Here is a 228,524-nt window from a genome sequence, read left to right as displayed (position 1 = left end):
GCCGCCTTGCGCGGCATCCTGGCCCCGCTGGGGGCCTGGGCGCTGCACCCCGCATTCGCAATGGCGGCGCTGCCGTCCCCCTTGCTGAGCGAGGCGGTTCCGACCGACGCGACCATCGCCTTCACGGGCCATTCGATGCTGGCCGCGATCTTTCCCAACGACAACCGGGCCCATAATGATGGCGTGGATTTCCCGTCCTTGTGGCAGGGCGAGACTCATTTCGATTTTCTTGGCTGGTCCTCGAACGCCAGGCGGTGGCGGGCGAAGGGATATGCGCGGACGGGTCGCTATGACCAGCTGGTGATGACGGATCTGGGCGATCTGAAGACGGGGCTGCCGCACCCTGCTTCACCCGAGGGTCGGCAGAACCTGCAGCATCTCTACTGGTTCGCCATGACCGCCATCGCACAGAAGGCCCGTCCAGTGCTTTACATGCCCTGGTCGCCCGTGACCGCGGATCTCGACAGGGACGGCCTGCCGGTCATCCATTTCGAACGCCAATGGCTGGAGGCAAGGACAGGCCAGGCGGTGTGGGTGATTCCGGCCGGGTTATTCGTGCGCGCGGTCCGCGATCGCCATGCCGACGAGCAGCTGTTCGTCGATCCGGTCCATCTGCGTCCGAACGGTCCCGTGCCGACCGGACTGGCCTATCTGACCTATCAGTTCTTTACCAAGACGCGGGTGCCCGATCCGACGCTTTTCCCCGAGATGGAGGAACTGGCCTGGCGCGTGTTGCAGGATTATCGGTGGGCGGGATTCGGCGGCGAAACGGCCGTCCCGCCGCTGGAAATCGACGATCCGCTGCCCGACCCGGCGCCGCTGCCACCGGCCTGACCGGGGCGCGTGAGGCGTCCTGCGGACCGCCTTTGAACGCTTGCGACGTTTACCCGGACGCTTGCAGCGCAGCCACGATGCCGCCGAAATCGCTGGCCTTCAGGCTTGCGCCGCCGACAAGCGCGCCGTCGACATGCGCGATCGCGAAGATCTCGGTCGCATTGCCGGGCTTGACGCTGCCCCCATACAGCAGCCGGACGTCGGCCGCGTCGGCGACACGGGCCTGCAACCGATCGCGCATCAGCGCATGGACCTCGGCGATCTGGTCGTTTGTCGGGGTGCGGCCGGTGCCGATCGCCCAGACCGGTTCATACGCGATCACGGTGTTGCGGGCGGTGGCCTGTTCGGGAATCGAGCCCGCCATCTGCGAGGCGATGATATCCAAAGTCTCGCCTGCGTCGCGCTGCGCCTCGGTTTCGCCGACGCAGATGATCGCGATCAGACCCGCCTCATGCGCCGCCGCGGCCTTCGCCGCCACATCCGCATCGGTTTCGCCGTGATGGGCGCGGCGTTCGGAATGGCCAAGGATCACGTATGAGGCACCCGCATCCTTCAGTTGATGCGCCGAAATGTCGCCGGTATGCGCCCCCGAGACCGCGTGGTGACAATCCTGCCCGCCGATCGCGATCGGGCAGTCTGCGGTGCGCGCCTTCATGGCATGGATCAGGACGGCTGGCGGGCAGATCAGAACCTCGCAGCCGGGTTCGGGATGCTCTGCGCACAAGGCGTCGATCTCGGCGAGGGTGGCCAGATCTCCGTTCATCTTCCAGTTTCCAGCGGCCAGCTTGCGTCGTGCCATCTTGTCCTCCTGCGCTTTTCAACCCGATTAAGCGCACAGGAGGGTCGGCGCAATCATGAACCCGCCCGACGCCGACCCATCGGGGCGGCGTCAGAGCCTAGTCGGTTGCGGCGCGGCTGCCTTCCAGAGGCTCGAACCGGACCGATTCGCCGCAGCCGCAGGCGTCGGTGACATTCGGATTGCGGAACCGGAAGCCGGACTCGAGAAGGCCGGTCTCATAGTCGATCTCGGTGCCGAACAGGAACATCTGCGCCATCGGCGCGATCACCACCCGTGCCTCGCCCTGCTCGACCACCTCTTCATTGGGGTTCGGCGTTTCCGCCATCTCCATCGTGTATTCCATGCCGGCGCAACCGCCCTTTTTCAGGCCGATTCGCAGCCCGAAGGCGTTCTTGCCCGCCATCAGCCGCGCGATCTGGCGCTCGGCCGAGGGGGTGATGGTCACAGGGGATGCGCCCGGGATGCCGAACATGACGAAGCCCTTTCGATTTCTTCCGTTCAAAGATAAGGGCGAAGGCAACACGTCTCAACCCCGGCACGCGCGATCTTCCCGCGCCGGCGCCGCGACCCGGCCTGATCGGCGCGCAGCCGGCCCGGTCCAACCGCCGCCAGCGAGGGCGGGGTGGTGCGTTACATGAAGCCCAGTTCCAACCGCGCCTCGTCAGACATCATGTCCATGCCCCACTGCGGCTGGAAGGTCATCTCGACATCGACCTGCTTGACGCCCGCCAGCGGTTCGACCGCGTCCGCGACCCATCCGGGCATCTCACCGGCCACCGGACAGCCCGGCGCGGTCAGCGTCATGATCACCCGCACCTCGTTCGCGGCGTTGATGTCGATCGTGTAGATCAGCCCGAGATCGTAGATGTTCACCGGGATCTCGGGATCGTAAACCGACTTGCAGGCCTCGACCACGGATTCGTAGAGCGGATGGTCGGTGCTTGAGGGCGCGATCAGCGGCGCGCCTTCCATCATGGGTTCCGTCATGCTGTGTTCCTGTCAATTCCGACTATTTATATAGGGCACCACCCGGTTCGGGTCCAGCCCGGCGCCGCGTTGCGGTTGCCCGACAAAGCGGATAAGCACCGGTGGTTTCGCAGCAGGCGCCCCGATGACCGACCACTTCTCGTTTACCCTCAAAGCCACGGATGGCCGCGCCCGCAGCGGCGTGATCCGAACCCCGCGCGGAGAGATCCGGACTCCGGCCTTCATGCCGGTGGGAACCGCGGCTACGGTCAAGGCGATGCTGCCGGAATCGGTGCGCGATACGGGCGCCGACATCCTGCTGGGCAACACCTACCATCTGATGCTGCGCCCCGGGGCCGAGCGGGTCCAGCGTCTGGGCGGGCTTCACAAGTTCATGAACTGGGATCGTCCGATCCTGACCGACTCGGGCGGGTTTCAGGTCATGAGCCTTGGCCCGCTTCGCAGGCTGACCGAGGAGGGGGTCACCTTCGCCAGCCATATCGATGGCTCGAAACATCACCTCACGCCCGAACGCAGCATGGAGATCCAGCGTCTTCTGGGCAGCGACATCGTGATGGCCTTCGACGAATGTCCCGCGCTGCCCGCCACCGAGGACGACGTGGCGAAATCCATGCGCCTGTCGATGCGATGGGCCGAACGGTCCCGCGACGCGTTTGGCGACCGTCCCGGCCACGCGCTGTTCGGCATCATGCAAGGCGGCGTGACCCGCGCGCTGCGCGAGGAATCGGCCAGCGCGTTGACCGCGATCGGGTTCGACGGCTACGCCATCGGCGGCCTCGCCGTGGGCGAGGGCCAGGCGGCGATGTTCGGTGTGCTGGACTATGCAACCGATTTCCTGCCCGCCGACAAGCCGCGCTATCTGATGGGCGTCGGCAAGCCCGACGACATGGTCGGCGCCGTGCAGCGGGGGGTGGACATGATGGATTGCGTGCTCCCCTCGCGCTCGGGCCGGACCGGGCAGGCCTGGACGCGGCGCGGACAGGTCAACATCAAGAACGCCCGCCACCAGGACGATCCGCGACCGCTTGACGCGGATTGCACCTGCCCGGCCTGCCGGTGCTATTCCCGGGCCTATCTGCACCATGTTTTCCGCGCCGGCGAGATGATCAGCGGCATGCTGCTGACCTGGCACAACCTGCAATATTATCAGGATCTGATGGCGGAGCTGCGCGAAGCCATCGCCAGAGGGCGGCTTGATGCCCGCGTGGCCGGGTTCCACGCCTTGCGCGCCGAGGGTGACATCCCCGCACTCTAGCGCTTCTCGACGAAACCCCGGTCCGGGGCGGTCAGCGTGGGGTGGACCCTTCCCATCCGCCCGGCTTGGCCTTATTGCGTCCTGATCGGCGGACGAACCGCCCAAGCCGGAAAGAGCTGAATGACCCAGGACATCATCACGATCACGCGGACCGAGGATCTCGCCCGCTTCTGCGCGGCCGCCAAGACCGCCCCCTATGTCACCGTGGATACCGAGTTCCTGCGCGAGCGGACCTACTGGTCACGGCTTTGCCTCATCCAGATGGCGATTCCGCCAGCCTCGACCGCCCATGACGATGGCGGGGACGCGGTTCTGGTCGATCCGCTGGCCGAGGGTCTTTCGCTGGAACCGCTTTACGACCTGTTCCGCCACGAGGCGACCGTGAAGGTCTTCCATGCCGCGCGGCAGGACCTCGAGATCTTCTATCACGATGCCGGGGTTTTCCCCGTTCCGCTGTTCGACACCCAGGTGGCGGCAATGGTCTGCGGGTTCGGCGAGCAGGTCGGCTACGAGACGCTGGTCCGCAAGATCGCCAAGGCCAATCTGGACAAGTCCTCGCGCTTTACCGACTGGTCGCGCCGGCCGCTGTCGGATGCCCAGAAATCCTATGCGCTGGCCGACGTCACGCATCTGCGCGCGATCTACGAATTCCTGGATGCCGAGCTGAAGAAAAACGATCGCGAAAGCTGGCTGGTCGAGGAGGTCGGGGTGCTCGAGGACCCCGAGACCTATATCAACCGCCCCGAAGAGGCCTGGCTGAAGGTCCGGACACGCACCAATTCGCCGCGCTTCCTTGCCATCCTGCGCGAACTGGCGCGGTTCCGCGAAGCCTATGCACAGGAACGCGACATTCCCCGCAGCCGCGTGTTCAAGGACGATGCGATGATCGAGATCGCCTCGACGAAGCCTGCGACCGAGGCCGATCTGGGCCGCTCGCGCCTGCTGCTGCGCGAGGCGCGCAAGGGCGAGATCGCGGCGGGCATCCTGGCGGCGGTGCGGACCGGGCTGGATACGAAGGATCTGCCGCAGCCCAGGAAAGAGGAACCCGGCAGGCCCGGAAACGCCGCCCTGTCCGACCTGCTGCGCGTGCTGCTGAAGGCAAAGGCGGACGCGGCAGGTGTGGCGCCCAAGCTGATTGCGTCATCCGCCGAACTGGACGCGATCGCGACCGGTGAACGCGACCTGCCCGCGCTGCATGGCTGGCGCGCCGAGGTCTTTGGCAACGACGCGCTGCGCCTGGCCACGGGCGAGATCGCCCTTTCCGCGCGCGGGGGTGCGGTGCGCGTCGTTCCGGCATCATGACCCGGCCGTGAGCCAGCACGTCAGACTGACCCGCCCCTGGCCCGACGATACCGCGACGATCGCGGCGGTCATGTCGCAGTAGCAGGTGACGCGTTGGCTGACAGCGGCACCATGGCCCTACGGCGCGGCCGAAGCGGCGGCGTTTGTCGACAGCGCGGGGCTGGACGAATATCCCGTCCGGCTGTGCGACCGTCTGGTTGGCATGGTGCGTGCGGGACAGAGTTTCGGCATCTGGATCGCGTCGGGCCATCAGCGGCAGGGCATCGCGTTGCGGGCCGCCATACTGGCTCTGTCGCGTCGGTTCCTGGCCGGCGCCGCGGCTGTGGATGTGACCCATCTGGAAGAAAACCATCGCGTGGCGGTGCTGCTGGAACGGCTGGGTTTCCGGCCGACCGGCGCCGTCACGCTGTGGTCGCACCCCCGGCAGAAGCATCTGCCGGGGGTGTCGCTGCGGCTGTCACGGCAAGACACGGGATCTCGCTGGTCACGTCGCGGCTGGTGATCGACGCCTATCGGCCCGCCGACCTGGAATCGCTGCATCGGATCGCCTCGGCCCCGCAGGTCGCCCGGATGTTGCTGCGCTTTCACCCCGGCATGAGCCTTGACGACACCGCAGCGATCCTTGACGAACAGGCCCTGCTGCCGCCGCTGCGGCCGACGGTCCGGCATCGGGGCCAGGTGGCGGGTTCGATCGGGCTCAGCGCGGGCCGGCCCGCGCGGATCTTCTGTTTTCTCGACCCCGGCCTGATCGGGCAGGGGCTGGGGCAGGAAATGGTCAGCGCGTTCCTTGACGAGGTCGTGGACCGCTTCGATCCGCAGGGATTGCTTGCGGACGTGTTTCTGGACAATGCCGCTTCGCGCAGGCTGCTCAAGAATCTGGGATTCCAGCGGGGCGAGGACGAGGTGATGACCTCGATGGGGCGCGATGCGCCGGCGCCCGCCGCATTGTATCGCTGGAACAGGCGATCGCGGCTTTAGCGGTCGGCGTTCGAAATCACGCGGAACATGGCGCGTCGCGATGCGGGGCTGTCGTCTGGCGGCACGTCCTTGGCGGTGCCGGGTGGCGAAGGCGGCAGCGGGTCGTCCTCGGGGCCCGTGTCGCCGCGCCTCGGCTTCTTCCTGTCAAGACGGCGAAACAAAGGACCGTCCTCGGCGAACCCGGCGGTCGAGGGCGACGGCGCCAGCGTCTGGCCACCTTCGATGATCGGCATGACGTCATCGCTGGTCAGGTCAAATCGTCGTGGCTGCACGCCGGTTTCGCCCTCGGCGATCAGGCAGCCCAGGGCGCGCGTCACATCGCCAAGATCCGAACGCAGCGGCAGCAGCAGCATCCGGGCCGTCAGTTCCGGTCGCGCGTATTCGGCCTTGCCGTGCAGGCGCAGTTCGGCGATCTGCGGGGCCTTGAAGACGCTTTCCAGCACGTCGGACAGCCGTCCGCGCGAGCCGGGGTTCAGAAAGGCACAGAGCGGCATGCCCCGCACCTCCATGCCCATCAGGTCGATCAGATGGCGCCCCGCCAGTCGGAACCGCGCCGCGCCCGGCGCGATGCGTTCCAGAATGAAGGCATAATCCAGAGCGCGGTGGATGCCGCGCGGCTCGATATCGGATCGGGCGGGAACCGACCGGCCCCGGCGCAGTCCCTGCCAGTATTCGCGCATCTCGATCAGCACGCGGGCGGGCTGGGTCCGGTCGAAATCCGCGATCCGCAGAAGCTGCGCCGAACGCGTTGCGTCGGCCTGGTCCGGCTGATCGTCCTTGTTCCGACTGTCGGACACGTCCGAAACCTCGTTTCATAGATACGCGTTGGCACGGGAACCGAAATTCCCTCTGTGCCTTCGCAGCATACGCGACAGCGGCGTCTTGCGCCGAGTCGTTTCCTAACGAATGGTTAAGATATCCCGGTCGCGATGGAAATAGGCGCGATTGCTCACGTTGCCGGGGACTTGACCGCTTGCCGTCGCTGGTCCATCCCACCTGCGAAGCCGACAGCAAGGAGAACGCCGATGGACCGCACGGGGCTGCTGATCATCCTGTCATCGCCCTCGGGTGCCGGCAAATCGACGCTGGCGCGGCGCCTGATGGACTGGGATCCAAGCCTGCGCTTCTCGGTCTCGGCGACGACGCGCGCGCCGCGCGCGGGCGAGATCGACGGCCAGCACTATTTCTTCACCTCCAGGCAGGACTTCCTGGCGATGACCGCCGCCGGCCACATGCTGGAACATGCCGAGGTGTTCGGAAATCTGTACGGAAGCCCGCGCGGCCCGGTCGAGGCCGCCATGCGCGAAGGCCGCGACACGCTGTTCGACGTGGACTGGCAGGGTGGCCAGCAGATCCGGGCCTCGGCCCTTGGCGGGCATGTGGTGTCGATCTTCGTGCTTCCGCCGTCCCTGCCGGAACTGGAACGAAGGCTGCGCGACCGTGGCCAGGACAGCGACGAGGTCATCGCGGGCCGGATGCTGAAAAGCCGGGCCGAGATAAGCCACTGGGCCGAATACGACTATGTGCTGGTCAATGACGATCTGGACGCGACCGAGCGCAGGCTGCGCGCCATCCTGACGGCTGAACGCCTGCGCCGCGACCGGCAGGCCGGCCTGGGCGCCTTTGTCAAGCATCTCATGGACGAGGAAAGCGCATGATCTGGGAGCTGGACGGCTTCGAGCCGGTTGTCGCCGCAACGTCATGGATCGCCCCCGATGCCCGGATCATCGGCCGCGTCGTCCTTGAGGACCGCTCGTCTGTCTGGTGGGGAGCCGTGCTGCGCGGCGACAACGAGGAAATCCGCGTCGGGCGCGGCAGCAATATCCAGGACCTTTGCGTGCTGCACACCGATCCGGGCTACCCCCTGCAGATCGGGGCCGACTGCACGATCGGGCACCGGGCGATCCTGCACGGATGCCGGATCGAGGACGGCGCGCTTATCGGCATGGGGGCGACGATCCTGAACGGCGCGAGGATCGGCGCAGGGGCGTTGATCGGCGCGGGCGCCCTGATCGCCGAGGGCAAGCAGATCCCGCCGGGCGCGCTGGTCATGGGGGCGCCGGGCAAGGTGGTGCGGATGCTGGACGACGACGCGCAAGCCGCCCTGCGCGGATCGGCCGAACGCTATCGCGACAATGCTGCGCGCTATCGTGCCGGCCTGCGGCGGGTCGAATGAACCGCGAGGCGGGTCGCTGCGCGGCGGGGTTTCTGGGCGCGGTGCCGGTGCCGATGCTGGCGGTCGATATCCGGGCGCGGACCATCGCCGCGAACCCTGCGGCCGAGTCGCTGTTCGGGACGGATCTTCTGGACCGGCCCTTCGTGACGATCCTGCGTCACCCTGCCGTTGTCGAGGCGTTGGACTGGGTCCTGATGCCCGACCGCCATCCGGCCCCGCCACCCGATCCGGCGCTGCCCGCACCGCCCGATGGCGGCGTCAGCCTGCGCGCCCAGATCGCCGCGGATGGTCGCGACATCGCGGCCGACATCACCGTCGCGCCCATGCCGGCCGCGATGGGGCGCGGCGCGACCGTGGTGATCATCGACCGGTCGGTCGCGGACGAGGCCGAACAGATGCGCCGCGATTTCGTTGCCAATGTCAGCCATGAACTGAAGACCCCGCTGACCGCGATGATCGGTTTCATCGAGACGCTGCGCGGTCCTGCCCGCGACGACGAGAAGGCGCGCGACAGGTTCCTCGACATCATGGAACGCGAGGCGAACCGCATGAACCGGCTGGTCAGCGATCTGCTGTCGCTCAGCCGGGTTCAGGCCGAAGAGCGTCGCCGGCCGTCAAGCGACGTCGATCTGCCGATGTTGCTGCGCAGCGTGCTGGCAACCCTGGCGCCGGCGAGCCAGGCGGCGGGCGTCACCGTCGAGACGTCCGGGCTGGAGGGCAGCCAGCGCCTGCCCGGGGATCCCGACCAGCTGGTGCAGGTGTTCCAGAACCTGATCGAGAACGCCCTGAAATACGGTGGCGCGGGCGGCTATCTGGGGGTCAGCCTGCGGCGGATCGACTACGAGCCGTTGCTGCGCGGGCCGGCATGGGCAGTCGATATCCGCGATCGTGGCGACGGCATCGACGAGCTGCACCTGCCACGGCTGACCGAACGGTTCTACCGCGTCGATACCCACCGATCGCGCGCGCAGGGTGGCACCGGCCTGGGGCTGGCGATCGTCAAGCATATCGTCAACCGCCACCGCGGGCGGCTGAAGATCGAAAGCCGCAAACCAGAGGGCAGCTGCTTCACCGTGATCCTGCCCGAGACTCTGACGCGCGCGTGAGCCGCGCGCGTGAACGACGGCCTCTCGCCCTTTCGACAGGCATCGCCTATAAGGTCCCGAAACCGAGATGGAGGAGCGTTTCATGTCTCAATCGTCGCCGGTCGATCCCGCCAAGCTGGCTGCCGCACGCGCCGCCGTGGCGCTGGTGCGGGACGGCATGAAACTGGGGCTGGGTACCGGCTCGACCGCCAGCATCATGGTGCGCGAACTGGCCGCCCGCGTTCGCGACGAAGGCCTGTCGCTTCGCTGCGCCGCGACGTCGCAGGCGACGGCGGACCTGGCGGAAAGCCTTGGAATCAGGATCGCCACGCTCGACCAGATCGGCTGGCTGGACATGACCATCGACGGCGCGGACGAGGTTGATCCGGACCTGCATCTGATCAAGGGCGGCGGCGGCGCACATCTGCGCGAAAAGATCGTCGCCGCCGCCAGCGACCGGATGGTGGTGATCGCCGATCCCGGCAAGGTGGTCGAGCAGCTCGGCGCGTTCCCGCTGCCGGTCGAGGTGCTGCAATTCGGATTCGAGACCACCCGGACGCTGATCCGCCGCGCGCTTGAAGGCCTTGATCTGGGCGATCGCGCGGTGATGCAGCGCCTGCGGGGCGGTGATCCCTGGATCACCGACGAGGGCAACTTCATCCTTGATCTGCATCTGGAGGTGATCCCCGATGCGCCGGCGCTGGCCCGTGCGCTGTCGGCGATCCCGGGCGTTGTCGAGCATGGCCTGTTCCTGGGCATGTGCGATCTGACCATCATCGGCAAGGCGGATGGCAGCGTGGTCGAACTCGACCGCGAGGAGGGCGTGGACGCCGATCTGCTTGCCGGCGAAAGGGGCTGGCAGTCATGACATTCGATTATGACCTGTTCGTCATCGGCGGTGGCTCGGGCGGGGTGCGCGCGGCGCGCATCGCGGCCGGTGAGCACGGCGCCCGGGTCGGGCTTGCCGAGGAAAGCCGCATGGGCGGAACCTGCGTGATACGCGGCTGCGTGCCCAAGAAGCTGATGATCTTTGCCGCGCAGGCCGCACAGATGGCCGACGAGATGCGCGGCTATGGCTGGTGTCACGCCGAAACCGGCCCTTTCGACTGGCACTTCTTCCGCGAGAAGCTTGACGAGGAGCTGAACCGCCTGGAACGTGCCTATACTCACAACGCCGAGAAAAGCGGGGTCGAGATCCATCACCAGCGCGCCCGTCTGGTGGATCATCATACTGTCGAGCTGGCCGACGGCAGCCGCAAGACGGCCAAGCACATCCTTATCGCGGTGGGCGGCCGTCCCGCCAGAATCGGTATTCCGGGGGAAGAGCTGGGCCTGATCTCTGACGATCTGTTCCTGCTGGAAGACCTGCCCCGGCGCGCGCTTCTGGTCGGCGGCGGCTTCATCGCCTGCGAGTTCGCAACGATCCTGAACGGGCTTGGCGTGGACACCATGCAGGCCTATCGGGGCGATGCCGTGCTGCGCGGCTTCGACCGCGAGATGCGCGAGATGGCCAGCCTGCAGATCCAGCAACTTGGCGTCGATCTGCGCCTTGGCCTGTCGCCGACCCGGCTTGAGAAGGACGCCGGGCGGATCGCGACCCATTTCGACGATGGAACGGTCGAGCATTTCGATGCGGTGTTCTTTGCCACCGGTCGCCAGCCCTACAGCTGGGATCTCGGTCTGGAAAATACCGGCGTGCATCGCAAGGAAAGCGGCGCGATCGAGGTGGACGAATGGTCGCAGAGCTCGGTTCCGTCGATCTTCGCGGTGGGGGATGTCACCAACCGGGTGAACCTGACGCCGGTGGCGATCCGCGAGGGCCATGCCTTCGCCGACACCGTCTTCGGCGGCCGGGCCCGCAAGGTCGATCACAGCCTGATCGCCAGCGCGGTCTATCTGCGCCCCCACGAACTGGCCACAATCGGGCTGACCGAGGAACAGGCAAGGCTGCGCGGCGCGGCCGATGTCTATTCGGCGGTTTTCCGGCCGATGCGGTCGATGTTCGCGGGGCTGGATGCGCGGACCCTGATGAAGCTGCTGGTCGATCCCGAGACCGACAAGGTGCTGGGCTGCCACATCTTTGGCCCCGATGCCGGCGAGATGATACAGCTTGCCGCCATCCCCATCACGATGGGCGCGACCAAGGCCGATTTCGACGCCACGATGGCGGTGCATCCGACGGCCGCCGAAGAACTGGTCACGATGCGGCATCCGGTCCGCCGGATCCGGGAGGAAACGGACCCCGGCGCGGTCTAGCGCGGCCGACTGCCGCAGCCGAATATGGTGGCCGAACGGGGTCCGCAGGGTTGACATTTGGTCATGTGACCCCAGTTTGCGACAGGCAGAACTGACAGGGAAAGAAGGTCGAACGGATGGCAAATCAGGGCCCTTGGGGCGGCGGCGGCAATGGCGATGGAGAGGATGGCGACGATCAGGGCAAGCGTCCGTCGAATCGTCCCTGGGGCGGTCAGGAACCCCCCAAGGGGCCACGTCGGCCCGGCCAGGGCGAACAGATGCCCGAGATCGAGGAACTGATGAAGAAGGGCCAGGAGCGGCTTCGCGTGCTGATGGGTGGGCGCGGCGGCAACGGTTCGGGTGGCGGCGGCGGACGCCCGTCGGGGCCGGGCTTCAACATGAACCGTTCGACGCTTGCCGTCGCCGGGCTTGCGGTTCTTGCGCTGTGGGCCTTTTCCAGCTTCTACCGTGTCCAGACCAACGAAAAGAGCGTGGAGTTCCTGTTCGGGCGTGCGGTTTCGGTCGGCAGCGAAGGTCTGAATTTCGCGCCCTGGCCCGTCGTGACCGCCGAGGTGGTGCCGGTGACCAACGAGCGCGTGACCGAGATCGGCACCGGACGCTCCGGCCCGATGGACAGCGGTCTGATGCTGACCCGCGACCAGAACATCGTCGACATGGAATATCAGGTGGTCTGGAACATCTCGGACCCCGAGAAATACCTGTTCAATCTTGCCGATCCGGCCGACACGATGCGCGCCGTGGCCGAATCCGCGATGCGCGACATCATCGCGCGGTCCGAGCTGGCGCCGATCCTGAACCGGGATCGTGGTTCGATCGCCACCGATCTGCGCGAGGCGGTGCAGCGGACGCTGGACGCCTATCAGTCGGGCATCAACGTCGTGCGTGTGAACCTTGACCGTGCCGACCCGCCAGGCGAGGTCATCGATGCGTTCCGCGAGGTCCAGGCGGCCCAGCAGGAGCGCGACCGGCTTGAGAAAGAGGCCGATGCCTATGCCAACCGTGTTCTGGCCCAGGCCCGCGGTGACGCGGCGCAGATGGTGGAACAGGCCGAGGGGTATCGCGCCGAGGCGGTGAACAATGCCCAGGGTGAGGCCGCGCGCTTCAACTCCATCTACGAGGAATATGTGAAGGCGCCCGAAGTCACGCGTCGCCGCATGTATCTGGAAACGATGGAACAGGTTCTGGGCGACGTCGACAAGATCATCATCGGCGAAGGCATGTCGGGGCAGGGCGGATCGGGTATCGTGCCCTATCTGCCGCTGGACCAGTTGCGCCGTTCCTCGTCGGGACCAGGCAGCAGCTCCGGCAATGATGCGGCCAATAGCGGCAATCGCGGCAACATGACCAGTGGAGGGACGAACTGATGGCCCGCAGACTTACCCTCGCAGCCATTGCGATCCCGGCCGTTATCGTGGTGGTCGTGGTCGGAATGGCCTCGATCTTCATCGTCGACGAGCGTGAAAAAGGCCTGGTGCTGCGGATTGGCCGGGTCATCGCTGTCAAGGAAGAGCCCGGTCTGGGCGTGAAGGTCCCGTTCCTCGACAATGTCGTGAAATATGATGACCGCATCCTCGGCCTGCCGACCAGCCCGCTTGAGGTGACCCCCCTGGACGACCGGCGACTGGTCGTGGACGCGTTCGCGCGCTGGCGGATCACGGATCCGGTGCGCTTCCGCCAGGCGGTGGGTACCGGCGGCATCCAGGTTGCCCAGGGGAGGCTGGAGCCGATCGTGAATGCCGCCATCCGCGAGGTGCTGGGTTCGGTGCCGTCGACGATGGTGCTGTCGGATGACCGGACCGCGCTGATGAACCAGATCCGCGACGAGGCGCGCAGCAATTCGGCCGGTCTGGGCGTCGAGATCATCGATGTGCGGCTGACGCGCACCGACCTGCCCGAGCAGAACCTGAACGCGACCTATGCGCGAATGCGGGCCGAGCGCCAGCGCGAGGCGGCCGACGAGATCGCTCGCGGTGGCGAGGCCGCGCAGCGCGTTCGCGCCGCTGCCGACCGGACCGTGGTCGAGCTGACGTCCGAAGCGCAGAAACGGGGCGAGATCGTTCGCGGTGAGGCCGATGCCGAACGCAACGCCATCTATGCCGACGCGTTCGGGCGCGACCCGGAATTCTTCGCGTTCACCCGGTCGATGACGTCCTATGGCCGGGCGCTGAAGGGCGAGAACAGCTCGATGGTGCTGCAACCGGATGGCGAATTCTTCAGCTATCTGCGCGACGATGGCGCCAGCCGTGCCAACCCCTCGCCGGTCGCCGTGCCTGTCGAAAGCAGCCGGCCGGCGTCTGACCAAAGTTCGCAGCCGGATTCGGACGAGAACCTGGTCACGCCGACCGTCACCGATCGCGAGGGCAATCCGCTTGGCGAATCCGCCGGGGTCAAGCTGACGCCGGTTCCGGAAAGTCTGACGACACCGCCGCAGGAATCCTCCGAGGTCGTGGCCCCGGCGGCATCGCTTGACGGTGCCGGGACCGACGCGGCGGATGGTGGCAACGCTCAGGACGAGGGGCAGGACGACGCGGCTTCTGCCGATGGCACCACGGATGACTCCACGGCCCCGGCCGGGAACTGACAGCTTGGGGCGGTCGCGACTGCGTGACCGCCCCGGCGCGCCCATAAGGCCGGCCACCGCATGCGCCGCGCTGTGATCGTGGCAAGGGAACGAGATGGCACATGGGCATGGGACAGGCTTGGCCGCACGGGGTCGACCTGTGCGCCAGGGCATCAAGTCACGATCAGTTCACCGTCCGAGAGCGTGGTTTATTTGCAATGAGTGACTAAATCCCCTTCATATCCAACCCATCGCGGCCGGACCCTGTCGGCGCCGTGACGACTTTCGAAAGATGAGGACAACCAGCATGAAAACGCTCTCTCCTCGGCACCTCCTGACCGCGTCGGCGCTTGCCGTGACGGTTGGCCTTGGCTTTGCAGCCGCGCAGCAGGCGACGACCGGCGTGTCTCCCGAAGCCAGCCAGCAGGCGCAGGAGGCAGCGAACAGCAACCAGCCTCTGGGAAAGAATGTCACCGATGACCGCGCGGCGGAGGTGATGCCCGGCAGTTTCGCTGACCTGGTCGAAAAGGTTTCACCGGCCGTGGTCAACATCACCACGACCTCTGTGGTAACCCAGCCCACTGGCGGGCCGGGCCCGATATTCCCCGAGGGCAGCCCGTTTTCGGACCTGTTCCGCGATTTCGGCTTTCCCGGCATGCCCGCCCCCGATGGTCAGCCGCGTCGCCAGATGCCGCAGCGGTCGAACGCGCTTGGCTCGGGCTTCGTGATCTCGGCCGACGGCTTCATCGTCACGAACAACCACGTGATCGAAGGCGCAGACGAGATCGAGATCGAGTTCTATTCCGGCACGACGCTTCCGGCCGAGGTGGTGGGCACCGATCCCAACACCGATGTCGCGCTGCTGAAGGTGACAAGCGATGAGCCGGTTCCGTTCGTGACCTTCGGCGATTCCGATGGCGCACGGGTCGGCGACTGGGTGATGGCGCTTGGCAACCCGCTGGGTCAGGGCTTTTCCGCCAGTACCGGCATCGTATCGGCCCGCAACCGCGAATTGTCGGGCACCTATGATGACTATCTGCAGACCGACGCGGCCATCAACCGCGGCAACTCGGGCGGCCCGCTGTTCAACATGAGCGGTGAGGTGATCGGCGTGAACACCGCGATCCTGTCGCCCAATGGCGGATCGATCGGCATCGGGTTCTCGATGGCATCCAATGTCGTCAGCAAGGTCGTCGAGCAACTGACCGAATACGGAGAGACCCGCCGTGGCTGGCTGGGGGTCAAGATCCAGGACGTGACCCCGGACATGGCCGAGGCGCTGGGTCTGGCCAGTGAGGGCGGCGCGATGATTACCGATGTTCCCGAGGGCCCCGCGAAGGACGCGGGGATGCAGGCGGGCGATGTCATCACCAGCTTTGACGGTGCCGAGGTCGAGGATACGCGCGGACTTGTCCGCCGGGTCGCCGAAGCGCCGGCCGGCGAGGCGGTCGAGGTGATCGTGCAGCGCGATGGCCGCCCGCAGACGCTCAGCGTGACGCTGGGGCGGCGTGAACTGGCCGAGGGCCGCCCGGCCGACCCGAGCCCGCAGACCCCCGGCGAAACCGAGATGCTGGGCATGACGCTGGCCACGCTGACGCCGGAACTGGCGGCCGAGCTGGGCGTCGCGCGCGACATGAAGGGGCTGGTGGTCAAGGCCGTCGATCCCGAGGGCGACGCGGCCGACAAGGGTCTTGCCGCAGGCGACATCATCACCGAGGCGGGCCAGCAACCGGTCACCACCCTGGCGGACCTGTCCGCACGCATCGACGAAGCGCGCGAGGCTGGCCGCAAGTCGTTGCTGGTGCTGATCCGGCGCGCCGGTGAACCGCGTTTCGTCGCGCTGCCGATCGACGCGGCCGAATAGCCGCGCTTCACCAGGCGGATATCGGATCGGGGCGCGTCGGGCACGCGCCCCTTTTCATTGGCGCCTTGATCGCCTATCTGGCGCGCAGCAAGGGAAAGATGAGCGATGGCGAAGATCACCTATATCGAGCACAACGGCACCCGGCACGACGTCGAGGTGAAGCCCGGAATGACGGTCATGGAGGGCGCCCGGGACAACGGAATCCCGGGTATCGAGGCCGATTGCGGCGGAGCCTGCGCCTGTTCGACCTGTCATGTCTATGTGGACCCCGCCTGGATCGACAAGTTGCCGCCGCGCGATCCGATGGAAGAGGACATGCTGGATTTCGCCTATGAACCCGATCCTGAAAGATCGCGCCTGACCTGCCAGATCAAGGTCAGCGAAGATCTGGATGGGCTTGTCGTCCAGATGCCGGAACGCCAGATCTGACCGCGTTCGACCGACCCATCGGATCCGGACCCGACTGACGGAACAACCGCGAATTGCAGCCAAGGCTTTGCCTGTCCTCGCCTGATGGCGGGGTGACGGCTCGCGGTCCTTGTGCATCCGCATCATCGGCCCCCGCACGCTGATGGCGTTGCGGCGATCTGGCGGCGGGCAGATCGTCTTCGCCGCGCCCAGCCGCAAAACGGTCAGGATATGGCGTGTTGCCGCGACGACGAATCGTGGAAAAGCCTGATTGATTGCGATCGCAATACAATAAGACGCACGGCACAACCTTAAGCTGAATTCCATATCGTTCCACGCACTTTCAAGTGTCCGGCTCTGGCCGACCTGTCCCAAAAGGCAGGTCATTTCAGACTTTATTAAAGTTTTACGGATGGGCGGAAACGTGCCGAGATGTTATTGTCCGTCTAGTAAAAGACATCCCAGCTCCGTGCGAAAAGGGCGCCAAGGTTGGCAAGCCTGGCGGGGTAGGCCATTGGAAACGCGAGGGGCGATGTGTAGCCCCTGCACCGGGGCCTGGGACTGTCATGTGTAACAGTATGGGCGATATGACAGTGGAAAATCAAATGGTTGCCGTTGTTCCCGGGACGGGCGTAAATTCCTCCAAACCCTGCAGGCCGTGGTTGTACCGTACGCTGTTCAAGCGTCCTCTGGACATTTTGCTGGTTTTGCTGGCCGCGCCGCTGATCATTCCGATTGTGTTTATTCTTGCGCTTCTCGTTTTGCGTGAAGGCGGCATGCCGTTCTACTCGCAGGCAAGAGTTGGCCGGAACGGAAAGCTGTATCGCATGTGGAAGCTGCGCAGCATGGTTGTTGACGCAGATCAGCGGCTTTCTGCTTATCTCGAGCAGAATCCGGAAGCGCGCGAAGAGTGGAACCAGACGCAGAAATTGCAGAACGACCCGCGCGTGACGCGGTTCGGCCGGTTGCTTCGCCGCAGTTCGCTGGATGAGTTGCCGCAGCTGTGGAACGTTCTGAAAGGCGATATGAGCCTTGTCGGACCCCGTCCGATGCTGCCCGAACAGAAGTCGATGTATGATGGCTCAGGCTATTTCGAGCTGCGGCCGGGCATCACGGGTTTCTGGCAGACCGCCGCCCGCAACAAGTCCTCGTTCTCGGCACGCGCCTGGTACGACGACCGTTACGAGTGTGACCTGTCGCTTTCAAGCGATGTCGGAATCCTGGTGCGCACCTTCGGCGTCGTGATGCGCGCAACGGGTTGCTAGCTCGCCGCCGCGCAGGACAATTCTGCCCAAGGTTGTGACCGGTCGTCTTCGAGAGGCGACCGGTTTTTCATGTTCGGCACGGGCGTCTGTGGTGTCAGCTTCCCTGAGAACCTGCCGACGGCCGGTTCGGGGACGCGGTTCGGCCGGCCGGTCGGGGCCTGGTCAGCCGCGCTTCTTGTCCGGAATGTTGGGGATGGTCATGACCGGGCGCAGGCCGGAAGATCGCTCCATCTGGCTTGCCGAGCGCAAGACCGGCTTCAGGAGTTCCAGCAACAGGGCCAAGGCCAGGGCCAGACCCATTGACCCGGCAAGACCGAAGACCATGATCTTCTTGCGACCGGAGGACAGTGGATAGTCCGGTTCGATTGCCGGCTCCAGCAGAATGAACTGCTCGCCCTCCTGCTCGGCGTTCAGGCGCTGTGCGGTTTCGGCGGCAGCGCGGCGTCCACCCATCTCGGCCTGCAGCTCGCGCAGTTGCTCCAGGCGACGCTGATAGGCATCCATCTGCGCCTGGGCATTCACGCTGCGACGGCCCGAGGCTCGGATATCGTCCATGCGTTCCTGAAGCTGCTGCTGACGGGCCGACAGCAGTTCGATGCGGCTTTCCAGCTGGCGGGCGTCGCGCTGCTCGACCGTCGCGAGGTTGCCGCGTGAGGTCAGTTCTGCCAGCTTGCTGCGTGCTTCAAGCAGGTCGCCGCTGATTTCGTTCAGTTCCAGGTCGATCGTCCGCATCTCGTCCGGTCGGTTGTCCAGCGTGGTCGTCGGCAGGATCTCGAGGTTTTCGTTGCGGAACGTGGCCATCTCGGTCTCGACCGCGTCGATCTGTCTGGCGATCCGCGCCTCTTCTCGGCTGTAGAATTCCAGCGTCTCGCGCGTCCGTTCGGACTGGGTGTTCGCGTTCAGGTCCAGCACGCTCTGAGCCATCTCATTGGCCATGCTGGCGGCCAGTTCCGGCGTCGACATGGTCGCGGTGACGCGCAGCACGCCGGGCCATTGTTCGGCATTGGCATAGTACTGTCCGCCCGTCATCGGTTCGATCCGGAAGGCGCGCCGGACAATGTCGACCTGCAACGCGTCGGACATCTGCGGCGTGTCGGCGAACAGATCGTATTTCCGGATCAGCGTCTCGATGTTCTCGCGCACCATCAGCCGGGCCTGCACCAACTGCAACCAGTATCCCGCCGCGATTCCGCCCCCGGAACCGCGCGGTCCTTCGGACAGCGAACGAGGTGTCTCGATCTGCAGGATCGCCGAGGCCGCATAGCTGTGCGGCTGACTCATCGCGACCTGGTAGCTGATCGCCGCACCCGCGAGGATGGTCGTTCCCATGATCCAGCGACGACGCCAGAGCATCGCCACAATATCGCTTACCGAACCAAGGCTGCCCATGACCTCTATTCCTTGTTGCGACCGCGCTGAAAGCGGCTGCGTATGCTCTGGATGATTTCGTAAAGCGAGCGGCGGATCTCGCCGCGGTTCAGAACCACTGCGACCAGTCGGGTGCGTCCGGTCAGCAACTCCTCTGCCGCGCGCAGCTGCGCGGCCGTGTTGCGCGTCCCGTCAACAACCATCAGCACGCCGTCCAGCTGCGGCAGGAAGGACAGGACGTCGTCGCGCCCCAGCACCGGCGGCAGGTCATAGATCTCCAGCGTCGCATCGAAACGCTGGCGCATCTCGCGCAGCGCCTCGGCCGCGGCGGGGTCGTGCAGCATTTCGGCGCTGCTTCCGACGGTCTGCGAATTCAGCAGCAGGGCGAGATTGCTTCCGAACAGGCGCAGATGCTGGTCGGCCGCATTCTGCCCGGTCAGCAGGTCGGCGACAGGGGTCGGTGCCGTCGCCCCGAACATCCGCGCCAGAGCCGGACGCCGCAGGTTCATGTCTGCCAGAAGCACCCGCGCACTGGGGCGGCGCGCCATCGCCAGCGCAAGATTGGCGGCAACAAAGGAGGTGCCCGACCCCGCGGTAGGGGCGGTCACACCAAGCCGCGTGATGCCATGTTCCTCGATCGTGTCCGACAGCAGCGTTCGAAGCAGATCGAAACGCCGCGTGATGTCGTCGTCGCTGTTGTCGACGAACAGGCGATGCCGGCGCATCGTGTCGGCATCCCGCGGCAACGCCCGCAATTCCCTCCAGGATTGTGACTCCCTGGCGCTCTCGGGGCCGGATTCCTCGACCCGGTTGCCACGATCCAGACGCAGACGCGCAACCTTGGCGGGTGTCTGCGACGCAGACACCGTTCGTTGCGCATGTTGCGGCGTCTCAGAGTTCATGACTCGTTACCTGACCGTTACCGTGTGACGCAGTCTGACCTATACTGGGTCTGCGTAACAGATGCTGTGTGGGAATCAATTTATACATTAGAACATGTGTCTGTGTCAGAATTCCCGGTTCTCGCCGGGACGGTTGAAGGGTAAGCGGGTTGTGGCGATGAGGAAAGGCGCGGATGCACACATGATTGGGAACGGCGTGGTGGATGCCGTCGCGATCGGGCGGAACGAGGGGCGGCGGCTGGTCGAATGCCTCGCCTCGCTGCGGCGGGCCGGTGTCCGGCGGATCGTCTATGTGGACAGCGGCTCGACCGATGGCAGCGTGCTGGCGGCCGAGGCCAGCGGTGCGCGCGTCGTGGCCCTGACGATGGACCGGCCCTTTACCGCTGCGCGGGCGCGGAACGCCGGCCTGCACGACATCCTGTCCATGGACGATCCCCCCGAATATCTTCATTTCATCGACGGGGACTGCATCCTGGCATCCGGCTGGCTGCCACGGGCCCGCCAGTTTCTGGCAGGGAACCCCCGGGCGGTCGTGGTGTGCGGGCGACGGCGAGAGCGTTTTCCGCATGCGTCGGTCTATAACCGCCTGTGCGACGCCGAATGGAACACTCCGGTCGGCGAGGCGATGGCCTGCGGTGGCGACGCGCTGATGCGTGTTTCGGCGCTGCGGATGGCGGGCGGCTATCGCGAGGATCTGATCGCCGGCGAGGAGCCCGAACTGTGTCTTCGGCTGCGCCGCGCAGGCGGGCAGGTCTGGCGGCTGGACGCCGATATGACATTGCACGATGCGGCCATGACGCGCTTTTCGCAGTGGTGGCGGCGGACCAGACGGGCGGGTCACGCCTTCGCCGAGGGCGCGTCCCTGCACGGCGCGCCGCCGGACCGGCATTGGGTGGCCGAGACTCGGCGCGCGGTGGTCTGGGGCGCCTGTCTGCCGCTGGTCATCGTGCTGCTGCTGCTGTTCCTTTCGCCCGCGCTGGCGCTGCTTCTGGCGATGGCCTATCCGGCCCAGATTCTGCGGCTGGCCGCGCGGCGTGGCCTGTCGCGGAGGCGGTCCTGGGAAATGGCAACCTTCACCGTGCTGGGCAAGTTTGCCGAGGCGCAGGGTGTGCTGTCCTACTGGCTGAACCGATGGCGCGGCCGCCGGGCCGGGCTGATCGAATACAAGTGACGGCTATTCGTCGCGGCGCTGACGGATCGCGTTGACCGCCTCGGCAGGCAGGATGGCGGCACATCTGGCATAGCGCGGTACAAGCCGCTGGGGCGCCGAAAGCATCCGCCAGACCCATTCCATCGCGATGCGCCGTACCCAGACCGGGGCGCGCTGCTGGTTGCCGGCCAGAAAGTCCAGCCCCGCGCCCACCGAGGCGAAGCCGACCGACGGAACCTCAAGCCGGCCGCGCGCCGCAAGCCGTTCCTGGCGCGGTGCGCCCATGGCGATGAAGCACAGCCGTGCGGTACTGGCCTCGATCTGGCGCAGCATTGCGACGGCGGCATCCGAGTCGGGATCGAACCCCATCGGGGGCGCGATCTTCAGCACGACGGAAGCACCCGGCGCCTGTTCCTCGATATGCCGCGCGGCGGCGTCAAGCGCCGCCTCTGTCGTCCCGATCAGCGCGATCGGGATGTCTTCGGCCGCGGCAAGCCGCGACAGGGGCAGGACCAGATCGGACCCGGGAACCAGCGTGACCGGGCGATGGGCAAGTCGCGACAGCCAGACGATCGGGTTCCCGTCGGCGACGACAAGATCCTGCGCCGCGTAGGCATCGCGGAACGCGGCGTCCGAGCGCAGCTTGACAAGATGGTCCAGATTGATGGTGGCAAGCGCAAAGCCGCGGCCTTCCCGGAACCGGCGGGTCAGCGCCGCCATCAGCGCTGCCTGGTCCGGAATATTCACACGGATCGTGTGACCGTCATAGGTGAAGTTCATTCAGAAACCTGTCCCGATCCGCCGTGCGACCGACGGATCGGCCGCATTCTTTGCGTTATCTTCCACTTTTGAGGGCGCGGGGCAATCGCCGACGCTTTGTGCCTGGCGCGCTTTGTGCTAATCAGGCCCGGTTGCCAGTTCGAGTTGCGTGCAAAAGATCCGCAGATGCCCAACAGTCTTGCCATCCTGATGATGTCCATCTGGCCCTTCGTGACGCTGGCCATGTATCTGCGGATGCCGACCAGCGCGGCGGTGATCTGGTCGATCCTCGCAGGCTACCTGCTGCTTCCGGCGGCGACGGTGCTGGACCTGCCGGGTCTTCCGGGCCTCAGCAAATACAGCATTCCGCCGCTGTTCGGCTATATCTTCGCCAGTGCTTTGCTGGGTCGACTGGTTCCGCTGATGCCGAAAACCACGTCCGGTCGCATCCTGGCTTGGCTGGTGCTGCTCGGCCCGCTGCTGACCGTGGCCACGAATGGCGACCCGATCCTGATCAACAGCCAGACGACACTGCCGGCGCTGCGTCCCTATGATGCGGCCTCGGTGATGATCGGGCAACTGGGTTTCCTGTGCATCTGGGCTTTGGCGCGCGAGTTCCTGAACGACCGGAACGCGGTCCGGCACCTGGCGACGGCGCTTGTGATCTCGTTCCTGTGGTATTCGCTGCCCATGCTGTACGAGGTGCGGATGTCGCCGCAGTTGCATATCCTCATCTACGGCTTCTTCCAGCACGACTTCCTGCAAATGATGCGGCAGGGTGGCTTCCGGCCGATCGTGTTTCTGGAACACGGGCTGTGGATCGCCATCCTGACCTCGATGTCGGCCATGCTGGCGGTCGTGCTGGCGCGCGAGGCCGGGCCCGACATGAAGAACCGCTGGTACGGCGCGGCGATCTATCTGCTGATCGTCCTGGTATTGTGCAAGAGCATGGCGGCGCTGCTCTACGCGCTGCTGCTGATCCCGGCACTGCTGTTTGCAAGCGGGCGCAGGCTGGCGCAGATCGCGATGCTGCTGGCGTTCCTGGTCATGAGCTATCCGGTGCTGCGCACGTTCGACGTGATACCGACCGATCGTCTGGTCGAGATGGCGGGCAGGATCTCGGACGAGCGCGCGCAATCGCTGAAGTTCCGCTTCGACAACGAGGACGCCCTCCTCCGTCACGCGATGCAGCGACCCTTGTTCGGCTGGGGGGGCTGGGGACGCAGCACCATTCACGACGCGGCCACGGGCGAGCCGATCTCGACCGCCGACGGGTTGTGGGTGATCGCGATTGGCTATGCCGGTTTTGCAGGTTTCATCGGGCAGTTCGGGCTGCTGGCCTTGCCGATCCTTCTGCTGGGGCGGGCGCACCGCGCGGCGGGCCGTGAGGTGTCGGTGCTGGCGGGCGGCGTGGCGGTGGTCCTGGCCGCCAATCTGATCGACCTGCTTCCGAACGCGACGATCACGCCGCTCACGTGGCTGTTCTCGGGCGCGATGCTTGGCTATCTGGAGCGGCTGCGACGCGGCGAGGATACGCTGGACGCGGCATTGCCGGCCTCGTCCCCGGCATCGCCGGCGCGGGGCAAGGCGTTCTCGGGGCTGGTGGGCCGCCCCGCGATGGGGCCGCGCACGCTGCTGTAGGGGACGGGGCGTGTTAACCCTCGGGCCCGGTTTCATTCGATCGGGAAGGTCTGTTCATGTTAGGATCGCGCGACTGGGGCCACGGCGCATGTGATCCGACCTGTCCAAAGCGGCAGGTTTAATCGGCGGGAGTTGCGATTTACCTGTTATGTCTGTTTTCAAGGTTGCGTTGGTGCATAAGAAATGATGACGAACCCGGCTTCGGCCGCATATCGGTTGCGCTCGGTGAAAATGCCGCATTTTCAGGCGCCTTCTGCTGGTGCAGGTCATGTGGCGGGGCATGAAATGCTCTGGTCGATTCGGTATTACAATCCGGCGCTGTTACCGAAAGATCAATTGAAATGGGTGGCGCGATGACTGGTCAGAACGCTTCGGTGCAAATCCCCGAAGGGGCAATCGCCATCACGGGAATGGCCGCGCATCTGCCGGGCGCGCCGAACGTTTCGCGGTTCTGGACGAACCTGCGCGACGGTATTGAATCGATCCGCCACCTGTCGGTCGAGGAGCTGATCGCCAACGGCGAAAGCCCCGCGCGGATGCGTCAGAAGAACTATGTGCCCGCCGCTTCGATCCTCGAGGGGCTGGAGCGCTTCGACGCCGAGTTCTTCGGCCTGTCGCCCAAGGAAGCGGCGATCATGGACCCGCAGCACCGTCAGTTCCTGGAATGCGCCTGGGAGGCGCTGGAGGATTCGGGCCACACGCCCGAGGAGTTCGATGGTCCGATCGGCGTCTATGCCGGTTGCGGGATGGGCAGCTATTTCTATTTCAATATCTGCTCGAACCCGGACCTGGTGAAGAACACCGGCATGTTCCTGCTGCGCCACACCGGAAACGACAAGGATTTCCTGTCCACGCGCGTCAGCCACATCTTCGACCTGAAAGGTCCCAGCCTGTCGATCCAGACGGCATGTTCGACCTCGCTGGTGGCCGTGCATCTGGCGGCGCAGTCGCTGCTGAACGGCGAGTGCGACATGGCGCTGGCCGGCGGCGTGACCATCGAACTGCCCCATGCACGGGGATATCTGTTCGAAGAGGGCGAGATCCTGTCGCCGGATGGCCACTGCCATGCTTTCGACCACCGCGCGCAGGGGACCGTCTTCGGATCGGGCGCGGGCTGCGTTGTGCTGCGCAGGCTCGAGGATGCGATTGCCGATGGCGACCATATCTGGGCGGTCGTCCGCGGTACGGCGATCAACAATGACGGCGCGGCCAAGGCGGGTTACCTTGCGCCGTCGGTCGAGGGACAGTCGCGGGCCGTGGCCGAGGCGCATGGCGTGGCGGGCGTCAGCGCCGACACGATCGGCTATATCGAATGCCACGGCACGGGCACCTATCTGGGCGACCCGATCGAGGTCGCGGCGCTGACCCAGGCCTTCGAGGAAACCACGCAGGAGCGCGGCTTCTGCGGCATCGGCAGCGTCAAGACCAATATCGGCCACACCGACACCGCCGCAGGCGTCGCCAGCCTGATCAAGGTCAGCATGGCCCTGTATCACGGCCAGATCCCGCCGTCGCTGGGCTACGAGGCGCCGAACCCCGCCATCGATTTCGAGCATTCTCCCTTCAAGGTGAATGATCGGCTGAACCCGTTCCCGCGCCTCAAGGGCGCGCCGCGGCGGGCCGGGGTGAACAGCCTTGGCGTCGGCGGCACCAACGCCCATGCGGTTGTCGAAGAAGCGCCGGAACGCGCCGCCTCCGAGACAAGCGACTGGCCCTTCCAGTTGCTGGTCCTGTCCGCGCGCAGCAAGGCGGCGCTGGATCAGGCCGGCAAGAACCTTGCCGCGCATCTGCGCGCGCATCCCGAACAGGATCTTGCCGATGTCGCCTGGACCCTCAAGGAAGGCCGCCGCGCGTTCGAGCATCGTCGGATCGTCGTCGCGGACAGCCACGAAGAGGCCGCACGCAAGCTGGAGGAGGCCGACCCCCGCGAGGTTTTCACCCATCAGGAACTGCCGGACCGTCCCCAAAGCATCTTCATGTTCCCCGGCGGCGGCGCCCAGTTTGCCGGCATGGCGCGCGACCTTTACGAGACCGAGCCGGTGTTCCGCGAATGGATGGACAAGGGGCTGGATCACCTTGTCCCCAGCCTTGACTATGATCTGCGGGCGCTCTGGTTGCCCGAGCCGCAGGGCATGGCGAACGCCGTCGAACAGTTGAAGAAACCGTCGGTCCAGCTGCCGCTGATCATGATCACGGAATATGCGCTGGCGCAGCTTTGGCTGAGTTGGGGCGTCCGGCCGGCGGCGCTGATCGGCCATTCGATGGGCGAGAACACCGCCGCCTGTCTGGCCGGCGTGATCTCGTTCGAGGACTGCATCGGGCTGGTGCATCTGCGCGGCCAGCTTTTCGACACGATCGCGCCGGGCGGCATGCTGTCGGTGCCCTTGTCGCAAGAGGCGCTGAAAGACTACTGGGCCGACGATCTGGACATGGCGTCGATCAACGCCCCCGACCTGTGTGTCGTCTCGGGGCCGCAAGCCGCGCTGGACGCGTTGGAGGCCCGGCTGGCCACAGACGAGATCGAGGCGCAGCGCATCCAGATCGACATCGCGGCGCACAGCCGGATGCTGGAGCCGATCCTCGCGCGGTTCGGTGACTATCTGCGGGCGATCAGCCTGAATGCGCCGCGGATTCCCGTCATCTCGAACCGGACGGGCAAGGCGCTGACCGCCTCCGAGGCGACCAGTCCCGACTACTGGGTCGCGCATCTTCGCAACACGGTGAACTTCGCCGACGGTGTCGCACATCTGATGGACCGCAAATGCCGCGTCTATATCGAGATGGGTCCCGGCCGGGCGCTGTCCTCGCTGGTGCAGGCCAACGGCATTCCCGCCAACCAGGTCGTGCCGGCCCTGCGCCACCCCCAGCAGGAGGTCCCCGATGACGAATTCTTCATCGCCACGGTGGGCCGGCTCTGGGCGCTTGGCGTGCCGGTGGACTGGACCCCGATCTGGGGCGAGGCTCGCCGGAACCGGGTGCCGCTGCCGACCTATCCGTTCCAGCGAAACAGCTATTTCATTGAACCCGGCCGGGCCGAAAGCCTGCCCGAGGAAGAGTGGGCAGAGCGCGTCGAAGGGATCGAGAACTGGGGCTGGCAGCCGCATTGGCGACCGCGAGCGCCGGAAACCGAGGTCGAGGCGGACGAGCTGGAACTGTCCGAACCGCGCAGCTGGCTGGTATTTGCCGATGAGGGTGGCGTGGCGGGACGCGCCATCGCGCGTCTGCGTCAGGCCGGACACCGGGTGATCGAGGTGCGCGCGGGCGACATTTTCGCCCAGACGGGCGAGGACCGCTTCACGATCTCGCCCGAACGCGGTCGCGAGGATTACGACCGGCTCATCCATGATCTTGTCGCGGCAGGGCTGGCGCCGCAGCGCATCGCGCATTTCTGGCTGGTGACGGCGACCGAGAGCTTTCGTCCCGGATCCAGCTTCTTCCATCGCAACCAGGAGCAGGGTTTTTACAGCCTGATGTTCCTGGCGCAGGCCATCGCCGAGGAAAACCTGCCCCGACCGATCCACGTTCTGGCGGTGACCAACGGTGCGGCGCAGGTGCGATCAGAAGCGCTTCCCTATCCCGAAAAGGCGACGATGGCCGGGCCGCTCCGGGTGATTCCGCGCGAATTGCCGGGTGTGACCTGCGCGGCGCTGGACCTGGTGCTGCCGCAGGGGCGGCGAAACGAGAGCGCCTGGGACGCGCTGACCGACCGCGTGCTCGAGGAAATGCTGGCCGAACCGGCAAATCTCTCGGCCGCCCTGCGCGGTGACCGCCGCTATGAGCTGGGCTGGCGACACCTGCCGCTGACGCAGGCCACCGACGGGCTGCGGCAAGGCGCGGTGGTGCTGCTGACCGGCGGCTATGGCGGGATCGGCCTGACCGTGGCCGAACGCCTGGCGCGCGATCACGGCGCCAGGATCGCGCTGGTCGGGCGGCGGGCCTTGCCGGGGCGGGATCAGTGGGACCGCGTGCTGCGCACCGCCGCGCCCGGCGACCCGATCGCCACCCGAATTCAGGGGGTCAGGGCGCTGGAAGCCGCCGGGGCCGAGGTGATCTGCCTGACGGCCGATGTCTGCAACATTCAGGACATGCAGGCGGCACGCGACACGACCGTGAAACGCTTCGGCCGCATCGACGCGGTGATCCATGGCGCGGGCGTCGTCGATGACGCGCCGATCCTGGCCAAGACACCGGGAAGCGTCGAGAATGTCTTTGCCCCCAAGGTCCACGGCACCGAGGTTCTGGACAAGGTCTTCCCCGACGGCTCGGTCGACCGGATCGTGGTCTTCAGCTCGACCTCGACCGTGATCGCGCCTGCCGGCCAGGTCGACTATGTCGCCGCGAACGAGTTCCTCAATGCATGGGCCAAGTCACGGGCGGGCGGCAAGACCGCCGTCACCGCCATCAACTGGGGAATCTGGGCCGAGGTGGGCATGGCGGCCGAGGCCTTTGCGACGCCCGAACCCGCGCCGGTGACCAAGGCCGCGACGCCGTTGCTGGACAAGGCCAGTTTCGACGCCGAAGGCAACCGCATCTTCACCGCCGAATTCACCACGCGGCAATGGCTGCTGGATGGCCACAGGACACGGGCTGGTCAGGCGCTGATCCCGGGCACCGGCTATCTGGACCTGATCGCCGAGGCGTTGCGGGAAAACGGCGAAACCGGACCGTTCGAGATCCGGGACCTGTATTTTTTCCGTCCGCTGGCCGTGGACGATGGCACCACGCGCGAGATGCGGCTGTCCCTGGCCCGCAACGACGAGGGCTACGCGGTCCAGATCCGCAGCGATGCGATGTCCGACGGCCGCAAGGGATACGAGCTGAACGCCCAGGCCCAGATCGGCTTTGGCGTTACCGCCGCCGACGCGATCGATCTGGCGGCGATTTCCGCCCGCTGTTCGCGCGATGCCGAGGCGGACCCGAGGGGGCTGGTCAGCCCTCAGGAGGCCCATCTGCGGTTCGGACCGCGCTGGCGCGTCCTGCGCCGCCGCGCCTATGGCGAGGGCGAGGGTCTGGCCGAACTGGCGCTGCCGGATGCCTTCAGGGCAGAGCCCGCGCAGGGATATCCGATCCACCCCGCTCTGATGGATCTTGCGACCGGTTGGGCGATGGGGCTCATCGCTGGCTATCAGCCCGACCATCTCTGGGTGCCCGTCAACTACGCGTCGATCAAGGTGCATGCGCCGCTGACGCCCGAAATACGCAGCTGGGTCCGCAATGCGGGCGACAATCGCAGTGAAAATCCCTTCGCGCGCTTCGACATCACCCTGACCGACCCGCACGGGAAGGTGCTGATCGAGATCTCGGGGTTCACCATCCATCGCCTTGACGGCGCGCTGGATTTTGCCGCGACGACCGGCAAGCGCGACGTGATCTTTCCAGATGGCGGAAAGGCCGACCGCAAGCTTTCGCCGGCTGAAGAGCGTCTTCAGCATAACCTGTCGCAGGGCATCCGGCCCGACGAAGGGGCCGAGGGCTTTCTTCGCGCGCTGGCGGCCGGCAAGGCGCAGGTCATCGTGTCGTCCATGCCGCTGGACACGCTCATCGAACAGGCCGGACATGGCGGGACCGAAACCGAGGAGCGTCAGGGCTTCGAGCGTCCGCAGCTTGACAGCGACTATGTCGAGCCGCGCAACGGCATCGAACGGACTCTGGTCGGGTTCTGGCAGGAACTGCTGGGTGTCAGCCAGGTCGGCGTCGAGGACAGTTTCTTCGATCTGGGCGGACACTCGCTGATCGCGGTCCGGCTGTTCGCGATGATCCGCAAGACCTATTCGGTCGACTTCCCGATCTCTGTCCTCTTCGAGGCACCGACGATCGCGGCCTGCGCGGCGATGATCGAGGACCGGATCGGACCGCAGGAAGGCGAGACGACCGACGCGCCCAGGAAGGCGCCCGCCCGGCGGTTCACGCATCTGGTGCCGATGCACCAGGGTGAGGGCGGGTCGAAGCGACCGTTCTTCCTCGTCGCCGGCATGTTCGGCAACGTGCTCAACCTGCGGCATCTGGCGCAGCTTCTGGGCGGCGACCGGCCTTTCTACGGGCTGCAGGCGCGGGGGCTGTTCGGCGAGGACAAGCCGCATGACAATTTCGTCGATGCCGCAAGGGATTACATCGCGGAATTGAAGCAGGTTCAACCGGTCGGACCCTATCTTCTGGGCGGCTTCTCGGGCGGCGGTCTGATCGCGTGGGAGATGGCGCGCCAACTGGAGGCCGAGGGCGAGGAGGTCGCCCTGACGGTGCTGCTGGACACGCCGCTGCCGATACGGCCCTGGCTCAGCCGCCAGGACAAGGTCCTCATCAAGCTGGCCGAGTTGCGTCGCAAGGGACCGGGCTATCTGGTCGAATGGATGAAGGCCCGGGCCGATTGGAAACGCCAGCAGCAGGAACGGGCGAATGCGGCACCCGAAACCGCGAACCAGTTTCACAACAGCGCCATCGAGTCCGCCTTCCGTGCTGCCTTGCCTGGCTACGACATGCAGCCGCGCGACGGGCGCGTGGTGCTTTTCCGCCCGCCGCTGGACCGGCACTGGCGGGTCTCGGGCGGCCGATGGGTCAGCTCGGCCAAGGAATATGTGGTTCCCGACAACGACCTGACCCGCTTTGCGCCCTCGCTGCAGGTGGTCGAGGTTCCGGGCGATCATGACAGCATGGTGCTGGAACCGAATGTTCGGGTGATGGCCGCGCGCCTGCGCGAGGTGATCGGCAAGGCCGAGGCCGCGATCGCGCAGCCCATGGCGCAGGCCGCGGAGTAGATCATGGCCAGTGTCCTGACTGTCATCCTGAACTGGCGCACGCCCGACATGACCATCCGTTCGGCCGAGGCGGCTATCGCGGCGATGACGGGGATCGAGGGCGGCATCGTCATCGTGGACAACGACAGTGGCGACGGGTCCGAGGCGATGTTGCGCGCCGCGGTCGCGGAACGCGGCTGGGACCGGGTGCGGGTGATCCAGTCGGGCCGGAACGGCGGATTCGGCGCGGGCAACAATGTCGGAATTCGTGCCGGACTGGGGGCAGGGGGGCGCCCCGACCATGTCTATCTGCTGAACTCGGACGCCTTTCCCGCCGCCGATGCGATCCGCAACCTGCTGGACCACATGGAGCAGCACCCCAGGACCGGGCTGGCCGGCAGCTTTATCCACGGCACCGACGACGTGCCCCACGTGACCGGCTTCCGCTTTCCCTCGGTCGCCTCGGAATTCGAGGGCGGCGCGCAGACCGGCCCGATCAGCAAGCTGATGCGTCACGCGGTCATCCCGCAGCCCATTCCCAGCCAGACCACGCCGATGGACTGGGTGGCCGGCGCCAGCGTGATGATGCGCCAGGACATGCTGGATGAAATCGGCGCCTTCGACGAGGGATATTTCCTCTATTACGAGGAAACCGATCTCTGCCTGCGCGCGGCGCGGGCGGGCTGGCGGACGGATTACGTTCCTGCCAGCCGGGTGGCGCATATCGGCTCGGTCTCGACGGGCATGAAGGAATGGGCGCGGACGCCGGCTTACTGGTTCGACAGCCGGTGGCGCTATTTCCGCAAGAATCACGGCTTGGGGACGGCGGTGGCCGCGACACTGGCGCAACTCGCAGGACTGACGATCAACCGGCTTCGGGTCGCGTTGGGATCGTCGCGGCGCAGCGGCGGCCCCCATTTCATGCGTGACCTGCTGGCTCACGACATCCGCGCGCTTGCGACCGGTATCCGGCCCGCTGCCATTCATCCCGACGCAGCTTCCGTCACCAAGAGGACGACATGACGCAATCCGCCCTATTCATCGGCAACGAATCCCTGCTGATCCAGTGTGCAGGCCAGTGGCGCGACCGTGGGCACGCCATCGCGGCGATCGTGACGCGAGACGATGCCATTCGCGACTGGGCCGTGGGTCAGGGCATTCGCGTTCTGCCGCAGTCCGACACCCGCCAGCCGGGTGACCTGACCTATGACTGGCTGTTCAGCGTAGCGAATCTGTCGCTGGTGCCCGATGCGCTGCTGAGCCGGGCGTCGAAAGGCGCCATCAACTTCCATGACGGGCCGCTGCCGCGCCGGGCGGGGCTGAACACCCCGGCCTGGGCGATCATGCAGGGCGACAGCCAGCACGGCATTACCTGGCATCTGATCACCGGCGACATCGACGAGGGTGACATCCTCGAACAGCGTCTGTTCGAGATTGCGCCCGACGACACGACCCTGACGCTCAACGCCCGCGCCTTCGAGGCCGCCATCGACAGTTTCGGCGCGGTCATCGGTCAGATCGAAAACGGATTGCAGCGCAAGGAACAGGATCTGTCGAAGCGCGGCTATCACGCCCGTGCCGACCGGCCCGAGGGCGCGGCGCGCTTGAACTTTGCCGGTTCGCGAGAGGCGGCATCAAGGCTGATCCGCGGGCTGGACCACGGTGATTACCCGAACCCGCTGGCTTTGGCGAAATTCGAGACCGAAGGCCGGGTGATCGCGGTGGCGCATGTCGAACCGGCCGAGGCGACCGGCGCGCCGGGCCAGGTGATCGAAGCCTGTGCCGAGGGTGCCACGGTGATGTTTGCCGACGGCGCGCTGCGTCTGACCGGGTTGAGGGCACTGGACGGCGCCGAGTTCGACCCCGCGACCCTGAACGGCAGGCTGCTGGATTCGCCTGGCGATGTGTCGGAGCTGACCGATGCCATGTCTGCCGTTGTTGCTGGTGAAGGATACTGGCGCAAGGCATTGAAATCCTTCCTGGCTGCTTCGGTTCCGCTGGCAAGGGGCGCAAGCGCTGAGGGCGACTGGCGGGCGCTTTCCGTCGATGGTTCGGCGCCCGAACTGCTGGCCGGTGCGGCGATGCTGGCCAGCACGCTGGCAGGCGGCGAGCCGGTCGATCTGGCATTGCATGATCCGGCCGCGCCGCGGGCGCCGGGATATCTGTCGGACTGGGTGCCGCTGCGCGCCCATGCCGATCCTGCCATCACGACGCACGCGCTGCGTGACCAGATGGCGGCGCTGCTGGAACGGGCGCGGCAATATCCGGCCTTCCCGCTGGATCTGCCGCTGCGCGATCCGGCGATCGAGACGCCGCAGCGTCCGCAGATCGGCGTCGCGGCGGCGGGGGACGCGCCGGTCGCGGGCACGGTGATCACGGTTTCACCCGAAAGCGGGCGGCTGCATTACGACGCCTCGCGGATCGACCTGGTCTCGGCGCAGCTTCTGGCGGCCCGCCTGTCGCATCTTGCGGGGGCTGCGGCACAGGATCGGCCACTGGCCGACATGCCGCCCATGCCGGATGCGGAACGCGATCAGGTCGTCAACGGATGGAACCGGACCGAGGCCGATTTCGCCGACATGTGTGTTCACCAGGCCTTCGAGGCGCAGGTGTCGCGGACGCCCGACGCCATCGCGCTGACGGTCGAGGACCGCAGCATGACCTATGCCGAGTTGAACGACCGCGCCAACCGCGCCGCCCATGTGCTGCGCGAGATGGGCGTACGCCCGGGCACGCTTGTCGGTCTTCACACCGGCCGATCCGAGAATCTGCTGGTCGGCACGCTGGCAATCATGAAGGCCGGCGGCGCCTATGTGCCCCTGGACCCCGCCTATCCGGCCGACCGGATCGCGCTTTACATCGAGGACAGCGGCTGCCCCGTCATCGTCACCGAGGCTGCGCTGTCGGATGGCCTGCCGGCGCATGGCGCGCAGTTGCTGGTGCTGGACCGCGACAGCCGGATCGCGGATGCCGCCACCGACAATCCCGACAGCGGCGTGACGACCGGCGACCTCGCTTACCTGATCTATACCTCGGGCTCGACCGGACGGCCAAAGGGCGTGATGCTGGAACATCGCAACGTCGCCAATTTCTTCACCGGCATGGACGACCGCATCCAGCACGATCCGGCGGGTGTCTGGCTGGCCGTGACCTCGCTGTCGTTCGACATCTCGGTGCTGGAACTGTTCTACACGCTGGCGCGCGGTTTCCGCATCGTGCTGATGGGCGATGCCGAACGCGGGCTGGTGTCGGGTGGAACGGCGATCAGCGACAGACCGATGGATTTCAGCCTGTTCTACTGGGGCAATGACGACGGTGTCGGGCGCGAGAAATACCATCTTCTGCTGGAGGGCGCGAAATTCGCGGATCAGCACGGGTTCTGCGCGGTGTGGACGCCGGAACGGCATTTCCACGCCTTCGGCGGCCCTTACCCGAACCCGTCGGTCACCGGCGCGGCGGTCGCGGCGGTGACCAGGAACCTCGAGGTCCGCGCCGGCTCTTGCGTCGCGCCCTTGCACCATCCGATCCGGATCGCCGAGGAATGGGCCGTGATCGACAATTTGACCAATGGCCGCACCGGGCTGGCCATCGCGTCAGGCTGGCATCCCGAGGATTTCGTTCTGCGCCCCGAGAACTCGCCCCCCGCGAACAAACCGGCGATGTACGAGGATATCGAGATCCTGCGAAAGCTGTGGCGCGGCGAGAAGGTCGCCTTTCCGATGGCCGGCGGCAAGATGGTCGATGTCCTGACGCAGCCGCGCCCGGTCTCGGACGAGATCAATATCTGGGTCACGACGGCGGGCAATCCCGCGACGTGGCGCGAGGCCGGCGAACTGGGCGCGCATGTTCTGACGCATCTGCTGGGCCAGACGATCGAAGAGGTCGCCGAGAAGATCAAGATCTATCACAAGGCGCTGCGCGACAGCGGACGCGACCCGTCGCACTATCGCGTCACGCTGATGCTGCACAGCTATCTGGCCGACGATCGCGAAACCGCGCGCGAGGTGGCACGCGGGCCGATGAAATCCTACCTCGCCTCGGCCGCCGCGCTGGTCAAGCAATATGCCTGGGCCTTCCCGGCCTTCAAGAAGCCGCAGGGCATCAGCAACCCGATGGAGATCGATCTCGGCACCCTCAGCGACGAGGAAAACGAAGCGATCCTCGATTTCGCCTTCCACCGCTATTTCGAGGATTCGGGCCTGTTCGGCACGGTCGAGGAAATGCTGCCCCGGGTCGAGCATCTCAAGCAGATCGGGGTGACGGAAATCGCCGCGCTGATCGATTACGGAATCGCGCGTGAGCAGGTCCTTGAGGGGCTGAAGCCGCTGGCTGATCTGCTGGCACGGGCGAACGCGGGCAGCGTCCCCGCGCATGATGATTTCTCGATCGCGGCGCAGATCCGCCGCCATGGCGTGACGCATCTGCAATGCACGCCCTCGATGGCGCGGATGATCGCGATGAACGACGATGCGCGCGCGGCTCTGGCGCGGGTGCGGCATCTGATGATCGGCGGCGAGGCGCTGTCGGGATCGCTGGTCGCCGATCTCAACGCGGCCAGCCCTGCCGGGATCGAGAACATGTATGGCCCGACCGAGACGACCATCTGGTCCACCACCGCCACGGCCGATGCTTCGGAAGCCAACGCCAGCATCGGCACGCCGATCGCGAACACCCGGGTCTATGTTCTGGACGAGGCGCTGCGGCCGGTGCCGGTCGGCCTGCCGGGCGAGTTGTGGATCGGCGGGGCAGGGGTCGCGCGGGGGTATTGGCAACGCGACGATCTGACCGACGAACGCTTCAAGCCGAACCCGTTTCATCAGGGCCGGATGTACCGCACCGGCGATCTGGTGCGCTGGATGGCCGATGGCCGGCTGGAATTCCTGGGCCGCGCCGATCATCAGGTGAAGATGCGCGGCTACCGGATCGAGCTTGGCGAGATCGAGGCCGTGGCCGAGGGCGTGGCCGGTGTCCGCCAGGCCGTGGTCATGGCGCGCGAGGATCGGCCCGGCGACATGCGTCTGGTCGCCTATGTCACCGGCGACAGCTGGCTTTCGACCGAGACGCTGCAACAGCATCTGGCACAGGTCCTGCCTGCGCATATGGTGCCCGCGCATGTCGTCAAGGTGCCGGAATTCCCGCTGACGCCGAACCGCAAGGTCGATCGCAAGGCGCTGCCGGCTCCGGCGGACGCCAGCGCGCCCGCGAGCGAGGAATTCGTGGCGCCCGCTGTCGGGGTGCAGGCCACGATCGCGGAGGTCTGGTCGCGAATCCTGAACCGCCCGCAGATCGGCGCCAGGGACAATTTCTTCGCGATGGGCGGACATTCGTTGCTTGCGGTTCAGGCCCACCGCGAGATCCGGCAGGCGCTTGGTGGCGGGGTCAAGCTGTCGATCACCGACATCTTCCAGTTTCCGACGCTCGAAGGATTGGCGGGGCATCTGGGCGAGGGGGACGCGGCCAACAACGCGTCCGAACCCGCCCAGGCGGCTGCCGGTGCGGACGTCTTGGCCGAGGATCGCGCCGCCGCGCGGGCTGATGCGATGGCGCGACGCCGGGCGCTGCGCGCCGGCCGCGGGCAGGGCTGATCCCTTGAGCGACCTGCAGCGTGAGGTTGCCGGTCTCTTTCCCGACTTTGTCGGGGCTGCGGCCGTGGCCATCGGTGCCGCGCCCGCGCTCTGGCCGGGCGAGGCCGACGCCGTTGCACGCGCTGTCCCGCATCGCCAGCAGGAATTCGCAGCCGGCCGTGCCGCCGCGCGCGCCGCGATGGTGGCTGCGGGGCTGTCGGCGGGCGCGATCCCGGTCGCCGAGGATCGCTCGCCTGTCTGGCCGCAGGGCGTCACCGGCAGCATCACGCATGCCCGGGACGTCGCTCTGGCGGTGGCCGCGCCGCTGACGCTGGTATCGGGTCTGGGTCTGGACGTCGAGCCGGACCTGCCACTGCCCGACGACGTGCTTTCCGATATCTGCGACGATGAGGAATGCAGCTGGATCGCGAGCCAGCGGGAACCGCTGCGATGGGCCCGGCTGATCTTTGTCGCCAAGGAGGCGGCCTTCAAATGCCAGTATCCGGCCAGCCGGACGATCTTCGGCTTCGAGGTGATGCAGGTGCGTGTCGACCCCGACGCCGGCTCGCTGGTGGCGGGGTTCAAGCGCGAGATCGCGCCTTTCGCGAATGGCGCGGTCCTGCACGGACGCTATGTGCGCACGGGTGGGGCGATCATCGCTGGCTTCATTCGCGCCGCCGAGTAGGATGACCGCAGAGCAGGGGGGAAGATGAACAGGCGTATGGGATTGATCGGAGGACTGGCCGCGCTGGGTCTTGCCGGGCTTGGCGCGGTGGGGCTGGCGGTCCGCCGGCGGCGCTCCTCGGGACCCGCGCCGCTTCCGCAGATGCCGGCCGCGGATTTCGCTGCCGCCCACGTGGCTCTGCCGCCGCCGACCGGACCGCTGCGGGTCTATCACCTGGGTCACAGCCTTGTCGGGCGTGACATGCCCGCGATGCTGGCGCAGCTTGCGCCGGAGGGGCACGACCATGCCTCGCAGCTGGGGTGGGGGGCGACGCTGCGGTCGCACTGGATGGGGCCGGACGAAGTACCGGGCTTTGCCCAGGAAAACGCCCACGAGGCCCACCGGCCTGCCCGCCAGGCCATCGAAAGCGGCGATTACGACGCGGTCATCCTGACCGAGATGGTCGAGCTGCGCGACGCCATCCGCTGGCATGGCAGCAGCCTTTATCTGGCGGAATGGGCACGTTTCGCCCGCCTGGCGCGCCCGGATGTCCGGCTGTATCTGTATGAGACATGGCACCATCTCGACGACGAGGCTGGCTGGATCGAGCGGATCGAAAGCGACGCGACAGGCTTGTGGCAGGACGAGCTGATGCGCCGGGCGATGGGCGCCGAGGGTGTAGGCCGGATCTATCGGGTTCCGGGCGGAACCGTGCTGGCGACGGTCGCCCGCGCCGCCGAATCCGGCGCCTTGCCCGGCATCGGCGGACGCGAGGATTTCTTTGCCCGAACCCCCGAGGGCGCGCTGGACACGATCCACCTGGGCGATCTGGGGAACTACGTCATCGCCCTGACCCATTACGCGGTGCTCTATCACCGCAGCCCCGAGGGCCTGCCCGCGCAGCTCAACCGCGCCGATGGCAATGCCGCCCAGGCTTTCGCGCCTGAGGCTGCGGACAGGGTGCAGCAGCTGGTCTGGCAGGTGGTGACCGCCGACCCGCTGACAGGCGTGTCGCGATGATCGGTTTCACCATCCTGACCGAGATCCTGGTCATCGGCACCGGGCTTTTCGGCGCGGAACTGCCGCAGATGCTGGAGGCCGCAGGCCGGATGAACAACGCCGAGACGGTGGTCGAGAGCCGTACCGCGCCGGAAGGGCCGCTGGACTATCATTGGCTGAACGCAGCGGCCGGGCCGGGCGTGGACCCGCGCGCCGCGCTGGCCTCGGGACGGGTGGATCAGGTGCTGATGTCCGAGGCGCTGCCGCTTGTCAGGACATTGCAGGACCATGATAGCGTCGAGTATGGCCGCCGCTTCATGGAACTGGCAACGCGCGCCAATCCGCAGGCCGAATGCTATCTCTACGAAAGCTGGCCGCCGCTTCCGCGCGGCGAGCGCGGCGCCTGGCGCGAAGAGGTGACCGCGGCCGCCCCCCTCTGGCAGGCCGTCGTGGATGCGATCAACAGACAGGCCCGCGGGGGGGGGCCGGATAGCCCGCCGATGCGGCTTGTCCCGCTGGCCCGGGGCCTGCTGGCCCTGGACGACGCCATCACGGCGGGCGACGTGCCCGGCCTGACCGATCTGCGCGAGATATTTCTTGACGATCGCGTGCTGAACAATCGCGGGACCTATTTCGCCGTGATGCTGCTGCATGCCGCACTGAGCGAAAGCGATCCGATGGGCCTGCCGGTCTGGCTGGGACGCAACCGGCCGGCGACCCTGGAGGACGCCGTCACGGCGCCGATGGCCGAGGCGATGCAGCGCATCGCCTGGGCCTTCACCCGGTCGTCGGAACGCGGTGCCGGATTCAGCCGGGCGATCCTGCGCAAGGCCGAATTGCTTGTCGACAGCACGATTTCGCCGGACGACGGTTTCGTGGCCTGGGGCGACCCCAGCGATTCCCATCTCGGCGGTATCCAGCGCCGGGGCGTGGCATTCAACCTGACCGGGGTCAACGACTGGTCCCCAGAGCAGCCGTTCCTGGACGTGTTCAAGACAGCGCGTCCCTGGATCGGTCACCTGCCCGGACAATGGGGCGGCTTCGACGCGCCGAAGCTGCGCGAGGCCGGCTATCTGGACGTTTCGGGCTGGCCGCTTCGGATGCCGGCCGAGGTCACCCATCTCAGCACGCTGATCCTCACCGGCCTGGACAAGGACATGATCTCGGCGGCGGGACGCTATGTTCTGCGTTACCGGGGCACCGGCCGGATCGAACTCGGGGGACGGGCACGCAATATCAGCCACGACGAGGGCCGGATCGCCTTCGATTACCGGCCGGGCGCGGGCAGCGTCACGATCCATCTGCGCCGGATCGACGCCGATGATCCCATCCGGGACATCACGGTCGTGCGGCAGGACCGGCTGGCACTGGCCGATGCGGGGCAGATCTTCAATCCCGACTTTCTGGCGCGCTTGCGCGGCGCCGAGGTCCTGCGCTTCATGGACTGGATGCGGACCAACAATTCCAGCCTCGCAGAAAAATCCGACCTGCCCACGATGCGCGACTATGTCTGGAGCACGGAACGCGGCGTTCCGCCCGAGGTGATGGTCGCGCTGGCCAATGAGCTGGACGTGGATCCATGGTTCACCTTGCCGCATCTGGCCGATGACGATCTGGTTCGCAGCTATGCAAGGCGGGTCCGCGACAATCTTGAATCGGGCCGGCGCGCCTGGATCGAATATTCCAACGAAATGTGGAACCTGGCTTTCGACCAGCGCCAATGGGCGGATCGGCAGGCGCTGGCGCTGTGGGGGGCGGAGGGGGCCGGTATCCAGTACGGCGCCCACCGTGCCGCGCAGGTCGCCGATATCTGGGCCGAGGAATTCGCGCCGTCGGCCAATGGCAGGCTGGTGCGCGTCATCGGCACCTTCACCGGCTGGCCGGGGGCCGAGGACGAGATGCTCGAGGCGCCGGCGTGGAAGGCTGCTGATCCGGATGGCTGGAGTCCCTTGGCCGAGCATTTCGACGCCTATGCCATCACCGGCTATTTTTCCGCGAATCTGGAAGATCCCGAACGGCTGGCGCGACTGCGGCGAGCCCTGCAGGACAGCCGCGCCGAGGCCGAGAGGCGGGCGGCAGACCAGGGGCTCGCGGGGGAGGCGCGTGACGGCTTTGTCCATGACCACCGCTTCGACTCGGCGATCGAGAAGGCCCTGATCGAGCTGCGCGATGGCGGCCTGAGCGGATCTCGCGAAGGCAGTGTGGAATGGGTGGTGGACAGGTTGTTCAGCCATCATCGGCGCGCCGCCGCCCGCTTCGGTCTGGAGATGGTCATGTATGAGGGCGGCAGCCACGTCGTCGCCTCGGGTGCCGCGGCGAATGACGAGGAGCTGACCGACTTCCTGATCGCGCTGAATTATGCGCCCGGAATGGGGGACCTGTACCGCCGGCTGCTTGAAGGCTGGCGTCGCTACAGCGATCAGCCGTTCAACTTCTACACCGCGATCGGCGGTCCCAGCCAATATGGCAGCTGGGGGGTGCTGCGCCATCTCGACGACGTCAATCCGCGATGGGACGTTGTCGCGGGGCCCGAGGAATGAGCGACAATCCGGCACTGAGCGTGATCCTGCCCGCCAGCAACGAAGAAGCCTATCTGGGCGACTGCCTGACCGCTCTGCTGGCCGGCGATCCGGTGCCAGGCGGGGCCGAGGTCATCATCGTCGCGAATGGCTGCCGGGACAGCACCGCCGACGTGGCGCGCGGCCATGCCGATCAGGCGCTGGCGGCAGGTTGGGCGTTGCGGGTGATCGAACGGGCCGAGGGGGGCAAGACAGGCGCGCTGAATGCGGGCGACGCTGCCGCACGCGGCAAGCTGCGTGCCTATCTGGACGCCGACGTGATCGTCAGCCCGCCGCTGATGGCCGACCTGACGCGCGCGCTGATGGCACGGGACGGACCCGGCTATGCCAGCGGGACCGCGATCATCCCGACGCCGGGCAGCCGCATCACCCGGGCCTATGCCCGGCTCTGGCAACGGCTGCCTTTCGCGCAAGGCGATGCGCCGGGTTACGGGCTGTTCGCCGTCAATGCCGCCGGGCGGGCGCGCTGGGGGGAATTTCCCGACATCATCTCGGACGACACCTTCGTGCGGCTGCAATTTTCCCCGGACGAGCGGATCGGCCTTGCCGCCACCTATCGCTGGCCGATGGTCGAGGGCTGGTCGCGACTGGTGCGTGTCCGCCGACGTCAGGATGCCGGCGTCACGCAGATCGCCCAACGCTGGCCCGAGATCCTGGAAAACGAGGGCAAGGCCAGGCTTGGGGCAGGTGGCGCGGCGCGTCTGGCGTTGCGCGATCCGGTGGGTTTCGCCGTCTACGCCTCGGTGTCGGTTGCTGTCCGGATCGGGCGGCACGGGGCGGCCGACTGGACGCGCGGGCGGTGAGATTGTCTCTAATGGCAGGCAAGCCCCGCTTTCGCGGCAGCATGGAATGCGCTAGGCCGGACGTGCCGCCTGTCGCGGCCTTGGTGTGAGGCGAGGTCTGTCTTGCGTATCGGTTATCTGTTGAACACCTACCCCCAACCCAGCGTGACCTTTGTGCGGCGCGAGATCCGGGCGTTGGAACGGCGCGGGATCGAGGTGCACCGTTTCGCAATGCGCAGCGATCGCGCCGGCCTGGTGGACCCCGCCGACATCGAGGAATATGATCGGACCGAGCTTGTCCTGAAGGCTGGCGGAGCGCGTCTGCTTGCGGATGCCGTGTGGCTGGCCGCCTCGAGGCCGGCGCGGTTCGGTCGGGCCCTGGGGTCTGCGTGGCGGATGGGCGGGCGGTCCGCGCAGGGCAGGTTGCGGCACATGATCTATCTGATCGAGGCGGCCCATGTCGCGCGCCGGGCCGAGTCGCTGGGGCTGGAACATCTGCACGCGCATTTCGGAACGAATTCGACCACCGTTGCCTGCCTCGTCAGCGATCTGGGCGGGCCCGGCTTCAGCTTCACGGTTCACGGCCCCGAGGAGTTTGACAGCCCGCAGGGGCTGAGCCTTGGCGACAAGGTGGCGGCGTCAAGCTTTGCGGTGGCAATCTCGTCTCATGGTCGCAGCCAGCTATGCCGGTGGGCGGGTTACGACGACTGGCCGCGCATCCACGTGGTCCATTGCGGCATCGAGCCCGGCCGCTTTCCCAAGCCCGGCCCGATGCCGCCCGGCCCGCCTGACGGGCCGCTGCGGCTGGTCAACATCGGCAGGTTCGCGGAACAGAAGGGTCAGCTGCTTTTGCCCGAGGCGCTGGCGATCGCGCGCGGGCAGGGTGCACAGGTCCATCTGACACTGGTCGGTGACGGCCCGATGCGTTCCCGGATCGAGGCCGCGATCGCCGCACATGGTGTCGAAGACGCCGTGACGCTGACGGGATGGCTTGACGAGGCCGGAGTGCGTCGCGTGCTGGCCGAGAGCCACGCCCTGATCCTGCCCAGCTTTGCCGAGGGTCTGCCGATGGTGGTCATGGAAGCGATGGCCGCCGGTCGTGCCGTGATCGCGACCCATATCGCCGGCAATCCCGAACTGGTCCTGCCGGGCGAAACCGGCTGGCTGGTGCCGGCGGGCGATGCCGGCGCGCTGGCCGACGGGATCGCTCTGGCCGCCGCGTGCTCTGCCGACGGGCTGGCGGATATGGGCCGGGCCGGGCGGGCACGTGTCCTGCAACGCCACGACATTGACCGCGAGGCCGGAAAACTGGCCCGCCTGATCGAGAAAGCCATCCGCCGATGAGACGAGTCATGACCTATCTGTCGGGCACCAGCATCACCCAGAGGGTGTTGCGCGGCTCGGCCATATCCGGCATGGGCTACTTCTTCGCCCAGGGGCTGCGGCTTGCCAGCAACCTGATCCTGACCCGGCTGCTGTTTCCGGATGCGTTTGGCCTGATGGCGCTGGTGACGATGTTCGTGCTGGGCGTCGTGATGGTGACCGATGTCGGGCTGACGCCGTCGATCATGCAAAGCAAGCGCGGCGACGATCCGAAATTCCTCAACACCGCCTGGTCGGTGAAGATGATGCTGCACAGCTTCTATTTCGTGGTGATCTGCCTGCTGGCATGGCCTGCCGCGCAGTTCTATGACGCGCCGATGCTGGTCCAGCTTATGCCGGCCGTCGCCGCCAGCCTGCTGATCGGCGGCCTGGTGTCGCCCAATATCGAACATGCACAGCGCCACATCCGGTTGGGGACCGTGACCAAGATCGAACTGGCCACGCAGGCCGCTTCGGTCGTCGCGATGATCGCCTTTGCGCTGTTGACGCGATCAGTCTGGGCGCTGGTCTTCGGCCAGTTCGCCGGCACCGGCGTCAAGGTCCTGTTGACCCGATACTACTTCAAAGGGCCGGCGACGCGCTTTGAATGGGACCGCGACGCGGTGCGGGAACTGATCCATTTCGGCAAGTGGATCACGCTCAGCTCGGCTTGCGGTTTCGTGCTGTCGCAGGGCGACAAGGCGGTGCTGGGCAAGTATCTCAGCCTCGAACAGCTGGGCGTCTACAATATCGGCTTCTTCCTTGCCTCCTTCCCGATGGCGCTGGCCGAGAACATCACCGGACGCACCATCATCCCGGTCTATCGCGACAGTCCGCCCCATGAATCGCCGCAGAACTTCGCCACGGTGCGCCGGATGCGAATGGGCCTTACGGGCATTGTGCTGTCGATGATCGCGGTGATGGCGGTGGGCGGTCCGTGGATCATCGATCTGCTCTATGACTTCCGCTATCAGGGCGCGGGTCCGATCGTGTCGCTGATCGCCTGCGCGCAGGTCCCGGTCGTGCTGGGCATGACCTATCCGCAGGCGGCCCTGGCGGCGGGCGATTCACGGTCTCCGTCACTGCTGAACATGCTGCGCGCCGGCGTGCAGATCGGCGCATTCCTGATCGGGGCCGAGCTGGGCGGGCTGACCGGTGCGATTGTCGGGCAGATGCTGGCCGGCTGGTTCCTGCATGTGTTCATCATCCGGCTGGCGATCAAGCACCGGGCCTGGGACCCGCTGCATGATGCGCTGTTTGCGGTCATGGGGCTGGCGATCACCTTTGTCGGGATGTCGCACATGCTGACGGCCAGCTGAGTCGGGCTTCGACAAGCCGATCCTGGCGCTTACCCCTTGGGAAGATAGGGGATGCCGCCCGCCAGGTCGGTATCGTCGATCACGTGGAAATTGCTTACGCTGCCCTTCTTTCGTCCTTCGGCGAAGGGCGCGTATTCCGGGTCATTGGCGAAGGCCGTGACCGCCTCGCGCGTCGGAAACTCGATCAGCGCGATCAGGGTGCTGCCAAGCGGCGCGCCTTCGATGGTCTGGATATTGCCGCTGCGCGAAAGGTAGCGACCGCCATGCTTGGCCGCGATCTCGTGGACCTTGGCGGCGTAGCCCGGCACCCAGGCGTCATCCGTCACCGTGACATCCGCAATCAGATAAACAGGCATCGCGCATTCTCTCCTTTCGCATCGACCTCAGATCGAACCAGCCTAGGGCCAGGACGGCGTTCGGCCAAGTCAGTTCTTGGGGGAATTTTCAGCCCAGGAATCGCACCAGCCCCAGCGTGATGAAGGGAAACGCCACCAGCGCGGCGATGCGGACGATATCGCTGACGAGAAACGGCAGCACGCCCCGGAAGCTTTCGATCATCGGCACGTCCTTCGCCATGCCGTTGATGACGAAGACATTCATGCCCACCGGCGGGGTGATCAGCCCGACCTCGACCACCACCACGGCCAGGATGCCGAACCAGATCAGCGTCTCTTCGCGCGGCATGCCGAAATCCAGCCCGCCGATGATCGGATAGAAGATCGGGATCGTCAGCAGCAGCATCGACATCGAATCCATCACGCAGCCCAGAAGCAGATACAGCAGCAGCATCGCCAGCAGCACCAGCATCGGTGCCAATCCCGAATTCCGGATCGCGTCGGCCAGCAGCATCGGCGTCCGGGTCTGAGCGAGGAAGGCGTTGAAGCTTTCCGCACCCAGCAGGATCAGAAAGATCATCGCCGATGTCGTCGCCGTCCCGCGCAGGCAGTCGGCGATCCCCGACAGCCGCATCCCGCCATGCAGCACCGCCAGGATCCCGGTGCCGAAGGCGCCGACAGCGGCCGCCTCGGTGGGCGTGAACCAGCCGCGATACATGCCTACGATGACCAGCGCAAAGATCAGGATCAGCGTCCAGGTCTCGCGCAACGCGCCCAGCCTTTCTGACCAGGTAGCCCGGGGGCCGGCGGGTCCGTCCTCGGGGTTGCGGCGCACGAAGATCGCGACCGCGGCCATGTAGCCCAGTGCGGCCAGGACGCCCGGCACCAGGGCTGCAACGAACATTCTGGCGATGCTTTGTTCGGCCATCAGCGCGTAAAGCACAAGAATGACCGATGGCGGGATCAGGATGCCAAGCGTGCCCCCTGCCGCCAGGGACCCGGTGGCCAGCGCACCGCTGTAGTTGTAGCGCCTCATTTCGGGCAGGGCGACCTGGCCCATCGTGGCGGCGGTGGCCAGTGACGATCCGCAAATCGCGCCGAACGCGGCGCAGCCGCCGATCGAGGCCATTGCCAGCCCGCCCTTGCGATGGCCGAGAAACGCGGCGGCGGTGCGATACAGCGCCCGGCTCATCCCGGCCCTGGTGGCGAATTCGCCCATCAGCACGAACAGCGGAATAACCGACAGCGAATAGGTCGAGAACTGGTAATAGGTCGAGGTCTTGAGGAACGCCAGAAGCGGCGCGGTTCCCGTCCACAGGCCATACCCCCCGATGCCCACGGCCAGCATCGCGACCCCGATGGGAATGCGGATGGCCATCAGCGACAAGAGCACCGCGAACCCGGTGAGCCCGGCGGCGATCCCGCTCATGCCCTCGCCATCCGCAGATGGCCGGCCAGCGTGGCCCCCGTGGTCACGACAAGCAGGGCCATGGCCGGAAGGATGAGCAGAAAGCTCCACCAGACCGGGATTCGCAGCACCATGGATTGTTCGCCATACTGGCGCATCTCCATCCCGCCCTGGACCATCCGCCACAGAAGCAGGGCCGCGATCAGCAGATAGATCAGGTCTCCCAGGGCCTCGAGCAGGTGGTTGCTGCGCGGCCGAGCCGTCTGCGTGAAGAAATCCACCAGCACATTGCCGCCCGTCGACTGGCACCAGGGCAGGAAGCAGAAGATCGCGATGGCGGTGCCGATCTCGACCAGCTCGAAATCGCCCGGGATCGGGGCGCCAAGCAGGCTGCGCCTGGCGACGCTGGTGACGGTCATCAACATCATCGCCAGCAACACCATGCCGCCGATGCCGGCAAAGATGCGACAGAGGGCGGTCAGCCATCCGGGCAGCGGGACCGGATGGGCATGTTCGGTCGGCTGTTCGACCATGCCGCCCTCCTTGCCGTCAGTTGCCTTGCGCCTTGGCCAGCAGGGCGCGTGCCTCGTCCAGCATCGCCTGTCCGTCGTGGCCCGCGTCGTTCATGGACGCCACCCAGCTGTCGATGACCGGCTGGCTGGCCTCTTTCCACTCGGCCAGCCCGCTCTGAGCAATGACGATGATCTCGTTGCCGGCATCAATGGCTTTCTGCCGCTCTTCGCTTTCGGCCTTGTCGAGGACTTCACCCGCGATGGCGGCCAGCGCGGCGCCGGAATTGTCGTCGATCACCTTCTGCAGATCGTCGGGCAGAGCGTCGTATTTCGCCCGGTTCATGAGCAGCGCCATCACCGAGGTGGCCAGGCCGCCGTTTTCGCTGCCGAATTCCGTATGCTGCCGGGTCACGCCTTCGATCCGCAGCGAGCCGAACACCTCCCACGGAAGGACGGCTCCGTCGATGACCCCGGTGGTCAGGGCCTGCGCGACCTCTGGCACCGGCATGCCCAGGGCGGTCGCGCCAAGCGCGTTCAGCCCGTCCGTCATGGTGCGCGACGGCGCCCGGATCTTCAGCCCGCCGAGGTCGGCCATGCTGGCGATCGGCTTGCCCTTGGTGTGGAACTTGTAGGCAGCCGGGGCGTGCAGAACCAGCGGATGAACGTCCTTCAACTCGTCGCCGAGGTATTTCCGCTGGTAATCCTGAATGGCCATGGTCGTTTCGGTGGCCGTGCCAGACAGGAAGGGCAACTCGAAAACCTCGGAGACCGGAAAGCGACCCGGCGTATAGCCCAGCAGCGTCCAGGCGATGTCCACGACGCCATCCCGGGCCTGATCGAACAGCTGCGGCGGCTTGCCGCCCAGTTGCATGGATGGATAAAGCTGGACGTCGATCCGGCCATCCGACTGCTCCTCGACGGCCTTTTCCCAGGGTTCGAACAAGCCCGTGTGAACCGGAGCGTCCGCAGACAGGAAATGGTGCAGGCGCAGCGTGACCTCCTGCGCGACGGACGCGCCGGTCAATGCCGCAAACGCGGCCCCTGCCAGCAGGAATGTCTTGATCATGCGTTCCTCCCTTGGTGTGGATCGTGGCGCGCGATTGTCTCGGCGTCGCCGGCATGGGTCCCGGGCGCCAGGATGCGCGCCCAGTCATGGTCCGGTTGCGGGCGTGTCAGCGCGCCGGCAAGCGTTCCGGTTTCGCTGGCCGCGACAAGGGTTTGCGGATCGGGGCGCATCGCTTCTGCCGTCCGCGCGATGGCGGTCGCCGCGTCGGCGGGAATGATGCCCAGCCTGCCCTGGGCATGAGCCAGCGCGGCCTCGGCCCGCAGCATCGCGGCCAGCAGGGCCGGCGCGTCCATGGCGTCCCCCAGCTCGGCGTCGCCGAAGGGGCCATCGGTCAGCATCATGAAGGACGCAGTCCCAGGATCTGCCGCGCCTGCCGGCAGTCCGCGACCGGACGGTCGTATCGCGCGCAGATATTGACGGTGCGGGCGACCAGCGCAGCGTTCGAGGGTGCCAGCCGGTCCCTGTCCAGCCGGATATTGTCCTCCAGTCCGGTGCGGGCGTGCCCGCCCTCGGCGATCGCCCATTCGTTCACGACGATCTGGTTCGGGCCGACCCCCGCCGCGCACCATGCGACATCCTCGCCAAACAGCCGCTTCACCGTGCGAATGTAGAAATCGAACACCTCGCGGTCGACCGGCATGGCGTTCTTCACCCCCATCACGAACTGCACATAGGGGATGTCCTTGATTCGCCCGTCGTTCCACATCTTCGCGGCCTGGAAGATATGCGACAGGTCGAAGGCCTCGATCTCGGGCTTGACGTCGTGGGCGATCATCTCGGAGGCCAGCCAGTCCACCAGATCGGGCGGATTTTCATAGACCCGCGTCGGGAAGTTGTTCGAGCCCACCGACAGGCTGGCCATGTCGGGCCGAAGCGGCAGCATCCCGCCCCGGGCGGCGCCGGCGCCCGAACGTCCCCCGGTCGAAAGCTGGATGATCATGCCGGGGCAGTGCTTCTCGATGCCCTCCTTGAGGGCGGCAAAGCGGTCGGGATCGCTGGTCGGCTTGCCCTCGTCGTCGCGGACATGGCAATGCGCGATGGCCGCGCCCGCCTCGAACGCCTCATGGGTCGATTCGATCTGTTCGGGGACCGTCACGGGCAGGGCAGGGTTGTCGTGCTTGGTCGGGACCGATCCGGTGATCGCGACGCAGATGATGCAGGGTTTTGTCATGGCTTGCCTCAGATATCGAAGATTACGGTTTCGTCGTCGCCGTGCAGGCGGATGTCGAAACGACAGACGGGGGCGCCGTCGCGGTCCTGTCGTTTCGCGATCAGCGTGGCGCGGCGGCGTTCCCATTCGATCCGGTTGATGACCGGATCGGCGGCGTTCGCGCTGGCCTCATCGTCGAAATGGATCCGCGTGTTCAGACCGACCTTGATGCCCCGGGCCACGATCCACACGTCCAGATGCGGCGCCATCAGGCGGCCGTGACGGCCTGGCACGGGACCTGGCGCGACGGTGTCGAAGCCCCATTCGCCGGTTTCGAAATCGCTGATGTCGCGGCACCGGCCGCGAATGCCCTCTTCGACCTCGCCGGCGCCGTCGGGATGGGCATAGCGGTCCCGGGCGCTGGCCGGCCACATCGCGATCAGCACATCCTTGACGGGACTTCCCATGCCGTCGATCATCAGCCCCTCGATCCTGATGCGCTGTCCCATGGTGTTCGGCCCGGCGATGTCATGGCCAGGTTCCTGGCGACAGATATCAAACCCTGCGGCCCCTGGCGACAGCCCGATAGGGACATATGGGCCGGCCGTTTGCGAGGCGGATTCGCGCAGATAGGTCAGCCTCTGTGGCATGGTCAGTTCCCCTCCAGCCGGTTTTCGAACATCGTCGAGCGGCGACCCCTTCAGGACAATGTCGAACTTATAGGCGATGGAATCCAGCGGGATCATCGCGTTCAGGTTCAGGCGCGCGATCAGCGTTCAAGAACGACCGCGTCGATGCCCCGCTTGTGCAGCAATCGCCCCAGCCACAGCCCGAAGGGCCGCCGCGGACGATCGCGACCTGTGTGAAGACATCCCTTGTCTCGCGATCAGGATCACAGAGGGAAAAAGCAAAATGAGCGACTCGGCAGGATACTTGCCCGGTCGGGAACGCATGGACGGCGCATCCTGATCGGACAGGTGCAGGCCCTGACCGAGATCGTGCCCGTAGTGCGCGTTCTTTCATGGCTATGCGCTGACCAGACTCTCTGGGCTGGAACAGGGCCGGGCCGGGATCGACGATGCGGCCCGCGAAGGCGCCATGCCGCTGCGGATCGGAGCCTTGCCCTCTGTTGCGGCGCGGCTGATGCCCGAACTCGTCAAACAGATCGCACGGCTTGCGCCCGAATCGCGATTGCCGATCGCGAATGGCGTGGCGTTGCCACCGCAGCGGCTGGAGACCGTGTCGGGTGCCTTCGGTCGCGCCCACACACGGGCCCATACACGGGAAAGCGATGTGGTGCGGTTCATCTCGGCAGGGGTGGTCGCGCGCGATGGCCGAGGGGCAGCTGGTGCGGCCGCCGATCGGCACCGGGCTGACCGAGGGGCCGGTTGGCCTGATGAGCCGTGCCGCTGGCGGAAAAAGCCCGCCGCTGCGGATGCTCGTGCAAACTGTCCGTCGCGCGGTCGTCTTGCTGAAGCTGGACTAGCCGGGTTCGACCAGTTGCCTCTTGTTGCGGGCGTGGCGTTCGGCCAGCCGGCGACCCTCGCGCCCGTTCAGCAGCCGCCGCGCCCCGACCGGACGAAAACCCGGGTCGGCCAGCTGCGGGAAAAGCGTCAGGATCTCGCGGCGCGCCTGAGGGCCGACGGCCTCCATCGCCTGGGTCCCGGTGAACAGGCTCTCGCTCCATGCGCCGTTGGACAGCACGATCTCGTGCCCGTCGAACAGCATGTGCCAATAGGTGACGCCCTGCTGGGGGCTGATCGCCTCGATCCCCGGCAGGCCGACCAGATGCTTGGCGGCCACGAGGATCTCATTCTCGTCGAACATGCGCTGCGCGATGGTCGATCGCACCAGCACGCGATGCTGCGGCGACACGATCAGATTGCGTGCCGGAACGCCCGGAGCCAGCGCGTGGGCGCAGATGCGGATCGGGCGCAGGTTGGGCTGCAGATCCAGCTGCGCGGGCGAGAGATAGGTCGAGCCGATCCACGACAGCCAGCGCATGCCGTTGTCGCGCGTGCGGATCAGGTCGCCGACCGTCAGGCTTTCGATCGCGCGCGGCCCGAACATCGTCTCGATCATCGTGCCCGACACGAAACAGGGAACGGTGCTTTGCGGCGGATACGCCTGACCCTCCGAACTCTTTGTGACGTTCTCGATTTCCTTGAAGCGATAGCTGGCTGAAAGGTCGAACGTCGGATACACGGTCTCGCCATTGACGACCTTGGGCTGCGGAAAGATCAGAACCGACTGGTAGCTTCCGTAGGTCGGAGGCGTGGTTCCGGTGCTGAAGCCGTAAGGAAACATCACCACGAACGTGTTGGACGGGTCGTTGATGTCCACCAATGTCGAACCGAACCAGTTTTCCAGCTTCGTTCCCGCCGGCAGCGTCTGCGCCTCCGCGCCATATCCGAAGGTCGTGGCGTTCGTTAGGGTTTGCTGGGTTTCGTTCGGGGTATAGTAGCCGCTGTTGAAGTTCTCGTCGTCGTCGGTGATCGAGATGCTGGTCAGCACCGGATCCTGAAACGTGATCGGATTGTAACTGTTGGACCACGGCGCGAATTTGGTGGTTGCCCCGGTCCCTCGCGGGATCGCCTGACTGACCGTCAGCATCGTGATCTGATAGTCCATGGTTGCCCGTCGCCTCGAAGCAGGTCCTGTGGAAAATCCCCGGTTGGCCCGGATTGTTCAGGGTCGGGCGCGTGGATCGCGCTCCCTTTCAGCCTGAGTATCGAGGGAAGGTTAACGAACGGTTAACGCACGAAAGGATTTAATCAGATTTTAATAAATCGCGTATAAGTTGTCCGTTCAGATGCCGCCATCGGTGTTGACCGCACCGCCCGTGCCGCGCTCGCGATAGGGGGTGCTGCCGTAAAGCGCCCGATAGCATTTCGAGAAATGCGACGGGCTGGAAAAGCCCGAGGCCAGAGCCACCTCGATGATCGACATTTCGGTCTGCATCAGCAGGTTGCGCGCCCGCGACAGGCGCGTCTCCATGTAATAGCGTTTCGGGCTGCGGTTCAGATAGCGCCGGAAAAGCCGCTCCAGCTGTCGCGTGGACATCCCGGCATCGGCGGCAAGCTGCGCCGGGCTGATCGGGTCCTCAAGATTCGCCTCCATCCGCGCGATCACCGCGGCAAGGCGCGGATGGCGGACACCGATGCGGGTGGGAATCGACAGTCGCTGGCGGTCCTGGTCGGTGCGGATGGTGGTATGCAGCATCTGGTCGGCGACCTCGGCCGTCAGGGCGTCGCCATGCGTTTCCGCGATCATATGCAGGATCAGGTCGATCGAAGAGGTGCCGCCGGCAGCGGTCAGCCGGTTGCCGTCATGCACGAAGACCGACCGGAACAGATCGACATTGGGGAAGGCCTCGGCGAAGCCGTCGTGGTTTTCCCAGTGGATCGTCGCCTTGCGGCCGTCCAGCAGCCCGGCCTCGGCCAGGACCCAGGCGCCGGTGCAGACCGCGCCCATCGCGGCACCGGCGCGCGCTTGCTTGCGCAGCCAGGTCAGGACAGGCTTGCTGGCCTCGCGCGCGATCTGGGTGCCGCCGCAGACGATCACCACATCGTCGCGCCCGACCGGCAGGTGGCCGTCCAGCCCAGAATCCACCAACACGCGCGTGCCGTTGGAACAGGTTGCCACATCGCCTGTCGGACCGACCAGGCGCCATTCGAACAACTGCTTGTCAGCGGCGCGATTGGCCAGACGAAGCGGCTCGATGGCTGCTGCAAAGGGCGTCAGGGTGAAGCGGTTGACCAGCAGGAAGGTAAAGCGTCGCGGCTTGTTCGATGACATCATGCTGCCTCAACACGATTGGGACTGGCACCTCTCATCAGGGAACAGGGCCACCCGCAAGAGAAGAAAATCAGCATGCAACCTAGGTCGGATCATTTTTTCCCGCTTCATGCGCCTTTCGCTGACCGTGCCGAAAGTCTATACCTGCGCGACAGTTTTTCCAAGGAGTGCGTACCATGACGCAGCAGGATACCCGCAAGAACGCCGCCCCAAGCTGGGACAAGGCTGGCTGGCGCGCCTATCCGCGCGTCCAGATGCCCGATTACACCGATCAGGCCGCGCTGCAGGCGGTCGAGGCACAATTGCGCCGTTACCCGCCGCTGGTCTTTGCAGGCGAGGCGCGGCGGCTGCGCGAACAGCTGGCCGATGTCGCCGCCGGCCGCAGTTTCCTTCTGCAGGGCGGCGATTGCGCCGAAAGTTTCGGCGAGTTCAGCGCCGACAATATCCGCGACACGTTCAAGCTGCTGCTTCAGATGGCGGTCGTGCTGACATGGGGCGCGCAACTGCCTGTCGTGAAGGTCGGACGGATGGCGGGCCAGTTCGCCAAGCCGCGCAGCGCGCCGACCGAAACCGTCGATGGCGTGGAACTGCCCAGCTATCGCGGCGACATCGTCAACGGGTTCGATTTCACGCCCGAGGCGCGAATCCCCGACCCGAACCGGATGCTGGCGGCCTACACCCAGGCGGCGGCGTCGCTGAACCTGCTGCGCGCCTTCTCGACCGGCGGTTTCGCCGACATGCACCGCGTTCAAAGCTGGATCGCCGATTTCGTGGGCGGACCAGAGGCCGCCAAGTATCGCGACATCGCCGACCGCATCCGCGACGCGATGGCCTTCATGCAGGCGGCGGGCGTCAATTCCGACACCGCTCATCAACTGGGCAAGGTCGATTTCTACACCAGTCACGAGGCGCTGCTGCTGGAATACGAAGAGGCGCTGGCCCGCACGGATTCGACCACCGGCCTGCCGGTCGCCGGTTCGGGCCACATGATCTGGATCGGCGACCGCACGCGCCAACCAGACGGCGCGCATGTCGAGTTCTGCCGCGGGGTGCAGAACCCGATCGGGCTGAAATGCGGCCCGACGACGACGGCGGACGACCTCAAGCTGCTGCTGGACAAGCTGAACCCGGCGAACGAGGCCGGCCGGCTGACGCTGATCGCGCGTTTCGGTGCCGGCAAGGTGGGCGACCACCTGCCGCGGCTGGTCCGGACCGTCCAGGAACACGGCGCGAATGTCGTCTGGTCCTGCGATCCGATGCACGGGAACGTCATCAAATCGTCGACCGGCTACAAGACGCGGCCTTTCGATTCGATCCTGCGCGAGGTCCGAGAGTTCTTTGCGATCCACAATGCCGAAGGCACGATCCCCGGCGGTGTCCATTTCGAGATGACCGGAAAGGACGTGACCGAGTGCACCGGCGGTGTTCGCGCCGTCACCGACGAGGATTTGTCTGATCGCTACCACACGGCCTGCGATCCGCGCCTGAATGCCAGCCAGTCGCTGGAACTGGCGTTCCTGGTGGCCGAGGAACTGCGTGCGCGGCGCGAGGCCGCCGCGCCGGCGCGGGGTGCCAAGGCGGTTTGACGGCATCGGGCGGGCGCAAGGGTTCGCGCCGCCCTCGCCCGTCCCCAGGAAGGAAATCGCGCCACCAGACCTGGTGGCACCGATCTGCAGGCTGTGGCGTGATGCCGGATATCGAAGGAACGGGGCATGCGTGAACGGAAAAAGCGCGTCATCAGCCTGTCGGTCAGCGACAGTTACCGCGAAAGCGGACGATTCCCGGATTGCTTGCAGTTCCTGGAAGAGCGCGGATACGAATGCCAGGATATCCAGTTGAAATGGGCGCATCCGGCCAAGCGCCTGCTGCAAATCGCACGTCTCGCACCGCGCTTGTGGGGCGCCGATCTGGTCGTCAACACCGAGTATTTCAGCACGGCCCTCGTCTCCGCCGGCTTGCGATTGACGGGATCACGCGCCCGGCACGTCGTGCTGGGCCTGAACATTTCGGGCAACAGGACGTTGTCCACACGCTCGAAACCGCTGAATCGCGCGATCAACTGGCTGTTTTTCGGTCGCGTCGATATGGCCGTGGTGGCATCCAAGCCCGAGGCTGACATCTTCAGCCGCATCCATGACATTCCGCGTGACCGATTTGCGTTCGTGCACTGGGCCTATGATCTGCCGCAGGATCCGGGCCATTTCAGCCGACCCGAGCGGCCCTATTTCTGTCTGATCGGTCGCAACAATCGCGATCAGCGGACCTTCTGTGCGGCGCTGGAGGGTCTGGAGGCCGAGGGCGTCATCATCTCGCATTCGCCACCCGACTTCACGCTGCCGGCCAATGTCCGCAACCATGTCGAGATCCCCTTCGCGGACTGCATCGACTGCATTCGCGGTTCGGTTGCCAATGTGATCCTGGTCCGGGATGCGGATCGCGGTGCAGGCCATATCACCCTTGTCACGGCCATGCATTGCGCGCGTCCGCAGATCATCTCGCGGGTCGAGACGGCGCTGGACTATTTTGTGCCGGACGAACATGCTCTTGCCGTTCCCCTAGCTGATGTTCCTGCGGTCCGCGAAGCGATGCAGCGATTGCTTGACGATCCGGCCCTTGCGGACCGGATGGGCAAGGCTGCCGCCGAATACGCCGCGCAGTGGCTGACCCATGCGCGCAGGACGGCAGTGCTTCAGGATCGGATTCGCATCTGGCATGATACGGGTCGCGTCGAATGGAATGAGGCCTCAGCCGCAACAGCTGGCTGATCATCGGGCAAGGTCCTGCGTCACTTCCAGCGCCGATGGACCCAGAACCACTGCTCCATATGGCGCCGGACAAGCGCCTCGAGGTCGTCGTTCAGCGCCTGCATCATCTCGGCGGGATTGGTGTGGGCCACGGGGCGCCCGACATGGACGCGAAAGCTCAGCCCGTCCGGTTGGCGGATGGCGTGGATCGGCAGGATCAGTGCGTCATAGCGGATGGCCAGTTCCGCCGGGGTCAGCACGGTCCTGCTGGGCAGGCCGAAGAAGTGCAATTCCGGCGCGTGACGATCATGCTGGTCAAAGCCAAGCGCAAGCCATCCGCCGGCTTTCAGGAATCGCAGCATCGCCGTCAGCCCGGTCCGCCCGCGCGGAAAAAGCGGCTCGGCGATGGCGGTGATGGCCGGGATGTAGTGGCGATTGAACGCATCGTTGTTCATCGGCCGATACAGCGCGCCCAGAGGCCAGCCTTGCGCCGAGAGTGCTGCCCGCATCGCGTCGTAATTGCCGAAATGCGCGCAGGCGACGATCACCGGCCGCCGCGCGGCATGGGCTGCCTTCAGATCCGCAAGACCCGGACCCTCCAGCGGATCGGCGGCGCGAATGCGGCTGGTGAATTCCTCGCCGGAATAGATCTCGGCGAGGGCCCGGCCGGCATTCTCCGGAACGGCGCGCGTCAGCGCCTCGACCTCGTCGCGGGACAGTTCCGGACAGGCGAGGGCCAGATTGTCGCGAATTCGCCGCCGCCAGCCCGCGATCGGGCCGAGGATCCGCGCGAAGATCCAGCCCATGAGGGCGATCCTGCGCGGATAGGGCAACCGCCGCGCCAGCGCCATCACCGCCACGAAGGCACCGTTCGCAAGCCGCTCGGTCAAACTGGGCGCGCCGTCGTCACTCATCCGCCATACCGTGCCGCGCGGGCCTCTCGCGACCAGACATAAAGCCCGGCTCCGACGATAATCAGCGCGCCCGTGATGGTCCAGAGATCAGGCAACTGCCCGAAGAACATCCAGCCCCACATCCCGGCCCAGACCAGGCCGGTATAGCCGAACGGCGCCAGGACGCCGGCCTCGGCGATGGCGAAGGCGCGGATCAGCAGGGTCTGGCTGATCGTGCCGAACAGACCCAGCGCGACAAAGGCCCACAGATCGCCCGGATCGATTGGCTGCCAGAAGAACGGGACGACCGCCGAGGTCAGCACAGCGCCCGTGATCGCCGACCACAGCACCGAGGTGGCGGTCGAATCGTCGCGAACCACCCGGGTCAGCAGCGCACCCGCAGCATAGGTGAACGCGCCGATCAGCGGCAGCAATGCGGCGGGCTGGAACACCCCCATGCCGGGGCGGATGATGATCAGCGCGCCAACCAGCGCGGCCGCGATCCCCAGCACCCGGCGCATCCCGATCCGTTCGCCCAGGAACAGCGCCGCGCCAAGCGTGATCAGCACCGGATTGGTGTCCATGATCGCTGTCGCCTCGGCAAGCCCGATGAACTGAAGCGATGTGAAGAACAGCCCCACCGAGGCCAGCTGCGTCAAGGCGCGCGCGAATTGCATGCCCGGCCGCCGGCTGCGCGCCAGGGTCGGCACGCGGTCACGGAAGATCAGCGCAAGCACGGCCAGGTTCACCATGAACCGTGCCCAGACGATCTGGGCGGCGTTGTAATCCTGTGTCAGATGTTTGGCTGTCGCGTCCATCAAGGTGAAACACAGCACCGCCGCGCAGATCAGCGCGATCCCGGTGGCCTGATCGTTGCCGGGATGGCGCAGCCCGGCGCGTTCCAGCCCCATCAGCGCAAAGGCGCGCGACAGGGCCCGCATCAGCGCCGCACGACGGAAACGGCCGGACAATCATCCGGCCGCTTCCTTGTTGTCATAACTCCGCCAGAGGCGGATAGCCTTGTCAAAGCATCGCCTTGACGCGTTCGATGACGGCTTCGGCGGTGATCCCGAACTCCTTGTAAAGCGCCGGGGCGGGCGCCGATGCGCCAAAGCCCTGCATTCCGACAAAGGCGGATTTCTCTTCGCGGCCGCGCTCACCCAGAAGCAGCCAGTCCCAGGGCTGGCGCACGGCCGCCTCGATCGCGACCCGGACCGTGTCGCCCGGCAGGACCTGCGCGCGCCATTCGGCGGGTTGCGCGCGGAACAGCTCCATCGACGGGACCGAGACGACGCGCGTCGGCGTGCCGTCGGCCTCCAGCGCATCGCGCGCAGCCACCGCGATCTCGACCTCCGAGCCGGTCGCCATCAGCACCACCTGCGGCTTGCCACCGGATGCTTCGCGCAGCGTATAGGCGCCCCTGGCGGACCGGTTCTCATCGTGGTGAGTCGTCCGCAGGGTGGGCAGGTTCTGGCGCGACAGCGCCATGATCGAGGGACGATCCGTCTGGGACAGGGCGATTTCCCATGCCTCGGCGGTCTCGACCTGATCGCAGGGACGCAGGGTCAGGATGTTCGGCGTGGCGCGCGCGATCGCCAGATGCTCGACCGGCTGGTGGGTCGGGCCGTCCTCGCCCAGGCCGATGCTGTCATGGGTCATCACATAGACGACCGGCAGTCCCATCAGCGCCGACAGCCTGATCGCGCCGCGGGCGTAATCGGTGAAAGTCAGGAATGTTCCGCCATAGGGGCGAAAGCCCCCATGCAGCCAGATGCCGTTCATCGCGGCCGCCATGGCGTGTTCGCGGATCCCGTAATGGATATAGCGGCCCAGCCGATCCTCGGCTGAAAAGACACCCATGTCGCCGGTCTTGGTGTTGTTCGAACCGGTCAGATCGGCGGAACCGCCAAAGTTCTCGGGCATGTGGGGGTTCAGCACCTCCAGTACGTTCTCGCTGGCCTTGCGGGTGGCGACCTTCGGCTTGCCCTCGGTGGTCTGGGCCTTCAGCGCGCGCACGGTCGGTTCCAGATGCGGGTTGGCACGGTTGTCGATTCGGCGGGCGAATTCGTCGCGCATGTCCGAAGACAGCGCGTCGACGCGCTTTTGCCAGCCCTGGCGGGGTTCGCTGCCACGCGCACCGATCTTGCGCCAGTCCGAGGCGATCGCGTCGGGGATCTCGAAGGGCGGGGCGTCCCAGCCCAGGGCGTCGCGCACCGCCGCGATTTCGTCGGCGCCAAGCGGCGAGCCGTGGGCCTTGGCGCTGTCTGATTTCGTGGGCGCGCCGAAGCCGATGATCGTCTTGCAATCGACCAGCACGGGCCGGCCGTCATCCTGCGCGGCCTCTTTCAGCGCGCGATCGATATCGGCTGCGTCGTGGCCGTCGCAGGACAGTACGCGCCAGCCCGACGCCGCAAGGCGGGCACGCTGGTCGGTCCTGTCCGACAGGCTGACGCGGCCGTCGATGGTGATGTCGTTGTTGTCCCACAGCACGATCAGGCGGCCCAGCTTCTGCGCCCCGGCGAGGCCGATCGCCTCCTGGCTGATGCCCTCCATCAGGCAGCCATCGCCGGCGATCACCCATGTCCGGTGGTCGCACAGCTCGGACCCGAATTCGGCCCGCATCGCCTCTTCGGCCATGGCCATGCCGACGGCGTTGGCGATGCCCTGACCCAGCGGGCCGGTGGTCGTCTCGACGCCCTCGACATGGCCGTATTCGGGATGCCCGGCGGTGATGTAGCCAAGCTGGCGGAAATTCCTGATCTGCGCGATCGTCATCTGCTGGTATCCGGTCAGATGCAGCAGCGCATAGATCAGCATCGAGCCGTGGCCGGCCGACAGCACGAACCGATCACGGTCGAACCAGTGCGGCGCCGAGGCGTCGAATTTCAGATGGTTGCGAAACAGCACCGTGGCCACGTCGGCCATGCCCATGGGCATGCCGGGATGGCCGGAATTCGCGGCCTCGACGGCATCCATCGCCAGAACGCGAATGGCGCTGGCCAGCTTCCAGTGCTCGGGGTCGGCCTTGCGGCGAGCGTCGATGTCCATGGCGGTCCCTTCGGGCTAGGTTGTTTGCCGTTTCTGTTAGGGGCGATGCGGGCCGGTTGCAAGCCGCAGCCGGGCTGACTAGGGTCGCTCAGCGTCATTCGAGGGGCCGAGAGTTGACGAACACCGCCGCTGCCATCGTCGGCATGTGCGACCGGGGGATTGCGGCGCAGCTGATTGGCCTGCTGAACGTGATTCGGCTGGGGCGCAAGTTCGGCGCCCATGCGGTGCTGTTCCACACAGCCGGGCAGACCGCCGGCGCCGCCGATCTGCACATGCTGCTTGAACCCGGCTTCGTGTCGCGATGGACGGCTGCGTTGACAAAGCAAGTGGAGCTGTCCGGTCGCCCGGACCTTGTCATGCTGCTCCCCGATCTCAGCGAGGCGCATCTGGCTGGCCGGATCGCGTCGGGCGAACGGTTCGTGATCGACCGTCCGCCCGGGATCCTGTCGCTGATGGACGAGGGCGAGGATCAGGTACGGCGCGAGGTCGCCGGGATCGCCGCAGAGTTGCCTTTCATCCCCGAGATCGGTGCGGCGCTGTCCGAGGCGGTAGGCTGCATCGAGGCCTGGGGAGGCGAGGACATGTCGCAGGCCGTCGCCCTGCATCTGTGTCGGGGCGGCGGGTCGCCCGGCCCGTCACCGGACCATGTCGCGGACGAATTCGCCCGTTCGTGGGCGGCGCGGCAGACCGCCGCCGTCTTGCTGTTCGCGGACTGTCCCCAGGCCGAGGCCCATGTCGCCCGCGCCGATCCCGGCCTGATAGCGGCCGGCGGGTTGTGGGCGGGCGACCTCGGCCCGGAACCGGCAAGGCGCAAGGTTCTGGACATCCTGCTGATGTCCCGCTGCGCGCGGATCGGTGGCGCCTCCGCCAGCCTGACCGCCAGGGCGGCGGCGGCGCTTGGTGGCCGCCGCTTCTGCCCGCTGCCCGAATTCCTGTCGCCCGGGGAACGCCACCAGGCCGCCAGCGCGCTGATCGACCGGATCGTCAACGACCCCGCCAGTTTCCTTGATCTGCCCGATCTGGTCCGCTCGGCCGAACAGGCCGCCATCGCCGCCCAGACCGCGGGCCAGGGTATGCGGCTGGCGCGAGCGCTGTGCGAACAGGGGGTATGGACGCGGGCACGGCCGTTTCTGCGGCATGTCATCGCCGCATCTGCGCTGGCAGGCGGGGACGAGGCGCTGGCGCGGGTCGAGGCAGGTCGCGGGCTGGCCGAATCCGTGCTGAACCATCATGCCACCATGCAGTGCCGGCAGGTGCTGGACCTGATCGCGGGGCAGGACGATCCCCGGGACCCCGCAAGCCAGGACGGCTTTCTGGTCGCCTTGCTGACGGATCCTGCGGTCGAAAGTCCGACGCGGGACAGGCTTGCAGACCTGCATCTGGGCCGTGACGGCGCCATGGCGCGGACCCTGATGTTTCCGGTCGGGGTGCTTGCCGCGCGCAGTCACCCGGCAGTTTCGGACGGGCGCCCGGCACTGGCGGTCTGGGCCTGTCGTCTCGACTGGCAGGAATTGCTGCCGGACGAGGCTGCGTGCCGGCCGATGCGCGACCGCCCGCCACTGCACGCCAAGCTGGCGATGCTTGGTCCCGAACTGGCCGAGGTCGAGCAGGCCTTGGTGTCCGGCCATGCGCTCGCTTCGCCGCAGCCGGGCGAGACGCTGGACAGGTTGGGGCTTGCAGCCGCCGCCCTGTCCCTGCACGGACGTCACGCCCGTGCGCTGCGACTGCTGAAATGGCTGGTCCGCCAGCGCCCGGACGATCCGCTGACCCGGAAGCGTCTGGCGGACGTCATGTTCCGCCTGGACAGGGCAGAGGAGGGGCACGCACAGTTGCAGGCCGCGCTGCGGTCGCGGCCCGACAACCCGCTGCTGCATCTGTCGCTGGCCTGCCGGGCGGCCGATCAGGGCGACGCCAGGCGGGCCTGGGACGCCCACAGACATGCCGGGCTGATATGGTCCGGAAGCCGGATCGTCAGCCTGCTTGCGGACCAGCTCCGCAATCGCCTTGCGGCGCGGCGCTAGTCGTCTACGAGAGGGACCGGCGCCAGCGGACGGATCCGCAGCCTGGTGATCCGGTTCTCGCGTCGTGCGACAACCTCGAAACGGTAGCCGTGGAATGAGAAGACCTGCCCCTGGTCGGGAATCGACTGTGCCATGTGGATGACCAGCCCCGCCGCGGTATTGGCCTCATCGTCGGGCAGGTTCCAGTCCAGCTGGCGGTTCAGGTCGCGGATCGTCATGCCACCATCGACGGTGTAGTCGCCCTGGGCATTCGGCGTCAGGGTCTGGTCGGCCTCGGTATCGTGCTCGTCGGCAATCTCGCCGACGATCTCTTCCAGGATGTCCTCAAGCGTGATCAGCCCGCGCAATGTCCCGTATTCGTCCACGACCAGCGCGAAATGGGTCCGGCGTTTCAGGAATTCGCGCATCTGTTCGTCCAGCGCGGTGGTTTCGGGGACGAAATAGGGCTTCATCGCAACCGCCATCACGTCGAAGGTCTGCAAGGCGCCGGGATCGCCGCTGTCGCGGATGGCCTTGTTGACAGCGCGCAGAAGGTCCTTGGCGTGGATCACGCCGACGACATTCTCGCGTTCATCGCGATAGACGGGCAGGCGGGTATGCGGGCTGGCCAGCACCGCGTCGAGGATTTCGGCCGGCGGGCGGGCCGCGTCGATCATCTGGATGCCAGAGCGGTGGCGCATGATCTCTTCCACGGTGCGGTTGCCCAGGTCCAGCGCGCCAAGCAGCCGGTCACGATCCTCCTTGTGGACCGCACCGGCGGCATGCCCGATCGACAGCGCTCCGGCGATTTCCTCCTGCACCGAGAACATGTGCGTTTCCGGGTCGGTCTTGAGGCCGAACACGCCCAGGATGCCGCGCACGATGAACCGCACAACCGCCACGATCGGCGAAAGCAGCCGCGTGACCCAGCGGATCGGACGGGCCACCCGGCTTGCCACGGTCTCGGGCGCCGAGATGGCATAGGTCTTCGGCATCACCTCGGAAAAGATCAGCACCAGAACGGTCATCACCAGCGTCGCCATGGCGACCCCGCTGGCCCCGAAAAGCCGGGTGAAAAGCGCCGTCGCCAGGCTGGCCGACAGGATGTTGACGACATTGTTGCCCAGCAGGATGGCGCCGATCAGCCTTTCGCTGTCCTCGGTGACCGCCAGCGCGGCCTGGGCGCCCGGATCGCCCTTGTCCGCGCGCGAACGCAGCTTTGACCGGCTGGCTGCGGTCAGCGCGGTTTCCGAACCGGAAAAGAAGCCCGACAGCATCAAAAGCACCAGAATCGATGCGATCGTCATCCAGAAGGCGGCGTCAAGCATAGTGTTGGGGTCGTCCATGGGTCCTTATCGATCCTTGAAATCCGGGCTGTGGTCTTCAGGCCCTGGCGCGCCGGCAAGGCGGGCCAGAGGGTGATGGTTGAGCACCAGATCGCGCATCCGCGCATCCAGCACATGGGTATAGATCTCGGTCGTGCCCAGATCGGCGTGACCCAGAAGGGTCTGGATGCTGCGCAGGTCGGCGCCGCCTTCCAGCAGATGCGTGGCAAAAGCGTGACGGATGACATGCGGCGTGACACGCGCCGGGTCAATCCCCGCAAGCACCGCGATGTCTTTCAGAAGCCTGCCAAGGCTTTGCCGCGGCATGTGACCCGCCGCGCCGGGCGCGGGAAACAGCCAGCGACCTGCCTTTCCGGCGATCAGCCGACCAAGCGGGCTGTCGTGGGGCGCGTGGTCGCGCAGGTGCAGCCAGCCGGACAGGGCGCGGCGGGCGGGGCCGGTCAGGGGCACCATCCGGTCCTTGCCGCCCTTGCCGCGGATCAGCAGCAGCGCGGGGTCTCCGCGACACGCGGCGACCGGCAGCGCCACCAGCTCGCTGACCCGCATCCCGGTCGCATAGAGAAGCTCGATCAGACACAGGTTGCGGATGCGCTCGGTCTGGCTGCGGCCCATCCGGGGCGCAGCGTCCAGGAGGCCCTCGACCTCGTGACGGCCAAGCGTTCTGGGCAGCCGTTGCGCCCGGCCGGGCCCTGCGATCCTGATCGCGGGATCGTCCTCGCGCCAGCCTTCTTCCAGCGCGAAGCGGGTGAATTGCCGGATCGAGGCCAGCCGACGGGCGCGGGTCGCCCGCGCCAGCCCCTGCGCGTCGCAATGCGACAGATAGTCCTCGACCATCTCGCGTGTCAGCCCGGCCAGCGCTTCCCGACGACCGGACAGCCAGTCCGACAGGTCGCGCAGGTCGCGACCATAGGCCAGCAGCGTGTTTTGCGCCGCGCCCGCCTCGGCGGCCTGGGCGTCCAGAAAGGCCGAAATGGCGCGGTGATCGGCGGGTGTGCCCATCATTGCATCCCGGTGAAATGCGGTCTCAGGGTCAACTGCGCAGCGGCCAGATCCGCATCCGCCTCGAGCCCCAGCGCGCGCAGCATCGCAAGGCCGCGCGCGGCCCGCGCGAGATCGCCCTCGATGCCGGCGTCGATATCGGCCATGGCAGCCAGCATCGCCTCGCCCTTCCGGTCCCGGGGCGGGGGTGGTGTGCCGGCAACCAGATCGGGCAGGACTGTCAGGGGCGGATCGACCGGCTGGCCCTGCCATTGCAGCAGCCAGCGCGCGACCTGCGCCGCATCCGACCCGGCATCCGCCTGCCGGGGCCGGGGCAGGTCCGACGCGACCATGGCGGCCAGCACATCGGCCATGTCGGCCCTGCTGAATTCATCGAAGGCGCGAGGCAACGCCGCCAGTGGATTGCCCGAAGCGATCGCCGCCTCGAGGGTGCGCATCGCGCCGGCACGTTCCCAGACCCCGCCCGACGCGGCGGGTTTCTGTTCGGCATAGATCTCTCGAAGAGTTGCGGCGGGGATCGCGCCGACACGGGCCAGACGCTCGGCCGCCTCCAGCCGGGCCTTCCAGCCATTGTTCAGCCGCAGGTCCGACTGCGCGAATGCAAGCGGCAGCGACACGGTCGGCAGCGGCTGGCCGATCGCCTCGTGGATGCGGAACTCCAGCGGCGTGATCCTGTCGGATGGCTGGATCGCCTGACCGTTATCGACGAATGCGTCGTCGAGGAAATGGGTGAGCAGCACGGCCTGATGCGTGTCGATCAGCCCCAGCGCCTCGGCACCCTGCAGGCTGATCGCCGCCGCCGCCCAGTCGCCGGTCTGGGCCAGGCAGAAGATGCGCGCCGAAAAGCTGGGCGCGACGCCCGGCGTCGTGTCCATGATCCGGCAGGCCCGGCCTTCATCGCCCTGCAGCAGCGCGATGTCGAAAAGCCGCCGAAACACCTCGGAATCGCCTGGTCCGGCGGTCAGCAGCAAGGCCTGCGCCGGGTCGAGCGCGCCCATGTCCAGAAGGCGGTCCGCCCGGGCCAGGAAAAGCAGGCCGGTGTCGCCGGGATCGCGCGGGTCAGACGATCCGGCCGAGGGCGGGGTCAGTTGCGCCAGCAGCACGCGCCGCAGCAGATCGTTCATCGACGCAAGCCTGGCCGGCGTCTGTCGCAGCAACTGTGCCAGCGTCTGCGGCTCGCTGCCTTGCCACAGATCCGCCGGCAGCCCGGCCTTGCGCGCGGTGATCGTGCCGGCGGCGTCGGGATTTCCCCCATCCAGCCGCGTGACCCGCACCATCCCGACCGAACCGCTGGAAGCCACCGGCTGCGACCGGTCACGCGGCGGTGGCGGGCGCTGCCCGGGCCGCCAGGCCGAACTTTCGCGCACCGGGCCGCGCACGCTGCCGGACAGCCAGTCGCTGGCCGACAAGGGTTTCTGCTGCGCCAGAGACGGCGCCGTCATCGGGGGCAAGAAGGAAAGAATCGCGGCCAGCGCGGCGCGCGCGAAGATCCGTAAGGGATCAGTCACCCGACCCTCCCAACGCGACCGGGCTGCGAACCTCTTGTCGCACCGGGTCCATGTCACCCAGATAGGCATACGCCACAATGCCGATTGCGCCGGCCAGAATCAGCACCACCAGAAGCTTTATAAACCGCATCGAATTCGCCTCGTTCGTCTCTTGTTTCATCTTCTGCCGCCGCTTCATGCGTCGGTTCGGACCGAATATATATGGCAATCTGCGAAAGATCACGCCATTCAGACAGCCGATGAAGGGGAGGGCCGGATGAGGCAGCGGATAAGGCGGCATATCGTGCTGATCGGCATGATGGGGGCGGGCAAGACCGCCATCGGGACCGAGATCGCCCGCCGGCTGCAGGTGCCCTTCACCGATTCCGACGCAGAAATCGAAACCGCCGCCGCCATGTCCATCAGCGAGATCTTCGCGCGCGACGGTGAAGCGTTCTTTCGCGAGCGCGAGACCCAGGTTCTGGCGCGGATTCTCGACGGACCTCCGGGTGTCGTCTCGACGGGCGGAGGTGCGTGGATGCGCGCCGAGAATCGCGCGCTGATCCGCGGGCGGGCGCTGTCGGTCTGGCTGAATTGCGATCTCGAGACGCTGTGGCATCGCGTGCGACAGCGCAGCACCCGGCCGCTGCTGAAGACGCCTGACCCCAAGGCCACGCTGGCCACGCTGATCGCGCAGCGCTACCCCCTTTATGCCGAGGCCGAACTGACCTTCGATGCGCGGCCCGGCGATAGTGTCGAGGCGGCCGCGACGCGGCTGATCGCCGCCATCAGCGCGGCCCATCCCGACCTTCTGGAGGCAAGATGATCGAACCCGTAACCGTCCATGTGCCGCTGGGGGCGCGCGCCTATGACGTCCGCATCGGTGTTGGCCTGATCGACCGGGCAGGCACGGAGATCGCGCCGCTGCTGCGTCGGCCGCGCGTGGCGATCGTCACGGATGAAACGGTCGCCGCGCTGCATCTGCCGCGGTTGCAGGCGTCGCTTTCGGCGGCGGGGATCGCCTCCGAGGCGATGTCATTGCCCGCAGGCGAGGCGACCAAGACCTGGCCGCATCTGATCGCGACAGTCGAATGGCTGCTGGAACACAAGATAGAGCGGCGCGATGTCGTCCTGGCCCTTGGGGGCGGCGTGATCGGCGATCTGGTCGGCTTTGCGGCGGCGATTCTTCGGCGCGGCGTACGGTTCGTCCAGTTGCCCACCTCGTTGCTGGCGCAGGTGGACAGCAGCGTGGGCGGGAAGACCGGCATCAACGCCCCGCAGGGCAAGAATCTGATCGGGGCGTTCCATCAGCCGTCGCTGGTGCTGGCCGACATCGCGGTGCTGGAGACGCTGGACCGGCGCGATTTCCTGGCCGGCTATGGCGAGGTCGCGAAATACGGCTTTCTGGGAGACGCGGCGTTCTTTGGCTGGCTGGAGCAAAACGCCGACAGGCTGCGCGACGATCCGGTGCTGCGGCAGCGCGCCGTGGCGCATTCGGTCGGCATGAAAGCCGGGATCGTCACCCGCGACGAGACCGAGCAGGGCGAGCGCGCCTTGCTGAATCTCGGGCACACATTCGGCCATGCGCTCGAAGCGGCGACCGGCTATTCCGGCCGGCTGCTGCATGGCGAGGGGGTGGCGATCGGCTGTGCCCTGGCCTTCGACCTGTCGGCGCGGATGGGGCTGTGCAGCCAGGAGTCGCCGTCGCGAGTGCTGGCGCATCTGCGAAGGCTGGGGCTGCCCGCCAGCCTGGCCGATATTCCGGGCGACCTGCCGGACGACGCGGCGCTGATTGCGCTGATGGGACAGGACAAGAAGGTCATGGATGGCCGGCTGCGATTTGTGTTGGCGCGAGGAATCGGTGAGGCCTTCGTCTGCGACGATGTCCCGACCGAGGTGTTGGCGGCGGTCTTGCAGGATGCGCGGGCGGGTTGAGACAAGCCATGTCCGCCAGAATTTCACGGCCGACACGCGCCGGTCCGTCCGCCGACCTGCCCGCGGCACCGTTCGGATGGTCAATGGCCATGGATCGCTCGGGTTTTCGGGGCTTTGTCTCGCGCGTCCGCCGAATGGACGGGCCTCGTGTGGTTCGCTCTGTTCCAGCGGTTGCCGTTTCCCGTGACAGGACCGTTCCGGTCGAAAACGCCCGCGACGGCTCTGCGCTGTCGACCCGCGCACGCTGGCGGCTGGCTTCGACAATATCCTGCGCCGATGCGCTGCGCTGAGGGCCACTTCGCCCCGCCTGCGAAGGCTGAGAAATTCCAGGCCTGTTCCGGGGGGACCCCATGAGGGATTGCCGCGCGCTTTCCAGCCCGGCGACCGTGTCACAGACGAGTGGGAATCGTCATCGAGGGTCGCGGTCCGCCTCCAGCCCAAATCGATTGGCCCATGCCACAGGGTGTCTTGCAGGGGCTGCTTTCCCGGCTGCGCAGCACCTGGGATGGTCGGGAAACGTGAAGGATCGCTGACGTTGCAACGGCTGCGAACCAGACGTCGCATGGTTCAAAAACAGTCCTCCCGTTCGCCGCGCTTGCATGCGCGATCATCCGGGGCAGCTGTGCCGGATCGACCCGCGGCGGGCGGCGCATGGGGCCCGGCCAGACATCCGCATGGGACTCTCCAGGCGTCGAATGGAACGCCGACAAGCGAGACCACCGACATACCACCTTGTCGGGCTTGTCGATCACCTGACGGCGCTGGCGCGATCGGCCAGACCGGGGCGCCATGGATCAGCGATCTTCCGCCGCATGTTAGCCTGGCTGTTCTGCCGTGCCGGTGTACCGCACAGGCGACCGGATCCGGCGTTTTCCGGACGCGCGCCTGCCGAGGCGTTCCGGTTGGTGGATCCAGCCGAGCAGATCTCATCCGTCCGGCGCATGTCCAGACAAGAACGCCCCGCCGGGCGGCTGCACGGCGGGGCGGATGATCAGCGGATGAAGGACGCTATTCGGCGGTCAGAAGCGGCGTCTTGGATTTGCCGATGCGCGGCGTCTCGGGACCAGTGATGTCGAAAACGGGTTTGTCGTCTTCGATCTTCACCCGCACCACGCCGCCCTTGGTCAGGCGTCCGAACAGCAACTCCTCGGCAAGCGGCTTCTTGATGTTTTCCTGGATGACCCGTCCCAGGGGACGCGCGCCCATCCGGTCATCATAGCCCTTTTCGGCCAACCAGTCGGCCGCTTCCGGCGTCAGTTCGATGTGGACATTTCGATCCATGAGCTGGGCTTCCAGTTGCAGGACGAATTTCTCGACCACGTGAACGACGACCTCGCGCGACAGGGCGGCAAAGCTGATGACGGCGTCCAGACGGTTCCGGAATTCCGGCGTGAAGGTGCGCTCGATCGCGGCCGTATCCTCGCCCTCACGCTTGTCGCGACCGAACCCTATCGCGGCTTTCTGCATGTCCGAAGCCCCGGCATTCGAGGTCATGATGAGGATCACGTTGCGGAAATCGACCTGCCGGCCATTATGGTCGGTCAGCTTGCCGTGATCCATGACCTGCAACAGGATGTTGAAGACGTCGGGATGGGCCTTCTCGATCTCGTCCAGCAGCAGCACGCAATGGGGATGCTGATCGACGCCATCGGTCAGAAGCCCGCCCTGATCGAACCCGACATAGCCCGGAGGCGCGCCGATCAGACGACTGACGGCATGTTTCTCCATGTATTCAGACATGTCGAAGCGGAGCAATTCGACGCCGAGTGTGGATGCAAGCTGTTTGGCGACCTCGGTCTTGCCGACGCCGGTCGGGCCCGCGAACAGGTAGTTGCCGATCGGTTTCTCGGGTTCGCGAAGTCCCGCTCGCGCCAGCTTGATCGCCGACGACAACGCGCTGATCGCCGCGTCCTGGCCAAAGACCACACGCTTGAGCGTGGTTTCCAGATCACGCAGCACTGCGGCGTCGTCCTTGCTGACATTCTTGGGAGGGATGCGCGCGATCTTGGCGACCACGGCCTCGATCTCCCTGGGGCTGATGGTCTTGCGCCGCTTGCTTTCGGCGACCAGATGCTGCGCCGCGCCGGCTTCGTCGATCACGTCGATCGCGCTGTCAGGCAGCTTGCGGTCGTTGATATAGCGACTGGCCAGCTCGACCGCCGCCTTGATGGCGTCGTTGGTGTAGCGCAGCTCGTGATGCTTTTCGAAATGCGGCTTGAGACCCATCAGGATCTTGACCGTATCGGGGACCGAGGGTTCGTTCACATCGATCTTCTGAAAGCGGCGGCTCAGCGCGCGATCCTTTTCGAAATGCTGGCGATATTCCTTGTAGGTCGTTGAACCCATGCAGCGCAGCTTGCCGCCGGACAGCGCCGGTTTCAGCAAGTTCGAGGCATCCATGGCCCCTCCCGAGGTCGCGCCGGCGCCGATCACGGTATGAATCTCGTCGATGAACATGATCGCGTCGTCGTGATTTTCCAGTTCCTTGACGACCGCTTTCAGGCGTTCCTCGAAGTCGCCGCGATAGCGGGTGCCGGCCAGCAGCGCGCCCATGTCCAGCGAGAAGATGGTGGCTTTCGCCAGCACTTCGGGGGTCTGGCCCTCGACGATCTTCTTGGCCAGCCCCTCGGCGATGGCGGTCTTGCCGACACCGGGATCGCCCACCAGCAGCGGATTGTTCTTGCGCCGCCGGCACAGCACCTGGATGCAGCGTTCGACTTCGTCCTCGCGGCCGATCAGCGGATCGACGTCTCCCTTCTTTGACTTGGCGTTCAGGTCGATGCAGTATTTCGACAACGCGGTTTCTTCCTTGGCCTCCTGCGTGTGCTCGGCCTGCTTTGCTTCGGACGGCTCGTCGGAGCCGACGACCTTGCGGCTTTCGCTGAAGGAAGGATTCTTGGCTACCCCGTGGGCGATGAAGTTGACCGCGTCGTAACGGGTCATGTCCATTTCCTGCAGGAAGAACGCAGCGTTCGATTCGCGTTCGGCGAAGATCGCGACCAGGACATTGGCGCCGGTGACCTCTTGCCGGCCCGAACTCTGGACATGAATCGCCGCACGCTGGATGACGCGCTGGAACGCGGCGGTCGGAACCGCTTCCGAGCCCTCGACGTCGGTGATCAAGGTCGAAAGATCATCGTCTATGAAGTCGACAAGCAGCTTTCGCAACTCGTCCAGATCGACATTGCAGGCCCGCATGACCCGAACCGCGTCTGGCTCGTCGGTCAGTGCCAGAAGCAGATGTTCGAGCGTCGCAAGCTCGTGTCGATGTTCGTTCGCCAGCGCAAGCGCCTGGTGAATGGCCTGTTCCAGAGAGGTCGAGAAACTTGGCACGGTCGTCTCCTGTCAGTCGGCTGGCGGTATGGGCATATTTTGCGGCCCACCTGCCCAGACTGTCATGATACAGTTAAGATTTGGTGGATTGCGCCCGGCATCAAGTGTTTTTTCGCCAATCCGGCACGTTTTTCCCACGAATAAGGCAGATGTGATGACGCGACGGGCGGATTTCAACCCGTTGCACCGGCGCTGGTGACGTCGCGCGGCGCACCGGCGCCGGGCGTCAGAAATCATCCTTCATCCTTCGCAGCCGCGCGAAGACCTCGGCATCCGCAGCGCCCTGCATTCCCAGTGAGGCGCGCAGGTCGTTCACGCGAAGGAACGGGTTGGTTGCGCGTTCCTCGGCAAGGGTTGCGGGCGCGCAAGGCTGGTGGGCATCCGCAACCTCCTTGATGCGCGTCTTCAGCGCTTCGTTGTCGGGGTCGACCGACAGGGCGAACGCGCCGTTTGCCGCGCAATAATCGTGGCCCGAGCAGATCAGCGTGTCCTCGGGAAGGGCGTTGAGACGCGACAGGCTGGCCCACATCATCGCGGCGTCGCCCTCGAACAGCCGTCCGCAGCCCATGGCCATCAGGCTGTCTGCCGTGAACGCATAGCCCGATCGCGGAAAATGGAAGGCGACATGGCCGACCGTGTGGCCCGACACGTCGATCACCTCGACCGGTTCGTCCAGCATTTCCAGTGGTTCGCCAGGGCGCACGCTGACATCCAGCGCCGGCAGACGGCTGGCGTCGGCCTTGGCGCCGATCACCTTCGCGCCGGTGGCTGCCACGATCTCGGCCACGCCATCGACATGGTCGGCGTGATGATGCGTCAGCAAGATCGCGTCCAGCGTCCAGCCGCGAGCCTCAAGCTCGGTCAGGACCGGCATCGCCTCGGGTGCGTCGATCAGCGCGGTTCCCGAATCGCCATGCAGAAGATAGGCATAGTTGTCCTTCAGGCAGCGCAGCGTCACCAGATCCAGCGGCATTGGCAAATCCTTTCCTCTGTGCTGTGGTCTAGACTTACAAAAGCGTGGTCCGGGTGCAATGCATCACGATATCGACGAGCTTCGGAACTTTTACTACCAGCGGTCGCTGGGGCGCGTGGTGCAGCGTATCTTGCGCGACCGGCTGACGGCACGCTGGCGGCCCGAGGTTTCGACCGGCATGACCATTGCCGGCTTCGGCTTCGCGGCGCCGATGTTGCGCCCCTATCTGACGGCGGCGCGCCGCGTCACCGCGCTGATGCCGGGGCCGCAGGGTGTGATGGGGTGGCCCGCGGGCATGCCCAATCACAGCGTGCTTTGCGACGAGACCGCCTGGCCGATCGAGACCGGCAGCATCGATCGCCTGGTGATACTGCACGGGCTCGAGACAAGCGATCACCCGGCCGCTCTGCTGTCGGAAGCATGGCGGACGCTGGGGCCGGGCGGACGGATGATCGTGATGGCGCCAAATCGGGCAGGTTTGTGGGCTGCGTCCGAGAGCACGCCATTCGGGCTGGGCCGCAGCTACACGACCGGGCAGCTTGAAAGCCAGACACGCGCGGCCGGGTTCGTGGCGGAATGGCATGGCTCGGCGGTGTATATCCCGCCCTCTGACCGGCGCTTCTGGCTGGGCAGCGCGCAGATGTGGGAACGGACCGGGGCCCGGATCAGCCGGGTGCTGATCGCGGGCGTCGTGCTGGTCGAACTGTCCAAGCAGACGCGCGCGCCCGCGGGGCCTGGCGTCAAGGTCCATGTGCCCAGCCCGATGGAGATTCTGGACGGTGTCGGACTTCCGCGCCCCGGTCGTGCGCCCGCCGCCCGCGTCGGGCCGCGGGACGCCTGAGACCTGTCCATAAGGTGAGGTGTCGCATAAGCGGAAAATCGCCTATATTGACCAGGTGGTAAGTTTGTTAGGCGGTGTGATGTCATGTGTGCTGTTTGTGTATCGTCGGCTCTTGAAGGCTGGCCGATCTTCGTTCTCTGTGGTGCGGGAGTGCAGCGTCGAGAAGGTCAACTGACCGAAACGCTGAGGTCCTGCCGGTTGCCGTTTCAGGTTCTTGAAACGCCCCGGGGCGGTTCTTTTGTCGGTTGGAGATCAGCGTTGCATCGGCGCGCCTGGCGGCGGATCCGTGACGAGGATCTGGCGGGCGCGATCCTGATCGAGGACGGAGCCCGGCTGGTGCCGGGCTTTGTCGATTTCATCGAGTCGGGCGGCTATCTGCACGCCGATCTGACCCAGTTCTGCTATGGTCGTGCACGTGTCTGGCGCTGGGGAGGCTGCGACGCGTCTCCGGGCGTCAGATTGCGGCCACTGGCTGCCTGCACGGGGCTTTCGGCGGGCTATTCCCTGTCGCGGCGCGGTGCCAGGCAATTGCTGGAGGCGGCCGGCGCGTCTCGCGATGCACGCGATTCCGCTGCTGCGGAATGGCCTCGGGATGTCGCAAGGCTGGATACGCTGGTCAGCCGCCCGCGGCTGGTCGAGGCGCCAGACTGGCTGGCTGACGCGATCCCGCGCGAGCCCGTGCAGGAAGTCCCGGCAGAGCGTGGGCGCGGCGCGGGCTGGCGCGATCTGTCGCCGGCAAGCCTGTCGCACGGTGCCGCGCAGCGACTGCGCGGATTTGCCAGAACGCAGCTGAGCAGGGACCTCTCGTCCGGGTTCTAGTCCGGCTGCGGGCCTTAGCCTCGGCATCGCGCCGCGACCGCTTCGGTGGTCGCGGCGCTGTCGTTCGGGCTGGCTGCGACAGCCTGACGCAGCCGCCCCTGTGCCGCGCATTCGAAGCCGGGCGGGCGTGATGCGGGGGCGCAATTCCTCTCGTTTACGTGTGCTTGCCTGTTGCCGCCCGTGAAATCACCTGCTAGAGACGCCGCAGATTTCAGGACGGCCCTCCAAAAGCCGTGCGACCGCGACCCGCACCCCGCGACTGACCTGACGGATGTCCGGCCCGCCGGCGGGGTTTGCGCAAACCGTAAAGGATGAACGTGGCAAACTCGGTCTCCATGTCCCAGAGCATCGCCGGACGCTATGCGCAGGCAGTCTTCGATATCGTGAAGGAAGACGGGGGGGTGGACGCGCTGGCCCAGCAGACCGCCGATCTTGACGCGGCGCTGCACGACAGCGCCGAACTTCGCAGCCTGCTGGCCTCGCCGCTGTATTCGCGCGACCAGCAGTCCCGTGCCATTTCCGCGCTGGCCGAGAAGATGGGGCTGTCCGCGACGCTGGCGAACACGCTGAAGCTCATGGCCTCGAACCGCCGTCTTTTCGTGCTGCCTCAACTGGTTCGTCAATTGCAGGCGCGGATCGCCGACGAGCGCGGCGAGGTGACCGCCGAGGTCACCAGCGCCATCGCGTTGACCGATGAACAGCAGCAGCGCCTGACCAGCACGCTGGCCGACAAGTCCGGCAAGAAGGTCAAACTGAACACACGCGTCGATGAGGGTCTCATCGGCGGCATGATTGTCAAGCTGGGCTCGCAGATGATCGACTCGTCGGTCCGCTCGAAGCTCGCCTCCCTCCAGAATGCTATGAAAGAGGTCGGATAATGGGAATCCAGGCAGCCGAGATTTCGGCCATCCTCAAGGATCAGATCAAGAATTTCGGTCAGGAGGCCGAGGTGGCCGAGGTTGGCCAGGTGCTGTCCGTCGGTGACGGCATCGCGCGCATCTACGGCCTCGACAAGGTTCAGGCCGGCGAGATGGTGGAATTTCCGGGCGGCGTCCGGGGTATGGTTCTGAACCTCGAGACCGACAATGTCGGCGTCGTGATCTTCGGCGATGACCGCGAGATCAAGGAAGGCGACACCGTCAAGCGCACCCGCTCGATCGTGGACGTTCCGGTCGGCAAGGCGCTGCTGGGTCGGGTCGTGGACGGACTGGGCAACCCGATCGACGGAAAGGGCCCGATCGAGGCCGAGGAACGCCGTGTGGCGGATGTCAAGGCGCCCGGCATCATGCCGCGCAAATCCGTGCACGAGCCGATGGCGACCGGCCTCAAGGCCGTGGACGCGATGATTCCCGTCGGCCGCGGACAGCGCGAACTGATCATCGGTGACCGCCAGACCGGCAAGACCGCGATCGCGCTGGACACGATCCTGAACCAGTTGAACTACAACGGCCGCGAAGGCGACGGCATGAAGACGCTGCACTGCGTCTATGTCGCCGTCGGCCAGAAGCGTTCGACCGTTGCGCAGCTGGTGAAGAAACTGGAAGAAACCGGCGCGATGGCCTACACCACCGTCGTCGCCGCGACCGCTTCGGACCCTGCGCCGATGCAGTTCCTGGCGCCCTATTCGGCGACCGCGATGGGCGAGTATTTCCGCGACAACGGCATGGACGCGCTGATCATCTATGACGACCTGTCCAAGCAGGCCGTCGCGTATCGGCAGATGTCGCTGCTGCTGCGCCGTCCGCCCGGCCGCGAAGCCTATCCGGGCGACGTGTTCTACCTGCACTCGCGCCTGCTCGAGCGTTCGGCCAAGCTGAATGAAGACAATGGCGGCGGCTCGCTGACGGCGCTGCCGATCATCGAGACGCAGGCGGGCGACGTGTCTGCCTATATTCCGACCAACGTGATCTCGATCACCGATGGCCAGATCTTCCTGGAAACCGACCTGTTCTTCCAGGGCGTCCGCCCTGCCGTGAACACCGGCCTGTCGGTCAGCCGCGTGGGCTCGGCCGCCCAGACCAAGGCGATGAAATCCGTCGCCGGTCCGGTCAAGCTGGAGCTGGCGCAGTATCGCGAGATGGCGGCCTTCGCACAGTTCGGTTCGGACCTTGACGCGGCCACCCAGCGCCTTCTGAACCGTGGCGCGCGACTGACCGAGCTGATGAAGCAGCCGCAATACGCGCCGCTGACCAACGCCGAGATCGTGATCGTGATCTATGCGGGCACCAAGGGCTATATCGACAAGGTGCCGACGCGCGAAGTCGTGGCCTGGGAACAGGGCCTGCTGCAGTTCCTGCGCAACCAGAAGTCGGAGTTGCTCGACGACATCACCCGCAACGACCGCAAGGTCGCCGGTGATCTGGAAGACGCGATCAAGGCGGCGCTGGACGAATACAACAGCACTCGCGCCTGAGAGGGGGAATAGATGCCCAGTCTCAAGGATCTCAAGAACCGGATCGGAAGCGTCAAGAACACGCGGAAGATCACGAAGGCGATGCAGATGGTCGCCGCCGCCAAGCTGCGCCGCGCGCAAGAGGCGGCGGAGGCCGCGCGACCCTATGCCGATCGCATGGCCGCGGTGATGGCCGGGCTGACCGCAAATTCCGCGGGCTCGGATACCGCACCGCGGCTGCTGTCGGGCACCGGCTCGGACAAGCGGCACCTGCTTGTCGTGATGACCTCGGAACGCGGCCTGGCAGGCGGCTTCAACAGCGCGATCGTCAAGCTTGCCCGGCAACATGCCGAGAGGCTGCGCGGCGACGGCAAGCAGGTCGCCATCCTGACCGTCGGCAAGAAGGGCCGCGAGCAGCTGAAGCGCGAATACGCCAAGCAGTTCGTGAACCATGTCGATCTGTCCGACGTGAAGCGCGTGGGCTATGAAAATGCCCGCACGATCTCGGATGACGTGCTGGACCGGTTCGAATCGGGCGATTTCGACGTCGCCACGATCTTCTACAGCCGGTTCGAGTCGGTGATCAGCCAGGTGCCGACCGCCCGCCAGATCATCCCGGCGGAAGTGCCCGAGGACGCAGACGCGGGCGGTGCTTCGTTCGCGTATGATTACGAGCCGGGCGAGGACGCCATTCTGGCAGAGCTTCTGCCGCGCTCGGTCGCGACGCAGATCTTCGCGGCGCTTCTGGAAAATGCGGCGTCCGAACAGGGCGCGCGGATGACGGCCATGGACAACGCCACGCGCAACGCAGGCGACATGATCGATCGTCTGACGACCGAGTACAACCGCTCGCGTCAGGCCGCGATCACCAAGGAACTCATCGAAATCATTTCGGGCGCCGAGGCGCTCTGACCGTAACGCAGAGGTGACAACATGGCAGAGGCCAAGGGCAAAATCACGCAGGTGATCGGCGCCGTCGTTGACGTGCAGTTTGAAGATGACCTGCCGTCGATCCTGAACGCGCTGATAACAAGCAACAATGGCAAGAAGCTGGTGCTGGAAGTGGCGCAGCACCTGGGCGAGAACACCGTCCGGACCATCGCCATGGACGCGACCGAGGGTCTGGTCCGCGGCGAGCCGGTGACCGACACCGGCGGCCCGATCATGGTGCCGGTCGGCGAGGTGACGCTGGGTCGGATCATCAACGTTGTCGGCGAACCCGTCGACGAAGGCAGCCCGATCGAGGCCACGGAAACCCGCGCCATCCACCAGCCCGCGCCCGACTTCGCCGCGCAGGCGACCAGCTCGGAAATCCTCGTGACCGGCATCAAGGTCATCGACCTGCTGGCGCCTTACTCCAAGGGTGGAAAGATCGGCCTGTTCGGCGGCGCAGGCGTCGGCAAGACCGTTCTGATCATGGAGTTGATCAACAACATCGCCAAGGTGCACTCGGGCTATTCGGTGTTCGCAGGCGTCGGCGAGCGGACCCGCGAGGGCAACGACCTCTACCACGAGATGGTCGAATCCGGCGTCATCAAGCCGGACAATCTGAAGGAATCGCAGGTGGCGCTGGTCTATGGCCAGATGAACGAGCCTCCGGGCGCCCGCATGCGCGTCGCGCTGACCGGCCTGACCGTGGCGGAACAGTTCCGCGACTCGACCGGCAGCGACGTTCTGTTCTTCGTGGACAACATCTTCCGCTTTACCCAGGCGGGCTCCGAGGTGTCGGCGCTGCTGGGCCGCATCCCTTCCGCCGTGGGTTATCAGCCGACGCTGGCCACCGACATGGGCGCGATGCAGGAACGGATCACCTCGACCAAGAACGGCTCGATCACCTCGATCCAGGCCGTCTATGTTCCGGCCGACGACCTGACCGACCCGGCGCCTGCCACGACCTTTGCCCACCTCGACGCGACGACCGTTCTGTCGCGCGCGATCTCGGAACTGGGCATCTACCCGGCCGTGGACCCGCTGGACTCGAACTCGCGTATTCTCGATCCGGCGGTTGTCGGCGAAGAGCATTATCAGGTGGCCCGCGACGTGCAGGGCATCCTGCAGAAATACAAGTCGCTGCAGGACATCATTGCCATTCTGGGCATGGACGAACTGTCCGAAGAGGACAAGCTGACCGTGACTCGGGCCCGCAAGATCCAGCGCTTCCTGTCCCAGCCCTTCGACGTGGCGAAGGTGTTCACCGGTTCGGACGGCGTTCAGGTGCCGCTGGAAAAGACCATCGCGTCGTTCAAGGCGGTCGTGGCCGGTGAATTCGACCACCTGCCGGAAGGCGCCTTCTACATGGTTGGCGACATCGACGACGTGAAGGCGAAAGCCGAGCGTCTCGCCGCCGAAGCCGCGTAAAGGGGGCAAGATGGCCGATACCATGCAGTTCGACCTCGTCTCGCCGGAACGGAGACTCGTCTCTGTTCCGGTGCGCGAGGTGCGCCTTCCGGGCAGCGATGGCGATCTGACCGCCATGCCCGGCCACGCGCCCACGATCGTCTCGCTGAGGCCCGGTCTGGTGACTGTCGTCTCGGGCGAGGGAACGCAGTCGGATTTCGCGGTGACCGGCGGTTTCGCCGAGATCAACGGCGAGTCCGTCAGCCTTCTGGCCGAACGCGGACATCCCCGGCAAGAGATCACCCAAGAGATCTTCAACGAGATGATGACAGAGGCGCAGCGCAAGAAGAAAGCCGCGCTGGCAAAGGCCGAGAAGAGTTCGGCCGGCGAAGATTTCGTGACCGCCGCCGTCAAGCTGCTGGCCGACATGGAGGCCCTGGGCACGCATATCGGTCTGGACCCGAACCAGGCGAGCGCGCCCGACTGATCACGCCCGTAAATCTTACTAAAAACTGACCTTATAGGCAGGCCCCGGCATCCATGCCGGGGCTTTCTCTTGTTCGCCAGCCCATTGTAATGTCGATGGAGCAGGAGGACCGGAATGCAGCGTATCAGCCACAGCGCCGTGGGCGTCGCGCGGGGAGCCGCGATGCTTTTCTCGGCGTTCGAGGATAACGGGCCGATGTGGTCGGGCGACGGGCCGCGTGTCGAACGCAAGCGCGTCTCGTTTCCCTCTGCCTTTCTGCTTCCGCCCGTTGTTCAGGTCGCGATCGGCATGTGGGACATCGACGGCAATAGTAACCAGCGCGCCGACATCTCGGTCGACAAGGTGACCGAGGACGGGTTCGAGATCGTGTTCCGCACCTGGGGCGATACCAGGGTGGCGCGGATCAGGGCTGAATGGCTGGCAATCGGCGCGGTGTGCCACGACGACGATTTCGCGCTGTGACGATCCGCAAATCGAACCGCCGCGCCCCCGGCCTGACGGCAACGCTCAGGCGCGGTCCAGGTTGACCGAGATCAGCCCCGCGACCTTGTCGGGATGGGTGAGCGGCAGCATGTGCCCGGCATCCGGCACATTTGCCCGCCCCACATCCGGCAGCCGTGAAGCCAGCTGGTCGGCAATGGCATGGATGACCGAGGGCGAGTCCGTCCCCGAGATCAGCAGCACCGGCGCGGCGATCGCCTCAAGCCCGCCGGGGCGCAGGATCCGTGCGCGATCGTCGGACAGGGTCGGTCCGGTCGCGGACACCAGCGCGATCCTGTCCTGCATCTCTTGCCGCATGACTGCGGGCAACTCGTCAAGGCCCTGCGCGCCCCACTGGGCCAGGAAGGCGCGCGTGGCCTCTTCGGTGCGACCCTCGGCCAGCAGGTCGTTCATCCGCTGATCCCGCCGGGCCTGTTCGGAATCGCCCGCTGCGGCGAACAGCACCGGCTCTATCAGTGTCAGGCTGCGGACCGCTTCGGGCGCGGCGACCGCAATCCGCAGCGCCACCGTTGCACCCATGCTGTGCCCGATCAGGTCCAGCGGGCGGCTGATGAAACTGGCAGCGATCCGTGTGACCGCGGTGTGATAGTCCGGATCCTCGGGGCCCGGCGTCCAGGCGTCGCTGCGTCCGTGTCCGGGCATGTCGAAGCCGCGCAGGTCGATGCGCCCGCCAAGGCGCTGCGCGATCGGGCCCCAATAGCTGCCGCTGGCCAGCATGCAGTGCAGGGCAAGGGCCGGGCGCGCGGGGTCGCCCGGCCAGCGGCGCTCGAAGATGCCGCTCACAGGCTTGCCAGGTGACGGTCCAGAAACGCCAGCCGATCCTGTCCCCAGAAGCGCTGCCCGGTTTCGCGCACGACATAGAAGGGCGCGCCGAAGGCACCGGCCTCGACAGCCTGTTCCAGGTTGCGGCCATAGGTTTCGGCCCCCACGAACAAGCCCCTGTCGGCAAGGTCCGGATCAAAGCCGTGGTCGCCCAGGATGTCGCGGATCACGTCATTGTCGCTGATGTCGCGCTGTTCGGCCCAGACCGCGCGGGTGAATCCGTGGACAAGCCCGCCCGGATCGCCGCCCCCGGCCTGCTGCGCGGCGATCACGGCATAGGACGACGGTGCCATGTTGACCGGCCAGTGTGCGGGCTTCAGGTTGAACGGCATGTCCAGGAATTCGGACCAGCGGACCAGTTCCTGCGCCCGGTATTCCATCCGGCTGGGATGGCGGTCCGCTGGCCGGATGCCCCCCGTCCGGTCGAAAAGCTGAAGCAGGTCCACCGGCTTGTAGGTGACGGTTGCGCCGTGTTTCCGGGCGATCTGTTCCAGCCGGTCGCCCGCCAGATAGCAATACGGGCTGATGGTCCCAAGATAATAGTCGATACTGGCCATAAAGACGGTCCTTCCCGGTTTGCCCGCAGGCTAGCGCGGTGCTAAGGCGTCTGCAATCTGACGAATCCTCGCCAAAGGCCAGCCCCCCATGCCCGTCATGACCGAACCCAAGCTCATTTCCGGAAACGCCAACCAGCCGCTTGCGGCGGCGATCGCCCGGCGCATGTCGATGCATCGCGGCATGAATGTGAGCCTTTGCGATGCCCGGGTCGAGCGGTTCAACGACCAGGAGATCTTTGTCGAGGTGTTCGAGAATGTCCGCGGCGAAGACATGTACATCATCCAGCCGACATCGAACCCGGCAAACGACAACCTGATGGAATTGCTGATCATGACCGACGCGCTGAAGCGGTCGTCGGCTGCCCGGATCACTGCGGTGATCCCCTATTTCGGCTATGCCCGGCAGGATCGCCGCGCGAAGGCCCGCACGCCGATCAGCGCCAAGCTGGTTGCGAATCTTCTGACCCAGGCCGGTGTGGACCGGGTGCTGACGATGGATCTGCACGCCGTGCAGATCCAGGGCTTCTTCGACATTCCGGTGGACAATCTTTATGCCGCGCCGGTCTTTGCCCTCGACGCGCAGCACCACTTCAGGGGGCGCATGGACGATCTGATGGTCGTCTCGCCCGATGTCGGCGGCGTGGCCCGTGCGCGCGAGCTGGCCGCGCGGATCGGCGCCCCGCTGTCGATCGTGGACAAGCGCCGCGAGAAGGCCGGCGAGATCGCCGAAATGACCGTGATCGGCGAGGTCGCCGACAAGGTCTGCATCATCGTGGACGACATCTGCGACACGGCCGGCACTCTGGTGAAGGCCGCGCAATTGCTGATCGATCAGGGCGCGAAGGAAGTGCATGCCTATATCACCCACGGCGTACTGTCGGGCCCGGCGGTCGAGCGGGTCAGCAAGTCGGTGATGAAATCGCTGGTCATCACCGACTCGATCCAGCCGACCGAGGCGGTGAAAGCCGCGCCGAACATCCGCATCGTCCCGACGGCGCCGATGTTCACCCAGGCAATCCTGAACATCTGGAACGGCACGTCGGTCAGCAGCCTGTTCGAGACCGACACCCTGCTGCCGATCTATGAGGGGCTTTATACCTCTGCCTGAACGCGGTTGTATCCGGCAAAGCCCACGACCGGCATGTGGAGCCTGCCCGGCCTCGGGTCACAAGGCGCGCCAGCCGATGTCGCGGCGGCAGAAGCCTTCGGGCCAGTCGATCCGGTCGACCAGCGCATAGGCGCGGTCATGGGCCTCGGCGAGGGTCGCGCCGCGGCCGGTGCAGGTCAGGACCCGTCCGCCACTGGCGATGATCTGGCCATCGCGCTCGGCCGTGCCGGCGTGGAACACCATCTCGAAGCCGCTTTCGGATATGGCAGACAAGCCATTGATGCGGCTTCCTTTTTCGTAGTCCCCGGGATAGCCCCGGGCGGCCATGACGACGCCGAGCGCATGGTCGTCCGCCCAGCTTGCCTCGATCTCGGAAAGCCGTTCTTCGGCGCAGGCCAGCAGCAGGTCAAGCACCTGCGCGCCAAGCCGCATCATCAGCACCTGACATTCCGGATCGCCAAAGCGGACATTGTATTCCACCAGCCTGGCCTGCCCGTCCGCGATCATCAGCCCAGCATAAAGAACCCCCTGGAACGGCATGTCTTTCCTGGCCATTTCGGCGACCGTTGGACGGATGATGCGGGCCATGACCTGCTCTTGCAGTTCGGCTGTCAGCACCGGAGCGGGGCTGTAGGCGCCCATGCCGCCGGTATTCGGCCCGGTGTCGCCTTCGCCGACGCGCTTGTGGTCCTGCGCGGTCCCTATGGGCAGGCAGTCGGTGCCGTCGCACAGCACGAAGAAGCTGGCTTCCTCGCCCTGCATGAACTCTTCGATCACGACCGAGGTGTCGCCGAATTCGCCCTCGAAGATCAGGTCGATGGCCGCATGGGCCTGCGCGACCGTTTCCGCGACGGTGACGCCCTTGCCCGCCGCCAGCCCGTCGGCCTTGATGACGATCGGCGCGCCGTGCTTGGTCACGTGGGCACGCGCGGCGGCGGCGTCCGCGAACCGGGCCCAGGCGGCGGTGGGGGCGCGGCAGGCATCGCAGATTTCCTTGGTGAAGCTTTTCGAGGCCTCCAGCTGAGCGGCAGCCTGCGATGGTCCGAACACCAGAAATCCCGCCTGGCGCAGCGCGTCGGACACACCTGCCGCAAGCGGGGCCTCGGGTCCGATCACGACGAAGTCGATGGCGTTTTCCTCGGCAAAGTCGATGACGTCGCTGCGTGAGCAGATGTCGATCGCGGCCCCGCGTGCGATATCGGCAACGCCGGCATTCCCTGGGGCAACGATCAGTCGGTCGCATTTCGGGTTCTGGCGGATCGCCCATGCCAGCGCATGTTCGCGTCCCCCGCCGCCCAGGATCAGGATGTTCATCGGCCGCCCTTTCGCTTGACTTGCCGGCGTTCTAGTCTGGCCCGCGAAAGGGAACAAGCCGCATGGATCTTCTGGAAGACGAGCCGGGCAGCAACGCCCATGAATTCACGGTTTCCGAACTGTCGGGCGCGGTCAAGCGCAGCATCGAGGACCAGTTCGGCCGCGTCCGGGTGCGCGGTGAAGTGGGGCGGGTGTCGCGTCCATCCTCGGGTCATCTGTATTTCGACCTGAAGGACGATCGGTCGGTGCTGGCGGCGGTGACCTGGAAGGGCCAGGCCGCGCGATTGGCGCAACGCCCCGAAGAGGGGATGGAGGTCGTCGCGACCGGCCGGATGACGACTTTTCCGGGCCAGTCGAAATACCAGCTGATCGTCGACCAGATCGAGCCCGCCGGGGCCGGCGCGCTGATGGCGATGCTGGAAAAGCGCCGCAAGGCGCTGGCCGCCGAAGGCCTGTTCGATCAGGATCGCAAGCGCCCGCTGCCCTTCCTGCCCCGGGTGATCGGGGTCGTCACCTCGCCTTCGGGCGCGGTCATCCGCGACATCCTGCACAGGCTGCGCGACCGCTTTCCGACCCATGTGCTGATCTGGCCCGTCGCGGTGCAGGGCCAGGCCTGCGCGCCGCAGGTTGCGGCCGCGATCCGGGGCTTCAACGACCTGGCCGAGGGCGGCCTGCTGCCCCGGCCGGATCTGATCATCGTGGCGCGCGGTGGCGGCAGCCTCGAGGATCTGTGGGGGTTCAACGAGGAAGAAGTGGTCCGGGCCGCTGCGGAAAGCGTTATTCCGCTGATCTCGGCGGTCGGCCACGAAACCGACACGACGCTGATCGATTTCGCCGCCGACATGCGGGCGCCCACGCCGACCGCCGCCGCAGAAATCGCTGTGCCGGTGCGCGCCGAACTGGCCGCGCGGCTGGCCGAGGCCGGTGCGCGCATGACCCGCGCCAGCGCGCAGCGCATCGACCGGCCGCGCCAGCGCCTGCACGATCTGGGCCGGGCGATGGGTCGCCCGACCGCGCTGACCGAGGGCGCGCGCCAGAGGCTGGACGTCTGGGGCGCGCGGCTGGAGCCGGGGCTGCAAGGCCTGGTGCGCGCCCGCCGGCAGCACCTTGCCTCGCGACCGATGCCCGCCGCCACGCTGCGCCAGTTCATGGCCGCCAAGCGTCACGGGCTGGAACGGGCGACGCTGCGTCTTGGCAGTGTCCATGAACGCAGGCTGGATCGCCGGCGCGATCGACTGGCCGCCTTGCAGGAACGGCTGGACGCCTCGCTTTCGCGGGCGGCTGGCACCTCGCGCAAGGCGCTGGCAGAACAGCGGGACCGGTTGCAGCAGGCCTCGCTGCGGCTGGCCAATGCCGGACCCCGCATGACAACGCGGCGCCGCGAGGCGCTGCACAGGCTGGATCGCACGCGCCAGACACTGGGTTATGGCGAGACGCTGAAGCGCGGCTTTGCCGTCGTTCACGGCGCCGACGGGCTGCTGACCAGCGCCGCCCAGGCGCGCAGCGCGCCGCGGTTCGAGATCGAATTCTCCGATGGGCGCATGGCGGCACTGCCCGAGACCAGCCCGCCCAGACCCGCGCGCAAACGCAAGCCGCCCGAACAGAAGACGCTGTTCTAGGCGCGTGGCTCAGGCTTCTTTCGGACGCATCACCAGCCAGATCAGCGCCGCGCCGGCGAGCACCAGAAACGGCAGCATCGCCAGGTTGACGGCGTTCCAGCCCGCCTGAACCGATCCGCCCATGCAGTTCATCAGGCCGCCCGACGACAGCGAGGCCAGGAACACGCCGCCAAACACGAACAGGTCGTTGACACCCTGCACGCGGCCGCGCTCTTCGGGGCGATGCGCAAGCGTCAGCATCGTGGTCGCGCCGATATAGCCGAAATTCCAGCCGATCCCAAGCAGGACCAGTGCGCCGAAGAAATGCGTCAGCTCGACCCCCGAAAGGGCGACCGCGCCGGCGCAGGCCAGAATAACCAGCCCCAGCCCGACGATCCGCTCGGCCCCGAACCGCGCGATCAGCGCGCCGGTGAAGAAGCTGGGCGCGAACATCGCCAGCACATGCGCACTGACGATATCTGCGGCATTCGACGGCGCGAAGCCGCAGCCGACGACGGCCAGTGGCGTCGAGGTCATCACCAGGTTCATCAGCGCATAGGACACCATGCCGCAGATCATCGCGACGGCGATCCGGGGTGTGCGCAGCAACTCGGCCATGGGCCTGCCGGCGCTGGCGCCGGCGTCGGGGCGGGGCGGCTTTGGGATGTCGAGAAAGGCGAACAGCAGCGGCCCGGTCAGGTTCAGCCCGATCAGGGCCACATAGGTGGCCATGAACGGCACCGCGGTCAGGTCATCCGTGGCCCGCACGATCGCCGGGCCGACGATCGCCGAGGCAAGCCCGCCCGCCATGACCCAGGAGATTGCGCGCGGCGCGAAATCCTCTGACGCGGTATCGGTCGCCGCGAACCGGTAGAAGCCCTGCGCCGACATGTAGATGCCGGTCAGCAGAGAGCCCAGCATCAACATCAGGAAAGATCCATGCCACAGCCCCGCGGCCGAGACGCCAGCCCCCGCGCCGCCGGCGGCGACCGACAGCAGGAATCCCGCGCGCCGGCCATGGTTCTGCATGAAGCGCGCCAGAGGGCGCGCGGTCAGGGCCGAGCCCAGAACGATCATCGAGATCGGCAGCGTCGCAAGACAGGGATTGGGCGCCAGAATCTGGCCTGCAAGCCCGCCAATGATGAAGTTGACCGGCATCTGCGCGCCAAGGATGGCCTGCGCCGCGACCAGCACCGCGACATTTCGATGCGCCCTGTCCATGCCGGCGGCCCTTTCAGCCCTGGCGCAGCGCGGCGGCGGACCGGGCACGGTCCTCGATATTGGGCCAGTTCCCCGCCGACACATCGGCGTCGGTCACGATCCAGCTGCCGCCCACGCACACGACATTGGGCAGCGACAGATAGCTGCGCGCATTGTCGGGAGAGACGCCGCCCGTGGGGCAGAAGCTGATCTTCGGCAGCGGTCCGGCCAGCGATTTCAGCGCCGCTGCGCCGCCCGCCGCCTCGGCCGGAAAGAATTTCAGCATGTCGAAACCCGCATCCGCCGCGCGCATCACCTCGGAGGCGGTGACGGCGCCGGGCAGCAGCGGCAACGCAAGCTCCTCACAGGCGGCGATCAGCCGGTCGGTCAGGCCGGGCGAGACGGCGAAGGCCGCACCCGCATCCTTGGCCCGCCGCGCATCGTCAGGCGTCAGCACCGTGCCGGCGCCGACATGTCCCCCCTCGACATCGGCCATGGCGCGAATCGCGTCCAGCGCCGCGTCCGAGCGCAGCGTCACCTCGAGCACCGGCAACCCACCCGCCACCAGCGCGCGCGCCATGTCCCCGGCCGTTCCGGCGTCGCGGATCACGATCACCGGGATCACCGGGGCGAGTTGGCAAAGGGCGCGTGTTTTCTGTGATTGCTGCCGGGGCGTCATGGCCGTTGCCTCTGTCCTGAATGTCCCGCGCAACCTGACCCCAGCTTCGCGGCGATGCAAGCAGATTGGCCGCATCGCGCCGTCAGTGCGTGGTGTTTGTTATCGCTATCGGCGCGGGCGCAACAGTCTCGCTCAGATCGCCGCCTGCCGGAATGCGGTCAGGACGGCGGCGTAATGCGCGGCTGCCGCCGCGACCACGAACCCATGCCAGATCGCGTTCTGGAACCGCAGCCGCTCCCACACATGAAAGACCACCCCGGCGGTATAGATGATCCCGCCAACCACGATCAGGATGACGGACAGCGGCGGCAGAAGCTGGGCGATCGGCCCGATCGCGACAAGCCCGCTCCACCCCATCAGCAGATACAGCACGATCGCAAGCCGGTCATAGCGGCCGGGCAGGGCGCATTTCAGCACCACGCCAAACCCTGCCATCGCCCAGATCGCCAGCAACAGCCCGAAGATCAGCGGGTCCTTGGTTCCGGGCTGCAGGAACGGCGTGTAGGTCGCGGCGATCAGGACGAATATGGCCGAGTGATCCAGTCGCCGCATGATCCATTTCAGGCGCGAGGGTCGCAGCATGTTGTAGGTGAACGAAACCACAAGCGCGCCGATCAGCCCAAGCCCGTAGATCGATGCGGCGGCCAGCGCGCCGGGATTGTGCAGGGCGGTCGCGTGATAGATCAGCGCTGTCACGCCGATCAGTGCCAGGACGACCCCGATGATGTGGACGATTCCGTCCGCCAGCAACTCGTGGAAATCGCGGTCCCTGCCGAAATGAAAATGGCTGGTCATTGCCGCCTAACCCCTGAAACCGAAGAACACATGGCCCCATCATGGCGGCAAAGCCCGTCCGGATCAATTCGTTCTTTTGGTCAAACCCGGCCCGGTCCGGATGCGGGTCGCGTTCCGTGGCGACGATGTCGCTTTGCGGCGCGGGACCGACGCAAACATGCGGTGCGGCCCGGCCAGCCGCGCTATTCAGGATGAACTCAGGGATCAGGAGACCATGCGATGACCGAGGACACCGTTGCCGATCGCCGCGGACGCAGAGGAGGTGGCGGAGTCGCGCGCCGGGCCGAACGGACCGCGACCCGCATCGAGTTTGCGCGCTACATAACCCGCAACGTCCCGGACTTCGAGATCCTGAACGCCGAGGCGCTCGAGATCATCGAGGCGAACGCAGAGACGCTTCTTCACGAGGTCGGCGTGAACTTCGTCGACAGTCCCGCGGCCCTCGAATTGTGGCGGGACGCGGGCGCCGAGATTGACGGCGAACGTGTGCGCCTGCCGCGCGGGCTGGCACGCAAGCTTTGCGCGACTGCGCCCCGAACCTTCACCCAGCACGCCCGCAATCCCGAACGCAATGTCGAGATCGGCGGCCGGAACCTGGTCCTGGCGCCGGTCTACGGCCCGCCCTTCGTGCGCGATCAGGCCGGCGGGCGTCGCTATGCCACGATCGAGGATTTCCGCAACTTCGTGAAGCTGGGGCAGATGACAAAATGGCTGCACCACAGCGGCGGTACGGTTTGCGAACCGACCGACGTGGCGGTGAACAAGCGCCATCTGGACATGCTGCACGCGCATATGACCCTGTCGGACAAGCCCTATATGGGATCGGTCACCCTGCCCGAGCGGGCGGCGGATTCGGTCGAGATGTCGAAGATCCTGTTCGGCGCGGATTTCGTCGATCAGAACACGGTGATGACCAGCCTCATCAACATCAACTCTCCGTTGACCTTCGATTCGGTGATGATGGGCGCGCTCGAGGTCTATGCCCGCGCCGGCCAGGCCTGCATCATCAGCCCCTTCATCGTCGGCGGCGCGATGGCGCCGGTCACGGTCGCCGGCACGCTGACCCAGGTCCTGGCCGAGGTGATGGCCGGCGTCGCCTATTCGCAGCTGATCCGTCCGGGCGCGCCGGTGATCTTCGGTGCCTTCGTCACCTCGATCGACATGAACAGCGGCGCCCCCACCTTCGGCACGCCCGAGGCCGCCCAGATCACCCTTGGCGCGGGCCAGCTGGCGCGTCGGCTGGGATTGCCCTATCGCAGCGCCGGGTCGTTCTGCGGGTCCAAGCTGCCGGACGCCCAGGCCGCCTATGAAACCGCCAACACGCTGAATATCGGGCTTCTTTCGGGCGTGAACTTCATGCTGCACTCCTGCGGCTGGCTGGAAGGCGGGCTGGTGTCGTCCTACGAGAAATACATCATGGACGCCGACCAGCTTGGCATCCTGCACAGTCTGGCGAAGGGCATCGACATGTCCGAGAACGGCCAGGCCATGGACGCCATCCGCGAGGTCGGTCCGGGCGGCCACTATCTTGGCTGCGACCACACCCGGGCGAACTACAAGGACGCCTTCTGGCGCAGCGGCTTGCTGGACTACAAGCCGTTCGAGACCTGGGACGAAGAGGGCGCGCGCGATACCGCCACCCTGGCCGCGGCCAAGGTCGGCAAGATGCTGGGCGAATACCAGGCGCCGGACCTCGATCCGGGCATCGCCGAGGCGCTGGCCGATCATGTGGCGCGCAAGAAGGCCGCCGTTCCCGACGCGTTCATGTAGGCCGCCGGGCGCGAAAGCCCTTGCAAACCGCGCGCGCAGGGTCTACTGCGCGCTCACTTCACAGGCAGGGGCGGGCCGCGCAGGGAGACATCCTGCAACGGTCCACCGGTTGAGGCATTCGCCTTCAAGACCCCTGCCAGGGCGCAAACCGGAAAGGACATGGATATGGCGCTTCCCGAATTTACCCTGCGTCAGCTTTTGGAAGCTGGCGTTCACTATGGTCACCAGACGCAACGCTGGAATCCGCGCATGGCGGAATTCATCTATGGCGAGCGCAACGGCATCCACATCGTCGATCTGACCCAGACCGTCCAGATGCTGGACGCGGCTTTGCAGGTCGTGCGCGACACCGTCGCCAAGGGCGGCCGGGTGCTGTTCGTCGGCACCAAGCGCCAGGCGCAGAAGCCGATCTCGGACGCGGCCGAGCGTTCGGCGCAGTTCTTCATGAATCATCGCTGGCTGGGCGGCACGCTGACCAACTGGAAGACCGTCAGCCAGTCGATCAACCGCCTGAAATCCATCGACGAGACGATGGCGGGCGGTGCCGAGGGCATGACCAAGAAAGAGCGTCTGGGCCTGGAACGGGAACAGACCAAGCTGCAGGCTTCCCTGGGCGGGATCCGCGACATGGGCGGTCTGCCCGACCTGCTGTTCGTGGTTGACGTCAACAAGGAAGACCTCGCGATCCTGGAAGCCAAGAAGCTGGGGATCCCGGTCGTCGCCGTGGTCGACACCAACTGTTCGCCAGACGGCGTCGATTACATCATCCCGGGCAACGATGACGCCGTTCGCGCCATCTCGCTTTACTGTGACCTGGCCAGCCGCGCGGCCCTGGACGGCATGACCGCCCAGATGGGCGCCGCCGGCGTCGATGTCGGTGCTCTGGCTGAAAACGTCGAAGAGACGCTGGACGAAAGCGAAGCCGAAGCGAAAGCGGTCGAGCAGTCCACGGCCGACGCCTGATCGGCCACGGACGGGAGTTTACCCCGGATTTACGGAACTGTCGTCAGGCGGGGATATGCCCCGCCTGACGTGTTCAACAAAGGAGACGGATCATGGCTATCACCGCCGCGATGGTGAAAGAGCTGCGCGAAACCACCGGCGCAGGGATGATGGATGCCAAGAAGGCGTTGACCGAGAACGACGGCAACATGGACGCCGCCGTGGACTGGCTGCGGACCAAGGGCCTTGCCAAGGCCGCGAAGAAATCCGGCCGCGTCGCCGCCGAGGGCCTGGTCGCCGTTGCGGTCAAGGACGGCAAGGGCGTGGCGGTCGAGGTGAACTCGGAAACCGATTTCGTCGCCAAGAACGAAGAATTCCAGAACATGGTCCGTGCGATCGCCAAGGCGGCGCTCGACGTGGACAGCGTCGAGGCCCTGAAATCGGCGACCGTGAACGGCAAGCCGGTGTCCGAGGTCCTGACCGATGCCATCGCCAAGATCGGCGAGAACATGACGCTGCGCCGGATGGTCAAGGTCGAGGCGCCCCTGGTCGTGTCCTATGTCCACAACGCGGCCGCCGACGGCATGGGCAAGATCGGCGTTCTGGTCGGCATGGAAGGCGGCAACGAGGATATCGGCCGCCAGATCGCGATGCATGTCGCCGCGACCTCGCCCGCCTCGCTGGGGCAGGGCGATCTCGACCCGGCACTGGTCGACCGTGAAAAGCAGGTTCTGACCGAGCAGGCGCGGGAATCGGGCAAGCCCGAAGCCGTGATCGAGAAGATGATCGAAGGCCGGATGAAGAAATTCTTCGAGGAAGTCACGCTGACCGGGCAGAAATTCGTCATCAATCCCGACGTCACCGTGGCCGAGGCGGCCCAGGAACAGGGCGCGACGATCACCGGCTTTGCCCGCGTCGCCGTGGGTGAAGGCATCGAGAAGAAGGAAGAGGATTTCGCAGCCGAGGTCGCCAAGACCCTGGGCGGCGCCTGATCCCCTGCCGCATGCGCCGCGATGCGCGCGGCGCCCGTGACGACCGCCACGCGAAACGCCGGCCCCCGATGGCCGGCGTTTTGCGTTGCGCGGCGGCGTGATCCGTCAGGCCGCGCGCGGTGTCTGGACCTTCCCGGCCGTGACGTGCAAATGAGGGCCAGTCACGCTTCCGCACCTGAAACCGGTTCCACGCCATGCCCTTCATCATCGCCATCGACGGTCCCGCCGCCTCGGGCAAGGGCACCATCGCCCGCGCGCTTGCCGGACATTTCGGCTTTCATCATCTCGATACCGGGCTGCTTTATCGCGCCACCGGCGTCAGGGGCGGCGATCCGGTCATCGCGGCACGCACATTGTCGGCCGACGACCTGGCACGCCCCGATCTGCGCAGCGCCGAGGCCGGGCAGGCCGCCAGCCGGGTCGCCGCCATTCCCGAGGTGCGCGCGGCGCTGGTGGATTTCCAGCACCGCTTCGCGGCGCAGGAGCCGGGCGCGGTGCTGGACGGGCGCGACATCGGCACCGTCATCTGCCCCGACGCACAGGTCAAGCTGTATGTCGTGGCCTCGGACCGGGTCCGCGCCGCCCGCCGCGCGGCCGAGCTGGGCGCCGATCCGGCCAGGATGCTGACCGAATTGCAGGACCGCGACCGCCGCGACAGCGAACGCGCCACCGCGCCGCTGCGGCCCGCGCCGGACGCGGTGGTGATCGACACCAGCGACATGGCGATCGATCAGGCGGTCGCCACCGCCATCGGGACGGTCGAGCGTGCGCGCGAAGCCGGCTGACCGGCGCCGGCGCCTCTCCGTCGCCCGGTTCGGGTCATTCGACCGTGACGGATTTCGCCAGATTTCGCGGCTGGTCCACGTCGGTGCCCTTTGCGACGGCCGTGTGATAGGCCAGATACTGCATCGGGATCGCGTACAGGATCGGCTGGAACAATCCGCCGCCGGCGGGCATCCGCAGCGTTGCATGCACCCCGTCGCTGCCTGACGCGATGCCCTCGGGGTCCGACAGCAGCAGGATCTGCCCGTGCCGCGCCATGACCTCCTGCATGTTCGAGATGGTCTTGTCGAACAAGCCGTCATGCGGCGCCAGCACGATCACCGGCACGTCCCGGTCGATCAGCGCGATGGGTCCGTGCTTCAGTTCACCCGATGCATAACCTTCCGCATGGATATAGCTGAGTTCCTTCAGTTTCAGCGCGCCTTCCAGGGCCACCGGAAACAGCGCTCCGCGGCCCAGATACAGCACATCCTGCGCCTGGCTCAGCCATTCCGACAGCGCCCGGCAGTCTTCCGACAGGTTGAGCGCCTGTTGCAGCAGCCCGGGAATGCTGCGCAGATCGGCCAGATGGCCGGCCAGCGCCGCGTCGTCCAGGCGACCGCGGTCATGGGCGGCTTTCAGCGCCAGGATCGCCAGCACCGTCAACTGGCAGGTGAAGGCCTTGGACGAGGCGACGCTGACCTCGATCCCCGCCAGCGTCGGCAGCGCGATGTCCGCGTCGCGGGCAATGGCCGAGGTTCCCACATTCACCAGCCCCACGGTCCGCGCGACATGGGCCCTGGCATAGTCCAGCGCGGCCAGCGTATCCGCCGTCTCGCCCGACTGGCTGATGGCGATGAACCAGCTTTCGGGCGACAGCGGCGGCTCGCGATAGCGGAACTCGGACGCGACATCGATGTCGCAAGGCAGCCCGGCCAGCTGCTCGAACCAGTATTTCGCCACATGGCCGGCCAGATGCGCGGTGCCGCAGCCGACCAGCGAGATGCGGTCCACCGAGGTGAAGTCCAGCCCCTCCGGCAGCACGATCCGGTCGCCCTTGATGTAATGGTTCAGCACATCGCCGATCACCACCGGCTGCTCGGCGATCTCCTTGGCCATGAAGTGGCGATAGCCGCCCTTGTCGATGGCCGTCGCGCCCACGTCGATGCGGTTCTGCGGGCGGCCGACCTGATGGCCGTCCCGGTCATAGATAAGCGCGCCGGCCCGCGTCAGGACCGCATGATCGCCATCCTCCAGATAGGTGATCCGGTCGGTAAAGGGGGCCAGCGCAACCGCGTCCGAGCCCACGAACATCTCGCCGTCGCCATGGCCGATCGCCAGCGGACTGCCCTTGCGGGCGACCACCATCAGATCGGTCTCGCCCTCGAACAGGAACGCCAGCGCGAACGCCCCCTGCAGGCGCGCCAGTGCGGTGCGCGCGGCCTCGACCGGGGGCAGGCCGGCGTCCATGTGCTGCCCGGTCAGCAGGGCGACGGTTTCCGTGTCGGTCTGGGACTGGGGCCGGATGCCCGCCGCGATCAGTTCGTCGCGCAATTCGCGGAAATTCTCGATGATGCCGTTATGGACTACCGCGACCCGACCATGGCGGTGGGGATGGGCGTTTGCCTCGGTCGCCGCGCCGTGGGTCGCCCAACGGGTGTGGCCGATCCCGGCGTGACCGCGAAGCGGTTCGTGGACCAGCCGGTCGGACAGATTGACCAGCTTGCCGACCGCGCGCCGCCGGTCCAGCCGCCCGCGATCGTCCACGGTCGCCACGCCGGCGCTGTCATAGCCGCGGTATTCCAGCCGCCTCAGCGCGTCGACCAGTTGCGGCGAAACCTCATGATTGCCGAGTATGCCAATGATACCGCACATTATTTGTTGACCTTGCTGGCGCGCAGGCTGGCCATCAGGCGGATCGCCAGGCCGGGCTTGTTGGTCTGTCGGGCGCGGCCCACCGCCAGCGCCCCGTCGGGCACGTCCTGGGTGATGACCGTCCCCGATCCGGTCAGCGCGTCGGCGCCGACACGCACCGGCGCGACCAGCATCGTGTCGCTGCCGATGAAGGCGCGTGCGCCGATCTCGGTGCGGTGCTTGGAAACGCCGTCATAGTTGCAGGTCACCGTCCCTGCGCCGATATTGCAGTGCTCGCCGACCCGGGCGTCGCCGAGATAGGTCAGGTGGCCGACCTTCACGCCCTCGTCCAGCACCGAGTTCTTGATCTCGACGAAATTGCCGACATGCACGAAGCTGCCCAGTTCGGCGCCCGGGCGCAGCCGTGCGAAGGGCCCGACGGTCGCGCCGGCGCTGACATGGCAGCCCTCGAGATGGCAGAAGGGCAGGATCTCGGCGCCGGATTCGACGGTGACGCCGGGGCCGAAGACGACGTTCTGGCCGATGATCGCATCGCGGCCGATACAGGTGTCCAGCGCGAACCACACGGTCGCGGGGTCCGACAGGGTGACGCCGTTCGACAGCGCCTCGGACCGCGCGCGGGCCTGGAAGGCAGCCTCGGCGGCGGCCAGTTCGGCGCGGGTGTTGATCCCCAGCGTCTCGTCCTCGTCGCAGGTCACGACATCGGCGCGCCGGCCCTCGGCGCGGGCCAGCCCGACCAGATCGGTCAGATAGTATTCGCCGGCCGCGTTCTCGTTGTCGACCCGCACGATCAGTTGCCGCAGCAGCGCCGCATCCAGCGCCATCACCCCGGAATTGCACAGCGCGATGCGGCGCGTGGCGGGATCGGCGTCCTTGAACTCGACGATGCGTTCCAGCCCGCGATCGGTCACGATCAGCCGGCCATAGCGGCCCGGGTCCTCGGCCTCGAAGCCCAGCACCACCACATCGGCGGGATGGCTGGCCAGCGCGGCCAGCGTATCCTGCCCGATGAAGGGCGTGTCGCCGTACAGCACGATCACCTTGCCCTCGAAGCCCTCCAGCTCGGTCAGGGTCTGGCGGACGGCATGGCCGGTACCAAGCTGCTCAGCCTGCATCACGATCCGCGCGTCCGGCTCCAGCCGGGCGACGGCCTCGGCGACCGCATCGCCGCCATGACCGGCCACGACGATGACCTGCTCGGGCTCGAGACTGCGCGCGGCGGCCAGGGCGTGCCCGATCAGCGGCACCCCCCCCAGCCGGTGCAGCACCTTGGGCAGGTCCGACTGCATCCGGCTGCCCTGTCCGGCTGCCAGAATCACGACCGCTGCGGCGTTTTCCGTCATGACTGCCCTCATCGCCTGTTCAATTTCCTTGTTCGGCGTTCTAATCGGGGCGGGGCGTGCTGGAAAGGCCCCGTCGGGTCCGGCGCGTTCACCTTTGTTTACGGATCGTGACGCGAAAGGGCGGCAGATGGCGAGAGACATGCAAGGCACGGTGGTCTTCGACCTGGACGGGACGCTGGCCGATACCTCGGGCGATCTGGTCGCGGCCGCCAATGCCTGTTTCGCGGCGCGGGGTCTGGGGCTTCTGCTCGACCCGGTCGCGGACTCGCTGATCGCCTTTCATGGCGGGCGCGCGATGCTGCGGGCGGGCTATGGCCGCATGGGCCCCGACACGCTGTTGCCGCCAGGCGCCGAGGACGAGGATTATCGGCGCCTTCTGGACCATTACGGACAGAATATCGCCGTCCACACAACGCTGTATCCGGGCGTCGGCGCGGCGCTTCGCGGGCTTGCCGGGGACGGGTTCCGGCTGGCGGTCTGCACCAACAAGCCTGAATCCCTGGCCGAGACGCTGCTGCGCGAGCTGGGAATCCGCGATCTGTTCGCGGCGCTGGTGGGGGCCGACACGCTGCCGGTGCGAAAGCCCGACCCCCGGCCCTACAAGGCCGCCGTCGAGGCCGCGGGCGGCCAGCTGGCCGCATCCTTCCTGCTCGGGGATACCGAAACCGACCGCCGCACCGCTTCGGCGGCCGGCGTCAAGGTCGCGCTGGTCGCGTTCGGACCCGAGGGCGAGGCGATCTCGCGGCTGGCGCCCGACGCGCTGATCGGCCATTTCGACGAACTGCCCGATCTGGCCCGGCGCTGGTTGCGATGACGTGGACCGGCGTGCCGGGGCGCGGCGCCGACCCGGAACCTTTTCGCAACGAGAAGCCGCGTGTGGCCCGGCCGTTAAGGATTCGTTAACCCGGCATGGATAACAGTCGTGCCGCGGGGGGCGTGAGGCCGTCGCCTGCATAACGGTCGCGTCCCGCCCCGGTGCGAGCTGCCAATCGGGCAGGGGCGGGCGCGCATCGTGCCATCGGTCGGCTTTTCGACCGGGTGCTGCTGACCTGGTCATCACGGCCGCGCTTGACGGCGGCCGCGGGCTTGGCCAGAAGCCCGGCCATGAAGCTGTCCGATTTCGATTTCGACCTGCCCGAGGCCCTGATCGCGACCCGCCCCGCGCGGCCGCGCAGTTCGGCACGCCTGTTGCTGGCCGAGGGAGCGCGCATGCAGGACCGGCGCGTGTCGGATCTGCCCGCCATCCTGCGGCCGGGCGACCTCCTGGTGCTGAACGACACGAAGGTGATTCCCGCTCGGCTGACCGGGACGCGCAGCCGCCAGACCGGGCAGGGCGAGGCTATCGCCAGGATCGAGGTCACGCTGCTGGAACCCGCCTCCGACGGCTGGCGGGCGCTGGCAAAGCCGCTGCGCAAGCTGCGTCCGGGCGAGGTGATCCGCTTCGGCACCGCCCTGTCGGCCGAGGTGGCCGAGATCGGCGACGGCGACCTGCGCCTGCGCTTCGACGCGACGGGGGATGCGTTCGACGCGGCGCTGCGGCAGGTCGGCGCGATGCCGCTGCCGCCCTATATCGCCAGCCTGCGGCCACCCGACGCCCACGACCTCGAGGACTATCAGACGGTCTGGGCCAACCGGCAGGGAGCCGTCGCCGCGCCCACCGCCAGCCTGCATTTCGACACCGATCTGCTGGCGGCGCTGCGCGAGCGCGGCGTGGAATTCGTGCATGTCACGCTGCATGTCGGCGCCGGCACGTTCCTGCCGGTCAAGGTCGATGACGTCGCCACGCACCGGATGCATGCCGAATGGGGCGAGGTCACGCCCGAGGCCGCCGCGCGCATCAACGCCGCCAAGGCCGAGGCGCGACGGGTGATTCCGGTCGGCACCACCGCGCTGCGCCTGATCGAGTCGGCCGCCGCCGGGGATGGCCTCGTGCAGGCCTTCGCGGGCACGACCGACATCTTCATCTATCCCGGTTATCACTTCCGGGTGACCGACGGGCTGATGACCAATTTCCACCTGCCCAGATCGACGCTTCTGATGCTGGTCTCTGCGCTGATGGGACAGGAAAATATCAAGCGAATCTATGCCCATGCGGTTGATCGCAAGTATCGTTTCTTCAGTTATGGCGACGCGTCTCTTCTGCTACGGTAAAGGCTGATTCCGTCTGGCGTCGGGCCGCTGGCCGGATTAAGGGCAGATTGTCTGACCAATCAGACGACGATGACGTGAACGGGGTTCGGAATGGCTTCGGTGATGCGCAGCACTTGGCCGCTGCTTCTGGGGGTGCTGTTGCTGATGGTCGGCAACGGCATGCAGGGAACGCTGCTGGGTATCCGGGGCGGAATCGAGGGCATCTCGACCTCGCGCATGTCGGTGGTGATGTCGGCCTATTTCGCCGGCTTCATGCTGGGCAGCCTGATCGCGCCGCGGATGATCCAGAGCGTCGGCCATGTCCGCGTGTTTGCCGCGCTGGGGTCGATGATCTCGGCCACGCTGATCCTTTATGCGGCGGCGCCGGACTGGATCATCTGGTCGGTCCTGCGGCTGATGATCGGCTTCGCGTTCTGCGGTGTCTACATCACCGCCGAAAGCTGGCTGAACGCGGGCGCCACCAACGAGAACCGCGGCCGTGCGCTGGCAGCCTACATGATTGTCCAGATGCTGGGCATCATCGTGGCCCAGTTGCTGCTGAATACCGGCGATCCGGCCGGCTTCGTGCTGTTCATCATTCCCTCGGTGCTGGTCTCGCTGGCCTTCACGCCGATCCTGCTCTCCGCGCAGCCTGCGCCGGCCTTCGCCACCATCAAGCGGATGTCGTTCGGACGGCTCTACCGGGCTTCGCCCCTGGGCTGCATCGGGATCTTCCTGATGGGCGGCGTGTTCTCGGCGATGTTCGGCATGTCCTCGGTCTGGGGGGCGGCCAAGGGGCTTTCGGTGCGCGACATCTCGATGTTCGTCGCGGCGATGTATGTGGGCGGGCTGATGCTGCAATTCCCGATCGGCTGGCTGTCGGACCGCATGGACCGCCGCAAGCTGGTGCTGGGTCTGTCGATCTTCGGGGTTCTGGTGGTGGTGGCAACCGTGGCGCTGCAGCCGGGCATCCTGTGGCTGACCGTCGCCGGCGCCATGATCGGCGGCGTTGCCAACCCGGTCTATGGCCTGCTGCTGGCCTATACGAACGACTATCTCGACCAGTCCGACATGGCCGCCGCCTCGGCGGGCCTGCTGTTCATCAACGGTCTGGGCTCGATGGCCGGGCCCCTGATCACCGGCTGGCTGATGGGACTGATCGGGCCGGACGGGTTCTGGGTCTATATGGGTGTGCTGCTGGCCGCGCTCAGCGCCTATGCCGGCTGGCGGATGACCCGCCGCTCGGCGCTTCCCGCGGCCGAACAGGGCAACTACGCGGTCATCAACCCCAGCGCGACCGGGCTTGCGGTCGAGGCCGCGCTGGACGAGGCACAGACCTCCGGCGACGCCAATCCGCCGGCCGCGCAGGGCTGATCCGCGCCCGCCGGCCCCTGCTTGCTGACCCCAGCCAAATCGTTTAACGCTGAACTATCTTCAGCAAGCGGGGGACGCGATGGCCCAGAATTTCGACATGGTGGTGATTGGCGCCGGACCCGGCGGTTACGTCGCCGCGATCCGGGGGGCGCAGCTGGGCCTGAAAGTGGCCTGTATCGAGCGTGAGAATCTGGGCGGCATCTGCCTCAACTGGGGCTGCATCCCGACCAAGGCGATGCTGCGCTCGGCCGAGGTCTTCCACCTGATGGAGCGGGCCAAGGATTTCGGTCTGTCGGCCGACAAGATCGGCTATGACCTCGACAAGGTCGTGGACCGCTCGCGCGGCGTCGCCAAGCAGCTTTCGGGCGGCATCGGGCACCTGTTCAAGAAGAACAAGGTCACCACGATCATGGGCGAGGCAAAGCTGGCCGGAAAGGGCAAGGTCACCGTCAAGACCGACAAGGGCAGCGAGGAACTGACGGCGAAGAACATCGTCATCGCCACCGGCGCGCGGGCCCGCGAACTGCCGGGGCTGGAACCCGACGGCAAGCTGGTCTGGAACTACCGGCACGCGCTGAAACCCCCGCATATGCCGAAAAAGCTGCTGGTCATCGGCTCGGGCGCGATCGGCATCGAGTTCGCCAGCTTCTTCAACACGCTCGGCGCCGACACCACGGTGGTCGAGGTGATGGACCGCGTGCTGCCGGTCGAGGACGCCGAGATCTCGGCCTTCGCCAAGAAAGCCTTCGTCAAGCAGGGCATGAAGATCCTGGAAAAGGCCTCGGTCAAGAAACTCGACCGCAAGGGCAGCACCGTCACCGCCCATATCGAGTCGGGCGGCAAGACCCAGACGATGGACTTCGACACCGTGATCTCGGCCGTGGGCATCGTCGGCAATGTCGAGGGGCTGGGCCTCGAGGAAGCGGGCGTCAAGATCGACCGCAGCCATGTCGTCACCGACGAATACTGCCGCACCGGGGTCGAGGGGCTCTATGCCATCGGCGACGTCGCGGGCGCGCCCTGGCTGGCGCACAAGGCCAGCCACGAGGGCGTGATGATCGCCGAACTCATCAATGGCGGCCATCCGCACCCGGTCAAGCCGTCCTCGATCGCCGGCTGCACCTATTGCCACCCGCAGGTCGCGTCCGTCGGCCTGACCGAGGCGAAGGCCAGGGAAGAGGGCTACCAGGTCAAGGTCGGCAAGTTCCCCTTCATCGGCAACGGCAAGGCCATCGCCCTGGGCGAGCCCGAGGGCATGATCAAGACCATCTTCGACGCCAAGACCGGCGAGTTGCTGGGCGCCCACATGGTCGGCGCCGAGGTGACCGAACTGATCCAGGGCTATGTCATCGGCCGCCAGCTTGAAACCACCGAGCAGGACCTGATGAACACCGTCTTCCCGCACCCGACCCTGTCCGAGATGATGCACGAGTCGGTGCTGGACGCCTATGGGCGCGCGATCCATTTTTGAGGGGGCGGAGCGCGAGGCATGGAGGACCGGTCTCGAGAGGGACCGGTTTTTGTATGAGGTTAATATGAAGTTCATGAAAGAGAACATACCGAGAGCGCTCTTCTTCCTAGTTGGGCTCGCTTTTTTGGCGTTCACTTTTCACTTTTTCATAACCTCTAATTTGAAAGGTGCCGTAGCGACCTTCGCGATGGCATTTTTGAGCTTCTTCTACTCCGATTTAACGCGATTTAAGAAAATTAAGGGATGGGGATTCGAGGCAGAGCTCTGGGAACAAAAACAAAAAGAAGCAGAAGACCTAATACAAAGACTAAAGTCAGTAGTTAGTGTATACACACGCGAGTTAATGCTAAACAAAGTTCTCCGAGGGCGCTACGGGGGCGGCGGAGATGGCTGGGCAGATCATTGGAGGGTTTACAATGAGCTGGTGGAACGGCACACCGAGCTTGGGCAAGAAATAGATTTCTCTGGCCTCAAGCGAAGACTGGAATCGATATTTCTTTTTGACATAGTGGTAAGAAGATATGGTGGCGTTAGAGGGAAAATTTCAGATGCGATCGGAGAACTGCGCGTTCAAAGTTCGTCTGAAAAAATGCCGGCAACGCAGGGTGATGCACGTGCGCGAAGTGCCGCGAACTTAGCAAAAATTTCAGAGGACCCAGGGAATCTTTTTGAAATGGCGTTGCAAGGAAAGAACGTGGCACGGCATGTTCTCTGCTGGGGAAAATCGGTTCAATCAGAACTGAAGGAAAACTTTGATGTGGACGTTATTTTTGATGAAGAGGATTTAAAATTGCTGGAGAAACTTGCGGAAGATTTCGAATCTGGCGGTCTTCCCATCAACGAAAAAACGATCGCGCTTTCCGAGGGGCGCGAGTGGCAGGCGTGGTAAGTAGTGGTTGATTGAAGTACCTTCATCTGTTGCCGGGAGCTTATAGAAATGGCGCATTTTCTTTTGTCAGTTTCACTAATAGCGAACGCCGCCGCAGCTATGTTTGGAGTTCTAGCTGCCTATTTCTGGCTGAACGCTTCTCGGGCGAAGGTAATTCCTAAAGACAGACCAAGCCCGGACGGTTGGTTTGATGCAGCGATCATAACTCACGGGGCGGACGGCGAAGCAATAGAGGCAATTGATACTCTGATGTTACAGTCGAAGTTGAACGGTCGGGGCGCACTTTGGGGCGCATTGGCCGCAGGCTCTTTAGCGATCGCTCAGCTATGCCAAGTCGTGATCTGGTTTGCGAGAAGCGGCGCGGCATAAGAATTTGCAGTAGCGGAGTAGATCTCACATCTCCTCCCACCCAAGCAACACCCACCGTTCGCAAGCGGTGTACACCCTGTGCACAGGCTGTGCACGCGCGGTGCACGCCCTGTGCCCCCGAAATCCCAGCATTTGCAGGCCGGAACTCGCACGGTCCCGCGGCCGTGGCCTCACGCAACGCACGCAATGTTGCGCCGGGTGTTGCGCGCGCTAGTCCTCGGCAGGCAGCAGTCGCGTGACGCCAAGTGCGGCGGCGCGGGCCAGGTCGGGGTCCAGCGACATGCCGATATATTCGCCCCGCCGCCAAAGCCCCGCCAGATCGTCGTAATGGCGCGAGAACGGATGCCCCGATTGCCCGGTCGAGGTGATGAAGACCGAACTGTCCGGGTCCGCAAGGTCATAGACGCCGCGATAGCCCGCCCCCGTGGCGGCCTCGTGGGGATTGCCGCCACCGCCCAGCAAGCCACTGAGCGCAATGGTGAAATCCCCGCCCGAAAGCGACTGGGTCAGGTTGACGATCCAGCCCAGCGCCGGCAGGTCGCCCAACCCCGGATGCAGGTGCCGCGCCTGGTGCGCGTCTCCCCAGCGCCAGCTTGTGACATTCGGGCCATAGCGCTCGGTCAGCTCCAGAATGGCCCGGTCCAGCGACTGGCGGGCGATGGTGGTGCAGTCCTCGACCGGCGCGCTCTGCACGATGTCGCACCACCGCGCAGCCCCGCCGGTGTTGCGGAACACCGCGTCGATGAAGTGCGGTTGCAGCGCCGTGATGTCGTCGGCCAGCGGCCCCAGCTCGTCCCGGATCAGCCGGTCCTGCAACGCCCGCATCCACGCCGCATAGATCAGCGGCTCGGGCAGATGCTCGTTCATGCCACCGTCCCATTCGGCCAGCAAACCAAGCGCATCCTGACGTTGGCGCTCGGCCGTGCCGGGGGCCGCGGGTTCCTCGGTGAACCACAGATCCGCGCCGACCAGCGGCAGCAGGGCGCGCGCGGCCGGGCTGACGCTGTCCGATTGCGCGGCGATGAAGCTTTCGCGCGAGTGCACCTCGCGATCCTGCAACAGCCGGTTCAGGCGGCTGCGGCGCAAGCCACCCGTCCCGGCCTCTTCGGTGGTGATCAGGATGCCGTCGCGGGGCGCCTCGTCCTCGACCTTGATGGGCGCGCCTGACCAGCGCGCCGTGTCCAGCCAGCCGGGCGTCGGCATGGCGCCTCGGGTCGGGTTGTCGGGGGCGCGCTGCGGGCTGCTGCCCGCTGTCAGCTGGCGCACGCCGTCGGCGTCGGCCAGGGTCACGGTCATGGCCGGGGCGACAAGCTTGGCCAGCGCGGCGGCCGCGCTGTCGGTATCGGGTGCCCGCATCAGCCCGATCAGCGCCGACAGGGTGCTGTCGCGATCGGACATTCCGGTCCAGCGCAGCGCTGCGACATGGCCGGGCGGGGTGATTTCCACAAGCCCGGGGTCAAGCCCGGGAACAAGCGGACCGTTCTCGGTCCGGCGCAGCGTGATTGCGCGATCCGCGCCGTCCAGGATCCGGATCACCTCGCGCCGGGTCTGGAAGACAGTCCAGCCATTGCGGCCTCGGTAGCGGTCCGAGTTTCCGGGCTGGATCTCTTCGATCGCGATGTCGGCGTCGTCCAGAGGGGCAGGCACCGTGCCCCAGGCCAGGCGCGGGTTGCGGCCCGACAGGATCGCCGGGACGCCCGGAATGGTGGCACCGATGACCCCGCCCGAGGACAGCTGCAACCGGGCGAGATAATAAAGCGAGGGCGCCGTCAGCATGACATGCGGATCATTCGCCAGAAGCGCCCCGCCCGCCGCGGTGCGGTCGGCCGCAGCCCCGAAACCGTTTCCGCCAAGCCCGCTTCCGGGAACCAGGAAGCGCATCGGATCGCGCGCCGCGGCGGGGTCGAGCCGGCTTGTCGGCGCCCCCAGCCTCGCGCCGGGAAACAGTTCGGCATAGGCGGGCAGGGCGCCCCCACCCGGAACCGTGCCCAGCAGGTCGATGCCGTGTTCGGGCCAGATCAGCGACAGGCGTGCGCGCAGGACCTCCTCGGAGGCGGCATGGCTTGTCGCGGCGGCCATCAGCTTGAGGATGGCCAGCGAATCGGCGGGTTGCCAATACGAGATCTGTCCGGAAAACAGGAAGAATTCCGGCGCGCCGCGACCAAGCGCGTTCTCGTTCACCTCGGCGATCCACTGGTTGACGCCGCTGGCATAGGCGGTCAGCGCGGCACGGGTGTCGGTATCCTGCGCCTCGAGCGAGGCCGAGGCATTGCGGTAAAGCTCCAGCCGTCGGGCCAGATCGTCGCTGGCGAAGGCGCGCGCGCCCATGATTTCGGCCAGCCGGCCCTGCGCGGCCCGGCGCAGCATCGTCATCTGGAACAGCCGGTCCTGAGCGTGGGCGACGCCAAGCGCGAAGAACATGTCGGCGTCGCTCTGCCCGAAGATATGCGGCACGTTCTCGGTCGAGCGCACGATCTCGACCGGCGCGGACAACCCCTCGACCTGATAGGTGGCGCCGTAGTCGGGGATCGAACGGACGGCGAAATACCAGACCAGCACCGCCGCCAGAACAAGCAGGACGATCAGGGCGGTGGTCAGCCGCAGCAGCCAGCGAAACAGGGTCAGCATGAGAGCATATCGTCCATGGGCTGGCGCCGGGTCTTGAGGGGGCGCATGGAGCTTGACCATGGCGCGCTTGGGTGTTGGGATGCTGCATAGGACAGCCGGGCTGCCAGATCAACGCGTGCGCACAGGTCCGGCAACGAACCGTCGCGACTGTCGGGGCGCGGCAACAGTAAGGGAATAGAGATGGCGAAGCTGGCGTTTCTGGGACTTGGGGTGATGGGCTTTCCGATGGCCGGCCATCTGCGGGCGGCGGGACATGAGGTGACCGTCTACAACCGCACCGGATCGAAGGCCAGGTCCTGGGCGGACCAGCATGCCGGTGCGCATGCCCCGACGCCGCGGGCGGCGTCCGAGGGTGCGGAATTCGTCCTCGCCTGCGTCGGCAACGACGACGATCTGAGGCAGGTCTGCCTGGGTGAGGACGGTGCCTTTGCCGGCATGGCAGAGGCGGCGGTCTTCGTCGACCACACCACGGTCTCGGCCGCCGTCACGCGCGAACTGGCCGCGACGGCGCGCGCGGCCGGCATCGGCTATGTCGATGCCCCGATCTCGGGCGGGCAGGCCGGCGCCGAGGCGGGAGCGCTGTCGGTGATGTGCGGCGGCGATCAGGCCGATTTCGATCGCGCCGCGCCGGTCATCGACGCCTATGCCAAGATATGCCGCCTGATGGGCGGCGTTGGCGCCGGGCAGATGACCAAGATGTGCAACCAGATCGCCATCGCGGGACTTGTTCAGGGACTTTCGGAATCGCTGGCCTTCGCGCAGAAGGCCGGGCTGGACGTCGAGAAGGTCGTCGAGGTGATCAGTCAGGGTGCCGCCGGCAGCTGGCAGATGGTCAACCGCCACAAGACCATGGCGGCGGGCCAGTTCGAGCATGGCTTCGCCGTGAACTGGATGCGCAAGGATCTGGCCATCTGCCTTGCCGCCGCCGACGAGGTCGGCGCGCCGCTGCCGGTCACCGCGCTGGTCGATCAGTTCTACAAGGAAGTCCAGACCATGGGCGGCGGGCGGTGGGACACCTCGTCCCTGATCGCGCGGCTGACGCGGTGAGGCCGGTCCTGCACCGTGCGGTCTCCGCCGATCTCGTTCCGGAATGGTTCGAGGACCGGTTCGCCGCGAATGGCTGGACGGGAACATGGCGCAACGGCGTTTTCGACTGGCATCACTATCACAGGACCACCCATGAGGTCTTGGGCTGCTACGCTGGCTGGGCCGACATCCAGCTGGGTGGCGAGCGGGGTGAGACCCACCGGATCGAGGCTGGGGACGTCGTCGTGATACCGGCGGGACTGGCCCACAAGCGACGGGAGGGCTCGGATGATTTTCGGGTCGTCGGGGCCTATCCGGGCGGGGGCTCGCCCGACATGAACAGGGGTGAGGGTGAACCTTGTCCGATTTCGAAATGGGCCCGCGACCCGGTGACGGGCGCAGAGACCTGACAGGCAATTCGGGGGAGTTTCTCGATGTCCAATCGGACACTGACCGGGCAGATCGAACTTGACATAACAGCCGTCAGCGAAAACGAGGCCGAGGGCGAGATGCAGGTGACGTCCGCCATGCTGAACCCGTTCGGCAAGGTCCATGCCGGGGCTCTGGTCTGGTTCGCGGATGTTGTCGCCACCAATCTGGTGCTGGGTGGCGAGCCGATCACCGAGGGGATGGACAGCTTCCCGGTTGCCGTGAACCTTTCGGCCCAGCTTCTGACCAACCGCCAGCAGGGTCGTTTGCTGGCCCGGTCCAGATGGCTCAGGCGCGGGCGGCGGATCTCGACCGTCCGCACACAGGTGACGGATGACGATGGGGCGCTGTTGCTGGACCTGACCTCGACCCATGTCAGTGCGCGCGAGGGCACGTGATGCTTGATCCGGTGCGGACAGACCCGCAATCCGGACCGCACCGACAGAGGAGCGAACGTGATGGATGGCTTGATGATGAATCGCCCGCTGCTGCAAGCCGGGCTGCTGGACTATGCTGCCGACAGCTTCGCCTCGGCGCAGATCGTGTCGCGCCGGGTCGAGGGCGACACCCATCGTCAGAGCTATGGCCAGACCCGTGCGCGTGCGGTGCAGCTGTCCCTGGCGCTGGAGGAGATGGGCATCGGCCCGGAAGACCGGGTGGCGACCCTGGCGTGGAACGGCCACCGGCACCTGGAACTGTATTACGCGGTCCCGAACATCGGTGCGGTCTGCCATACGATCAACCCGCGCCTGTCGGCGGAACAGCTGATCTTCATCGCCCATCATGCCGGCGACAAGGCTCTCTTTCTGGACCTGACCTTCCTGCCGGCGGTCGAGACGCTGAAGGCGCATCTGCCGGCGATGCGGTATGTCCTGATGACCGACAGGGCGCATATGCCCGAAAACGGCCTCGACGCGCTGTGCTATGAAGACCTGCTGGACGGGCGTGCCACGGATCGCGACTGGCCGCAATTCCCCGAAACCACGGCCTCGGGGCTGTGCTATACCTCGGGGACCACCGGCGACCCCAAGGGCACGCTTTATTCGCATCGCTCGAACGTGCTGCACGCGATGAGCATCGCGGTCTGCCTCGGCCCCGATCTGGGACCTCAGCCGCGCATCCTGCCGGTGGTGCCGCTGTTCCATGTGAACGCATGGGGCCTGCCCTTTGCCGGCCCGCTGATGGGGGCCAGCCTGATCATGCCGGGACCGCATCTGGACGGCGAAAGCCTGTGGCAGCTTTGCGAGGACGAAGGCGTCGAAAGCGCATGGGGCGTGCCGACCATCTGGCAGGGTCTTTATACCGAAATCAGAAAGCGTGACGCCAAGCCCGGCGCTCTGCGTCACATCGTCGTCGGCGGCAGCGCCATGCCGCGCAGCCTGACCGAGGGATTCGAGAAGCTGGGCATCGACGTCAACCACGCCTGGGGGATGACCGAGACCTCGCCGCTTGGCAGCCACGGATCGCTGCCCACTGACAAGCGCAGGTTGCCGTTTGCCGAACGCATGGCGCTGAAGGCCACGCAGGGAAGGCGTGTGTTCGGCGTCGAGATGAAGATCGTGGACGAGAACGGCCAGCGCCAGCCGCATGACGGGACCGCCATGGGAGGGCTTTACGTGCGCGGAAACACCATCGCCGACGGGTATTTCGACAACGAGGAAGCCAGTCGGAAGGTGATCGACGACGAGGGGTGGTTCATGACCGGCGACATCGCCTCGATCAGCCCCGACGGCTATCTGACCCTGCGCGACCGGGCCAAGGACCTGATCAAGTCGGGTGGCGAGTGGATCAGTTCGATCGATGTCGAGAATTTCGCCCTCGCCCATGACAAGGTCGCGCAATGCGCGGTGATCGCCATGCCTCATCCCAAATGGGGAGAGCGGCCGCTGATGGTCGTGACGCCCGCAACGCCGGACGACAGGCCCACGCTGGACGAGATCTGCGAGATCCTTGCCCCGCATCTGGCGAGATGGCAGTTTCCGGACGATCTGGTCTTCGTCGACGAGATGCCGATGACCGCGACCGGCAAGATCAGCAAGCGGACCCTGCGCCAGCGCTTCAAGAATCACGTCCCGCCCGAACCGGCCGAAGACTAGCCGCGCCAGGGCGGCCTGCACCACCAGGGGTTCGCGTCGCGAAGCCGAGACCAGGCTTTTTGCGCGGTCTTCAGCTGCTTTTTCTCGATGCTGTCGGCGTCCGGCGGCAGACCGGTGGCGTTCTGCGTTGCCTGCGCTGCGCGCATGTTGTCGATGTCGTTCACGACGCCAAGCGCATCCTGAATCTTCGAAATGCGCTTCAGCATCTTTTTCGGGTCATGGTCGAACAGCGGCGCGAAGAACTCGGACAGGTAGCGCAGATCCTTGGCCCGCTTTCGGAAATCATGCCGTTCGCCCGGCGACAGCGCGTGAAGGTCGGGACCGAATGCCAGAAGTTCGGTCCAGGCGGTCTGCAAGGCGCGCGACGCCGGCACGCCGACGGGCGCCGCCGCCAGACGTTGCCTGCGCGGCCCGCGCACGGCGCAGGAGGGGTCATGCAGCAGCGCCTCGATCTCGATCCGCAGTGAAAGCGGCTTGCCGGCGGTCAGCTGTCCGCGAAGCGTCTCTCGCCGGGCGGCGGCTTCGGATGACGCCCTGTTCTCGTCCTCGGTGCCAGCCAGCGCCAGCGCGCGCACATCGGCGTCGCGCAACGGACCCAGCAGCCGAAACCTGTCCACCAGCATCGCGGTCAGGCGTTCGGTGGTCTTGCGGGTCAGCATGTCAGAGAAACCCCGCACCAGCGACCGCATGCGCCGCACCGCGACCCGGGCCTGGTGGACATGCTCCGGATCGTCCGAGGTCAGGATCGCGGTGCTGCGTGCGTCATGGACGGCCGCGCCTTCGCGCAGCAATCGGCGAAACGCATCAAGCCCGCTGGTGCGCGGGTCCAACCCGGCGGCCTTGGCCATGGTCTTCGCGGCGGGCTTCGTGCTCATCCGTCACCTCGTGTTGTGGAAGGCGCCAAGCCGCCTTGCTCGGCCAGCAGGCCGGGTCCCAGATCCTGCAAGGCGCTTCGTTGCGCGTCGGACAGGGGCAAGGGTCGCCGCGTGGCATGGTCCACGTTCACGAGGGCGAAATGCGCCCGTGCGGATTCGGTCGCGTCGCCCTGGCGGAACATGCCCATCTCCAGGCGGAACGACGTGCGGCCCAGACCCGTCAGCCGCAAGCCGATCTCCAGCCTGTCGGGGTGCGCGACCTCGCGGAAGTAGAGGCAGCCGTTTTCGACGACGACCTGGATGGAGCCACCGCCGCGATGGTCCAGAAACCCCCTTTCCAGCAGCGTCATGTTCATCGCCTCGTCGAACAACTCGGTATAGGTGGCGTTGTAGAGGTGGCCGAACTGGTCGTTGTCGTTCCAGCGGGTCTGCATGGGCTGGAACACGGCATAATCCGCGCGTGTTCCCGGCGGCTTTCGTTCGTTCATCGGTCCCTCCATCATTCACGCGCAGTCTAGGCGCACGACCCAGGCCGGAAAAGCCCCGCCGCACCGCTGCCAGGTCCCGCAGGCCCGCCACGGTCGGCCGCGTCGTGGGCGCCGTCGTTCACGCGATCCGATGCCGGCTCAGCCGATCTGCCCGCTGCGCGCGGCCTTCTGCAGATCGGCCAGCACGAAAAGCCGGATGGCGGTGGCAAGGCCGACCTCGGGCGGGCGGGCATGGTCGATCTTGCCGATCAGGACCGCGCGCGTCACATGCCGGGCACGCGCGGCCTGGCCCAGGGCAGACCAGAACGGGTCCTCGAGCGAGACAGAGGTGCGGTGCCCGTCGATCGTGACAGACCGCTTCATCGGCGGCGTCATCAGCGGCAGGTCAGCGGTCATCGCGCCGATGGGACTGATGCGTGCGGTCGGCGCGTTCGGATTCGGCCTCGCGGGCCTCGCGGGCCATCCTGGGCTCGCCGAATCTCGCGGCGTTGCTGTCGGCCTCGGCGCGCTTGTCGGCACGCTGTCGCTGCTTGCGGGCCTGCCGCAGATTGATGATCCTGGTCATGGTTCTTTCCCTGTCGACAGCATGACCTGCCAGTTGACGCCGAACCGGTCGGCGAACCAAGTATAGCGCCGTGCGAAAGGATAGTCGCCCGGCGGCATGAAAACCAGCCCGTCGCGTGCCAGGATCCTTGCGATCCGGTCCACGTCGGACGCCCGTTCGCACGAGATCAGCAACGAGTCGGAGGGATCGAACCCGACAGGCTGGACCGGCGGGCCGTCGCAGAGGATGACCGGTTGGCCAGCCACGATCACCCGCAGACACGCTGGCGGATCGCCGTCGTCCGACGGCTCGACGGTCATGTCGGGAAAGGCCCGGGACCAGAGCGCGACGGCATCGGCAACCGCGCCCGGCAAGATGAAATGCGGGATCGTCGCGATCAATCCCGTGGGCCGATCATCTCCTCGGGGCGGACGATCCGGTCAAATGTGTCGCCATCCACGAAGCCGAGGGCAATCGCCTCCTCGCGCAGTGTGGTGCCGTTCTTGTGCGCGGTCTTGGCAACTTTGGTGGCGTTGTCATAGCCGATTGTCGGCGCCAGAGCCGTCACCAGCATCAGCGATTCCTTCATCAGCTTTTCGATCCGCTCGATATTCGCCCTGGTGCCGACGACCATGTTGTCGGTAAAGCTGGAGGCCGCGTCACCCAGAAGCTGCATCGACTGGATGACGTTGTAGGACATCATCGGGTTGTAGACATTCAGTTCGAAATGACCCTGCGAGCCGGCGAATCCGACGGCGGCGTCGTTGCCCATGACATGCGCGCAGACCATGGTCAGGGCCTCGGCCTGCGTCGGGTTGACCTTGCCGGGCATGATCGAACTGCCCGGCTCGTTCTCGGGCAGGATCAACTCACCCAGGCCCGAGCGCGGGCCGGACCCCAGCAGCCGCATGTCGTTGGCGATCTTGAACAGCGAGGCGGCGACGGTCTTCAGTGCGCCCGAGAAGAACACCATGGCGTCATGCGCGGCCAGCGCCTCGAACTTGTTGGGGGCGGTGACGAAGGGCAGGCCGGTGATATTGGCGATTTCGGCTGCGATCGCGGTGTCCCAGCCCTTTTTCGTGTTCAGCCCGGTGCCGACGGCGGTGCCGCCCTGCGCCAGTTCGTAGATCTGCGGCAGGCACAGATTGACCCGCTCGATTCCCATCTTGACCTGATGGGCATAGCCGCCGAATTCCTGCCCCAGCGTCAGCGGCGTGGCGTCCTGGGTATGGGTGCGGCCGATCTTGATGATGTCCTTGAATTCGTCGGCCTTGGCGGCCAGCGCATCATGCAGCTTCTGCAGGCCGGGGATCAGCACGTCGCGCGCCATCATCCCGATGCCGACATGCATCGCGGTCGGAAACGTGTCGTTCGAGGACTGGCCCATGTTCACATGGTCGTTCGGATGAACCGGGTCCTTGCTGCCGAGCTGCCCTCCCAAGATCTCGATCGCGCGGTTGCTGATGACCTCGTTTGCATTCATGTTGGACTGTGTTCCGGACCCGGTCTGCCACACGACCAGCGGAAAATTGTCGTCGAACCTGCCCTCGAACACCTCGATCGCTGCCTGCTCCATGGCGCGGCCGATCTTTTCGTCAAGATCGCCTTCGGCCATGTTGATGCGGGCCGCCGCCAGCTTGATGGCCCCCAGCGCGCGGATGATCGCGACCGGCTGGCGTTCCCAGCCGATCGGAAAATTCATGATCGAACGCTGGGTCTGGGCGCCCCAGTATTTGCTGGCGTCAACCTCCAACGGGCCAAAGCTGTCGGTTTCGGTGCGGGTGGTGGTCATGGCGGTGGTTCCCTCACGGTTTTGTGGGACGTTTATCTCTCGCGACCTGAATTTGCAATTCGTATGCGACGGTATGCGATCAATCCGGAGATACCCCAAGCGCCTCCAGTGCCAGCCTGACGCGGGGCTGATAGGACTCGGGCAGCGCAAGCAGGGGTCTGGGCGGCAGCGCATCCGTGAGCCGCATCAGCCGGGCTGCGGCGTAGATCACGCGCAGGCTGCCGAATTCGCGAAAAAGGTCCCACAGAGGTGCGAAATCGGCGTTCAGCCTTGCGGACCCGTCCGCGTCGCCCGCGATCGCCGCGCGGCCAAGACGCAGGAACGGGTCGGGCAGCAACCCGGCCGCGACGCTGAAGAAGCTGTCGGCACCGGCCAGCAGCGATGCCATCGCGCCCCAGTCGCCGCTGTAGCCGATCACGAAACCGGCGGGCAGGGCGGCCCGCAGCCGGGCGATCTCGGCCGCGGGGTCATCATCGGCGGGCAGGGGCATCTTGACCGCGCAGACCGTCGGCAGCGTGGCCAGTCGCGCCAGCAACGACTGCGAGACCGTGAAATGCGTGGTCGAGGGGTTGTTGTAGATGCACAGCGGCACCGGCGTGGCCTCGGCCACAGCGGCGAAATGCGCGAAGACCTCGTCCTCGGTCAGCGGGGTATAGCTGACCGGGGCCAGCAACAGCCCGTCCGCGCCCGCGCCTGCCGCGTGCCGGGCCAGCAGGATGGCATCATCCGTGCGCAGCGCACCCACGCCGCACATCAGCGCCACCTTGCCCCGCGTCCGCGCCACCGCGAGTTCCAGGACGCGTTGCCGCTCGGCGAGGGTCAGATAGGCATAGCCGCCAGTGCTGCCCAACACCCCGATCGCATCCACCCCGGACCGGACGAGCCTGTCCAGCAGGCCCTCCAGCGCCGCTTGCCGGACCTGCCCCTGGGGACTGGTCGGGGTGATCGGAAAGGCGGATATGCCGTGAAAGACTGTCATGCCGGCGTCCTGTCGGCTGGCCGAGCCGGCCGCTTCGGCCCGTTTCTGCGCGGCGGCGCTATTTGCGCCAGCGGTCGAGTTGCACGACCTCGCCCTTGCCCGGCGCCGCGCCCTCGGGGCTGTCGTCGCCGTTGCCCTCATCCTCGACCTGGATCTCGCCCTCGTCCTCGTCGTCGCTGTCCTGCGTTTCGAATCGCAGGCCGAACTCGACCGAGGGATCGACGAATGTGCGAAGCGCGTCGAAGGGGATCCGGAGAGGTTCCGGAGAATTGCCGAAATTCAGCGTGATGGTGAAGCCCTCGTCGTCGATCGACAGGTTTTCGAACCAGCTCTGGATGACGATGGTCATCTCTTCGGGGTAGCGCTCGCGCAGCCAGTCGGCCATCTCGACGCCCTCGTCGCGCGTATCGAAGGTGATGAAGAAATGATGGTCGCCCGGCAGTCCGTCGCGGGCCACGCCCTGAAGCACGTTCGCGATGAGTCCCTGCATCGCGCGATGCATCATTCCGCCATAATCGATTCCGGACCGCGCCATGCTGTCACCCCTGCCTGCTGAAGGCCAGCATAGGCATATGCGGGGCGATGAAAAGGGGCGGCCTGCGGCAAAAGGGCCGAATCTGCGACGCAGGGCGCCGGGTCGCTGCCGTAAGGTAAGGAGAGGGGAAAGTGCAGGATTCTGTTGCCAGGCTCCTGCGGGCCCCGCCTTACGCCGCTAAGCGCAAGGAGTTAGGTTTCGGTTACCCGAGCTGCTTACGCAGCCAGAGCGACCGGAGCACGGTTGTCGTTGGCAACTGTACAATTTGCACCGATGACGGTGGTAGCTCACCGGGACAAAGCAAACCCCTTTAGACGTTCGTCGATCCTGTTTCGGCCCCATGGTCCCCCAACGAGGGTGATCTGGTGGAGCCGCCGGGTACCGCCCCCGGGTCCGATCCGCGTATTACGAGCGCGTTTATGTCCATAGTCCGGCTTGCACCGGACAAGACCAATATAGGGTCCGGGTCGTCACGCTGCAAGCCGTGGTCACGGCTTGAGATAGACAAAACCCTCAGTCTGCAGCTTGGCAAGCTCGGCGACGCCGGAAGGCACGATATCCTCGGGCCAGACATCGAACAGATCCGCATCCGGGTCTATGTCCCGCGACGTCAGCGTGTTGTTGCAGACCTGAAAGCGCACACCGTCGTTCTTGAGCCCGGCGATCAGGCCTTGCAATTGCTGATTGTCCGTCGCCTTCGCCACCAGCTCAAGGCCGTTGCCATGCATGACGACCCGCAGCTCCAGATTGGTCTTGCCGACCGCGTTGATGTGGTTGCGCATGTTGTTGAGCGCGCCCTTGTAGCCGCTGCCGTCTTCGCCGCCGCTTTCGTTGATGTGATAGACGACCTTTTGCGGTTCGTATCCGCTCTGGGCGGCGGCCGGCGGGCCCGCAATGGCCCATATCGCAGCGGCCGCAAGGGCAATCTTTCTGATCACGCGCATTCCTGTTCCTCCCTGTTCCACGCTCGCATCTCCGCAGATCGCGGCGCCTGAATCAAGCTTTTCGCTGGCGGGCCGGACATCGAGCCGTTAACCGGACCGGCAGGAGGACGTCATGCGATCGTTGTTTCACCTTGCCATCCATGTCACCGATCTGGACGCGGCGCGGCGCTTTTACGGCGATGTGCTGGGATGCGCCGAAGGACGTTCGGCCGAGACCTGGGTCGATTTCGACTTCTTCGGGCACCAGCTGTCGCTGCATCTCGGACGTCCTTTCGCGACCAGCCGCACGGGCAAGGTCGGCGACCATAGGGTGATGATGCCGCATCTGGGCGTCGTGCTGCCCCTGGATGGCTGGCTTGCGCTGGCCGAGCGGTTGCGCGCCAGGGGCGTCGCGTTCGACATCCCGCCGGTCATCCGTTTCGAGGGCCAGCCCGGCGAGCAGCGGACGATGTTCTTTTTCGATCCGTCAGGCAATCCGATCGAGATCAAGGGGTTCCGTGATTTCGACGGGCTGTTCGCATCATGAGCGGATATGTCCTGCCACCGCCTGCGCAGCCTTCGGTGCCGGTCGCGGGAAACCAGGCGCGTTTTGCCGTCCGGCGAATCTTCTGCGTCGGTCGCAATTACGCCGAGCATGCCCGCGAAATGGGCCACGACCCCGACCGGGAACCGCCCTTCTTCTTCTCCAAGCCCACCGATGCGCTGCTGACCGACGGCGCCGAACTGGCCTACCCTCCGCTGACCGCGGACCTGCATTTCGAGGCGGAAATGGTCATTGCCATCGGGCAGGGAGGCACCGGCATCGCGCCCGGCGAAGCCCTGTCGCATGTCTGGGGCTGCGCCGCCGGCGTCGATTTCACCCGCCGCGACCTGCAGGCCGAAGCCAAGCGGCTTGGCCGACCGTGGGACATGGCCAAGGGTTTCGACGGATCGGCAGCCTGCGGCGCGCTGAACCCGGTCGCCCAAACCGGCGTGCCGACGCGCGGCGCCATCCGTCTGGAGGTCGATGGTGACCTGCGCCAGCAGGGTGATCTCGCGCAGATGATCTGGTCGGTGCCCGAGGTGATCGCCCATCTGTCGCGACTGGTGGCACTTGCACCCGGTGATCTGATCTATACGGGCACACCGTCCGGCGTCGGTGCCGTGGCGCGCGGCGAGACGATCCGGGTCGAGATCGAGGGCCTTTCCGCGCTGGCGGTGCGGGTCACGTGAAAAAGCCCCGTTGTCGGGGCTTTTCGTTGCGTTCCCGGGGGCGTGGTGTTCAGGCCGCCTTGTCGATGGCCGACTGATCCGATTCGATGAGTGCCGCGTGCAGCGCCTTGATCGCGGGTTTCATCACCTCGCGCTCGACGATGAACTGCACATCCACCTGTCGAGGCCCCTGGGTGGCTCCGATCGCCTCAAGCCCGTTATCGGCCAGAGCGTTCAGGCCACGGCTGAGAACCGAGAGGGTATTCAGATCGCGACCGACCGCCGCCACCATCGATATCGCGCGCGACGTCACCACGGCCGACGGGTATTTCGCCATCAGGTCCTTTTCGACCCGCCGCAGCACCTTCAGGCTGCTGTCGACGTAATGGGTGATCGTGTTCGCGTTCGACACCTTGGATACGATTCGCACGTCGTGGCGCGTCAGGATCGCGATGATTGTCGCGTCGTAGCCCTTGACGCCGACCATGTCCTGCTCGAACACCTCCAGCGCGAACAGGTCCAGCCCCGTGACGATCTCGACCGCCGGGCTTTCGGCGGGCTGGTCGTCGATCAGCGTGCCGGGATCGTCCGGCTCGAAGGCGTTGGTCACGCGCAGCGGCACACCGGATTGGCGCAGGGTCTTGGCGGCTTTCGGGTGGATGGCCTCCATCCCAAGGTTGGACAACTGGTCCGCCACATCGTAATTCGTGCGCCCCAGCTTGCGGACGGCATCCGCACCGACAAGCTTGGGATCGGCCGAACTGAGGTGGAATTCCTTGTGGATGATCGCTTCGCGTGCCCCGGTCAGCGCCGCCAGCCGCGAGAACGTCACCTCGGAATAACCGCGGTCGAATTCACGCATCAAGCCTTCGGCGCATTGCGCGTAACCGGTCACGATCGGCATTTCGGCCGCCGGATCGACGTCCTTCATGGCGCCTTCGATCCGCTCGTCCAGGCTGACATCGCCCTCGTCGCGCCAACCCGAAAGATCGACGAAGCGGGCGTTGACGCCGGCGCGTTGCAGCATCAGCGAGGTGACAAAGGCCGAATGCGCCTCGCCCAGGCCTGACAGCAATTCGCGTATCTGCAACATGTGCTCGGCCAGACGGAAATGCCCGTAGGAGCACAGGCGTTGCAGATCGATCAGGCAGTTGCGCGCGCCCAGCACCCGATCGCTGACAAAGGCTGTCGCACGCTCGATATCGCCGGCATGATCCAGCACGGCTTCGTGCGCCTTGACCATCGCGGTCTCGGCGCGGTCCAGCGCCTCGTGCCATCCGTGATCACCCTCGGCGCTTGCAAACGCCGCGTAGACGCCCGCCTCGCCGGATTTCTTGTGTTCAAGCAGCAGGTCTGTGATGCCGCCGAAGGCCGAGACCACGATGATGCGGTTGTACAGATCGGCACCCGTGCGGCCGCCGATCAGCAGGGTTTCACGCAACTCGTGCACCCGAGACATCGACGTGCCGCCGATTTTCTCGACCGTATGATGCTTCGGTGTGTCCGACATGGCTCAGGCCGTTTCCTGCGCCGGGGCGTAAGAGCCGTCCTCGCGGTGCACTTCGTTTCCGGTCACGGGCGGGTTGAAGCAGCAGGCCATCACCAGCTCTTCGTCGGCCCGCAAGGTGTGCTTGTCATGCAGGTTCAGCGCATACATCACGCCGGGCTTGATCTCATGCGTCTGGCCGGTCGCCAGGTCGGTGATCGAGCCGCGCCCCGACATGCAGTACACGCTCTCGAAATGATGCTTGTAGTGGAAGCTGTGCTCCGAGCCGGCCTTCAGCGTGGTGATGTGGAACGAAAAGCCCATTCCATCGTCGGCCAGCAGCATGCGCACCGAATTCCATTGGGCATCCGACACCGAGCGATCGGTGTCCTTGAGCTCGTTGAAATCACGAACAATCATATCGGTCACTCCGCAGCAATATGGGTCGTTTCAAGGATCTCGCGGGCGGATTCCATCAGGATGTCGAATCCCTTCTGGAAGATTTCCACCGGCGTCGTCAGCGCTGCAAGCACCTTGACCACCTGATCCTCGCTGCCCGAGGTCTCGATGATGAGACCCTTCTCGTAGGCGCGGGCGCAGATCTTTCCGGCCAGTTCACCCGAGCCGACATCGACGCCGCGCATCAGGCCGCGACCCTTCAGATAGGCGCCGGGGATCATCGTCACCAGTTCGCCCAGACGCGATTCGATCAGCTTGGCCTTTTCGGCCAGTTCGGTCTTGAACGAATCGTCAGCCCAGAATTTCTCGATCGCGACGCGCGCGGTCACGAAGGCATGGGTGTTGCCCCGGAACGTGCCGTTATGTTCGGCAGGCCCGAAGACGTCATGTTCGGGGCGCACCAGAACCAGCGCAAGCGGCAGCCCGAAGCCCGCGATCGATTTCGCCATCGGCACCAGATCGGGCACCACGCCCATCTCCTCGAACGAGAAGAACGTGCCGGCACGGCCGCAGCCGGCCTGAATGTCGTCGATGATCAGCAGCGCGCCATGCTTCTTGGCAATCTCGGCGATCTTGCGCACGAATTCGCCCGAGGCGGCATTCAGCCCGCCTTCGCCCTGGATCGTCTCCAGCATGATGGCTGCCGGGGCGTCGATCCCGCCCGAGGCATCGGACAGCATCTGATCCAGCAGCGCGGCGCCGTCGACGCCTTCGGCAAATCCGTCATAGGGCATGCGGGTGATACCCTGCGTATCCATGCCGGCGCCGCCGCGGTGATAGCTGTTCCCGGTCGCCGCAAGGGCGCCCATGGTCACGCCGTGAAAGCCGTTGGTGAAGGCGATGATGTTGGTGCGGCCGGTCGATTTGCGCGCGATCTTCATCGCCGCCTCGACGGCGTTCGCTCCGGTCGGGCCGGTGAACATCACGCGATGGTCCATTCCGCGCGGGGCGAGGATGTGACGCTCGAAGGCTTCAAGGAACCTGGCCTTGGTCGTGGTGTGCAGGTCCAGCCCGTGCGCGATCCCGTCGGCCGAGATGTGTTCGATCAGCGCCGCCTTCATGTCCGGATCGTTGTGACCGTAGTTCAGCGATGAGCATCCGGCGAGGAAGTCGATATAGTCGCGACCGTCCTCGCTGGTCATGATGGAACCCCGAGCGCTGCTGAAGACCGCAGGGATGCTGCGGCAATACGAGCGGGCTTCGCTTTCGCGTCGGGAGAAGATGTCGGTCGTCATAGCAGGCATGTCTTTCGGCATGAAAAGTCCTTCCGCACCATGTGCGTTTCAGAATTTCTGTTCATGAGAATCAGATTCAGACGGCGTCGGCGCTGTCGGGCGAGTCTTCTTCGGGCAGCGTGATCGTGACCTTGTGTTCGGTCGCGTGCATGCCGTCGAAATGCGTCTCGCGCTTGTAATGCGCCTCGTCCGACAGATCTCCGCCAACACGGTCCGCGAAGCTGCGGAACAGCGCCCAGGAGGCCTCGTTGTCCTTGGTTATCGTGGTGTTCAACTGCGAAGCTTCCGCGCAGGCTTCACGTCCGATCAGATGTTCCAGCATCTTGCTGCCCAGCCCAAGACCACGGGCCTTGGGGCTGACGGCAACCTGCCAGACAAACAGCGCATCCTCGTTGGGAATCATGTGACCGGAAACCCAGCCCACGATATCGCCGTCCATTTCGGCAACGACACAGGTTTCGCTGAAATGCTCTGCCTGCACCAGGTTGCAATACATGGAGTTCTCGTCCAGTGGCTTGCATTCGCGCACCAGCTCCCAGATGGCGCTGCCATCGGTGCTTTCGGGGGTGCGCAGGGTCACCGTCCGCGGACGCGGGGTCTCAATGTCAGACATGTCCTTGGGCATGCGATCTGATCCTCATTTGCTTCGCGTTACTAAGTAATAAGGACGCGCTGATGTTGCAACAGAATCCCGGATTTTTGTCTGAAAACAGCTAAATGGCTATGAATAATGGGGTTTTGGCAGGTTTTTTCGTCGCTGAGTGGCTTAAATCACTTAGTCAAGCAAAATATTTGCATGAGAAGCACCCCGGATTGCGCTCGTTCGCGCCCGCGGGCATGATCTGGCGATGACCGGACCCGACCCTGACCGTATCGATGACGCGCTGATCGCGCTGCGACGCATTCTGCGCGCGACCGAGCAATATGAGCGCGATCTGGCTCAATCGGTCGGCTTGACGCCCGCCAAGCTGCGCGTGCTGCAATTGCTGGCAGCACGGGACCGCAATGGCGCCACGCCGACAGCTTTGGCGCAACAGATGGGGGTCAGCCAGGCGACGGTGACGGCGTTGGTGGATCAGCTGGTCAAGCGTGGCTATGCAGCGCGTCACCGTTCCGCGTCCGACCGGCGCCAGACCGATGTGGTCGTGACCCAGGCCGGGGCGAGGGCGATGAACAACGCCCCGAATGCGCTGCAACAACAATTCGTGCAGGGCTTCGGTGCGATGGCCGACTGGGAGCAGGCGATGATGATCGCCACTCTCGAACGCGTGGCCGCATTGCTGAACGCGGGCGAGATCGACGCCTCGCCGGTTCTCGCCGCCGGTGATATCCGCATCGTTCGCCCACGCGCCAGAACGGCCGGGGCGCCCTGAAGGCCGAGCCTCACTCTGGATCCGCGTGGCCGGGTGCCTGATCCAGCGGTCAAGCTGGCGTCACACGGTGCCTGCGACGCGCATCAGCGTCTGCAGGCCGGTGGCGCAATGGCTGCGGACTTCTCCGTGGACAGCCCAGACATCCAGCTGGCAGATCGTCAGCGTCCGGCCCGGCTTGATCACCCTGCCGGTGGCCTCCAGCCGGTCTCCTCTGGCGGGGTTGATCAGGTTCAGCTTGAATTCGACCGTCAGGACCGAACTTTCATCGGGGAACAGCGTGAAACCGGCATATCCGCCCGCCGAATCCGCGATCGCCGACGTGCCGCCCGCATGAAAATAGCCGTGCTGCTGGGTCAGTTCAGGACGAAAGGGCAGGGTCAGCGTGACCAGGCCTCTGCGAATTTCGGACACGGATGCGCCCAGATGCGCCATCAGTCCCTGACGGTCGAAGCTGTCCCGGACCCGCCGCAGGACTGCCTCATCCAGTTCTGATCCGATCGGCATCGCGTGACCTCCCTGCATCCGCGCCCAGTCTGGCCTCGGGGTCGGCTCCGCGAAAGCCCGGAGCCGTTGCCATGACGCAAGGTCACGGAAATCACCGGAAGCCATGTCTGCCGAACAGCGGGCCCGGACGTCGCGATCCGATCGGCAGCACGGGGCGATCGATGATGCCCGCCCGCGGCTTTGTGCAAGGCGCGGGCCGGTGGCCGGCCCGCGCGGGTCAGGGCCTGACGCGGGCGACGGTCAGCGCCGCGCGGCGCGCAAGCGCAGACCGCCCTCGATCAGCAGGGCGGCAATGGCGATCTTGAACAGGTCGCCAAGGATGAACGGGGCGAAACCCGCCGCAAGCAGCTTGTCGCCGGGCACGAAACCCGACAACCATGCAAGGCCCGGCAGATAGATGGCGGCGAGGCCGGCCAGCATCGCCAGCACGCGCCCCGGCATGTCGCGACCCTGCGCGAGCCAGCCGGTCACGATCATCGCCAGCAGCATCCCGACCAGAAAGCCGCCGGTCGGCCCAGCCAGATAGGCAAGCCCGATGCCGCGCTCGGGCGAGCCGGCGAAGACCGGCATGCCGGCCATGCCCGCGGCCAGATAGGTCAGCATCGCGGCCGCGCCCACCCGGGGGCCCAGCACGGTCGCGATCAGCAGCACGGCCATTGTCTGCAGCGTCATCGGCACCGGCCAGAAGGGCACCTGCGTCTTGGCGCTCAGGGTGATCAGCGCCGCCGCGGCCAGCGTCAGACCGATGGCGCGGACGGGGCTGACGGCAAGCGTCAGGCGATTGATATGCTGCATAAGCTGTCCTTTCCGGCGGATCTCGAATCAGGTGTGATATGACCAGCATGACGCGGCTTCAACAATGCCCTTCTTCGCGGGTCTGTGTGGGCACCGCTTGCGGCGCGACCGCGTCGCGGGCGCCGGTCCTGTGCCGTCAGGCCCGGAACCCCGATGACAACGGGCTTGACCGATGACGGTGCTGGCGCCCGCATCCGGCCTGAAGGGCGACGGGTCGGTGCTCTCTGCGTGGATCGGCGCCTGGCTGCGTGTTCGCGGCCGATTCCACCCGTCACCGTCTCGGCGGGCCGCCGGAGCGTAGGTCGCGCCGGCCGGTTCATTTTCGGGGTGGTGCGGGTGAAGGGACTCGAACCCCCACGCCAAAGGCGCCAGAACCTAAATCTGGTGCGTCTACCAATTCCGCCACACCCGCAACGGACGCGCTTCTAGCAAAGCCGTGTCAGGGGCGCGAGGGAATTCTTAGCATTCCATATCGCCAAGGACGTCCGGCATCTGGTCGGGCAGATCGTCTGCGATCAGGCCCGGGCCAAAACGGCGCGCGGCGCCGGCATGCAGCAGCACGCCAAGGCTGGCCGCCTCCAGCGGCGGCAGGCCCCGGGCCAGAAGCCCGGTGATGATCCCGGCCAGCACGTCGCCCGCGCCCGCGGTCGCAAGCCACGGGATGTCGAATGCGGAGTGGACGACGGCCCGGCCCGGCAGGTCGGGGTCGTCGCGCGGCGGTTCCGCGATCACCGTGTCTGGCCCCTTCAGCAGGACGACCGCGCCGCTGCGCGCGGCAGCGTCGCGAACGGCATCGACCCTCGAAAAGGCCGGGCCGCGGTCTGGGTCCGCGTCCAGCCGCCTTGCCAGGTCGGGAAACAGCCGGGCGAATTCGCCGGCATGGGGGGTCAGGACGCAGCGGTCATGAAGCCCCTCGGTGCCACGCGCCGCCAGGGCCGTCAGAGCATCGGCATCCAGCACACAGGCCCGCCCCGAGGCCAGCAGTGCCGGCAACAACGCTTCTGCGCGATCGATGCCGCAGCCGGGGCCAAGGCAAAGCCCGGTGATCCGCCTGTCCTGCAACAGTCCGTTCAAGCTGGCGCCGTCGTCCACGCCACGCCGCATCAGCGCGTCGGGCGGCCCCAGATGCTCGATCAGCGCGGATTTCGGCGGGCCGATCGTGACCAGCCCCGCCCCGATCCGCAGTGCCGCCCGCGCCGCCAACCGCGCCGCGCCGCCTTGGCCAAGCCCGCCGGCCACGGTCAGCGCGTGGCCGTGGGCGAATTTGTGGCTGCCCGCGCCGTCCCTCTTGACCAGCCAGCCGGCGCGCCGGCCATTCTCGCCCACCGGATGGCGGGGATCGTCGATGTCGAACCGGGGCCAGATCGCGGTCAGGCTTGCGGGGCGCAGTCCGCGGCGCGGGGCAGGTTGCCGGATGCGCCAGGCCTGCAATCCGATATCGGCGATCACCAGCGCGCCACAGCAATCGGGGCCACGTTCCAGAAGGTGGCCCGGTTTGGGGCTGTCGAAGGAAACGGTCAGGGCGGCGCGCAGGTCGGGCCGGCCGGGCTGGCGCGGTTGACCGAGAACGGCGCCGCTGTCCATGCACAAGCCGCTGGGGCAGTCGACCGCGACAAGCCTTGCCCGATAGAACGCGCCGTCGCCGCCATGACCGCCCAGATGGCGCAGGATCGCAGCGATTTCGCCCTCGACCGGGCGCGTCAGCCCGGTGCCGAAGATCGCATCGACATAGAGATCGCTTTCATCGCGCCGCAGCTCGGCCTCGGTCAGCGGAAGGATCGGTCCGGCCTCGCGCCAGCGCCGCTTCATTTCGGCCGCGTCCGGGCCGGGCGTGTTCTGCATGCCCAGAACGCGGACCTGCCAGCGCGCCCGCTGCAGATGCCACGCGATCACGTAGCCGTCGCCGCCATTGTTGCCCGGTCCGCACAGCACGGTCGCGCGTCCCGGACGGGGCCAGTGCAGCCGAATCTGGTCGGCGACGGCGGCGCCCGCGCGCTCCATCAGTTGCAATCCTGTCACCTCTGGGCTGTCCATCGCGGCGGATTCGATGGCGCGCATTTGGGCGGTCGTCAGAATTTCCGTGCCGTTGAACATGAGTTATGCCTGATTATTGGTCAACATGGGCGAAACTTGTGCATAATCCTGCAGCAGGCGGGGCTGGTTGCCCGATCCGCCGCGTGCTTCATTTACCCCGCCCATGAAACCCGCCAATCAGACGTCAGGCAAGCCGCGAGGAAGGATCTATAGCGATGAAAAAGATCGAGGCGATCATCAAGCCGTTCAAGCTGGACGATGTGAAAGAGGCGCTTCAGGAAGTGGGCGTGCAGGGACTGTCGGTGACCGAGGTCAAGGGCTTCGGTCGCCAGAAGGGTCATACCGAACTTTATCGCGGCGCGGAATATGTGGTCGACTTCCTGCCCAAGGTGAAGATCGAGATGGTGCTGCCCGACGATCAGGTCGAGGCCGCCATCGACGCCATCGTGGGCGCGGCGCGGACCGAGAAGATCGGCGACGGAAAGATCTTCGTATCGTCCGTCGAGCAGTCGATCCGGATTCGCACCGGCGAAACGGGCGACGACGCGCTGTAACCGGCGCCGGAATCAATCGAGAAACTTCCGCGCCCGGCAGCCGCAGCAGCCGGGCAGCATTTACGAAGAAAGGGAAGAGATGGAAATCAAGGACGTCTTGAATCTCATGAAGGAAGAGGATGTCGCCTATGTCGATGTCCGGTTTACCGATCCAAAGGGCAGGCTTCAGCATGTGACACTGGATGTCGATCTGGTGGATGAGGAGTTCTTCGAGGAAGGCTTCATGTTCGACGGCAGCTCGATCGCGGGCTGGAAGTCGATCGACCAGTCCGACATGAAGCTGATTCCGGACCCGGCCTCGACCTATATCGACCCGTTCTATGCCGAAAAGACGCTGTGCGTGCATTGCAACGTGGTCGAGCCCGACACCGGCGAAGCCTATAGCCGCGATCCGCGCGGCACCGCCGTCAAGGCCGAGGCCTATCTGAAATCGTCGGGGATCGGCGATGCGGCCTATTTCGGGCCCGAGGCCGAGTTCTTCATCTTCGATGACGTTCGCTATTCGGTGACCCCGCAGAAGGTGGCCTATCAGATCGATGCCGTCGATGCCGCCTGGAACACCGACACGGAATACGAGATGGGCAACCAGGCCCACCGCGCCGGCCACAAGGGCGGCTACTTTCCGGTCAACCCCGTCGATGCGTCCCAGGACATCCGCGGCGAGATGCTGACCACCATGAAGCGCATGGGCATGAAGGTCGACAAGCACCACCACGAGGTCGCCAGCGCGCAGCACGAGCTGGGACTGATCTTCGGGTCGCTGACCGAGCAGGCGGACAACATCCAGAAATACAAATATGTCATCCACAACGTTGCCGCCGCCTATGGCAAGTCGGTCACGTTCATGCCCAAGCCGATGAAGGGCGACAACGGGTCGGGGATGCATGTCAACATGTCGATCTGGAAAGACGGCAAGCCGCTGTTCGCCGGCGACAAATACGCCGATCTGTCGCAGGAGGCGCTGTATTTCATCGGCGGCATCCTCAAGCATGCCAAGGCGCTGAACGCGCTGACCAACCCGGCGACCAACAGCTACAAGCGCCTGATCCCGGGCTTCGAGGCCCCGGTCCTGCGCGCCTATTCGGCCCGCAACCGGTCGGGCTGTGTCCGCATTCCGTGGACGGAATCGCCCAAGGCCAAGCGCGTCGAGGCGCGGTTCCCCGATCCCTCGGCCAACCCCTATCTGTGCTTTGCCGCGCTGCTGATGGCAGGTCTTGACGGCATCAAGAACAAGATCGATCCGGGTTCCGCCTCCGACAAGGATCTCTACGATCTGCCGCCCGAGGAGTTGGCCGAGATCCCGACCGTCTGCGGCAGCCTGCGCGAGGCCTTGGAAGAGCTGGAAAAGGACATGGACTTCCTGCTTGCGGGGGATGTGTTCACCCGCGACCAGCTGGAGGGATACATGGCGCTGAAATGGGAAGAAGTGTACGCCTACGAACACACCCCCCATCCGGTCGAATACCAGATGTATTACAGCTGCTGATCCTTCGGGGGACTGGGTCCACCAGATCGAAAGGGCGCCATCCGGCGCCCTTTTTCACGTCGATGCGGCCGGCGACACGAAAACCTCTCACCCCGTCACGACGCCGCGATCGGTGTAATGAACGCCGCTTCCGATCCGTATCCGCAATCAGGACCCCTTGAAGGTCTGATTATGAATCAAAAGGATGCGACCATGATCTCGAATTTTTCGACTTTGACTGCGCTTGCGCTGACGCTGGCCACCGCCTTGCCCGCTGCCGCCTATTACCAGCACGAGCGTCCCGATACCTACAAGTCCGTCGTCCATGACGTCATGGAGAAGTCCGTCGCTGCGGGCAGTATCCACAACGGCGCGGCACTTGCGCGGCTAGGGCTGAAGGCCGACGACGTGATTTCGATCACCGTCTTTCCTTCCAGCGGCCGGATCGATCCGCCGAGCCGCGGCGATCGTTAGAATCCGACCGGTGAGGCATGCCGTTGGCGCGCGCAGGCCGTCCTGCGCGCGCCGTTTTCCGTCCCGGCGGTGCTCTTTGGGCCGCGCCATCAACCCGGGCGACGTCAACCGCCCGGACATCGAGCCGTGGGCGGTCGGCAGAAAGGCTCTGCCCGGGATCAACGCCTTCGGCGACGATTCGGCCGTCAGCGCGTCGCCGCAAGATGCACGTGACAATGTGTTCCGGGCCACGCAACGGGGTGCGGACGGGGTCAAGAACCCGTCCACCGGCCGCAACCGACACAACATCCGCGGAAGCAGCATCCGCAACAGCGCGGACCGTCGGCCGCGCGCCTTGGCGCCCGCTTCACGAGAAAGCGTAGCCGGATTGGCCACCGGCATATTCCCCGGGCTCGAATTATTGCGTATCGCAGGGCCATGGACATCGCTCTGCTCACCACCATCGTCGCGTTGCTGTTCCTGCTGATCGGCATGGCCGAGCCGTTGGCGGCACGGCTGTCGCTGCCCTACAGCGTGATTCTGGCGTTGCTGGGCATCATGATCGGGGCCGGGGCGACCTTCTTCCTGCGCACCGATCTGACCGACGCACTGAATCCGGTGGCCGAATCGATCCTTGCCCTGCCGATCCGGTCCAACGTGTTCCTCTACGTGTTCCTGCCGACCCTGATCTTTCAGGCCACGCTGGGGATGAATGTCCGGCGGATGGCCGATGACTGGGTGCCGATCCTGGTCCTTGCCGTGGTCGCCGTGATCGTGGCCACGCTGACCATCGGCTATGCGCTGGCCTGGGTCAGCGGGCTGCCGCTGGTGGTCTGCCTGCTGATCGGGTCGATTGTCTCGACCACGGATCCCTCGGCGGTGGTGGGCATCTTCCGGTCCCTGTCCGCGCCGCGGCGCCTCGCCCGGATCATCGAGGGCGAGAGCCTGTTGAACGACGCCGCGGCGATCGCGCTGTTCGGGCTGTTCATGGGATTTGTGATGCTGGGCGTCCCCGATCCCAGCTTCGGCGAAGCGATCGGCGGGTTCCCCTGGCTGCTGGCCGGTGGCGGGCTTGGGGGCTGGCTGACCGCGCGGGCGGCGCTGCTGCTGATGCAGTGGTTTGCACGCTACGAGCTGGCGCAGGTCTCGGTGTCGGTCGCGGTGCCCTATCTGGCCTATATCGGGACCGAACAGCTGCTGGGCGCCTCGGGGGTGATCGGCGTGGTGGGCGCCGGCCTGACGCTGAACCTGATGGGGCCGGCTCGGCTGTCACCGGCGTTCTGGGCCAATCTGCGCGAGGTCTGGGACCTGCTGGCGCACTGGGCGGGAGCGCTGATCTTCATCCTTGCGGCACTGCTGATCCCGCGGCTGCTGGGCGAGGTGCGGCCGGGGGATCTTGCGCTGATCCTGGTGTTGATCCTGGCGGCGACATTCGCGCGCGCGGTCGTCCTGTTCGCCCTGATGCCGGTCCTGTCGCTGCTGAAGCTGTCCCCGGCCGTCGAGAACCCCTATCGCGTCGCGATCCTGTGGGGAGGGCTGCGTGGCGCGGTGACACTGGCGCTGGCGCTGGCGGTGACCGAAAGCCTGAGTGTCCCGGCCGAAACCAAGCGGCTTGTCGGCATCCTGGCGACAGGTTTCACGCTGTTCACGCTGATCGTGCAGGGCACCACGCTGCGCTGGCTGATCGGCCGGCTGGGGCTGGACAAGCTGTCGCCGCTGGACGAGGCGCTGTCCAACCAGGTCGTCGCGGTCGCCTTGCAGACGGTCCGCGAGGAGGTCGCCAACAACGCCGAAAGCTACGAGTTGACGCGCGACACTGTCAGGTCCGAGGCAAAGCGTTTCGCGGAACGGCTGGACCAGGCGGTCGAACGGGCCGAGGCCGAGGACAATACCCAGATTCTCGACCGTGACCGGATCACGCTGGGGCTGATCGCGCTGGCCGGGCACGAGCGCGAGACCATCCTCCAGCGTTTTCGCGAGCGGGCGATCAGCGCGCGCCTGTCCGAAACCATGCTGACCGACGCCGATCGGCTGATCGAGGCCGCGCGCACGGGCGGGCGCACCCCTTATCAGCGCATGGCGCGGCGCGGCTTGCGCTATGGCCCGGCGTTCCGGCTGGCGTCCTTCCTGCGCAACCGGCTCAGAATCGCGGGCCCGCTGGCGCGCATGACCGCGGACCGGTTCGAGGTTCTGCTGGCCAAGAGACTCATCTTGCGCGACCTGCATGGCTTTCTGGACAGCAGGATCCGGCGAATTCACGGGCGCCGCGTCGGCGACCTGCTGCACGAATTGCTGACCCGGCGGCAGGAGGCGGTTGAATCCGCATTGCAGGGGTTGCGGCTGCAATATCCCGGCTATGCCGAAAAGCTGGAGCGCCGCTTCATCCGCCGCACGGCATTGCGGCTGGAGGAACGCGAATACAATGCCATGCGCGAGGACGGGTTGATTGGGGCGGAACTGTACACGTCGCTGATGGCCGACATCAGGCGCCGGCGGCACGAGGCCGAGGGTCGTCCGCGTCTCGATCTTGCCCTCCGCAAGGAAGAACTGGTCCGCCAGTTTCCGCTGTTTGCGGATCTCGAGGCGGTCGAACTTCGCCGGCTGGCACGCGCGTTGCGGACCCGCTATGTCAACGCGGGCCGCGTGATCGTCCGCAAGGACAGCCAGTCGCGCCGGGTGTTCTTCGTGGCCTCGGGCGCGGTCGAGCAGGAGGTCGCCGGCCAGACGACGCGGCTTGGACGGGGCGAGATGTTCGGCCAGATCGGAGTCCTGACCAGGAAGCCGCGCCGGGTCGAGGTGACGGCGATCACACCGACCAGCCTGCTGGTGCTGGACGAGTCCGATTTCCGCAGGGCGCTGAAACGCTCGGGCGTGCTGCGCCAGGCGGTGCGCGACAGCGTCTCGGCAAGGGCGATCGCCGAAGAGGTCTCGCGGCTGCCGGAACTGGCGGTCGACTGACCGCTTGGCGCGAGAGCCGGGCGAGGCTAGAACTGCGATCCCGACACCCGAGAGGACCGCATGGACGCAGCCGCCCGCATCGCCCGCATCATCGCGACCGAAATCAGCGCCAGCCCCGCGCAGGTCACCGCCACGACCGCGCTGCTGGATGGCGGCGCGACGGTTCCCTTCGTGGCTCGATATCGCAAGGAGGCGACGGGCGGGCTTGACGACACGCAATTGCGGACATTGGCCGACCGGCTGACCTATCTGCGCGAGATGGAGGCCCGCCGAGCCGCCATCCTGGGCTCGATCCGCGATCAGGACAAGCTGACCGACGATCTGGCGCGCGCCATTGACGCGGCCGAAACCAAGGCGGCGCTTGAGGATATCTACCTGCCGTTCAAGCCCAAGCGCCGCACCAAGGCCATGATCGCGCGCGAGCGCGGGCTGGAGCCGCTGCTGCGCGCGATCCAGGACGATCGCGCCGCCGATCCCGCGACGCTGGCGCAGGCCTATCTGACCGAGGCCGTTCCCGACGTGAAGACCGCGCTGGATGGCGCCCGCGACATCCTGGTCGAGCAGCTTTCCGAGAAGGCCGGGCTGCTGGGCGCGTTGCGCGACTTCATGCGCGCCGAGGCTTTCATCGCGGCAAGGGTGATCGCGGGCCGGCACGAGGCCGGCGCAAAGTTCAGCGACTATTTCGACCATCGCGAGAAATGGGCAAGCATCCCTTCGCATCGGGCGCTGGCGATCCTGCGGGCCGCCAGGGAAGAGGTCGTGACCATCGACATCTCGCCCGATCCCGAAACCGGCGCCGCGCGAGCCGAGGGCATCGTGGTTCAGGCGATCGGTCGGCTGGGCGATCAGCCCGGCGATCGGTGGCTGCGGCAGGTGGCGGGCTGGACATGGCGGGTGCGGCTGTCGAACACGATGTATGTCGACCTGCTGTCCGAGCTGCGCAAACGCGCCCATGACGAGGCGATCCGCGTTTTCGCGCGCAACCTCAGGGATCTGTTGCTGGCCGCCCCGGCGGGGGCGAAGACGACGATCGGTCTGGACCCCGGCATCCGCACAGGCGTCAAGGTTGCGGTGATCGACGCGACGGGCAAGTTGGTCGATACCGCGACCATCTATCCGTTTCAGCCCAAGAACGATCTGCGCGGGTCCGAGGCCACACTGAAGGCGCTGATCGCGAAACATGGCGCCGGCCTGATCGCCATCGGCAACGGCACCGCCAGCCGGGAAACCGAACGGCTGGTGGCCGACATGCTGAAGCGGCTGCCCAAGGGCGCAAGGACGCCCACAAGGGTCGTCGTGTCCGAAGCCGGGGCGTCGGTCTATTCCGCATCGGAACTGGCCGCCCGGGAGTTTCCCGACCTTGACGTGTCGCTGCGCGGCGCGGTGTCGATCGCCCGGCGCCTTCAGGATCCGCTGGCCGAACTGGTGAAGGTCCCGCCCGAATCGATCGGCGTGGGCCAGTACCAGCACGATGTGGACCAGCGCCAGCTTGCCAGAACGCTTGAAGCGGTGGTCGAGGATGCGGTCAACGCGGTCGGCGTTGATCTGAACACCGCCTCGGCGCCGCTGCTGTCCCATGTTGCGGGGCTGGGGCCTTCGCTGGCGCAGAGCATCGTCACCCACCGGGACGCCGAAGGCGCGTTCCGGTCGCGCGCCGCGCTGAAGAAGGTGACCGGCCTTGGTCCGCGCGCTTTCCTGCAATGTGCGGGCTTCCTGCGGATCCGTGACGGCGACGAACCGCTGGACGCCACATCCGTCCACCCCGAGGCCTACAAGGTCGCGCGCCGGATCGTGCAGGCTTGCGGTCGCGATCTCAGGGCGATCATGGGCGACGGGACCGCGCTGAGGGGGATCCGGGCCGAGCAGTTCGTGGGTGACGATTTCGGCCTTCCGACGATCCGCGATATCCTGTCCGAACTGGAAAAACCCGGCCGTGATCCGCGCCCGGGTTTCGTGACGGCCGCCTTCGCGGACGGAATAGAGGACATCCGGGATCTCAAGCCCGGCATGTCGCTGGAAGGTACCGTGACGAATGTGGCGGCCTTCGGCGCCTTCGTCGATATCGGCGTGCATCAGGACGGCCTGGTGCATATCAGCCAGTTGGCCGACCGTTTCGTGAAAGACCCGACCGAGGTCGTGAAGGTCGGCGATGTCGTCAAGGTTCGGGTGACCGAGGTGGACATCCCGCGCAAGCGTATCGGGCTTTCGATGCGCAAGGATGGCGGGGGGCAGACCGACCATCCCGCACGCGCCGGAGCGGGCGCCGGAGCGGGCGGAAAGGTCGGGCCAAAGGGCGCGAAATCTGCATCGCCGGTCCGGAACGGTGGCCAGAACGGCGGCCAGAATGGTGGCCGGACCGGCGCCGGGGACCCCGGGCAGGGGGCGTTCGGCGCCGCCCTGTTGGATGCGATGCGCAAGCGGTGAAGGCGATATGAACAGGACCGAGGGACCCGGCAGGCGCGACGCCGCCGGCATCTGGATGGACGACCCGGCGCATCGCGCCTTCCTGATCCGCGACGCCCACCGCGCGCTGGACTTCTTCGATGCCAGCCCGCGCGCCCGTGGCGGTTTCCATACGCTGGATGCGGCCGGAAATCCGCTGCCTTCCGGGGTTCAGGAACTGCACACGACGACGCGCCTGGTCCATTCCTATGCGCTGGCGCGAATGGCGGGCCGGCCCGACGGCGCCGGCATCATCGATCAGGGGATGGATTATCTGTGGCGCCGTCACCGGGACCCACGGCATGGCGGCTATGTCTGGTCTCTGGATGGCGCTGCGGTCGCCGACGGCACCAAGCTGGCCTATGGCCATGTCTTCGTGATGCTTGCGGCCGCCACCGCAAGGCAGGCCGGGCATCCCGATGCCGATCGCCTGCTGACAGACATCGCCGGAGTGCTGGACCAGTATTACTGGGATGAGGCGCGCGGGCTTTTGCGGGACGAGTTCACGCGCGACTGGCAGCCATTCTCGACCTATCGGGGCATGAATGCCAACATGCACGGTGTCGAGGCGCTGCTCGCCGCGCACGAGGCCACCGGCGAGGCCGAATACCTGTCGCGCGCGGGGCGAATCCTCGCGTTCTTCATCGCCGGCCAGGCCTCTGCGCATGGCTGGCGAATTCCTGAACACTACACCGGCGACTGGCGCCCGGATCACGCCTATGCGGGAAATCCGATGTTCCGGCCTGCCGGGACCACGCCCGGCCATTCCTTCGAGATGGCGCGGCTGTTGCTGCAATGGTGGGATCTTGCCGGCCGGCCCGGGGGGGGCGCGCCGGTGCAGGCCCGGCAGTTGGTCGAAACCGCTCTGTCCGATGCCTGGAGTGCCGGCGATGGCGGTCTGGCCTATACGCTGAATCCCGATGGCGGCATCGACAACGCTGCGCGCTACTGGTGGCCGGTGACCGAGGCCATCGGCGCCCTCGCCGCGCTGATCAAGCTGTCGCGGCAGGCCGGGGACGAGACATGGTATCGGCGCCTCTGGGTCCATGCCGACAGGCACCTGATCGACCATCAGGCGGGCGGTTGGTTCCCGGAGGCGAGGCGGGGCAGGCAGCCGGGGTCCAGCCAGTTCTCGGGCAAGCCCGACATCTATCATGCGCTGCAGGCCGATCTCCTTGCGCTTGCGCCGGGTCTGTCGCGCATGGCTGCGGCGCTGGTGGTGGGGGCGCCCCTGGCGCCGGCGAAGCCGTGACGCTGACGGTCGTGCGGCGCGGCGGGCGACGCCCGTCGCAGCCCTGCCGCCCCTTCGATGGGGGCGGCAGGGCTTCGTCCCTGACGGGTGAGCAGGTCACGGGCCAGTTGCCGGTTGCATGGCCCGCCTTCCTCTGCGATCAGCCGATCTGTTCTCGCACAAGCAGGGGTCAGTCATGCGGATGAGCATCGATGTCGAACTGGACTATGGGCTGGCCGAGCCTGGCCCCGTGCTTCTGGTGCTCGAGGCGGCCGGCGCCAGCGGGCAGGAACTGCACCGGACCTCGATCGATTTCGGCCAGGTCGATCGGTTCGCCCGCGTTCCCGCTGAGGAGGGCATCGGCGAGCGGATCATCCTGCGCTCCGCGAATCGCGTGTCCTGCCGGTATTCCGCCGAGGTTACCGTAACCCGCCGCTGTCCCGATCTCGCGCGGCTGTCGGCCGACCAGATCGACGATATGCCGGGCGACGCGCTGCGCTATCTGCTGCCTTCGCGCTATTGCCAGGCGGAACGCTTCACGCCCTACGTCCAGCGCCATTTCGCGCAACTGGAAGGCGGGGCCAAGGTCGCCGCGATCCGCGACTGGGTCGAGGACCGGCTGGACTATGTCTGGGGGGTCAGTACCCCCGCCACCACCGCCGCCGACACGTTCCTGGAACGCCAGGGGGTCTGCCGCGACTATGCGCATCTCATGATCGCGCTGTGCCGCGCCGCCCAGATTCCGGCGCGGATCGCCAGCGCCTATGCCCCGTCGGTCCAGCCGCCCGATTTCCACGCCGTGGTCGAGGTCTATCTGCAGGGCGGCTGGTGGCTTGTCGATCCGACCGGCATGGCCCAGGCCGATACCATGGCGCTGATCGCGGTCGGGCGCGACGCGACCGACGTGGCTTTCATGACCACCATGAGCGGTGCCGAGCTTCGGATCCAGACGGTGCGCGTCCGTTCGATCTCTGTCTGACGCGAAAGCCGATCGCGGCCCACACTCTGCGCCGTAACCCTGCCGGGCGCGGTCAGTTTGACCGAATCGGCCGGAAAGGCCAGGGCACCACGGCCGGCCATCATCGACAACGCCGGGCGCAGGACGCGCGCGTTGCCGAGATCCGGCATGTGCGGATGCGCGCCTCGGACAAGGGCAGGCGGTCCATGTTGACGCGTTCCGCGATCCGGCGCAGGCTTTGCTTGACGGGTGAAGCGGCGATGCCTTAAAAGGCATTAAATGAACGACCGTTCAATAAACCGGGAGGGGGTTTGTCGATGTTCACGCAGGGCATGCAGTTCGAACTGGGCGAGGATGTGAACGCCCTTCGCGACATGGTGCATCGTTGGGCGCAAGAGCGGCTCAAGCCGCTGGCGGCGGCGGTGGATCGCGACAACGAATTTCCCAATGAATTGTGGTCCGAGATGGGCGAGCTGGGCCTGCTGGGCATTACCGTCCCCGAGGAGTTCGGCGGCGCCGGCATGGGCTATCTGGCCCATGTCGTCGCGATCGAGGAACTGGCCCGCGCCTCGGCCAGCGTCAGCCTGTCCTATGGTGCGCACTCGAATCTGTGCGTGAACCAGATCAAGCTGAACGGCACCGACGCACAGCGCGCGAAATACCTGCCGGACCTGTGCAGCGGCAAGGCGGTCGGGGCCCTTGCCATGTCCGAGGAAGGGGCCGGCAGCGATGTCGTCTCGATGAAGCTTCGGGCCGAGAAGAAGAACGACCGTTTCGTTCTGAACGGCAACAAGTACTGGATCACCAACGCTCCGGATGCGCACACGCTGGTGGTCTACGCCAAGACCGACCCCGAAGCGGGCAGCAAGGGCATCACCGCGTTCATCGTCGAGCGCGGCATGGCCGGCTTCTCGACGTCGCCGCATTTCGACAAGCTGGGGATGCGCGGCTCGAACACGGGCGAGCTGATCTTCGAGAATTGCGAGATCCCGTTCGAGAATGTGCTGGGCGAGGAAGGCCGGGGCGTCCGCGTGCTGATGTCGGGCCTGGATTATGAGCGCCTCGTGCTTTCGGGCATCGGCACCGGCATCATGGCCGCCTGCCTGGACGAGGTGCTGCCCTATCTTCGCGACCGCAAGCAGTTCGGCAAGCCGATCGGGTCGTTCCAGTTGATGCAGGGCAAGATCGCCGACATGTATGTCGCGCTGAACACCGCACGGGCCTATGTCTACGAGGTGGCGCGGGCCTGCGACACCGGCAAGGTCACGCGGCAGGATGCGGCGGGCGCGGTGCTTTACGCCAGCGAACAGGCGATGGTGCAGGCGCACCAGGCCGTGCAGGCGCTTGGCGGCGCGGGCTTCCTGAACGACAGCACCGTCAGCCGGCTGTTCCGTGACGCCAAGCTGATGGAGATCGGCGCCGGCACCAGCGAGATTCGCCGCATGCTGATCGGCCGAGAGTTGATGGAACTGGTCTGATGCGGACCGTCGCGGGGGGCGATTGATGCGCATGTTGGAGGGTCAGGATCACGCGGCGCTGCGCGACAGCTTTCGCTGGTCCTATCCGCACGACCTGAACATGGCGCGCCAGGCTCTTGCGCATGAGGGATCGGACGTCGTTCTGATCGAACATGACGGCCAGCCGCGCCCCGTGACCTGTGCGGAACTGACGGCGATGACGGACCGTCTGGCCCACACGCTGGACGCCGCCGAGGGCGAGCGCGTGGCCGTGCTGCGGACGCAATCGGCCTGGACGGCGGCGGCGCATCTGGCGGTCTGGAAATCGGCTGCGATATCGGTTCCGCTGTTCAAGCTGTTCGGCCCCGAGGCGCTGGAGCTGCGCCTGCGCGATGCCGGCGTGAAGACCGTGATCGCCGACCCCGAGGGGCGCGAGATGCTAAGCGCGTTCCCGGATCTGCGGATCATCGTCCCCGAGGACGGTCTGGACGACGCCGGTGCGTTCGCGATCCGGGCGACAGGGCCGGAAACGCCGGCGGTGATCATCTACACCTCGGGCACGACCGGCGCGCCCAAGGGGGCGCTGCATGGCCACCGCGTCCTGACCGGCCATCTGCCGGGCGTCGAGATGAGCCACGATCTGCTGGGCCAGCCGGGCGACTGCCTGTGGACCCCCGCCGACTGGGCCTGGATCGGCGGGCTTTTCGATGTGCTGATGCCCGGGCTGGCACTTGGCGTGCCGGTCGTCGCCGCGCGGATGCCGAAATTCGATCCCGATTCCGTGGCGCAGCTGATCGCGGATTGCGGTATCCGGAATATCTTCTTCCCGCCCACCGCGCTGAAGATGCTCAAGGCGGCGGATGTGACGATCCCCGGCCTGCGCAGCGTCGCCTCGGGCGGCGAGACGCTGGGGGCCGAGATGCTGGACTGGGGCCGCAGCGCCTTTGGCCTGACGATCAACGAGTTCTATGGCCAGACCGAATGCAACATGGTGGCCAGTTCGTCCTCGGCGATGTTCCCGCCGCGCCCCGGCGCGATCGGCAAGCCGGTGCCGGGCTTCGATCTGCGCGTGATCGACGGGGACGGCCAGCCCTGCGACGGCGAGGGCGACATCGCCATCCGGCGCGGCGCCGGCAGCATGATGCTGGAATACTGGAATCGCGCGGACGACACGGCCCGGAAATTCCGCGGCGACTGGCTGGTGACCGGCGACCGCGGCGTGGTCGAGGATGGGTATCTTCGCTTCGTCGGGCGGGACGACGACGTCATCACGTCGGCCGGCTACCGGATCGGCCCGTCCGAGATCGAGGATTGCCTGCTCAGGCATCCTGCCGTCGCGCAGGTGGGCGTGATCGGCAAGCCGGACCCGCTGCGGACCGAACGGGTCAAGGCTTATGTCGTGCTGCGCGCGGGCCATGTCGCCAGCGACGATCTGGCCGCCGAATTGCAGGATCACGCCCGACGCCTGTCGGCGGCCCATTCCTACCCGCGCGAGATCGCGTTTCTGGACAGTCTGCCGATGACGGTCACAGGCAAGGTGATGCGGCGCGAGCTGCGCAAGCTGGCGGAGGGCGAATGACACACACGTCGCGCGTGACGGCGATGTTTCTGATCATGCTGGTGGCCCCGGTGATGGCTGCCGCGCAAGAGGCGCCGCTGGACAGCGGCGCTGTCAGCGCCTGTTTCGACGCCACCCCGCGCGGCCAGACCGATCCCGCCTGTATCGGGCAGCCCGCCGATGCCTGCCAGATGAGCCACGAACAGCCCCAGACGACCTTGGCGATCAGCCAGTGTCTGATGGCCGAAGCCGCCGCATGGGACAGGCTGCTGAACCGGGAATACATGGCGCGGCGGGCGGATCATGCTGATGCGCCCGAACTGGCCGAGCTGCTGTTGCAGGCACAGCGCGGCTGGATCGCAATGCGCGATGCCGATTGCAGCCTCGCGTATGATCAATTTGGCGGCGGCTCGATGCGGCTGATCTCGGGCGCGGATTGCCGGCTGCGTCACACCGCATGGCGCAGCCTTCAGCTTCGCGACATGCGGTGGGGAGAGTAGGACCGATGCCGATACACGTCCTCTGCGGAATGGAATGGCGCACCCCTTGCGGGATGCGCCACGACGGTTCCCCCGAACGCCGTTTCCTTTCGCGACGTCATGACATCGGATGCGCCGTGGTCGCGGATAGCGCCCTGGCTGGCGATCCCGGGTGCCGGCGACCGGCCACCGGGCGGTGGGGACCCCACCATCGCCGCGATCGCCATCCTGACGCCCGCCGCGCGCCAAGGCCTCGTCACCTCGCCGTTTCCCGCATGTTCGCGACGGCCCGGCTACGCCCGACGGGGTCCGAAAAACATGATCCAGATCAAATGACTGGCCGGAACTCTCCGGCTGTGACAACACGCCGCGCGGCGCCGAACCAAGGGACCCGCCCATGAGACTGAAAAGCCTGGCCCTGACCAATTCCGACGCTTTCCGCGCCAACCGCGAGGCGCATCTGGCCTTGCTGGCAACCGCGCGCGAGGCCGCCGAGGCTGCCGCGGCAGGGGGCGGCGCCAAGGCGATGCAGCGCCATGTCGAACGCGGCAAGATGCCCCCGCGCGAACGCGTCGCGAACCTTCTGGACCCCGGATCGCCCTTCCTGGAAATCGCGGCGACGGCGGCGCATGGCATGTATGACGGCTCCGCCCCCGGTGCCGGTGTGATCGCCGGGGTTGGCCGCGTTCACGGTCAGGACGTGATGGTGATCGCCAACGATGCCACCGTGAAGGGCGGCACCTATTATCCGATGACGGTCAAGAAACATCTGCGCGCCCAGGAGATCGCCGAGGAATGCCATCTGCCTTGCGTCTATCTGGTCGATAGCGGCGGTGCGAACCTGCCCAACCAGGACGAGGTCTTCCCGGACCGCGACCATTTCGGACGCATCTTCTTCAATCAGGCCCGGATGAGCGCGAAGGGCATCCCCCAGATCGCCGTGGTGATGGGGTCCTGCACGGCCGGCGGAGCCTATGTGCCGGCGATGTCCGACGTCACGATCATCGTGCGCGACCAGGGCACGATCTTCCTGGCCGGTCCGCCGCTGGTCAAGGCCGCGACCGGCGAGGTCGTGACGGCCGAGGATCTTGGCGGCGGCGACGTGCATACGAGGCTGTCCGGCGTGGCCGATTATCTGGCCGAGGATGACGGTCACGCCCTGGCGCAGGCGCGCCGCGCGATCGGCAATCTGAATCGCCGGCGTCCCGACACGGTCGCCTGGCAGCCAGCCGAGCCGCCGGCCTATGACCCCGATGAGATCCTGGGCGTCGTCCCCGCAGACCTGCGCACCCCCTACGACATCCGCGAGGTCATCGCCCGCGTTGTCGACGGCAGCCGCTTCGACGAGTTCAAGTCGCGCTTCGGCGAGACGCTTGTCACCGGCTTCGCGCATGTCGAAGGCTGCCCCGTCGGCATCGTCGCCAACAACGGCGTGCTGTTCTCCGAGGCCGCCCAGAAGGGCGCGCATTTCATCGAACTGTGCAGCCAGCGCGGCGTGCCGCTGGTTTTCCTGCAGAACATCACCGGCTTCATGGTCGGTCGCCGATACGAGAACGAGGGCATAGCCCGGCACGGCGCCAAGATGGTCACGGCGGTCGCCACGACCAGCGTGCCCAAGATCACCATGCTGGTTGGCGGCAGCTTCGGCGCCGGCAATTACGGCATGGCCGGTCGCGCCTACAGCCCGCGCTTCCTGTGGACCTGGCCGAACAGCCGGATCAGCGTGATGGGCGGCGAACAGGCGGCGGGCGTTCTGGCGACCGTCAGGCGTGACGGGATCGAGAGGGCGGGCGGGTCATGGTCGCCCGAGGAAGAGGCCGAATTCAAGCAGCCGACGATCGAGATGTTCGACCGCCAGTCGCATCCCCTCTACGCCTCGGCACGGCTCTGGGACGATGGCATCATTGATCCGCGCAAGTCTCGCGACGTTCTGGCCCTGTCGCTGCGCGCCGCACTGAACGCACCGATCCAGCCGACGCGCTTCGGCGTGTTCAGGATGTAGGACGCGACATGATGGACGATTCCGCCTGGGACGGATGGACAGGGAAGGCTCGGCGCGACCCGGGCCCGTGGGCGCGGGGCCGAGCCGCAGGGCTGCGTGCCGGTCACGACCCGCATGGTCGGGACAGGCCCGTGTCGGCGCTTGCCCTGACGTCTGGCGATCGATGCCGCGCAGCCTTGGGGCACCCGGGTCGGGACGCTCTTTCTCATCAGCCGATGCCTTTGCCCTGGCCGAAATATCCCGCGGCGCTCCGGGGGCGCGAAGCCCCCGAAGCGTTCCGCCAAAAGCAGGAGCCGCCATGTTCCACAAGATACTGATCGCCAATCGCGGCGAGATCGCCTGCCGCGTCATCGACAGCTGCCGCCGGATGGGCGTGGCGACGGTCGCCGTGTTCTCGGACGCGGACCGGGCCGCCCGCCATGTCGCCATGGCCGACGAGGCGGTTCATCTGGGTGGACCGGCGCCGGCCGAAAGCTATCTCAGGGGTGACGCGATCATCGCGGCCGCCACGGCAACCGGGGCGCAGGCGATCCATCCAGGCTACGGGTTCCTGTCCGAGAACCCCGATTTCGTGCAGGCGGTCGAAGCCGCAGGGCTGGTGTTCATCGGTCCTTCGGCCAGGGCGATCCGCGCCATGGGCCTCAAGGACGCCGCCAAGGCGCTGATGGAAGAGGCCGGCGTGCCGGTCGTGCCGGGCTATCACGGCGCCAATCAGGACGCGTCCTACCTGGCCGATAAAGCCGCAGAGATCGGCTATCCGGTTCTGATCAAGGCGGTGGCCGGCGGCGGCGGCAAGGGCATGCGCCGGGTGGACGAACCGGGCACGTTTGCCGATGCGCTGGACTCGGCGCAGTCCGAGGCCAGGACGGCGTTCGGCAATCCCGATGTGCTGATCGAGAAATACATCCTGCAACCGCGCCATATCGAGGTCCAGGTCTTCGGTGACGGCCATCGCGCCGTGCATCTGTTCGAGCGCGACTGTTCGCTGCAGCGACGCCATCAGAAGGTGATCGAGGAAGCGCCGGCACCGGGCATGACCGCCGAGATCCGCAAGGTGATGGGGGCGGCAGCCACGCGCGCCGCAGAGGCGATCGGCTACAAGGGCGCCGGCACGATCGAATTCATCGTCGACGGCAGCGACGGGCTGCGGGCGGACGGCTTCTGGTTCATGGAGATGAACACCCGTCTTCAGGTCGAACACCCGGTCACCGAGGCCATCACAGGCATCGACCTGGTCGAGTGGCAATTGCGCGTCGCCAGCGGCGAGCCGCTGCCGGCCAGGCAGGAGGAGTTGCGCATAACGGGTCACGCCTTCGAGGCGCGGCTTTACGCCGAGGATGTGCCGGCAGGCTTTCTGCCCGCGACCGGTCGGCTGGCGCATCTGCGCTTCCCCGAGGGGGCCCGGATCGAGACCGGCGTCCGGCAGGGCGACGCGATCAGCCCCTGGTATGACCCGATGATCGCCAAGGTCGTGACGCATGGCCCGACCCGGGCCGTCGCGCTGCGCGCACTGGAATCGGCTCTGGTCGACACCGAGGTGGCGGGATCGGTCACCAATCTCGATTTCCTGATCGCGTTGACCCGTCACGAGGGGTTCCGCAAGGGCGAGGTCGATACCGGGCTGATCGCTCGCGACCTCGAGGCGTTGCTGGCGGCATCCGGTCCGGACCCGCGCGCCCGCGCCCTGGCGGTGATCGGGTTGGCGGGGCTGGCAGACCCTTCGGTCCGCGGCGGCGCGACCTTGTGGCAACCGCTGCGCCGGACCATCGCCTGGGACGGCGGCGAGGCGCTGCTGGAAGTGCTTGGCCCGGGTGCCGCGCGGGTCACGCTGGAGGGTCAGGCGCACGAGGTGCGCTGGCAGGGCGATCGCTGGTGGGTCGATGACACGCTGCGCCGCAACCGGATCGTCACCCATGATGCCGGGGTCAGTGTCTTTGGCGGGCGGACCGTGCAACTGGTCCCTCTTGACCCGCTGGCGCGGGAGGCGGAATCGGGCGGCGCGGCCTTGACGCTGTCGCCGATGCCCGGGCTGGTCAAATCGGTCCATGTGAAGGCCGGGCAGCCGGTCAGGGCCGGCGACCGTCTTGCCGTGCTGGAGGCGATGAAGATGGAACACAGCCTGACCGCCAACCGCGATGGCGTCGTGGCCGAGGTGCTTGCAGCCGCCGGCGATCAGGTCGAGGCCGGCGCGCCGCTGATCCGGCTTGAGGAGGAGGAGGCGGAATGATCCGCCTGCACCATGTGCCCGGTTCCCGGTCGCTGCGCGTGCTTTGGCTTCTCGAGGAGCTGGGCCTGGCATGCGACCTGCGCGTCTGGTCGCTGACCGACGGTTCGCTGCGCAGCCCCGAGTTTCGTGCCCTGTCGCCGGCCGGGCGCGTGCCGGCACTCGAGATCGACGGGCAGGCGATCTTCGAGTCCGGCGCGATCGTGCAGTATCTGACAGAGCGCGAGGGGCGACTGGCGCCGGGACAGGGGACGTCCGAGCGCGCGGCGTTCCTGGAGTGGGTCAGCTTTGCCGAGACCCAGGCCAACATCCTGCAGGCGCTGAACATCCAGCATATCTTCCTGCGCCCGGAAAGCGCCCGCTCGCCCGCGCTGATGCGGCTGGACACGAGGCGGCTGGCCGTTACCGCGCGGGCGCTGGAGGAACGGCTGGCCGAGCGGCCAAGTCTGCTGGATTCGGGTTTTTCGGCTGCGGACTGCATGCTGGGGTTCAACATCGACGCGCTGTTTCGCTTTCTGCCTGCCGACCCGTATCCGGCGCTGTCGGCCTATCGCCAGCGGATGACGGCGCGACCGGCCTATCGACGGGCGCTTGCGCGGGCCGGCGAAGACAGCATCTATGCGCGCGATTTCTATGAGGTTCCCGATGCCTGATGCGGTCGAGATATTCGAGATGGGCCCGCGCGACGGGCTGCAGAACGAACGCCGCCTGATCCCCGCGCGCGAAAAGATCGCGCTTGTCGACCTGTTGTCCCAGGCCGGGTTCAGGCGCATCGAGGTGACCAGCTTCGTCAGCCCGAAATGGGTGCCGCAGATGGCCGACGCCGCCGAGGTGATGGCCGGGATCGCCCGCGTGCCGGGCGTCCGCTACGCGGCGCTGACCCCCAACATCAAGGGCTACGAGGCGGCCCGGGCGGCGCGGGCCGACGAGGTCGCGATCTTCGCAAGCGCCTCGGAAGGTTTCAGCAAGGCCAACCTCAACGCGACCATCGACGAAACTCTCGCGCGGTTTCTGCCGGTGGTGGCGGCGGCGCGGGCCGATGGCATCCCGGTGCGCGGCTATGTCAGCGTGGTGACCGACTGCCCCTTCGACGGCCCGACGCCGCCGGCGAATGTCGCCCGCGTCGTGGCGGCGCTTCGCGACATGGGCTGCTACGAGATCAGTCTGGGCGACACGATCGGCCAGGGCCGGCCCGAGACGATCGATGCGATGCTGTCGGCGGTCCTGGACGAGGTGCCGGCGACGCGGCTGGCCGGCCATTATCACGACACCGCGGGACGGGCGCTGGACAATATCGATGCCAGCCTGTCGCGTGGCCTGCGCGTTTTCGACGCGGCGGTCGGCGGCCTGGGCGGGTGCCCTTATGCGCCCGGTGCCAAGGGGAATGTCGCGACCGAAAAGGTCGCTGCATATCTGTCCCGCCGCGGCCACGAGGTCGGGCTGGACCAGACGATCATCGACAGGGCGGCCGGAATGGCGCGCGCCATGCGGGAGGAAGCAGATGGCTGAGACGATCCGGATCAAGACCGACGCACGCGGCGTGGCCATGCTGTGGCTGGCCCGGCCCGACAAGCACAACGCCCTGTCGCAGAAGATGATGGAGGAACTGACCGAGGCGGCAGGCAGGCTTGGCGCCGATTCCGGCGTCCGCGTCGTCGTGCTGGCGGGCGAGGGGGCCAGTTTCTGCGCCGGTGGCGATCTGGGCTGGATGAAGGCACAGATGGGGGTCGACGCCGAAACCCGTCGCGCGGGTGCGCGCCTGCTGGCCGGCATGCTTTCGGCCCTGAACACCTTGCCCAAGCCGCTGATCGCGCGGGTCCACGGCAATGCCTTCGGCGGCGGCGTCGGCATGATGTCGGTCTGCGACATCGCGATCGCGTCGCGCGAAGCGAAATTCGGCCTGACCGAGGTCAGGCTGGGCCTGATTCCCGCCACGATCGGCCCCTATGTCCTGGCCCGGATGGGCGAGGACAAGGCAAGACGGGTCTTCTTCTCGGCCCGCATCTTCGGCGCGGAGGAGGCGGTGACGCTGAATCTTGCCGCGCGCGCGGTGCCGCCCGCAGACCTCGACCGGGCTGTCGAAGACGAGGTTGCACCGTTCCTGCTGGCCGCGCCCGGTGCGATCGCCGCAGCCAAGGCGCAATGCCGCGCGCTTGGTCCACGCATCGATCAGGCGACGATCGAGGACAGCATCGACCGGCTGGTGGCCGCATGGGAGGGGTCCGAGGCACCCGAGGGCATCGCGGCATTCTTTGACAAGCGCAAGCCCGCCTGGCAGGGCTGAGGTCCCGAGCCCGCGCCGCCACGGTGAAACCGGACGGGGTCGATCCGACCTCCCTCGGCGGCGCAACCTCGCCGGGCGCGCGAGAGCCGGGTTCCAGCCTCGCGCGGCGCGGGTCGTGCCGCGTGGTGCGAGCAGCGGCAAGACGGCCGCGACCATCGGCAGAAGGACCCGCCGTCGGACATGGTTGATCGAGAAAACGCAGCCGGTCGGCGTAAATCATTCGCCATGCCCATGCGCGTTTCTGACAGAGATCAAGGCGGGACAGACGGACGTCTTGCACCAAGTGGTCTGGCGGTTGCATGAGGACGCGCCGCCTGTTGGCCCGGGGGATCGAGGAAATGCTCCAGATGACGCCTGATCCTCAGGGCATGGCGGGGGCGCAGGAAAGGGCTGGCGTGATGACATCCGGAGAACGTTCTGACATACCGCTTGATCTGGGTCTGGCCAGCAGTTCCGAATCCCCCCGGCGACGCCGGTTCCGCATGCGCTGGCTGCTGGTCCTGCTGATCCCCGCCCTGCTGTTCTCGGGTGCCGTGATCGGCCTGTATTTCCAGCCGCCCGGCTTGCGACTTTTCTACGCCATCACGGGTCTGCAGCCCGGCGGCGGATCGACGGCGCCGATCGCGCTGCCGCCCGAAATCGAACTGCCGCCCAGAATGGCCGAGACCATGCTGCCCACCGATGTGGTCGGGCTTGCCCGCATCCTGCCGCGTGGCGACATCTCGATCGTGGCGGCGCCGTTCGGCGCGGGCGATGCACGGGTGGCGGATGTTCTGGTCTCGGTCGGTGAGCGGGTCGAGAAGGGCGCGCCTCTGGCCTGGCTCGACAACCGCAGCGCGCTGGAAAGCGTGGTGCTGATGGCCGAGGCGAACCTCGCCATCCGCGAGGCCGGCCTGATGCAGACCCGCGCCAGTGTCGCGGCCAGCCGTGACGAGGCGCAGGCCGCGCTGGACGAGGCGCAGGCCAATGCCGCCGAGGCGGCCGCCAGCCTGGCCCGGACCGAAGAGCTGTTCCAGCGCGGGGTCGCAACCCAGGCCACGCTGGATGCCGTGCGCACGGCCTCGGCGGGCGCGGAACTGGCCGTCACCCGGGCCGAGGCGACGCTGACGCGGTTCTCGGCCGTGGCGCTGGACGAGCAGCCCGATGTGGTCGTGGCCGCACGCAACGTGGACGCGGCCCGGACCGAACTGGCCCGCGCGAGGCTTGACCTTGAACGGGCGGCGGTGGTGGCTCCGATCACCGGCACGATCCTCGATATCCACGCGACACCGGGCGGCCGCCCACCCGCGCAGGGGATCATGGAGATGGGTGACACCAGCCAGATGATGGCCGAGGTCGAGGTCTGGCAGGACCGGATCAGCGCCGTCAGGCTGGATCAGCCCGTGGAACTGGTTTCTGCCGCCCTGGGTCAGACCCTGATCGGCACGGTCGACAGCATCGGTTTGACCGTGGGCCGGCAGGGCATGATTTCCGACGACGCGGCCGAGAACAAGGATGCCCGGGTGATACGGGTGATGGTGGCGCTGGATCAGCCTTCGTCTGAGCTGGCGGGGCGTTTCACCAATCTCGAGGTCATCGCCCGGATCGACACGTCGGCCAGTGCGCGGGCGAACCGATGAGTTGGCTGCTGCGCCACCTGTTCGGACGCCTGCCGATCGGCTGGCTGCAACTGACGCATAATCGCAGCCGCTTTGCCGCAGCCCTGGCCGGGGTTGCCTTTGCGAATGTGCTGGTCTTCGTGCAGCTCGGGATCATGAACTCGATGGCGGCGGCGACCCTGCGACCCTACGAATTCTTCCAGGCGGATGTGATGATCTCGGCCGGCGACGCCAACGCCCTGAACGAGGGCGGCAATGTCGCGCGCCAGTGGCTGTTGCAGGCGATGGCCGATCCTGACGTGACCGACGGCATGGGACTGTTCGTGGCCAATGTGCCCTGGGACCGGGTGGAAAAGGACATCAGCCTGACGACCTTCGGGATCGATCCGGCAAAGCCCGGCTTCCTGGCGCCTGCGATCGCTGACGATGCCAGGCTGCTCAGCGTGCAGCATGCCACGATCCTCGATCGGCTGGCGCGCGGCCTGGCCAGGGACGAGGCTGCCGCGATCCGCCCGCAAACGCCGCTTGGCTTCGAGGCGCAGGGTCGCAGGCTGACGGCCTATGCCACATTCGCGGGCGGCGGTGGCTTCGGCGGGGATGGCTACATGCTGGTGTCGGACCAGACCTTCCTGTCGTTGTTCCCCGCCCGAAGTTCCGGCGCGCCGGATCATATTCTGCTTGCAGTGCGGCCCGGCGCCGACATCGAACAGGTGATCGGGCGACTCACGACGCTGATCTCGGATCAGAGCCTGCGCATCCGCAGCTATGCCGACGCCGCGCAAGAGGATCTTCGTTATCAGCAGACCCGCCGGCCGACCGGAATCATCTTCGGCTTCGGCGTGCTGATCGGGGTGCTGGTCGGGCTGATCATCGTCTATCAGGTCCTGTCCACCGACGTGGCCGACCATCTGCGTGAATACGCCACCTTCAAGGCCATGGGCTATGGTCAGGGCTTCTTTCTGGGCATCGTGCTGGAAGAGGCGCTGGTGCTGGGCGTCATGGGTTTCGTGCCTGGCCTGATCGTCGGCACGGGGATCCTGACGCTGATGGGCGCGATCACCACCCTGCCGCTGGCCATGACCCCGTTCATGGCGATCAGCGTGTTGCTTGGCACGCTCGTGTTCTCGGCCCTGTCCGGGGCCATCGCGACCCGCCGCCTGGCTGCCGCCGATCCGGCCGACCTGTTCTGAGGATGATGATGGAGGATGAGAACATCATCGAGGTCGAGGGGCTGAACCACTGCTTCGGCAGCGGCGAGGCCGGAAAGCAGGTCCTCTTCGACATCAGCCTGACCTTGCGGCGCGGCAGCTTCACGGTGCTGATGGGTCCGTCCGGGTCGGGAAAGACCACGGTGCTGACGCTGATCGGGTGCCTGCGCGGGGTTCAGGACGGCTCGGTCCGGCTGCTGGGGCACGAGTTGAACGGCGCGGCCGAGGCCCGGCTTGTGGCGCTGCGACGCAGGCTGGGCTTCATCTTTCAGGCCCACAACCTGCATGAAAGCCTGACCGCGTTGCAGAATGTCATCATGGGTCTGCAGGTCCATCCCGGCATCGCCGACACGGTCGCGCAACAGGCCGCCGCCCATGCGCTTGGGCTTGTCGGGCTGGCGGATCGGACCCACTATCTGCCGGCGAACCTGTCGGGCGGGCAGAAGCAGCGCGTCGCTGTCGTCCGCGCGCTGGTGGGCAATCCGGCGCTGGTGCTGGCGGACGAGCCGACCGCCGCGCTTGACAAGGACAGCGCCGCCGAGGTCGTCGATCTGCTCAAGCGCATGGGGCGCGCGCGCGGGATGACAACGCTCCTCGTGACCCATGACAGTCGCATTCTCGACCGGGCGGACCGCATTCTGACCCTGGAGGACGGGCGGATCGTCGGGAGCGAAGAGCGCGGGTGAAGGCCGCTTGCGCCCGAACCTCGCCTGACGCGGCCTGTTCTGGCGGGTGCAGGGCTTTCGCATTCCGTGCCGGTTGCGTCCCGCCGCAGCGAACGCCATGATGACGCGAAAGCTTCGGCAGCCTGTCGCCGCAAGGCGCGGAGCATCGCATCAGCCAGCATTCGGAGCCGACATGCGGATCGCCGTCTTCAGCACGAAACCCTATGACGCCACCTATCTGGGCAGGGCTGCCGCTGGCGAACATGACATCGTCTTCTTCGAGGCACGCCTTTCGCCTGAATCGGCATGGCTTGCCGATGGCTGCCAGGCGGTCTGTGCCTTCGTCAATGACGATCTGGGCGCACAGGTCATCTTCGTGCTGGCCGATCTGGGCGTGACGCTGATCGCGCTGCGCTCGGCCGGCTTCAACCATGTCGATCTTGCCGCCGCCGAAAAAGCCGGAATCCGCGTCGCGCGGGTGCCAGCCTATTCGCCGCACGCCGTTGCGGAGCACACGGTGGCGATGCTGCTGACGCTGAACCGCAAGACCCATCGCGCCTACAACCGGGTGCGCGAAGGCAATTTCGCACTGGACGGGCTTTTGGGCTTTGACCTGCATGGCAAGGCCGTGGGCATTGTTGGCACCGGCCAGATAGGCGAGGTCGTGGCCCGCATCCTGAACGGTTTCGGCTGCACGCTGATCGCCCATGACCCGGTCGAGAACCCGGCCTGCGTCGCGCTTGGTGCGCGGTATGTGGGTCTGGACCAGCTGTTCGCCGCCAGCGACGTGATCACGCTGCAATGCCCGCTGACGCCCGCGACCCACCATATGATCGACGCGGCGGCGATCGAACGGATGAAACCCGGGGTGATGCTGATCAACACCAGCCGCGGGGCGGTGGTTGATACACGGGCACTGATCCAGGGGCTGAAAAGCGGTGCGGTGGGCAGCGTCGCGCTGGATGTCTATGAGGAGGAGGCGGATCTCTTCTTCCAGGATCTGTCCGGCAGCTTCATCCCCGATGACCTGTTTGCGCGCCTGCTGACATTCCCGAATGTCCTGATCACCGGCCATCAGGGGTTCTTCACCCATGAGGCGCTGACCGCGATCGCCGAGACGACGATCGCCAATGTCTCGGCGTTTGCGCGAGACGGCGCCCCGCTGCACCCCGTGGGCCCGCCACGAAGCGGCTGACCACGATGTCGGGGCTGCTTGCCGCCGCGCCGCGCCTGCGGTGATCCCTGCTGGAATGGGCGCGCCGCGACGCCCGGGATCGGGCGGCGGGGTCCGCGGGTCTGGCCGCCTGGGTCGCACATTGGCGATGCGTGGGGTGCCACCGGACCGGGCGCCGGCGCTCTTGATCCCGTTTGCCGCATGTCGTGCCGGACGGCCCGTCAGGCCCGTCAGGCAAGCATGGCGAAGCCGGCGATCAGTCCGATCAGCCCAAGACCGATGGCCAGGAAGTTCAGCGCGCGCCGCCGGTCCTGACGCGAGGCGCCTTCCGCATAGTCGAACCGCTCGTAGATGATTTTCCGCACCGGCAGACCCAGATCCAGCAGCGCATCCGACACCGCGGTGACCATGGCTCCGGGGCCGCAGATCAGGGCTGTGGTCCGGTCGGGATCGAGCCCTGTCAGCAGGTCGCGCAACCGGTCATGGGTCAGACGCCCCACAAGCCCTTCCCAGCCCTCGGCATCCTCTTCGCTGACCAGCATGACCCGCAGGTCAAGCACCTCCTTGGCGGCGCTGATCTCGGGCAGGCAGGCGAAATTGGCGGGCTTTCCAGCCGCATAGGCCAGCCGTATCGGCCGTGGGTCGCGGCGGGCCTTCAGATCGCGCAGAAGTCCCATGATCGGGGCGATCCCAACCCCACCCGCCAGAAGCAGGACCGCGTCGCCGTGGTGCCGGACCAGCGTGAACTCTCCATAAGGGCCGTCGATGCCGATCGCGGTGCCGGGCGCGAGATCGCCAATCCGGTCGGTGAAATCGCCGGCTTCCTTGACGATCAGGCTCAGGCCCGGCCGGACTGGGCTGTCGGCGATCGAGAACGGGTGATCGAACAGCGGAAACCGGCGCGCGCCCTCGGTCATCCAGACGAACTGCCCCGCATCGTAGGAAAGCGCCCGGCTGTCCTTGCCGGGCTGGATATCAAGTTCCCACATCCGGTCGGCCAGCCTGGTCACCGAGGCCAGCCGCCACGGCTGCCGGTGCAGGCTGATCCAACGCCAGCCATACAGCACCGCCAGCACGCCGACGACCACCAGACCGGTCATCCACCAGAATGCGTGCACCGGTCCCATCGCGCTGAAGCGGCCGGTGGTGATCGCATGATGCATTCCGCTGCCAGTGGCCGTGATGCCAAGCAGGACATGCGAGGCGCGCCAGAGCTCATAGCGCCAGGGCAGGCGGTCGCGAAGGATCGCGCTGACGACAAGCGTCATCAAGGCCGCAAGTGCCACAACCCCCGAGCGGTAATGCGGCAGCGTCAGATAGGCAGCCAGGCGTTCCACCCCAAGGGCCGGATCATCGAGCCATGTCGGCAGCACATAGGCCAGCGGATGGAGGATCACGGCGATCAGCACCCACCAGGCCGCGATCTTGTGAAATGCCATGATCTTGTCGATTCCCAACTGACCGGAGACCGCCTGGAACCGACCCGAGGTCACGAACTGGATGGCCATCGCGACAAGGGCGATCATCCCGAAAGCCGCGGCTGCGCGTTCCCAGATATCGGGTCGGGCCACGTTCCGGCTCAGGGCCAGCAGCAACGGCACAAGGCACAGGAGCAGATACGTCCCGGCAAGCGAGGGACCTGTCAGGCGCATCGGGCTGACGGAATCCGGGCCGGATGCGGGGGTCGCCTGGTCTGCCATCTGATTCGTCCGTCATGTGGGATCGGCTGCACCCTGCCTTGCCATCCAAGCCGATGCGTTGACACGGATCAAGGCAGGCGGCCGCACGACATGCATGAATGAGCGGATCATCGTTCGTCGAAAGCAGAGCTGAGGAGACCCCGATGCCCCTTTCCAGAATTGCGCGCCTCCTCGGTGCGGTTGTTGCGCTGGCACCTCTGACCCTGCCCGCAGTGGCCCAGGACAAGGAGGAACTGGGCCGCCTGACCGAGGAATGGCTTGCCTCACCGCATGGCGACTACACGTCCCTGTCCTTTACCTACTGGAACAAGGACGGAGAAGTGCCCGTCGCCTGCGCGGCCTGCCATGCACAGCCCGGGTTCGTTGACTACCTGGGCGCGGATGGCAGCCAGCCGGGGATCGTGGACCATCCCGCCGCCATCAATGCGCCGATCGGCTGCGCCGCGTGCCACAGCCCGGCCGCCCATGCGCTGGACAGCGTGACCTTTCCGTCCGGTGTCGTGGTCGATGGGTTGGGCCCGTCGGCGGTCTGTACGGTCTGCCATCAGGGCCGTCAGTCGGGCGACAGCGTCCTGGCGGCGACAAGCGATATCGAAGAGGACACGGTGTCGCCTGATCTGGACTTTCTGAATGTCCATTACGGTGTCGCGGCGGCGGTGATGGGTGGCGACGAGCTGCGCGGCGGTTTCCACTATCCCGGCAAGAGCTATGCGGGTCGGTTCGCCCATGTGCCAGGCGCAAATACCTGCGTGGCCTGTCACGATGCCCATACCACGCAGGTGGCCACCGAAGGCTGTCTGAGTTGCCATCGTGGCGTCGAGGCGGTCCGCGACATCCGCACAAGGCACCAGGATTTTGACGGCGATGGCGACAATGCCGGCGGCATCCATGCCGAGATCGTCGGCCTGCACGGGCAGCTTTACGCCGCGATACAGGCCTATGGCGCAGAGGTCGCCGAGGTCCCGATCGGATATGAATCGGGCACCTACCCCTATTTCTTCGCGGATACCGACAACGATGGTGCGATCGGCCCGGACGAAGCCGTTTACCCCAACAGGTATCAGGGCTGGACTCCGCGCCTGCTGAAGGCCGCCTACAATTATCAGGTCGTGCAGAAAGACCCCGGCGGTTACGTGCACAACCCGACCTATCTGCTGCAACTGCTCTACGACAGCCTTGAAAGCCTGTCGCAGCAAATCGAGGTCGAGATGACGGGACGCCAAAGGCCCTGACCGGCCATGGGCCGAAAGGCGAGGCGGCAGCGCGGCAAGGGCACCCGATCGCGCCTCGGCTGCGCAGCCCGCGCCAGGCCCTGCCTGACAAACCGGCTCGGAACGTCATGGCCCGCAACGGCATCGCGGCGGGCGTATTCAAGCGATGAAGCAGCCCGATGAACCTGAAGATGCGGCAGGCCTGACGGGTCCCGGATGTCGGGCGAACCGGGCGGACACGGCCATTGGGCCGTCGCACCGCGTTCCTTGCCCTCTCCGTGACGTGCGGTCAGGCCAATCGTCCGCCGCGCGACGGCAGCTTGTGCCGGAGAAAGAAGCGCAGCATCTCGCGCGAGGCGTCGGGACCGGCCGGATCGGTGAACCGCCCCGCCTTCGCGCCACCAGACCAGGCATGCCCCGATCCCTTGATCAGCCATTGCTCGACCCGCGAAGGCCCCTTGCCGACGCGATGCGTGGTCCTGAGATAGGCGTGCCCGCCGGGCACCTGCCCGGCGCGCTCGGTCTGCCGCAGATATGGAAACGGCTCCAGCGCGCGTATGGCGACGAAGCGGCCGTTGCGCGGATTGACGACGCGATCGGCGCTGCCGCTGAAGGTGATCGTGGGAATCGCGACGGTTCGCCGATGCCCGGGATTGCCTTGCTGCATCGCAATCACCGCCGAGGCATGATCGCGCGCGGCGCCGACGGGCAGGCCGGAATGCGCGCCGACGGCGGCGAACAGATCGGGATAGGCATCGGCCAGAACCAGGGCGGCCGACGCACCGGCCGAAAGACCGGCCACATAGACCCGCGACGGATCGACGGGATGGTTCTCGAGGACGCGGCGGGTGAGGTCGGCGATCAGCGCCGGCTCGCCCGCGCCGCGGTTCTGGTCGTCCGGCCGGTACCAGTTCCAGCAACGGTTCGGATGGGCCTCGCGAGACTGCGCGGGATAGACCACGATCAGACCGAGTTCCTCGGCAAGCGCGTTCATCCGTGTGCCCTTGGCGAAATCGTCGGGGGTCTGACCGCAGCCATGCAGCATGACCAGCAACGGCAACGGCTTGGCGGTCCCCGACGCGCATGAGGGCGTGAAGATCTTGTAACGCCGCTGACCATGCCCGCATCTGTGCACGCCAAGCCTGAAGGACGCGCCGCGTGGCGCGGTCTTGGGATCAGGATCGCCTTCGGCCTTGCGGCGCGCACCGGTCCTGCCGACCTGGGCTGCGGTCTCGGGACCGGCCTTCCGCGTCCCGGGCTTGACCGCGGTCGATGCGCGGGGCTTGGGGGTGCTGCTGCGGCCAGTGGCCGGCATGGCGATGCCCAGCAGCAGCCCCAGAACCCTGGAAATGGCCGACGCCTGCTTGCGTCCGTGCCGCAACCGGGATCGCGAATTGCGGGGGCCAAAGACTGAGCGCATGGAACCTCGGATGAATTGAATGGCAAATGAACGAGTGCGGGCGAAGGTTCCCGAGAATTCGCAAATGGCCTTGCCGGCCGGGGCCGGAGGGAGGCTTCGCGACCGGCCCCTGACCGCGCAGAGGCGTCGTGGGCGTCGCGAGCCGGCCCGTTCTCACGACAAGACAGCGCCGCGGCCGAAATCCTGGCGTCAACCAATGGGCAGGTTTCCGGGCGATGATGCATGAGAGCCGGGAAGGCGAACAGTCCGGCATGGCGGCGAGGGGGGGCGGCACATGGCCGCAACCGCCTCGTCATGCGGGCGCGGAAGACGGCGGCGGTGGGGCCGCCCGACCGACAACCGCGGCAGCGAGGATGACGGGACGCGCAGCCCTTGTCGGGCTTCGTGTCCGGAACGATCGAGGGCCGCTCCGATCAGGCCGGGCAGGCCGCGCCGGTGTCGATCCAGGCGCGCGTCAGTTCCCCGAACGCGGCCTGAGAGCCGGGCGCGGGCATGCGCCCGGCGCCCGGGTGCCAGCCCCAGCCGACCAGCCCGTCCTTGGCCATGTGTTCGTGGATTTCGTCCAGCGAGCGGTCGCCATTCCGCGCCGGGTCCTTGAGCTGTTCACAGATCTCGGCCACGCTCTGGCCGACCCACGCCATCTCGATCGGCGCCAGAGACCACGGCGTGTGTCCGGGCACACTCTCGATTCCGCCGGCGCCGACGATCTCGTAGTTCTCGGCACCGTGGCAGGTGTTGCAGGTCATGCCGGGCGCGCCGAAATCGGCGTCGCCGCGAATGACCGGCGGCATGTGCGGCATCATCTCGTCGCCCTGCAACGGGCTGTCTCCCTTGGGATGGCAGTTCAGGCAGCGCGGATGGGTCAGGACCTTGCCCATCTCCTCGAAGATCGCGATCGAGCGCGCGTCGTCGTCGGCGATGTCGTCGAAGTCCGAAACCGGCCTGAGGCCCTGGACAGGCGACACCCCGGACGAACTGCCGGTGTCCTGTGCGGTTGCGGGCAGGCACAGCGTCACGGCCAGCACGGAGGTCAGGACAAGTCGGATCATCTGCAGCATCCTTACGCAACGGGAACGGGAATGACGGGCAGGCGGCGCAGCGCCTTGCCGGTCATGCGGCGCCAGGCGTTGGCGACGGCGGGCCCGATCGGCGGGGTGCCCGGTTCGCCCACCCCGGTCGGGGGTTCGGCCGACCGGATGATTTCCACCTCGACCGCCGGCATCTGCTGGATGCGCATGATCGGGTAGCTGTCCCAATTCGCCTGCCGGACCAGACCGCCTTCCTCCAGCGTGATTTCGCTGTAGAGAACCGCGGACAGGCCGTAGCCTATCCCGCCCTCCATCTGGGCCCTTATGACGTTCGGGTTCACCGCGATTCCGCAATCGACCGCGCACCAGACGCGGCGCACATGGGGCACGCCGCCGCGATCCTCGACCTCGGCGATCTGGGCGACATAGCTGTCGAAGGATTTGACCACGGCCACCCCGTAACCGTAATCGCCCGACATGTCGGCCATCTCGGCGACGCGCTGCAACACCCCCTTTTCCCGGGGATGATCGTCGCCCAGCAAGGCCAGCCGCCCCTCGATCGGATCCTTGCCGGCCTTTTCCAGCAGTTCGTCAACGAAGCATTCGACCGCAAACGCGGTATGGCTGTGCCCGACCGAGCGCCACCACAGCGTCGAGACCGGCGATTCCATCTGCGCCCAACGCAGCCGGTGGCTGGCGGTTGCGTATCGCAGTTCGGACGCACCCTCGAAGGCGCTGAAATCGGGGCCGCCCTGCAACATTCCCTCGAACGGCGTGCCCATGAAGATGGGCTGCGCGGCGATCGCGTGATCCCAGGCGGCGATGGTGCCGTCGGCGTTCAGCGCCGCCTTGATGTTGTGGACCGTCAGGGGGCGATAATAGCCGCCCTTGATGTCGTCCTCGCGCGTCCACATCAGCTTGACCGCGCCGGGACCATGCGCCTTCGCGACCTCGGCCAGTTCGGCACCGAAATGGGCGTCGGGCTGGGCCCGCCTGCCAAAGCTGCCCCCGGCCAGCATCGTGTGCAGCCGGACATTGTCGATGCCCAGCACAGCGCTGATCGCGCCGACATCGCCGGTCTGCATCTGGCTGCCCATCCAGACTTCCGCCTCGCCGTCGCGCAGTTCGATCACGCCGTCCAAAGGCTCCATGGGGGTATGGGCCAGATAGGGAAAGACATAGGTCGCCTCGACCATCTCGGCGCCGGTCAGCGCCTGATCGACATCGCCCGTCGCCTCGACTTCCCAGTCCTTCGCGCTGTTGCCGACAGCCTTGGCGGCGGCGGTCCATTCCTCGACCATCTGCTCGCTGCTGCGGGTTTCGGCGGCGCTCTCGTCCCATTCGATGCCGAGCGCGGCACGGCCCTTCAATGCGGCATGGGTGTTGTCGGCATAGACCGCCACGCCCTGCGGGATCTTCGCGACCTTGCGCACGCCCGCCACCTGCATCGCGGCGTTGTCGTCGATGCTGGCGACCGTCGCGCCGAATTTCGGCGGATGCGCGACCACAGCCGTCAGCATCCCGTCGCGATAGACATCCAGAGAGAACTGCGCCTGGCCGTTCGTCTTGGCTTTGGTGTCGACCTTGGGAAGATCGGTCCCGATCAGCGTGAAATCGGCAGGGTCCTTGACCGCCGGGTCATCGGGCGCGGTCTGCATCGCGGCGGCCTCGGCCAGTTCGCCGAAGCTGGCGGACTGATCGCCCGAGATCAGCATGCCCTTTTCCACGGTAACCTGATCGGCGGAGACGCCGAATCTTTCGGCGGCGGCGGCGACCAGCATCGCGCGTGCGGCGGCGCCCGCCTTGCGCATCTGCATGAAGCTGTTGGCAAGCGAGCTGGAGCCGCCAGTGCCCTGCATCCCCAAGGCGAGATTGGCATATTTCTCGACATCGGCGGGCGCGGCTGCGGCGCGCATCTGTGACCAGTCGGCGTCCATTTCCTCGGCGACCAGTGTGGTCAGGCCGGTATAGGGACCCTGGCCGAACTCGATATGCTTGACCAGAACGGTGACCGTATTGTCGGGCGCCACGCGAATGAAGGCGTTGGGGACCCACTCGGTGCCGCTTGCCGGCAACTGGTCGAAATAGCCCGCACGACCCTGGGCTCTGGCAAGGCGCGGCAGCGTGACCGCAACAATCAGCCCGGTCAGGAAGCTGCGGCGGCTGGTGTGAATGTTCATCGCTCAGCCCTCCAGCGTCCGGGCGGCGTCATGGATCGCCTGCCGGATGCGGACATAGGTGGCGCAGCGGCAGATATTGCCTGCCATTGCGTTGTCGATATCGTCGTCGGACGGGTTGGCGACCATCTGCAAGAGCGCGGTCGCGGACATGACCTGTCCCGACTGGCAATAGCCGCATTGCGGCACGTCGATCGCGGTCCACGCGGCCTGCACCGCCTCGGCCTCGGCACCCGAAACACCCTCGATCGTCGTGATCTGGGACCCGTCGACCGTCGAGATCGGGGTGACGCAGGACCGGCGCGGCACCCCGTTCAGATGGACCGTGCAGGCACCGCACTGGGCGATGCCGCAGCCGAACTTGGTCCCGGTCAAGCGCAGTTCGTCACGAAGAACCCACAGCAGCGGCGTGTCGGGATCGACATCCACGCTGCGTTCTTCGCCATTCACGGTAAAGGTGATCGTCATGATGGCTGGCCTCCCTGACTGGCGAGTCCAAGCTTAACGCAGCCTTGCCCGAAATGCGACCTTCCAGTCATGACCGCCCGAACTTGTTTTGCCGGGGATGGTGCGTGGGGCGCATCTCGTGCGTTGATGGTCCGCACGGATCCCGAGGCACACTCAGCGAGGACAGCATGACACATGACGGCCTGGAACTCAGATCGACCATCACGGCGGACGGGAGGCTGCGCATCAATCTCGAACGCGTCGAGATAGCCCGGCCCGAAAAGGGACAATTGCTGGTCCGCGTCGAGGCTGCGCCGATCAACCCCTCTGATCTCGGGCTGTTGTTCGGTCCGGCCGACATGACATCGCTTTCCGCCGAAGGCACGGAAAAAGACCCGGTTCTGACGGCAAGCGTTCCGGAGCCCGCCCTGTCCGCCGTGCGGGCCCGCATCGGGCAATCCATGCCGGTCGGCAACGAGGGCGCCGGCACGGTCATCGAGGCCGGGCCGGACCTTCAGGACCTGGTGGGCAAGCGTGTCGCCATGATCGGCGGTGCCATGTATGCCGAATTCCGGCTGATTTCGCCCCAGGCCTGCATCGTCCTGCCGGACGGCGCCAGCGCCAGCGACGGGGCGTCACTGTTCGTCAACCCGCTGACGGCCCTTGGATTCGTCGAAACGATGCGGGCCGACGGACACAGCGCGATCGTTCACGCCCCGGCAGCGTCGAATCTGGGGCAGATGCTGGTGCGGATCTGTCGCGATGACGGGATCGGGCTGGTCAACATCGTCCGCAGCCAGCAACAGGTCGATCTGTTGCTGGGCATCGGGGCGACCCATGTCGTCGACAGCAGCGCGGAGGATTTTCCCCGGCGTCTGGAGGAAGCCATCGCGGCGACGGGCGCCACGCTGGGGTTCGATGCGATCGGCGGAGGCGAGATGACCAGCCGAATGCTGAACGCGATGGAGGCTGTCGCCGCGCGCAAGATGCAGGCTTACGACCGCTATGGGTCGGCCACGATGAAGCAGGTCTATATCTACGGGGCACTCGACACCGGGCCGACGATCCTCAAGCGCGGTTTCGGCTTCACCTGGTCCGTCGGTGGCTGGCTGCTGTTCGATTTCCTGAAACGGGCGGACCAGGCCGTCGCGGGCCGCATGCGCGAACGTGTCGCCGCCGAGATGACGACAACCTTCGCAAGCCATTATACGGACAGCATAAGCCTTGCCGACGCGCTGAACCCTGACATCGCTGCCGCTTACCAGAAGAAGGCCACTGGGGCGAAATATCTGATCGTTCCGTAACCCGGACCGGCTGGGCAAGGCGCCGCCACGCACGGCGCGCCGGCTGACCTCAGCGCCGCAAGAATTGCGTCCATATGGGCTTTTAAATCAGTCCATATGGACCCATATTGTACGAAGGCAGCACAAGGAGGGCTTCATGGAGAATCTGGTGATGCAGCGGCCCGCGCCTGAGCGGCAGTCGGTCGCCCTGAAGGCATTCTCGCGGATCGCCGAAGCCTGGTCGCTGACCCTGCGCGAGGCCGCCGCGCTTGCGGACATGTCGGAATCCACCTGGAAACGGGCGAGAAAGCCGGGCTATGCAGGGGACCTGACGCAGGATCAGTTGTTGCGCCTCAGCGCGCTGGTCGGTCTCTACAAGTCGCTGGAACTGTATTTCGATGCTCCGCTTTCGCGCGAATGGGTCAAGCTGGCGAATGGCGGACCGGAGTTCGACGGTGCGCGGCCGCTGGATGCCATGATCGCGGGCGGGCTGCCCAAGCTGTTGCGCGTGCGGGCCTATGTCGATGCGCTGCGGGGCGGGATGTGAGGCTCATCTCTGTCAATGACCGGGCGCTGGTCCGGCTGATCTCGGAGACGCATCACAAGCCGCCGGTCCTGCGGGGGCTGGTGGACAGCGACGCCGAGGCCGCAATCCTGGCGGAGTTCGAGGGAGAGACCAGCGCGCGCCTCATCGCCGAGCGGTTGGGCAGTCCGTCACTGGACCGCCGCGAACTGGCCTTCGCCCGACGGTCGCACGATCTGAGGCTTTATGGCCAAAGCCACATCAACGCGGCCTTCACCTATACCCGGCCCTCGGGAAACCGGTTCAACAAAGGCGATCGCGGCGCGTGGTATTGCGCCTGGGACATGCTGACAAGCGCGCAGGAAGTCGGGTTTCACCGGACGCGCGAGCTGGGCTTCATCGGTCGCTACGAGGACGAGGCGCGTTATGTCGAACTGCTGTCGGATTTCATCGGGGATTTCCCCGATCTGCACGATCTGGCGCATCCCGCCCTCGATCCCGATCCGACGGCGGGCTACCCGGCGGGGCAGGCCCTGGCGGCAGAGCTGCGGCGCAAGGGCCACCGGGGTCTTGTCTACCCCTCGGTCCGGCGCGCCGGCGGTCGCTGCCTTGTCGCTTTCGATCCGGGCATCATCCAGAATGTGCGCCCCGGCGCCAACTGGAAGCTGGTCTGGACCGGCTCGCCGGAATTCGCGATCGAGGGACTTGCAGCGACCGGGCGCTGATCCTGCGCAATGGGGGCCTCAGGCATGGACGTCCTGTCCTGCCGCCTCGATCAAGCGCAGCGAACGCGCGCGCATCAGAGCGTCGCCATGCCCAGGGGTTTCGAGCTGCGGCGTCGTACACCCGATGAATGTTGTGCCGGCTCGGGTTCCAGTCTTGTCGATCGTGGCATGTCCCGTCAGGCATTTCTTGTGACTCGCCAGATCATTTGTTAACGTTCCATTAACCAAACTCCATTGTCGTTTTCCCTGGGCCGCGGTTTTTTCCGCGACCGTTGAGTTGCGCTTCGACGCATGGCGCAGGGGTGTCGGCGCGTGACCTGCGACGCGCGCGGCCAGGCTCGGATCGGCGGCTTCATACCGGTCGGTGTGCGCTTGGACACAGACGGAGGTCCTTGGCCGCTGCACTTTGTCGACAGAGTTGGGAGGAGGACAGACAGAACCATTCCGTGGCCTGGGCCGCACCATGGCGCCAGACGCAAAACGCGACATCAATTCCTGAACAGAAATGGGGAAGACCATGGCAACCACTGACGATATGGCCGATTTTCCGTTTTCGGTCCTGCTTGCGGGCCCGTTCACGACCGAAATCGGTTTCAACGCCGACCAGAGCCTGACGATCCTGAATGTCACGGGCGAGGCTCCATCAGAACAAAGCTATGTCAACACCCTGCGGCCCGGGTCGGGCGGCGAGGCCTTGCCGCTTGGCCGATCGACGCTGCAGGTCACGAAAGGCACGACGCTGCTTGCCGCAGCCGAGGGATCGGACGTCAAGATCATGCTGGCCTGGAAGGAGGCCTGACCATGAGCACCAATCGAACCGCCAAGGTCCTGGTGACCAACGGCTTCAGCAACCCCGCGACGATCACGCTGACCCACCAGTTCTCGAGTGACCCCAAGGAAGTCAAGACATGGGACAATGTCCCATCGGGCCAGACCGGAGACGAGCCGCTGGTGGTCCACTACAAGACCGGCTTCGCGACCGGCCTCGATTACTGGCATGTCGAGGTCAGGGTGGCATCCGGACCCAGCGAGGGAACCTGGGAAAACAGCGGCAACAAGGAATGCTACCTGACAGACAAGGACGAGGGGATTGTCCATACCTTCAGTGTCAGTGAAGCCGGCGGCTTCAAGATGAACATGCTCTCGTCGAGTTGCTCGGCCAGCCTTCAGAAAACCCAGTAGCCATGGCAACGGATAGCGTGGAAGGTTTTCAGGATCTCAGCCAGCCCGAGAAAAGCGGTCTCGAAGCGCCCTGGATCAAGCACCGCACGGCGGTTGCAAGCATTGTCAACCAGACGACCGAGGCCATCGCATCGGTCTCTCTCATCCACAAGTTCAGCGACAACTGTCTGGACCACTATATCTGGTCCGGGGTGTTGAAACCGGGCGAGGCGGTCTCGCCGGCCGGCAAGGTGCGCTATCATACCGGGGCTGGCTCGACCGGTCTCGACTGGTGGCGCGTGACCTGGGTCAACGCCGAAAAGCAGATGGTCGCCACCGCCCCGCAGAACTTTCAGGAAATCTTCAACTGGGTCGAAGGCTTTCTCAAGGACAACGCGTCATGGGCGGAACTGAAACTGATGCAATCCCTGCCTGAAAGCGGCGAGGCGGCGCCATTCGTGGCGGCCGCGGCCGGTGCGATCAAGGCGGCGGACGCGATGATCCTGAACAAGGAAACCACCGTAGGCTTCAAGGAATACATGCTCGAGGCCGGTGATGACGGTGCGACGGTGACGCTGACCATCGGCGCCGACGGCCAGGTGGCGTTCACATCGCCAAGCGGCAGCGAAAGCACCCCCTGGAAGGTCGTCAACGACGCGGACGACTGAAAGGGGCTGCCACCTCCGGCGAAGCCGGTGGTGGCCTAGCGGCAGGTCTGGGCCGGGTCGTCCTGCAGGACGGCGCAGATGATCAGATTGCCGTTCTGCGGGCCATAGCTGGCAAGGACGCTCTCGCGGAAATATTGCCACTTGTCGCTGGTGTCGGCGATGGCTGCGGTCACGGCGGAGGCGAAATTGCCCTGTGCCGCGCCTCGTGTCGTCGTGCCCGTGCCGATTGCGCCGGTTTGCGGATCAATCGGACCCTCATCCTTGTTCAGCACCTTGTGCCGCACCCGGTCCGCGCAATGGATGGTTTCGGGAAAACCGTCATAGCAGCCGCTGATCAGGCCCTGCGGAAACGGCTCCTGGCGTCGTGGGTCGATCCAACCGGCACGGTCGGGCTGTTGCAGGCCGGGTGGGTTCTCGAGGCCGATCGGCTGGTCCAGCGCCGTGTCGGCCCAGTTTGTGTGGGCATAGAAATCCTGAGCCGCGTGAAAGGCCAGCCCCAGCGCTTCGAGCACGTTGCATTTCGCCCTGCCTGTCGATCCGTTGAAGATGCAGGGCAGATGCGTCGGGATCTGGGAATCGTCGACCTTGCCGTTACGAACCAGCGCCGAGGCAGCGACGACGGCGGTGCCGAGGTTATCGTAAATCCATGTCCGGCATGCCTCCAGCCGGGCCCGGGCATCGGCCGGATCATGCGGATAGGCCGGCACGTCCAGATGATCGCCGCCATCGCAATGCGCGGCCTTGTCCGACATCAGGCCACGGTCCGGGCGGTCCGGGGCGCCGACCGCCCCGAAGCGGCCGGTGGCCCCAGCCAGCATGTCCAGTGTGAACGGCTGAAAACCCGCGTCGGCGAGGGCAAGCCGCGTGATCTTCTCATGTTCCGCGGACTGGCCAAGCTGATTGATCGTGCCGAAGGGCATGGAGGCTGCCGGCCAGAAGAGACCGGCAACGATCAGGATGCAGCCAAGCGCTGCGCGGCTGGCGCTGCGCGACACGATGTCAACGACTTTCATCATGTCGTCCAGTGTGACCCAGAGAACCGATTCCGGCAAGTTCTGAGTCCGGGGCCGACCTGCGCGCGGCCCTCAGGGATTTCGTCAGGCCACCCTTGCCTTTCGCCGTGGGCGGCGCCGGCAAGCGCGGATCATGGCTGTGGTCAGGGCGTCACCCAGGCGCTGTTCTGGCGGGACGAGGTGACGCAGGCCGCGACGAAACGCATCCCCGCAACGCCGTCCTCAAGGCCGGGCAGCAGGGCAGGGGATACGCCCGTCCGCAGGGCTGCGGCGGCATCCGCATAGATATTGGCAAAGGCTTCCAGATAGCCTTCGGGGTGCCCGGCCGGAACGCGCGAGGCTGCCGCCGCGGTCTGGCCCGTGCCTGGCCCCATCCGCGTCAGAACCTGAGTCGGTTGACCATACGGGCTGTACCACAACGCATCCGGCCGCTGCTGATGCCATTCAAGGCCACCGGCGTCGCCGAAGATACGGATCGCCAGGCCGTTTTCGCGCCCGGGCGCGATCTGGCTGCACAGCAGCGTGCCCCGCACGCCGCCCGGATACCGCAACAGGACATGGGCGTTGTCGTCCAGCCTGCGGCCGGGCACGAAACTCTGGATGTCGGCGGCAAGACTTTCGACCGCCAGCCCGGTGACGAAGCCGGCCAGGTTGTGGGCGTGGGTGCCGATATCGCCAAGCGCGCCGCCCAGGCCCGCGCGGGCCGGATCGGATCGCCATTCGGCCTGCTTCACGCCCTGCGACTCGACCGCGTCGGTCAACCAGTCCTGAAGATATTCCACCTGCACAAGGCGCAGCGTTCCGATCTTTCCCTGCGTGACCATTTCACGCGCCTGCCGGACCAGCGGATATCCTGTATAATTATGCGTCAGAATGAACCGCGCGCGACTCGTCTGCGCGACGGCTACCAGCGCCTCGGCTTCGTCCAGCGTCGCGGTCAGCGGCTTGTCGCAGATGACATGAATGCCGCGCCTGAGGAATTCGATCGCGGCGGGGGCGTGGACATGATTGGGAGCCACGATCGACACCGCCTGGATGCCGTCGGCGCGGCTCGACTCGGCCTCCGCCATCTCGGCGAAATGACCGTAGCTGCGGCCGGGCTCCAGCCCCAGCTCGGCGGCGCTGTCTCGCGCCCGCCCCGGATCCGAGGCGAGAGCGCCGGCCACCAGCCGGAAATGCCCGTCCATTCGCGCGGCGATCCGATGCACCGCGCCGATGAAGCTGCCCTGGCCGCCGCCCACCATCCCAAGTCTGATCGGTTCCATGCCCCGCGCCCCTCGGATGCCGCGCTGCATCGCCTTATCGGCCCGCGGCGTTGTGGCAGACTAGGTCAAGATCCGCGGGATGCCCACCGAAGATGCGCGCCAGGACAGACGTTTCAAACCAGGGCCGCGATGCGAAACATCCACCCTGGCGGCGCCGCATTCATGCGGGCGCGCGCGCGACCGCGATCATTTCGACCCGCATGCCGGGGCGCGCAAGCGCGACACCTCCGGTAGCGCGGGCGGGGGGATTTGCGGGATCGACCCAACTGTCCCAGACCGCATTCATGCCCTGGAAGTCGGCCATGTCCGACAGCCAGACCTGCACCGAGGCTATATCGGCCTTGCTTCCGCCCAGCTCGGCCATCACGGCGTCGATCTCGGCCAGCACCTCGCGGGTCTGGACCGTGATGTCCGCGTCAAGCGTTGTCGGAATCTGTCCGGCGAGAAACACGATATCGCCGACGCGGACAGCCTCGCTCATGCGGGGGCCGGGGTTCAGTCTGTGCATGGTCATCTCGTTTCCTTCGATCAGTCGTTGTCACCAGTGACGGCTCCGGCGCCTGCGCGCGAAGCCTCGGACGCCGGTACTGTCGTACGCAGCGCAAGATCATTCAAACCCCTCAGGGTTTCCGAAGGCAGGAAAGGCAGATCGCCGGTCACGGGAACACGCTCCGTTGCTGGCTTGTGACGTTCCAGTTCGGCCGTGAGCGACGTTTCTGCCCCCAGGCGCGTCGCATCGCCTGCGATCTGCCCATCCGCCGTCAGGACAACCATGCCCCGTGGCCAGCGGAGGCAAAGGCTTTGTCGCCGCGCCGTCGCAACGGCCGAGAGGAAGGGCAGAAGCAGAAGCGGACAGCTGACCGGCCCCAACCGCAACGGCGCGTTTTCCATGGACGCTTGGGGCAGGGCCGCATGATCGCACAAGGTGCTGCCAAGCGCGATCGGACACAGACAGCCGCTGTCTTCCGCCGCGAACCGTCCCGGTGCGACAAGGGGGCATATCTCGTCCCATGGACGGCCATCCGCAAGCGTGAGCTGTGCCAGCAGGATCCCAGGTCCGTCCAGTCCGCGCGCAGCCAACCAGGCGGCGGCAAAGCCCGCCTCCTCGGCCAAGCCCCAGCTCATGCCCGCACCCCTGGCCGCCTTGAGGCAGAGTTGCTCGATCTCGTTCTGCGACAGGCATGCGTCCTTTCCGCCAGGCACGGGCGAGCCCGAGCGGGTCGGATCGTTGGGTTCCGCCTCGTGATCCTGGGCCGCGCTCATGCCCAGCCCCCCGGCGTCATGTCCGACGGATAGGGCATTCCCTGGAACAGGCTGATGCGCACCCATTTGTCGGATCTGGGATCAAAGCGGCTGGCGCCGAAGAAGGCCAGCTTGCAGCGCATCAGGTCGATCGGCAGGATTTCCGCGGCAATCAGGTTGTCACGAACCTCGGCATAGGGATGGTGGCCCAGGATCTGCGCCCGCCGCGCCATGAAGCGATGTTCGGGATGTGCCAGCAGGAACGCCGCCAGCGATGCGTCGCCGGGCCAATCCTTCAGCGCCGTGTGCAACTCGTGGGCCAACCGGGCGATGCAGAGCGGCTGCTCGAGGGACGCGCCATCCTCTTCGAACCGGTTGCCAAGGCGCGGTTCCAGTTTTTCCTCCGAGACATACCAGAACCGTGCCGCTTTGTCCGGCTGGTCGAAATCTATGGCCAGGGCCCAGTCGTAATGCTGTGCGAGGCTTGCCGAGAAATCGGCAACCGTGATCGTGCCGTCAAGGCGGAACCAGGCCTTTTCGTCGGCGGTCATGCAGTCGGAAAGCCCGTCGACAAGGTCGCCATGCGGCTCAAGCATCAGCGCCAGCAGCGCCTCTTGTCCTTCAAGCGACAGCTCTGCCTCGCCCCAACGCCACAGCCTGTCCCAAGGATGGTTCGACTGCGGTTCGGGCCAGTTCGCGATCCGGTCCGCAAGGCATGTCAGATCACGCCGCAGCGCGTCCAGCTTCGCGATCTGGATCGGATGGGTTGAATGCCATTGCCGGGCATTCTCGGTTGCCTCGGCAAGCGCCGCCTGAAACGCGGCCACGGCATCGGGACGCGCGGCATGCTGCGCCCGGACGCGCGCAAGGGCCTCTTCGCGCGCCATCATCCAGTTGTTCAACAGCACCGGATGGCGGACCAGGAAGGGGGCCATGCCGAGCCCGGTCGAATTGCCGACGCCCAGCATGCGCCTGATGGCAGGGTCCAGTCGCACGGCGCTCGCGCCACCGCGTGTGGCGGCCAGATGCTCGACGATATCCACGGTGAATTGCCGCGTCAGCCAGACCGAAAGCATCTCGGCCTGGAACGGCGCGCTGAGTTCAGGCCGATCCGCGATGTTGGCGCGATCGGCAGCGCCGAACTTGCCCGACCCATACACGGCGGTGGTGCGCATCAGATAGCCGACCGCCTCGACCTCGGCAGGGTCGGGCTGCATGCCGGCGGCAAGCCGTTCGATGACATGGGCGAACAGGCGCACGGAGCGGTTTGCCCGGCTGAGCGACAATTCGCGCGCGCTGATCCGCCCAGCTTCCTGCAATGGCACATTGGCCTGAAGCCGATCCAGATCATCGGCGTCCGGTTCGCCATCAAACAGCGTGAAGGTTGCATCCCACGCGGTGGCGATCACCCGGTCCGAACGCATTTCGGCGGGCAGATCATGGGCAAAGGCCACCAGGCAATAGGTCCGGACGGGTCCTGCGGCACGATAGACCGCCCGGCCCACGCCGCGCCCGTCGATGTCCCAGACCGGACGATCGAAGGTCCAGCCTTCGTCGCTTACCCGGCGAAGAAGGCTGCGCAGAAACGACAGTCGCGTGGGATGTGCGCTTCCCATCCGGTCAAGACGCATGACCTGCGATGGCGGACGGCGGAACGCTGCGGCTTCGGGAATCGGGTTGAGAGAAGCACAATCCATGTTGTCCTCGGTGATCCTTGCGACATGGCGGGGCGGCGATCGGGCCGCCCGCACCGAAAGCTTCGTGGTCAGGCCCGCTTGCCCAAATGCAAGGTGATCCGCAGCGCGTCCCAGAGTGACGGCAACAGCACCAGCGACACGGGAACCGCCGTGACGACAATGAAGCTTTGCAGCTTGCCGATCCCGCCCGCACCGGTCGAGATCAGGATCAGCGCCATGACACCCATCGCCACGCCCCAGAAGCTGCGCAGGAAGACCGAAGGATTGTCGTCGGACATCGACGTGGCGATAACAAAGCTCATCGAGTCGCTGGTCGTGGCGACGAAGATCATCGTCAGCACAAGGAAAAGCAGCGACAGCAGGAACCCCAGCGGAAGCGCTTGCGTGGTCGCCAGCAACCCGGCCGGAAGGTTGAACCCCTCGAACGGGCCCGAGATCACGCCCGGCGTCATCTGTTCCAGCGCGATGCCGGTTCCGCCGATGATCGTGAACCAGAAATTGGTGACCAGCGGGGCGATGATGGCCAGCATCACGATGATCGAGCGGATCGACCGGCCCCGGCTGACACGGGCGATGAAGATCGCCATCAGCGGGCCGTAACCCAGGAACCAGCCCCAGAAGAACACGGTCCACCAGCCCAGCCAGCCCGGCTCGCCAAACGCACCGGCGTCACCGCGAAACATCGCCATGTCGAAGAAATTCGACAGATAGACACCCATACCGCCCGCAAACCCGTCGAAGATGAAGAAGGTCGGCCCTGCCACCAGCATGAAGGCGACCAGGACAAAGGCCAGGATCACGTTGATCCTGGACAGAAGCTGAATGCCCCTGGACAGGCCCGTCACCGCCGAGATCGTGTAGAGGCTGGCCAGCGCAAGGATCACGATGGTCTGCGTGGCAAAGCTGTCGGGGATGCCGAACAGCGCATTCAATCCATAGGACATCTGCAGACCCAGGAAACCGATCGGTCCGACGGTCCCGGCAACCACCGCGATGATGCAGCAGGCATCCGCAATCAGCCCGATCGGGCCATTGATCGCCCGGTCGCCGAAAACGGGATAAAGCAGGGTGCGTGGGGCCAGCGGCAGTCCCTTGTCGTAGTGGTAATGCATCAGCATGACCGTGGTCAGCGCGCCAAGGATCGCCCAGGCCAGAAAGCCCCAGTGCAGATAGCTTTGCGCCAGTGCCGCATAGGCCTGTGCCGCCGGGTCGCCGCTCAGATCGCCGAACACGGGCGGCGTGGACAGGTAGTGGGCGATCGGCTCGCCCGCCGCCCAGAACACCCCGCCGCCGGCCAGCAGCGTGCACATGATCATGGAGCCCCACTGGAACAGCGTGAACTCTGGCGCCGCGATGTTGCCCAGCTTGACCCGGCTGCCCGGCAGCACGCACAGCACCAGGCCCATGAAGAAGGTCGCCAGAAGCAGGATCTGCCAGTAGAGGCCGAACCAGGTCGCGGCGAAATTGAACCCCTGGTCGACAAGGGCCGACAGCAGGTCGATGTCGAACAGCGCCAGCGCGCAGAACAACAGGATAAACCCGCCGGTTATTGCAAATAGAGGCTTGTCCACCCGGCGATCACGGGCAAAATTGCCGCCCGTTTCCGTAACGTCGCTCATTCATTGTCCTCCCCGACAAGATCATTCACCGACCCCGAAAGGTCGTCATTGCGCGGCGGCTTTCTGTTCGTTCACGCCTGAACGGGCAGGGCCGAAACTTTCCTCGAAGAACCGCAGCCAGTTGTTGCCCATGACTGCGGCCGCGTCCGCCTCGGCCATGCCCGTGGCGCGCAGGCCCGATGCGATCCGGCCGAAATCGCGATTGTCGCCGAACCACTCGGGCATCGCAGGAAAGCCCGGCGCTGACGCGCTGCCCTCGCCATAGTCCAGACGCTTGGTCCAGCGCCCGACGCGCATCCATTCGACGATGCTGTCGGGCTGGTCCTGGCAGAGGTCGGTTCCGATCCCGACATGGCCGACGCCCATCAGATCGACACTGCGCGCGATCATGTCGCAAAACGATTGCAGCGAGCAGCCGGAACCATCCTTCAGGTGATGCGGATAGACGGAAAAGCCCAGCATTCCGCCAGATTCGCCCAAGGCGCGCAGGACGGTGTCGGACTTGTTGCGCAACGCCGGGTGCCAGCTTGCGGGGTTGGCATGGGTAATGGCGATCGGGCGCGTCGAATACCGGATCGCATCAAGCGTGGACCGCTCGCCGGAATGGCTCATGTCCACGACCAGCCCGACACGGTTCATTTCGGCCACCACCTCGCGGCCCATGCGGGTCAGGCCCGTGTCCTCGGCCTCGTAGCATCCCGTGGCCAGCAGGGATTGGTTGTTGTAGGTCAGCTGCATGAAGCGCAGGCCCAGGCTGTGCAGGATCTCGACCAGTCCGATATCGTCCTCGATACAGGAGGGGTTCTGCGAGCCGAAGAAGATTGCAGTCCGGCCGGTCCTGCGAGCAAGCGCGACATCCGCCGCGGTGCGGCCCTGAAAGATCAGGTCGGGAAACTGCTCGAACCAGCGGTTCCATCGCTCGATATTCAGGACCGTCTCGCGGAACGTCTCGTGATAGGTGATGGTGACATGCACCGCGTCCACGCCGCCATCCCGCATCTGGCGGAAGATCTTTTCCGACCAGTTGGCATATTGCAGCCCGTCGATCAGCACGCTCATTCCGGTGTGCCGGCCGCCACATAGGCGGTCTTGACCACGGTGTAGAACTCGGCCGCATAGCGCCCCTGCTCGCGCGGCCCGAACGACGAGGCGCCACGCCCGCCGAACGGAACGTGATAATCCGTGCCCGCCGTGGGCAGGTTCACCATGACGCAGCCCGCGCGCATGCTGGCCCTGAAATGGCTGGCCCGAGCGAGGCTTCTGGTCATGATCCCGGCCGTCAGTCCGAACTCGCTGTCATTGGCGATGGAAAGCGCCTCGTCATAGCTTCCGGCCTTCATCACGCAGGTGATCGGCGCGAACATCTCTTCGCGGTTGATGCGCATGTCGTTGCGCGTGCCTGCGAAGACGGCCGGTGCCATGTAGTGGCCTTCGGTCGCGCGTTCCAGCGGCGTGCCGCCGCACAGAAGCTCGGCCCCCTCACCCTTGCCGATATCGACATAGCCCAGATTCTGCGCCAGTTGCTCTTTCGAGACGACAGGCCCCATCTGGGTGCCATCCTCCAGCGCATGTCCCACCTTCAGCGCCTGTGCCGCGGCGACAAGCTTCTCGACAAAGGCGTCGTGAACGGCTTCATGCACGATCAGCCGCGAGGCGGCGGTGCATTTCTGTCCGGTGCCGCCAAAGGCCGAGCCGGCGGCATGGGCGACGGCCAGATCCAGGTCGGCATCGTCCATGACGATCATCGGGTTCTTCGACCCCATCTCCAGCTGGACCTTGGTCATGTTCGCGATCGCCGAGGCGGCAATGCCGCGCCCGACCGGGACCGAGCCGGTAAAGCTGATCGCATCGACCTCGCGACTTTCGACCAGCCGCTGGCCGACCGCGCGGCCCGGACCCGTCACCAGGTTGAACAGCCCGGCCGGAATGTCCTGCCTGGCAATGATTTCGGTCAGGGCGACGGCGCTGGCGGGGGTCAGGTTCGCAGGCTTCCAGACAACGCCGTTGCCGAAGGCCAGTGCGGGCGCGATCTTCCAGGCCGGGGTCGCCACGGGAAAGTTCCAGGGCGAGATGATGGCGACGACGCCCAGTGGCTCGCGACGCACGTCGATCTCGATGCCGGGCCGCACGCTCTCGGCCAGGTCGCCCTGATTGCGCAGCACCTCGCCGGCAAAATAGGTAAAGAACTGTCCGGCGCGATAGACCTCGCCCTTGCCCTCGGCAAGCGGCTTGCCCTCTTCGCGTGAAACGATCTGCCCGATCTCTGCGGCGCGAGCCATCAGCTCGGTGCCGATCGCCATCAGCACATCGTGGCGCTTCTGGATCCCGGCGGCGACCCATGCCGGCTGAGCCCGGCGCGCGGCAGCAAGCGCCGCGTCCAGCTGGTCCGCGCTGGCTTGCCCATAGTGACCGATCAGGTCCGCGATGTCGGAAGGATTGCGGTTCTCGATGGTCGAGTTGCCAGCTTCCCAACGTCCGTCGATGTATAATCCGGTGTTCTGCACGATTGACCCTCATCCTTGCTGTAAACAAGACTAGCGGGTCACAGCGAATTCAGGCAATCTTGAAGTTCTTAACGTTATTTCAGGAAAAATGAAATGGCTATCAAGCTGGAGATGCTGCGCCTCTTTCGGATCGTCGCCGAGCAGGGCTCGCTTGGTGCGGCATCCTCGCTTGTCGGCCGCACCCCCTCGGCGATCTCCATGTCGCTGGCGCAGCTGGAGGCGGACATCGGCGCCCCTCTGTTCGAAACGGATCGAAAGAACCGGCTGACGCCACTGGGCCAACTCGTCCTGCTGGAAAGCGGGCGCGCAGCAGATGCATTCTCGCGCAGCGTCGAGGCCATTCGCCGCCACGCCGTCTCGACCGCAGGCACCGTTCGCATCGCGGCGGTGCCCTCGGCGGCGAATACGATCCTGCCCACGGCGATTGCCGCGTTCAGCCGCGTGCGACCCAATGTCAGGCTAGAGATCAGCGATGTGGACAGTGCCGCGGTCCGCCGGCGCGTCAAGACCGACGAAGCCGATATCGGGATCATGTCGGCCTCGGTCCTCGACCCATCGGACGGCCATGTCGTGCTTGAAGACGACCTTGGCATCGTCTGCCGCTCGGACGGCGCAATCGCGCGCGAGGCCGGGAACGGGGCAAAGCTTTCATGGGGCCTTCTTGAGCAGGAACCGCTGATCGCCAACCCCCTATGTCATCTTGTGCGACATCCCTGGATTCCGGACTTGCTGTCACGCTGCAACCTCGAAGCCCGGAATACGACTGCGCTTCTGTCCTTTGTGCGGGCCGGGCTGGGGGCTACGGTGCTTCCCGCAAGTGCGATGCAGCACCAGCCTGAAGACCTGACCTTCCTTCTGCCCCGCGATCCCGCCACACGCAGGCAACTGCGGATGATCCGCGACACGAACAGACATCTTGGGCCGGCGGCCGAGGCGTTCTGGACCTCGTTGCTGGAAATCGGGCGTCAGTCCGGGACGGGCTGACGCAAGATCCGAAGGAGTGAACCGGACGCCGAGATTTCTCCGGGCCCGCGGCGACGGCCGTCCGATTGCGGCCATGATCCGTCTGCCGAGCGCGGTGCAGTCGCTCGGGACGGCAATGCCGCATCGGAATTCGGCGACCTGTCGGCCAAAGTCCCGCGCCATGCACCGCCGGCCCGGCAGTTCCGGGCATTGCATCCCTGTCTCGGCCCGGCTTCGGCGGTGGCATCCGCTTCATCGTCGCCACCGGGCACGACCCAGACAGGCAGAGCCGGATCGGCGCAGCGGAGAGGCAGAAGCAAGAGCCCGGAGAAACCTTCACGGTCATGCCGCGAAAGGGGTGCCTGGAGGATCGTGCGGAATTGCGACCTTCACCCGCCGTTCAAGATGTCAGCGGAACGTCCTGGTCGAGGGATGAGATGGTGCTGCTTGAAAGAGAGAACTTGAACTCTCTTTTTGAGACCCTGCAAGAGTGGGAACGCCATCTCGCGTATTTAGACCTTGACGGTCTGGAGCGCGACCATGACGAACATAAGGAATAACTTCAACGGCTTAGCAGACTGGCGGCTTCCCGACGCGCCGGAGCCGGTGAAAGCGCCTGCTGCAACGCAAACAAGCGGGAAACCCAAGCCCTTCTCACTGCGCCTGAGCTTCGACGAACGGGCGCGGCTAGAACAGGATGCGTCCGGCATGGCACTCGGGGCGTATATCCGCGACCGGCTTTTCGGTGAGGATGCTGCGCCGCGCCAGACGCGCGGGCATTTTCCAGTCAAGGATTATGCGGCGCTCGGGCGCGTGCTAGCTGCTCTTGGCCAGTCACGCCTGTCCAGCAACCTCAACCAGCTCGCCAAGGCGGTGAACACAGGCTCGCTGCCCGTCACACCGGAAACCGAGGCCGATCTGCGGCAAGCCTGCAAGGACGTGCAGGCGATGCGGCGCGATCTGCTGATTGCGCTCGGCCTGCACGAAACGGGGTCAGGCTCGAAAGCCGGATGGGATTTGAAGCCATGATCCTCAAGGCCAAAGAGCGCGGCGGCGGAGCGCAACTCGCCCGTTACCTGCTTTCGATGCGGGACAATGATCATGTCGATCTGCACGAGGTTCGCGGCTTCGTCGGCGAGGACCTGCTCGACGCCTTTCGCGAAGTCGATGCCATCGCTAAAGGCACGCGCTGCGAAAATTACCTGTTCTCGGCCAGCCTCAACCCGCCTGGCGGCGAAACCGTCACAACCTCCGATTTCGAGAATGCCGCCGATGAGGTCGAGCGCAAGCTCGGCCTCGAAGGCCAGCCCCGCGCCATTGTGTTCCACGAGAAAGACGGACGGCGGCACGCGCATGTCGTCTGGTCGCGGATTGACGCAGAGCGGATGCGTGCGATCAACCTGCCGCATTACAAGATACGCCTGCGGGATGTGTCGCGCGAGCTATTCCGCAGCCATGGCTGGGAAATGCCGAAGGGGCTGCGCGAGTGGCGGGAGTGCGATCCGCTCGGCTACACGCGCGCGGAATGGCAGCAAGCGCGGCGCGTCGGGCTCGATCCGAAGCAGCTCAAGGCGCTGTTTCAGGAATGCTGGAACCGCTCGGACACCGGCACGGCCTTCGCCCAGGCCCTCAAGGAACGCGGCTTCATGCTGGCGCGTGGAGACCGGCGCGGCTTTGTCGCCGTCGATTATCGCGGCGAAGTCTATGCGGTGGCACGGCAGGCGGGCGTGAAGACCAAGGATGTTGCCACGCGGCTCGGTGATCCCGAAGCCTTCCCTTCGGTCGATGAAGCCCGCACCTACATCGCCGCCCGCATGTCGGAGCGCATCAAGGGCTTTATCCGGCAAGCGGAACTGGAAGCCGGACAGGGCCGGAAGGCGCTGGAAGCGGAACGCAACGAACTGGCCGCGCGACATCGGCAGGAACGGCAAACGCTCAAAGATACACACGAAAAGCGCTGGATAGCGGAAACCAAGGCGCGAGCAGCAAGGCTACCGCGCGGGTTCTCTGGCCTCTGGCATCGCCTGACCGGCAAATACAGCAAGATCAAACAGCGCAATGAGCGCGAAGCGTGGGCCGCCCTGCTGCGGGATCGCGCCGAGTGCGATGGCATGATTGCCAGCCAGCTCGACGAGCGCCGCGCTCTGCAAGAGCGGGTTCGGGAACGGCGCGAACGGCAGCAAGCCGATCTGCTTTTGCTGCGCGAGGATGTTGCCCGCTACCAGACCATGGCTTTGCCGGAACGCGAGTCAGAGCGTCCCGACCCGGAAACGCAACGCGAAGAACGCAAGGAACAACGCCGCCGCGACCGAACACGGGATCGCGGTTTTGAACGATAGAGAAAGGAGGCTCGAAATGAGCAAGCCCGACTGGATCACCTATGTCCCGCGCCGCGTCTATGATGCGGCGCGGCGGCTGGAAGCGGCCTGCGAGCGCTGCGGCTGCCCCTCACCGATTGGCGTGGCCGAATATCGCTCGGGTTTCCGGCCAACGCTGGCGGGGCGCGTCCTCTGGCGGCAGGTCTGGTGCTTTATGATGGAAGACCACAACGTCTCGGACATCTACGAGATTGCCTTTGTCGTCGTGGATGATCCGGAATTTGACTGCATCTATTCGACTACGCCAGATCGCTTGAACTAAATTTCTCGCAAAAAAGATACTGTTAAACCGTCTAACCGCTATCATTTCTTGAAACTCTGGAAGCTATTTCTTCAACTTCGTTTGCTTGATCCCTTAGACTCTTTTGCGCGACGCCGAGCAGCTCTTTTAGAACACCATCAGGGCATTCCCGACGGCCCTTAACCCAACCCCTCACCGTGTCGTGGGCAACGCCTAGAAGATCCGCAGCCTCCCGCTGCGTTAGGAGCGCGGCCTCCAATAAGACGTGAAAATCAGTTTTATCTTTTCCATTATCTTCTCTACTCATGTGCTGATCCTGCAAAGGTGCTACAAAAATAGCACTTAAACCTCAAATTATTCAAAATTATCACTCAGAATACCTTAGACTGACGCAAAATTTCCACCAAAAAAAATTAAACTGAGACGCACGCAAATAACTGTCTGCATGTTCCGTCTTTCGACGGCCCTTCCAGCATGGAAAGGGTTGAGTGCAACGAATTAGTTCTGAGGAGCTTCGGTCGTAGGCATTATTCGCTTTGGGCATGATGCGAGAGATAGAATCCTCCTCCTGCGCCCGCCCATCGACGCTTCCGGAAATCATGAATGTCAGAAAGGGCTGCACATACGGCCAAGGCGGTGTGCCTGCTCCACCTTGTTGCGCCCGAAGGTGTCCGATAGCAGCCGCTTCCTGCGCCTCCTGATCCCGAAAAGGCCCGAATTGGTCGGGTCGCAAACGGAAAAGGAGGATCACATGATCACGCTACTCACCATACACGAACTGCACGGCCTGACGGCCCAGGAACTCGGCGAACTGCATCAGCTTTTTTCGATGCTGTTGCTCGAAACCGAGCCTGACACGCCGGATCGCCGCAACATACTGGCGAGCCTCGAAAACATCGAACGCGCAATGGGCTATAAAGCCAGACCGGCGGCACGGTCGCGCTGCAAGCCCTGACGTGCCGCGCAGCCCGCCAGAGACGGCCTGCGCTCTGGCTGGCGTTCAAAGCGGCCAAGTAACCGGCCACAGAACCGGCCATCTTGACGGCCACAAACTTACTGACATCGACCTTAAACCCATGCTATGATTGATTAACTTAGATCATGGAAGCTGCCATGAAAGCGGCCAAAATCGAGGATACATGACGCTACGGGATGATAAAGAGACAATAGGCTTGTTCGAGCCGTTGATGGTCAGCGAGGGTTCGCCGCACAGGGGCGAGCTGAACGATCTTGCTCTCGATCTGGCCGCGCGCGCCGCCGCCTTCCGCAGCAGCCTGCCGGATCAGGTTGCGGCGGCGCTGGCCACGCTCATCCGCTCCATGAACTGTTACTACAGCAACCTGATCGAAGGTCACAACACGCACCCTATCGACATCGAGCGCGCCCTTCATGACGATTACAGCACTGATCCAGAAAAGCGCGACCTCCAGCTCGAAGCCAAAGCGCATATCGCCGTCCAGAAATGGATCGATGACGGCGGGCTGGCCGAGTCGCCGACATCACCGGCGATGATCAGCGAGATTCACCGGCGCTTCTGTGAGTTGCTGCCCGAAGACCTGCTCTATGTAGAAATGCCGAGCACCGGCGAACGCATCCGCGTTGTGCCAGGCGAATTCAGGGAAAGCGATGTGGTGGTTGGCCGTCACGTCGCGATCAGTCCAGGTGCAGTGTCGCGCTTCCTTGACCGGCTTGATCAAGCCTACCGTAAGGCGGGCCGGATCGAGTCGATCCTCGCATCGGCCTGTGCACATCACCGGCTGCTGTGGGTTCACCCGTTTCTGGACGGCAACGGGCGCGTGGCGCGCCTGATGTCCTATGCCATGCTGCGCGATTCTCTGAACACTGGCGGGCTTTGGTCGGTCGCGCGCGGCCTTGCGCGCAACGAAGCGGCCTACAAGAAACACTTGCAGGCCTGCGACGAGCCAAGGCGCGGCGACCGTGACGGGCGCGGCACGCTGAGCGAAGCGGCGCTTGCCTCCTTCGCTAAATTCTTCCTGCAAACCTGCATCGATCAGGTGCAATTCATGGAAGGTCTGATGAAGCCGGACCGACTGCGTGACCGGATCATGATCTGGGCGGAAGAAGAAATTCGTGGCGGGCGGCTTCCCCCAAAATCCGACGCGGTTCTGCGCGCGATCCTCTATGAAGGTGAACTGCCGCGCGGCGCGGTAGCCGACATTCTGGGTGCGAGCGACCGTACGGCGCGGCGCGTAACCTCGGCCCTGATCGATGCGGGCGCGCTGACATCGGAAAGTTCGCGCGCGCCGTTGGTTCTGGCCTTTCCGGCAACGCTTGCAGGGCGCTGGATGCCTGGCCTGTTTCCAGAGCAATAATGCTGCACTCCAATGCACTCCTACCATCATCCGGCTGGCCGCGAGGCCAGCCGAAATTTTTCGCCCACGGCAAAGAAAAATTTGGCCCGCAAATGCTATCCTTTGCGGGCCGGAGGTAGTCATGTGGCGCGGAATAGCCGCAAGATATACCCTTTATCAGAATACAAAATTTTTCCGCCTAGAGCAAAGAAAGCTGCGGGGTCATCTCTGCTTCCAGCTTACTCCGGAAGGTCCCGAGGGCCGGATTCCGATCAAACCGCTCCTGCTTGTCGCACCGCTCCAGCAGACGCTGAACGGCCCATCTGCGAGCGGCCAGAGCGTTCTTGAAGGCGATCCCGTCCCAAACGGTTGCAGGGCCGCCGGAACCGGAATCCGGCGCGTTGAAATCGCGGGCGACATGCCAGTAGCCTTTTCCGGTCCTGTAAAGGCGGATAGTGGCGGAATAACCCTTGTGCTCGACCCTGACCTTCTCGGTGATGTTATCGAGAACGCCGTGCTTGTTGCAGCTCGCGCCCCAAAGGCTTGCCGCTTCCCGAACGGCTTCCTCGCTTGCAAAATAACGCTCGCCGAATTTCTGCCTGATCGCGTGCAGATCGCAACGCATGTCGATAATATCGTTTGATTGAAGTTGGTTCATGTTCTTATCCTTTCTGTTTGAATTCTAAATGGCCGAAGCCGCCGCTTACGCGGCGACTCCTTCCTGCTGCTCAGGTTCCTCGATGACGGGCTGCAAACCGTGCAGGAAATCCGCTGCACGCTGCGCATGGGCGGCGGCGCTGAAAATCGCCCGCTTGTCATCGCGCAGCACCTTGAGCCAGCTCTGGATATAGGCGGCATGATCGGTGCCTGGCTCCGGCGTCAGTGTCAGATCGGCGCAAAGAAACGCCGCGCCCAGCTCGGCGACCAGCTCTTCGCGGGCATAGCCTTCATCGCCCCACCGCTTGCGCCCGAATTCACGGTCAAGGCGCTTTTCGTGCTTCGTCCAGTGAGTCAATTCATGGGCCAAGGTCGCATAATAGGCTTCAGGGCTGCGGAAGCTCTCGAAATGCGGCATCTGCACATGATCGCTGCCGCCGCTGTAATATGCCCTGTTCCCGCCGCTGCGGATGTCCGCCCCCGTGGCGGCGAAGAATTCCTCGGCATGGTCGATCCGCTGCGCGGGGTCGATGACCGGCTCGGGCTTGCTGTAGAAATGCTCGGGCAGCCCTTCGATCTGCTCGACGTTGAAGACGCTATAGCCCTTCATGAACGGGATTTTGCGCTCTTCCTCGCTGCCGTCGTCCTGCTCTTCGGTCTTGGTGATGGTGTTGGCATAGACAACAAGGTTGCCGCGCTCGCCCTTGCGGACGTGTGCGCCATATTCCTTGGCTTGGCGGTAGGTCATCCAGAACGGCGAGAGGTAGCCGCCTTCCATGGCCGCGCCCCACAGCATCAGCACATTGATTCCGCTGTAGGCCATGCCGTTATGGCGCAGCGGCTTGATGATCCGCCCGTCCATGTTTCCGGCGGACCATGGCTTGTGCCATGTCAGTTCGCCTTGCTCCAGATCGGCAATGATCTTGTCTGTAACTTTCTGGTAAATGTCCTGTTTCATTGGCCCTTTCTCCTTTTAAAGCCGGTTGCACATGCAACCGGACTAGGCCCGCGCCAATGAGCGGGGGGAGACCGTCAGGACCGCAGACAGCGGAGGGGGATCACCCGTCCTGCACAAGCCAAAGGCGCGGAAGGACGGGGAGACCGCTGGCTGCGCCCGCAGCTCTTGCGGAGGGCTTGGTCTTGACGGAGGACGGGGCCGCAGGCCCCCAATAGGAAAGAAAGCGTCAGCCCGTCAGGGCTGGCCAAAGCTGCGCAAGGGATGGAAGCCGAATGGCCGAGACAAGCCAGCGGCGCAGGCTCGGTTCACGACAGCCCGTCCGCGAAGCGGTGCGTGCAACCCTCGAACCCTTAATCTATGGTAACATCTGAGTGAGCCCCCGACTGCCTGATGACACCCAGAAATCAGCTAATTTGGTTCACGAGCCTGCACTCATGAACTGTTTTGGGAAAATTTATAGCCTCTTTCCTACGCTCTAATCTATTGATCTAACAATTTTTTTCTTCGATTTCATCAATACTATGTGTGGCACTGTCTCTAGAGATATGTTACGCTTTCAGGCAAATTTTGCTTCATCGAGCAAACGCGAAACAACGATGGAGCAACCGATGGATGAACTGACGAACCTTGCTGACCTTCTCTCTGGCCTGCCGCCTGGGGTGTTGGTCTTGATCTTGATCTTGGCGGCATTCGGCTTAGCGGCCTACGCGATCTACGCGGTGGTGACAGTAGCGAAAAAGGAGAGGTGATGGCGATACAGAAGTGGGTACCTCTGCCCTCGACTTGGATCGAGGAACACGGCCTGAAGAAATTCCAGTGGAAATACGGTGGGTCGGACAACACTGCGGCACTGATGGCACTGGTTGTGATTGCGCACTACGTGGACTCGGAGACTGGCTTAGCGAAAATAACGTACGACCAACTCTGCACCGCGACCGACGTTAGCCGCGCGAAGCTGTCAAGAGGGCTCAGCATACTGGAGAAACGCGGCATTGTTAGACGCTGGCAAAACGGGCGCAGTTCGTTCGAACTTGTCGGCTATGACTTGACCAGCGGATGGTGCAAACTTCCAGCCAAACCGCTTTATGTCGGCCCAGTTGTTGAAGCGTTTCGGTACTTCCGTTTGCGAAGCAAGGCAGAACTGAACGCGATCAAGCTTTACCTACTGTTTGCCGCGCGGCGTGGTAGGGACACGAACCTTGCGAACATCAGCTTCGATAAGATCAATGAATACTCGGGTATTCGGCGTGATGAGATCAAAGCAGCAACGAGCCTGCTCGCATCACTTTCTTTGGTCTATATTGAGCGGGTGCCAAGCGCATCCAATGACTATGGAGTGGCAAACGCCTACCGCTTGGCTGGACTGGAGACATCCGTCCACATGGGTACAAGAGGCCGCCAGTTCGATGCCGCAGAATTCGAGTTTCCGAGCGAATAGGAAGCAAAGAGCGGACTTTAGGACGAACCGGATTCTTTAGATAACTGCTGATAGGTCTTTGTCATGATGGCCAGTGTGTCCTATCCTCCCCCGAATAGGAGAACTGTGTTTGCCGCGCCCCTTGTCACGGCCGCGAGGTTTGTAAGATCAACATCAAATCGCACATTGTGGATCGGAGAACCCGCATCGATGGCAGGAACAGGAATGTCACTTGCTGAATAGATTTGGAAGCTGTCTTCCTCTGGGTAGGCTTGAAGCTTCAAATTGCTTTGATAGATATCTTTCCCACCCTTCACGAGGCACTGCCGCAGAAAAGCGCTGCGCAATTCGTTGTCGGCAATCTGGTCACCGATAGCGTCCATCAATTCACCAACAGTTCGGCCCGCGGGCAATTCAACAACACACAAAGATAGGATGTATGCTTCGTAACTTCCTGCTGGACGAAGCTGATCCAAGGCAAAGCGGTGTTTGGGTGTTGATGACAACGTAGTCTTCACGTCCAGAACGAACGTCTCAGTCACGAAGTCGTACTTTGCCGTTTTTTGCGAACTCCAGGACCGAACGGCATCATCAACATTATTGGACTGAGTGATCGCAAATAGCTCGCCCCAAAGGCCAAGCTGATCCCTGGGGGAACCGTCGATCTGACTGAAAAGGGATGCGACTTCTTGTATACTTTCGGCAATTCTTGGATTACTCATCCGAGCAGAACTGAGGAAACGTTCTTCTAGAATTTTGACGAAGAGGCGAACAATATCGGGATCGGCTTCTTTGAGGCGTATTATTGTGTAGCAGCCGTTATGTTCTTGATCGTCTTCCGTTTCAATAGTGCAGAGGCGAGAAAACTCTACATCAACGGAACGGAGAACAATATCTGTTCGAATATCGTTCGCGTCTGCTGGCAGCAACAGCGCCGGATAGCAAAGCTGGAACGGGAGAAGATTCGACTGTCTGATCGCGCGAGCCGTATCGTGCCGCCGAAGGGGAGGTTTGAAGAGTTTATCGAACTATCGCTCGAATTTCTGGCAAGGCCTTGGAATCTTTACGAAAATGGAAGCCTGACCATGAAGCAAACAGTGCTTCGATTGGCCTTTCCGGAGGCCCTGCGATACTCACGGGAAAACGGTTATCGAACTATAAAAACCGCCTTTCCCTTCAAGGTGTTAGCGGGATTCTGTAACCAAAATAGCGAGATGGTGCTGTGAGAGAGGATTGAACTCTCGACCTCTCCCTTACCAAGGGAGTGCTCTACCACTGAGCTACCACAGCATGACCTTCGTCGATGGCGCGACCGTCGAAACGATCAGCCTGAAAAAAGCCCTACAGACCCGGCGGCTTCGCGTCCAGTCCCTCAGCCACGCTCGGGGCGGCATGGGGGCGACGGCGCAGCGCCTTCGTGCAGCGGCGTTTAGACAAAGTGATCGTCGCGCGCAAGGGGGCTGGCGCCAGTTTTCGGGACTTTCGATGGCGGTTCGGGTGTCGGCATTGCTGGACTGTCAGGGCGACCGGGGCTAACAGGGCGGGATGACCGGTGGCAAGACAGATGATGACGGCAAGGCGGCGCGCGCGGAACGGCTGCGGGCGGCGCTGCGCGCGAATCTTCAGCGTCGCAAGGCGCAGGCGCGCGCGCGGGCCGAGCAGGCGGGCCGGATCGGCGAAGAGCAAGGCAGCAAGACAGGCAAGGACGACAGCTAGATGGACCAGATCATCGTTCGCGGGAACGGCGCATTGAAGGGCGAGATCCCGATCGCGGGTGCAAAGAACGCCTGCCTGACACTGATGCCCGCCACGCTGCTGACCGATCAGCCGCTGACCCTGACGAACGCGCCGCGCCTGTCCGACATCCGGACCATGACCGAACTGCTTGAAAGCCTGGGGGCCGAGGCCGCCAGCTTGCAGGACGGGCAGGTCCTGGCCATGTCCAGCCACGCGCTGACCAGCCACCGGGCGGAATACGATATCGTGCGCAAGATGCGGGCCTCGATTCTGGTGCTGGGGCCGATGCTGGCGCGCGACGGGCGGGCCGAGGTGTCGCTGCCGGGCGGCTGCGCGATCGGTGCTCGTCCGGTCGATCTTCATCTCAGCGCGCTGGAAGCGATGGGTGCGGCACTGGACCTGCACGACGGTTATGTCTTTGCCAAGGCACCCTCCGGCGGACTGAGGGGCGCGATCATCGACTTTCCACTGGTCTCGGTCGGCGCCACGGAAAACGCGCTGATGGCGGCCACGCTGGCGCGCGGGACGACGGTTCTGAAAAACGCCGCGCGCGAGCCCGAGATCGTCGATCTGGCGCGCTGCCTGCGGGCGATGGGAGCCCAGATCGATGGCGAGAGCACCGGCACCATCACGGTGCAGGGGGTCGACGCGCTGCATGGCGCGACCCATCCGGTCGTCACCGACCGGATCGAGCTGGGCACCTATATGCTGGCTCCGGCCATGTGCGGCGGTGAGGTCGAGCTGCTGGGCGGCCGCATCGACCTGCTGGCCGCGTTCTGCGAGAAGCTGGATGAGGCAGGCATCAGCGTCGAGGAAACCCCGCGCGGCCTGACGGTGTCGCGCCGGAACGGTCGCGTCCGGGCCGTCGATGTCACGACCGCGCCCTATCCGGGCTTTCCGACCGACCTTCAGGCGCAGTTCATGGCCTTGATGTGCCTCGCCGACGGCACCAGCGTGCTGGAGGAAACGATTTTCGAGAACCGCTTCATGCATGCGCCAGAACTCACGCGCATGGGTGCGCGGATCGAGGTGCATGGCGGCCACGCCACCGTCACCGGTGTCGAGAGGCTGCGCGGCGCGCCGGTGATGGCCACGGATCTGCGCGCCTCGGTCAGCCTGATCCTTGCCGGCATGGCCGCAGAAGGGCAGACCACCGTCAGCCGGGTCTATCATCTGGACCGGGGATATGAGCATGTCGTGCGCAAGCTGCGCGGCGTGGGAGCTCATATCGAGCGCGTGAAGGAGGACTGATCATGGCCCAGGACGCCCGTTTCGCCGATGCCGATCCGCGCCCGCTGGCGCTGAGGGCCGAGGACGAGGACGACCTGCGGATCGTGTCTGCCCTTGTGCAGGACTCGATCCTGCCGGCCTCCGAGATCAGCTACGATCCGCGGACAAGGCGTCTGGCGCTGCTGATCAACCGTTTCCGATGGGAGGACGTGGAACAGGCGCGTGCCGAGGGCCGCGGCTACGAACGCGTCAGGTCGCTGCTGATCATCAGCGATGTGCGGCACCTGAAAAGCGACGGAATCGCCCGCGACACGGACACGGTTCTGGAACTGCTGACGCTGGACTGGGCGGCGGGCGAGGATGGGACCGGCGGATTGACGCTGGAATTCGCGGGCGACGGCGCCTTGGCGGCCGAGGTCGAATGCATCAATGTGGACCTGAGGGATGTGTCGCAGCCCTATCTCGCCCCGTCGGGCAAGGTCCCCGAGCACCCCGAATGACCCTGGGTCCAGGGTTGGACGAACCGATCGCCCTCGTCTGAAGGCCGGATTTGGCCGCTGGCGGCGGCGGCGCGGCGGTCAGGATCGGCGGCGGGCCGGAACCTCTGGACGGTGAGGCTGCAAGGCGCGGCTTTTCCCTGTCGCCGTTGGTCAGGCCCACGCAATATGGCACCGGGCGCTTGAGGCGGCGGGGGGTTGCGGCTAACAAGGCGCAACGCAGGATCTCGGGGAAGATGCCGATGCCGGTCACGCTGAACACATCCGACGCCGATTTCGAGGCGCGCTTTGCGGACATGCTGTCGGCCAAGCGTGAGGATTCCACCGACGTGAACGACGTCGTCGCGGCGATCATCGCCGATGTGCGCGACCGGGGCGATGCCGTCCTGTGCGCCCTGACGGCGCGTTTCGACCGGCTGGATCTGACCCCGGACCGGCTGCGCTTTTCGCCGGACGAGATCGCGGCCGAGGTCGCGAAGGTGTCCGATCAGGACCGCGCCGCGCTGGGTTTGGCCGCAGAACGGATCCGCGCCTATCACGCCCGCCAGATGCCCGCGGATGCCAGTTGGACTGATCCGGAAGGTGCCATGCTTGGCTGGCGCTGGTCGGCGGTGTCGGCGGCCGGGCTGTATGTCCCGGGCGGGCAGGCGGCCTATCCGTCGTCGGTGCTGATGAACGCGATACCGGCGCGGGTCGCCGGCGTCGAACGTCTGGTTATCTGCGTGCCCACGCCGGGCGGCGTGGTGAGTCCGCTGGTGCTGCTGGCGGCGCAGATCTCGGGCGTGGACGAGATCTATCGCATCGGCGGCGCCCAGGCGATTGCCGCGATGGCCTACGGCACCGACACGATCGCGCCGGTGGACAAGATCACCGGTCCGGGCAACGCCTATGTCGCTGCCGCCAAGCGGCAGGTGTTCGGGCGTGTCGGCATCGACATGATCGCGGGTCCGTCAGAGGTGCTGGTGATCGCCGAGGGGCCGCAAAACCCCGACTGGCTGGCGCTGGATCTGCTGGCGCAAGCCGAACATGATGCCGACGCGCAGTCGATCCTGATCGTCACAGACCCGGCGCTTGGCCATGCGGTCGCGGGCGCGGTGGACCGGATCCTGCCGACATTGCCGCGCGCCGAGATCGCCGGCGCCAGCTGGCGCGATTATGGCACGATCATCGTGGCCCGCGACCTCGCCGAGGCGGTCGCGCTGTCGAACCGCATCGCGCCCGAACATCTGGAACTTTGCGTGGACGACCCCGAGGCGCTGGCCACCCAATGCGTCCATGCCGGGGCGATCTTTCTTGGCGCCCACACGCCCGAGGCGGTCGGCGACTATGTCACCGGTCCGAATCACGTCCTGCCGACCGCGCGGTCGGCGCGGTTCTCGTCCGGGCTTTCGGTCCTCGATTTCCTCAAGCGGACGACCATCGCGCGGCTGACGCCCGGTGCCCTGGCCGCGATCGGACCGGCGGCGGTGCGGCTGGCGGTGTCCGAGGGCTTGCAGGCGCATGGCGCATCGGTCGAGGCGCGGCTGGCGCAACTGAACGAAAGGGCCCAGGAATGAGCCGCCTGACACGCATCGAGATCAACGATTCCGCCATCGCGCCCGCGACGCCCGAGATGGAGCAGGAACGCAGCGTGGCGATCTTCGACCTGATCGAGGACAACAGCTTTGCGGTGCCGGGACGCGACGGACAGCCGGTTCCCGACGGGCCCTATATCCTGGACCTCGCGATCCGCGAAGGCCGTCTGGTCTTTGACCTGAGCAACGAGTCCGAAGACAAGGTGGCGGAGTTCCACCTGTCGCTGGGGCCTTTCCGGCAGGTGGTCAAGGACTACTTCCAGATCTGCGAAAGCTATTTCGACGCCGTCAAGAAGCTGCCCACCGCGCAGATCGAGGCGATCGACATGGCGCGGCGCGGTATCCATAACGAGGGCGCGCGAACCTTGCAGGAGCGGCTTGAGGGCAAGGCCGAACTGGACATCGACACGGCGCGTCGCCTGTTCACGCTGATCTGCGCGCTGATCCCGCAAAGCTGAGACCATGCCGCAGGACAAGATACCCCATTCGATCCTGTTCTGTTGCGATCACAACGCCATCCGCTCGCCGATGGCGGAGGGCATGATGAAGAAGTTCTACGGCCGTTCCGCCTATGTCCAGTCGGCCGGTGTCAAGAACGATATGGAGATCGACGGCTTTTCCATCGCGGTATGCGAGGAGATCGGCGTCCACCTGTCAAATCACCGCAGCCGCAGCTTCGAGGAAATGCAGGACTGGGGTGACGATCTGGGCGGTTTCGACCTGATCGTGGCGCTGTCGCCGGCGAGCCAGAGGCTGGCGCTGGAAATGACCCGCGTCTTTCATCTGGACGTGGAGTACTGGCCGATCATGGACCCGACCGGACTGGCCGAGAGCCGCGAGGCCAAGCTGGCGGTCTATCGCAAGACCCGCGACCAGATCCGCGCCAAGATGATCGAAAGATTCGGCGCGCCCGAAGCGTGATTCTGTCCGCCGGGCGCGCACGGGACACGCGTCGCCGCCGCTGTTCAGGCTCGGTGCCAGTGCAGGGGCGCATCCCACACGGGCCGGCAGATTTCAGATCTCACCTCGTCGCGGGTCAGGCCCATATCGCGCAACTGCGCGTCGCTGATGCTGTCCAGCCTCAGGGTGGTCTGATGCGTGTCGAACGCGGTCAGGATGCGCTCGAGCCAGTTGGGGCGGGGAATGATGCCGCGGCCGGTCACGACGCGAAGCAGGGCCGATTTCTGTGCCATAGTTCAACTCCAATGATGTGGTGCATCACTGAATGTGATACACATTGCCATATACATGCGGATAATTGATATATACTGCGGCGCAACCCATCTGTGAAACGAATGATATTGATCCTTCCCATCAATGAGGTTGAACAATGCGAAATCTCGACATCGCCACTCTGCGGTCGCTGCAGGCGGTCGCGGAATATGGTGCGGTCACGCGCGCGGCCGAGGCGCTGAACATGACGCAAAGCGCGCTCTCGATGCAGATGAAGCGGCTGGAGGAACTGTTCGGTGAACGCATGCTGGCCAAGCAGGGGCGCGGGATCGTCTTGTCGGACTTCGCGGCCGAGTTGCTGCTGGACGCGCGCAAGCTGGTCGCGCTGAACGACCACATCGTCGCTCGCTTTACCGGCGAGCGTCCCGAGGGGCGGTTGCGCGTCGGGTTGACCAGCGACTGGATGTTCAATCGCGTCGCGCAGGCGGTCCGGGCGTTCAAGCAGGCCAATCCGCGCATCGAGTTGATCATCAACGATGGGCGCAGCAAGGATCTGCGGGTCGCGATGCGGCGCGGCGAACATGACGTGATCCTGACCACCGAATTCGATGCGCCGCCGGGCGCCATCCATCTGGCCAAGGTCGATCTGGTCTGGGCCGGTGCGTCGAATGGCAATGCCTGGACACAGCGGCCGCTGCCGGTCGCGAACTCTCCGCACTGCGCCTACACGCCGGTCGCTGAAGAGGCACTTGACCGTGCCGGGATCGAATGGTCGCAGACTGTGGCTGACGCGGGCAGCGACACATGGCGGGTTCTGGCGGCGGCAGATATTGGCGTGACATTGCTGCCGCGCGGGATCCTGCAACCCGGGCTTGAGCCGATCGATCATGGCGGCGCTCTGCCGCCGCTGCCGGCAACCTGGCTGAACGTCTATGTCGCCGATGGCCCGGCGCGATGCATGGCGGCCGATTTCACCGGATATCTGCGCAGCGCCATCTGTCAGGTCGCCGCCGTGGCCGCCTGAGGGCGACCGCGCCCGGCACGCCCTTCATGGCTCAGACGACCACGCCGGCCCCTTCGGTTGCCGGCCCTGCGACCGCGCGGAAGGCCGCGAACATCTCGCGTCCCATGCCTTCGCTGCTTGAGGCCGGATCGAAGGCGACCGGCTTGCGGTTGTCGAAATCCTCGGCGAGGCAGTCGATCGTTCCCATCGTGGCGTCCAGCCGGATCAGGTCGCCGTCCCGCACCCGCGCCAGCGGCCCGCCGACCGATGCTTCGGGCGAGATATGGATCGCCGCCGGCACCTTGCCCGATGCGCCCGACATCCGGCCATCGGTGACCAGCGCGACCTTGAGGCCGCGATCCTGAAGCACCGCCAGCGTCGGCGTCAGCGAATGCAGTTCCGGCATGCCGTTGGCGCGAGGGCCCTGGAACCGGACGACCACGATCGTGTCTTTTGTGAACTCGCCCGCCCGGAAGGCGGCCTTCACTTCTTCCTGATCCGCGAAGACGCGGGCCTTTGCCTCGATGACATGGCGTTCCTCGGCGACGGCGCTGATCTTGATGACGCCACGGCCCAGATTGCCTTCAAGCTGCTTGAGCCCGCCGGTGCGCGCAAACGGGTTGCTGGCAGGGCGAAGGATCCTGTCGTTCAGCGTGTCATGGGCACCTTGTTCCCAGCGCACCCGCCCTCCATCCAGTTTCGGTTCGGCGGTATAGCCTTCAAGTCCGGTGCCGTGGATCGTCTTGACATCCTCGTGCAGCAGCCCTGCTTCCAGCAACTGCCCGATCATGTAGCCGATGCCACCCGCGGCGTGGAAATGGTTCACATCCGCAAGACCGTTGGGATAGACCCGCGCCATCAGCGGCACGGATTCCGAGATGTCGTGAAAATCCTCGATGTCGATCAGCACCCCTGCCGCCCGCGCCATTGCCGGGATGTGCATCACCAGATTGGTCGATCCGCCGGTGGCCATCAGGCCGACCATGCCGTTCACGAAGGCTTTCTCGTCCAGAACCTCGCCGGCGGGCAGATAGTCGTTGCCAAGCCGGGTGATCGCGGCTGCCCGCTCGACGCCGGTCACGGTCAGCGCCTCGCGCAGCGGCGTGTTGGGATTGACGAAGCTAGAGCCCGGCAGGTGAAGGCCCATGAACTCCATCAGCATCTGGTTCGAGTTGGCGGTGCCATAGAAGGTGCAGGTGCCGGGCGAATGATAGGACGCCATCTCGGCCGCCATCAGCACGTCGCGCCCGACCTCACCCGTCGCGAATTGCTGCCGGACCTTGGATTTCTCGTCATTGGGCAGGCCGGACGGCATCGGTCCGGCCGGAATGAAGACCGCCGGGATATGCCCGAATGTCGCCGCCCCGATGACCAGGCCCGGCACGATCTTGTCGCAGACACCCAGATACAGCGCCGCATCGAAACAGTCATGCGACAGTGCCACCCCTGTCGCCAAGGCGATGACATCGCGCGAGAACAGCGACAACTCCATTCCCGGACGGCCCTGCGTGACGCCATCGCACATGGCCGGAACGCCGCCCGCGACCTGGACGGTTGCACCGGCTGCGTGGCCCGCGCGGCGGATCAGGTCCGGAAATCGTTCATAGGGCTGATGCGCCGACAGCATGTCGTTATAGGCCGTGACAATCCCGAGATTGGGCTTGCGGGTCGTCGCCATGTCCTCCTTGTCATCCATCGCGGCATAGGCGTGCGCCTGGTTGCCGCAGGACAGATGTGCGCGACGCGGGCCATCCTCGGCGGCCTTGGCAATCTTCTTGAGATAGCCGTCGCGGGTCTTGTGCGACCTTTCGCGAATACGGTCTGTCACCCGATCGAGCGTGGCGTGCAGGGTCATCATGCGGCCTCCTCTGGCTTTGCGGTCAGTATACGCCGTTAGCGATAACGGTGCAACCATCGCTTGCGGTGAAACGACCGGATGCGCAAGGCGCGCGTTCATCACGAAGACGCGCGGTCAGGCGTCACCAGTGCGGCGGGCGCTGGTCGGCAAGCGGGACGGTCCCGCCAGCGTCCAGTTGCTGGTCAGCGGCCGTTCGCATCAGCAACCCGACTCGCCGGGTCAGCAGCGCGATCTCTGCGTCCTGCCGGGCGATCACCTCGCTGAGATCGTCGGTCACGCGGGTCAGATGCGCGAGCGTCTCCTCGAGATGCGCGATCCGGGTCTCGGCCTGCTTGTCCATGTCGCCCCCTTCCGTTACAGCAGCCTCGGATTTGGCCGAAAAGGCACAGCACCATGGCGAAAGATCAGAAAAAACAGCCCCGTCCCAAGGCCGAAACGCCCAGGGGCTTTCACGACTATCTTGGCGCGGACGTGACCGAGCGCAATACGATGCTGTGGGAAATCGCGAAGATCTATGAACTTCACGGCTTCGATCCGCTCGAGACCAGCGCCGTCGAGACGGTCGAGGCACTGGGCAAGTTCCTGCCCGACGTGGACCGGCCCAATGCCGGCGTCTTCGCCTGGCAGGAAGAGGCCGTTCCGGGCGGCGGCTCGGGCGAGTGGCTGGCGCTGCGCTATGACCTGACCGCGCCGCTGGCGCGTTTCGCGGCGCAGTTCCGCAACGATCTGCCGACACCCTATCGCCGCTATGCGATGGGACCCGTCTGGCGCAACGAAAAGCCCGGGCCGGGCCGCTTCCGGCAGTTCTATCAATGTGATGCCGATACGGTTGGGGCGGCCTCGGTGGCGGCCGACGCCGAGATCTGCGCGATGCTGGCCGATGCGCTGGAAGCCGTCGGCATCCAGCGCGGCGATTACATCGTGCGGATCAACAATCGCAAGGTGCTGAACGGCGTTCTGGAGGCCGCTCAGGTCCACAGCGATCAGGCCGAGGACGTGCTGCGCCAGATCGACAAGTTCGACAAGGTCGGCCGCGATGGCGTACTGGCCCTGCTGACCACGGGGCGCAAGGACGACAGCGGCGCCGAAATCGCGGGCGTCGGGCTGACCCAGACGCAGGCCGCGCCAATCCTGGCGTTCCTGACCTCGAAGGCCCAGGACAACGCGGCCACGCTGGACAATCTGCGTGCGGCGATCGGCGGATCGACGATCGGTGCCGAGGGTGTCGATGAGCTGGCCCAGATCGCCGCGATGCTGGCCGCGTTGGGCGTGGCCGAGGATCGCGCCGTGATCGACCCATCCGTGGTGCGCGGGCTTGGATACTACACCGGGCCGGTCTTCGAGGCCGAGCTGACCTTCGAGATCCTCGATGACAAGGGCCGCAAGCGGCAATTCGGCAGCGTCGCGGGCGGCGGGCGCTATGACGGGCTTGTCGAGCGCTTTACCGGCCAGAAGGTGCCGGCAACCGGGATCAGCATCGGCGTGGACCGGCTGCTGGCCGCGCTGCGCGCCAAGGGGCTGGCCGGGGCCGAGACGCAGGGACCCGTGGTCGTTACCGTCATGGACCGCGGCCGGATGGCCGAGTATCAGGCGATGGCCGCCGAATTGCGGAAGGCCGGTATTCGTTCCGAGGTCTATCTGGGCAACCCGAAGAATTTCGGCAACCAGTTGAAATATGCCGACAAGCGCGGCGCACCGGTGGCGATCATCCAGGGCGGCGACGAGGCCGCGCGAGACGTGGTGCAGGTCAAGGACCTTGTGCTTGGCGCCCGGATCGCGGCCGAGGCCAGCCACGAGGAATGGAAGGCCCAGCCCGCTCAGACCGAGGTGTCGCGCGCGGATCTGGTCGCGGAAGTCAGACGGGTTCTGGGATGATCCCCAAGCGTGACAAGCAGGCCGTGGGTCAGCGCCTGCTGGCCGCATTCCGCGATGCCGGCGCGGCCGAGATCGCGCCCGATATCCTGCTGCCGGCCGAAAGCCTGCTGGACCTGTATGGCGAGGATATCCGCGCCCGCGCCTATGTGACCCAGGATCCGATCCGGGGCGAGATGATGCTGCGCCCCGATTTCACCGTACCGGTCGTTCAGGCGCACATGGAAAACGGTGCCGAGCCCGCGCGCTACTGCTATCTGGGCGAGGTGTTCCGCAAGCAGGATATGGGCGATGAAAGGCCCCTGAACCCACGCGACAACGAATATCTGCAAGCCGGGTTCGAACTGTTCAGCCGTGACCCCGCGGCCGACGCCGAGTTGTTCGCATTGTTTCATCGGCTTCTGACAGGCCACGCCGTCACCGCAGAGACTGGCGATATGAGCCTCATTCTGGACGCCGTCCGGGCCTTGCCCCTGACCGACGCGCGCCGCGACGCGCTTTTGCACCATATCTGGCGGCCGGGTCGTTTCCAGAGATTGCTGGACCGGTTTGCCGCGCCGGTCGTGCCGCGCCGCTTTCCCGACACCGCCGCGCCCTGGACCGGGCTGCGAACCGATGCCGAGATGACGGCGCGGATCGCCCGGCTGCGCGCCGATACCGCAGTCCCGCCGCTGGCAGAGGTCTGGACCCGGCGGCTCAATCGGCTGCTGACCCTGCGCGCGCCCGGACCGACGGCGATCAGGGCCCTGAACGCGCTGGCCGAGGACTGGCCGGGCATCGCCGAAACTGCGGAGCGGATCGAGCGCCGCTTCGCTTCGATCGCCGCACGGGGGATCGATCCGGCCTCGGTGATCTTCGATGCCAGCCACGGTCGCGCGACGATGGAATATTACGACGGCTTCACCTTCAGCTTTCTGGCAGGCCGCGCGGGATGGCCGCCGGTCGCTTCGGGCGGACGCTATGACGCCCTGACCAGGGTTCTGGGCAAGGGGCGAGAAATCCCCGCCATTGGCGGTATCATCCGCCCCGGGCTGGTCGCCGAGATGGAGGTCGAAGCATGATCCGCCTGGGTGTGCCCTCGAAGGGGCGGCTGATGGAACAGAGCTTCGACTGGTTCGCGCAGCGCGGCGTGCGCCTGTCGCGCGCGGGCTCGGATCGCGAATACGCGGGACGCGTCGAGGGGGTGCGGGACGTGTCGCTGGTGCTGCTTTCGGCGGGCGAGATCCCGCGCGAACTGGCGGCAGGACGGATCGAGATGGGGGTGACCGGCACGGATCTGGTGCGCGAGAAGCTGCCCGGCTGGGCCTCGGATCTGGTCGAACTGGCGCCGATGGGTTTCGGACATGCCGATCTGATCCTGGCGGTTCCCGAGTGCTGGCGGGATTGCGAGACACTTGACGATCTGGCGTCGATCACCCGCGATTTCCGCGCGGCCCACGGGTTTCGGCTGCGGATTGCGACGAAGTATCACCGCCTGGTCCGGGCCTGGCTTGCGGCACATGAGGTTGCCGACTATCAGCTGGTGGACAGCCAGGGCGCGACCGAAGGCACGGTCGCCAATCAGACCGCCGAGGCGATCGCGGACATCACCTCGTCCGGGGCGACGCTGCGGGCGAACAATCTCAAGATCCTTGCCGAAGACCCGATCCTGCGCTCGCAGGCGACGCTGTTTGCCAATCGCGCGGCCGCCGGCCCCGAAATGCAGCGTTTTCTGGCGCAACTGGGTGTGACCGTCTAGCGGACCGCGCGAAAGGCTGGAGGTTCGCGGAACGCCAGGCTACAGCCCGACCAGCGCGCGGGCGAAGTCGTTCGCGTCGAATGCGTCCAAATCGTCGATCTGTTCGCCGACGCCGATCGCGTGGATCGGCAGCCCGAACCGGTCGGCCAGCGCGACCAGGACCCCCCCGCGGGCCGTTCCGTCGAGCTTGGTCATCACCAGCCCCGAGACATCGGCCAGATTGCGGAACGTCTCGACCTGGCTGATCGCGTTCTGGCCCGTGGTGGCATCCAGCACCAGAAGCGTGTTGTGCGGCGCGGACGGGTCCTTCTTGCGGATCACGCGGACAATCTTGGCCAGTTCCTCCATCAGGTCCTGGCGGTTCTGGAGCCGCCCGGCGGTGTCGATCAACAGCAGGTCGGCCCCGTCAGCCTCGGCCCGGGTCATGGCCTCGAAGGCCAGACTCGCGGGGTCGCTGCCCTGCGCGGCGACCATCACCGGCACACCGGCGCGCTGTCCCCAAACCTGAAGCTGCTCGACGGCGGCGGCGCGGAACGTGTCGCCGGCAGCGATCACCACATTCTTGCCCGCGGCCTTGAGCTGGCTGGCAAGCTTGCCGATCGTCGTCGTCTTGCCCGAGCCGTTCACGCCCACGACAAGCACGACCTGCGGCTTTTTCGGATACAGCGGCAGGGCGCGCGCGACGGGTGTCATGATCCGCGCGATCTCGGCAGCCAGAAGCTCCTTCAACTCGGTCGCCGAAAGGCGACGGCCCATCCGGCCCTCGGCGATGTTGGCGGTCACGCGCAGCGCGGTTTCGACGCCCAGATCCGTCTGGACCAGCATATCCTCGAGATCCTCGAGCATCGCGTCATCCAGTGCCCTGCGCGGCGCGTCGGGCGGGCTTTCGCCGCGTCTGAATATCCGTTCGACAAGTCCGCCCGACGCGGGCAGAGGCCGGGGTTGGGGCTGTGAAGGGGTCGCTGGCGAAGCCGCCTCGGTCACGCGCACCAACTCATCCAGTCCCTCGCCGATCTTCGAGGACGAGCGCGTCAGCCGCTCGCGCAGTTTCGTGAAAAACGACATGTCCGCTTCCTTTCCGTCGCGGCGAACCTATGCTGTCGCGGCGCCAAGGAAAAGCCGAAGCATGGGTTGGCGCGCGGTTTCCCCATTGCGCCGCGACCAGCGTGTTCGGGCGCGGTCTAGCCGCGCATCGACCGGAACAGGGCCGCCAGGTTTTCGGTCGAGGGATCATGGCCCGGCGCCGTCTCGCCCTTCAACAGCGGTTCGACCTTGAGCGCCAGTTCCTTGCCCAGCTCGACCCCCCACTGATCGAAGCTGTTGATGCCAAGGATGACGCCTTCCACGAAGACGCGATGCTCGTAAAGCGCCACGATCTGCCCCAGCGTGAAGGGCGCAAGCTGCGGGATCAGAAGCGTCGTCGATGGACGGTTTCCGGGAAAGACGCGGTGGCGGGCCTGGCGGTCCAGTTCGGCACCCGCAAGCCCCTTGGCCCGCATCAGCGCCCGTGCCTCGTCCAGCGACCGGCCGCGCATCAGCGCCTCGGACTGGGCCAGGCAGTTGGCCGCCAGCAGGATATGGTGATGCGCCAGATCCCGTTCGTGGCCTTGGGCGGCAAGGATGAACTCGCACGGCACCGGCATCGTGCCCTGATGGATCAGCTGATAGAAGGCATGCTGGCCATTCGTGCCCGGCTCGCCCCAGACCACCGGCCCTGAGACGATGTCCAGATCGCCGCCGTCCATCGCCACGCGCTTGCCGTTCGATTCCATTTCAAGCTGTTGCAGATAGGCCGGCAGGCGCAACAGCCGATTGTCGTAGGGCAGCACCGCCCGCGTCGGATAGCCGCAGACCTGATGATGCCAGATGCCCGTCAGCGCCAGAAGCACAGGCAGGTTCCGGGCAAGCGGCGCGCTGCGGAAATGCGCGTCCATCGCCGCCCCGCCCGCCAGAAAGCGGTCGAATTCCTCGGGTCCCACGGCCAGCATCAGCGAAAGTCCGATCGGCCCCCAGACGGAATAGCGTCCGCCGACCCAATCCTCGAAGCCGAAGACGCGGGCGGGGTCGATCCCGAAATCGGCCGTCCTTTCGGCCGAGGACGACAATGCGGCGAATTGCGCCGCCGGGTCGGCCACGCTGCGGGCCATCCAGTCGCGCGCCGTTCCGGCGTTGGTCATGGTTTCGATGGTCGTGAAGGTCTTCGAGGCCACGATCACCAGGGTGGTCGCCGGATCGAGGCCCGCCAGCGTGTCGGCGATATCGGCGCCATCGACATTGCTGACGAAATGCGCGCGCGGGCCGTCATGATAGGGCGCCAGCGCCAGCACCGCCATGCAGGGTCCCAGATCCGAGCCGCCGATGCCGATATTGACGATATCCGTGATCGCTCCGCCCTGGCCGCGATAGCGGCCCGAGCGCACGTCACGGGCGAAGGCGGTCATCCTTGCATGGGTGTCGCGCAGGGCGGGCATGACGTCCTGGCCCTCGACGAGGACGCTGTCGTCCAGATTGCGAAGCGCCGTATGAAGGACCGCGCGGCCTTCGGTCTCGTTGATGCGCTCGCCGCGGAACATCGCCTCGCGGCGGTCCTCGACCTGCGCCGTGCGCGCCAGGTCCAGCAGCAATTCGCGCGCCCGTGCATCGATCATCGTCTTCGAGAAGTCGAAGACCAGATCGTCCGCCCGGACCGAAAAGTCGGTGGCGCGGTCCGGATCCGCATCGAAAAGCTCGATGATGCCCCCATCGCCCTGCGAAGCGCGATGCGATGTCAGCTCTTGCCAGAGATCGGTCATGGCGCGTTCCCTTCTACTCGGCCCAGTGGACGGTGGCATCGTCCAGGAAGGCGCGGATCGGCGCCTCGGCCGGAGTCAGCTTCTGCGCGCGTTCCAGCGCCTCGCGTTTCTCGGGCCCCATGATCAGAAGATGCGTGTGGATCGCGTTCGACAGCAGCGGCCGGGTCAGGGTGATGCGCGGTTCATCCGCGCCATCGGCGCGGATGGCCATCACCGCGGGGGCGTTGGAGGCAAGCGCCTCTTGCAGCCGGTCGGCGCCCGGAAACAGGCTGGCGGTGTGCATGTCGTTGCCCATTCCCAGAATGACGACGGTGATCGGCAGATGCGGTGTCAGGCGTTCGGCCAGCGCGTCGGTCGCATCTTCGGGCCGGGCGGCGCCGGTATAAAGGTCGATATACTCGGCCGATGCGGCGCGGTCCTTCAGCAGATGCCGTCGCAGAAGCCTGCTGTTCGAGCGCTTGTGATGGCCGTCCACCCAGCGTTCGTCGCCCAGGAAGACGGTCACCCGCTCCCACTCGAGATCGGTGCCGCTGAGCGTTTCGAAGACCGGGGTAGGCGTTGTGCCGCCCGGCACACACAGGCTGGCGCGGTCGGCGCCGTGCAGGTGCTGGACAAGCTGCGAGGCCACCTGGTCGGCCAGCGACAGGGCCAGCATCTCGCGATCGGGATACTCTCTGAAATCCATGCTCATGCCCTCAGCTCCCTCCAGCGCCGGTTGTCGCGATGCATCAGGCGCAGCGCCTCTTCGGGGCCCGACGATCCTGAATCGTAAGGCTCGGGGCGGCGCTTGCTGTCCTCCCACGCCTCGATGATCGGGTCGGTCCAGGCCCAGGCGGCCTCGACCTCGTCGCCACGCATGAACAAGGTCTGGTTGCCGCGGATCACATCCATGATCAGACGCTCGTAAGCGTCGGGCATGTCGGCCCCGTCGGCCCCCAGCGCAACCGCGAAGGACATGTCCAGCGGTACCTGCACCAGCCGCATCCCTCCGGGCCCCGGTTCCTTGATCATCACCTTCAGGTTCATACCTTCGTTCGGCTGCAGGCGGATGACAAGTTCGTTGGCCTTCGGCACACCGCTGTCATCGAAGATCGAGTGCGGCGGCTCCTTGAAGGTGATCGCGATCTCGCTGGTCCGCGCCCGCAGCTTTTTTCCGGTCCGCAGGTAGAAGGGCGTGCCCTGCCAGCGCCAGTTCGAGATGCGAACCTTCATCGCCACATAGCTTTCCGTACGCGAATCGGGGTTCTCGGCATCATCGAGATAGCTGCCGTCCCCACCCTCCGCGTGATACTGCCCGCGCACGATGTCTTCGGGCTTCAGCGGTTCCAGCGCGCGGATCACCTTCAGCTTCTCGTCGCGCACCGCGTCAGGGTCGAAATGATAGGGCGGCTCCATCGCGATCAGGCACAGAAGCTGCATCATGTGATTCTGAACCATGTCCCGGATCGCGCCGGACTTGTCGTAATAGCTGCCCCGCCCCGCCACGCCGACTGTTTCCGCGACGGTGATCTGCACGTGATCGACATGCTGGGCGTTCCACAACGGCTCGAACAGGATATTGGCGAACCGGACGGCCATCAGGTTCTGCACGGTTTCCTTGCCGAGGTAATGGTCGATCCGATAGACCTGATGCTCGTCGAAATGCCTGGCCAGCACCTGGTTCAGCGCACGCGCGCTTGCGAGGTCGCGGCCGAAGGGTTTCTCGACCACCACGCGGCTGTTGTCGTCCGCGATGCCGTGTCCGGCCAGTCGCTCGGCGATGTCGCCGAAAAGCGACGGCGCGACCGAGAGATAGAAGGCATGCACCGCGCCCTCGCGCATGCGCGACTTCAACGCGTTCCAGCCGCCCTCGCCCTTGGCGTCGATGGCGGTATAGCCCAGCAATTCCAGAAACTGCGCCAGATGCGGGTCGTTCTTCTTGACGCCTGCGAACTCGGCAATGGCGCTGGCGGCCTCGGCGCGGAAACCGTCGTCGTCCTGTTCGGTCCGTGCAGCGCCGATGATGCGCGCGGTCGCTGGAATCTGTCCGGCCACGAAACGCCGGAAAAGGCCCGGCAGGATCTTGCGATGCGCCAGATCGCCGGTGGCGCCGAAAATCACGATGTCGAAATCATCTACAGGTATGACGCGCGAGACCATGCTGTTCTCCTTACGGTTGGCTTCCGCCATACCCCTTGTTAGCGTTAACAGCAACTCGGTTCAACCTCTCACTGCGCGCGCCAGGCGGGGCAGCCGGCTGCGTTTCAGCATCTCGTCCAGGGTCATCGGCCCTCCCAGCCGCGCGGCCTTGTCGCGGGCGGACCATGCGGCGGCGGCGACAGGCGCCGGGTCCGCTTCATGCAGGTCCAGCAGGAAGGCGTCGGGATGGATGGCCCGCAAGCCCAGCCCGGTCATGATCCCTCGCGGGAAATCGCGCAGATTGGCGGTGACGATCAGGCTGGCATTGCCGGCCAGCGCAGCCTCGATCACGTGCCGGTCGTCCGGGTCCGGCAGGTTCAGGTCGATGGCGCGCGTGCCGGCGTGGTCGACGGTGGCGGCCGGAAACCTGGCGGTTAGCAGCGCGATCTCGGCCCCCGCCACGGAATCGGGATCGGGCCCCAGCCGGGCGGCCGCGTGGCGCCATTCCGCGAGAATGCGTGGCGACCACAAGGGCATGTAAAGCCCCGCAGCCGCGACATCTGTCAGGATCTCGCGCAGAATCGTGGGGAACAGCACATTCGCGTCGAGGACCGCCTTCATCCATCCAGCCGGAAGAACAGCGCCTTCAGATAGCCGGTCTCGGCCAGTTGCGGCAGGGTCGGGTGGTCGGGACCCGCCTGGCCAGCGTGGATCAGAACGCCGCGACGGCCGCCGCGTCCGATGCCGCGCGCGCTGACATTGCGGAACTGCGTCAGATCGGCGGCATGACTGCAACTGCACAGCACCAGATATCCGCCCGGGGCGACCAGCTGTGCGGCCAGCCGCGCGACGCGCTCATAGGCGCGCAATCCGGCATCCAGCGCCTGTTTCGAGGGCGCGAAGGCCGGTGGATCGCAGACCACCAGATCAAAGCGCCTGTCCTCGGCGGCCATCTCTTCCATCGCCTTGAAGGCATCCGCGCGACGCGTCTCAAGCCTGTCTGCGACGCCCATCGCGGTCGCGCCGCCCATCGCCAGGTCCAGCGCCGCCGCGCTGCCATCGACGCAGGTGGCGCGCGACGCACCCGCCGCAAGGGACGCCAGTCCGAATCCCCCGACATGGCTGAACACGTCAAGCGTATCCGCGCCCTCGGCCAGTCGCTGCGCGAAGGCGTGATTCGGCCGCTGATCGAGAAACAGCCCGGTCTTCTGCCCGCCGGTCAGGTCGGCCAGATAGGTCGCGCCGTTCATCGTCACCTGCACCGGCGCAGTCGGGGCTGCCCCAAGCAGCACCTCCATCCGTTCGTCCAGCCCCTCCAGCGTGCGGGCGCGACCCTGGCCGTTCATGATGACGGTCGAGACGCCGGTCACCTCGGCCAGGGCATCGGCGATCTGGGTCGCCATGGCGTCGGCCCAGGCGGCGTTGGGCTGCATGACGGCGGCATCGCCGAAGCGGTCGATGACCAACCCCGGCAACCCGTCCGCTTCGGCATGGATCAGCCGGTAGAACGGCGCGTCATACAGCCTTTCGCGCATCGCCAGCGCGCGGCGGATGCGCGCGCGCAGCCACGCCCCGTCGATCCGCGCCTCGGGGTCGGCATCCATGACGCGGGCAACGATCTTCGAGACCGGGTTGACCGTGACCAGCGCCATCGCGCGCCGCTCGGCATCCTCGAGCAGGGCGAAACCGCCCGGAGGCAAGGCGCGGGTGCGCCGGTCCAGCACCGCCTCGTCGGCGAAGACCCACGGAAAGCCGTGGCGGATCGCCTGGGGCTTGGATTTCGGTCGCAGGCGCAGGACGGGCAGATCGCTCATGACGTGGTTCCTCTCGGTGCCGATCTGCCATGTCGCCCCGATCGGCACAAGCGACAAGGCCCTGCCGGCCCTGCGGTCGGCGCCGCCCGGCCGCCATCGCTGGCGATCCGAACCCCGGCCGGCCCGCCCGGCCGCGTCGAATTCGCGGCTTTTCCCCGCTTGCCGCATGCGCTAGACCCTTTGACGGACAATTTTCGGGCAGAAGAAGGACCGGCTCATGGCCAATGTGGTGGTTGTCGGCGCGCAATGGGGCGACGAGGGCAAGGGCAAGATCGTCGACTGGCTGTCGGAACGCGCCGACGTGATCGCGCGGTTCCAGGGCGGCCACAATGCCGGCCACACGCTGGTCATCGGCGACACGGTGTTCAAGCTGTCGCTGCTGCCTTCGGGCATCGTGCGCGAGGGCAAGCTGGCGGTCATCGGGAATGGCGTCGTGCTGGACCCGTGGGCCTTGTTTTCCGAGATCGACAAGCTCTCGGGGCAGGGGGTCTCGATCTCTCCCGACAATCTCATCATCGCGGAAAACACGCCGCTGATCCTGCCGCTGCACCAGGACCTCGACACGCTGCGCGAGGAAGCCGCGGGAAAGGCCAGGATCGGCACCACCGGCCGCGGCATCGGCCCCGCCTACGAGGACAAGGTGGGTCGCCGCACGATCCGCGTGGCCGACCTGGCCGACGAGGAGACGCTGGATGCGCGTCTGGATCGCCTTCTGGCCCATCACGATGCGCTGCGTTCGGGACTGGGGGCGACGGCCATCGACCGCGTCGAGCTGAAGGCCAGGCTGCAAGACATCGCGCCGAAGCTGCTGCCTTACGCGCGACCGGTCTGGAAGATCATGGCCGAGGCGCGCAAGGCCGGCAAGCGCATCCTCTTCGAGGGCGCCCAGGGGTCCTTGCTGGACATCGATTTCGGCACCTATCCCTATGTCACCTCGTCCACGACGACCTCGGGTGCAGCGGCCTCGGGGACCGGGATGGGGCCGGGGGCGATCGGGTTCGTGCTGGGGATCGTCAAGGCCTATACGACCCGCGTGGGCGAGGGGCCGTTCCCGACCGAGCTGGACGATGCCGACGGCCAGCGACTGGGCGAGCGCGGCCACGAGTTCGGCACCGTTACAGGCCGCAAGCGGCGCTGCGGCTGGTTCGATGCGGTGCTGGTGCGCCAGACCTGCGCGATCAGCGGCGTGAACGGCATCGCGCTGACCAAGCTGGACGTGCTGGACGGGTTCGAGACGCTGAAGATCTGCGTCGGCTACGAGATCGACGGCAAGCGGTACGACTACCTGCCCACCGCCGCGGCGTTGCAGGCGAAAGTCACCCCGATCTACGAGGAAATGGACGGCTGGCAGGAATCGACCGAAGGCGCGCGCAGCTGGGCCGAACTGCCGGCCGCCGCGATCAAGTATGTGCGCCGCGTCGAAGAGCTGATCCAGTGTCCCGTCGCGATGCTGTCCACCAGCCCGCAGCGTGACGACACGATCCTCGTAACCGATCCGTTCGCGGACTGACCGGCCATGCGGGTCCTGCTGATCGACGGCCATCCCGACAGGGACCGCCTGGCGGCCCATCTGCTGGATCTCTATCAGCGTGCGTTGCCGGCCCATCACATGATCGACCGGATCGCCATTCGCGACTTGCGCTTCGATCCGATCCTGCATCGGGGCTATGCAGAACCGCAGCCGCTGGAAGAGGATCTGCAGCGCGCCACGCAGGCCATTCTGGATGCCGATCACGTCGTGATCGCGCACCCGCTGTGGTGGGGCGCGGAACCGGCACTGTTGAAGGGTTTTTACGATCGGGTGTTCCTGCCCGGCACGACCTTTCAATACCACAAGCGCAGCCCCTTCTGGGACAAGCTGCTGAAGGGACGCTCGGGCGATGTGCTGGTGACGACCGACACGCCGGTCCCATGGCTTAAGCTGCGCTTCGGCAATCCGCTTGGCAGAAGGCTGAGCCATCAGGTGCTGGGCTTTTGCGGCATAAAGCCCCTGCGGATCGGCTTTTTCGGGCCGGTCCGGCGCGGCGGGGCCGAACGTCGCATGGCGGGTTGGCGGAAACGTCTGACGCAACTGGCCGAGGGTGCGGAAGCTCTGAAACGGGGAAGGAAGGCGTGATGGATGTGAAGAACCGCAAGAGGCTGTCGGTGCTGATCCTCGTTTTTGGTCTGCCGGCCTATGTCGTGGTGGCGGTGAGCCTGGTGAACTGGATGGATGCGCGCTGGGGGCGGCAGCCGATCTGGATCGAACTGCTGATCTATGTCGGCCTGGGGCTGGTCTGGATCCTGCCGCTGAAGCGCATCTTCACCGGAATCGGCCGCAGCGAATGATTCCACCGCTGGTGATCTCGGATCGCGGCGTGACCATTATCGGCGCCGGCGCTGTCAAGCCCGACGAGATGGCGCAGGCCTTGTCGGTCGCGCCGACGCTGGTCGCCGCGGATGGCGGCGCGGACCGGGCGCTGGCTCTGGGAAAGCCGCCCGACTGGGTGATCGGGGATCTGGACAGCATCAGCCCCGCCGCTCGTCGCATGATCCCGACCGGGCGCGTGGTCCATGTCGCCGAACAGGACAGCACGGACTTCACCAAATGCATGATCCGCATCGCGGCCCCGTTTGTCATCGCGCTTGGCTTTGCAGGGTTGCGTCTGGATCACACACTGGCCGTGCTGACCGCGATGGCGAATGTCGTGCGTCCGCCCGTGATCCTGCTGGCCAGCGATGACGTCGTGTTTCTTGCGCCGCCACGCCTGACCTTGCCGCTGATGCCCGGCACGCGGGTCTCGCTCTATCCGATGGGTTCGGCGCGCGGGGTCAGCACCGGCCTTGAATGGCCGATAGAAGGGATCGAGTTTGCGCCGGCGACACGTGTCGGCACATCGAACATGGCGACGGGGCTTGTGACGCTGCGGATCGAGGGCAAGATGCTGGTGATGCTGCCACGCGACTCGTTGGCAACGGTGATGACGGCCCTGCGACTGCCACGGGGCTGAGGCGCCGATCACGGCTGTGTGCGGCGGTTGCCGTGCCTGCCCGGATGGCTTATCTGGTGGGGCGCAACCCGGAGATCCGCATGTCGCTGAACCCGATCCGTCCCTGGCGCACTATCGAGCGGCGGAAATCCCGTCAGATCATGGTTGGCAACGTCCCCGTCGGGGGCGACGCGCCGATCAGCGTGCAGACGATGACCAACACCGACGGCCACGACGTGCGCGCCACGCTGGATCAGGTGATCCGGGCCGCCGATGCGGGGGCCGATATCGTCCGCATCTCGGCCCCCGATCAGGAGACCACGCGCGCGCTGCGCGAGATCTGCCGCGAAAGCCCGGTGCCGATCGTCGCCGACATTCATTTCCACTACAAGCGCGCCATCGAGGCGGCCGAGGCCGGCGCGGCCTGCCTGCGGATCAACCCCGGCAATATCGGCAGTCCCGATCGGGTGCGCGAGGTGATCCGGGCGGCGCGGGATCACGGCTGTTCGATCCGCATCGGCGTCAATGCCGGATCGCTGGAACGGCACCTGCTGGAAAAATACGGCGAGCCGTGCCCGGATGCGATGGTCGAATCCGGGCTGGATCACATCAGGATCCTGGAAGACAACGATTTTCACGACTTCAAGATCAGCGTGAAGGCCAGCGACGTGTTCCTGGCCGCCGCCGCCTATCAGCAACTGGCCGAGGCGACCGACGCGCCGATCCATCTGGGCATCACCGAGGCCGGCGGCTTCGTCGGCGGCACGGTGAAATCCGCCGTCGGGCTGGGCAATCTGCTGTGGGCGGGCATCGGCGACACGATCCGCGTCAGCCTGTCGGCCGATCCGGTCCAGGAGGTCAAGGTCGGCTTCGAGATCCTGAAAACGCTGGGGCTGCGGACGCGCGGCGTGCAGATCATCAGCTGCCCGTCCTGCGCGCGTCAGGGCTTTGACGTCATCAAGACGGTCGAGGCGCTGGAACAGCGGCTGGAACACATCAAGACGCCGATGAGCCTGTCGATCATCGGCTGCGTGGTCAACGGGCCGGGCGAGGCGCTGATGACCGATCTGGGCTTCACCGGCGGCGGCGCGGGCAGCGGCATGGTCTATGTGGCGGGTCGGCAGAGCCACAAGCTGTCGAACGCGCAGATGATCGACCACATCGTCGAACTGGTCGAGGCCCGCGCCGAGAAGCTGGAGGCCGAGGCGGCGGCCGAGCAGACCGCGGCCGAATAGCGGCGGCGCCCTAGGGCGGCTGTTGCACGCAACGGCAGCGCGCGTTGCCGGTGTCCCTGCGTTCGGCCCCGGTCGGAGAAATCCCTGCAAATGCTGGATCTGACCTGTCACAACCCGTGCACTGGCGGGGCACCGCGCATGCACAGGGCGTACACCGCTTGCGGGCTGCGGGTTAAGGAAGGGTTAGGCAATGCGGTCGCGGGCCGCGGACTGCACGACTTGCGGGCAGGGGCGGGCGGAGGGCGGCTCCGAGCCCAAACTGACAACGCCATTAGTGAAGCCTGTCGCGCCTGCGCAACCGAGGGCGTGTTACTTGTCGCCGGTTCGCGCGTTCTATGCCCCGCGAATCGACTTGTGGTCGCTTCTGAGACGCACCCGCACGATAGTCGGGTGCTCCCCAGCACGTTCCACTTCAGCGATGCCCGAAGCTTCCACCAGGTCCGTCAGACGTGGAAATCCGAAGTTGCGGGCATCGAAGTCTGGAGCCTGCTTGGCGAGATGTGACCCAACCTTTGCAAGATTTGCCTGGCCATCATCCTCGGCAGTTGCATCAATCGCCTTGACCAGCATGTCGATCGCAGTAGCGTCGAGCCTCGATTTTTTGGGATCTGGCTTAGGAGCCGGTGCCTTGAGAGTGGCAAGCATTCCCGTGTTGGCGTTCTCCCTCGCCTTTGTCTGCTCGTCTTCAATCGCGTTCAAGACATCGAAATAGACGAACTTATCGCAAGCGGTGATGAACGGGCGAGGCGTCTTGCGTTCCCCGAAGCCGTAGACCGTTATGCCCTGCTCTCGGATACGGGCCGCAAGGCGAGCGAAGTCACTGTCACTGGAAACGATACAAAATCCGGCAAAGCGTCCTGTATAGAGGAGGTCCATCGCATCGATTATCATCGCCCCGTCGGTCGCATTCTTGCCGGTGGTGTAGGCGAATTGCTGAACCGGCTGGATTGAATGCTCGAGGAGGCAGTCTTTCCAGCCGGTGAGGTTCGGTCTGGTCCAGTCTCCATAGATCCGCTTTACGCTTGCGGTTCCGTAATTCGCGATCTCCGTCAGCAAACCATCTACAATCTTGGGCGAAGCATTATCGCCGTCGATCAACAGCGCCAGCGTTTGACTGTGCCCATTCGTCATCATGTCCCCGCGTTTCCATAGGCGCAATCTGACAGGGACGACAGGGCGATGTCCATGGCTACCGGGGGTTCAGTTACAGTCGGTCCTTCCATCGATCGGCTTTGCAGACGTAGAGGCGACCATTTTTGCGAGTGCGGCGAACGACATGAATGTCCCGCAAACCCGTCGCAAGCTTTCTGTTTGCTGATGCATCTGCGGCAAGCGGGAACAATAGTCCGACGCTACCCGCCCGTATGGCTCATGTGGCGGGTCATCTGGCCGGTGACGGACTGGCGGGAATAGTCGAAATCGTGGCCCTTGGGCTTGCGGGCGATGGCTGTGCGGATGGTCTGGCGCAGGGGCTCGTCGTCCTCGCTGGCGCGCAGGGGCGCGCGCAGGTCGGCGTTGTCCTCCTGGCCCAGGCACATGAACAGCTCTCCGGTGCAGGTGACGCGGACGCGGTTGCAGCTTTCGCAGAAATTATGGGTCAGTGGCGTGATGAAGCCGATCTTCTGGCCGGTCTCGTCCAGGCGGACATAGCGCGCCGGGCCGCCGGTGCGTTCGGCCAGTTCGGTCAGGGTAAAACGTTCGGCCAGCCGGGCGCGCAGGTCCGACAGCGGCCAGTACTGGTCCAGCCGATCCTCGTTGCCCAGATCGCCCATCGGCATGACCTCGATGAAGGTCAGGTCATGGCCCTCGTCGCCGCACCATGTCACCAGGTCGAACAGCTCGTCATCGTTCACGCCCTTCAGCGCGACGGCGTTGATCTTGACGCGCAGCCCGGCGTCCTGCGCGGCGCGTATGCCGTCCAGAACCTGCTTCAGCCGGCCCCAGCGGGTGATCGCGGCGAACTTGTCCACGTCCAGCGTGTCCAGCGACACATTGACGCGCCGCACCCCGCAATCGACCAGTTCGGGCGCGAAGCGGGCCAGCTGGCTGCCATTGGTGGTCAGGGTCAGCTCGTCCAGGCCGGCGCCCAGATGGCGCGACATGCCGCGAAAGAACTGCATGATGCCGCGCCGGACCAGCGGCTCGCCGCCGGTGATGCGCAGCTTGCGCACCCCGAGGCCGACAAATGCCGAACACAGCCGGTCCAGTTCCTCCAGCGTCAGCAGCTCGGCCTTGGGCAGGAACTGCATATGTTCGGCCATGCAATAGACGCAGCGGAAATCGCAGCGATCGGTGACCGAAACCCGCAGATAGGTGATCGGCCTCGCGAACGGGTCGATGAGGGGCGCGGGGAGGGGCGCGGGGAGGGGGGCAGGCGCAACATGGTTCATGCCATCCAATCTAGGCCTGTGACGGTGAACACACAAGCCGGCGCCGATCACGCAACCGCTGGTGGACGTCGGGCGCGGCCGCGGGCTAGGCTGCGCACGACCGAGAATCTCGAGGAGCGTCCGATGCGGATGATCAGGACCGGCACGACCGCGGCAATCGGCCTTGCCATTCTGGCGGGTTGCAATCCCGCGGCGACGACCACGACGACCACGACGACCACGACGACCAGCAGGCCGGTGGCGGAGGCCGTGCCCGGCAAGGTCGAGACCAGCCTGACGCCCGAACAGGTGGCGGCCGCGACCGCGATCACGCGCGCGCCGGCACCCAAGGCGGCGGCGCGCGCCTCGGCGGCGCAGCTGGACACCACCACCGCCGCGCAGAAATCCGCCGCGGCCGAGGCGCCTGCGGCCGCCGAAACCCGGCTTGGCAGCACGGTCGCGTCGCTTGGCGACCCGACGCAGGGCGGATTCTGGATCAAGACACCGCTGGTGAAGGCGCGCGGAATCGGGCGGATCTTCAACCCCGCCAACGGCAAATCCGCCAGGGTCGATCTGATCCCGCTGGATGGGCCGACCAGTGGCGGAAGCCAGGTGTCGCTGCCGGCGCTGCAACTGATCGGGGTGTCGTTGACGGATCTGCCGACGATCGAGGTCTATCGGTCCTGAAGCCGCGCGGCGGCCTCGAGTCGGGCAAAGGGCTTCATCCGCTCCCCGTGCCTGGCCAGGAAGTCCCGCACGCGCGGCGCATCGCGCCTTGACAGGTCGCGCAGCCACCCTGCGATGGCCTTCTGGATGAGCGGCTCGCGGTCATCCACCATGCGCGCGGCCCAACCCAGCGCGCGCTCGCGCCGTTCCAGATCGACGGGCTTGGGGTTGTTCATCTTGGCCCAGGGCAGCGTGCCGACAAGGGCCGCGCGCCTGACCCACAGGCTGGGGTGGTCGGGCCAGGCCTCGACCTCGTCCAGTCGCGCCGGGTCGGCGACAAGCCGTTTCTGACCCGCGATCATGGCATGATCGGCGATGGCCCAGGCATCGAACCGGGGCACCCATGAGGCGATCAGGCACCACGCCGCGTCATCGGGGCGCATGCGGGCCTGGGTCAGCAGCCTGGCGGCGGCGATCCGCGCCTCGTGGATGTCGCTGTCCCACAATGCGGCGGCCAGCGCGACCCGCCCCTCGACGTCGAGCGCCGCGCGCCATTCGGCCACCAGCCCGTCCAGCTGCGGGTTCGACACACCCAGATAGACACGATCGGCCTTGTGATGGGCCGCCATCCGTGCGGCCTCGTCGTGATCGGCCAGCGCGCGCAGCGCGTTCAGTTCGTCCATCCGGCGGTCCCCTTTCCCCGCGTTTCTAGGAAGCAAGCGGCCCGCCCGCAAGAAGATGGTGGCAGCCCGCCGATGCCGGCGTTAAAAGACCGGCGCAAGAGAACAGGTGCCCCATGTCGCATTCCGCCGATCCCCGTCCGATGACCTCCCGCCGCGGCGGACCGCTGAAGGGAGAGGCGCAGGTGCCCGGGGACAAGTCGATCAGCCACCGCGCGCTGATCCTTGGCGCGATGGCGGTGGGCGAGACACGCATCACCGGATTGCTGGAAGGCCAGGACGTGCTGGACACCGCCAGGGCGATGGCCGCGTTCGGGGCCGAGGTCGAACGCCTGGGGCCGGGTGAGTGGTCGGTCCACGGCGTCGGCGTGGGCGGGTTCCGCGAACCCGAAAGCGCGATCGATTGCGGCAATTCCGGCACCGGCGTCCGGCTGATCATGGGCGCGATGGCGACGACCCCGATCACCGCGACATTCGTCGGCGATGCCAGCCTGTCGCGGCGTCCCATGGCGCGCGTGACCGAGCCGCTGTCGCAGTTCGGCGCGCAGATCACCGCGCGCGAGGGCGGGCGGCTGCCGATCACCATCCGGGGGGCGCAGGACCCGGTTCCGCTGCATTATCGCACGCCCGTCGCCAGCGCCCAGATCAAGTCCGCGATCCTGCTGGCCGGGCTGAACGCGCCGGGCCAGACGGTCGTGATCGAGGCCGAGCCGACCCGCGACCACTCCGAGCGGATGCTGTCGGGCTTTGGCGCCGAGATCGGCACACGGACCACCGAAGAGGGTCATGTCATCACCCTCACCGGACGCCCGGAACTGACCGCGCAGGCGGTGGCGGTGCCGCGCGATCCATCCAGCGCGGCCTTTCCCGTCGCCGCGGCGCTCATCGTTCCGGGTTCGGACATCCGCGTTCCGGGTGTCAGCCGCAATCCGACGCGCGACGGGCTGTATGTGACCCTGCTGGAGATGGGTGCCGACATCGTCTTCGAGAATGTCCGCGAAGAGGGCGGCGAACCGGTCGCCGATCTTGTCGTGCGGCATTCCGCGCTGAAGGGCGTCACCGTGCCGTCCGGGCGCGCGGCGAGCATGATCGACGAGTTCCCGATCCTGTCGGTGATCGCGTCCTTCGCCGAGGGCGTGACGGTCATGAATGGCGTGGCCGAGCTCAGGGTGAAGGAAAGCGACCGCATCGATGCCATGGCGCGCGGACTGGAGGCCAACGGCGTCCGGGTCGAGGAGACCCGCGACAGCATGACCGTGCATGGCATGTCGCGGGTGCCGGGCGGGGGATGTGCGGTCACGCATCTGGACCACCGGATCGCCATGTCGTTCCTGGTGCTTGGCCTGGCGACGGACAATCCCGTCGGGATCGACGATGGCGGCCCGATCGCGACATCCTTCCCGGATTTCCTGCCGCTGATGGCCGGGCTGGGCGCCGAGCTGGGCTGACATCGGTGACCGGCGGCGCGGTCGACACCCGGTCAGGAAAGGGCGAAAACCGCCCCCATCGAAGGGGCGGTTTTCGCGGGGGCAAAGCCCCCATCGCGCCAGATCGTCAGCGTTTCGGGTAGCCGATGCCTTGCAGCGCCGTCGCGATCTCGTCGAGGATCTCGGGATCGTCGATGGTCGCGGGCGTCTTGACGTCCTCGCCATCCGCGATCTTGGCCATGGTGGCGCGCAGGATCTTGCCCGACCGTGTCTTGGGCAGCCGCTCCACCACGCAGGCCAGCTTGAAGGCGGCGACCGGCCCGATCTGGTCGCGGACACTTGCCACGACCTCGCGCACGATCTGCTCGTCGGGGGTGTCCACACCCTTCTTCAGGCACAGGAACCCCAGCGGCATCTGCCCCTTGAGGCTGTCCGCGACCCCGATCACCGCGCATTCGGCAACCGCCGGGTGGCCGGACAGAACCTCTTCCATCGCGCCGGTCGACAGGCGGTGGCCCGCGACGTTGATGACGTCGTCGGTGCGCGCCATGATGTAGATATAGCCGTCCTCGTCCACATAGCCCGCATCGCCGGTTTCGTAATAGCCGGGGAAATGGTCCAGATAGGCCTTGCGGAACCGGTCCTCGGCGTTCCACAGCGAGGGCAGGGTGCCGGGCGGCAGGGGCAGCCTGACGGCGATCGCGCCAAGCGTCCCGGCGGGAACCGGCTGGCCGGCCTCGTCCAGAACCTGCACGTCATAGCCCGGCATCGCGACCGAGGGACTGCCCTTGCGGACCGGCATCCGTTCGATCCCGAACGGGTTCGCGGCGATCGCCCAGCCGGTCTCGGTCTGCCACCAGTGGTCGATCACCGGCAGATGAAGCTTGTCTTCCAGCCACTGGATCGTGTCGGGATCGGCGCGCTCGCCTGCCAGGAACACGGCCTGAAGGCTGGACAGGTTGTAGTCCTTGATCAGTTCGCCGTCCGGGTCCTCGCGCTTGACGGCGCGGATCGCGGTGGGCGCGGTGAAGAACGACTTGACCTTGTGGTCCTGGATCACCCGCCAGAACGTGCCCGCGTCGGGCGTGCCGACCGGCTTGCCCTCGAACACGATGGTGGTCGCGCCGGCGATCAGCGGGCCATAGCAGATATAGCTGTGGCCGACGACCCAGCCGACATCCGAAGCGGCCCAGAAGACATCGCCGGCGTCGATTCCGTAGATGTTCTTCATCGTCCAGTTCAGCGCGACCAGATGGCCGGCCGTGTGACGGATCACGCCCTTGGGCTGGCCGGTCGTGCCCGAGGTGTAGAGGACATAGGCCGGATGATTGCCCTCGACCGGGACGCATTCGGCCGGCTCGACACCGTACTGGAAGTCGTGCCAGGCCAGGTCCCGTCCCGGGATCAACTCGGCCACCTCCTGCTCGCGTTGCAGGATGACGCAGAAATCGGGCTTGTGGCTGGCCTGCTGGATGGCGGAATCCAGCAGCGGCTTGTAATGGATCACGCGGCCGGGTTCCAGACCGCACGAGGCGGCGATGATGGCGCGCGGCCTGGCGTCGTCGATGCGGACCGCCAGCTCATGCGCGGCAAACCCGCCGAACACGACCGAATGGATGGCCCCGAGACGGGCGCAGGCCAGCATCGCCTCCAGCGCCTCGGGGACCATCGGCATGTAGATGATGACGCGGTCGCCCTTCTCGACGCCGTTGGCGCGCAGGGCGCCGGCCAGGCTGGCGACACGGTCGCGCAGTTCGCGATAGGTGATGGCGCGAGAGGAATGGGTGATCGGGCTGTCATGGATGATCGCCAGCTGATCGCCGCGACCGGCCTCGACATGGCGATCGACCGCGTTCCAGCAGGTGTTCACCAGGCCGTCGGCGAACCATTCCCCGGCCGGACCCTGGTCGAAATAGGCGCGGCTTGGCGCGCGATCCCAGTCGATCCCCTCGGCCGCGGACATCCAGAACCCTTCGGGATCGGATTTCCAGCCTGCGTATACATCCTGGTATGCCATCGTATGCCCCCTCCTGAACAGTCTGATCGTGTTACGGGTCCAACCCGGCAGGACGCAACACTGTTAGCGGGACCGGCCAACCGGATGTCGCAGTTATCGGCAGGAATCCGGCGCCCGCACCGGGCAGGAGCTGCAAAATGCAAAAACCTGCAAACATGGCAATGCTGCGCCGCCGCATTTGCAAACCCGCGGCGCGCGGGCGCCGTCTTGCGGGCGAAGGTGATTCGAAGCGCCCGCACCGCCCGTTGCCGGTCTAGCTGTAATGCGCCACCGGGGTCCCCGCCAGCACGCTCATGTTCAGCAGGCCGCGTGCGGTGATCGATGGCGTGACGATATGGGCGCGGTTGCCCATGCCCATCAGGATCGGCCCGACCTCGAGTCCGCTGGCGCGCATCTTCAGCGCGTTGCGCACGCCCGAGGCGGCATCCGTGCCGGGAAAGACCAGCACGTTCGCCGCGCCTTCAAGCCGCGAGCCGGGGAAGATCCGTTCACGCAGTTCGGGGTCCAGCGCGGCGTCGACATGCATTTCGCCGTCATACATGAAGTCCGGTTCGCGCGCGTCCAGCAACTCGAGCGCGGCGCGCATCTTGCGGCCGGTATAGGTGTCCAGATTGCCGAACTGCGAATGCGCGCACAGGGCGATCTTGGGCGTCAGCCCGAAGCGCCGGACATGGCGGGCGGCGCCCTCTACGGTTTCCATCACCTGCTCGGGCGTGGGGTCGTTGTGACACTGGGTGTCCGCGACGAACAGCGGCCCGTCCTCGAGAATGATCATCGACAGCGCGCCGACCGGGTGCAGCCCGCCGCGCGCCAGCACCTGGCGGACATATTGCAGGTGCCAGTTGTATTGCCCGAAGGTGCCGCAGATCATGCTGTCGGCCTCGCCGCGGCTGACCATGACGGCGGCGATGGCGGTGGTGTTGGTCCGCATGATCGCCCGCGCGATATCGGGGCTGACCCCGCGCCGCGCCATCAGCTGGTGATAGGTCTCCCAGTAGTCGCGATAGCGCGGGTCGTTTTCGGGGTTCACGATCTCGAAATCCTTTTCGGGACGGATCGGAAGCCCGGCGCGTTCGGCGCGGGTGGCGATGACATCGGGACGCCCGATCAGGATCGGCACGTCGGTGGTTTCCTCGAGCATGGCGTTGGCGGCACGCAGCACGCGTTCGTCCTCGCCCTCGGCAAAGACCAGTCTGCGCTGGCAGGTGGCTGCGGCTTCGAAGACCGGCCGCATGATCAGCGCAGAGCGGAACACCGATCCGTCCAGCTGCCGCTTGTAGGCATCCAGATCCGCGATCGGCCGGGTGGCCACCCCCGATTCCATCGCCGCGCGCGCGACCGAGCTGGAGACGATTCCGACCAGCCGCGGGTCGAACGGCTTGGGGATCAGGTAGTCGGGACCGAAGGTCAGCGTCTCGCCGCGATAGGCCGCGGCGGCTTCGGCCGCGGTGGTCGCGCGGGCCAGCGCGGCGATCCCTTCGACGCAGGCGATCTCCATCTCGTCGTTGATGGTGGTCGCGCCCACATCCAGCGCGCCCCTGAAGATGAAGGGAAAGCACAGCACGTTGTTGACCTGGTTGGGAAAATCGCTGCGCCCGGTGGCGATGATCGCATCCGGCGCGACGCTGCGGACCTCGTCGGGCAGGATCTCGGGCGTGGGATTGGCCAGCGCGAAGATGATCGGGCGGCTGGCCATCTTGCCGACCAGTGCGGACTTCAGCACGCCGGGACCCGACAGCCCGAGGAACAGATCGGCGCCTTCGATCACATCGGCGAGGCTGCGCAGATCGCTGGCCTGCGCGAATTCCGATTTCTGCGGATTCATGTCCTCGGCCCGGCCCTCGTAGACCAGGCCGTGGATGTCGCACAGCCAGACATTCTCGCGCTTGACGCCCAGTTTCAGCAACATGTTCAGGCACGCGATCCCGGCCGCCCCACCCCCGGTCGAGACCACCTTGATGTCCTCGAAATTCTTGCCGGCGACGCGCAGGGCATTGGTGGCCGCGGCGCCCACGACGATGGCCGTGCCGTGCTGGTCGTCGTGGAAGACCGGAATGTTCATCCGCTCGCGGCACAGCCTCTCGACGATGAAGCAATCCGGAGCCTTGATGTCCTCGAGATTGATCGCGCCGAATGTGGGTTCCAGCGCGCAGACGATGTCGGCCAGCTTTTCGGGGTCCGGCTGATCGACCTCGATGTCGAAACAGTCGATATTGGCGAATTTCTTGAACAGGACCGCCTTGCCTTCCATGACCGGCTTGGACGCGGCCGCGCCGATATTGCCCAGACCCAGGACGGCGGTGCCGTTCGTGACCACAGCGACCAGATTGCCGCGCGCCGTGAAGCGGCTGGCATTCGCAGGGTCGGCCTTGATCTCCAGGCAGGCCTCGGCAACGCCGGGCGAATAGGCGCGCGACAGGTCACGACCGTTCGCCAGCGGTTTCGTTGCCCGGATCTCCAGTTTGCCGGGTCGCGGAAACTCGTGGTAATCCAGTGCCGCCTGCCGTGCCGTGTCCTGCCTGCGCTCGTCCATGTCCTGTCCCTCAGTCCGGAAAACTGGTTCACCGTTAAACCAATTGCGCGACGGGGAACAGCGGGCTTGATCTTGCGTCGGCGGCCACGAGGCGCGAGACTGGCCGAAACGGATGGAGGGACCCGTCTCATGTCACTGCTGGATGCGGCGCGCGCGGTGCGTGAAATGGCCTATGCGCCCTATTCGCATTTCAAGGTCGGGGCGGCCGTGCGCGGCGTCTCGGGCGCGATCTACCGGGGCTGCAATGTCGAGAACGTCGCCTATCCCGAGGGCACCTGCGCCGAGGCCGGCGCGATCGCCGCGATGGTCGCCGCGGGCGAGACCGAACTGGTCGAGGTCGCGGTAATCGCCGACAGCCCCAGCCCGGTGCCGCCTTGCGGCGGGTGCCGCCAGAAGCTGGCCGAGTTCGGCCGGCACGACACACCCGTGCTGCTGGCCACGCTCGCGGGCGGAACACAGGCCACGACGGTCGGGGAATTGCTGCCCGGGCGCTTCGACGCGAACCATATGGGCCGGGCAGGATGAGCGATCCGCGCCCGGTCATCGCCGCGCTGCGGGACGGTCGTGGTCTGGACGGTCCGGGCGCCGCGCTGATCGCGCAGGGTCTGGCGGATGGATCGGTCAGCGACGCGCAGGCCGGGGCCTTCGCGATGGCGGTCCTGACGCGCGGAACCGGCGAGGAAGGACGGATCGCGCTGACCCGGGCGATGCGCGACAGCGGCCATGTGATGCGCTGGGACCTGCCCGGCCCGATCGTGGACAAGCATTCCACCGGCGGGGTCGGCGACACGGTCAGCCTGATCCTGGCGCCGCTGCTGGCGGCGCGCGGCGTGTATGTGCCGATGATCTCGGGGCGGGGGCTGGGACATACCGGCGGCACGCTGGACAAGCTGGAGGCGATTCCGGGCTATCTCTGCGATCAGCCCGAGAAAGAGTTTCGCCGGATCGTTGAAGATGTCGGCTGCGCGATCGTTGCCGCCAGCGCCGATTTCGCGCCCGCCGACCGGCGTCTCTATGCCATCCGCGACGAATCGGGCACGGTCGAATCGATCGACCTGATCACCGCCTCGATCCTGTCCAAGAAACTGGCGGCCGGGCTTGACGCGCTGGTGCTGGACGTGAAGGCGGGGTCGGGCGCCTTCCTGAAGGGGCAAGACAGCGCCCGGCAACTGGCGCGCGCGCTGGTGCAGACCGCCAATGGCGCGGGATGCCGCACATCCGCCCTGATCACCGACATGGACCAGCCGCTTGCGCGAAGCGCGGGCAACGCGCTGGAGGTCGCCGAGGCGATCCGCGTGCTGAAGGGCGAGGCGGGCGCGCTGCGCGACCTGACCTTGATGCTGGGCGCCGAATGTCTGCGTCTGGCCGGGCGGGATCAGGACGGGCGGGATCAGGACGGGCGGGCGCTCGAAATCCTGGCCGACACGCTGGATTCGGGTGAGGCCGCCGCGCGCTTCGCGGCCATGGTCGCAGCCCAGGGCGGGCCGCGCGATCTGCTGGAGCGGCCCGAGGCGCATCTGGCGGTCGCGCCGGTGATCCGCCCGGTGCCCGCGCCGGCCGGTCCGGGCAGGGGGGCGGGAAGGGCTGCGGTCGCCGGGATCGACGTGACGGCGCTGGGGCATGTGGTCGTGGCCCTTGGAGGGGGACGGGTTCGGGCGGGCGACAGGATCGATCATCGGGTCGGGCTGGACCGGATTGCCAGGCTGGGCGAAGAGGTCGGGCCCGACGCGCCGCTGGCCATGGTCCACGCGGCCGACGAACCGGCCGCCGCGACCGCCATCGCCGCCGTGCAGGCAGCCTACGGGTTCGGCGAGGCCGCGCCGTCCGGACCGCTGGTTCGCGAACGGATCGCCCAATGACCGCGAACCGCGCCTTTCTGATCGTCATGGACAGCGTGGGCATCGGCGGCGCGCCGGATGCGCACCGGTTCTTCAACGACGAGCGGCCCGATACGGGCGCCAATACCGTCGGGCATATCGCGCAGGCCCAGGCGCTGCGGCTGCCCAATCTCGACCGGCTGGGCTTGGGCGCCGCGATCCGTCTGGCCTCGGGGCTGGAGGCGCCGGGCCTGGGCATGCCGCCGCAGGGGCTGTGGGGCGCGGCGACGGAAATTTCAGCCGGCAAGGACACGCCGTCCGGACATTGGGAGATCGCGGGCGTGCCGGTGCCCTGGGAATGGCATTACTTCCCCAGGACCGTCCCGGCCTTTCCCGACCGGGTGACGGCGCGCATCTGCGCGTTGGCGGGGACCGACGGCATCCTTGCCAACTGCCACGCCTCGGGCACGCAAGTGATCGAGGATTTCGGCGCCCGGCATATCCGCAGCGGCTGGCCGATCTGCTATACATCGGTGGACAGCGTGTTGCAGATCGCCGCGCACGAGCAGCATTTCGGCCTGGATCGGCTGATCGCGCTGTGCGAAGGGCTTGCGCCGATGCTGCACGAGATGCGCGTCGGCCGGGTGATCGCCCGGCCCTTCCTGGGCGAGCGTCCGGGCGATTTCACCCGCACCCCGAACCGCCGCGACTTCGCCATCCCACCGCCCGCCGACACGATCCTGGATATCGCGGCCGCGGCGGGCCGCGTGACCCATGCCGTCGGCAAGATCGGCGACATCTTCAGCCATCGGGGCATCGCCCGGTCGCACAAGGGCATGTCCGATGCCGATCTGGCCCGGCATCTGCTGCGACTGGCCGGCGAGGCCGAACCGGGCAGCCTGACCTTCGCCAATCTCGTCGAGTTCGACACGAATTTCGGCCATCGGCGCGATATCCCGGGCTATGCAAGCCAGCTTGAGTGGTTCGACGCCGTGGCGGGGCGGCTGATCGCCTCGGCGGGTCCGGGCGATCTGCTGCTGTTCACCGCCGATCACGGCAACGACCCGTCCTGGCACGGCACCGATCACACGCGCGAACGGGTGCCTGTCCTGGGCTTCGGCGTCGGACCGCGCGCGGTCGGCACGGTGGGGTTCAGCGATATCGGCGCCTCGGTCATGGACCATCTGGGATTGCCGGCGCCGCAGCACGGAAAGTCCTTTCTTTGAAAAAGACCGAGCTTCACCTTCATCTGGAGGGCGCGGCGCCTCCGGGCTTCATCCGCGGGCTTGCAGCCGAAAAGAGGATCGCGCTGCCGCCGATCTTCGACCGGCTGGGGAATTATGACTATTCCGGCTTCGCCGACTTCCTGCGCGTCTACGAGGCGGCGACAGGCGTGCTGCGAACGCCGCGCGACTACGCGCGCCTGCTGGCCGAGGTGCTGGAACGCAGCGCCGGTGAGGGGGTCATCTACACCGAGCTTTTCGTGTCGCCGGAATTCTGCGGAGGCGGCGATCTGTCGGCATGGCGCGACTATCTGGCCGCGATGACCGAGGTGGCCGACCGGCTGCGCACGCAGGGTATCGACAGCCGCGCAATCGTGACCTGCATCCGCCATTTCGGCCCCGATCGTGCCAAGGCGTCGGCGATCTGCGCCGCCGAAACCGCGGGCGACTGGATCACCGGCTTCGGCATGGGCGGGGCCGAGACATTCGGTCGCGCGATCGATTACGAATGGAGCTTTCACTGCGCGCGCGAGGCCGGGCTGGGCCTGACCTGCCATGCCGGGGAATGGGCTGGACCCGACAGTATCCGGCAGGCGCTTGCGCTGGGTTGCACGCGCATCGGCCACGGCGTGCGGGCCATCGAGGACCCGGCCCTGGTCCGCGACCTGGCCGAACGCCAGATCGTGCTGGAGGTCTGCCCGGGGTCCAATATCGCCTTGGGACTGTATCCCGACTGGACCGCCCATCCCATCGCAAGGCTGGCCGACGCGGGCGTCAGGGTCACCGTCTCGACCGATGATCCGCCCTTCTTCCACACCAGCATGCGGCATGAGTATAACCGGCTTGCCGATGCCTTCGGCTGGGGCGACGAGGATTTCGCGCAGATGAACCGATGGGCGATCGAGGCTGCGTTCTGCGACCCGGCGACCCGCGACTGGCTGAGAAAGGAATTCGCGTGACCCAACCTCACCTGACGGTGATCACCCATCCGCTGGTTCAGCACAAGCTGACCATCATGCGTCGCAAGGATGTCTCGACCGCAAGTTTCCGCCGTCTTCTGCGCGAGATCAGCCTGCTGCTGGCCTACGAGGTCACCCGCGGACTGGACCTGACCACCACCACCGTAGAGACGCCGCTGTGCCAGATGCAGGCCCCGACGCTGGCGGGCAAGAAGCTTGCGCTGATCTCGATCCTGCGGGCGGGAAACGGCCTGCTGGACGGCATCCTGGAACTGATACCCTCGGCACGGGTGGGGTTTGTGGGCCTGTATCGCGATCCGGAGACGCTGCAACCGGTCGAGTATTACTGCAAGGTCCCCGATCTGGATCAGCGCATGACGATCGTCGTCGACCCGATGCTGGCGACCGGAAACTCGGCGGTGGCGGCGATCGACCTGCTGAAGCAGCGCGGCGCGAAAGACCTGCGCTTCCTGTGCCTGCTGGCCGCCCCCGAAGGGGTCGAGCGGATGCGGCAGGCGCATCCCGACGTGTCGGTCTATACCGCGGCGCTGGACGACCGGCTGAACGATCACGGCTATATCGTACCTGGCCTGGGCGATGCCGGCGACCGCATGTTCGGGACGAAATAAGCCGTCGTTAACCCACGTTTCAGGCTTTTCGCCTAGTTCTGGCGACAGGATCGAATCGTGGGTGGATTATGCGGGTCTTGCTGGGTGTCGTCTTCTGGCTGGGTGGCTTGGCCATGGGACAGGCTGCGCCGGTCCCCCTGCCGCCCGCTGATTTCGGCGGCTCGCAATATGTGGACGGCTCGGGTTGCGTCTATCAACGCGACGGCGCGGGCTGGACGGCGCGGCGTGACAAGGCAGGCGCACGGATCTGCGGCTTTCCGCCGACGTTGTCGTCGCGGCGCCTCGATCCTGATCTGGACCGGCTCCTGGCCCCCGAAGACAAGGAAGCGCCGCGATCGCCCGAGGATCTGCTGGCCGAGCAACTGGCGTCGGGGTTGCGGCAAGGTGAATTCGTTGCCGATCCGCGACCGGCCGAAATACGGACCGACCCGCTATTGCCGCAGCAGCCCTCGCCGATCGTGACCGAATTGTCGCAATTCGCCGCCCACGAGGCCGCGTTGCGCGGCGCGCTGACCGGTGCGGGACGGTCGGGATCGGCTCTCTGCACGCTGCTGGGCTACGAGCCCGATCCGAACCCGGTCTTGCTGCTGGGCGGCGACGTGACGCAGGGTCTGTGTCCGGGGATGCGGGCGCCTGTGCCAGAGCAGAGGTTCAGCGATATCGCGCCGGGCCAAGCGCCCGAACTGCGCCCGTCCGGGGCGTCGCCAGCGGCGCAGGCGAAACCGCGATCCGCGCAGTCCCCGGCGATCGCGGCGGCCGGATCGTCCGCGCTGACAGCCGATCGCCGCGCCGGGTCATCGCCTGCCCCCGCCGCGCCAGCGCCGAAACCGCCCGTCCCGGGCCGCGCCGAAGCGCGACCGACGGAACCGCCTCAGCCTGCCGCGCCGGATGTCGAGATGATTCCGCCCACGGCGCGATACGTCCAGGTCGGCGCCTATGCCGATGACGAAAACGCCGACAGCGTCATACGCCGCCTGTCTTCGTTGGGATATCGGGTCGCGCAGAAGCGCATGCGCAAGGACTATCAGACTCAGCGGTTGATCCTGGCCGGGCCCTTCAGCGACCGTGCCGCGCTGGTCGCGGCCCTGAACAGGTTGCGGGCCGAGGGATATCCAGGCGCCGTGGCCCGCTGAGAACAGGCCGCTTGCGTCCGGGCGCATCCGAGGCGTGGCGGATCCGTGACCCTCGCGATCGCCGGCGTGACGCCGCCCGCCTTCGCATCTTGCCGGTCTGCTCTGGCGGGACGGACCGGGCCGACCGCCCTTGCCTCCCGACTCGAGTCAAGCCACTCGGGCCGCAAGACGCGCGCCAAGTCCGCAGACAACCGGGCGTGGCGTGTCGTCGCTGCGGCAATCGCCTGACATCTGACGAAGGACGGCGTCCCGCGCGGCGGCCGTCTTTCGGTCCGCGATGGTTCGGGGTTTCCGTGCGCAGGCCAGGCTGCCGCTCTGCGTTGCGAAACTCGGGTCGTTTCGTGCAGAGGCGCATGGAACGCAGCGTCATTCCGCCAGAGCCACGCCACGGTCATTTGCGCAACACCGTCATGGCGCGAACGCGCTAGCCGATCCGCACCAGCCGATGTTTCTTCTTGCCGACCGAGACCTTCAGCCCGTCGCCGATCAGCAAGGCGTCGATCGGCATCTGGGGGTCCGCCACGGCGTCGTTGTTCAGCCGCAACCCGCCCTCGGCGATCAGGCGCTTGGCCTCCTTGCCGCTGGACGTGATGCCGGTCTGAACCAGCATCTGCGCCACCGTCATCCCGTCCTGCAGCGCTGCGGACGGAAGGGTGGCGACCTCAAGATCGCCGCCCGCGCCGCCCTGCTCGAAGACCTCGCGCGCCGTCGCCTCGGCGCTGGCGGCGGCCTTGGCGCCGTGCAGCAGGGTCGTGACCTCGTTCGCCAGCCGGATCTTCGCCTCGTTGATCTCGGCCCCCTGCAGCGCGCCCAGACGGTCGCATTCGTCAACCGGCAGTTCCGTATAAAGCTTGAGGAACCGGCCGACATCCGCATCCGTGGTGTTGCGCCAGAACTGCCAGAACTCGTAGGGCGGCAGCATCGCGCCGCTCAGCCAGACCGCGCCGCCCGCCGACTTGCCCATCTTGCGCCCGTCGCTGGTGGTCAGCAGCGGCGAGGTCAGCCCCCAGACGACGGCGTCATCGACCCGCCGGGTCAGGTCGATGCCGTTGATGATGTTGCCCCACTGGTCCGACCCTCCCATCTGCAACCGGCAGTCATGGCGCCGGTGAAGTTCAAGAAAATCATACGCTTGCAGGATCATGTAGTTGAATTCGAGGAAGGACAGCGACTGCTCGCGGTCCAGGCGGGACTTGACCGATTCAAAGGACAGCATCCGGTTGACGCTGAAATGCCTGCCGATGTCGCGCAGGAACTCCAGATAGTTCAGGCCGTCCAGCCATTCCGCGTTGTTCAGCATCAGCGCGCGACCGTCGCCATAGTCCAGATAGCGTCCGAAAACCTGCCCCATGCCGTCGATATTCGACTGGATCGCAGCCGCGTCCAGCAAGGGCCGTTCTTCGGCGCGGAAGGATGGATCGCCGACCTTGGTCGTGCCGCCGCCCATCAGCGTGATGGGCTTGTGGCCGGTCTTCTGAAGCCAGCGCAGCATCATGATGTTCAAGAGATGGCCCACATGCAGCGACGCCGCCGTCGCATCATAGCCGATATAGGCCGTCACCGGCCCGGCCATCAGCGCCTGATCCAGCCCCTCATGGTCGGTGCAGTCCGCGACATAGCCGCGCTGCATCATCACGCGCAGGAAATCGGACTTGGGGCTGTAGGTCATGGGCTGTTTCCTTCTGATCGAGGCGGATATACCGGCTGCATGGGCAAAGGAAAAGGCGCGATGATCCGGGCTTTGGGGATGATGTCGGGCACCTCGATGGACGGGGTGGACGCGGCGATGATCGAGACCGACGGCATACGCATCGGCGGGTTCGGTCGCAGCGCGTTCAGGGCCTATTCCGACAACGAGGCCGCGGCGCTTCACGCGGCGCTGGGATGCTGGCCCGGTGCGCCCGGCGTGGCCGACGCCGCCGAGATATCGATGGCAAGCCACGCCGCGCTGGCGGGCGGCTTCCAGGAGGCGGAACTGATCGGCTATCACGGCCAGACGCTGGCGCATGATCCCCGGGGGCGCGGCACGCACCAGGCCGGAGACGGAGCGGCGCTGGCCCGGGCGACGGGTCGGCCGGTGGTCTGGGATTTCCGCAGCGAGGATGTCCGGCAGGGAGGCGAGGGCGCGCCGCTGGTGCCGTTCTTCCACTGGGCCTGCGCCGAATGGGCGATGGGGCAGGGCAGGCTGCCAACGGCGCCGGTTGCGTTTCTCAATCTGGGCGGTGTGGGCAACATCACCTGGGTGGACCCGACTGCCCGGGCGCCCGAGGACGATGCTGCCTGCCTTGCCTTCGACACCGGCCCGGCCAACGCCCCGATCAACGACCTGATGCGCGGCCGGTTGCGGCAGACCCATGATGCCGGGGGCGCGCTTGCGACGCGCGGGCGGGCGGATGGCGGCATCGTCGCGCGGTTTCTGCGCCATCCGTATTTCGAACGCCCGCCGCCGAAATCCCTGGACCGGGACCAGTTCGCGGGGCTGATCCGCGATGTGTCCGGGCTGTCCGACGCGGATGCGGCGGCGACGCTGGTCGCGGCGCTGGCCGGGTCGGTCGCGGCGGGCTGGCGCTGGCTGCCCTCGGCCCCGCGGACGCTGCTGGTTGCGGGTGGAGGACGACACAACGCGGCGATCATGGCCGCGCTGCGCGCGGCGCTTGACGCCGAGATCCGGCCGGTCGAGGCCGCGGGCATGGACGGGGACATGCTGGAGGCACAGGCATTCGGCTGGCTGGCGGTCCGGGTTCGGCGGGGCCTGGCGACCTCGGGCCCGCGCACGACCGGTGTGCCGGAGCCAGCCTGCGGAGGTCGCATCAGCCATCCGCGCTGAAAGGCGTGTCGTGGCGGAACCGTCATGCGGCCTGCTGGTTGTTGTGGTGACGTGGCCGCAATCGGCCACCAGCCGACAGGGAGGATAACCATGACCAGGGATCTTTTGGGAACCGTCGCGGCGCTGGCGCTGCTTGCGGGTGGCGCCGCCGCGCAGGACACGGATAGCGGGACCGACGCAGCGCAGGCTGGCGGTGCCCGGATCACCATCGAGGAATGCGCGCCGGTGGTGACCGTGACGCAAACCCCGCCGCAGGTGATGATCACCATGCCCGAGAGCGAAGGCGGCGAACCGCGGGTGAGCGTCACTCAGGCCGCGCCGGAGGTCACCGTGGAGACATGCGAGCCGACCGTGACCCTGACGCAGGACGGCGCCGAGGCCGAAGCGCAGACCCAGTTCACGGCGGCCGAACCCGAATTGCAGATCAGGGCGGCGGAAACGGCCGAACTGACCGTCTCGCGTCATGCCGACGGATCGGCCGAGAGCGCCGCGTCGGCGGGCGGCGATCAGGACGGTGCCGCGCAGGAGCCAGAGGCGGAGGGTTCCGGCGGCGATGACACCGCAGATGGCGAAAGCGATCCCGCGGCGGATTCGGGCGACGCCGAGACGGACAGCCGCGACGCGGCTGACGGCGAGGGCGAGGTCGCGCTTGGGCAGGCCGGGGCAGTGGCAGACACCGATCCGGATCCGGCGGAAGCCGCGGCGGCGGCCAGTGACGGGCCCGGTGGCGAGAGCATCGTGACGACGCCGGATGAAGCGGCCGACAGCGCCGATGAGACCGCCAGCACCGACGAACCCGCCGAGCCTGTCAGCCGCGAGGCTGGCGGGACCGGCGTGCCCGGGGCGGCCGCCGTGCCTCAGCTGGAAGGCGACGCGACCGACCCCGCCGCCGACCTGACCACGCCCGAGGACCGATCGGCGGCGGGACAGGTTGCGCGTGCCGGTGACAACGCCGAGACGGCGATGCCTGACGATGATGCCGGGACCACCACGGAAAGCGACGCCGAGACTGCCGCGGACGGCGGTGCGGCCGAGGGCGTCGTGGCGCGGGCGGAACCGATCGCCCTGCGCGAAGGCCGGACGATGGTCGATGTGGACGAGGTGGTGGATGCCGGGCTGGACGGGCTGGTCGTGTTCAGCGCCGACGACGAGGAGATCGGCGAGATCGACCGGTTCGATACCGAGGGCCGGTTGGCGGTGATCGCGGTTGGCGGCTTCCTGGGTCTGGGGGAACGCGATGTGGCCCTGCCGCTGGACGAGATTTCGTTCCAGCGCGACGGCGATGGAGATGTGCGCGCCTATATCGGCCTGGCCTCGGAGCAGATCGAGGGCATGCCGCCCTACCAGCCGGTCGAGTAGGTTTTCCGACCGCGGCGCCCGGGGCGCCCCGGACTTGCAGGATGTGAGGTCCTGTCCGCCCGCCGCGTTGCCGGCGGGCGGATGTTTTTTCGCCTGCTCTCTTGACGCGCCGATGCGGTCTGCGTAAACCGCCTCTCACCCCGGCGGGCGATCGGCCGGGGAAGGTAAGTGTGCGGTTGTAGCTCAGTTGGTTAGAGTACCGGCCTGTCACGCCGGGGGTCGCGGGTTCGAGCCCCGTCAACCGCGCCACTTGCACCTTGTTCGCCCGGATCTATGCGCGGTTGTAGCTCAGTTGGTTAGAGTACCGGCCTGTCACGCCGGGGGTCGCGGGTTCGAGCCCCGTCAACCGCGCCATTTCCATTCCTGCTGAACTCCTCCGACTGCTGCACCGCTGTCAGCCGCTGCTTGCGCCGTCATCGATTTCGGGATCGGTTCCGGGCGGGCCAGCGGCGAGGCAAGAGGCGGGCGCTGTCCCCCGTCATGACGACGCTCTCCGGGATATTCTTCGAACAGGGCAGGTGACGCGGGTCCGTCGCTGTCAGCCGACCGGACGCATATTGGGACTCCTGTCGCCGCGCCGGATTGGCTATGGAGGATCGCGGCGCAAAAATCTGGCGTCGCGGCCGAAGACGGATTTGCGGATCGCGAGCGAAGGATGATGAGGGACATGGACGACGCAGGGGCGCTGATCGAACATATGGGCCGTGCCGCGCGCGAGGCGGCCGTGGATCTGGCGGTGGCGTCGGCGGACACCAAGCGTGCCGCGCTGATCGGCGCGGCCGAGGCGATCCACGCGAACGTGCCGGCGATCCTGGAAGCCAATGCGCGCGACCTGGAATTCGGCCGGCAGAAAGGGCTGTCGGAAGCGATGCTGGATCGGCTGAAGCTGGACGAGGACCGGCTGCGCGGGATCGAGGACGGGCTGCGTGCCGTTGCCCGGCAGCGCGATCCGGTCGGTGAGGTCCTGGCCGAATGGGACCGGCCCAACGGTCTGCATATCCGGCGGGTGCGCACGCCGATCGGGGTCATCGGCGTGATCTACGAAAGCCGGCCGAACGTGACCGCGGACGCAGGCGCGCTGGCGCTGAAGGCCGGAAACGCGGTCATCTTGCGGGGCGGGTCCGAGAGCCTGCATTCCAGCCAGGCAATCCATGGCTGCATGCTGCAGGGGCTGCGCGAGGCCGGGCTGCCCGAGGCGGCGATCCAGCTGGTGCCGACCCGCGACCGGGCCGCGGTCAGCGCGATGCTGCAGGCGCAGGGTCTGATCGACGTGATCATCCCGCGCGGCGGAAAGGGTCTGGTCGGGCTGGTGCAGCGCGAAGCGCGCGTGCCGGTCTTCGCGCATCTCGAAGGCATCTGCCACATCTATGCCGACCGCGACGCCGACCCTGAAAAGGCGCGTCGGGTCGTGGTGAACGCAAAGACCAGGCGAACCGGGATCTGCGGGGCGGCAGAGTGCCTGCTGATCGACAGCGCGGCCGATCCGGCCCTTCGCGAACTGCTGATCGGGTCCTTGCTGGAAGCCGGGGTCGAGGTGCGTGCCGCGGGCGAACTGGCCCGGATCGCGGGAACCGTGGCTGCGGGGGAGGATGATTTCGGCAGGGAATTCCTGGACAGCATCATCGCCGCAAGGCTGGTTGACGGGGTCGAGGGTGCGATCGCGCATATCCGGCGTTTCGGCAGTCAGCACACCGAGTCGATCCTGACCGAGAACGATGCCACCGCCGACCGCTTCCTTGCCGGTCTGGACAGCGCGATCCTGATGCGCAACGCCTCGACCCAGTTTGCCGATGGCGGCGAATTCGGCATGGGCGCCGAGATCGGAATCGCCACCGGCAAGCTGCATGCGCGCGGTCCGGTCGGGGCCGAGCAGTTGACCAGCTTCAAGTATCTGGTGATCGGCGACGGGACGATCCGGGCCTGATCGCGGGATCAGAAGGCGATCTCGGCGCCTTTCTCGTCCATGTCCCAGCTGAGCCTGCGGCCTGCGCCGCGCGCGGCCTCGGCCATCAGGGCGAACTGCACCTCCGAGGGGGCAGGTGGCCGGGCCGGACCCTCGGCGTCCGGGCCAAGCCATGACCACAGCGCCGGATCGGGCCGCATCCGATCGGATTCCGAGATCAGGCGCCAGCCCGGCAGCTTGCGCAGCACCAGCACCCGTCCGCCCCAGGGCATGGCGGTTTCCATGCACATCAGCGCCAGCATGACCATCCGGATCTCGATCCGGGCAAAATCGCCATCGGCCTCAAGCTCGATCCGCAGCCGGCCCTGCGACGAGACGCCCTCCAGCAGCCGCAGCAGCTCGGCGCGGGCAATCCTCTGGTCGCCCTGCGCTTGCCCGAATGCCATCCGGAATGCCTGGATCCTCGCCCGTGCGGCCTTGACCGATTCGGCGATCAACTGCAGTTCGGGACTGTTCGAGACGCCGGGATAGTCGGGTGACATCTCGAGCAGCTCCACCCCGTTGCCGATCGCGCCAAGTGGCGAGATCAGGTCGTGGCACAGCCGTGATCCCAGCAACGCCGCCAGATCGCCCGGCGAGATGCGCGTTGTGTCGAGAGTCATGCAGGGCTACCTTTCGTCGAGCGGAACGGAGAGTTGGACGTGAACGAGATGCTGGAACCCGGAATGATCGTCCGCCATCCCGGTGCTCCGGAATGGGGCGAAGGGCAGGTCCAGTCGCGGATCGGAAACCGCATCACCGTGAACTTCGCCGAGACGGGAAAGCAGGTCATCGACGGTCGCAAGGTGTCCTTGCAGATCGTGCGGCTGGATGATCGGTGATATTGGTTAATCATGGACCAAAAATGCAACCTCGAATTGCATTATGCAAGTCCCTCCTTCGAAGCCGGGTCGCGGGGCGTGCGGCCTGTGTTGCAATGGCGCCGACCTGCCTCTAGACAGGCGCGCGCCGACCCTTCCTTTCAGCATGAAGGCCGCATGAAGTCCGACACCTCCTATTTCGACATCCGCATCGCCACGTCAGAACGTGATCTTCTGGCCGCGCAGCGGCTGCGCTATCGGGTCTTCGTGGAAGAGTTGGGCGGCACCGGGCCGCTTGTCGATCACGAGGCCCGCCTGGAACGCGACGAGTTCGATCCCGTCGTCGATCATCTTTGCCTGATCGACCGGCGGCGTTCGGCCGAGGCTCTCGATCACGTCGTCGGCGTCTATCGCCTGTTGCCGGGAACGCGGGCCGAGGAATTCGGGCGCTTCTATTGCGATGGCGAATACGATCTGACGGTGCTGCGGAACTCGGGCCGCAAGCTTCTGGAACTGGGCCGTTCCTGCATCGATCCGGCCTATCGCGGCGGGTCCGGGATGTTCCTGTTGTGGAATTCGCTGGCCGATTACGTTCTGGAACTGGGAATCGAGGTGCTGTTCGGGGTGGCGAGCTTTCACGGCACCGATATCCAGACCTTGGCGCCCTCGCTCAGCTGGTTGCACCATCACCATCTCGCGCCCGATGCGCTGCGGCCGGTGGCCCGTGCGGACGGGTTTCAGCGCATGGATCTGATCCCGCCCGAGAGGCTGGACCGGCGCGAGGCGCTGGTCGCGATGCCAGCATTGATCAAGGCCTATCTGCGGCTTGGCGGGCTGGTGGGCGAGGGGGCCTATCTCGACCACGACTTCAACACGACCGATGTTTTCCTGCTGATGGACACCAAGGCGATGTCGGACAAGCATCGCAAGTTCTATGAAAGTCGCTGGCAGGGATAATGGCGCAGGGTGACCCCGGACGCGGGGCGGCCACATGGCGCGAGGTCGAGACACCGGCGCTGCCGCGACCGCAGGGCCTCGCCGGTTGGTGGCGGGTCATTCGGCGGGGCCTGCCCGCCGTGCTTGTGCTGCTGGTCGGCGTGATCCTGATTCTGCCGCTGCGCGTGGCCGAGCGCCTGCTGCACGGGCCGCGCCGCCCCTGGACCGGGCCGCATGTGCGCCTGACCTGCCGCCTGGTGCTGGCCTGCATCGGCTTGCGCTGGCGCCGCGAGGGCCAGCCGATGCGCGGGCCGGGCGCGCTGGTCGCCAATCATTGCAGCTGGCTGGACATCCTGACCATGAACGCCGCGCTGCCGGTGTTTTTCGTCAGCAAGTCCGAAGTGAAGACCTGGCCGGGCATCAATATCCTGACCGCCGTGACGAACACGCATTTCGTCGTCCGCGACCCGAAGCTCGCCCGCGGCCAGGCCCGCGAGTTCGCCGCGCGCCTCCGCGCCGGGCACCGGCTGCTGTTCTTTCCCGAGGGCACATCGACCGATGGCCGCCGCGTGCTGCCGTTCAAGCCGACGCTGTTCCAGGCCTTTCTGGACCCCGACCTGCCGGTCGGACTGGCAATCCAGCCGATGAGCGTGGTCTATCACGCACCCGCCGGCGCCGATCCGCGATTCTATGGCTGGTGGGCCGACATGTCGCTGGCCGACCATCTGCTGGCGGTTCTGTCGGCGCCGCGGCAAGGCTGCGCCGAGGTGGTGCTGCACCCCGCGATTCCGGTGGCCGGGGAAACCCGCAAGACGCTGGCGCAGAAGACAGAGATCGCGGTCCGGAACGGCGTCGCGCAGAAGATTCGCCGCGCAGATTCGGCTTGAAGCTACGCCGCGCCGACAATATCTGGTATGGTTTACCGTCCCCGCCACCAAGGAATGCCCTCATGAGTCGCTTTGCCGCCCCCATCGCCGAACAGATCTGGGACATGAAATACCGGATGAAGGACGCCGAGGGGCAGCCGATCGATGCCTCGGTCGAGGATAGCTGGCGGCGCGTCGCGCGCGATCTTGCGCGGGTCGAGAAGGACCCGGCCGAATGGGAGGAGCGGTTCTACACCGCGCTCGAGGATTTCAGGTTCCTGCCCGCCGGCCGTATCCTTGCGGGCGCCGGGACCGGTCGCGCGGTGACGCTGTTCAACTGCTTTGTCATGGGCACCATTCCCGACAGCATGGGCGGCATCTTCGAGATGTTGAAGGAGGCCGCCCTGACGATGCAGCAGGGCGGCGGGATCGGTTATGATTTCAGCACCATCCGCCCGCGCGGGGCCGAAGTGAAGGGTGTGGCCGCCGATGCATCCGGCCCGCTGTCCTTCATGGACGTGTGGGACGCGATGTGCCGCACGATCATGTCGGCCGGGTCGCGCCGCGGTGCGATGATGGCCACGATGCGCTGCGACCATCCCGATATCGCGCAGTTCATCGAGGCCAAGCAGGACAGCGCAAGGCTGCGGATGTTCAACCTGTCGGTTCTGGTCACCGACGCGTTCATGGAAGCCGTGAAGACGGACGGACCGTGGGATCTGACCTTCGGGGGCCGGGTCTATCACACCGTCCAGGCGCGCGATCTGTGGAACCGGATCATGCGCGCGACCTATGATTTTGCCGAACCCGGCGTGATCTTCATCGATCGCATCAACAACGCCAACAACCTGCACTATGCGGAAACCATCGCCGCCACCAATCCCTGCGGCGAACAGCCCCTGCCGCCTTACGGCGCTTGCCTGCTGGGTTCGATCAACCTGGCAAGGCTGGTGACGCAGCCCTTCACCGAGGCGGCAGAGCTTGATCCGAAGGCGCTGGACGATCTGGTCCGGACCGCGATCCGGATGATGGACAATGTCGTGGACGCCTCGCAGTTTCCTCTGCCGCAGCAAAGGGCCGAGGCGCAGGCCAAGCGCCGGATCGGGCTGGGCGTGACCGGGCTGGCCGATGCGCTGCTGATGCTGGGCTTGCGCTATGGCGCCGCAGATGCGGTCGAACAGACCCGCGTCTGGATGAAGGCGATCGCGCGGGCGGCCTACCTGGCTTCGGTCGATCTTGCGCGCGAGAAGGGGGCCTTCCCGCTGTTCGACGCCGAGCGCTATCTGCAATCGGGTTTCATGGCGAAGATGGACCAGGATGTGCGCGCGGCGATTGCCGAACACGGGATTCGCAACGCCCTGCTGACCTCCATCGCACCGACGGGCACGATCAGCCTTTACGCCGGCAATGTCAGTTCGGGGATCGAGCCGGTCTTCGCCTATGCCTATAGCCGCAAGGTCCTGCAGAAGGACGGCTCGCGCAGCGAGGAAGAGGTCGTGGATTATGCCGTGCAGATGTGGCGCGACCTCAAGGGCGATGCGGCGCTTCCCGATTATTTCGTGAATGCCCAGACCCTGGCGCCCCGCGACCATGTCGCCATGCAGGCCGCCGCGCAGGAATGGGTGGACAGCAGCATTTCCAAGACCATCAACTGCCCGCAGGATATCGGCTTCGAGGAATTCAAGGATGTCTACATGGCGGCCTGGGATCTGGGCTGCAAGGGCTGCACCACCTATCGTCCGAACGATGTCACCGGCTCGGTCCTGTCGGTCAGCGAGAAGACCGAGACAACCCCCGAGGCCGATCAGGGCGCGGATGTCGTCTACCTGACCGAGCCGCTGGACCGTCCGGCCGCGCTGGAAGGATCGACCTACAAGCTGAAATGGCCGGGCAGCGAGCATGCGATCTACATCACCGTGAACGACATCGTGCAGGCCGGACATCGCCGGCCCTTCGAGGTGTTCATCAATTCCAAGAACATGGAGCATTACGCCTGGACCGTGGCGCTGACGCGGATGATCAGCGCCGTGTTCCGGCGCGGGGGCGACGTGTCCTTCGTGGTCGAGGAACTGAAGGCGGTGTTCGATCCGCGCGGCGGCGCGTGGATGCAGGGGCGCTATGTGCCTTCGATCCTGGCGGCAATCGGCGGCGTGATCGAGCGGCACATGATCTCGATCGGGTTCCTCGCCGGCGAAGGGCTGGGTCTCAAGGCCGACCCCAAGGCCGAGGCGATGGTCGTGGGCGAACGCCCGCGCGGCCCGGCCTGTCCCAGCTGCGGCCAATATGGGATGCGGATGATCGAAGGTTGCATGACCTGCCCGAGTTGCGGCCATTCCAAATGCCAATAGCCACGACCGATTGAGGTGCTCTGAAACGGAAGGCAATGAATGGCCATTTCGGGTATCGAATTGGCCATTCTGAAAGCCTGTCTCGGCCACAAGGCGTTTCCCCTGGAAACGAGGCCTTTCGGGACCTTCTAACGGAACAGGTGCCCCTGGATGTCGATGAAGGCCTTCCGGATCTCGGCGACAGATCCGCGTGCCGCCTTCGCGTCGTTCGTGCCGCCCTACCGGACGCGCAAGACTTTCCGGATCCTTCGAAACGATGGCTCCTCGACCCTATGCGCCGCGTAGGCCGGAAGGACATGGTTCAGGACTTGGCGCATCTCCAATTCGCAGGCGTCGGGGCCGCTTGACGTGCTTCCGGGCCTGCGCTGCGAGCATGCCGGGCAGCAGGAGATCCGTGCCCGACGAACCGGATCAAGCCCGAGGGTGGCCGCGATCCGACGGGGGGTGTGCGCGGCCCGGTTCCGGACGCCGAACCGCTTCGCGTCGATCAGCCCGCCCGCACGCTGGCGCTCATGGGTGATCTGCCGGACAGGCCCGTCATCTCGCAATAGGTTTCGATCCGGGCCAGACCGACTTTACAGATCAGGCGCCGCCCGAACAGGGTCGGCATGATCCGGCGCCATCCGTCGCGGGCGCAGGTCGAGAAACAGGCGGGCGGCTTCGGCGCGCGCGTCCGCGGCTCCTGATCGCTGCCCAGCTTTGGCTTGACGCCTCGCATAGAGGCAGCACACATTGCGGCCAAACCGCATTGCAGGGCATCCGATGCGAGGGCGCAATATCATCTTCGTTGCCGCGGTCATCGTTGTCGCTGTCGCGTGGGGTTGGCACCGTGATGGACAGGTAAGCGCGGACTGCCGTAACGCTCAGTCGGCGGTAAACGACGATCCCCGAGAGGCCATTTTCTTGGACTGGAAAGCCGACGCCTGCGGTCAGTAGGTCGCTCATCCGTCCACCTCGGGAGCTCTTCTCCCGGCCCGATGCTTGCGCATCGTGCGCACGGCGCTGCGGAGGCCCCACTGGAGCCTCCGCTGGCCTTCAGCCACCGCGCCTGAATCGTCGATCACCGCGAGAATGCGGAATGTCCGTGAGGCGCCGAAGCGGCTCTTTCGAATCGTCTGCTCCTTCGCGATTGATCAAACTCTACATCAGACCGAGGGATCACGAGGGGAGCCGGTCGGGTTCCACCGTGCTGACCGAGGCCGAGGAGGCGATGGTCGTCGCATTCCGGCGGCACACGCTACTGCCATTGGACGATTGTCTCTATGCGCTGCAGTCATCGATCCCGCATCTGACGCGGTCAGCGCTTCACCGATGCCGACAGCGTCATGGCATCTCGCGCCTGCCGGACGTCGAGGGCGACAAACCCAAGCGCCAGAAGTTCAAGCGCTATCCCATCGGCTTCTTCCACATCGACATTGCCGAGGTTCAGACCGCCGAAGGCAAGCTTTACCGCTTCGTCGGCATCGACCGGACGTCCAAGTTCGCTGTCGCCCAACTCGTTGACACGGCTGACAGAAAGACGGCTTGGGAGTTCCTGCAGCACATGCCCGAAGCGGTGCCCTATCAGGTCCACACCATCTTGACCGACAACGGAATCCAGTTTGCAGAGCAGCCCCGGAACCGAAACACCATCTACGCCCGGCCAAT

209 protein-coding genes, 4 tRNA genes, 1 other RNA gene and 2 pseudogenes (1 of these 216 running past the window's edge) are annotated in these 228,524 nt (G+C 66.1%); 127 read left to right on the top strand and 89 right to left on the bottom strand.

Going from position 1 to position 228,524, the window contains the following annotated elements; translation table 11 throughout:
• A protein-coding gene (locus L1965_RS01080) for a hypothetical protein (RefSeq protein ID WP_235754561.1) crosses the window boundary here: on the top strand, window positions 1–834 show its 3' portion. 27 nt of this gene lie to the left of the window's left edge; the window shows 834 of its 861 coding nt (coding positions 28–861); its start codon lies off the left edge, out of view; it ends in the stop codon at window positions 832–834.
• A 49-nt stretch (window positions 835–883) separates the two neighbouring features.
• Here L1965_RS01080 and tpiA read toward each other — a convergent pair whose 3' ends face one another.
• The 3 genes from tpiA to L1965_RS01065 all read right to left on the bottom strand — a co-directional run bounded on the left by tpiA (window position 884) and on the right by L1965_RS01065 (window position 2,620).
• Window positions 884–1,633 carry a triose-phosphate isomerase gene (gene tpiA, locus L1965_RS01075; protein WP_235754560.1) on the bottom strand — a complete coding sequence of 250 codons (750 nt, stop codon included), beginning with the start codon at window positions 1,631–1,633 and terminating at the stop codon, window positions 884–886.
• A 97-nt stretch (window positions 1,634–1,730) separates the two neighbouring features.
• Window positions 1,731–2,105: a HesB/IscA family protein gene (locus L1965_RS01070; RefSeq protein WP_235754559.1), complete on the bottom strand. Its 375-nt coding sequence runs from the start codon at window positions 2,103–2,105 to the stop codon at window positions 1,731–1,733.
• Between the two features lie 158 nt (window positions 2,106–2,263).
• Window positions 2,264–2,620 (bottom strand): SUF system Fe-S cluster assembly protein, encoded by a 357-nt coding sequence (locus tag L1965_RS01065; RefSeq protein WP_235754558.1) that lies wholly within the window; start codon window positions 2,618–2,620, stop codon window positions 2,264–2,266.
• A 124-nt stretch (window positions 2,621–2,744) separates the two neighbouring features.
• On the opposite strand from L1965_RS01065, the gene tgt reads away from it, so the two are divergent.
• The 4 genes from tgt (at window position 2,745) to L1965_RS16085 (ending at window position 6,155) form a co-directional block, all read left to right on the top strand.
• Window positions 2,745–3,875, top strand: a complete 1,131-nt coding sequence (gene tgt / locus L1965_RS01060; RefSeq protein WP_235754557.1) for a tRNA guanosine(34) transglycosylase Tgt — start codon at window positions 2,745–2,747, stop codon at window positions 3,873–3,875.
• 120 nt (window positions 3,876–3,995) lie between these two features.
• On the top strand, window positions 3,996–5,177 hold the full coding sequence (gene rnd / locus L1965_RS01055; protein ID WP_241865380.1) for a ribonuclease D: 1,182 nt from the start codon (window positions 3,996–3,998) through the stop codon (window positions 5,175–5,177).
• Window positions 5,178–5,262: 85 nt separating this feature from the next.
• Window positions 5,263–5,679, top strand: coding sequence for a GNAT family N-acetyltransferase (locus L1965_RS16090; protein ID WP_235754556.1), 417 nt, complete (start codon window positions 5,263–5,265; stop codon window positions 5,677–5,679).
• Entirely contained in the window at window positions 5,676–6,155 is a 480-nt protein-coding gene (locus L1965_RS16085; protein ID WP_235754555.1) for a GNAT family N-acetyltransferase, read from the top strand. Before L1965_RS16090 ends, L1965_RS16085 begins: the two co-directional genes overlap by 4 nt.
• Here L1965_RS16085 and L1965_RS01040 read toward each other — a convergent pair.
• Complete coding sequence (locus tag L1965_RS01040; RefSeq protein WP_235754554.1) at window positions 6,152–6,952, bottom strand: PAS domain-containing protein; 801 nt, start codon at window positions 6,950–6,952, stop codon at window positions 6,152–6,154. The two genes, L1965_RS16085 and L1965_RS01040, sit on opposite strands and share 4 nt — an antisense overlap.
• 228 nt (window positions 6,953–7,180) lie before the next feature.
• On the opposite strand from L1965_RS01040, the gene gmk reads away from it, so the two are divergent.
• From gmk to L1965_RS00990, 10 genes are all read left to right on the top strand, one after another.
• Window positions 7,181–7,813 carry a guanylate kinase gene (gmk, locus tag L1965_RS01035; RefSeq protein WP_235754553.1) on the top strand — a complete coding sequence of 211 codons (633 nt, stop codon included), beginning with the start codon at window positions 7,181–7,183 and terminating at the stop codon, window positions 7,811–7,813.
• On the top strand, window positions 7,810–8,331 hold the full coding sequence (locus tag L1965_RS01030; protein WP_235754552.1) for a gamma carbonic anhydrase family protein: 522 nt from the start codon (window positions 7,810–7,812) through the stop codon (window positions 8,329–8,331). The genes gmk and L1965_RS01030 overlap by 4 nt, the downstream gene beginning before the upstream one ends.
• A complete protein-coding gene (locus L1965_RS01025; protein WP_235754551.1) occupies window positions 8,328–9,437 on the top strand; it encodes a sensor histidine kinase in 1,110 nt (369 codons plus the stop codon). The genes L1965_RS01030 and L1965_RS01025 overlap by 4 nt, the downstream gene beginning before the upstream one ends.
• Window positions 9,438–9,519: 82 nt before the next feature.
• Complete coding sequence (gene rpiA, locus L1965_RS01020; RefSeq protein ID WP_235754550.1) at window positions 9,520–10,284, top strand: ribose-5-phosphate isomerase RpiA; 765 nt, start codon at window positions 9,520–9,522, stop codon at window positions 10,282–10,284.
• Complete coding sequence (gene gorA / locus L1965_RS01015; RefSeq protein WP_235754549.1) at window positions 10,281–11,672, top strand: glutathione-disulfide reductase; 1,392 nt, start codon at window positions 10,281–10,283, stop codon at window positions 11,670–11,672. The genes rpiA and gorA overlap by 4 nt, the downstream gene beginning before the upstream one ends.
• 116 nt (window positions 11,673–11,788) lie before the next feature.
• Entirely contained in the window at window positions 11,789–13,036 is a 1,248-nt protein-coding gene (gene hflK / locus L1965_RS01010) for an FtsH protease activity modulator HflK (protein WP_235754548.1), read from the top strand.
• A complete protein-coding gene (gene hflC / locus L1965_RS01005) occupies window positions 13,036–14,253 on the top strand; it encodes a protease modulator HflC (protein ID WP_235754547.1) in 1,218 nt (405 codons plus the stop codon). Before hflK ends, hflC begins: the two co-directional genes overlap by 1 nt.
• Before the next feature lie 286 nt (window positions 14,254–14,539).
• Complete coding sequence (locus L1965_RS01000; RefSeq protein WP_235754546.1) at window positions 14,540–16,096, top strand: DegQ family serine endoprotease; 1,557 nt, start codon at window positions 14,540–14,542, stop codon at window positions 16,094–16,096.
• A gap of 105 nt (window positions 16,097–16,201) precedes the next feature.
• The gene (locus L1965_RS00995; RefSeq protein ID WP_235754545.1) at window positions 16,202–16,525 is read left to right on the top strand and encodes a 2Fe-2S iron-sulfur cluster-binding protein; all 324 of its coding nucleotides are present in this window, start codon (window positions 16,202–16,204) and stop codon (window positions 16,523–16,525) included.
• 557 nt (window positions 16,526–17,082) lie between these two features.
• Window positions 17,083–17,769: a sugar transferase gene (locus tag L1965_RS00990; protein ID WP_277882920.1), complete on the top strand. Its 687-nt coding sequence runs from the start codon at window positions 17,083–17,085 to the stop codon at window positions 17,767–17,769.
• Window positions 17,770–17,931: 162 nt separating this feature from the next.
• Here the strand turns inward: L1965_RS00990 and L1965_RS00985 are convergent, their stop codons facing one another.
• Window positions 17,932–19,158, bottom strand: a complete 1,227-nt coding sequence (locus tag L1965_RS00985) for a Wzz/FepE/Etk N-terminal domain-containing protein (protein WP_235754544.1) — start codon at window positions 19,156–19,158, stop codon at window positions 17,932–17,934.
• 5 nt (window positions 19,159–19,163) lie between these two features.
• Window positions 19,164–20,039, bottom strand: coding sequence for a CpsD/CapB family tyrosine-protein kinase (locus tag L1965_RS00980; RefSeq protein WP_235754543.1), 876 nt, complete (start codon window positions 20,037–20,039; stop codon window positions 19,164–19,166).
• 181 nt (window positions 20,040–20,220) lie between these two features.
• Here L1965_RS00980 and L1965_RS00975 point away from each other — a divergent pair, with 181 nt between their 5' ends.
• Entirely contained in the window at window positions 20,221–21,210 is a 990-nt protein-coding gene (locus L1965_RS00975) for a glycosyltransferase family 2 protein (RefSeq protein ID WP_235754542.1), read from the top strand.
• Window positions 21,211–21,213: 3 nt separating this feature from the next.
• On the opposite strand, the gene L1965_RS00970 is transcribed toward L1965_RS00975, so the two are convergent.
• Complete coding sequence (locus L1965_RS00970) at window positions 21,214–21,969, bottom strand: WecB/TagA/CpsF family glycosyltransferase (protein WP_235754541.1); 756 nt, start codon at window positions 21,967–21,969, stop codon at window positions 21,214–21,216.
• A 165-nt stretch (window positions 21,970–22,134) separates the two neighbouring features.
• On the opposite strand from L1965_RS00970, the gene L1965_RS00965 reads away from it, so the two are divergent.
• The 11 genes from L1965_RS00965 to L1965_RS00915 all read left to right on the top strand — a co-directional run bounded on the left by L1965_RS00965 (window position 22,135) and on the right by L1965_RS00915 (window position 43,589).
• Window positions 22,135–23,589 (top strand): hypothetical protein, encoded by a 1,455-nt coding sequence (locus L1965_RS00965; RefSeq protein WP_235754540.1) that lies wholly within the window; start codon window positions 22,135–22,137, stop codon window positions 23,587–23,589.
• A gap of 183 nt (window positions 23,590–23,772) precedes the next feature.
• Entirely contained in the window at window positions 23,773–23,946 is a 174-nt protein-coding gene (locus L1965_RS00960) for a hypothetical protein (RefSeq protein WP_235754539.1), read from the top strand.
• Window positions 23,943–30,341, top strand: a complete 6,399-nt coding sequence (locus L1965_RS00955; RefSeq protein ID WP_235754538.1) for a type I polyketide synthase — start codon at window positions 23,943–23,945, stop codon at window positions 30,339–30,341. The genes L1965_RS00960 and L1965_RS00955 overlap by 4 nt, the downstream gene beginning before the upstream one ends.
• A 3-nt stretch (window positions 30,342–30,344) precedes the next feature.
• Window positions 30,345–31,343, top strand: coding sequence for a glycosyltransferase family 2 protein (locus L1965_RS00950; protein WP_235754537.1), 999 nt, complete (start codon window positions 30,345–30,347; stop codon window positions 31,341–31,343).
• Window positions 31,340–35,905, top strand: a complete 4,566-nt coding sequence (locus tag L1965_RS00945; RefSeq protein WP_235754536.1) for a MupA/Atu3671 family FMN-dependent luciferase-like monooxygenase — start codon at window positions 31,340–31,342, stop codon at window positions 35,903–35,905. The genes L1965_RS00950 and L1965_RS00945 overlap by 4 nt, the downstream gene beginning before the upstream one ends.
• A gap of 4 nt (window positions 35,906–35,909) precedes the next feature.
• Complete coding sequence (locus tag L1965_RS00940; protein ID WP_235754535.1) at window positions 35,910–36,569, top strand: 4'-phosphopantetheinyl transferase family protein; 660 nt, start codon at window positions 35,910–35,912, stop codon at window positions 36,567–36,569.
• 24 nt (window positions 36,570–36,593) lie between these two features.
• Window positions 36,594–37,568, top strand: a complete 975-nt coding sequence (locus tag L1965_RS00935) for a hypothetical protein (RefSeq protein WP_235754534.1) — start codon at window positions 36,594–36,596, stop codon at window positions 37,566–37,568.
• A complete protein-coding gene (locus L1965_RS00930; protein ID WP_235754533.1) occupies window positions 37,565–40,087 on the top strand; it encodes a hypothetical protein in 2,523 nt (840 codons plus the stop codon). Before L1965_RS00935 ends, L1965_RS00930 begins: the two co-directional genes overlap by 4 nt.
• Window positions 40,084–40,929, top strand: a complete 846-nt coding sequence (locus L1965_RS00925) for a glycosyltransferase family 2 protein (protein ID WP_235754532.1) — start codon at window positions 40,084–40,086, stop codon at window positions 40,927–40,929. The genes L1965_RS00930 and L1965_RS00925 overlap by 4 nt, the downstream gene beginning before the upstream one ends.
• Before the next feature lie 102 nt (window positions 40,930–41,031).
• Window positions 41,032–42,252, top strand: coding sequence for a glycosyltransferase family 4 protein (locus tag L1965_RS00920; RefSeq protein ID WP_235754531.1), 1,221 nt, complete (start codon window positions 41,032–41,034; stop codon window positions 42,250–42,252).
• An 8-nt stretch (window positions 42,253–42,260) separates the two neighbouring features.
• Window positions 42,261–43,589 (top strand): oligosaccharide flippase family protein, encoded by a 1,329-nt coding sequence (locus tag L1965_RS00915; RefSeq protein WP_235754530.1) that lies wholly within the window; start codon window positions 42,261–42,263, stop codon window positions 43,587–43,589.
• 29 nt (window positions 43,590–43,618) lie between these two features.
• Here L1965_RS00915 and L1965_RS00910 read toward each other — a convergent pair whose 3' ends face one another.
• From L1965_RS00910 to L1965_RS00875, 8 genes and pseudogenes are all read right to left on the bottom strand, one after another.
• Window positions 43,619–43,945 (bottom strand): DUF1330 domain-containing protein, encoded by a 327-nt coding sequence (locus L1965_RS00910; RefSeq protein WP_235754529.1) that lies wholly within the window; start codon window positions 43,943–43,945, stop codon window positions 43,619–43,621.
• Window positions 43,946–44,033: 88 nt separating this feature from the next.
• Complete coding sequence (locus L1965_RS00905; protein WP_235754528.1) at window positions 44,034–45,353, bottom strand: TRAP transporter large permease; 1,320 nt, start codon at window positions 45,351–45,353, stop codon at window positions 44,034–44,036.
• Window positions 45,350–45,865, bottom strand: coding sequence for a TRAP transporter small permease (locus L1965_RS00900; protein ID WP_235754527.1), 516 nt, complete (start codon window positions 45,863–45,865; stop codon window positions 45,350–45,352). Before L1965_RS00900 ends, L1965_RS00905 begins: the two co-directional genes overlap by 4 nt.
• Window positions 45,866–45,881: 16 nt before the next feature.
• Window positions 45,882–46,910, bottom strand: coding sequence for a TRAP transporter substrate-binding protein (locus L1965_RS00895; RefSeq protein ID WP_235754526.1), 1,029 nt, complete (start codon window positions 46,908–46,910; stop codon window positions 45,882–45,884).
• Window positions 46,907–47,251 carry a hypothetical protein gene (locus L1965_RS00890; protein ID WP_235754525.1) on the bottom strand — a complete coding sequence of 115 codons (345 nt, stop codon included), beginning with the start codon at window positions 47,249–47,251 and terminating at the stop codon, window positions 46,907–46,909. The genes L1965_RS00895 and L1965_RS00890 overlap by 4 nt, the downstream gene beginning before the upstream one ends.
• Window positions 47,248–48,081: a 3-oxoadipate:acetyl-CoA acetyltransferase gene (locus L1965_RS00885; protein ID WP_235754524.1), complete on the bottom strand. Its 834-nt coding sequence runs from the start codon at window positions 48,079–48,081 to the stop codon at window positions 47,248–47,250. Before L1965_RS00885 ends, L1965_RS00890 begins: the two co-directional genes overlap by 4 nt.
• Before the next feature lie 8 nt (window positions 48,082–48,089).
• On the bottom strand, window positions 48,090–48,710 hold the full coding sequence (pcaG, locus tag L1965_RS00880) for a protocatechuate 3,4-dioxygenase subunit alpha (protein ID WP_235754523.1): 621 nt from the start codon (window positions 48,708–48,710) through the stop codon (window positions 48,090–48,092).
• A gap of 2 nt (window positions 48,711–48,712) precedes the next feature.
• A pseudogene (locus tag L1965_RS00875) lies at window positions 48,713–48,833 on the bottom strand (protocatechuate 3,4-dioxygenase subunit beta); the annotation flags it as partial.
• A 557-nt stretch (window positions 48,834–49,390) separates the two neighbouring features.
• Between L1965_RS00875 and L1965_RS00870 the strand changes: the two are divergent.
• Window positions 49,391–49,546, top strand: coding sequence for a hypothetical protein (locus L1965_RS00870; protein ID WP_235754522.1), 156 nt, complete (start codon window positions 49,391–49,393; stop codon window positions 49,544–49,546).
• On the opposite strand, the gene L1965_RS00865 is transcribed toward L1965_RS00870, so the two are convergent.
• Together L1965_RS00865 and L1965_RS00860 are read right to left on the bottom strand one after the other, a co-directional pair.
• Window positions 49,543–50,691 (bottom strand): Hint domain-containing protein, encoded by a 1,149-nt coding sequence (locus tag L1965_RS00865; protein ID WP_235754521.1) that lies wholly within the window; start codon window positions 50,689–50,691, stop codon window positions 49,543–49,545. The genes L1965_RS00870 and L1965_RS00865 overlap by 4 nt on opposite strands.
• A gap of 177 nt (window positions 50,692–50,868) precedes the next feature.
• On the bottom strand, window positions 50,869–51,861 hold the full coding sequence (locus L1965_RS00860; RefSeq protein WP_235754520.1) for a GlxA family transcriptional regulator: 993 nt from the start codon (window positions 51,859–51,861) through the stop codon (window positions 50,869–50,871).
• Window positions 51,862–52,034: 173 nt separating this feature from the next.
• Here L1965_RS00860 and L1965_RS00855 point away from each other — a divergent pair, with 173 nt between their 5' ends.
• Entirely contained in the window at window positions 52,035–53,444 is a 1,410-nt protein-coding gene (locus L1965_RS00855; protein WP_235754519.1) for a class II 3-deoxy-7-phosphoheptulonate synthase, read from the top strand.
• A 126-nt stretch (window positions 53,445–53,570) separates the two neighbouring features.
• Window positions 53,571–54,623: a glycosyltransferase family protein gene (locus L1965_RS00850; protein ID WP_235754518.1), complete on the top strand. Its 1,053-nt coding sequence runs from the start codon at window positions 53,571–53,573 to the stop codon at window positions 54,621–54,623.
• 20 nt (window positions 54,624–54,643) lie between these two features.
• Here the strand turns inward: L1965_RS00850 and L1965_RS00845 are convergent, their stop codons facing one another.
• From L1965_RS00845 to tkt, 3 genes are read right to left on the bottom strand one after another with little or no spacing between them, the layout of a single operon-like run.
• Complete coding sequence (locus L1965_RS00845) at window positions 54,644–55,516, bottom strand: lysophospholipid acyltransferase family protein (protein WP_235754517.1); 873 nt, start codon at window positions 55,514–55,516, stop codon at window positions 54,644–54,646.
• Window positions 55,513–56,466: a DMT family transporter gene (locus tag L1965_RS00840; protein ID WP_235754516.1), complete on the bottom strand. Its 954-nt coding sequence runs from the start codon at window positions 56,464–56,466 to the stop codon at window positions 55,513–55,515. The genes L1965_RS00845 and L1965_RS00840 overlap by 4 nt, the downstream gene beginning before the upstream one ends.
• A gap of 52 nt (window positions 56,467–56,518) precedes the next feature.
• On the bottom strand, window positions 56,519–58,543 hold the full coding sequence (tkt, locus tag L1965_RS00835; protein ID WP_235754515.1) for a transketolase: 2,025 nt from the start codon (window positions 58,541–58,543) through the stop codon (window positions 56,519–56,521).
• 113 nt (window positions 58,544–58,656) lie between these two features.
• Between tkt and L1965_RS00830 the strand changes: the two genes are divergently transcribed.
• Window positions 58,657–60,564, top strand: coding sequence for a tetratricopeptide repeat protein (locus tag L1965_RS00830; protein ID WP_235754514.1), 1,908 nt, complete (start codon window positions 58,657–58,659; stop codon window positions 60,562–60,564).
• On the opposite strand, the gene L1965_RS00825 is transcribed toward L1965_RS00830, so the two are convergent.
• From L1965_RS00825 to L1965_RS00810, 4 genes are read right to left on the bottom strand one after another with little or no spacing between them, the layout of a single operon-like run.
• On the bottom strand, window positions 60,561–61,889 hold the full coding sequence (locus L1965_RS00825) for an HlyC/CorC family transporter (protein WP_235754513.1): 1,329 nt from the start codon (window positions 61,887–61,889) through the stop codon (window positions 60,561–60,563). The genes L1965_RS00830 and L1965_RS00825 overlap by 4 nt on opposite strands.
• A 6-nt stretch (window positions 61,890–61,895) precedes the next feature.
• A complete protein-coding gene (locus tag L1965_RS00820; protein ID WP_439332040.1) occupies window positions 61,896–62,888 on the bottom strand; it encodes a tyrosine recombinase in 993 nt (330 codons plus the stop codon).
• Window positions 62,888–64,396: a hypothetical protein gene (locus L1965_RS00815; protein ID WP_235754511.1), complete on the bottom strand. Its 1,509-nt coding sequence runs from the start codon at window positions 64,394–64,396 to the stop codon at window positions 62,888–62,890. The genes L1965_RS00820 and L1965_RS00815 overlap by 1 nt, the downstream gene beginning before the upstream one ends.
• On the bottom strand, window positions 64,389–64,556 hold the full coding sequence (locus L1965_RS00810) for a hypothetical protein (protein WP_235754510.1): 168 nt from the start codon (window positions 64,554–64,556) through the stop codon (window positions 64,389–64,391). The genes L1965_RS00815 and L1965_RS00810 overlap by 8 nt, the downstream gene beginning before the upstream one ends.
• 96 nt (window positions 64,557–64,652) lie before the next feature.
• On the opposite strand from L1965_RS00810, the gene L1965_RS00805 reads away from it, so the two are divergent.
• The gene (locus L1965_RS00805; protein WP_235754509.1) at window positions 64,653–65,201 is read left to right on the top strand and encodes a shikimate kinase; all 549 of its coding nucleotides are present in this window, start codon (window positions 64,653–64,655) and stop codon (window positions 65,199–65,201) included.
• The gene (gene aroB, locus L1965_RS00800; protein WP_235754508.1) at window positions 65,198–66,310 is read left to right on the top strand and encodes a 3-dehydroquinate synthase; all 1,113 of its coding nucleotides are present in this window, start codon (window positions 65,198–65,200) and stop codon (window positions 66,308–66,310) included. Before L1965_RS00805 ends, aroB begins: the two co-directional genes overlap by 4 nt.
• 1,008 nt (window positions 66,311–67,318) lie before the next feature.
• Here aroB and clpA read toward each other — a convergent pair.
• Window positions 67,319–69,643 (bottom strand): ATP-dependent Clp protease ATP-binding subunit ClpA, encoded by a 2,325-nt coding sequence (gene clpA, locus L1965_RS00795; RefSeq protein ID WP_235754507.1) that lies wholly within the window; start codon window positions 69,641–69,643, stop codon window positions 67,319–67,321.
• 226 nt (window positions 69,644–69,869) lie between these two features.
• On the bottom strand, window positions 69,870–70,616 hold the full coding sequence (gene gloB, locus L1965_RS00790; RefSeq protein WP_235754506.1) for a hydroxyacylglutathione hydrolase: 747 nt from the start codon (window positions 70,614–70,616) through the stop codon (window positions 69,870–69,872).
• A 58-nt stretch (window positions 70,617–70,674) separates the two neighbouring features.
• On the opposite strand from gloB, the gene L1965_RS00785 reads away from it, so the two are divergent.
• The 8 genes from L1965_RS00785 (at window position 70,675) to L1965_RS00750 (ending at window position 77,954) form a co-directional block, all read left to right on the top strand.
• Window positions 70,675–71,457 (top strand): class I SAM-dependent methyltransferase, encoded by a 783-nt coding sequence (locus L1965_RS00785; RefSeq protein WP_235754505.1) that lies wholly within the window; start codon window positions 70,675–70,677, stop codon window positions 71,455–71,457.
• Window positions 71,458–71,715: 258 nt separating this feature from the next.
• Entirely contained in the window at window positions 71,716–72,276 is a 561-nt protein-coding gene (locus tag L1965_RS00780; protein ID WP_235754504.1) for a hypothetical protein, read from the top strand.
• A 311-nt stretch (window positions 72,277–72,587) separates the two neighbouring features.
• Window positions 72,588–73,154 carry a F0F1 ATP synthase subunit delta gene (locus L1965_RS00775; RefSeq protein WP_235754503.1) on the top strand — a complete coding sequence of 189 codons (567 nt, stop codon included), beginning with the start codon at window positions 72,588–72,590 and terminating at the stop codon, window positions 73,152–73,154.
• A complete protein-coding gene (atpA, locus tag L1965_RS00770) occupies window positions 73,154–74,689 on the top strand; it encodes a F0F1 ATP synthase subunit alpha (protein ID WP_235754502.1) in 1,536 nt (511 codons plus the stop codon). The genes L1965_RS00775 and atpA overlap by 1 nt, the downstream gene beginning before the upstream one ends.
• A 12-nt stretch (window positions 74,690–74,701) precedes the next feature.
• Complete coding sequence (locus tag L1965_RS00765) at window positions 74,702–75,580, top strand: F0F1 ATP synthase subunit gamma (protein ID WP_235754501.1); 879 nt, start codon at window positions 74,702–74,704, stop codon at window positions 75,578–75,580.
• 21 nt (window positions 75,581–75,601) lie between these two features.
• Complete coding sequence (gene atpD, locus L1965_RS00760) at window positions 75,602–77,026, top strand: F0F1 ATP synthase subunit beta (RefSeq protein WP_235754500.1); 1,425 nt, start codon at window positions 75,602–75,604, stop codon at window positions 77,024–77,026.
• Between the two features lie 10 nt (window positions 77,027–77,036).
• Complete coding sequence (locus tag L1965_RS00755; protein WP_235754499.1) at window positions 77,037–77,492, top strand: F0F1 ATP synthase subunit epsilon; 456 nt, start codon at window positions 77,037–77,039, stop codon at window positions 77,490–77,492.
• Window positions 77,493–77,606: 114 nt separating this feature from the next.
• Complete coding sequence (locus tag L1965_RS00750) at window positions 77,607–77,954, top strand: H-type lectin domain-containing protein (protein WP_235754498.1); 348 nt, start codon at window positions 77,607–77,609, stop codon at window positions 77,952–77,954.
• A gap of 45 nt (window positions 77,955–77,999) precedes the next feature.
• Here the strand turns inward: L1965_RS00750 and L1965_RS00745 are convergent, their stop codons facing one another.
• Window positions 78,000–78,776, bottom strand: coding sequence for an alpha/beta hydrolase (locus L1965_RS00745; protein WP_235754497.1), 777 nt, complete (start codon window positions 78,774–78,776; stop codon window positions 78,000–78,002).
• Window positions 78,773–79,372 (bottom strand): 2-hydroxychromene-2-carboxylate isomerase, encoded by a 600-nt coding sequence (locus L1965_RS00740; protein ID WP_235754496.1) that lies wholly within the window; start codon window positions 79,370–79,372, stop codon window positions 78,773–78,775. Before L1965_RS00740 ends, L1965_RS00745 begins: the two co-directional genes overlap by 4 nt.
• A gap of 88 nt (window positions 79,373–79,460) precedes the next feature.
• On the opposite strand from L1965_RS00740, the gene L1965_RS00735 reads away from it, so the two are divergent.
• Entirely contained in the window at window positions 79,461–80,480 is a 1,020-nt protein-coding gene (locus tag L1965_RS00735; RefSeq protein WP_235754495.1) for a ribose-phosphate pyrophosphokinase, read from the top strand.
• A gap of 57 nt (window positions 80,481–80,537) precedes the next feature.
• On the opposite strand, the gene purD is transcribed toward L1965_RS00735, so the two are convergent.
• Window positions 80,538–81,794 (bottom strand): phosphoribosylamine--glycine ligase, encoded by a 1,257-nt coding sequence (gene purD / locus L1965_RS00730; protein ID WP_235754494.1) that lies wholly within the window; start codon window positions 81,792–81,794, stop codon window positions 80,538–80,540.
• Window positions 81,795–81,856: 62 nt separating this feature from the next.
• Between purD and xseA the strand changes: the two genes are divergently transcribed.
• Window positions 81,857–83,413, top strand: a complete 1,557-nt coding sequence (gene xseA / locus L1965_RS00725; RefSeq protein WP_235754493.1) for an exodeoxyribonuclease VII large subunit — start codon at window positions 81,857–81,859, stop codon at window positions 83,411–83,413.
• Window positions 83,414–83,422: 9 nt separating this feature from the next.
• Here xseA and L1965_RS00720 read toward each other — a convergent pair whose 3' ends face one another.
• From L1965_RS00720 to trhA, 3 genes are all read right to left on the bottom strand, one after another.
• Window positions 83,423–84,613 carry an MFS transporter gene (locus L1965_RS00720; RefSeq protein ID WP_235754492.1) on the bottom strand — a complete coding sequence of 397 codons (1,191 nt, stop codon included), beginning with the start codon at window positions 84,611–84,613 and terminating at the stop codon, window positions 83,423–83,425.
• Window positions 84,614–84,626: 13 nt separating this feature from the next.
• Window positions 84,627–85,271, bottom strand: a complete 645-nt coding sequence (locus L1965_RS00715; protein ID WP_235754491.1) for a bifunctional 4-hydroxy-2-oxoglutarate aldolase/2-dehydro-3-deoxy-phosphogluconate aldolase — start codon at window positions 85,269–85,271, stop codon at window positions 84,627–84,629.
• A 132-nt stretch (window positions 85,272–85,403) separates the two neighbouring features.
• Complete coding sequence (gene trhA / locus L1965_RS00710) at window positions 85,404–86,066, bottom strand: PAQR family membrane homeostasis protein TrhA (RefSeq protein ID WP_235754490.1); 663 nt, start codon at window positions 86,064–86,066, stop codon at window positions 85,404–85,406.
• Between the two features lie 219 nt (window positions 86,067–86,285).
• On the opposite strand from trhA, the gene L1965_RS00705 reads away from it, so the two are divergent.
• The 4 genes from L1965_RS00705 (at window position 86,286) to L1965_RS00690 (ending at window position 90,555) form a co-directional block, all read left to right on the top strand.
• Window positions 86,286–87,836: a trimethylamine methyltransferase family protein gene (locus L1965_RS00705; RefSeq protein ID WP_235754489.1), complete on the top strand. Its 1,551-nt coding sequence runs from the start codon at window positions 86,286–86,288 to the stop codon at window positions 87,834–87,836.
• Between the two features lie 165 nt (window positions 87,837–88,001).
• Window positions 88,002–88,799, top strand: a complete 798-nt coding sequence (rpsB, locus tag L1965_RS00700; RefSeq protein ID WP_235754488.1) for a 30S ribosomal protein S2 — start codon at window positions 88,002–88,004, stop codon at window positions 88,797–88,799.
• A 92-nt stretch (window positions 88,800–88,891) separates the two neighbouring features.
• Window positions 88,892–89,770, top strand: coding sequence for a translation elongation factor Ts (gene tsf, locus L1965_RS00695; protein WP_235754487.1), 879 nt, complete (start codon window positions 88,892–88,894; stop codon window positions 89,768–89,770).
• 194 nt (window positions 89,771–89,964) lie between these two features.
• A complete protein-coding gene (locus L1965_RS00690; protein WP_235754486.1) occupies window positions 89,965–90,555 on the top strand; it encodes a (d)CMP kinase in 591 nt (196 codons plus the stop codon).
• Window positions 90,556–90,589: 34 nt separating this feature from the next.
• On the opposite strand, the gene glmS is transcribed toward L1965_RS00690, so the two are convergent.
• A complete protein-coding gene (gene glmS, locus L1965_RS00685) occupies window positions 90,590–92,407 on the bottom strand; it encodes a glutamine--fructose-6-phosphate transaminase (isomerizing) (RefSeq protein ID WP_235754485.1) in 1,818 nt (605 codons plus the stop codon).
• Window positions 92,407–93,750 (bottom strand): bifunctional UDP-N-acetylglucosamine diphosphorylase/glucosamine-1-phosphate N-acetyltransferase GlmU, encoded by a 1,344-nt coding sequence (glmU, locus tag L1965_RS00680; RefSeq protein WP_235754974.1) that lies wholly within the window; start codon window positions 93,748–93,750, stop codon window positions 92,407–92,409. The genes glmS and glmU overlap by 1 nt, the downstream gene beginning before the upstream one ends.
• Window positions 93,751–93,889: 139 nt before the next feature.
• On the opposite strand from glmU, the gene L1965_RS00675 reads away from it, so the two are divergent.
• The 6 genes from L1965_RS00675 to L1965_RS00650 all read left to right on the top strand — a co-directional run bounded on the left by L1965_RS00675 (window position 93,890) and on the right by L1965_RS00650 (window position 99,983).
• Window positions 93,890–94,564, top strand: a complete 675-nt coding sequence (locus tag L1965_RS00675; protein WP_235754973.1) for an HAD-IA family hydrolase — start codon at window positions 93,890–93,892, stop codon at window positions 94,562–94,564.
• Window positions 94,565–94,854: 290 nt separating this feature from the next.
• Window positions 94,855–95,901, top strand: a complete 1,047-nt coding sequence (gene queA / locus L1965_RS00670) for a tRNA preQ1(34) S-adenosylmethionine ribosyltransferase-isomerase QueA (protein ID WP_235754484.1) — start codon at window positions 94,855–94,857, stop codon at window positions 95,899–95,901.
• A gap of 90 nt (window positions 95,902–95,991) precedes the next feature.
• Window positions 95,992–97,254, top strand: a complete 1,263-nt coding sequence (locus L1965_RS00665) for an MFS transporter (protein WP_235754483.1) — start codon at window positions 95,992–95,994, stop codon at window positions 97,252–97,254.
• Window positions 97,255–97,333: 79 nt separating this feature from the next.
• Entirely contained in the window at window positions 97,334–98,725 is a 1,392-nt protein-coding gene (lpdA, locus tag L1965_RS00660; RefSeq protein ID WP_235754482.1) for a dihydrolipoyl dehydrogenase, read from the top strand.
• A 64-nt stretch (window positions 98,726–98,789) separates the two neighbouring features.
• Window positions 98,790–99,614 carry a hypothetical protein gene (locus tag L1965_RS00655; RefSeq protein ID WP_235754481.1) on the top strand — a complete coding sequence of 275 codons (825 nt, stop codon included), beginning with the start codon at window positions 98,790–98,792 and terminating at the stop codon, window positions 99,612–99,614.
• 48 nt (window positions 99,615–99,662) lie between these two features.
• Entirely contained in the window at window positions 99,663–99,983 is a 321-nt protein-coding gene (locus L1965_RS00650; RefSeq protein ID WP_235754480.1) for a hypothetical protein, read from the top strand.
• 210 nt (window positions 99,984–100,193) lie between these two features.
• On the opposite strand, the gene L1965_RS00645 is transcribed toward L1965_RS00650, so the two are convergent.
• Complete coding sequence (locus tag L1965_RS00645) at window positions 100,194–102,611, bottom strand: penicillin acylase family protein (protein ID WP_235754479.1); 2,418 nt, start codon at window positions 102,609–102,611, stop codon at window positions 100,194–100,196.
• Between the two features lie 180 nt (window positions 102,612–102,791).
• Here L1965_RS00645 and L1965_RS00640 point away from each other — a divergent pair, with 180 nt between their 5' ends.
• From L1965_RS00640 to L1965_RS00625, 4 genes are all read left to right on the top strand, one after another.
• Window positions 102,792–103,658, top strand: a complete 867-nt coding sequence (locus tag L1965_RS00640; RefSeq protein WP_235754478.1) for an NAD(P)-dependent oxidoreductase — start codon at window positions 102,792–102,794, stop codon at window positions 103,656–103,658.
• Window positions 103,655–104,047 carry a cupin gene (locus tag L1965_RS00635; RefSeq protein WP_235754477.1) on the top strand — a complete coding sequence of 131 codons (393 nt, stop codon included), beginning with the start codon at window positions 103,655–103,657 and terminating at the stop codon, window positions 104,045–104,047. The genes L1965_RS00640 and L1965_RS00635 overlap by 4 nt, the downstream gene beginning before the upstream one ends.
• A 24-nt stretch (window positions 104,048–104,071) precedes the next feature.
• Complete coding sequence (locus L1965_RS00630; protein WP_235754476.1) at window positions 104,072–104,464, top strand: PaaI family thioesterase; 393 nt, start codon at window positions 104,072–104,074, stop codon at window positions 104,462–104,464.
• A gap of 72 nt (window positions 104,465–104,536) precedes the next feature.
• Window positions 104,537–106,162: a long-chain fatty acid--CoA ligase gene (locus L1965_RS00625; RefSeq protein WP_235754475.1), complete on the top strand. Its 1,626-nt coding sequence runs from the start codon at window positions 104,537–104,539 to the stop codon at window positions 106,160–106,162.
• On the opposite strand, the gene L1965_RS00620 is transcribed toward L1965_RS00625, so the two are convergent.
• The 10 genes from L1965_RS00620 to L1965_RS00575 form a co-directional block, all read right to left on the bottom strand.
• Window positions 106,159–107,037, bottom strand: coding sequence for a CHAD domain-containing protein (locus L1965_RS00620; RefSeq protein WP_235754474.1), 879 nt, complete (start codon window positions 107,035–107,037; stop codon window positions 106,159–106,161). The genes L1965_RS00625 and L1965_RS00620 overlap by 4 nt on opposite strands.
• The gene (locus L1965_RS00615) at window positions 107,034–107,525 is read right to left on the bottom strand and encodes an acyl-CoA thioesterase (protein ID WP_235754473.1); all 492 of its coding nucleotides are present in this window, start codon (window positions 107,523–107,525) and stop codon (window positions 107,034–107,036) included. The genes L1965_RS00620 and L1965_RS00615 overlap by 4 nt, the downstream gene beginning before the upstream one ends.
• Window positions 107,526–107,663: 138 nt before the next feature.
• On the bottom strand, window positions 107,664–107,888 hold the full coding sequence (locus tag L1965_RS00610; RefSeq protein WP_235754472.1) for a ribbon-helix-helix domain-containing protein: 225 nt from the start codon (window positions 107,886–107,888) through the stop codon (window positions 107,664–107,666).
• A 22-nt stretch (window positions 107,889–107,910) separates the two neighbouring features.
• Complete coding sequence (locus L1965_RS00605) at window positions 107,911–108,090, bottom strand: DUF4169 family protein (protein ID WP_235754471.1); 180 nt, start codon at window positions 108,088–108,090, stop codon at window positions 107,911–107,913.
• On the bottom strand, window positions 108,087–108,470 hold the full coding sequence (locus L1965_RS00600) for a VOC family protein (RefSeq protein ID WP_235754470.1): 384 nt from the start codon (window positions 108,468–108,470) through the stop codon (window positions 108,087–108,089). Before L1965_RS00600 ends, L1965_RS00605 begins: the two co-directional genes overlap by 4 nt.
• On the bottom strand, window positions 108,467–109,861 hold the full coding sequence (gene fumC, locus L1965_RS00595; RefSeq protein WP_235754469.1) for a class II fumarate hydratase: 1,395 nt from the start codon (window positions 109,859–109,861) through the stop codon (window positions 108,467–108,469). Before fumC ends, L1965_RS00600 begins: the two co-directional genes overlap by 4 nt.
• Before the next feature lie 79 nt (window positions 109,862–109,940).
• Window positions 109,941–110,840 carry a dihydrodipicolinate synthase family protein gene (locus tag L1965_RS00590; protein WP_235754468.1) on the bottom strand — a complete coding sequence of 300 codons (900 nt, stop codon included), beginning with the start codon at window positions 110,838–110,840 and terminating at the stop codon, window positions 109,941–109,943.
• Window positions 110,841–110,898: 58 nt separating this feature from the next.
• The gene (locus tag L1965_RS00585; protein ID WP_235754467.1) at window positions 110,899–111,375 is read right to left on the bottom strand and encodes an SspB family protein; all 477 of its coding nucleotides are present in this window, start codon (window positions 111,373–111,375) and stop codon (window positions 110,899–110,901) included.
• Between the two features lie 130 nt (window positions 111,376–111,505).
• Window positions 111,506–111,860: a transfer-messenger RNA gene (gene ssrA / locus L1965_RS00580) on the bottom strand.
• Window positions 111,861–111,863: 3 nt separating this feature from the next.
• Entirely contained in the window at window positions 111,864–112,319 is a 456-nt protein-coding gene (locus L1965_RS00575) for a DsrE family protein (RefSeq protein ID WP_235754466.1), read from the bottom strand.
• A gap of 112 nt (window positions 112,320–112,431) precedes the next feature.
• Between L1965_RS00575 and L1965_RS00570 the strand changes: the two genes are divergently transcribed.
• Both L1965_RS00570 and L1965_RS00565 read left to right on the top strand, forming a co-directional pair.
• Window positions 112,432–112,845: a VOC family protein gene (locus tag L1965_RS00570; protein ID WP_235754465.1), complete on the top strand. Its 414-nt coding sequence runs from the start codon at window positions 112,432–112,434 to the stop codon at window positions 112,843–112,845.
• Window positions 112,842–113,531 (top strand): fumarylacetoacetate hydrolase family protein, encoded by a 690-nt coding sequence (locus L1965_RS00565; RefSeq protein ID WP_235754464.1) that lies wholly within the window; start codon window positions 112,842–112,844, stop codon window positions 113,529–113,531. The genes L1965_RS00570 and L1965_RS00565 overlap by 4 nt, the downstream gene beginning before the upstream one ends.
• A 49-nt stretch (window positions 113,532–113,580) precedes the next feature.
• On the opposite strand, the gene L1965_RS00560 is transcribed toward L1965_RS00565, so the two are convergent.
• The 4 genes from L1965_RS00560 to ectA are packed head-to-tail and all read right to left on the bottom strand — an operon-like array spanning window position 113,581 to window position 117,315.
• The gene (locus L1965_RS00560; RefSeq protein ID WP_235754463.1) at window positions 113,581–115,020 is read right to left on the bottom strand and encodes an aspartate kinase; all 1,440 of its coding nucleotides are present in this window, start codon (window positions 115,018–115,020) and stop codon (window positions 113,581–113,583) included.
• A 3-nt stretch (window positions 115,021–115,023) separates the two neighbouring features.
• Complete coding sequence (locus L1965_RS00555) at window positions 115,024–115,416, bottom strand: ectoine synthase (protein WP_235754462.1); 393 nt, start codon at window positions 115,414–115,416, stop codon at window positions 115,024–115,026.
• Window positions 115,417–115,421: 5 nt separating this feature from the next.
• A complete protein-coding gene (gene ectB, locus L1965_RS00550) occupies window positions 115,422–116,711 on the bottom strand; it encodes a diaminobutyrate--2-oxoglutarate transaminase (protein ID WP_235754461.1) in 1,290 nt (429 codons plus the stop codon).
• Window positions 116,712–116,766: 55 nt separating this feature from the next.
• Window positions 116,767–117,315: a diaminobutyrate acetyltransferase gene (gene ectA / locus L1965_RS00545; RefSeq protein WP_439332030.1), complete on the bottom strand. Its 549-nt coding sequence runs from the start codon at window positions 117,313–117,315 to the stop codon at window positions 116,767–116,769.
• A 223-nt stretch (window positions 117,316–117,538) separates the two neighbouring features.
• Between ectA and L1965_RS00540 the strand changes: the two genes are divergently transcribed.
• Window positions 117,539–118,063, top strand: coding sequence for a MarR family winged helix-turn-helix transcriptional regulator (locus L1965_RS00540; protein ID WP_235754459.1), 525 nt, complete (start codon window positions 117,539–117,541; stop codon window positions 118,061–118,063).
• A gap of 60 nt (window positions 118,064–118,123) precedes the next feature.
• On the opposite strand, the gene L1965_RS00535 is transcribed toward L1965_RS00540, so the two are convergent.
• The 4 genes from L1965_RS00535 to L1965_RS00520 form a co-directional block, all read right to left on the bottom strand.
• Window positions 118,124–118,567, bottom strand: a complete 444-nt coding sequence (locus L1965_RS00535) for a PaaI family thioesterase (protein WP_235754458.1) — start codon at window positions 118,565–118,567, stop codon at window positions 118,124–118,126.
• A 240-nt stretch (window positions 118,568–118,807) separates the two neighbouring features.
• Window positions 118,808–119,362, bottom strand: a complete 555-nt coding sequence (locus L1965_RS00530; RefSeq protein ID WP_235754457.1) for a biotin transporter BioY — start codon at window positions 119,360–119,362, stop codon at window positions 118,808–118,810.
• A 328-nt stretch (window positions 119,363–119,690) separates the two neighbouring features.
• Window positions 119,691–119,774: transfer RNA gene (locus L1965_RS00525), tRNA-Leu, on the bottom strand.
• A gap of 47 nt (window positions 119,775–119,821) precedes the next feature.
• Entirely contained in the window at window positions 119,822–121,456 is a 1,635-nt protein-coding gene (locus L1965_RS00520; RefSeq protein WP_235754456.1) for an NAD(P)H-hydrate dehydratase, read from the bottom strand.
• Window positions 121,457–121,611: 155 nt separating this feature from the next.
• Between L1965_RS00520 and L1965_RS00515 the strand changes: the two genes are divergently transcribed.
• The 19 genes from L1965_RS00515 (at window position 121,612) to L1965_RS00425 (ending at window position 146,127) form a co-directional block, all read left to right on the top strand.
• Window positions 121,612–121,950, top strand: a complete 339-nt coding sequence (locus tag L1965_RS00515; RefSeq protein ID WP_235754455.1) for a P-II family nitrogen regulator — start codon at window positions 121,612–121,614, stop codon at window positions 121,948–121,950.
• Between the two features lie 79 nt (window positions 121,951–122,029).
• Window positions 122,030–123,436 carry a type I glutamate--ammonia ligase gene (glnA, locus tag L1965_RS00510; protein ID WP_235754454.1) on the top strand — a complete coding sequence of 469 codons (1,407 nt, stop codon included), beginning with the start codon at window positions 122,030–122,032 and terminating at the stop codon, window positions 123,434–123,436.
• A gap of 192 nt (window positions 123,437–123,628) precedes the next feature.
• Window positions 123,629–123,889, top strand: a complete 261-nt coding sequence (locus tag L1965_RS00505) for a hypothetical protein (protein ID WP_235754453.1) — start codon at window positions 123,629–123,631, stop codon at window positions 123,887–123,889.
• 417 nt (window positions 123,890–124,306) lie between these two features.
• Window positions 124,307–126,826 carry a cation:proton antiporter gene (locus tag L1965_RS00500; protein WP_235754452.1) on the top strand — a complete coding sequence of 840 codons (2,520 nt, stop codon included), beginning with the start codon at window positions 124,307–124,309 and terminating at the stop codon, window positions 126,824–126,826.
• A 60-nt stretch (window positions 126,827–126,886) separates the two neighbouring features.
• Complete coding sequence (locus tag L1965_RS00495) at window positions 126,887–129,250, top strand: Tex family protein (RefSeq protein ID WP_235754451.1); 2,364 nt, start codon at window positions 126,887–126,889, stop codon at window positions 129,248–129,250.
• 7 nt (window positions 129,251–129,257) lie between these two features.
• On the top strand, window positions 129,258–130,520 hold the full coding sequence (locus L1965_RS00490) for an AGE family epimerase/isomerase (protein ID WP_235754450.1): 1,263 nt from the start codon (window positions 129,258–129,260) through the stop codon (window positions 130,518–130,520).
• A 175-nt stretch (window positions 130,521–130,695) separates the two neighbouring features.
• On the top strand, window positions 130,696–131,478 hold the full coding sequence (locus tag L1965_RS00485) for a transglutaminase-like domain-containing protein (protein ID WP_235754449.1): 783 nt from the start codon (window positions 130,696–130,698) through the stop codon (window positions 131,476–131,478).
• Window positions 131,479–131,774: 296 nt separating this feature from the next.
• Complete coding sequence (locus L1965_RS00480; RefSeq protein WP_235754448.1) at window positions 131,775–132,935, top strand: isovaleryl-CoA dehydrogenase; 1,161 nt, start codon at window positions 131,775–131,777, stop codon at window positions 132,933–132,935.
• Window positions 132,936–132,966: 31 nt separating this feature from the next.
• On the top strand, window positions 132,967–134,493 hold the full coding sequence (locus L1965_RS00475; protein ID WP_439332039.1) for an AMP-binding protein: 1,527 nt from the start codon (window positions 132,967–132,969) through the stop codon (window positions 134,491–134,493).
• Window positions 134,490–134,972 carry a lysozyme inhibitor LprI family protein gene (locus L1965_RS00470; RefSeq protein ID WP_235754446.1) on the top strand — a complete coding sequence of 161 codons (483 nt, stop codon included), beginning with the start codon at window positions 134,490–134,492 and terminating at the stop codon, window positions 134,970–134,972. Before L1965_RS00475 ends, L1965_RS00470 begins: the two co-directional genes overlap by 4 nt.
• A gap of 376 nt (window positions 134,973–135,348) precedes the next feature.
• Window positions 135,349–136,953, top strand: a complete 1,605-nt coding sequence (locus L1965_RS00465) for a carboxyl transferase domain-containing protein (protein ID WP_235754445.1) — start codon at window positions 135,349–135,351, stop codon at window positions 136,951–136,953.
• A 298-nt stretch (window positions 136,954–137,251) separates the two neighbouring features.
• On the top strand, window positions 137,252–139,180 hold the full coding sequence (locus tag L1965_RS00460; RefSeq protein ID WP_235754444.1) for an acetyl-CoA carboxylase biotin carboxylase subunit: 1,929 nt from the start codon (window positions 137,252–137,254) through the stop codon (window positions 139,178–139,180).
• Window positions 139,177–139,830, top strand: a complete 654-nt coding sequence (locus tag L1965_RS00455) for a glutathione S-transferase family protein (protein WP_235754443.1) — start codon at window positions 139,177–139,179, stop codon at window positions 139,828–139,830. The genes L1965_RS00460 and L1965_RS00455 overlap by 4 nt, the downstream gene beginning before the upstream one ends.
• Complete coding sequence (locus tag L1965_RS00450; RefSeq protein ID WP_235754442.1) at window positions 139,823–140,686, top strand: hydroxymethylglutaryl-CoA lyase; 864 nt, start codon at window positions 139,823–139,825, stop codon at window positions 140,684–140,686. The genes L1965_RS00455 and L1965_RS00450 overlap by 8 nt, the downstream gene beginning before the upstream one ends.
• Window positions 140,679–141,461 (top strand): crotonase/enoyl-CoA hydratase family protein, encoded by a 783-nt coding sequence (locus L1965_RS00445; protein WP_235754441.1) that lies wholly within the window; start codon window positions 140,679–140,681, stop codon window positions 141,459–141,461. Before L1965_RS00450 ends, L1965_RS00445 begins: the two co-directional genes overlap by 8 nt.
• A gap of 347 nt (window positions 141,462–141,808) precedes the next feature.
• On the top strand, window positions 141,809–143,080 hold the full coding sequence (locus tag L1965_RS00440) for an HlyD family efflux transporter periplasmic adaptor subunit (protein WP_235754440.1): 1,272 nt from the start codon (window positions 141,809–141,811) through the stop codon (window positions 143,078–143,080).
• Window positions 143,077–144,249: an FtsX-like permease family protein gene (locus L1965_RS00435; RefSeq protein WP_235754439.1), complete on the top strand. Its 1,173-nt coding sequence runs from the start codon at window positions 143,077–143,079 to the stop codon at window positions 144,247–144,249. Before L1965_RS00440 ends, L1965_RS00435 begins: the two co-directional genes overlap by 4 nt.
• 2 nt (window positions 144,250–144,251) lie before the next feature.
• Window positions 144,252–144,953, top strand: a complete 702-nt coding sequence (locus tag L1965_RS00430; protein WP_235754438.1) for an ATP-binding cassette domain-containing protein — start codon at window positions 144,252–144,254, stop codon at window positions 144,951–144,953.
• A 172-nt stretch (window positions 144,954–145,125) separates the two neighbouring features.
• Entirely contained in the window at window positions 145,126–146,127 is a 1,002-nt protein-coding gene (locus tag L1965_RS00425; protein WP_235754437.1) for a 2-hydroxyacid dehydrogenase, read from the top strand.
• A 209-nt stretch (window positions 146,128–146,336) separates the two neighbouring features.
• Here L1965_RS00425 and L1965_RS00420 read toward each other — a convergent pair whose 3' ends face one another.
• A complete protein-coding gene (locus L1965_RS00420) occupies window positions 146,337–147,806 on the bottom strand; it encodes a ferredoxin reductase family protein (RefSeq protein WP_235754436.1) in 1,470 nt (489 codons plus the stop codon).
• Between the two features lie 143 nt (window positions 147,807–147,949).
• Between L1965_RS00420 and L1965_RS00415 the strand changes: the two genes are divergently transcribed.
• Entirely contained in the window at window positions 147,950–149,038 is a 1,089-nt protein-coding gene (locus L1965_RS00415) for a polyheme membrane-associated cytochrome C (RefSeq protein ID WP_235754435.1), read from the top strand.
• A gap of 268 nt (window positions 149,039–149,306) precedes the next feature.
• Here L1965_RS00415 and L1965_RS00410 read toward each other — a convergent pair whose 3' ends face one another.
• From L1965_RS00410 to L1965_RS00395, 4 genes are all read right to left on the bottom strand, one after another.
• Entirely contained in the window at window positions 149,307–150,437 is a 1,131-nt protein-coding gene (locus L1965_RS00410) for an extracellular catalytic domain type 1 short-chain-length polyhydroxyalkanoate depolymerase (protein ID WP_235754434.1), read from the bottom strand.
• Between the two features lie 413 nt (window positions 150,438–150,850).
• The gene (locus L1965_RS00405; RefSeq protein WP_235754433.1) at window positions 150,851–151,486 is read right to left on the bottom strand and encodes an Isoquinoline 1-oxidoreductase subunit; all 636 of its coding nucleotides are present in this window, start codon (window positions 151,484–151,486) and stop codon (window positions 150,851–150,853) included.
• Window positions 151,487–151,497: 11 nt separating this feature from the next.
• Complete coding sequence (locus L1965_RS00400) at window positions 151,498–153,645, bottom strand: xanthine dehydrogenase family protein molybdopterin-binding subunit (protein ID WP_235754432.1); 2,148 nt, start codon at window positions 153,643–153,645, stop codon at window positions 151,498–151,500.
• 3 nt (window positions 153,646–153,648) lie between these two features.
• Window positions 153,649–154,110 (bottom strand): (2Fe-2S)-binding protein, encoded by a 462-nt coding sequence (locus L1965_RS00395; protein ID WP_235754431.1) that lies wholly within the window; start codon window positions 154,108–154,110, stop codon window positions 153,649–153,651.
• A gap of 167 nt (window positions 154,111–154,277) precedes the next feature.
• Here L1965_RS00395 and L1965_RS00390 point away from each other — a divergent pair, with 167 nt between their 5' ends.
• The 3 genes from L1965_RS00390 to L1965_RS00380 all read left to right on the top strand — a co-directional run bounded on the left by L1965_RS00390 (window position 154,278) and on the right by L1965_RS00380 (window position 156,620).
• Window positions 154,278–155,393 (top strand): zinc-binding dehydrogenase, encoded by a 1,116-nt coding sequence (locus L1965_RS00390; RefSeq protein ID WP_235754430.1) that lies wholly within the window; start codon window positions 154,278–154,280, stop codon window positions 155,391–155,393.
• 136 nt (window positions 155,394–155,529) lie between these two features.
• Window positions 155,530–155,919, top strand: a complete 390-nt coding sequence (locus L1965_RS00385) for an antitoxin Xre-like helix-turn-helix domain-containing protein (RefSeq protein ID WP_235754429.1) — start codon at window positions 155,530–155,532, stop codon at window positions 155,917–155,919.
• A complete protein-coding gene (locus tag L1965_RS00380) occupies window positions 155,916–156,620 on the top strand; it encodes an RES family NAD+ phosphorylase (RefSeq protein ID WP_235754428.1) in 705 nt (234 codons plus the stop codon). Before L1965_RS00385 ends, L1965_RS00380 begins: the two co-directional genes overlap by 4 nt.
• 18 nt (window positions 156,621–156,638) lie before the next feature.
• Here L1965_RS00380 and L1965_RS00375 read toward each other — a convergent pair whose 3' ends face one another.
• The gene (locus L1965_RS00375; RefSeq protein WP_235754427.1) at window positions 156,639–157,139 is read right to left on the bottom strand and encodes a hypothetical protein; all 501 of its coding nucleotides are present in this window, start codon (window positions 157,137–157,139) and stop codon (window positions 156,639–156,641) included.
• Here L1965_RS00375 and L1965_RS00370 point away from each other — a divergent pair.
• The 3 genes from L1965_RS00370 to L1965_RS00360 are packed head-to-tail and all read left to right on the top strand — an operon-like array spanning window position 157,138 to window position 158,449.
• Window positions 157,138–157,419 carry a hypothetical protein gene (locus L1965_RS00370; RefSeq protein WP_235754426.1) on the top strand — a complete coding sequence of 94 codons (282 nt, stop codon included), beginning with the start codon at window positions 157,138–157,140 and terminating at the stop codon, window positions 157,417–157,419. The genes L1965_RS00375 and L1965_RS00370 overlap by 2 nt on opposite strands.
• A 2-nt stretch (window positions 157,420–157,421) precedes the next feature.
• Window positions 157,422–157,802 (top strand): hypothetical protein, encoded by a 381-nt coding sequence (locus L1965_RS00365; RefSeq protein WP_235754425.1) that lies wholly within the window; start codon window positions 157,422–157,424, stop codon window positions 157,800–157,802.
• Between the two features lie 17 nt (window positions 157,803–157,819).
• On the top strand, window positions 157,820–158,449 hold the full coding sequence (locus L1965_RS00360) for a hypothetical protein (protein WP_235754424.1): 630 nt from the start codon (window positions 157,820–157,822) through the stop codon (window positions 158,447–158,449).
• Window positions 158,450–158,484: 35 nt separating this feature from the next.
• On the opposite strand, the gene L1965_RS00355 is transcribed toward L1965_RS00360, so the two are convergent.
• The 8 genes from L1965_RS00355 to L1965_RS00320 all read right to left on the bottom strand — a co-directional run bounded on the left by L1965_RS00355 (window position 158,485) and on the right by L1965_RS00320 (window position 167,789).
• Complete coding sequence (locus L1965_RS00355; RefSeq protein ID WP_235754423.1) at window positions 158,485–159,465, bottom strand: hypothetical protein; 981 nt, start codon at window positions 159,463–159,465, stop codon at window positions 158,485–158,487.
• A gap of 140 nt (window positions 159,466–159,605) precedes the next feature.
• The gene (locus L1965_RS00350) at window positions 159,606–160,727 is read right to left on the bottom strand and encodes a Gfo/Idh/MocA family protein (RefSeq protein WP_235754422.1); all 1,122 of its coding nucleotides are present in this window, start codon (window positions 160,725–160,727) and stop codon (window positions 159,606–159,608) included.
• A 160-nt stretch (window positions 160,728–160,887) separates the two neighbouring features.
• The gene (locus L1965_RS00345) at window positions 160,888–161,241 is read right to left on the bottom strand and encodes a RidA family protein (RefSeq protein WP_235754421.1); all 354 of its coding nucleotides are present in this window, start codon (window positions 161,239–161,241) and stop codon (window positions 160,888–160,890) included.
• A 14-nt stretch (window positions 161,242–161,255) separates the two neighbouring features.
• Window positions 161,256–161,990 carry a DUF3726 domain-containing protein gene (locus tag L1965_RS00340; protein ID WP_235754420.1) on the bottom strand — a complete coding sequence of 245 codons (735 nt, stop codon included), beginning with the start codon at window positions 161,988–161,990 and terminating at the stop codon, window positions 161,256–161,258.
• Entirely contained in the window at window positions 161,987–163,666 is a 1,680-nt protein-coding gene (locus tag L1965_RS00335) for a hypothetical protein (RefSeq protein WP_235754419.1), read from the bottom strand. Before L1965_RS00335 ends, L1965_RS00340 begins: the two co-directional genes overlap by 4 nt.
• 68 nt (window positions 163,667–163,734) lie before the next feature.
• Entirely contained in the window at window positions 163,735–165,285 is a 1,551-nt protein-coding gene (locus L1965_RS00330; protein ID WP_235754418.1) for a BCCT family transporter, read from the bottom strand.
• Between the two features lie 45 nt (window positions 165,286–165,330).
• A complete protein-coding gene (locus L1965_RS00325; protein ID WP_235754417.1) occupies window positions 165,331–166,344 on the bottom strand; it encodes a membrane dipeptidase in 1,014 nt (337 codons plus the stop codon).
• Window positions 166,341–167,789, bottom strand: coding sequence for an aldehyde dehydrogenase family protein (locus L1965_RS00320; RefSeq protein WP_235754416.1), 1,449 nt, complete (start codon window positions 167,787–167,789; stop codon window positions 166,341–166,343). The genes L1965_RS00325 and L1965_RS00320 overlap by 4 nt, the downstream gene beginning before the upstream one ends.
• Window positions 167,790–167,882: 93 nt before the next feature.
• Between L1965_RS00320 and L1965_RS00315 the strand changes: the two genes are divergently transcribed.
• From L1965_RS00315 to L1965_RS00295, 4 genes are all read left to right on the top strand, one after another.
• Entirely contained in the window at window positions 167,883–168,773 is an 891-nt protein-coding gene (locus L1965_RS00315) for a LysR family transcriptional regulator (protein WP_235754415.1), read from the top strand.
• Window positions 168,774–169,292: 519 nt separating this feature from the next.
• The gene (locus L1965_RS00305; RefSeq protein WP_235754414.1) at window positions 169,293–169,781 is read left to right on the top strand and encodes a hypothetical protein; all 489 of its coding nucleotides are present in this window, start codon (window positions 169,293–169,295) and stop codon (window positions 169,779–169,781) included.
• Window positions 169,778–171,091, top strand: coding sequence for a relaxase/mobilization nuclease domain-containing protein (locus L1965_RS00300; RefSeq protein ID WP_235754413.1), 1,314 nt, complete (start codon window positions 169,778–169,780; stop codon window positions 171,089–171,091). The genes L1965_RS00305 and L1965_RS00300 overlap by 4 nt, the downstream gene beginning before the upstream one ends.
• 16 nt (window positions 171,092–171,107) lie before the next feature.
• The gene (locus L1965_RS00295; protein WP_235754412.1) at window positions 171,108–171,392 is read left to right on the top strand and encodes a hypothetical protein; all 285 of its coding nucleotides are present in this window, start codon (window positions 171,108–171,110) and stop codon (window positions 171,390–171,392) included.
• Window positions 171,393–171,423: 31 nt separating this feature from the next.
• On the opposite strand, the gene L1965_RS00290 is transcribed toward L1965_RS00295, so the two are convergent.
• Window positions 171,424–171,678, bottom strand: coding sequence for a helix-turn-helix domain-containing protein (locus L1965_RS00290; RefSeq protein WP_235754411.1), 255 nt, complete (start codon window positions 171,676–171,678; stop codon window positions 171,424–171,426).
• Window positions 171,679–172,122: 444 nt separating this feature from the next.
• Here L1965_RS00290 and L1965_RS00285 point away from each other — a divergent pair, with 444 nt between their 5' ends.
• Both L1965_RS00285 and L1965_RS00280 read left to right on the top strand, forming a co-directional pair.
• Window positions 172,123–172,326, top strand: a complete 204-nt coding sequence (locus L1965_RS00285) for a hypothetical protein (protein ID WP_235754410.1) — start codon at window positions 172,123–172,125, stop codon at window positions 172,324–172,326.
• Window positions 172,327–172,510: 184 nt separating this feature from the next.
• Entirely contained in the window at window positions 172,511–173,704 is a 1,194-nt protein-coding gene (locus L1965_RS00280) for a Fic family protein (RefSeq protein WP_235754409.1), read from the top strand.
• A 178-nt stretch (window positions 173,705–173,882) separates the two neighbouring features.
• Here the strand turns inward: L1965_RS00280 and L1965_RS00275 are convergent, their stop codons facing one another.
• Both L1965_RS00275 and L1965_RS00270 read right to left on the bottom strand, forming a co-directional pair.
• Entirely contained in the window at window positions 173,883–174,341 is a 459-nt protein-coding gene (locus L1965_RS00275; RefSeq protein ID WP_235754408.1) for a hypothetical protein, read from the bottom strand.
• A 45-nt stretch (window positions 174,342–174,386) separates the two neighbouring features.
• Entirely contained in the window at window positions 174,387–175,298 is a 912-nt protein-coding gene (locus L1965_RS00270) for an ArdC family protein (protein WP_235754407.1), read from the bottom strand.
• A gap of 608 nt (window positions 175,299–175,906) precedes the next feature.
• Between L1965_RS00270 and L1965_RS00265 the strand changes: the two genes are divergently transcribed.
• The gene (locus L1965_RS00265) at window positions 175,907–176,047 is read left to right on the top strand and encodes a hypothetical protein (protein WP_235754406.1); all 141 of its coding nucleotides are present in this window, start codon (window positions 175,907–175,909) and stop codon (window positions 176,045–176,047) included.
• A complete protein-coding gene (locus L1965_RS00260; RefSeq protein ID WP_235754405.1) occupies window positions 176,047–176,736 on the top strand; it encodes a hypothetical protein in 690 nt (229 codons plus the stop codon). Before L1965_RS00265 ends, L1965_RS00260 begins: the two co-directional genes overlap by 1 nt.
• 80 nt (window positions 176,737–176,816) lie before the next feature.
• On the opposite strand, the gene L1965_RS00255 is transcribed toward L1965_RS00260, so the two are convergent.
• Entirely contained in the window at window positions 176,817–177,644 is an 828-nt protein-coding gene (locus tag L1965_RS00255) for a PD-(D/E)XK motif protein (RefSeq protein WP_235754404.1), read from the bottom strand.
• 286 nt (window positions 177,645–177,930) lie between these two features.
• Window positions 177,931–178,005, bottom strand: a tRNA-Thr gene (locus L1965_RS00250).
• Window positions 178,006–178,260: 255 nt separating this feature from the next.
• On the opposite strand from L1965_RS00250, the gene L1965_RS00245 reads away from it, so the two are divergent.
• The 6 genes from L1965_RS00245 to L1965_RS00220 all read left to right on the top strand — a co-directional run bounded on the left by L1965_RS00245 (window position 178,261) and on the right by L1965_RS00220 (window position 182,674).
• Window positions 178,261–178,431, top strand: coding sequence for a hypothetical protein (locus L1965_RS00245; RefSeq protein WP_235754403.1), 171 nt, complete (start codon window positions 178,261–178,263; stop codon window positions 178,429–178,431).
• The gene (gene murA, locus L1965_RS00240; RefSeq protein WP_235754402.1) at window positions 178,432–179,703 is read left to right on the top strand and encodes a UDP-N-acetylglucosamine 1-carboxyvinyltransferase; all 1,272 of its coding nucleotides are present in this window, start codon (window positions 178,432–178,434) and stop codon (window positions 179,701–179,703) included.
• A gap of 2 nt (window positions 179,704–179,705) precedes the next feature.
• Window positions 179,706–180,182: a DUF2948 family protein gene (locus tag L1965_RS00235; RefSeq protein ID WP_235754401.1), complete on the top strand. Its 477-nt coding sequence runs from the start codon at window positions 179,706–179,708 to the stop codon at window positions 180,180–180,182.
• A gap of 239 nt (window positions 180,183–180,421) precedes the next feature.
• Window positions 180,422–181,735, top strand: a complete 1,314-nt coding sequence (hisD, locus tag L1965_RS00230) for a histidinol dehydrogenase (RefSeq protein WP_235754972.1) — start codon at window positions 180,422–180,424, stop codon at window positions 181,733–181,735.
• Entirely contained in the window at window positions 181,732–182,211 is a 480-nt protein-coding gene (locus L1965_RS00225; RefSeq protein ID WP_235754400.1) for a UPF0262 family protein, read from the top strand. Before hisD ends, L1965_RS00225 begins: the two co-directional genes overlap by 4 nt.
• Window positions 182,212–182,215: 4 nt before the next feature.
• Window positions 182,216–182,674, top strand: coding sequence for an arsenate-mycothiol transferase ArsC (locus L1965_RS00220; RefSeq protein WP_235754399.1), 459 nt, complete (start codon window positions 182,216–182,218; stop codon window positions 182,672–182,674).
• 44 nt (window positions 182,675–182,718) lie between these two features.
• On the opposite strand, the gene L1965_RS00215 is transcribed toward L1965_RS00220, so the two are convergent.
• Window positions 182,719–182,946: a DUF1127 domain-containing protein gene (locus tag L1965_RS00215; RefSeq protein WP_235754398.1), complete on the bottom strand. Its 228-nt coding sequence runs from the start codon at window positions 182,944–182,946 to the stop codon at window positions 182,719–182,721.
• Between the two features lie 137 nt (window positions 182,947–183,083).
• On the opposite strand from L1965_RS00215, the gene L1965_RS00210 reads away from it, so the two are divergent.
• On the top strand, window positions 183,084–183,950 hold the full coding sequence (locus L1965_RS00210) for a LysR family transcriptional regulator (RefSeq protein ID WP_235754397.1): 867 nt from the start codon (window positions 183,084–183,086) through the stop codon (window positions 183,948–183,950).
• Between the two features lie 31 nt (window positions 183,951–183,981).
• Here L1965_RS00210 and edd read toward each other — a convergent pair whose 3' ends face one another.
• Window positions 183,982–185,784, bottom strand: a complete 1,803-nt coding sequence (gene edd, locus L1965_RS00205; protein WP_235754971.1) for a phosphogluconate dehydratase — start codon at window positions 185,782–185,784, stop codon at window positions 183,982–183,984.
• Between the two features lie 124 nt (window positions 185,785–185,908).
• A complete protein-coding gene (locus L1965_RS00200) occupies window positions 185,909–186,127 on the bottom strand; it encodes a SlyX family protein (protein WP_235754396.1) in 219 nt (72 codons plus the stop codon).
• 53 nt (window positions 186,128–186,180) lie between these two features.
• Between L1965_RS00200 and hisS the strand changes: the two genes are divergently transcribed.
• From hisS to hisG, 3 genes are read left to right on the top strand one after another with little or no spacing between them, the layout of a single operon-like run.
• The gene (gene hisS / locus L1965_RS00195) at window positions 186,181–187,662 is read left to right on the top strand and encodes a histidine--tRNA ligase (RefSeq protein ID WP_235754395.1); all 1,482 of its coding nucleotides are present in this window, start codon (window positions 186,181–186,183) and stop codon (window positions 187,660–187,662) included.
• On the top strand, window positions 187,662–188,720 hold the full coding sequence (locus L1965_RS00190; RefSeq protein ID WP_439332038.1) for an ATP phosphoribosyltransferase regulatory subunit: 1,059 nt from the start codon (window positions 187,662–187,664) through the stop codon (window positions 188,718–188,720). The genes hisS and L1965_RS00190 overlap by 1 nt, the downstream gene beginning before the upstream one ends.
• Window positions 188,717–189,397, top strand: coding sequence for an ATP phosphoribosyltransferase (gene hisG, locus L1965_RS00185; protein ID WP_235754393.1), 681 nt, complete (start codon window positions 188,717–188,719; stop codon window positions 189,395–189,397). Before L1965_RS00190 ends, hisG begins: the two co-directional genes overlap by 4 nt.
• A gap of 39 nt (window positions 189,398–189,436) precedes the next feature.
• Here hisG and ftsY read toward each other — a convergent pair whose 3' ends face one another.
• The 6 genes from ftsY to L1965_RS00155 form a co-directional block, all read right to left on the bottom strand.
• The gene (gene ftsY / locus L1965_RS00180; protein WP_235754392.1) at window positions 189,437–190,462 is read right to left on the bottom strand and encodes a signal recognition particle-docking protein FtsY; all 1,026 of its coding nucleotides are present in this window, start codon (window positions 190,460–190,462) and stop codon (window positions 189,437–189,439) included.
• A gap of 116 nt (window positions 190,463–190,578) precedes the next feature.
• On the bottom strand, window positions 190,579–192,189 hold the full coding sequence (pgi, locus tag L1965_RS00175; RefSeq protein WP_235754391.1) for a glucose-6-phosphate isomerase: 1,611 nt from the start codon (window positions 192,187–192,189) through the stop codon (window positions 190,579–190,581).
• 13 nt (window positions 192,190–192,202) lie between these two features.
• Window positions 192,203–192,874 (bottom strand): 6-phosphogluconolactonase, encoded by a 672-nt coding sequence (gene pgl / locus L1965_RS00170; protein WP_235754970.1) that lies wholly within the window; start codon window positions 192,872–192,874, stop codon window positions 192,203–192,205.
• Between the two features lie 2 nt (window positions 192,875–192,876).
• Complete coding sequence (zwf, locus tag L1965_RS00165; RefSeq protein WP_235754390.1) at window positions 192,877–194,328, bottom strand: glucose-6-phosphate dehydrogenase; 1,452 nt, start codon at window positions 194,326–194,328, stop codon at window positions 192,877–192,879.
• Between the two features lie 60 nt (window positions 194,329–194,388).
• Window positions 194,389–194,928: an RSP_2648 family PIN domain-containing protein gene (locus L1965_RS00160; protein WP_235754389.1), complete on the bottom strand. Its 540-nt coding sequence runs from the start codon at window positions 194,926–194,928 to the stop codon at window positions 194,389–194,391.
• Window positions 194,925–196,121 (bottom strand): RSP_2647 family RNA methyltransferase, encoded by a 1,197-nt coding sequence (locus L1965_RS00155; RefSeq protein WP_235754388.1) that lies wholly within the window; start codon window positions 196,119–196,121, stop codon window positions 194,925–194,927. Before L1965_RS00155 ends, L1965_RS00160 begins: the two co-directional genes overlap by 4 nt.
• 217 nt (window positions 196,122–196,338) lie before the next feature.
• Here L1965_RS00155 and L1965_RS00150 point away from each other — a divergent pair, with 217 nt between their 5' ends.
• The 5 genes from L1965_RS00150 (at window position 196,339) to ispG (ending at window position 200,325) form a co-directional block, all read left to right on the top strand.
• Window positions 196,339–197,631 (top strand): adenylosuccinate synthase, encoded by a 1,293-nt coding sequence (locus tag L1965_RS00150; RefSeq protein WP_235754387.1) that lies wholly within the window; start codon window positions 196,339–196,341, stop codon window positions 197,629–197,631.
• A 6-nt stretch (window positions 197,632–197,637) separates the two neighbouring features.
• A complete protein-coding gene (locus tag L1965_RS00145; RefSeq protein WP_235754386.1) occupies window positions 197,638–198,237 on the top strand; it encodes an NAD(P)H-dependent oxidoreductase in 600 nt (199 codons plus the stop codon).
• Window positions 198,237–198,449, top strand: coding sequence for a DUF2842 domain-containing protein (locus L1965_RS00140; RefSeq protein WP_235754385.1), 213 nt, complete (start codon window positions 198,237–198,239; stop codon window positions 198,447–198,449). Before L1965_RS00145 ends, L1965_RS00140 begins: the two co-directional genes overlap by 1 nt.
• Window positions 198,446–199,111 (top strand): thiamine diphosphokinase, encoded by a 666-nt coding sequence (locus L1965_RS00135; RefSeq protein ID WP_235754384.1) that lies wholly within the window; start codon window positions 198,446–198,448, stop codon window positions 199,109–199,111. Before L1965_RS00140 ends, L1965_RS00135 begins: the two co-directional genes overlap by 4 nt.
• 80 nt (window positions 199,112–199,191) lie before the next feature.
• Window positions 199,192–200,325, top strand: a complete 1,134-nt coding sequence (ispG, locus tag L1965_RS00130) for a flavodoxin-dependent (E)-4-hydroxy-3-methylbut-2-enyl-diphosphate synthase (protein ID WP_235754969.1) — start codon at window positions 199,192–199,194, stop codon at window positions 200,323–200,325.
• Between the two features lie 333 nt (window positions 200,326–200,658).
• Here ispG and L1965_RS00125 read toward each other — a convergent pair whose 3' ends face one another.
• Complete coding sequence (locus L1965_RS00125; protein ID WP_235754383.1) at window positions 200,659–201,459, bottom strand: NYN domain-containing protein; 801 nt, start codon at window positions 201,457–201,459, stop codon at window positions 200,659–200,661.
• A 218-nt stretch (window positions 201,460–201,677) separates the two neighbouring features.
• Window positions 201,678–202,715 carry a GTP 3',8-cyclase MoaA gene (gene moaA, locus L1965_RS00120; RefSeq protein WP_235754382.1) on the bottom strand — a complete coding sequence of 346 codons (1,038 nt, stop codon included), beginning with the start codon at window positions 202,713–202,715 and terminating at the stop codon, window positions 201,678–201,680.
• A 123-nt stretch (window positions 202,716–202,838) separates the two neighbouring features.
• On the opposite strand from moaA, the gene L1965_RS00115 reads away from it, so the two are divergent.
• Window positions 202,839–203,381 carry a hypothetical protein gene (locus L1965_RS00115; protein WP_235754381.1) on the top strand — a complete coding sequence of 181 codons (543 nt, stop codon included), beginning with the start codon at window positions 202,839–202,841 and terminating at the stop codon, window positions 203,379–203,381.
• Here the strand turns inward: L1965_RS00115 and L1965_RS00110 are convergent.
• Window positions 203,369–204,043: a DNA alkylation repair protein gene (locus tag L1965_RS00110; protein WP_235754380.1), complete on the bottom strand. Its 675-nt coding sequence runs from the start codon at window positions 204,041–204,043 to the stop codon at window positions 203,369–203,371. The genes L1965_RS00115 and L1965_RS00110 overlap by 13 nt on opposite strands.
• 113 nt (window positions 204,044–204,156) lie before the next feature.
• On the opposite strand from L1965_RS00110, the gene aroA reads away from it, so the two are divergent.
• A complete protein-coding gene (gene aroA, locus L1965_RS00105) occupies window positions 204,157–205,488 on the top strand; it encodes a 3-phosphoshikimate 1-carboxyvinyltransferase (RefSeq protein WP_235754379.1) in 1,332 nt (443 codons plus the stop codon).
• Between the two features lie 106 nt (window positions 205,489–205,594).
• Here the strand turns inward: aroA and L1965_RS00100 are convergent, their stop codons facing one another.
• Window positions 205,595–207,484, bottom strand: coding sequence for a propionyl-CoA synthetase (locus tag L1965_RS00100; RefSeq protein ID WP_235754378.1), 1,890 nt, complete (start codon window positions 207,482–207,484; stop codon window positions 205,595–205,597).
• A gap of 253 nt (window positions 207,485–207,737) precedes the next feature.
• The gene (locus L1965_RS00095; RefSeq protein WP_235754377.1) at window positions 207,738–210,017 is read right to left on the bottom strand and encodes an NADP-dependent malic enzyme; all 2,280 of its coding nucleotides are present in this window, start codon (window positions 210,015–210,017) and stop codon (window positions 207,738–207,740) included.
• 129 nt (window positions 210,018–210,146) lie between these two features.
• Here L1965_RS00095 and L1965_RS00090 point away from each other — a divergent pair, with 129 nt between their 5' ends.
• The 6 genes from L1965_RS00090 (at window position 210,147) to L1965_RS00065 (ending at window position 215,778) form a co-directional block, all read left to right on the top strand.
• Window positions 210,147–210,542 carry a cytidine deaminase gene (locus tag L1965_RS00090; RefSeq protein ID WP_235754376.1) on the top strand — a complete coding sequence of 132 codons (396 nt, stop codon included), beginning with the start codon at window positions 210,147–210,149 and terminating at the stop codon, window positions 210,540–210,542.
• Window positions 210,539–211,876 (top strand): thymidine phosphorylase, encoded by a 1,338-nt coding sequence (locus L1965_RS00085; protein WP_235754375.1) that lies wholly within the window; start codon window positions 210,539–210,541, stop codon window positions 211,874–211,876. The genes L1965_RS00090 and L1965_RS00085 overlap by 4 nt, the downstream gene beginning before the upstream one ends.
• Window positions 211,873–213,060 (top strand): phosphopentomutase, encoded by a 1,188-nt coding sequence (locus L1965_RS00080; protein WP_235754374.1) that lies wholly within the window; start codon window positions 211,873–211,875, stop codon window positions 213,058–213,060. The genes L1965_RS00085 and L1965_RS00080 overlap by 4 nt, the downstream gene beginning before the upstream one ends.
• Complete coding sequence (locus L1965_RS00075) at window positions 213,057–214,016, top strand: adenosine deaminase (RefSeq protein WP_235754373.1); 960 nt, start codon at window positions 213,057–213,059, stop codon at window positions 214,014–214,016. Before L1965_RS00080 ends, L1965_RS00075 begins: the two co-directional genes overlap by 4 nt.
• The gene (gene upp / locus L1965_RS00070; protein ID WP_235754372.1) at window positions 214,013–214,645 is read left to right on the top strand and encodes a uracil phosphoribosyltransferase; all 633 of its coding nucleotides are present in this window, start codon (window positions 214,013–214,015) and stop codon (window positions 214,643–214,645) included. Before L1965_RS00075 ends, upp begins: the two co-directional genes overlap by 4 nt.
• Window positions 214,646–214,713: 68 nt before the next feature.
• A complete protein-coding gene (locus tag L1965_RS00065) occupies window positions 214,714–215,778 on the top strand; it encodes an SPOR domain-containing protein (protein WP_235754371.1) in 1,065 nt (354 codons plus the stop codon).
• 424 nt (window positions 215,779–216,202) lie between these two features.
• Here L1965_RS00065 and tyrS read toward each other — a convergent pair whose 3' ends face one another.
• Window positions 216,203–217,447, bottom strand: coding sequence for a tyrosine--tRNA ligase (tyrS, locus tag L1965_RS00060; RefSeq protein ID WP_235754370.1), 1,245 nt, complete (start codon window positions 217,445–217,447; stop codon window positions 216,203–216,205).
• Window positions 217,448–217,507: 60 nt separating this feature from the next.
• Between tyrS and L1965_RS00055 the strand changes: the two genes are divergently transcribed.
• From L1965_RS00055 to L1965_RS00035, 5 genes are all read left to right on the top strand, one after another.
• Window positions 217,508–218,605 carry an anhydro-N-acetylmuramic acid kinase gene (locus tag L1965_RS00055; protein ID WP_235754369.1) on the top strand — a complete coding sequence of 366 codons (1,098 nt, stop codon included), beginning with the start codon at window positions 217,508–217,510 and terminating at the stop codon, window positions 218,603–218,605.
• Window positions 218,606–218,695: 90 nt separating this feature from the next.
• Complete coding sequence (locus tag L1965_RS00050) at window positions 218,696–219,964, top strand: PRC-barrel domain-containing protein (RefSeq protein ID WP_235754368.1); 1,269 nt, start codon at window positions 218,696–218,698, stop codon at window positions 219,962–219,964.
• Between the two features lie 172 nt (window positions 219,965–220,136).
• Window positions 220,137–220,213 (top strand) — tRNA-Asp (locus tag L1965_RS00045).
• Window positions 220,214–220,241: 28 nt separating this feature from the next.
• Window positions 220,242–220,318: transfer RNA gene (locus L1965_RS00040), tRNA-Asp, on the top strand.
• Window positions 220,319–220,622: 304 nt separating this feature from the next.
• A complete protein-coding gene (locus L1965_RS00035) occupies window positions 220,623–221,888 on the top strand; it encodes a glutamate-5-semialdehyde dehydrogenase (RefSeq protein WP_235754968.1) in 1,266 nt (421 codons plus the stop codon).
• An 8-nt stretch (window positions 221,889–221,896) separates the two neighbouring features.
• Here the strand turns inward: L1965_RS00035 and L1965_RS00030 are convergent, their stop codons facing one another.
• Complete coding sequence (locus L1965_RS00030) at window positions 221,897–222,529, bottom strand: histidine phosphotransferase family protein (protein ID WP_235754367.1); 633 nt, start codon at window positions 222,527–222,529, stop codon at window positions 221,897–221,899.
• A gap of 39 nt (window positions 222,530–222,568) precedes the next feature.
• Here L1965_RS00030 and L1965_RS00025 point away from each other — a divergent pair, with 39 nt between their 5' ends.
• From L1965_RS00025 to L1965_RS00010, 4 genes are all read left to right on the top strand, one after another.
• Window positions 222,569–222,748, top strand: coding sequence for a DUF3553 domain-containing protein (locus tag L1965_RS00025; protein ID WP_235754366.1), 180 nt, complete (start codon window positions 222,569–222,571; stop codon window positions 222,746–222,748).
• Between the two features lie 156 nt (window positions 222,749–222,904).
• Window positions 222,905–223,684, top strand: a complete 780-nt coding sequence (gene olsB, locus L1965_RS00020; protein WP_235754365.1) for an L-ornithine N(alpha)-acyltransferase — start codon at window positions 222,905–222,907, stop codon at window positions 223,682–223,684.
• Window positions 223,684–224,550, top strand: a complete 867-nt coding sequence (olsA, locus tag L1965_RS00015; RefSeq protein WP_235754364.1) for a lyso-ornithine lipid O-acyltransferase — start codon at window positions 223,684–223,686, stop codon at window positions 224,548–224,550. The genes olsB and olsA overlap by 1 nt, the downstream gene beginning before the upstream one ends.
• A 62-nt stretch (window positions 224,551–224,612) precedes the next feature.
• Complete coding sequence (locus tag L1965_RS00010) at window positions 224,613–226,877, top strand: adenosylcobalamin-dependent ribonucleoside-diphosphate reductase (protein WP_235754363.1); 2,265 nt, start codon at window positions 224,613–224,615, stop codon at window positions 226,875–226,877.
• 487 nt (window positions 226,878–227,364) lie between these two features.
• On the opposite strand, the gene L1965_RS15995 is transcribed toward L1965_RS00010, so the two are convergent.
• Window positions 227,365–227,487: a hypothetical protein gene (locus L1965_RS15995; RefSeq protein WP_277882918.1), complete on the bottom strand. Its 123-nt coding sequence runs from the start codon at window positions 227,485–227,487 to the stop codon at window positions 227,365–227,367.
• A gap of 570 nt (window positions 227,488–228,057) precedes the next feature.
• On the opposite strand from L1965_RS15995, the pseudogene L1965_RS00005 reads away from it, so the two are divergent.
• Window positions 228,058–228,524: pseudogene (locus L1965_RS00005) on the top strand (transposase family protein); the annotation flags it as partial.

Source organism: Paracoccus salsus, from assembly GCF_021556615.1.
GTDB lineage: Bacteria > Pseudomonadota > Alphaproteobacteria > Rhodobacterales > Rhodobacteraceae > Paracoccus > Paracoccus salsus.
This window is presented reverse-complemented; position numbering and strand designations above follow the sequence as displayed.

Coding starts and splice junctions, on each gene's coding strand:
- L1965_RS00160 (WP_235754389.1), bottom strand. CDS start 194,928: ATGAAGGCGGTCCTCGACGCGAATGTGCTGTTCCCCACGATTCTGCGC.
- L1965_RS00855 (WP_235754519.1), top strand. CDS start 52,035: ATGACGCAGCAGGATACCCGCAAGAACGCCGCCCCAAGCTGGGACAAG.
- L1965_RS00810 (WP_235754510.1), bottom strand. CDS start 64,556: ATGAAACAAGAGACGAACGAGGCGAATTCGATGCGGTTTATAAAGCTT.
- glmU (WP_235754974.1), bottom strand. CDS start 93,750: ATGACGGAAAACGCCGCAGCGGTCGTGATTCTGGCAGCCGGACAGGGC.
- L1965_RS00970 (WP_235754541.1), bottom strand. CDS start 21,969: ATGAACTTCACCTATGACGGTCACACGATCCGTGTGAATATTCCGGAC.
- L1965_RS00975 (WP_235754542.1), top strand. CDS start 20,221: ATGATTGGGAACGGCGTGGTGGATGCCGTCGCGATCGGGCGGAACGAG.
- aroB (WP_235754508.1), top strand. CDS start 65,198: ATGATCGAACCCGTAACCGTCCATGTGCCGCTGGGGGCGCGCGCCTAT.
- moaA (WP_235754382.1), bottom strand. CDS start 202,715: ATGAACCATGTTGCGCCTGCCCCCCTCCCCGCGCCCCTCCCCGCGCCC.
- L1965_RS00395 (WP_235754431.1), bottom strand. CDS start 154,110: ATGACGATCACCTTTACCGTGAATGGCGAAGAACGCAGCGTGGATGTC.
- L1965_RS00260 (WP_235754405.1), top strand. CDS start 176,047: ATGGCGATACAGAAGTGGGTACCTCTGCCCTCGACTTGGATCGAGGAA.
- L1965_RS00345 (WP_235754421.1), bottom strand. CDS start 161,241: ATGACCATGCACAGACTGAACCCCGGCCCCCGCATGAGCGAGGCTGTC.
- L1965_RS00135 (WP_235754384.1), top strand. CDS start 198,446: ATGATTCCACCGCTGGTGATCTCGGATCGCGGCGTGACCATTATCGGC.
- hflC (WP_235754547.1), top strand. CDS start 13,036: ATGGCCCGCAGACTTACCCTCGCAGCCATTGCGATCCCGGCCGTTATC.
- L1965_RS15995 (WP_277882918.1), bottom strand. CDS start 227,487: ATGCCGACCCTGTTCGGGCGGCGCCTGATCTGTAAAGTCGGTCTGGCC.
- L1965_RS00540 (WP_235754459.1), top strand. CDS start 117,539: ATGACCGGACCCGACCCTGACCGTATCGATGACGCGCTGATCGCGCTG.
- L1965_RS00050 (WP_235754368.1), top strand. CDS start 218,696: ATGACCAGGGATCTTTTGGGAACCGTCGCGGCGCTGGCGCTGCTTGCG.
- L1965_RS00955 (WP_235754538.1), top strand. CDS start 23,943: ATGACTGGTCAGAACGCTTCGGTGCAAATCCCCGAAGGGGCAATCGCC.
- L1965_RS00750 (WP_235754498.1), top strand. CDS start 77,607: ATGCAGCGTATCAGCCACAGCGCCGTGGGCGTCGCGCGGGGAGCCGCG.
- gmk (WP_235754553.1), top strand. CDS start 7,181: ATGGACCGCACGGGGCTGCTGATCATCCTGTCATCGCCCTCGGGTGCC.
- L1965_RS00200 (WP_235754396.1), bottom strand. CDS start 186,127: ATGGACAAGCAGGCCGAGACCCGGATCGCGCATCTCGAGGAGACGCTC.
- L1965_RS00785 (WP_235754505.1), top strand. CDS start 70,675: ATGCATCACGATATCGACGAGCTTCGGAACTTTTACTACCAGCGGTCG.
- L1965_RS00140 (WP_235754385.1), top strand. CDS start 198,237: ATGGATGTGAAGAACCGCAAGAGGCTGTCGGTGCTGATCCTCGTTTTT.
- L1965_RS00495 (WP_235754451.1), top strand. CDS start 126,887: ATGGACGCAGCCGCCCGCATCGCCCGCATCATCGCGACCGAAATCAGC.
- L1965_RS00430 (WP_235754438.1), top strand. CDS start 144,252: ATGATGATGGAGGATGAGAACATCATCGAGGTCGAGGGGCTGAACCAC.
- L1965_RS00110 (WP_235754380.1), bottom strand. CDS start 204,043: ATGGACGAACTGAACGCGCTGCGCGCGCTGGCCGATCACGACGAGGCC.
- L1965_RS01000 (WP_235754546.1), top strand. CDS start 14,540: ATGAAAACGCTCTCTCCTCGGCACCTCCTGACCGCGTCGGCGCTTGCC.
- L1965_RS00805 (WP_235754509.1), top strand. CDS start 64,653: ATGAGGCAGCGGATAAGGCGGCATATCGTGCTGATCGGCATGATGGGG.
- queA (WP_235754484.1), top strand. CDS start 94,855: ATGAAGCTGTCCGATTTCGATTTCGACCTGCCCGAGGCCCTGATCGCG.
- aroA (WP_235754379.1), top strand. CDS start 204,157: ATGTCGCATTCCGCCGATCCCCGTCCGATGACCTCCCGCCGCGGCGGA.
- L1965_RS00930 (WP_235754533.1), top strand. CDS start 37,565: ATGATCGGTTTCACCATCCTGACCGAGATCCTGGTCATCGGCACCGGG.
- L1965_RS00490 (WP_235754450.1), top strand. CDS start 129,258: ATGAACAGGACCGAGGGACCCGGCAGGCGCGACGCCGCCGGCATCTGG.
- L1965_RS00625 (WP_235754475.1), top strand. CDS start 104,537: ATGATGAATCGCCCGCTGCTGCAAGCCGGGCTGCTGGACTATGCTGCC.
- L1965_RS00210 (WP_235754397.1), top strand. CDS start 183,084: ATGCGAAATCTCGACATCGCCACTCTGCGGTCGCTGCAGGCGGTCGCG.
- L1965_RS00150 (WP_235754387.1), top strand. CDS start 196,339: ATGGCCAATGTGGTGGTTGTCGGCGCGCAATGGGGCGACGAGGGCAAG.
- olsB (WP_235754365.1), top strand. CDS start 222,905: ATGAAGTCCGACACCTCCTATTTCGACATCCGCATCGCCACGTCAGAA.
- L1965_RS00960 (WP_235754539.1), top strand. CDS start 23,773: ATGATGACGAACCCGGCTTCGGCCGCATATCGGTTGCGCTCGGTGAAA.
- tsf (WP_235754487.1), top strand. CDS start 88,892: ATGGCTATCACCGCCGCGATGGTGAAAGAGCTGCGCGAAACCACCGGC.
- rpsB (WP_235754488.1), top strand. CDS start 88,002: ATGGCGCTTCCCGAATTTACCCTGCGTCAGCTTTTGGAAGCTGGCGTT.
- hisD (WP_235754972.1), top strand. CDS start 180,422: ATGCCGGTCACGCTGAACACATCCGACGCCGATTTCGAGGCGCGCTTT.
- L1965_RS00630 (WP_235754476.1), top strand. CDS start 104,072: ATGTCCAATCGGACACTGACCGGGCAGATCGAACTTGACATAACAGCC.
- L1965_RS00775 (WP_235754503.1), top strand. CDS start 72,588: ATGAACGTGGCAAACTCGGTCTCCATGTCCCAGAGCATCGCCGGACGC.
- L1965_RS00900 (WP_235754527.1), bottom strand. CDS start 45,865: ATGGTCGAACAGCCGACCGAACATGCCCATCCGGTCCCGCTGCCCGGA.
- L1965_RS00640 (WP_235754478.1), top strand. CDS start 102,792: ATGGCGAAGCTGGCGTTTCTGGGACTTGGGGTGATGGGCTTTCCGATG.
- L1965_RS00450 (WP_235754442.1), top strand. CDS start 139,823: ATGCCTGATGCGGTCGAGATATTCGAGATGGGCCCGCGCGACGGGCTG.
- L1965_RS00870 (WP_235754522.1), top strand. CDS start 49,391: ATGGCCGAGGGGCAGCTGGTGCGGCCGCCGATCGGCACCGGGCTGACC.
- L1965_RS00285 (WP_235754410.1), top strand. CDS start 172,123: ATGATCACGCTACTCACCATACACGAACTGCACGGCCTGACGGCCCAG.
- L1965_RS00095 (WP_235754377.1), bottom strand. CDS start 210,017: ATGGACGAGCGCAGGCAGGACACGGCACGGCAGGCGGCACTGGATTAC.
- L1965_RS00125 (WP_235754383.1), bottom strand. CDS start 201,459: ATGATGACGAATGGGCACAGTCAAACGCTGGCGCTGTTGATCGACGGC.
- atpA (WP_235754502.1), top strand. CDS start 73,154: ATGGGAATCCAGGCAGCCGAGATTTCGGCCATCCTCAAGGATCAGATC.
- L1965_RS00650 (WP_235754480.1), top strand. CDS start 99,663: ATGGCGCATTTTCTTTTGTCAGTTTCACTAATAGCGAACGCCGCCGCA.
- edd (WP_235754971.1), bottom strand. CDS start 185,784: ATGACCCTGCACGCCACGCTCGATCGGGTGACAGACCGTATTCGCGAA.
- L1965_RS00585 (WP_235754467.1), bottom strand. CDS start 111,375: ATGGCGCGGTCCGGAATCGATTATGGCGGAATGATGCATCGCGCGATG.
- L1965_RS00305 (WP_235754414.1), top strand. CDS start 169,293: ATGACGAACATAAGGAATAACTTCAACGGCTTAGCAGACTGGCGGCTT.
- L1965_RS00220 (WP_235754399.1), top strand. CDS start 182,216: ATGCCGCAGGACAAGATACCCCATTCGATCCTGTTCTGTTGCGATCAC.
- L1965_RS00565 (WP_235754464.1), top strand. CDS start 112,842: ATGAGCGGATATGTCCTGCCACCGCCTGCGCAGCCTTCGGTGCCGGTC.
- L1965_RS00270 (WP_235754407.1), bottom strand. CDS start 175,298: ATGAAACAGGACATTTACCAGAAAGTTACAGACAAGATCATTGCCGAT.
- L1965_RS00560 (WP_235754463.1), bottom strand. CDS start 115,020: ATGTCGGACACACCGAAGCATCATACGGTCGAGAAAATCGGCGGCACG.
- rpiA (WP_235754550.1), top strand. CDS start 9,520: ATGTCTCAATCGTCGCCGGTCGATCCCGCCAAGCTGGCTGCCGCACGC.
- L1965_RS00355 (WP_235754423.1), bottom strand. CDS start 159,465: ATGATGAAAGTCGTTGACATCGTGTCGCGCAGCGCCAGCCGCGCAGCG.
- L1965_RS00665 (WP_235754483.1), top strand. CDS start 95,992: ATGGCTTCGGTGATGCGCAGCACTTGGCCGCTGCTTCTGGGGGTGCTG.
- L1965_RS00655 (WP_235754481.1), top strand. CDS start 98,790: ATGAAGTTCATGAAAGAGAACATACCGAGAGCGCTCTTCTTCCTAGTT.
- L1965_RS00410 (WP_235754434.1), bottom strand. CDS start 150,437: ATGCGCTCAGTCTTTGGCCCCCGCAATTCGCGATCCCGGTTGCGGCAC.
- L1965_RS00235 (WP_235754401.1), top strand. CDS start 179,706: ATGGCCCAGGACGCCCGTTTCGCCGATGCCGATCCGCGCCCGCTGGCG.
- pgi (WP_235754391.1), bottom strand. CDS start 192,189: ATGACCGATCTCTGGCAAGAGCTGACATCGCATCGCGCTTCGCAGGGC.
- L1965_RS00485 (WP_235754449.1), top strand. CDS start 130,696: ATGCGGATGAGCATCGATGTCGAACTGGACTATGGGCTGGCCGAGCCT.
- L1965_RS00340 (WP_235754420.1), bottom strand. CDS start 161,990: ATGAGCGCGGCCCAGGATCACGAGGCGGAACCCAACGATCCGACCCGC.
- L1965_RS00915 (WP_235754530.1), top strand. CDS start 42,261: ATGACCTATCTGTCGGGCACCAGCATCACCCAGAGGGTGTTGCGCGGC.
- L1965_RS00010 (WP_235754363.1), top strand. CDS start 224,613: ATGAGTCGCTTTGCCGCCCCCATCGCCGAACAGATCTGGGACATGAAA.
- atpD (WP_235754500.1), top strand. CDS start 75,602: ATGGCAGAGGCCAAGGGCAAAATCACGCAGGTGATCGGCGCCGTCGTT.
- L1965_RS00420 (WP_235754436.1), bottom strand. CDS start 147,806: ATGGCAGACCAGGCGACCCCCGCATCCGGCCCGGATTCCGTCAGCCCG.
- pcaG (WP_235754523.1), bottom strand. CDS start 48,710: ATGCCACAGAGGCTGACCTATCTGCGCGAATCCGCCTCGCAAACGGCC.
- L1965_RS00085 (WP_235754375.1), top strand. CDS start 210,539: ATGAGCGATCCGCGCCCGGTCATCGCCGCGCTGCGGGACGGTCGTGGT.
- L1965_RS00460 (WP_235754444.1), top strand. CDS start 137,252: ATGTTCCACAAGATACTGATCGCCAATCGCGGCGAGATCGCCTGCCGC.
- L1965_RS00055 (WP_235754369.1), top strand. CDS start 217,508: ATGATCCGGGCTTTGGGGATGATGTCGGGCACCTCGATGGACGGGGTG.
- gorA (WP_235754549.1), top strand. CDS start 10,281: ATGACATTCGATTATGACCTGTTCGTCATCGGCGGTGGCTCGGGCGGG.
- L1965_RS00400 (WP_235754432.1), bottom strand. CDS start 153,645: ATGAACATTCACACCAGCCGCCGCAGCTTCCTGACCGGGCTGATTGTT.
- L1965_RS00315 (WP_235754415.1), top strand. CDS start 167,883: ATGGCTATCAAGCTGGAGATGCTGCGCCTCTTTCGGATCGTCGCCGAG.
- L1965_RS00035 (WP_235754968.1), top strand. CDS start 220,623: ATGAGGGACATGGACGACGCAGGGGCGCTGATCGAACATATGGGCCGT.
- hflK (WP_235754548.1), top strand. CDS start 11,789: ATGGCAAATCAGGGCCCTTGGGGCGGCGGCGGCAATGGCGATGGAGAG.
- L1965_RS00365 (WP_235754425.1), top strand. CDS start 157,422: ATGAGCACCAATCGAACCGCCAAGGTCCTGGTGACCAACGGCTTCAGC.
- L1965_RS00330 (WP_235754418.1), bottom strand. CDS start 165,285: ATGAGCGACGTTACGGAAACGGGCGGCAATTTTGCCCGTGATCGCCGG.
- L1965_RS00295 (WP_235754412.1), top strand. CDS start 171,108: ATGAGCAAGCCCGACTGGATCACCTATGTCCCGCGCCGCGTCTATGAT.
- L1965_RS00575 (WP_235754466.1), bottom strand. CDS start 112,319: ATGCGCGTGATCAGAAAGATTGCCCTTGCGGCCGCTGCGATATGGGCC.
- L1965_RS00520 (WP_235754456.1), bottom strand. CDS start 121,456: ATGTTCAACGGCACGGAAATTCTGACGACCGCCCAAATGCGCGCCATC.
- L1965_RS00455 (WP_235754443.1), top strand. CDS start 139,177: ATGATCCGCCTGCACCATGTGCCCGGTTCCCGGTCGCTGCGCGTGCTT.
- hisS (WP_235754395.1), top strand. CDS start 186,181: ATGGCGAAAGATCAGAAAAAACAGCCCCGTCCCAAGGCCGAAACGCCC.
- L1965_RS00950 (WP_235754537.1), top strand. CDS start 30,345: ATGGCCAGTGTCCTGACTGTCATCCTGAACTGGCGCACGCCCGACATG.
- L1965_RS00145 (WP_235754386.1), top strand. CDS start 197,638: ATGCGGGTCCTGCTGATCGACGGCCATCCCGACAGGGACCGCCTGGCG.
- L1965_RS00820 (WP_439332040.1), bottom strand. CDS start 62,888: ATGGGCACACCCGCCGATCACCGCGCCATTTCGGCCTTTCTGGACGCC.
- L1965_RS00905 (WP_235754528.1), bottom strand. CDS start 45,353: ATGAGCGGGATCGCCGCCGGGCTCACCGGGTTCGCGGTGCTCTTGTCG.
- purD (WP_235754494.1), bottom strand. CDS start 81,794: ATGAACATCCTGATCCTGGGCGGCGGGGGACGCGAACATGCGCTGGCA.
- L1965_RS01070 (WP_235754559.1), bottom strand. CDS start 2,105: ATGTTCGGCATCCCGGGCGCATCCCCTGTGACCATCACCCCCTCGGCC.
- L1965_RS00715 (WP_235754491.1), bottom strand. CDS start 85,271: ATGACGCCCCGGCAGCAATCACAGAAAACACGCGCCCTTTGCCAACTC.
- L1965_RS00225 (WP_235754400.1), top strand. CDS start 181,732: ATGAGCCGCCTGACACGCATCGAGATCAACGATTCCGCCATCGCGCCC.
- L1965_RS00995 (WP_235754545.1), top strand. CDS start 16,202: ATGGCGAAGATCACCTATATCGAGCACAACGGCACCCGGCACGACGTC.
- L1965_RS00215 (WP_235754398.1), bottom strand. CDS start 182,946: ATGGCACAGAAATCGGCCCTGCTTCGCGTCGTGACCGGCCGCGGCATC.
- L1965_RS00990 (WP_277882920.1), top strand. CDS start 17,083: ATGGGCGATATGACAGTGGAAAATCAAATGGTTGCCGTTGTTCCCGGG.
- tkt (WP_235754515.1), bottom strand. CDS start 58,543: ATGGACATCGACGCTCGCCGCAAGGCCGACCCCGAGCACTGGAAGCTG.
- L1965_RS00480 (WP_235754448.1), top strand. CDS start 131,775: ATGTTCACGCAGGGCATGCAGTTCGAACTGGGCGAGGATGTGAACGCC.
- L1965_RS00405 (WP_235754433.1), bottom strand. CDS start 151,486: ATGATCCGACTTGTCCTGACCTCCGTGCTGGCCGTGACGCTGTGCCTG.
- L1965_RS00325 (WP_235754417.1), bottom strand. CDS start 166,344: ATGAGCGTGCTGATCGACGGGCTGCAATATGCCAACTGGTCGGAAAAG.
- L1965_RS00030 (WP_235754367.1), bottom strand. CDS start 222,529: ATGACTCTCGACACAACGCGCATCTCGCCGGGCGATCTGGCGGCGTTG.
- glnA (WP_235754454.1), top strand. CDS start 122,030: ATGGAAATCAAGGACGTCTTGAATCTCATGAAGGAAGAGGATGTCGCC.
- L1965_RS00265 (WP_235754406.1), top strand. CDS start 175,907: ATGGATGAACTGACGAACCTTGCTGACCTTCTCTCTGGCCTGCCGCCT.
- ftsY (WP_235754392.1), bottom strand. CDS start 190,462: ATGTCGTTTTTCACGAAACTGCGCGAGCGGCTGACGCGCTCGTCCTCG.
- L1965_RS00390 (WP_235754430.1), top strand. CDS start 154,278: ATGACACATGACGGCCTGGAACTCAGATCGACCATCACGGCGGACGGG.
- L1965_RS00965 (WP_235754540.1), top strand. CDS start 22,135: ATGCCCAACAGTCTTGCCATCCTGATGATGTCCATCTGGCCCTTCGTG.
- trhA (WP_235754490.1), bottom strand. CDS start 86,066: ATGACCAGCCATTTTCATTTCGGCAGGGACCGCGATTTCCACGAGTTG.
- L1965_RS00765 (WP_235754501.1), top strand. CDS start 74,702: ATGCCCAGTCTCAAGGATCTCAAGAACCGGATCGGAAGCGTCAAGAAC.
- L1965_RS00080 (WP_235754374.1), top strand. CDS start 211,873: ATGACCGCGAACCGCGCCTTTCTGATCGTCATGGACAGCGTGGGCATC.
- L1965_RS00865 (WP_235754521.1), bottom strand. CDS start 50,691: ATGGACTATCAGATCACGATGCTGACGGTCAGTCAGGCGATCCCGCGA.
- L1965_RS00370 (WP_235754426.1), top strand. CDS start 157,138: ATGGCAACCACTGACGATATGGCCGATTTTCCGTTTTCGGTCCTGCTT.
- lpdA (WP_235754482.1), top strand. CDS start 97,334: ATGGCCCAGAATTTCGACATGGTGGTGATTGGCGCCGGACCCGGCGGT.
- L1965_RS00555 (WP_235754462.1), bottom strand. CDS start 115,416: ATGATTGTTCGTGATTTCAACGAGCTCAAGGACACCGATCGCTCGGTG.
- L1965_RS00475 (WP_439332039.1), top strand. CDS start 132,967: ATGTTGGAGGGTCAGGATCACGCGGCGCTGCGCGACAGCTTTCGCTGG.
- L1965_RS00605 (WP_235754471.1), bottom strand. CDS start 108,090: ATGACCAGGATCATCAATCTGCGGCAGGCCCGCAAGCAGCGACAGCGT.
- L1965_RS00570 (WP_235754465.1), top strand. CDS start 112,432: ATGCGATCGTTGTTTCACCTTGCCATCCATGTCACCGATCTGGACGCG.
- L1965_RS00100 (WP_235754378.1), bottom strand. CDS start 207,484: ATGGCATACCAGGATGTATACGCAGGCTGGAAATCCGATCCCGAAGGG.
- L1965_RS00440 (WP_235754440.1), top strand. CDS start 141,809: ATGACGCCTGATCCTCAGGGCATGGCGGGGGCGCAGGAAAGGGCTGGC.
- L1965_RS00415 (WP_235754435.1), top strand. CDS start 147,950: ATGCCCCTTTCCAGAATTGCGCGCCTCCTCGGTGCGGTTGTTGCGCTG.
- L1965_RS00435 (WP_235754439.1), top strand. CDS start 143,077: ATGAGTTGGCTGCTGCGCCACCTGTTCGGACGCCTGCCGATCGGCTGG.
- L1965_RS01065 (WP_235754558.1), bottom strand. CDS start 2,620: ATGACGGAACCCATGATGGAAGGCGCGCCGCTGATCGCGCCCTCAAGC.
- L1965_RS00615 (WP_235754473.1), bottom strand. CDS start 107,525: ATGAACGAACGAAAGCCGCCGGGAACACGCGCGGATTATGCCGTGTTC.
- L1965_RS00445 (WP_235754441.1), top strand. CDS start 140,679: ATGGCTGAGACGATCCGGATCAAGACCGACGCACGCGGCGTGGCCATG.
- L1965_RS00590 (WP_235754468.1), bottom strand. CDS start 110,840: ATGACAGTCTTTCACGGCATATCCGCCTTTCCGATCACCCCGACCAGT.
- L1965_RS00825 (WP_235754513.1), bottom strand. CDS start 61,889: ATGGACGACCCCAACACTATGCTTGACGCCGCCTTCTGGATGACGATC.
- L1965_RS00385 (WP_235754429.1), top strand. CDS start 155,530: ATGGAGAATCTGGTGATGCAGCGGCCCGCGCCTGAGCGGCAGTCGGTC.
- L1965_RS00890 (WP_235754525.1), bottom strand. CDS start 47,251: ATGATGCTGACCGATGGCCCCTTCGGCGACGCCGAGCTGGGGGACGCC.
- L1965_RS00740 (WP_235754496.1), bottom strand. CDS start 79,372: ATGGCCAGTATCGACTATTATCTTGGGACCATCAGCCCGTATTGCTAT.
- ectB (WP_235754461.1), bottom strand. CDS start 116,711: ATGCCGAAAGACATGCCTGCTATGACGACCGACATCTTCTCCCGACGC.
- L1965_RS00620 (WP_235754474.1), bottom strand. CDS start 107,037: ATGAGCACGAAGCCCGCCGCGAAGACCATGGCCAAGGCCGCCGGGTTG.
- tpiA (WP_235754560.1), bottom strand. CDS start 1,633: ATGGCACGACGCAAGCTGGCCGCTGGAAACTGGAAGATGAACGGAGAT.
- L1965_RS00925 (WP_235754532.1), top strand. CDS start 40,084: ATGAGCGACAATCCGGCACTGAGCGTGATCCTGCCCGCCAGCAACGAA.
- L1965_RS00350 (WP_235754422.1), bottom strand. CDS start 160,727: ATGGAACCGATCAGACTTGGGATGGTGGGCGGCGGCCAGGGCAGCTTC.
- L1965_RS00500 (WP_235754452.1), top strand. CDS start 124,307: ATGGACATCGCTCTGCTCACCACCATCGTCGCGTTGCTGTTCCTGCTG.
- tgt (WP_235754557.1), top strand. CDS start 2,745: ATGACCGACCACTTCTCGTTTACCCTCAAAGCCACGGATGGCCGCGCC.
- L1965_RS00290 (WP_235754411.1), bottom strand. CDS start 171,678: ATGAGTAGAGAAGATAATGGAAAAGATAAAACTGATTTTCACGTCTTA.
- L1965_RS00910 (WP_235754529.1), bottom strand. CDS start 43,945: ATGCCTGTTTATCTGATTGCGGATGTCACGGTGACGGATGACGCCTGG.
- glmS (WP_235754485.1), bottom strand. CDS start 92,407: ATGTGCGGTATCATTGGCATACTCGGCAATCATGAGGTTTCGCCGCAA.
- L1965_RS00720 (WP_235754492.1), bottom strand. CDS start 84,613: ATGGACAGGGCGCATCGAAATGTCGCGGTGCTGGTCGCGGCGCAGGCC.
- L1965_RS01030 (WP_235754552.1), top strand. CDS start 7,810: ATGATCTGGGAGCTGGACGGCTTCGAGCCGGTTGTCGCCGCAACGTCA.
- murA (WP_235754402.1), top strand. CDS start 178,432: ATGGACCAGATCATCGTTCGCGGGAACGGCGCATTGAAGGGCGAGATC.
- L1965_RS00690 (WP_235754486.1), top strand. CDS start 89,965: ATGCCCTTCATCATCGCCATCGACGGTCCCGCCGCCTCGGGCAAGGGC.
- L1965_RS00860 (WP_235754520.1), bottom strand. CDS start 51,861: ATGATGTCATCGAACAAGCCGCGACGCTTTACCTTCCTGCTGGTCAAC.
- L1965_RS00705 (WP_235754489.1), top strand. CDS start 86,286: ATGACCGAGGACACCGTTGCCGATCGCCGCGGACGCAGAGGAGGTGGC.
- L1965_RS00985 (WP_235754544.1), bottom strand. CDS start 19,158: ATGGGCAGCCTTGGTTCGGTAAGCGATATTGTGGCGATGCTCTGGCGT.
- L1965_RS00155 (WP_235754388.1), bottom strand. CDS start 196,121: ATGAGCGATCTGCCCGTCCTGCGCCTGCGACCGAAATCCAAGCCCCAG.
- L1965_RS00280 (WP_235754409.1), top strand. CDS start 172,511: ATGACGCTACGGGATGATAAAGAGACAATAGGCTTGTTCGAGCCGTTG.
- L1965_RS00850 (WP_235754518.1), top strand. CDS start 53,571: ATGCGTGAACGGAAAAAGCGCGTCATCAGCCTGTCGGTCAGCGACAGT.
- L1965_RS00375 (WP_235754427.1), bottom strand. CDS start 157,139: ATGGTCTTCCCCATTTCTGTTCAGGAATTGATGTCGCGTTTTGCGTCT.
- L1965_RS00735 (WP_235754495.1), top strand. CDS start 79,461: ATGCCCGTCATGACCGAACCCAAGCTCATTTCCGGAAACGCCAACCAG.
- zwf (WP_235754390.1), bottom strand. CDS start 194,328: ATGGTCTCGCGCGTCATACCTGTAGATGATTTCGACATCGTGATTTTC.
- L1965_RS00090 (WP_235754376.1), top strand. CDS start 210,147: ATGTCACTGCTGGATGCGGCGCGCGCGGTGCGTGAAATGGCCTATGCG.
- L1965_RS00845 (WP_235754517.1), bottom strand. CDS start 55,516: ATGAGTGACGACGGCGCGCCCAGTTTGACCGAGCGGCTTGCGAACGGT.
- ectA (WP_439332030.1), bottom strand. CDS start 117,315: ATGCCCAAGGACATGTCTGACATTGAGACCCCGCGTCCGCGGACGGTG.
- L1965_RS00425 (WP_235754437.1), top strand. CDS start 145,126: ATGCGGATCGCCGTCTTCAGCACGAAACCCTATGACGCCACCTATCTG.
- L1965_RS00300 (WP_235754413.1), top strand. CDS start 169,778: ATGATCCTCAAGGCCAAAGAGCGCGGCGGCGGAGCGCAACTCGCCCGT.
- L1965_RS00505 (WP_235754453.1), top strand. CDS start 123,629: ATGATCTCGAATTTTTCGACTTTGACTGCGCTTGCGCTGACGCTGGCC.
- L1965_RS00535 (WP_235754458.1), bottom strand. CDS start 118,567: ATGCCGATCGGATCAGAACTGGATGAGGCAGTCCTGCGGCGGGTCCGG.
- tyrS (WP_235754370.1), bottom strand. CDS start 217,447: ATGACCTACAGCCCCAAGTCCGATTTCCTGCGCGTGATGATGCAGCGC.
- L1965_RS00645 (WP_235754479.1), bottom strand. CDS start 102,611: ATGCTGACCCTGTTTCGCTGGCTGCTGCGGCTGACCACCGCCCTGATC.
- L1965_RS01025 (WP_235754551.1), top strand. CDS start 8,328: ATGAACCGCGAGGCGGGTCGCTGCGCGGCGGGGTTTCTGGGCGCGGTG.
- xseA (WP_235754493.1), top strand. CDS start 81,857: ATGGATCTTCTGGAAGACGAGCCGGGCAGCAACGCCCATGAATTCACG.
- L1965_RS00275 (WP_235754408.1), bottom strand. CDS start 174,341: ATGAACCAACTTCAATCAAACGATATTATCGACATGCGTTGCGATCTG.
- L1965_RS00935 (WP_235754534.1), top strand. CDS start 36,594: ATGAACAGGCGTATGGGATTGATCGGAGGACTGGCCGCGCTGGGTCTT.
- L1965_RS00530 (WP_235754457.1), bottom strand. CDS start 119,362: ATGCAGCATATCAATCGCCTGACGCTTGCCGTCAGCCCCGTCCGCGCC.
- L1965_RS00885 (WP_235754524.1), bottom strand. CDS start 48,081: ATGACAAAACCCTGCATCATCTGCGTCGCGATCACCGGATCGGTCCCG.
- L1965_RS00755 (WP_235754499.1), top strand. CDS start 77,037: ATGGCCGATACCATGCAGTTCGACCTCGTCTCGCCGGAACGGAGACTC.
- L1965_RS00065 (WP_235754371.1), top strand. CDS start 214,714: ATGCGGGTCTTGCTGGGTGTCGTCTTCTGGCTGGGTGGCTTGGCCATG.
- pgl (WP_235754970.1), bottom strand. CDS start 192,874: ATGGATTTCAGAGAGTATCCCGATCGCGAGATGCTGGCCCTGTCGCTG.
- L1965_RS00515 (WP_235754455.1), top strand. CDS start 121,612: ATGAAAAAGATCGAGGCGATCATCAAGCCGTTCAAGCTGGACGATGTG.
- L1965_RS00245 (WP_235754403.1), top strand. CDS start 178,261: ATGACCGGTGGCAAGACAGATGATGACGGCAAGGCGGCGCGCGCGGAA.
- L1965_RS00335 (WP_235754419.1), bottom strand. CDS start 163,666: ATGGATTGTGCTTCTCTCAACCCGATTCCCGAAGCCGCAGCGTTCCGC.
- fumC (WP_235754469.1), bottom strand. CDS start 109,861: ATGACCACCACCCGCACCGAAACCGACAGCTTTGGCCCGTTGGAGGTT.
- olsA (WP_235754364.1), top strand. CDS start 223,684: ATGGCGCAGGGTGACCCCGGACGCGGGGCGGCCACATGGCGCGAGGTC.
- L1965_RS00610 (WP_235754472.1), bottom strand. CDS start 107,888: ATGAAGCGGTCTGTCACGATCGACGGGCACCGCACCTCTGTCTCGCTC.
- hisG (WP_235754393.1), top strand. CDS start 188,717: ATGATCCGCCTGGGTGTGCCCTCGAAGGGGCGGCTGATGGAACAGAGC.
- rnd (WP_241865380.1), top strand. CDS start 3,996: ATGACCCAGGACATCATCACGATCACGCGGACCGAGGATCTCGCCCGC.
- L1965_RS00980 (WP_235754543.1), bottom strand. CDS start 20,039: ATGAACTCTGAGACGCCGCAACATGCGCAACGAACGGTGTCTGCGTCG.
- L1965_RS00675 (WP_235754973.1), top strand. CDS start 93,890: ATGCAAGGCACGGTGGTCTTCGACCTGGACGGGACGCTGGCCGATACC.
- L1965_RS00115 (WP_235754381.1), top strand. CDS start 202,839: ATGCGGATGATCAGGACCGGCACGACCGCGGCAATCGGCCTTGCCATT.
- L1965_RS00465 (WP_235754445.1), top strand. CDS start 135,349: ATGAGACTGAAAAGCCTGGCCCTGACCAATTCCGACGCTTTCCGCGCC.
- gloB (WP_235754506.1), bottom strand. CDS start 70,616: ATGCCGCTGGATCTGGTGACGCTGCGCTGCCTGAAGGACAACTATGCC.
- ispG (WP_235754969.1), top strand. CDS start 199,192: ATGTCGCTGAACCCGATCCGTCCCTGGCGCACTATCGAGCGGCGGAAA.
- L1965_RS00895 (WP_235754526.1), bottom strand. CDS start 46,910: ATGATCAAGACATTCCTGCTGGCAGGGGCCGCGTTTGCGGCATTGACC.
- L1965_RS00470 (WP_235754446.1), top strand. CDS start 134,490: ATGACACACACGTCGCGCGTGACGGCGATGTTTCTGATCATGCTGGTG.
- L1965_RS00945 (WP_235754536.1), top strand. CDS start 31,340: ATGACGCAATCCGCCCTATTCATCGGCAACGAATCCCTGCTGATCCAG.